General features: G+C 66.5%; 212 protein-coding genes, 3 tRNA genes, 3 rRNA genes and 7 pseudogenes (1 of these 225 cut by a window edge). 155 read left to right on the top strand and 70 right to left on the bottom strand.

The window, feature by feature from the left end:
* The 6 genes from recQ to rpsJ form a co-directional block, all read left to right on the top strand.
* A protein-coding gene (recQ, locus tag ACEI37_RS26160) for a DNA helicase RecQ (RefSeq protein ID WP_373378727.1) crosses the window boundary here: on the top strand, window positions 1-505 show its final stretch. Its footprint begins 1,343 nt before the window's first position; only the last 505 of its 1,848 coding nucleotides appear in the window; its start codon lies off the left edge, out of view; its stop codon occupies window positions 503-505.
* A gap of 335 nt (window positions 506-840) precedes the next feature.
* A complete protein-coding gene (rpsL, locus tag ACEI37_RS26155) occupies window positions 841-1,218 on the top strand; it encodes a 30S ribosomal protein S12 (RefSeq protein ID WP_006576501.1) in 378 nt (125 codons plus the stop codon).
* 224 nt (window positions 1,219-1,442) lie between these two features.
* The gene (rpsG, locus tag ACEI37_RS26150; RefSeq protein ID WP_010810459.1) at window positions 1,443-1,913 is read left to right on the top strand and encodes a 30S ribosomal protein S7; all 471 of its coding nucleotides are present in this window, start codon (window positions 1,443-1,445) and stop codon (window positions 1,911-1,913) included.
* A gap of 117 nt (window positions 1,914-2,030) precedes the next feature.
* Complete coding sequence (gene fusA / locus ACEI37_RS26145) at window positions 2,031-4,139, top strand: elongation factor G (protein ID WP_373378726.1); 2,109 nt, start codon at window positions 2,031-2,033, stop codon at window positions 4,137-4,139.
* Between the two features lie 82 nt (window positions 4,140-4,221).
* Window positions 4,222-5,412 (top strand): elongation factor Tu, encoded by a 1,191-nt coding sequence (tuf, locus tag ACEI37_RS26140; protein ID WP_373378725.1) that lies wholly within the window; start codon window positions 4,222-4,224, stop codon window positions 5,410-5,412.
* A gap of 77 nt (window positions 5,413-5,489) precedes the next feature.
* Window positions 5,490-5,798, top strand: a complete 309-nt coding sequence (gene rpsJ / locus ACEI37_RS26135) for a 30S ribosomal protein S10 (RefSeq protein WP_006160488.1) — start codon at window positions 5,490-5,492, stop codon at window positions 5,796-5,798.
* A gap of 102 nt (window positions 5,799-5,900) precedes the next feature.
* Here rpsJ and ACEI37_RS26130 read toward each other — a convergent pair whose 3' ends face one another.
* Window positions 5,901-6,914, bottom strand: a complete 1,014-nt coding sequence (locus ACEI37_RS26130) for an AraC family transcriptional regulator (protein WP_373378724.1) — start codon at window positions 6,912-6,914, stop codon at window positions 5,901-5,903.
* Window positions 6,915-7,192: 278 nt separating this feature from the next.
* Here ACEI37_RS26130 and ACEI37_RS26125 point away from each other — a divergent pair, with 278 nt between their 5' ends.
* From ACEI37_RS26125 to dsbD, 34 genes are all read left to right on the top strand, one after another.
* Entirely contained in the window at window positions 7,193-8,422 is a 1,230-nt protein-coding gene (locus tag ACEI37_RS26125; protein WP_373378723.1) for a dienelactone hydrolase family protein, read from the top strand.
* A gap of 89 nt (window positions 8,423-8,511) precedes the next feature.
* Window positions 8,512-9,300, top strand: a complete 789-nt coding sequence (locus ACEI37_RS26120; protein ID WP_373378722.1) for an SDR family oxidoreductase — start codon at window positions 8,512-8,514, stop codon at window positions 9,298-9,300.
* Window positions 9,301-9,332: 32 nt separating this feature from the next.
* Window positions 9,333-10,574 (top strand): styrene monooxygenase/indole monooxygenase family protein, encoded by a 1,242-nt coding sequence (locus tag ACEI37_RS26115; RefSeq protein WP_373378721.1) that lies wholly within the window; start codon window positions 9,333-9,335, stop codon window positions 10,572-10,574.
* Between the two features lies 1 nt (window position 10,575).
* On the top strand, window positions 10,576-11,076 hold the full coding sequence (locus tag ACEI37_RS26110) for a flavin reductase family protein (RefSeq protein WP_373378720.1): 501 nt from the start codon (window positions 10,576-10,578) through the stop codon (window positions 11,074-11,076).
* Window positions 11,077-11,383: 307 nt separating this feature from the next.
* Window positions 11,384-12,034, top strand: coding sequence for a 50S ribosomal protein L3 (gene rplC, locus ACEI37_RS26105; RefSeq protein WP_010812397.1), 651 nt, complete (start codon window positions 11,384-11,386; stop codon window positions 12,032-12,034).
* Window positions 12,035-12,046: 12 nt separating this feature from the next.
* Window positions 12,047-12,667 (top strand): 50S ribosomal protein L4, encoded by a 621-nt coding sequence (gene rplD, locus ACEI37_RS26100; protein ID WP_022536862.1) that lies wholly within the window; start codon window positions 12,047-12,049, stop codon window positions 12,665-12,667.
* Complete coding sequence (rplW, locus tag ACEI37_RS26095; RefSeq protein ID WP_006576245.1) at window positions 12,664-12,978, top strand: 50S ribosomal protein L23; 315 nt, start codon at window positions 12,664-12,666, stop codon at window positions 12,976-12,978. The genes rplD and rplW overlap by 4 nt, the downstream gene beginning before the upstream one ends.
* Window positions 12,979-12,980: 2 nt before the next feature.
* Window positions 12,981-13,811: a 50S ribosomal protein L2 gene (gene rplB, locus ACEI37_RS26090; RefSeq protein ID WP_012354139.1), complete on the top strand. Its 831-nt coding sequence runs from the start codon at window positions 12,981-12,983 to the stop codon at window positions 13,809-13,811.
* Window positions 13,812-13,833: 22 nt separating this feature from the next.
* Window positions 13,834-14,109, top strand: coding sequence for a 30S ribosomal protein S19 (gene rpsS, locus ACEI37_RS26085; RefSeq protein ID WP_012354138.1), 276 nt, complete (start codon window positions 13,834-13,836; stop codon window positions 14,107-14,109).
* A gap of 9 nt (window positions 14,110-14,118) precedes the next feature.
* Complete coding sequence (gene rplV / locus ACEI37_RS26080; protein ID WP_010812393.1) at window positions 14,119-14,448, top strand: 50S ribosomal protein L22; 330 nt, start codon at window positions 14,119-14,121, stop codon at window positions 14,446-14,448.
* Between the two features lie 9 nt (window positions 14,449-14,457).
* Complete coding sequence (gene rpsC / locus ACEI37_RS26075; RefSeq protein WP_010812392.1) at window positions 14,458-15,255, top strand: 30S ribosomal protein S3; 798 nt, start codon at window positions 14,458-14,460, stop codon at window positions 15,253-15,255.
* A 2-nt stretch (window positions 15,256-15,257) separates the two neighbouring features.
* Window positions 15,258-15,674 (top strand): 50S ribosomal protein L16, encoded by a 417-nt coding sequence (gene rplP, locus ACEI37_RS26070; RefSeq protein WP_010812391.1) that lies wholly within the window; start codon window positions 15,258-15,260, stop codon window positions 15,672-15,674.
* Between the two features lie 11 nt (window positions 15,675-15,685).
* Entirely contained in the window at window positions 15,686-15,880 is a 195-nt protein-coding gene (rpmC, locus tag ACEI37_RS26065) for a 50S ribosomal protein L29 (protein WP_008642937.1), read from the top strand.
* Window positions 15,877-16,155: a 30S ribosomal protein S17 gene (gene rpsQ, locus ACEI37_RS26060; RefSeq protein WP_010812389.1), complete on the top strand. Its 279-nt coding sequence runs from the start codon at window positions 15,877-15,879 to the stop codon at window positions 16,153-16,155. The genes rpmC and rpsQ overlap by 4 nt, the downstream gene beginning before the upstream one ends.
* Window positions 16,156-16,436: 281 nt before the next feature.
* A complete protein-coding gene (gene rplN, locus ACEI37_RS26055; RefSeq protein WP_010812388.1) occupies window positions 16,437-16,805 on the top strand; it encodes a 50S ribosomal protein L14 in 369 nt (122 codons plus the stop codon).
* Between the two features lie 9 nt (window positions 16,806-16,814).
* The gene (gene rplX / locus ACEI37_RS26050; protein ID WP_010812387.1) at window positions 16,815-17,123 is read left to right on the top strand and encodes a 50S ribosomal protein L24; all 309 of its coding nucleotides are present in this window, start codon (window positions 16,815-16,817) and stop codon (window positions 17,121-17,123) included.
* A 25-nt stretch (window positions 17,124-17,148) separates the two neighbouring features.
* Entirely contained in the window at window positions 17,149-17,691 is a 543-nt protein-coding gene (gene rplE, locus ACEI37_RS26045; RefSeq protein WP_010812386.1) for a 50S ribosomal protein L5, read from the top strand.
* 9 nt (window positions 17,692-17,700) lie between these two features.
* Window positions 17,701-18,006 (top strand): 30S ribosomal protein S14, encoded by a 306-nt coding sequence (rpsN, locus tag ACEI37_RS26040; RefSeq protein ID WP_010812385.1) that lies wholly within the window; start codon window positions 17,701-17,703, stop codon window positions 18,004-18,006.
* A 27-nt stretch (window positions 18,007-18,033) separates the two neighbouring features.
* Complete coding sequence (gene rpsH, locus ACEI37_RS26035; RefSeq protein ID WP_010812384.1) at window positions 18,034-18,429, top strand: 30S ribosomal protein S8; 396 nt, start codon at window positions 18,034-18,036, stop codon at window positions 18,427-18,429.
* Window positions 18,430-18,439: 10 nt separating this feature from the next.
* Complete coding sequence (rplF, locus tag ACEI37_RS26030; RefSeq protein WP_062801964.1) at window positions 18,440-18,973, top strand: 50S ribosomal protein L6; 534 nt, start codon at window positions 18,440-18,442, stop codon at window positions 18,971-18,973.
* An 11-nt stretch (window positions 18,974-18,984) separates the two neighbouring features.
* A complete protein-coding gene (gene rplR, locus ACEI37_RS26025) occupies window positions 18,985-19,341 on the top strand; it encodes a 50S ribosomal protein L18 (RefSeq protein WP_062802262.1) in 357 nt (118 codons plus the stop codon).
* Between the two features lie 21 nt (window positions 19,342-19,362).
* Window positions 19,363-19,881 carry a 30S ribosomal protein S5 gene (gene rpsE, locus ACEI37_RS26020; protein WP_006160449.1) on the top strand — a complete coding sequence of 173 codons (519 nt, stop codon included), beginning with the start codon at window positions 19,363-19,365 and terminating at the stop codon, window positions 19,879-19,881.
* 10 nt (window positions 19,882-19,891) lie between these two features.
* The gene (rpmD, locus tag ACEI37_RS26015) at window positions 19,892-20,074 is read left to right on the top strand and encodes a 50S ribosomal protein L30 (RefSeq protein ID WP_010812381.1); all 183 of its coding nucleotides are present in this window, start codon (window positions 19,892-19,894) and stop codon (window positions 20,072-20,074) included.
* 19 nt (window positions 20,075-20,093) lie between these two features.
* The gene (gene rplO / locus ACEI37_RS26010) at window positions 20,094-20,528 is read left to right on the top strand and encodes a 50S ribosomal protein L15 (RefSeq protein ID WP_012354135.1); all 435 of its coding nucleotides are present in this window, start codon (window positions 20,094-20,096) and stop codon (window positions 20,526-20,528) included.
* A gap of 47 nt (window positions 20,529-20,575) precedes the next feature.
* Window positions 20,576-21,919, top strand: a complete 1,344-nt coding sequence (gene secY, locus ACEI37_RS26005; protein ID WP_062801963.1) for a preprotein translocase subunit SecY — start codon at window positions 20,576-20,578, stop codon at window positions 21,917-21,919.
* A 23-nt stretch (window positions 21,920-21,942) separates the two neighbouring features.
* Entirely contained in the window at window positions 21,943-22,161 is a 219-nt protein-coding gene (gene infA, locus ACEI37_RS26000; RefSeq protein ID WP_010812378.1) for a translation initiation factor IF-1, read from the top strand.
* A gap of 31 nt (window positions 22,162-22,192) precedes the next feature.
* Entirely contained in the window at window positions 22,193-22,309 is a 117-nt protein-coding gene (gene rpmJ, locus ACEI37_RS25995; protein ID WP_008642959.1) for a 50S ribosomal protein L36, read from the top strand.
* A gap of 19 nt (window positions 22,310-22,328) precedes the next feature.
* Window positions 22,329-22,694, top strand: coding sequence for a 30S ribosomal protein S13 (rpsM, locus tag ACEI37_RS25990; protein WP_010812377.1), 366 nt, complete (start codon window positions 22,329-22,331; stop codon window positions 22,692-22,694).
* A gap of 24 nt (window positions 22,695-22,718) precedes the next feature.
* Window positions 22,719-23,117, top strand: a complete 399-nt coding sequence (gene rpsK / locus ACEI37_RS25985) for a 30S ribosomal protein S11 (protein WP_010812376.1) — start codon at window positions 22,719-22,721, stop codon at window positions 23,115-23,117.
* A 302-nt stretch (window positions 23,118-23,419) separates the two neighbouring features.
* Window positions 23,420-24,043 carry a 30S ribosomal protein S4 gene (gene rpsD, locus ACEI37_RS25980; RefSeq protein WP_012354133.1) on the top strand — a complete coding sequence of 208 codons (624 nt, stop codon included), beginning with the start codon at window positions 23,420-23,422 and terminating at the stop codon, window positions 24,041-24,043.
* A gap of 165 nt (window positions 24,044-24,208) precedes the next feature.
* Window positions 24,209-25,189, top strand: coding sequence for a DNA-directed RNA polymerase subunit alpha (locus ACEI37_RS25975; RefSeq protein ID WP_010812374.1), 981 nt, complete (start codon window positions 24,209-24,211; stop codon window positions 25,187-25,189).
* A 135-nt stretch (window positions 25,190-25,324) separates the two neighbouring features.
* On the top strand, window positions 25,325-25,720 hold the full coding sequence (gene rplQ, locus ACEI37_RS25970; RefSeq protein WP_373378719.1) for a 50S ribosomal protein L17: 396 nt from the start codon (window positions 25,325-25,327) through the stop codon (window positions 25,718-25,720).
* Window positions 25,721-25,845: 125 nt separating this feature from the next.
* The gene (gene cutA / locus ACEI37_RS25965) at window positions 25,846-26,238 is read left to right on the top strand and encodes a divalent-cation tolerance protein CutA (RefSeq protein WP_373378718.1); all 393 of its coding nucleotides are present in this window, start codon (window positions 25,846-25,848) and stop codon (window positions 26,236-26,238) included.
* Window positions 26,235-28,151, top strand: a complete 1,917-nt coding sequence (gene dsbD / locus ACEI37_RS25960; protein ID WP_373378717.1) for a protein-disulfide reductase DsbD — start codon at window positions 26,235-26,237, stop codon at window positions 28,149-28,151. Before cutA ends, dsbD begins: the two co-directional genes overlap by 4 nt.
* Before the next feature lie 31 nt (window positions 28,152-28,182).
* Here dsbD and ACEI37_RS25955 read toward each other — a convergent pair whose 3' ends face one another.
* The 3 genes from ACEI37_RS25955 to yihA form a co-directional block, all read right to left on the bottom strand.
* Complete coding sequence (locus ACEI37_RS25955) at window positions 28,183-29,394, bottom strand: magnesium transporter CorA family protein (protein ID WP_373378716.1); 1,212 nt, start codon at window positions 29,392-29,394, stop codon at window positions 28,183-28,185.
* A gap of 17 nt (window positions 29,395-29,411) precedes the next feature.
* Complete coding sequence (hemB, locus tag ACEI37_RS25950; protein WP_373378715.1) at window positions 29,412-30,404, bottom strand: porphobilinogen synthase; 993 nt, start codon at window positions 30,402-30,404, stop codon at window positions 29,412-29,414.
* Window positions 30,405-30,651: 247 nt separating this feature from the next.
* Entirely contained in the window at window positions 30,652-31,353 is a 702-nt protein-coding gene (gene yihA / locus ACEI37_RS25945; protein WP_373378714.1) for a ribosome biogenesis GTP-binding protein YihA/YsxC, read from the bottom strand.
* Window positions 31,354-31,851: 498 nt separating this feature from the next.
* On the opposite strand from yihA, the gene ACEI37_RS25940 reads away from it, so the two are divergent.
* The 8 genes from ACEI37_RS25940 to msrQ all read left to right on the top strand — a co-directional run bounded on the left by ACEI37_RS25940 (window position 31,852) and on the right by msrQ (window position 40,051).
* Window positions 31,852-32,511, top strand: a complete 660-nt coding sequence (locus ACEI37_RS25940; protein WP_373380320.1) for a cytochrome c — start codon at window positions 31,852-31,854, stop codon at window positions 32,509-32,511.
* Between the two features lie 188 nt (window positions 32,512-32,699).
* The gene (locus ACEI37_RS25935) at window positions 32,700-34,919 is read left to right on the top strand and encodes a cytochrome c biogenesis protein ResB (protein WP_373378713.1); all 2,220 of its coding nucleotides are present in this window, start codon (window positions 32,700-32,702) and stop codon (window positions 34,917-34,919) included.
* Between the two features lie 48 nt (window positions 34,920-34,967).
* Window positions 34,968-36,134: a c-type cytochrome biogenesis protein CcsB gene (ccsB, locus tag ACEI37_RS25930; RefSeq protein ID WP_111521367.1), complete on the top strand. Its 1,167-nt coding sequence runs from the start codon at window positions 34,968-34,970 to the stop codon at window positions 36,132-36,134.
* A 158-nt stretch (window positions 36,135-36,292) separates the two neighbouring features.
* Window positions 36,293-36,730, top strand: coding sequence for a hypothetical protein (locus ACEI37_RS25925; RefSeq protein WP_373378712.1), 438 nt, complete (start codon window positions 36,293-36,295; stop codon window positions 36,728-36,730).
* A gap of 51 nt (window positions 36,731-36,781) precedes the next feature.
* Entirely contained in the window at window positions 36,782-37,321 is a 540-nt protein-coding gene (locus ACEI37_RS25920) for an RNA polymerase sigma factor (protein ID WP_112776692.1), read from the top strand.
* Window positions 37,318-38,181: an anti-sigma factor gene (locus ACEI37_RS25915; RefSeq protein WP_373378711.1), complete on the top strand. Its 864-nt coding sequence runs from the start codon at window positions 37,318-37,320 to the stop codon at window positions 38,179-38,181. The genes ACEI37_RS25920 and ACEI37_RS25915 overlap by 4 nt, the downstream gene beginning before the upstream one ends.
* A gap of 170 nt (window positions 38,182-38,351) precedes the next feature.
* Entirely contained in the window at window positions 38,352-39,353 is a 1,002-nt protein-coding gene (gene msrP, locus ACEI37_RS25910) for a protein-methionine-sulfoxide reductase catalytic subunit MsrP (RefSeq protein WP_373378710.1), read from the top strand.
* On the top strand, window positions 39,353-40,051 hold the full coding sequence (gene msrQ, locus ACEI37_RS25905; RefSeq protein ID WP_373378709.1) for a protein-methionine-sulfoxide reductase heme-binding subunit MsrQ: 699 nt from the start codon (window positions 39,353-39,355) through the stop codon (window positions 40,049-40,051). The genes msrP and msrQ overlap by 1 nt, the downstream gene beginning before the upstream one ends.
* Window positions 40,052-40,078: 27 nt before the next feature.
* Here the strand turns inward: msrQ and lysA are convergent, their stop codons facing one another.
* Both lysA and ACEI37_RS25895 read right to left on the bottom strand, forming a co-directional pair.
* Window positions 40,079-41,338, bottom strand: a complete 1,260-nt coding sequence (gene lysA / locus ACEI37_RS25900; protein WP_373378708.1) for a diaminopimelate decarboxylase — start codon at window positions 41,336-41,338, stop codon at window positions 40,079-40,081.
* Between the two features lie 2 nt (window positions 41,339-41,340).
* Window positions 41,341-41,562 carry a hypothetical protein gene (locus ACEI37_RS25895; protein ID WP_035848178.1) on the bottom strand — a complete coding sequence of 74 codons (222 nt, stop codon included), beginning with the start codon at window positions 41,560-41,562 and terminating at the stop codon, window positions 41,341-41,343.
* A 145-nt stretch (window positions 41,563-41,707) separates the two neighbouring features.
* Between ACEI37_RS25895 and cyaY the strand changes: the two genes are divergently transcribed.
* On the top strand, window positions 41,708-42,043 hold the full coding sequence (gene cyaY / locus ACEI37_RS25890; protein WP_062801950.1) for an iron donor protein CyaY: 336 nt from the start codon (window positions 41,708-41,710) through the stop codon (window positions 42,041-42,043).
* An 82-nt stretch (window positions 42,044-42,125) separates the two neighbouring features.
* Here cyaY and ACEI37_RS25885 read toward each other — a convergent pair whose 3' ends face one another.
* Window positions 42,126-44,501, bottom strand: coding sequence for a penicillin-binding protein 1A (locus ACEI37_RS25885; RefSeq protein WP_373378707.1), 2,376 nt, complete (start codon window positions 44,499-44,501; stop codon window positions 42,126-42,128).
* A gap of 400 nt (window positions 44,502-44,901) precedes the next feature.
* On the opposite strand from ACEI37_RS25885, the gene pilM reads away from it, so the two are divergent.
* The 11 genes from pilM (at window position 44,902) to ACEI37_RS25830 (ending at window position 60,657) form a co-directional block, all read left to right on the top strand.
* Window positions 44,902-45,972: a type IV pilus assembly protein PilM gene (gene pilM, locus ACEI37_RS25880; protein ID WP_373380319.1), complete on the top strand. Its 1,071-nt coding sequence runs from the start codon at window positions 44,902-44,904 to the stop codon at window positions 45,970-45,972.
* A 17-nt stretch (window positions 45,973-45,989) separates the two neighbouring features.
* Entirely contained in the window at window positions 45,990-46,661 is a 672-nt protein-coding gene (locus ACEI37_RS25875; protein ID WP_373378706.1) for a PilN domain-containing protein, read from the top strand.
* 2 nt (window positions 46,662-46,663) lie between these two features.
* The gene (locus tag ACEI37_RS25870) at window positions 46,664-47,335 is read left to right on the top strand and encodes a type 4a pilus biogenesis protein PilO (RefSeq protein ID WP_112776698.1); all 672 of its coding nucleotides are present in this window, start codon (window positions 46,664-46,666) and stop codon (window positions 47,333-47,335) included.
* Window positions 47,332-47,880 carry a pilus assembly protein PilP gene (locus ACEI37_RS25865; protein ID WP_373378705.1) on the top strand — a complete coding sequence of 183 codons (549 nt, stop codon included), beginning with the start codon at window positions 47,332-47,334 and terminating at the stop codon, window positions 47,878-47,880. The genes ACEI37_RS25870 and ACEI37_RS25865 overlap by 4 nt, the downstream gene beginning before the upstream one ends.
* Complete coding sequence (gene pilQ, locus ACEI37_RS25860) at window positions 47,877-50,012, top strand: type IV pilus secretin PilQ (RefSeq protein WP_373378704.1); 2,136 nt, start codon at window positions 47,877-47,879, stop codon at window positions 50,010-50,012. The genes ACEI37_RS25865 and pilQ overlap by 4 nt, the downstream gene beginning before the upstream one ends.
* Window positions 50,013-50,235: 223 nt before the next feature.
* Window positions 50,236-50,913 carry a shikimate kinase gene (locus tag ACEI37_RS25855; RefSeq protein ID WP_373378703.1) on the top strand — a complete coding sequence of 226 codons (678 nt, stop codon included), beginning with the start codon at window positions 50,236-50,238 and terminating at the stop codon, window positions 50,911-50,913.
* Window positions 50,910-52,016, top strand: a complete 1,107-nt coding sequence (gene aroB, locus ACEI37_RS25850; protein ID WP_373378702.1) for a 3-dehydroquinate synthase — start codon at window positions 50,910-50,912, stop codon at window positions 52,014-52,016. The genes ACEI37_RS25855 and aroB overlap by 4 nt, the downstream gene beginning before the upstream one ends.
* 48 nt (window positions 52,017-52,064) lie before the next feature.
* Window positions 52,065-53,207, top strand: coding sequence for a deoxyguanosinetriphosphate triphosphohydrolase (locus tag ACEI37_RS25845; RefSeq protein WP_018004915.1), 1,143 nt, complete (start codon window positions 52,065-52,067; stop codon window positions 53,205-53,207).
* A gap of 55 nt (window positions 53,208-53,262) precedes the next feature.
* On the top strand, window positions 53,263-53,982 hold the full coding sequence (locus ACEI37_RS25840; RefSeq protein ID WP_373378701.1) for a transposase: 720 nt from the start codon (window positions 53,263-53,265) through the stop codon (window positions 53,980-53,982).
* A gap of 385 nt (window positions 53,983-54,367) precedes the next feature.
* The gene (locus ACEI37_RS25835) at window positions 54,368-59,077 is read left to right on the top strand and encodes a glutamate synthase-related protein (protein ID WP_373380318.1); all 4,710 of its coding nucleotides are present in this window, start codon (window positions 54,368-54,370) and stop codon (window positions 59,075-59,077) included.
* A 116-nt stretch (window positions 59,078-59,193) separates the two neighbouring features.
* Complete coding sequence (locus tag ACEI37_RS25830; RefSeq protein WP_373378700.1) at window positions 59,194-60,657, top strand: glutamate synthase subunit beta; 1,464 nt, start codon at window positions 59,194-59,196, stop codon at window positions 60,655-60,657.
* Between the two features lie 74 nt (window positions 60,658-60,731).
* On the opposite strand, the gene ACEI37_RS25825 is transcribed toward ACEI37_RS25830, so the two are convergent.
* Complete coding sequence (locus ACEI37_RS25825; RefSeq protein ID WP_373378699.1) at window positions 60,732-61,283, bottom strand: GNAT family N-acetyltransferase; 552 nt, start codon at window positions 61,281-61,283, stop codon at window positions 60,732-60,734.
* A gap of 218 nt (window positions 61,284-61,501) precedes the next feature.
* Between ACEI37_RS25825 and ACEI37_RS25820 the strand changes: the two genes are divergently transcribed.
* The 27 genes from ACEI37_RS25820 (at window position 61,502) to ACEI37_RS25690 (ending at window position 82,617) form a co-directional block, all read left to right on the top strand.
* Window positions 61,502-62,590: a tripartite tricarboxylate transporter substrate binding protein gene (locus ACEI37_RS25820; RefSeq protein WP_373378698.1), complete on the top strand. Its 1,089-nt coding sequence runs from the start codon at window positions 61,502-61,504 to the stop codon at window positions 62,588-62,590.
* A 178-nt stretch (window positions 62,591-62,768) separates the two neighbouring features.
* Window positions 62,769-63,587, top strand: coding sequence for an ABC transporter ATP-binding protein (locus ACEI37_RS25815; RefSeq protein WP_373378697.1), 819 nt, complete (start codon window positions 62,769-62,771; stop codon window positions 63,585-63,587).
* A gap of 8 nt (window positions 63,588-63,595) precedes the next feature.
* Window positions 63,596-64,375, top strand: a complete 780-nt coding sequence (gene mlaE / locus ACEI37_RS25810; protein ID WP_252679449.1) for a lipid asymmetry maintenance ABC transporter permease subunit MlaE — start codon at window positions 63,596-63,598, stop codon at window positions 64,373-64,375.
* Between the two features lie 84 nt (window positions 64,376-64,459).
* A complete protein-coding gene (gene mlaD / locus ACEI37_RS25805; RefSeq protein ID WP_092317537.1) occupies window positions 64,460-64,972 on the top strand; it encodes an outer membrane lipid asymmetry maintenance protein MlaD in 513 nt (170 codons plus the stop codon).
* A complete protein-coding gene (locus tag ACEI37_RS25800) occupies window positions 64,969-65,883 on the top strand; it encodes a VacJ family lipoprotein (protein WP_373378696.1) in 915 nt (304 codons plus the stop codon). Before mlaD ends, ACEI37_RS25800 begins: the two co-directional genes overlap by 4 nt.
* Before the next feature lie 197 nt (window positions 65,884-66,080).
* Complete coding sequence (locus ACEI37_RS25795) at window positions 66,081-66,710, top strand: phospholipid-binding protein MlaC (RefSeq protein WP_373378695.1); 630 nt, start codon at window positions 66,081-66,083, stop codon at window positions 66,708-66,710.
* A 148-nt stretch (window positions 66,711-66,858) separates the two neighbouring features.
* The gene (locus ACEI37_RS25790; RefSeq protein WP_373378694.1) at window positions 66,859-67,167 is read left to right on the top strand and encodes a lipid asymmetry maintenance protein MlaB; all 309 of its coding nucleotides are present in this window, start codon (window positions 66,859-66,861) and stop codon (window positions 67,165-67,167) included.
* Between the two features lie 259 nt (window positions 67,168-67,426).
* Complete coding sequence (locus ACEI37_RS25785; protein ID WP_062801932.1) at window positions 67,427-68,377, top strand: ABC transporter ATP-binding protein; 951 nt, start codon at window positions 67,427-67,429, stop codon at window positions 68,375-68,377.
* A complete protein-coding gene (locus tag ACEI37_RS25780; RefSeq protein WP_373378693.1) occupies window positions 68,374-69,195 on the top strand; it encodes an ABC transporter permease in 822 nt (273 codons plus the stop codon). Before ACEI37_RS25785 ends, ACEI37_RS25780 begins: the two co-directional genes overlap by 4 nt.
* Before the next feature lie 50 nt (window positions 69,196-69,245).
* Window positions 69,246-69,494, top strand: coding sequence for a BolA family protein (locus ACEI37_RS25775; RefSeq protein WP_062801931.1), 249 nt, complete (start codon window positions 69,246-69,248; stop codon window positions 69,492-69,494).
* Between the two features lie 73 nt (window positions 69,495-69,567).
* On the top strand, window positions 69,568-70,818 hold the full coding sequence (gene murA, locus ACEI37_RS25770; protein ID WP_373378692.1) for a UDP-N-acetylglucosamine 1-carboxyvinyltransferase: 1,251 nt from the start codon (window positions 69,568-69,570) through the stop codon (window positions 70,816-70,818).
* 20 nt (window positions 70,819-70,838) lie between these two features.
* Entirely contained in the window at window positions 70,839-71,513 is a 675-nt protein-coding gene (hisG, locus tag ACEI37_RS25765) for an ATP phosphoribosyltransferase (protein WP_373378691.1), read from the top strand.
* A gap of 32 nt (window positions 71,514-71,545) precedes the next feature.
* On the top strand, window positions 71,546-72,883 hold the full coding sequence (gene hisD / locus ACEI37_RS25760) for a histidinol dehydrogenase (protein ID WP_373378690.1): 1,338 nt from the start codon (window positions 71,546-71,548) through the stop codon (window positions 72,881-72,883).
* A gap of 25 nt (window positions 72,884-72,908) precedes the next feature.
* Window positions 72,909-74,009, top strand: a complete 1,101-nt coding sequence (gene hisC / locus ACEI37_RS25755; protein ID WP_373378689.1) for a histidinol-phosphate transaminase — start codon at window positions 72,909-72,911, stop codon at window positions 74,007-74,009.
* Window positions 74,010-74,013: 4 nt separating this feature from the next.
* Window positions 74,014-74,601: an imidazoleglycerol-phosphate dehydratase HisB gene (gene hisB, locus ACEI37_RS25750; protein ID WP_013958203.1), complete on the top strand. Its 588-nt coding sequence runs from the start codon at window positions 74,014-74,016 to the stop codon at window positions 74,599-74,601.
* Between the two features lie 92 nt (window positions 74,602-74,693).
* On the top strand, window positions 74,694-75,317 hold the full coding sequence (locus ACEI37_RS25745) for a YchE family NAAT transporter (protein ID WP_116383707.1): 624 nt from the start codon (window positions 74,694-74,696) through the stop codon (window positions 75,315-75,317).
* Window positions 75,314-75,967, top strand: coding sequence for an imidazole glycerol phosphate synthase subunit HisH (hisH, locus tag ACEI37_RS25740; RefSeq protein WP_172581761.1), 654 nt, complete (start codon window positions 75,314-75,316; stop codon window positions 75,965-75,967). Before ACEI37_RS25745 ends, hisH begins: the two co-directional genes overlap by 4 nt.
* A 166-nt stretch (window positions 75,968-76,133) precedes the next feature.
* Complete coding sequence (gene hisA, locus ACEI37_RS25735; protein WP_116296285.1) at window positions 76,134-76,880, top strand: 1-(5-phosphoribosyl)-5-[(5-phosphoribosylamino)methylideneamino]imidazole-4-carboxamide isomerase; 747 nt, start codon at window positions 76,134-76,136, stop codon at window positions 76,878-76,880.
* Between the two features lie 69 nt (window positions 76,881-76,949).
* Window positions 76,950-77,720, top strand: a complete 771-nt coding sequence (hisF, locus tag ACEI37_RS25730) for an imidazole glycerol phosphate synthase subunit HisF (RefSeq protein ID WP_012354086.1) — start codon at window positions 76,950-76,952, stop codon at window positions 77,718-77,720.
* A gap of 2 nt (window positions 77,721-77,722) precedes the next feature.
* Window positions 77,723-78,127 (top strand): phosphoribosyl-AMP cyclohydrolase, encoded by a 405-nt coding sequence (gene hisI / locus ACEI37_RS25725; protein ID WP_373378688.1) that lies wholly within the window; start codon window positions 77,723-77,725, stop codon window positions 78,125-78,127.
* Complete coding sequence (locus tag ACEI37_RS25720) at window positions 78,124-78,495, top strand: phosphoribosyl-ATP diphosphatase (protein WP_012354084.1); 372 nt, start codon at window positions 78,124-78,126, stop codon at window positions 78,493-78,495. The genes hisI and ACEI37_RS25720 overlap by 4 nt, the downstream gene beginning before the upstream one ends.
* A 59-nt stretch (window positions 78,496-78,554) precedes the next feature.
* On the top strand, window positions 78,555-78,947 hold the full coding sequence (locus ACEI37_RS25715; RefSeq protein ID WP_018004939.1) for a membrane protein: 393 nt from the start codon (window positions 78,555-78,557) through the stop codon (window positions 78,945-78,947).
* Between the two features lie 61 nt (window positions 78,948-79,008).
* On the top strand, window positions 79,009-79,365 hold the full coding sequence (locus ACEI37_RS25710) for a histidine triad nucleotide-binding protein (RefSeq protein ID WP_018004940.1): 357 nt from the start codon (window positions 79,009-79,011) through the stop codon (window positions 79,363-79,365).
* A gap of 147 nt (window positions 79,366-79,512) precedes the next feature.
* On the top strand, window positions 79,513-79,743 hold the full coding sequence (gene tatA, locus ACEI37_RS25705; protein WP_373378687.1) for a Sec-independent protein translocase subunit TatA: 231 nt from the start codon (window positions 79,513-79,515) through the stop codon (window positions 79,741-79,743).
* A 92-nt stretch (window positions 79,744-79,835) separates the two neighbouring features.
* Window positions 79,836-80,357 (top strand): Sec-independent protein translocase protein TatB, encoded by a 522-nt coding sequence (tatB, locus tag ACEI37_RS25700; RefSeq protein WP_373378686.1) that lies wholly within the window; start codon window positions 79,836-79,838, stop codon window positions 80,355-80,357.
* Between the two features lie 124 nt (window positions 80,358-80,481).
* The gene (gene tatC, locus ACEI37_RS25695) at window positions 80,482-81,288 is read left to right on the top strand and encodes a twin-arginine translocase subunit TatC (RefSeq protein ID WP_092317489.1); all 807 of its coding nucleotides are present in this window, start codon (window positions 80,482-80,484) and stop codon (window positions 81,286-81,288) included.
* A gap of 234 nt (window positions 81,289-81,522) precedes the next feature.
* Complete coding sequence (locus tag ACEI37_RS25690) at window positions 81,523-82,617, top strand: porin (protein WP_373378685.1); 1,095 nt, start codon at window positions 81,523-81,525, stop codon at window positions 82,615-82,617.
* A gap of 420 nt (window positions 82,618-83,037) precedes the next feature.
* Here ACEI37_RS25690 and ACEI37_RS25685 read toward each other — a convergent pair whose 3' ends face one another.
* On the bottom strand, window positions 83,038-84,231 hold the full coding sequence (locus ACEI37_RS25685) for a Do family serine endopeptidase (protein WP_018004945.1): 1,194 nt from the start codon (window positions 84,229-84,231) through the stop codon (window positions 83,038-83,040).
* Window positions 84,232-84,251: 20 nt separating this feature from the next.
* On the opposite strand from ACEI37_RS25685, the gene ACEI37_RS25680 reads away from it, so the two are divergent.
* Window positions 84,252-84,998: a Nif3-like dinuclear metal center hexameric protein gene (locus tag ACEI37_RS25680; RefSeq protein WP_373378684.1), complete on the top strand. Its 747-nt coding sequence runs from the start codon at window positions 84,252-84,254 to the stop codon at window positions 84,996-84,998.
* A 56-nt stretch (window positions 84,999-85,054) separates the two neighbouring features.
* On the opposite strand, the gene mscL is transcribed toward ACEI37_RS25680, so the two are convergent.
* Entirely contained in the window at window positions 85,055-85,480 is a 426-nt protein-coding gene (gene mscL, locus ACEI37_RS25675; protein ID WP_373378682.1) for a large conductance mechanosensitive channel protein MscL, read from the bottom strand.
* A 214-nt stretch (window positions 85,481-85,694) separates the two neighbouring features.
* Here mscL and petA point away from each other — a divergent pair, with 214 nt between their 5' ends.
* The 8 genes from petA (at window position 85,695) to ACEI37_RS25635 (ending at window position 91,870) form a co-directional block, all read left to right on the top strand.
* A complete protein-coding gene (gene petA, locus ACEI37_RS25670) occupies window positions 85,695-86,312 on the top strand; it encodes a ubiquinol-cytochrome c reductase iron-sulfur subunit (RefSeq protein ID WP_018004948.1) in 618 nt (205 codons plus the stop codon).
* A gap of 2 nt (window positions 86,313-86,314) precedes the next feature.
* A complete protein-coding gene (locus ACEI37_RS25665; RefSeq protein WP_373378681.1) occupies window positions 86,315-87,718 on the top strand; it encodes a cytochrome bc complex cytochrome b subunit in 1,404 nt (467 codons plus the stop codon).
* A 36-nt stretch (window positions 87,719-87,754) separates the two neighbouring features.
* On the top strand, window positions 87,755-88,498 hold the full coding sequence (locus ACEI37_RS25660; RefSeq protein ID WP_062801915.1) for a cytochrome c1: 744 nt from the start codon (window positions 87,755-87,757) through the stop codon (window positions 88,496-88,498).
* 206 nt (window positions 88,499-88,704) lie between these two features.
* Entirely contained in the window at window positions 88,705-89,316 is a 612-nt protein-coding gene (locus ACEI37_RS25655) for a glutathione S-transferase N-terminal domain-containing protein (RefSeq protein WP_010812311.1), read from the top strand.
* Window positions 89,317-89,374: 58 nt separating this feature from the next.
* Window positions 89,375-89,863, top strand: a complete 489-nt coding sequence (locus tag ACEI37_RS25650; RefSeq protein ID WP_012354071.1) for a ClpXP protease specificity-enhancing factor — start codon at window positions 89,375-89,377, stop codon at window positions 89,861-89,863.
* Window positions 89,864-89,915: 52 nt separating this feature from the next.
* A tRNA-Thr gene (locus ACEI37_RS25645) sits at window positions 89,916-89,991 on the top strand.
* Between the two features lie 27 nt (window positions 89,992-90,018).
* Entirely contained in the window at window positions 90,019-91,095 is a 1,077-nt protein-coding gene (locus ACEI37_RS25640; RefSeq protein ID WP_373378680.1) for a sensor histidine kinase, read from the top strand.
* A 13-nt stretch (window positions 91,096-91,108) separates the two neighbouring features.
* Complete coding sequence (locus ACEI37_RS25635; protein ID WP_373378679.1) at window positions 91,109-91,870, top strand: LytR/AlgR family response regulator transcription factor; 762 nt, start codon at window positions 91,109-91,111, stop codon at window positions 91,868-91,870.
* Window positions 91,871-91,907: 37 nt separating this feature from the next.
* Here ACEI37_RS25635 and ACEI37_RS25630 read toward each other — a convergent pair whose 3' ends face one another.
* From ACEI37_RS25630 to manD, 4 genes are all read right to left on the bottom strand, one after another.
* Window positions 91,908-92,228, bottom strand: coding sequence for a 2TM domain-containing protein (locus tag ACEI37_RS25630; protein ID WP_025585803.1), 321 nt, complete (start codon window positions 92,226-92,228; stop codon window positions 91,908-91,910).
* A 141-nt stretch (window positions 92,229-92,369) separates the two neighbouring features.
* Window positions 92,370-93,302: a sugar kinase gene (locus ACEI37_RS25625; protein ID WP_373378678.1), complete on the bottom strand. Its 933-nt coding sequence runs from the start codon at window positions 93,300-93,302 to the stop codon at window positions 92,370-92,372.
* A 1-nt stretch (window position 93,303) separates the two neighbouring features.
* Entirely contained in the window at window positions 93,304-94,338 is a 1,035-nt protein-coding gene (locus ACEI37_RS25620) for a Zn-dependent oxidoreductase (RefSeq protein ID WP_373378677.1), read from the bottom strand.
* Between the two features lie 34 nt (window positions 94,339-94,372).
* The gene (manD, locus tag ACEI37_RS25615; RefSeq protein WP_373378676.1) at window positions 94,373-95,581 is read right to left on the bottom strand and encodes a D-mannonate dehydratase ManD; all 1,209 of its coding nucleotides are present in this window, start codon (window positions 95,579-95,581) and stop codon (window positions 94,373-94,375) included.
* Between the two features lie 270 nt (window positions 95,582-95,851).
* Between manD and ACEI37_RS25610 the strand changes: the two genes are divergently transcribed.
* The 3 genes from ACEI37_RS25610 to ACEI37_RS25600 are packed head-to-tail and all read left to right on the top strand — an operon-like array spanning window position 95,852 to window position 100,262.
* Entirely contained in the window at window positions 95,852-97,297 is a 1,446-nt protein-coding gene (locus tag ACEI37_RS25610) for a mannitol dehydrogenase family protein (protein ID WP_373378675.1), read from the top strand.
* Between the two features lie 33 nt (window positions 97,298-97,330).
* Entirely contained in the window at window positions 97,331-98,350 is a 1,020-nt protein-coding gene (locus ACEI37_RS25605; protein WP_373378674.1) for a TRAP transporter substrate-binding protein, read from the top strand.
* A 37-nt stretch (window positions 98,351-98,387) separates the two neighbouring features.
* Window positions 98,388-100,262: a TRAP transporter large permease subunit gene (locus ACEI37_RS25600; protein WP_373378673.1), complete on the top strand. Its 1,875-nt coding sequence runs from the start codon at window positions 98,388-98,390 to the stop codon at window positions 100,260-100,262.
* Between the two features lie 106 nt (window positions 100,263-100,368).
* Here the strand turns inward: ACEI37_RS25600 and ACEI37_RS25595 are convergent, their stop codons facing one another.
* The gene (locus ACEI37_RS25595) at window positions 100,369-100,557 is read right to left on the bottom strand and encodes a hypothetical protein (protein ID WP_373378672.1); all 189 of its coding nucleotides are present in this window, start codon (window positions 100,555-100,557) and stop codon (window positions 100,369-100,371) included.
* Window positions 100,558-101,087: 530 nt separating this feature from the next.
* Here ACEI37_RS25595 and ACEI37_RS25590 point away from each other — a divergent pair.
* From ACEI37_RS25590 to ACEI37_RS25575, 4 genes are all read left to right on the top strand, one after another.
* Entirely contained in the window at window positions 101,088-103,973 is a 2,886-nt protein-coding gene (locus ACEI37_RS25590; protein WP_373378671.1) for a type VI secretion system Vgr family protein, read from the top strand.
* A gap of 13 nt (window positions 103,974-103,986) precedes the next feature.
* The gene (locus ACEI37_RS25585) at window positions 103,987-106,239 is read left to right on the top strand and encodes a hypothetical protein (RefSeq protein ID WP_373378670.1); all 2,253 of its coding nucleotides are present in this window, start codon (window positions 103,987-103,989) and stop codon (window positions 106,237-106,239) included.
* Entirely contained in the window at window positions 106,227-106,895 is a 669-nt protein-coding gene (locus tag ACEI37_RS25580; RefSeq protein ID WP_373378669.1) for a hypothetical protein, read from the top strand. Before ACEI37_RS25585 ends, ACEI37_RS25580 begins: the two co-directional genes overlap by 13 nt.
* A 134-nt stretch (window positions 106,896-107,029) precedes the next feature.
* A complete protein-coding gene (locus ACEI37_RS25575) occupies window positions 107,030-107,557 on the top strand; it encodes a hypothetical protein (protein ID WP_373378668.1) in 528 nt (175 codons plus the stop codon).
* Window positions 107,558-107,578: 21 nt separating this feature from the next.
* On the opposite strand, the gene ACEI37_RS25570 is transcribed toward ACEI37_RS25575, so the two are convergent.
* Together ACEI37_RS25570 and ACEI37_RS25565 are read right to left on the bottom strand one after the other, a co-directional pair.
* Window positions 107,579-108,982 carry an amidohydrolase family protein gene (locus tag ACEI37_RS25570; RefSeq protein WP_373378667.1) on the bottom strand — a complete coding sequence of 468 codons (1,404 nt, stop codon included), beginning with the start codon at window positions 108,980-108,982 and terminating at the stop codon, window positions 107,579-107,581.
* Window positions 108,983-108,986: 4 nt separating this feature from the next.
* Window positions 108,987-110,336, bottom strand: a complete 1,350-nt coding sequence (locus ACEI37_RS25565) for a nucleobase:cation symporter-2 family protein (RefSeq protein WP_373378666.1) — start codon at window positions 110,334-110,336, stop codon at window positions 108,987-108,989.
* Window positions 110,337-110,704: 368 nt separating this feature from the next.
* On the opposite strand from ACEI37_RS25565, the gene ACEI37_RS25560 reads away from it, so the two are divergent.
* Entirely contained in the window at window positions 110,705-111,712 is a 1,008-nt protein-coding gene (locus tag ACEI37_RS25560) for an AraC family transcriptional regulator (protein WP_373378665.1), read from the top strand.
* Window positions 111,713-111,743: 31 nt separating this feature from the next.
* Here the strand turns inward: ACEI37_RS25560 and ACEI37_RS25555 are convergent, their stop codons facing one another.
* From ACEI37_RS25555 to ACEI37_RS25535, 5 genes are read right to left on the bottom strand one after another with little or no spacing between them, the layout of a single operon-like run.
* Window positions 111,744-112,850: a GTP-binding protein gene (locus ACEI37_RS25555; RefSeq protein WP_373378664.1), complete on the bottom strand. Its 1,107-nt coding sequence runs from the start codon at window positions 112,848-112,850 to the stop codon at window positions 111,744-111,746.
* A gap of 55 nt (window positions 112,851-112,905) precedes the next feature.
* Window positions 112,906-113,502 (bottom strand): UbiX family flavin prenyltransferase, encoded by a 597-nt coding sequence (locus ACEI37_RS25550; protein WP_373378663.1) that lies wholly within the window; start codon window positions 113,500-113,502, stop codon window positions 112,906-112,908.
* Entirely contained in the window at window positions 113,499-115,787 is a 2,289-nt protein-coding gene (locus tag ACEI37_RS25545; protein WP_373380317.1) for a xanthine dehydrogenase family protein molybdopterin-binding subunit, read from the bottom strand. The genes ACEI37_RS25550 and ACEI37_RS25545 overlap by 4 nt, the downstream gene beginning before the upstream one ends.
* Window positions 115,787-116,299 carry a (2Fe-2S)-binding protein gene (locus tag ACEI37_RS25540; protein WP_373378662.1) on the bottom strand — a complete coding sequence of 171 codons (513 nt, stop codon included), beginning with the start codon at window positions 116,297-116,299 and terminating at the stop codon, window positions 115,787-115,789. Before ACEI37_RS25540 ends, ACEI37_RS25545 begins: the two co-directional genes overlap by 1 nt.
* Window positions 116,287-117,171, bottom strand: a complete 885-nt coding sequence (locus tag ACEI37_RS25535; RefSeq protein ID WP_373378661.1) for a xanthine dehydrogenase family protein subunit M — start codon at window positions 117,169-117,171, stop codon at window positions 116,287-116,289. The genes ACEI37_RS25540 and ACEI37_RS25535 overlap by 13 nt, the downstream gene beginning before the upstream one ends.
* 232 nt (window positions 117,172-117,403) lie before the next feature.
* Here ACEI37_RS25535 and ACEI37_RS25530 point away from each other — a divergent pair, with 232 nt between their 5' ends.
* The gene (locus ACEI37_RS25530) at window positions 117,404-118,309 is read left to right on the top strand and encodes a LysR family transcriptional regulator (RefSeq protein WP_373380316.1); all 906 of its coding nucleotides are present in this window, start codon (window positions 117,404-117,406) and stop codon (window positions 118,307-118,309) included.
* 24 nt (window positions 118,310-118,333) lie between these two features.
* Here ACEI37_RS25530 and ACEI37_RS25525 read toward each other — a convergent pair whose 3' ends face one another.
* The 4 genes from ACEI37_RS25525 to ACEI37_RS25510 all read right to left on the bottom strand — a co-directional run bounded on the left by ACEI37_RS25525 (window position 118,334) and on the right by ACEI37_RS25510 (window position 123,384).
* Window positions 118,334-119,725, bottom strand: coding sequence for a nucleobase:cation symporter-2 family protein (locus ACEI37_RS25525; RefSeq protein ID WP_373378660.1), 1,392 nt, complete (start codon window positions 119,723-119,725; stop codon window positions 118,334-118,336).
* Window positions 119,726-119,962: 237 nt separating this feature from the next.
* The gene (locus tag ACEI37_RS25520; protein WP_373378659.1) at window positions 119,963-121,414 is read right to left on the bottom strand and encodes a UbiD family decarboxylase; all 1,452 of its coding nucleotides are present in this window, start codon (window positions 121,412-121,414) and stop codon (window positions 119,963-119,965) included.
* 102 nt (window positions 121,415-121,516) lie between these two features.
* On the bottom strand, window positions 121,517-122,431 hold the full coding sequence (locus tag ACEI37_RS25515) for an amidohydrolase family protein (protein ID WP_012354043.1): 915 nt from the start codon (window positions 122,429-122,431) through the stop codon (window positions 121,517-121,519).
* 50 nt (window positions 122,432-122,481) lie between these two features.
* Window positions 122,482-123,384, bottom strand: a complete 903-nt coding sequence (locus ACEI37_RS25510) for an amidohydrolase family protein (RefSeq protein ID WP_373378658.1) — start codon at window positions 123,382-123,384, stop codon at window positions 122,482-122,484.
* A 418-nt stretch (window positions 123,385-123,802) separates the two neighbouring features.
* Between ACEI37_RS25510 and ACEI37_RS25505 the strand changes: the two genes are divergently transcribed.
* Window positions 123,803-124,687: an endo alpha-1,4 polygalactosaminidase gene (locus ACEI37_RS25505; protein WP_373378657.1), complete on the top strand. Its 885-nt coding sequence runs from the start codon at window positions 123,803-123,805 to the stop codon at window positions 124,685-124,687.
* Here ACEI37_RS25505 and ACEI37_RS25500 read toward each other — a convergent pair.
* Both ACEI37_RS25500 and ACEI37_RS25495 read right to left on the bottom strand, forming a co-directional pair.
* On the bottom strand, window positions 124,669-125,202 hold the full coding sequence (locus tag ACEI37_RS25500; RefSeq protein ID WP_373380315.1) for a YgjP-like metallopeptidase domain-containing protein: 534 nt from the start codon (window positions 125,200-125,202) through the stop codon (window positions 124,669-124,671). The two genes, ACEI37_RS25505 and ACEI37_RS25500, sit on opposite strands and share 19 nt — an antisense overlap.
* Window positions 125,203-125,251: 49 nt before the next feature.
* Window positions 125,252-125,476 (bottom strand): hypothetical protein, encoded by a 225-nt coding sequence (locus ACEI37_RS25495; protein WP_010812270.1) that lies wholly within the window; start codon window positions 125,474-125,476, stop codon window positions 125,252-125,254.
* 149 nt (window positions 125,477-125,625) lie between these two features.
* Between ACEI37_RS25495 and ettA the strand changes: the two genes are divergently transcribed.
* A complete protein-coding gene (gene ettA, locus ACEI37_RS25490; protein WP_018005229.1) occupies window positions 125,626-127,293 on the top strand; it encodes an energy-dependent translational throttle protein EttA in 1,668 nt (555 codons plus the stop codon).
* Window positions 127,294-127,359: 66 nt separating this feature from the next.
* Here the strand turns inward: ettA and ACEI37_RS25485 are convergent, their stop codons facing one another.
* A complete protein-coding gene (locus ACEI37_RS25485) occupies window positions 127,360-128,508 on the bottom strand; it encodes a metallophosphoesterase (protein ID WP_373378656.1) in 1,149 nt (382 codons plus the stop codon).
* 240 nt (window positions 128,509-128,748) lie between these two features.
* Between ACEI37_RS25485 and ACEI37_RS25480 the strand changes: the two genes are divergently transcribed.
* From ACEI37_RS25480 to ACEI37_RS25465, 4 genes are all read left to right on the top strand, one after another.
* A complete protein-coding gene (locus tag ACEI37_RS25480; protein WP_373378655.1) occupies window positions 128,749-131,166 on the top strand; it encodes a carbohydrate-binding family V/XII in 2,418 nt (805 codons plus the stop codon).
* A 203-nt stretch (window positions 131,167-131,369) separates the two neighbouring features.
* Complete coding sequence (locus tag ACEI37_RS25475) at window positions 131,370-132,569, top strand: efflux RND transporter periplasmic adaptor subunit (protein ID WP_373378654.1); 1,200 nt, start codon at window positions 131,370-131,372, stop codon at window positions 132,567-132,569.
* Entirely contained in the window at window positions 132,566-135,751 is a 3,186-nt protein-coding gene (locus tag ACEI37_RS25470; protein WP_373378653.1) for an efflux RND transporter permease subunit, read from the top strand. Before ACEI37_RS25475 ends, ACEI37_RS25470 begins: the two co-directional genes overlap by 4 nt.
* A complete protein-coding gene (locus ACEI37_RS25465) occupies window positions 135,748-137,196 on the top strand; it encodes an efflux transporter outer membrane subunit (RefSeq protein ID WP_373378652.1) in 1,449 nt (482 codons plus the stop codon). The genes ACEI37_RS25470 and ACEI37_RS25465 overlap by 4 nt, the downstream gene beginning before the upstream one ends.
* A gap of 120 nt (window positions 137,197-137,316) precedes the next feature.
* On the opposite strand, the gene ACEI37_RS25460 is transcribed toward ACEI37_RS25465, so the two are convergent.
* The 3 genes from ACEI37_RS25460 to ACEI37_RS25450 all read right to left on the bottom strand — a co-directional run bounded on the left by ACEI37_RS25460 (window position 137,317) and on the right by ACEI37_RS25450 (window position 140,231).
* Entirely contained in the window at window positions 137,317-138,675 is a 1,359-nt protein-coding gene (locus ACEI37_RS25460; protein ID WP_373378651.1) for an MATE family efflux transporter, read from the bottom strand.
* Window positions 138,668-139,183: a winged helix-turn-helix transcriptional regulator gene (locus ACEI37_RS25455; RefSeq protein WP_373378650.1), complete on the bottom strand. Its 516-nt coding sequence runs from the start codon at window positions 139,181-139,183 to the stop codon at window positions 138,668-138,670. The genes ACEI37_RS25460 and ACEI37_RS25455 overlap by 8 nt, the downstream gene beginning before the upstream one ends.
* A 133-nt stretch (window positions 139,184-139,316) precedes the next feature.
* Window positions 139,317-140,231: a LysR family transcriptional regulator gene (locus ACEI37_RS25450; RefSeq protein WP_373378649.1), complete on the bottom strand. Its 915-nt coding sequence runs from the start codon at window positions 140,229-140,231 to the stop codon at window positions 139,317-139,319.
* Window positions 140,232-140,354: 123 nt separating this feature from the next.
* Between ACEI37_RS25450 and ACEI37_RS25445 the strand changes: the two genes are divergently transcribed.
* The 4 genes from ACEI37_RS25445 (at window position 140,355) to ACEI37_RS25430 (ending at window position 145,411) form a co-directional block, all read left to right on the top strand.
* Window positions 140,355-141,848, top strand: coding sequence for an acyl-CoA synthetase (locus ACEI37_RS25445; protein ID WP_373378648.1), 1,494 nt, complete (start codon window positions 140,355-140,357; stop codon window positions 141,846-141,848).
* 52 nt (window positions 141,849-141,900) lie between these two features.
* Entirely contained in the window at window positions 141,901-142,926 is a 1,026-nt protein-coding gene (locus tag ACEI37_RS25440; protein ID WP_373378647.1) for a Bug family tripartite tricarboxylate transporter substrate binding protein, read from the top strand.
* A 103-nt stretch (window positions 142,927-143,029) separates the two neighbouring features.
* Window positions 143,030-144,520 carry a chloride channel protein gene (locus ACEI37_RS25435; RefSeq protein WP_373378646.1) on the top strand — a complete coding sequence of 497 codons (1,491 nt, stop codon included), beginning with the start codon at window positions 143,030-143,032 and terminating at the stop codon, window positions 144,518-144,520.
* 174 nt (window positions 144,521-144,694) lie between these two features.
* Window positions 144,695-145,411 (top strand): hypothetical protein, encoded by a 717-nt coding sequence (locus tag ACEI37_RS25430; protein WP_373378645.1) that lies wholly within the window; start codon window positions 144,695-144,697, stop codon window positions 145,409-145,411.
* A gap of 45 nt (window positions 145,412-145,456) precedes the next feature.
* Here ACEI37_RS25430 and dapB read toward each other — a convergent pair whose 3' ends face one another.
* Window positions 145,457-146,266, bottom strand: a complete 810-nt coding sequence (gene dapB, locus ACEI37_RS25425; RefSeq protein ID WP_373378644.1) for a 4-hydroxy-tetrahydrodipicolinate reductase — start codon at window positions 146,264-146,266, stop codon at window positions 145,457-145,459.
* Window positions 146,267-146,311: 45 nt separating this feature from the next.
* Window positions 146,312-146,761 (bottom strand): Lrp/AsnC family transcriptional regulator, encoded by a 450-nt coding sequence (locus ACEI37_RS25420; protein WP_010809873.1) that lies wholly within the window; start codon window positions 146,759-146,761, stop codon window positions 146,312-146,314.
* A 128-nt stretch (window positions 146,762-146,889) separates the two neighbouring features.
* Here ACEI37_RS25420 and ACEI37_RS25415 point away from each other — a divergent pair, with 128 nt between their 5' ends.
* The 3 genes from ACEI37_RS25415 to ACEI37_RS25405 all read left to right on the top strand — a co-directional run bounded on the left by ACEI37_RS25415 (window position 146,890) and on the right by ACEI37_RS25405 (window position 149,923).
* Window positions 146,890-148,071: a saccharopine dehydrogenase C-terminal domain-containing protein gene (locus ACEI37_RS25415; protein WP_373378643.1), complete on the top strand. Its 1,182-nt coding sequence runs from the start codon at window positions 146,890-146,892 to the stop codon at window positions 148,069-148,071.
* Window positions 148,068-149,585: an aldehyde dehydrogenase family protein gene (locus ACEI37_RS25410; RefSeq protein WP_373378642.1), complete on the top strand. Its 1,518-nt coding sequence runs from the start codon at window positions 148,068-148,070 to the stop codon at window positions 149,583-149,585. The genes ACEI37_RS25415 and ACEI37_RS25410 overlap by 4 nt, the downstream gene beginning before the upstream one ends.
* Before the next feature lie 143 nt (window positions 149,586-149,728).
* Entirely contained in the window at window positions 149,729-149,923 is a 195-nt protein-coding gene (locus tag ACEI37_RS25405; protein ID WP_112776756.1) for a hypothetical protein, read from the top strand.
* Window positions 149,924-149,951: 28 nt separating this feature from the next.
* Here ACEI37_RS25405 and ACEI37_RS25400 read toward each other — a convergent pair whose 3' ends face one another.
* From ACEI37_RS25400 to hemA, 6 genes are all read right to left on the bottom strand, one after another.
* Window positions 149,952-150,575 (bottom strand): UbiX family flavin prenyltransferase, encoded by a 624-nt coding sequence (locus tag ACEI37_RS25400; protein WP_373378641.1) that lies wholly within the window; start codon window positions 150,573-150,575, stop codon window positions 149,952-149,954.
* Between the two features lie 8 nt (window positions 150,576-150,583).
* Entirely contained in the window at window positions 150,584-150,895 is a 312-nt protein-coding gene (gene grxD / locus ACEI37_RS25395; protein WP_012354019.1) for a Grx4 family monothiol glutaredoxin, read from the bottom strand.
* A 121-nt stretch (window positions 150,896-151,016) separates the two neighbouring features.
* Window positions 151,017-151,910, bottom strand: a complete 894-nt coding sequence (gene prmC / locus ACEI37_RS25390; protein ID WP_373378640.1) for a peptide chain release factor N(5)-glutamine methyltransferase — start codon at window positions 151,908-151,910, stop codon at window positions 151,017-151,019.
* Window positions 151,911-152,065: 155 nt separating this feature from the next.
* The gene (locus ACEI37_RS25385; protein ID WP_116603144.1) at window positions 152,066-152,395 is read right to left on the bottom strand and encodes a hypothetical protein; all 330 of its coding nucleotides are present in this window, start codon (window positions 152,393-152,395) and stop codon (window positions 152,066-152,068) included.
* Window positions 152,396-152,586: 191 nt separating this feature from the next.
* Complete coding sequence (prfA, locus tag ACEI37_RS25380; RefSeq protein ID WP_373378639.1) at window positions 152,587-153,669, bottom strand: peptide chain release factor 1; 1,083 nt, start codon at window positions 153,667-153,669, stop codon at window positions 152,587-152,589.
* 97 nt (window positions 153,670-153,766) lie between these two features.
* Complete coding sequence (gene hemA / locus ACEI37_RS25375) at window positions 153,767-155,071, bottom strand: glutamyl-tRNA reductase (protein WP_062801867.1); 1,305 nt, start codon at window positions 155,069-155,071, stop codon at window positions 153,767-153,769.
* Window positions 155,072-155,237: 166 nt separating this feature from the next.
* Here hemA and ACEI37_RS25370 point away from each other — a divergent pair, with 166 nt between their 5' ends.
* Entirely contained in the window at window positions 155,238-155,483 is a 246-nt protein-coding gene (locus tag ACEI37_RS25370) for a hypothetical protein (protein ID WP_373378638.1), read from the top strand.
* A gap of 72 nt (window positions 155,484-155,555) precedes the next feature.
* On the opposite strand, the gene ACEI37_RS25365 is transcribed toward ACEI37_RS25370, so the two are convergent.
* Window positions 155,556-156,323, bottom strand: coding sequence for a 5'-methylthioadenosine/adenosylhomocysteine nucleosidase (locus tag ACEI37_RS25365; protein WP_252679385.1), 768 nt, complete (start codon window positions 156,321-156,323; stop codon window positions 155,556-155,558).
* Between the two features lie 152 nt (window positions 156,324-156,475).
* Here ACEI37_RS25365 and ACEI37_RS25360 point away from each other — a divergent pair, with 152 nt between their 5' ends.
* From ACEI37_RS25360 to ACEI37_RS25350, 3 genes are read left to right on the top strand one after another with little or no spacing between them, the layout of a single operon-like run.
* Window positions 156,476-157,522, top strand: a complete 1,047-nt coding sequence (locus ACEI37_RS25360; protein ID WP_373378637.1) for a DUF2157 domain-containing protein — start codon at window positions 156,476-156,478, stop codon at window positions 157,520-157,522.
* Window positions 157,519-158,634, top strand: a complete 1,116-nt coding sequence (locus ACEI37_RS25355; RefSeq protein WP_373378636.1) for a DUF4401 domain-containing protein — start codon at window positions 157,519-157,521, stop codon at window positions 158,632-158,634. The genes ACEI37_RS25360 and ACEI37_RS25355 overlap by 4 nt, the downstream gene beginning before the upstream one ends.
* Window positions 158,631-159,128 (top strand): GDYXXLXY domain-containing protein, encoded by a 498-nt coding sequence (locus tag ACEI37_RS25350; protein ID WP_373378635.1) that lies wholly within the window; start codon window positions 158,631-158,633, stop codon window positions 159,126-159,128. The genes ACEI37_RS25355 and ACEI37_RS25350 overlap by 4 nt, the downstream gene beginning before the upstream one ends.
* Before the next feature lie 73 nt (window positions 159,129-159,201).
* Here ACEI37_RS25350 and ychF read toward each other — a convergent pair whose 3' ends face one another.
* Window positions 159,202-160,293 (bottom strand): redox-regulated ATPase YchF, encoded by a 1,092-nt coding sequence (gene ychF / locus ACEI37_RS25345; protein WP_373378634.1) that lies wholly within the window; start codon window positions 160,291-160,293, stop codon window positions 159,202-159,204.
* A gap of 284 nt (window positions 160,294-160,577) precedes the next feature.
* Entirely contained in the window at window positions 160,578-160,823 is a 246-nt protein-coding gene (locus tag ACEI37_RS25340; protein WP_373378633.1) for a hypothetical protein, read from the bottom strand.
* Between the two features lie 228 nt (window positions 160,824-161,051).
* Between ACEI37_RS25340 and ACEI37_RS25335 the strand changes: the two genes are divergently transcribed.
* The 5 genes from ACEI37_RS25335 to ACEI37_RS25315 all read left to right on the top strand — a co-directional run bounded on the left by ACEI37_RS25335 (window position 161,052) and on the right by ACEI37_RS25315 (window position 168,619).
* Window positions 161,052-162,341: a UbiH/UbiF family hydroxylase gene (locus ACEI37_RS25335; protein WP_373378632.1), complete on the top strand. Its 1,290-nt coding sequence runs from the start codon at window positions 161,052-161,054 to the stop codon at window positions 162,339-162,341.
* 64 nt (window positions 162,342-162,405) lie between these two features.
* On the top strand, window positions 162,406-163,164 hold the full coding sequence (locus ACEI37_RS25330) for a DsbC family protein (protein WP_373378631.1): 759 nt from the start codon (window positions 162,406-162,408) through the stop codon (window positions 163,162-163,164).
* 113 nt (window positions 163,165-163,277) lie between these two features.
* Window positions 163,278-164,282, top strand: coding sequence for an MDR family oxidoreductase (locus tag ACEI37_RS25325; protein WP_373378630.1), 1,005 nt, complete (start codon window positions 163,278-163,280; stop codon window positions 164,280-164,282).
* Window positions 164,283-164,348: 66 nt separating this feature from the next.
* A complete protein-coding gene (locus tag ACEI37_RS25320; protein ID WP_373378629.1) occupies window positions 164,349-166,163 on the top strand; it encodes a M61 family metallopeptidase in 1,815 nt (604 codons plus the stop codon).
* 59 nt (window positions 166,164-166,222) lie between these two features.
* Entirely contained in the window at window positions 166,223-168,619 is a 2,397-nt protein-coding gene (locus tag ACEI37_RS25315) for an FUSC family membrane protein (protein WP_373378628.1), read from the top strand.
* A gap of 67 nt (window positions 168,620-168,686) precedes the next feature.
* Here the strand turns inward: ACEI37_RS25315 and ACEI37_RS25310 are convergent, their stop codons facing one another.
* Both ACEI37_RS25310 and ACEI37_RS25305 read right to left on the bottom strand, forming a co-directional pair.
* Window positions 168,687-170,015 carry a nitrate/sulfonate/bicarbonate ABC transporter ATP-binding protein gene (locus ACEI37_RS25310; protein ID WP_373378627.1) on the bottom strand — a complete coding sequence of 443 codons (1,329 nt, stop codon included), beginning with the start codon at window positions 170,013-170,015 and terminating at the stop codon, window positions 168,687-168,689.
* A gap of 7 nt (window positions 170,016-170,022) precedes the next feature.
* A complete protein-coding gene (locus tag ACEI37_RS25305) occupies window positions 170,023-171,777 on the bottom strand; it encodes an ABC transporter permease (RefSeq protein ID WP_373378626.1) in 1,755 nt (584 codons plus the stop codon).
* Between the two features lie 230 nt (window positions 171,778-172,007).
* On the opposite strand from ACEI37_RS25305, the gene ACEI37_RS25300 reads away from it, so the two are divergent.
* Entirely contained in the window at window positions 172,008-172,286 is a 279-nt protein-coding gene (locus ACEI37_RS25300; protein ID WP_111521768.1) for an acylphosphatase, read from the top strand.
* Between the two features lie 12 nt (window positions 172,287-172,298).
* Here ACEI37_RS25300 and ACEI37_RS25295 read toward each other — a convergent pair whose 3' ends face one another.
* The 8 genes from ACEI37_RS25295 to rpe form a co-directional block, all read right to left on the bottom strand.
* A complete protein-coding gene (locus ACEI37_RS25295) occupies window positions 172,299-173,075 on the bottom strand; it encodes a uracil-DNA glycosylase (protein ID WP_373378625.1) in 777 nt (258 codons plus the stop codon).
* Window positions 173,076-173,104: 29 nt separating this feature from the next.
* On the bottom strand, window positions 173,105-173,734 hold the full coding sequence (locus tag ACEI37_RS25290) for a CYTH domain-containing protein (RefSeq protein ID WP_373378624.1): 630 nt from the start codon (window positions 173,732-173,734) through the stop codon (window positions 173,105-173,107).
* A gap of 11 nt (window positions 173,735-173,745) precedes the next feature.
* The gene (trpC, locus tag ACEI37_RS25285; protein WP_373378623.1) at window positions 173,746-174,549 is read right to left on the bottom strand and encodes an indole-3-glycerol phosphate synthase TrpC; all 804 of its coding nucleotides are present in this window, start codon (window positions 174,547-174,549) and stop codon (window positions 173,746-173,748) included.
* Between the two features lie 11 nt (window positions 174,550-174,560).
* Window positions 174,561-175,586, bottom strand: coding sequence for an anthranilate phosphoribosyltransferase (trpD, locus tag ACEI37_RS25280; RefSeq protein ID WP_373378622.1), 1,026 nt, complete (start codon window positions 175,584-175,586; stop codon window positions 174,561-174,563).
* A 62-nt stretch (window positions 175,587-175,648) separates the two neighbouring features.
* On the bottom strand, window positions 175,649-176,218 hold the full coding sequence (locus ACEI37_RS25275) for an aminodeoxychorismate/anthranilate synthase component II (protein WP_373378621.1): 570 nt from the start codon (window positions 176,216-176,218) through the stop codon (window positions 175,649-175,651).
* 20 nt (window positions 176,219-176,238) lie between these two features.
* Window positions 176,239-177,756, bottom strand: a complete 1,518-nt coding sequence (gene trpE, locus ACEI37_RS25270) for an anthranilate synthase component I (protein ID WP_373378620.1) — start codon at window positions 177,754-177,756, stop codon at window positions 176,239-176,241.
* 424 nt (window positions 177,757-178,180) lie between these two features.
* On the bottom strand, window positions 178,181-178,924 hold the full coding sequence (gene gph, locus ACEI37_RS25265) for a phosphoglycolate phosphatase (RefSeq protein WP_373378619.1): 744 nt from the start codon (window positions 178,922-178,924) through the stop codon (window positions 178,181-178,183).
* The gene (gene rpe, locus ACEI37_RS25260; protein WP_012353992.1) at window positions 178,921-179,622 is read right to left on the bottom strand and encodes a ribulose-phosphate 3-epimerase; all 702 of its coding nucleotides are present in this window, start codon (window positions 179,620-179,622) and stop codon (window positions 178,921-178,923) included. The genes gph and rpe overlap by 4 nt, the downstream gene beginning before the upstream one ends.
* Window positions 179,623-179,842: 220 nt before the next feature.
* Between rpe and apaG the strand changes: the two genes are divergently transcribed.
* Entirely contained in the window at window positions 179,843-180,217 is a 375-nt protein-coding gene (apaG, locus tag ACEI37_RS25255) for a Co2+/Mg2+ efflux protein ApaG (protein WP_012353991.1), read from the top strand.
* Between the two features lie 13 nt (window positions 180,218-180,230).
* Here the strand turns inward: apaG and ACEI37_RS25250 are convergent, their stop codons facing one another.
* A complete protein-coding gene (locus ACEI37_RS25250; protein WP_373378618.1) occupies window positions 180,231-180,449 on the bottom strand; it encodes a hypothetical protein in 219 nt (72 codons plus the stop codon).
* Window positions 180,450-180,571: 122 nt separating this feature from the next.
* Here ACEI37_RS25250 and ACEI37_RS25245 point away from each other — a divergent pair, with 122 nt between their 5' ends.
* Window positions 180,572-181,708, top strand: coding sequence for a murein transglycosylase A (locus ACEI37_RS25245; protein ID WP_373378617.1), 1,137 nt, complete (start codon window positions 180,572-180,574; stop codon window positions 181,706-181,708).
* A gap of 5 nt (window positions 181,709-181,713) precedes the next feature.
* Here ACEI37_RS25245 and paaK read toward each other — a convergent pair whose 3' ends face one another.
* The 3 genes from paaK to paaG are packed head-to-tail and all read right to left on the bottom strand — an operon-like array spanning window position 181,714 to window position 184,386.
* Complete coding sequence (paaK, locus tag ACEI37_RS25240) at window positions 181,714-183,018, bottom strand: phenylacetate--CoA ligase PaaK (protein WP_373378616.1); 1,305 nt, start codon at window positions 183,016-183,018, stop codon at window positions 181,714-181,716.
* A 50-nt stretch (window positions 183,019-183,068) separates the two neighbouring features.
* Entirely contained in the window at window positions 183,069-183,521 is a 453-nt protein-coding gene (gene paaI / locus ACEI37_RS25235) for a hydroxyphenylacetyl-CoA thioesterase PaaI (RefSeq protein WP_373378615.1), read from the bottom strand.
* Between the two features lie 40 nt (window positions 183,522-183,561).
* Window positions 183,562-184,386, bottom strand: a complete 825-nt coding sequence (gene paaG / locus ACEI37_RS25230; RefSeq protein WP_373378614.1) for a 2-(1,2-epoxy-1,2-dihydrophenyl)acetyl-CoA isomerase PaaG — start codon at window positions 184,384-184,386, stop codon at window positions 183,562-183,564.
* 261 nt (window positions 184,387-184,647) lie between these two features.
* Between paaG and ACEI37_RS25225 the strand changes: the two genes are divergently transcribed.
* The 10 genes from ACEI37_RS25225 to ACEI37_RS25180 all read left to right on the top strand — a co-directional run bounded on the left by ACEI37_RS25225 (window position 184,648) and on the right by ACEI37_RS25180 (window position 194,837).
* Complete coding sequence (locus ACEI37_RS25225; RefSeq protein WP_111521780.1) at window positions 184,648-185,439, top strand: amino acid ABC transporter substrate-binding protein; 792 nt, start codon at window positions 184,648-184,650, stop codon at window positions 185,437-185,439.
* 114 nt (window positions 185,440-185,553) lie between these two features.
* Window positions 185,554-186,207: an amino acid ABC transporter permease gene (locus ACEI37_RS25220; RefSeq protein ID WP_012353984.1), complete on the top strand. Its 654-nt coding sequence runs from the start codon at window positions 185,554-185,556 to the stop codon at window positions 186,205-186,207.
* Between the two features lie 37 nt (window positions 186,208-186,244).
* Window positions 186,245-186,997: an amino acid ABC transporter ATP-binding protein gene (locus ACEI37_RS25215; RefSeq protein WP_373380314.1), complete on the top strand. Its 753-nt coding sequence runs from the start codon at window positions 186,245-186,247 to the stop codon at window positions 186,995-186,997.
* Window positions 186,998-187,087: 90 nt separating this feature from the next.
* Complete coding sequence (locus tag ACEI37_RS25210) at window positions 187,088-187,864, top strand: enoyl-CoA hydratase (protein WP_010809914.1); 777 nt, start codon at window positions 187,088-187,090, stop codon at window positions 187,862-187,864.
* Window positions 187,865-188,436: 572 nt separating this feature from the next.
* Window positions 188,437-189,968: ribosomal RNA gene (locus ACEI37_RS25205) — 16S ribosomal RNA — on the top strand.
* 62 nt (window positions 189,969-190,030) lie between these two features.
* A tRNA-Ile gene (locus tag ACEI37_RS25200) sits at window positions 190,031-190,107 on the top strand.
* 11 nt (window positions 190,108-190,118) lie between these two features.
* Window positions 190,119-190,194 (top strand) — tRNA-Ala (locus tag ACEI37_RS25195).
* Window positions 190,195-190,493: 299 nt separating this feature from the next.
* Window positions 190,494-193,372, top strand: a 23S ribosomal RNA gene (locus ACEI37_RS25190).
* Between the two features lie 114 nt (window positions 193,373-193,486).
* Window positions 193,487-193,599: ribosomal RNA gene (gene rrf, locus ACEI37_RS25185) — 5S ribosomal RNA — on the top strand.
* The 16S, 23S and 5S rRNA genes sit together here with 2 tRNA genes alongside, the layout of an rRNA operon.
* Before the next feature lie 290 nt (window positions 193,600-193,889).
* Window positions 193,890-194,837, top strand: a complete 948-nt coding sequence (locus ACEI37_RS25180; RefSeq protein ID WP_373378613.1) for a DUF3047 domain-containing protein — start codon at window positions 193,890-193,892, stop codon at window positions 194,835-194,837.
* A gap of 21 nt (window positions 194,838-194,858) precedes the next feature.
* Here ACEI37_RS25180 and ACEI37_RS25175 read toward each other — a convergent pair whose 3' ends face one another.
* Both ACEI37_RS25175 and ACEI37_RS25170 read right to left on the bottom strand, forming a co-directional pair.
* The gene (locus ACEI37_RS25175; RefSeq protein WP_373378612.1) at window positions 194,859-195,884 is read right to left on the bottom strand and encodes a DUF2891 domain-containing protein; all 1,026 of its coding nucleotides are present in this window, start codon (window positions 195,882-195,884) and stop codon (window positions 194,859-194,861) included.
* Window positions 195,885-195,971: 87 nt separating this feature from the next.
* The gene (locus ACEI37_RS25170; protein ID WP_373378611.1) at window positions 195,972-197,168 is read right to left on the bottom strand and encodes a M20 aminoacylase family protein; all 1,197 of its coding nucleotides are present in this window, start codon (window positions 197,166-197,168) and stop codon (window positions 195,972-195,974) included.
* A 56-nt stretch (window positions 197,169-197,224) separates the two neighbouring features.
* On the opposite strand from ACEI37_RS25170, the gene ACEI37_RS25165 reads away from it, so the two are divergent.
* From ACEI37_RS25165 to ACEI37_RS25140, 6 genes and pseudogenes are all read left to right on the top strand, one after another.
* Window positions 197,225-197,425 carry a hypothetical protein gene (locus ACEI37_RS25165; protein WP_373378610.1) on the top strand — a complete coding sequence of 67 codons (201 nt, stop codon included), beginning with the start codon at window positions 197,225-197,227 and terminating at the stop codon, window positions 197,423-197,425.
* Between the two features lie 66 nt (window positions 197,426-197,491).
* Window positions 197,492-199,077 (top strand): annotated as a pseudogene (locus tag ACEI37_RS25160) (ABC transporter substrate-binding protein).
* Window positions 199,078-199,215: 138 nt separating this feature from the next.
* On the top strand, window positions 199,216-200,193 hold the full coding sequence (locus tag ACEI37_RS25155; protein WP_373378609.1) for an ABC transporter permease: 978 nt from the start codon (window positions 199,216-199,218) through the stop codon (window positions 200,191-200,193).
* Between the two features lie 3 nt (window positions 200,194-200,196).
* Window positions 200,197-201,129, top strand: a complete 933-nt coding sequence (locus tag ACEI37_RS25150) for an ABC transporter permease (protein ID WP_373378608.1) — start codon at window positions 200,197-200,199, stop codon at window positions 201,127-201,129.
* A 13-nt stretch (window positions 201,130-201,142) separates the two neighbouring features.
* Entirely contained in the window at window positions 201,143-202,141 is a 999-nt protein-coding gene (locus ACEI37_RS25145) for an ABC transporter ATP-binding protein (protein WP_373378607.1), read from the top strand.
* Window positions 202,138-203,199 carry an ABC transporter ATP-binding protein gene (locus ACEI37_RS25140; protein ID WP_373378606.1) on the top strand — a complete coding sequence of 354 codons (1,062 nt, stop codon included), beginning with the start codon at window positions 202,138-202,140 and terminating at the stop codon, window positions 203,197-203,199. The genes ACEI37_RS25145 and ACEI37_RS25140 overlap by 4 nt, the downstream gene beginning before the upstream one ends.
* 20 nt (window positions 203,200-203,219) lie before the next feature.
* On the opposite strand, the pseudogene ACEI37_RS25135 reads toward ACEI37_RS25140, so the two are convergent.
* Window positions 203,220-204,406, bottom strand: a pseudogene (locus tag ACEI37_RS25135) (ABC transporter substrate-binding protein).
* A gap of 213 nt (window positions 204,407-204,619) precedes the next feature.
* Here ACEI37_RS25135 and ACEI37_RS25130 point away from each other — a divergent pair.
* Window positions 204,620-204,855, top strand: a pseudogene (locus ACEI37_RS25130) (metallopeptidase TldD-related protein); the annotation flags it as partial.
* Between the two features lie 322 nt (window positions 204,856-205,177).
* On the opposite strand, the gene ACEI37_RS25125 reads toward ACEI37_RS25130, so the two are convergent.
* Window positions 205,178-205,996, bottom strand: coding sequence for a methyltransferase domain-containing protein (locus tag ACEI37_RS25125; RefSeq protein ID WP_373378605.1), 819 nt, complete (start codon window positions 205,994-205,996; stop codon window positions 205,178-205,180).
* 15 nt (window positions 205,997-206,011) lie between these two features.
* On the opposite strand from ACEI37_RS25125, the gene ACEI37_RS25120 reads away from it, so the two are divergent.
* Both ACEI37_RS25120 and aroG read left to right on the top strand, forming a co-directional pair.
* A complete protein-coding gene (locus ACEI37_RS25120) occupies window positions 206,012-206,344 on the top strand; it encodes a hypothetical protein (protein WP_373378604.1) in 333 nt (110 codons plus the stop codon).
* Window positions 206,345-206,509: 165 nt separating this feature from the next.
* Window positions 206,510-207,589 (top strand): 3-deoxy-7-phosphoheptulonate synthase AroG, encoded by a 1,080-nt coding sequence (aroG, locus tag ACEI37_RS25115; RefSeq protein WP_373378603.1) that lies wholly within the window; start codon window positions 206,510-206,512, stop codon window positions 207,587-207,589.
* Window positions 207,590-207,632: 43 nt separating this feature from the next.
* Here aroG and ACEI37_RS25110 read toward each other — a convergent pair whose 3' ends face one another.
* The 6 genes and pseudogenes from ACEI37_RS25110 to nosZ form a co-directional block, all read right to left on the bottom strand.
* Window positions 207,633-208,178 carry a nitrous oxide reductase accessory protein NosL gene (locus ACEI37_RS25110; RefSeq protein WP_373378602.1) on the bottom strand — a complete coding sequence of 182 codons (546 nt, stop codon included), beginning with the start codon at window positions 208,176-208,178 and terminating at the stop codon, window positions 207,633-207,635.
* Window positions 208,178-209,014: an ABC transporter permease gene (locus ACEI37_RS25105; protein ID WP_373380313.1), complete on the bottom strand. Its 837-nt coding sequence runs from the start codon at window positions 209,012-209,014 to the stop codon at window positions 208,178-208,180. Before ACEI37_RS25105 ends, ACEI37_RS25110 begins: the two co-directional genes overlap by 1 nt.
* 10 nt (window positions 209,015-209,024) lie before the next feature.
* A complete protein-coding gene (locus ACEI37_RS25100) occupies window positions 209,025-209,966 on the bottom strand; it encodes an ABC transporter ATP-binding protein (RefSeq protein WP_373378601.1) in 942 nt (313 codons plus the stop codon).
* Entirely contained in the window at window positions 209,941-211,227 is a 1,287-nt protein-coding gene (locus ACEI37_RS25095; protein WP_373378600.1) for a nitrous oxide reductase family maturation protein NosD, read from the bottom strand. Before ACEI37_RS25095 ends, ACEI37_RS25100 begins: the two co-directional genes overlap by 26 nt.
* Window positions 211,224-213,829: pseudogene (locus ACEI37_RS25090) on the bottom strand (4Fe-4S binding protein). The gene ACEI37_RS25095 and the pseudogene ACEI37_RS25090 overlap by 4 nt, the downstream one beginning before the upstream one ends.
* A gap of 68 nt (window positions 213,830-213,897) precedes the next feature.
* Entirely contained in the window at window positions 213,898-215,838 is a 1,941-nt protein-coding gene (nosZ, locus tag ACEI37_RS25085) for a TAT-dependent nitrous-oxide reductase (RefSeq protein ID WP_373378599.1), read from the bottom strand.
* 369 nt (window positions 215,839-216,207) lie between these two features.
* Here nosZ and ACEI37_RS25080 point away from each other — a divergent pair, with 369 nt between their 5' ends.
* On the top strand, window positions 216,208-217,158 hold the full coding sequence (locus ACEI37_RS25080; RefSeq protein ID WP_373380270.1) for an FAD:protein FMN transferase: 951 nt from the start codon (window positions 216,208-216,210) through the stop codon (window positions 217,156-217,158).
* Window positions 217,159-217,239: 81 nt separating this feature from the next.
* Here ACEI37_RS25080 and ACEI37_RS25075 read toward each other — a convergent pair.
* Window positions 217,240-217,638: pseudogene (locus ACEI37_RS25075) on the bottom strand (cytochrome c).
* A gap of 9 nt (window positions 217,639-217,647) precedes the next feature.
* Entirely contained in the window at window positions 217,648-217,995 is a 348-nt protein-coding gene (locus tag ACEI37_RS25070) for a cytochrome c (RefSeq protein WP_111519610.1), read from the bottom strand.
* A 541-nt stretch (window positions 217,996-218,536) separates the two neighbouring features.
* On the opposite strand from ACEI37_RS25070, the gene ACEI37_RS25065 reads away from it, so the two are divergent.
* The 3 genes and pseudogenes from ACEI37_RS25065 (at window position 218,537) to ACEI37_RS25055 (ending at window position 221,234) form a co-directional block, all read left to right on the top strand.
* Window positions 218,537-219,418, top strand: coding sequence for a MoxR family ATPase (locus tag ACEI37_RS25065; protein WP_062797882.1), 882 nt, complete (start codon window positions 218,537-218,539; stop codon window positions 219,416-219,418).
* Window positions 219,419-219,431: 13 nt separating this feature from the next.
* Window positions 219,432-220,027, top strand: a pseudogene (locus ACEI37_RS25060) (GNAT family N-acetyltransferase).
* A 29-nt stretch (window positions 220,028-220,056) separates the two neighbouring features.
* A pseudogene (locus ACEI37_RS25055) lies at window positions 220,057-221,234 on the top strand (VWA domain-containing protein).
* Window positions 221,235-221,433: 199 nt separating this feature from the next.
* Here the strand turns inward: ACEI37_RS25055 and ACEI37_RS25050 are convergent.
* Window positions 221,434-221,790 carry a LysR substrate-binding domain-containing protein gene (locus ACEI37_RS25050; protein WP_373378598.1) on the bottom strand — a complete coding sequence of 119 codons (357 nt, stop codon included), beginning with the start codon at window positions 221,788-221,790 and terminating at the stop codon, window positions 221,434-221,436.
* A gap of 52 nt (window positions 221,791-221,842) precedes the next feature.
* On the opposite strand from ACEI37_RS25050, the gene ACEI37_RS25045 reads away from it, so the two are divergent.
* Together ACEI37_RS25045 and ACEI37_RS25040 are read left to right on the top strand one after the other, a co-directional pair.
* A complete protein-coding gene (locus tag ACEI37_RS25045; protein ID WP_373378597.1) occupies window positions 221,843-223,951 on the top strand; it encodes a molybdopterin-dependent oxidoreductase in 2,109 nt (702 codons plus the stop codon).
* Window positions 223,948-225,081, top strand: coding sequence for an aminopeptidase (locus tag ACEI37_RS25040; RefSeq protein WP_373378596.1), 1,134 nt, complete (start codon window positions 223,948-223,950; stop codon window positions 225,079-225,081). The genes ACEI37_RS25045 and ACEI37_RS25040 overlap by 4 nt, the downstream gene beginning before the upstream one ends.
* The last annotated feature ends 52 nt before the right edge of the window (window positions 225,082-225,133 follow it).

The following is a 225,133-nucleotide window of genomic DNA, read 5'->3' as shown; positions in this document are numbered from 1 at the left end:
CTCGGAAAAGATCAGGCAATGGGGCCATGACAAGGTCTCGACCTTCGGCATCGGCAAGGACCGCTCGGTGCATGAATGGCACACGGTGTTCCGCCAGCTGATCGCGCAGGGCTTGCTGACCATCGACCATGGTGGCCATGGCGCGCTGCTACTGGGCGAGGACGCCCGCGCAGTGCTCAAGGGGGAGCGCCAGATCATCCTGCGCCGCCAGGCTGCCAGGCCGGGCAAGTCCGGCGAGCGCGCGGCGCGCGGCACGCGCATCGACCATACCGCCGACATGGACGCCGATACGCTGGCCAACTGGGAGGCGCTGCGCCGCTGGCGCACCGAGGCCGCGCGCGAGCATGGCGTACCGGCCTACGTGATCTTCCATGACGCCACGCTGGCCGAACTGGCGCGCACCGCGCCGGATTCGCTCTCGGCGATGCAAGGCATTCCCGGGATTGGCGCCTCCAAGCTGGAGCGCTACGGGCAGGGCATCCTCGACACCCTGCGCGGGGCCTAGCCGCGAGGGTCTGCCAGTCGGGTATACGGCTTGACGGTATACGATTCCGCTGCTAGGATGCCAGATTCGAGTTTTTGGCTTTGGATTTCGCTCGCCCGTCGGATAAGTGGCCTTCAGGTCGCTGCCGGCAAGCCTACCGGACTGGGTTTCCATGGACGGGTGGCGGCAGACGCGGGATCCGGGTGCCGGCTCGCGCTCTTTGGCATGCTGTTACCGCACAGTCCCGTCTCCAGAGCGCCCGCTCACCTCTCCCGCCCAAAACCCGTAGTTGCCTCTCCAGCCTGGCGCATGCCGGCACGAGGGGCGTTTTTCGTAAAACCAAGCTGGATTGAACAATGCCAACTATCAACCAACTGGTTCGCAAGCCGCGCGTCTCGGAAGTCATCAAGAGCAAGAGCCCGGCGCTTGAGAACTGCCCCCAGCGCCGTGGCGTATGCACCCGTGTGTACACCACGACGCCGAAGAAGCCGAACTCGGCACTGCGTAAGGTCGCCAAGGTGCGCCTGACCAACGGTTTCGAAGTCATTTCGTACATCGGCGGTGAAGGCCACAACCTGCAGGAACACTCGGTCGTGCTGATCCGCGGCGGCCGTGTGAAGGATCTGCCGGGTGTGCGTTACCACATCGTCCGTGGTTCGCTGGATCTGCAAGGCGTGAAGGACCGCAAGCAGGCCCGTTCGAAGTACGGCGCGAAGCGTCCGAAGGCAGCCTAAGTTTCGGCAGCCTGGGCCCGCAAGGCCCGAAGCAACAGACGATAGCCTGTGGCGCAAGTCATGGTGCTGTCACCAGGCGGCGGTACAACGGAGCGCCTTTTTGGCAACCGTGCCGTCGAGTAAGTGGTCACCCGGCGAATTTGCTGTCATTGCATGCAAGCTAGTTGGTGGCCGGAGAGCGGGAAACTCTGACCGCGCTCTCAACTGAATCTAAAGGAAAGAAGATGCCACGTCGTCGTGAAGTCCCCAAGCGGGATGTTCTGCCTGATCCGAAGTTCGGCAACGTTGAAGTTGCCAAGTTCATGAACGTGCTGATGCTGGACGGCAAGAAGTCGGTTGCCGAACGTATCGTTTATGGCGCGTTCGACCAGATCGAAAAGAAGGCAGGCAAGGCCCCCATCGAAGTGTTCTCCGTTGCCATCAACAACGTGAAGCCGGTGGTGGAAGTGAAGAGCCGTCGCGTGGGCGGCGCCAACTATCAGGTTCCGGTCGAAGTCCGTCCGTCGCGTCGTTTGGCATTGGCGATGCGCTGGCTGCGTGAGGCCGCGAAAAAACGCAGCGAGAAGTCGATGGCGCTGCGCCTGGCAGGTGAGCTGCTGGAAGCATCGGAAGGCCGTGGCGGCGCGATGAAGAAGCGCGACGAAGTGCACCGCATGGCCGAAGCCAACAAGGCGTTCTCGCACTTCCGCTTCTAAAGCGAGCGAAAACATTGTTGGTTGCCGGGCGGGTTGTGTTTTTACACATCTCGCCCGTTTGTGTTAGGGGCGCAGGCCATGAGATGCCGGCGCCTCACGGACGAATAGAGGATTAAAGTGGCTCGTAAGACTCCCATCGAGCGTTACCGCAACATCGGTATTTCGGCTCACATTGACGCGGGTAAAACCACCACGACCGAGCGCATCCTGTTCTACACCGGTGTGAACCACAAGATCGGTGAAGTGCACGACGGCGCTGCCACCATGGACTGGATGGAGCAGGAGCAGGAGCGTGGTATTACCATCACCTCCGCTGCCACCACCGCCTTCTGGAAGGGCATGGCCGGCAACTACCCCGAGCACCGTTTCAACATCATCGACACCCCGGGCCACGTGGACTTCACCATCGAGGTGGAGCGTTCCATGCGCGTGCTGGACGGCGCCTGCATGGTGTACTGCGCCGTGGGTGGCGTGCAGCCGCAGTCGGAAACCGTCTGGCGTCAGGCCAACAAGTACCGCGTGCCGCGTCTGGCATTCGTCAACAAGATGGACCGTACCGGCGCCAACTTCTTCAAGGTCTACGACCAGCTGAAGACCCGCCTGAAGGCCAACCCGGTGCCCGTGGTGGTGCCGATCGGCGCTGAAGACGGCTTCCAGGGCGTTGTCGACCTGCTGGAAATGAAGGCGATCGTCTGGGACGAAGCCAGCCAGGGCGTGAAGTTCGAATACAAGGACATCCCGGCAGAGCTGCAAGCCACCGCTGACGAATGGCGCGAGAAGATGGTCGAGTCCGCCGCCGAAGCCAGCGAAGAGCTGATGGAAAAGTACCTGGGCGGCGAAGAGCTGACCCGCGCCGAGATCGTCAAGGCGCTGCGTGACCGTACCATCGCTTGCGAAATCCAGCCGATGCTGTGCGGCACCGCGTTCAAGAACAAGGGCGTGCAGCGTATGCTCGACGCCGTGATCGACTTCCTGCCGTCGCCGGTCGACATTCCGCCGGTTACGGGCACGGACGAGGACGACAGCGAGAAGAAGCTCGAGCGCAAGGCGGACGACAACGAAAAGTTCTCGGCACTGGCGTTCAAGATCATGACCGACCCGTTCGTCGGCCAGCTGATCTTCTTCCGGGTGTACTCGGGCAAGATCAATTCGGGCGACACCGTGTACAACCCGGTGAAGCAGAAGAAGGAGCGTCTGGGCCGTATTCTGCAGATGCACGCCAACCAGCGCGAAGAAATCAAGGAAGTGCTGGCCGGCGACATCGCCGCCGCGGTGGGCCTGAAGGATGCCACCACGGGCGACACGCTGTGCGATCCGGCTGCGCCGATCGTGCTCGAGCGCATGGTGTTCCCGGAGCCGGTGATCTCGCAGGCAGTGGAGCCGAAGACCAAGGCCGACCAGGAAAAGATGGGCATCGCCCTGAACCGCCTGGCCGCCGAAGATCCGTCGTTCCGCGTGCGTACCGATGAAGAATCGGGCCAGACCATCATTTCGGGCATGGGCGAGCTCCACCTCGAAATTCTGGTCGACCGCATGAAGCGCGAATTCGGCGTGGAAGCCAACATCGGCGCGCCCCAGGTGGCCTACCGCGAAACCATCCGCAAGAAGGCCGAGGACGTCGAAGGCAAGTTCGTCAAGCAGTCGGGCGGCCGCGGCCAGTACGGTCACGCCGTGATCACGCTGGAACCGCAAGAGCCGGGCAAGGGCTTCGAATTCGTCGATGCCATCAAGGGCGGTGTGATTCCTCGCGAATACATCCCGGCGGTCGAAAAGGGTATCGTCGACACGCTGACGGCCGGTATCCTGGCTGGCTTCCCGGTGGTGGACGTGAAGGTCACGCTGACGTTCGGTTCGTACCACGACGTGGACTCGAACGAAAACGCGTTCCGCATGGCCGGCTCGATGGCTTTCAAGGAAGCCATGCGCAAGGCCAGCCCGGTTCTGCTCGAGCCGATGATGGCCGTGGAAGTGGAAACGCCGGAAGACTACACCGGTACCGTGATGGGCGACCTGTCGTCCCGCCGCGGTATCGTGCAGGGCATGGACGACATGGTGGGCGGCGGCAAGATCATCAAGGCCGAAGTCCCGCTGTCGGAAATGTTCGGTTATTCGACCGCGCTGCGCTCGGCCACGCAAGGCCGCGCCACCTACACCATGGAATTCAAGCACTACGCCGAGGCGCCGAAGAACATCGCCGAAGCAGTGATGGCGGCCAAGGGCAAGTAAATAAGCTGTATGCCGCCGCGTCCGCCAGGACGCGGCGGCGTGATGAATCGACAAGACTGCATTCCATTAGGAGCTGAAAAAAATGGCAAAGGAAAAGTTCGAGCGGACCAAGCCGCACGTGAACGTTGGTACGATTGGTCACGTTGACCATGGCAAGACCACGCTGACCGCAGCGATCGCCACGGTGCTGGCAGCGAAGTTCGGTGGTGCGGCCAAGAAGTACGACGAAATCGACGCAGCGCCGGAAGAGAAGGCCCGCGGTATTACCATCAATACCGCCCACGTCGAATACGAGACGGCCAACCGCCACTACGCGCACGTTGACTGCCCGGGCCACGCCGACTACGTCAAGAACATGATCACCGGTGCCGCCCAGATGGACGGCGCGATCCTGGTGTGCTCGGCCGCTGACGGCCCGATGCCGCAGACCCGCGAGCACATCCTGCTGGCCCGCCAGGTTGGCGTGCCGTACATCATCGTGTTCCTGAACAAGTGCGACATGGTGGACGACGCCGAACTGCTCGAGCTGGTCGAGATGGAAGTGCGCGAGCTGCTGTCGAAGTACGAGTTCCCCGGCGACGACACCCCGATCATCAAGGGTTCGGCCAAGCTGGCGCTGGAAGGCGACAAGGGCGAGCTGGGCGAAGTGGCCATCATGAACCTGGCCGACGCGCTGGACAACTACATCCCGACGCCGGAGCGTGCCGTTGACGGTACCTTCCTGATGCCGGTGGAAGACGTGTTCTCGATCTCGGGTCGCGGCACCGTGGTGACCGGCCGTATCGAGCGCGGCATCATCAAGGTCGGCGAAGAAATCGAAATCGTCGGTATCAAGCCGACCGTGAAGACCACCTGCACCGGCGTGGAAATGTTCCGCAAGCTGCTGGACCAGGGCCAGGCTGGCGACAACGTCGGTCTGCTGCTGCGCGGCACCAAGCGTGAAGACGTCGAGCGCGGCCAGGTGCTGTGCAAGCCGGGTTCGATCAAGCCGCACACCCACTTCACCGGCGAGGTGTACATCCTGTCGAAGGACGAAGGCGGCCGTCACACCCCGTTCTTCAACAACTATCGCCCGCAGTTCTACTTCCGTACCACCGACGTGACCGGCTCGATCGAGCTGCCGGCGGACAAGGAAATGGTCATGCCGGGTGACAACGTGTCGATCACCGTCAAGCTGATCGCCCCGATCGCCATGGAAGAAGGCCTGCGCTTCGCCATCCGCGAAGGCGGCCGTACCGTCGGCGCCGGCGTCGTGGCAAAGATCCTCGACTAAGCACTTCCTGGGACATGCCTGCGGGCATGTCCCCATTCAACGGGCAGCTTGCCCAATCGCTCTTTTAAGGAAATATCATGCAGAACCAGAAGATCCGTATCCGCCTGAAGGCTTTCGACTATCGCCTGATCGACCAGTCGGCCGCCGAAATCGTGGATACCGCCAAGCGTACCGGCGCGATCGTCAAGGGCCCGGTGCCCCTGCCGACCCGCATCCAGCGCTTCGACATCCTGCGTTCGCCGCACGTCAACAAGACCAGCCGCGATCAGTTCGAGATCCGCACCCACCAGCGCCTGATGGACATCGTCGACCCGACCGACAAGACGGTTGACGCGCTGATGAAGCTCGACCTGCCGGCAGGCGTGGACGTCGAGATCAAGGTGTAACGATGTTTCGGGCCGCCCGCGCGGCTTGATGCAGCAAAACGGCGAACCTCGGTTCGCCGTTTTTGTTTGGTGGCGCGTCGCACGGCGACGCCCCCCAGGCGCTTACACGCTGCCGCGCCGGCGCAGCGTCTCGGCCGGGCACTCGCCGAACGCGCGCCGGTACTCGGCGCTGAAGCGCCCCAGGTGGGTAAAGCCCCAGCGCAGCGCGGCGCCGGTCACTGACGACAGCGCCGCATCGTTGAGCAGGTCGTGCCGTACCCGGTCCAGCCGGACCGTGCGCAGGTAGGCCATCGGGCTCAGCCCGCGATGCTCGCGGAACCCCGCATACAGGCTGCGCAGGCTGACACCCGCGATCTCCGCCAGCAGCGCCGGCGTCAGCGCGGCGGCGGCATGGGCGTGGATATACTCCTCGACCACTTTCACATGGCGCGGCGCCAGCGGCTTGCCGTGCCGCTGCAGCGCCTCCGACAGGCTGTGCGGCTGCAGCGTCAGCAGTGCGCCGATCACCAGTTGCTCGAGCTGGCATGCCGTCAGCGGATGGCGTGCCGCTGCCGGCGCCGCCGCCAGCATCTGTGCCAGATACTCCATCAATGCATACCAGCCGGCGCTGCGCCAGTCCATGCCGAGCTGGAAGCGCAGCGGCGGGTCCGGGCGATGCCCGAGATAGGCGGCGCACACGCGCTCCAGCGCGCTGCGTTCGATGCGTACGATCAGCTGGTCGTTGTCCGCGCTCCAGCGCATCAGCAGCGGGTCGCTGGGCGTCAGCACGGACGCCCAGTCCGGCGTCGACACGATCTGCTGCGCGCCGCAACGGATCTCGGCGTGGCCGCTGAGCGGCATCTGCACCAGCAGGAAGTCTCCGAGCGGGCCCGGGTCGATGGTGACATCGGCGCCGTAGGCGAGGCGGTTCAGCGACACCGCGCCCAGCGGGGCATGGTGCATGCGGGCCGACAGGCTGGCCCCGCGGATATCGAGCCGGTGAGGCTTGAAGACCTTGCCCACCGCCGCGCGCGTCTGCCCGAGGTCGGTCGAGGCGAACACCTGCCGCCCGGCATCGTGTAGCAGGGCATGCGCCAGCGGCGCCGGCGCGCGGGCAGTCGGGGGCAGCTGCAACATGGTCTCGCTCCTCTGGCGTGGCCGCGGCGCTGGCTGGCGTCCACGGCGGCGAGCCGGGGCGCCATGCGCGCAGCATGGTCCACGCAACCACTATAGCGGATCGACCCGCACGACCCCGGCCTTGCGTTGACCGAAGCCTGACTTTCCTGCACTAATCGGATAGCCGCTGCAGCCAGCGGCTAGCTTGCTGCGGTGCGGAGCCACCATCATGGGATCCAGCACGGCAGCGCACCCTCCACCAGCTGTCAGCCAACAGAGAACGACAAGGAGCGCAGGCCATGGGCCAGACCATCCAGATCCAGAACCCCGACGGCAGTTTCAGCGGCTATCTCGCCACACCGGCGACGGGCAAGGGCCCCGGCATCGTGCTGTGCCAGGAGATCTTCGGCGTCAATGCCACCATGCGCCAGGTGGCCGATTACTACGCCGAGGAAGGCTACACGGTGCTGGTGCCCGACCTGTTCTGGCGCATCGCACCGGGCATCGAGCTGACCGACCGCGGCGAAGACTTCCAGCGCGCGCTCGGCCTCTATCAGCAGTTCGACGAAGCGAAGGGCGTGCAGGATGTGGGCGCGGCGCTGGAGACGTTGCGCGCGCGCCCCGAATGCATCGGCCAGACCGGCGTGCTGGGCTTCTGCCTGGGCGGCAAGCTGGCCTACCTGGCGGCCTGCCGGTTGCCCGACGTGGCCTGCGCGGTGGCGTACTACGGCGTCGGCATCGAGCATGCGCTGGGGGAGGCCGCCAACGTACGTGGCCGCCTGGTGCTGCATATCGCGGAGCAGGACGGCTTCTGCCCGCCGCAGGCGCAGGCGGCGATCCGCGAAGCGCTGGCTGGCCGGGACCACATCGAGGTGTACGTCTATGCCGGCGTCGACCATGCCTTTGCCCGGGCCGGCGGCGAGCATTTCGACAAGCCTTCGGCGCTGATGGCGCATCAGCGCTCGATCGCCGCGCTGCGCCGCGAGATGGGCCCGCACTACGACTTTTCGGCGCTGTGGGACAAGCACTGCGAGTATGAATTCGCCTCCCGCGATGTCGACGCGACCATGGCGACGATGGTGGCGCAGCCCTATGTGAACCATATCCCGACCATGACCGGCGGCGTCGGCCATGCGCAGCTGCGGCGCTTCTACCAGCACCACTTCGTGCACAGCAATCCGCCGGACACGACGCTGATCCCGCTGTCGCGCACGGTCGGCGCCTCGCAGATCGTTGATGAGCTGCTGTTCTGCTTCACCCACACCAGCGAGATCGACTGGATGCTGCCGGGCGTGCCACCCACCGGCAAGCGCGTGGAGATCCCGCTGATCGCCATCGTCAAGTTCCGCGGCAACAAGCTGTACCACGAGCATATCTACTGGGATCAGGCCAGCGTGCTGGTGCAGATCGGCAAGCTGGATCCCGCGGGTTTGCCGGTGGCAGGCGTGGAGACCGCGCGCAAGCTGCTGGACGAGACCCTGCCGTCGAACACGCTGATGGCGCGCTGGCAGCAGAGCGAAGGCAAGTAAGCCAGCACCACTGAACGGGAGCAGGCCCGCAGAGGCCTGCCCCGGACCGGACACCGGGGACCGAACCGGCGACAAGCAAGGAGACAACCATGAAGGGATTGCAGGACAAGGTGGCCATCGTCACCGGCGGCGCCACGCTGATCGGCGCGGGCGTCGCACGGGCCTTCATCGAGGCCGGCGCGCGCGTGGCGATCTTCGATATCGACGCCGCCAACGGCGAGCGCGTCGCCGCGGAGTTGGGCAAGGACGCGCTCTTCATCGCGGCCGACATCACGCAGGACGGGCAGGTCCGCGACGCGGTCGGCCAGGTCGCGCAGCGCTTCGGCGGCGTCGATTTCCTGGTCAACCTCGCCTGCACCTATCTCGACGACGGCTTCCGCTCGAACCGCGCCGACTGGCTGGCGGCGCTAGACGTCAACGTAGTCTCGGGCGTGATGCTGGCGCAGGCGGTGCATCCGCATATGCGCGTGCGCGGCGGCGGCGCCATCGTCAATTTCACCAGCATTTCCGCCAACGTGGCGCAGACCGGTCGCTGGCTTTATCCGGTGTCGAAAGCCGCCATCGCGCAGCTGACGCGCAGCATGGCGATGGACCTGGCGCCCGACCGGATCCGGGTGAACTCGGTTTCGCCCGGCTGGACGTGGTGCCGCTTGATGGACGAGGTCAGCGGCGGCAATCGCGCCCGCACCGATGCGGTGGCTGCGCCGTTCCACCTGCTCGGCCGCGTCGGCGAGCCGGACGAAGTGGCGCAGGTGGTGCTGTTCCTCTGCTCCGACCACGCCAGCTTCGTCACCGGCGCCGACTATGCCGTCGACGGCGGCTACGCCGCCATGGGTCCGGAGCAGAACGTGCCCGCCATCGGCAAGCTGGCAGGCTGAACGCCTCGCAACGACCCTTCAGGAGACCACCTATGTCCCAACGCATCGCCATCGTCGGAGCGGGCCAGTCGGGCCTGCAAATGGCCCTCGGGCTGCAGGCCCACGGCTACCGCGTCACGCTGCTGTCCAACCGCACGCCGGAGCAGGTCCGCGCCGGCAAGGTCATGTCCAGCCAGTGCATGTTCGACCGCGCGCTGCAGACCGAACGCGAGATCGGGCTGAACTGGTGGGACGATGCCTGTCCGCCGGTGCAGGGCATCGGCATCGCCGTGCCGCATCCCGAGCAGCCCGGCGCCAGGGTCATCGACTGGGCCGCACCGCTGGACCGGCCGGCGCAGGCGGTCGACCAGCGGCTGAAGATGCCCGCGTGGATGGAGGCATTTGTTGCGCGCGGCGGCGACCTGCGCATCGTCGATGTCGGCATCGACGAACTGGAGGCACTGACGCGCGAGCATGACCTGGTGCTGCTGGCCGCCGGCAAGGGCGAGATCGTCAGCCGCTTCGAGCGCGATGCGTCGCGCAGCCCGTTCGACCGGCCGCAGCGCGCGCTGGCGCTGACCTATGTGACCGGCATGCTGCCGCGCGAGCCGTTCTCGCGGGTTTGCTTCAACCTGATTCCGGGTGCGGGCGAGTACTTCGTCTTTCCGGCGCTGACGCTGTCGGGGCCGTGCGAGATCATGGTATTCGAGGGTATTCCGGGCGGTCCGATGGACCGCTGGGCCGAGGCGCGCACGCCCGAACAGCACCTGGCGGAAAGCCTGCGCATCCTGCGCACCTATGCGCCGTGGGAGGCCGAGCGCTGCGAGCATGTGGCGCTGACCGACGATAGCGGCATCCTGTCGGGCCGCTTCGCGCCGACGGTGCGCAAGCCGGTGCTGACGCTGCCGTCGGGACGGCTGGTATTCGGCATGGCCGATGCCGTGGTGGTCAATGATCCGATCACCGGCCAGGGTTCGAACAATGCTGCCAAATGCTGCAAGGTGTATCTCGATGCCATCCTGGCGCGCGGGGACCAACCCTTCGACCAGGACTGGATGGCACGCACCTTTGAGCAGTACTGGCACTACGCCGGCGATGTGGTGGCCTGGACCAACTCGCTGCTGACCCCGCCGCCGCCTCACATCCTGGCGCTATTGGGCGCGGCGGGGCAGTCGCCTGCGCTGGCGGCCCGCATCGCCAACGGCTTTGATAATCCGCCGGACTACTTCCCCTGGTGGATGGATCCGCAGGCCTGCCATCAGCTGATCGACCACCACCTGCCGCAGGCCGCCTGACATGGGCACCACCAGCCATGCCACCCCCTCGCTCGATCCGCGCGAACTGCGTCGGGTTTGCGGCCGCTACGCGACCGGCGTGGCGGTCATCGGTGCCTGTACGCCGCAGCGGCGGCCGGTCGGCATCACCGTCAACTCGTTCGCGTCGCTGTCGCTGGCGCCGCCATTGATTCTGTGGAGCCTGGCCAGGCATTCGCCCAATGCAGGCCTGTTCGCACCGGGCGCGCCGTTCGGCGTCAGCATCCTGCGCGCCGGCCACGGCGAACTGGCGCGCCGCTTTGCCACGCCGTCGCCGGACAAGTTCGCCGGCGTTGGCCATCGCCGCTGCCCGCACGGCGTGCCTTACCTGGACGAGGCGCTGGCGACGCTGTCATGCCGGGTCGAGCGCGCCGATCCGGTGGGCGACCATTTGCTGATCGTCGGCGCCGTCGGAGCGTTCACGGCAGGGGAGGGCGAGCCGCTGGTTTTCTATGGCGGCGACTTCGTCCGCATCGCGGCCTGACCTGCCTTTTGGTGTGCCTGATGGGCCGCTCCGATAGCGGCCCGTCGTCCCGGCACCACAGCCAGGCAGCGCAAGCGTCACTGCTGCGCCATCCGTGCCTACAACGTTGCGGGCAAATCCGCAATTCATATTGCCCTTTCCAAACTGCTGCGATATAGTGTAAGGCTACCCGTTTCCTCGGGTAGTGGGCTGGCCATTTTGGCCGCGCGCAGTCTTGTTTAGCGCAAGTCCATCCGCGCACAAGCGCAAGCACAGTTTTCGTGTATCAATCAGCCCCGGCCAATCGCAGCTGGGAATGGAGCAAACCATGAGCCTTGGCCTTGTAGGTCGCAAGGTTGGCATGACCCGTATTTTCACGGACGACGGTGAAGCGATTCCCGTGACCGTGGTCGAGGTCGGCGACAACCGCGTGACGCAAATCAAGACGGACGAGACCGACGGTTACACCGCGGTTCAAGTCACCTTCGGCGCACGACGCGCAAGCCGCGTCACCAAGCCGCTGGCGGGTCACCTCGCCAAAGCCGGCGTGGAAGCCGGCGAAATCATCCGTGAATTCCGTATCGACGCAGCCAAGGCTGCCGAACTGCAAGCTGGCGGTTCGCTGTCGGTCGACCTGTTCGAAGTCGGTCAGAAGATCGACGTGCAGGGCGTGACCATCGGTAAGGGCTACGCCGGTACCATCAAGCGCTACCACTTCGCCTCCGGCCGTGCCACCCACGGTAACTCGCGCTCGCACAACGTGCCGGGCTCGATCGGTATGGCGCAGGATCCGGGCCGCGTGTTCCCGGGCAAGCGCATGACCGGTCACCTGGGCGATGTCACCCGCACCGTGCAGAACCTGGAGATCGCCAAGATCGATGCAGAGCGCAAGCTGCTGCTGGTCAAGGGCGCCATTCCCGGCTCCAAGAACGGCAAGGTCATCGTTACCCCGGCCGTCAAGGCCAAAGCCAAAGCTTAAGGAGCGCATGTAATGGAACTCAAGCTCCTCCAGGACAATGGCCAGATCGGCGCCGGCGTTGACGCGTCGCCCGAAGTGTTCGGCCGTGACTACAACGAAGCCCTCGTTCACCAGATCGTCGTCGCTTACCAGGCCAACGCGCGCAGCGGTAACCGCAAGCAGAAGGATCGTGAAGAGGTCAAGCACACGACCAAGAAGCCGTGGCGCCAGAAGGGTACGGGCCGTGCTCGTGCCGGTATGTCTTCCTCGCCGCTGTGGCGCGGGGGCGGCCGTATCTTCCCGAATTCGCCGGAAGAGAACTTCAGCCAGAAGGTCAACAAGAAGATGTTCCGTGCCGGCATGCGCTCGATTTACTCGCAGCTCGCACGTGAAGGTCGTATCAACGTGGTGGACGGTTTCACTGTCGACGCGCCCAAGACCAAGCTCTTGGCCGACAAGTTCAAGGCCATGGGCCTGGACTCGGTGCTGATCATCACCGACAGCCTCGACGAAAACCTCTACCTGGCTTCGCGCAACCTGCCGCACGTGGCAGTTGTCGAGCCGCGCCAGGCTGATCCGCTGTCGCTCGTGCACTACAAGAAGGTGCTGGTGACCAAGGCAGCCGTCGCGCAGATCGAGGAGTTGCTGAAATGACGCAAGTAGCCAAGAACGATCATCGTTTGATGCAGGTGCTGCTCGCGCCGGTGGTTTCCGAAAAGGCAACCCTGGTCGCCGACAAGAATGAACAGGTCGTGTTCGAAGTGGCCCGCGATGCCAACAAGGCAGAAGTGAAGGCGGCCGTCGAACTGCTGTTCAAGGTCGAGGTGCAGTCCGTTCAGATCCTGAACCAGAAGGGCAAGCAGAAGCGCTTCGGCCGTTTCATGGGCCGTCGCAACCACGTGAAGAAAGCTTACGTGTCGCTGAAGCCGGGTCAGGAAATCAATTTTGAAGCGGAGGCCAAGTAATCATGGCACTCGTCAAGACCAAGCCGACTTCCCCGGGTCGTCGCTCGATGGTGAAGGTGGTCAACAAGGACCTTCACAAGGGCACCCCGTACGCGCCGCTGCTGGAAAAGCAATTCCAGAAGTCGGGCCGTAACAACAATGGTCATATCACCACCCGCCACAAGGGCGGTGGTCATAAGCACCACTACCGCGTGGTCGACTTCAAGCGCAACGACAAGGACGGCATCCCCGCCAAGGTCGAGCGCCTGGAATACGATCCGAACCGCAGCGCCAACATCGCGCTGGTCGTGTTCGCCGACGGCGAGCGCCGCTACATCATCGCCACCAAGGGCATGGTTGCCGGCCAGCAGCTGCTGAACGGCTCGGAAGCGCCGATCAAGGCCGGTAACAACCTGCCGATCCGCAACATTCCGGTCGGTACCACGATCAACAACGTGGAAATGCTGCCGGGCAAGGGCGCCCAGATCGCACGCGCCGCAGGCGGCTCCGCCGTGCTGCTGGCCCGCGAAGGCCTGTACGCCCAGGTTCGCCTGCGCTCCGGCGAAGTGCGCCGCGTGCACATCGAGTGCCGCGCCACCGTTGGTGAAGTGGGCAACGAAGAGCACAGCCTGCGCGTCATCGGCAAGGCCGGTGCGACCCGCTGGCGCGGTATTCGCCCGACGGTCCGTGGTGTCGTGATGAACCCGGTCGACCACCCGCACGGTGGTGGTGAGGGCAAGACCGCTGCTGGTCGCGATCCGGTGTCGCCCTGGGGTACCCCGACCAAGGGTTACCGTACCCGCAGCAACAAGCGCACGGACAGCATGATCGTCCAGAAGCGCCACAAGCGTTAATCGGTAGGTAGGAGCTAAAGATATGACTCGTTCCGCTAAAAAGGGTCCGTTCTGCGACGCCCACCTGCTGAAGAAGGTGGAAGTTGCAACGAGCGGCAAGGACAAGAAGCCCATCAAGACGTGGTCGCGCCGCTCGACCATTCTGCCGGAGTTCATCGGCCTGACGATCGCCGTCCACAACGGCCGTCAACACGTGCCGGTGTACGTTACGGAAAACATGGTTGGCCACAAGCTCGGCGAATTTGCGATTACCCGCACGTTCAAGGGCCACGCGGCTGACAAGAAAGCGAAGAGGTAAGGTGCCATCATGGAAGTGAAAGCGATTCATCGCGGTGCCCGCATCTCCGCCCAGAAGACGCGCCTGGTCGCTGACCAGATCCGTGGTCTGCCGATCGAGCGCGCGCTCAACGTCCTGACGTTCAGCCCGAAAAAGGCTGCCGGGATCGTGAAGAAGGTGGTCGAATCGGCCATCGCCAACGCCGAGCACAACGAAGGCGCCGACATCGACGAACTGAAGGTCAAATCGATCTTCGTCGACAAGGCAACCTCGCTCAAGCGCTTCACGGCACGGGCAAAGGGCCGCGGCAACCGCATCGAGAAACAAACCTGTCACATCACTGTGACGCTCGGCAACTAAGGAGTCACGATGGGACAGAAGATTCATCCGACTGGCTTCCGTCTGGCTGTCAGCCGTAACTGGGCTTCGCGCTGGTACGCCAGCAACACGAAGTTCGCCGGCATGCTGAAGGAAGACATCGAAGTTCGCGACTTCCTGAAGAAGAAGCTCAAGAACGCATCGGTTGGCCGCGTCGTGATCGAGCGCCCCGCCCGCAATGCCCGCATCACCATTTACAGCTCGCGTCCGGGCGTGGTGATCGGCAAGAAGGGTGAGGACATCGAACTGCTGAAGGCCGAACTGCAGCGTCGCATGGGCGTGCCCGTGCACGTGAACATCGAGGAAATCCGCAAGCCGGAAACCGATGCTCAGCTGATCGCCGATTCGATCACCCAGCAGCTCGAGCGCCGCATCATGTTCCGCCGCGCCATGAAGCGCGCCATGCAGAACGCGATGCGCCTGGGCGCCCAGGGTATCAAGATCATGAGCGCCGGCCGTCTGAACGGTATCGAAATCGCACGTACCGAGTGGTACCGCGAAGGCCGCGTGCCCCTGCACACCCTGCGCGCCGACATCGACTACGGCTTCTCCGAAGCAGAAACCACCTACGGCATCATCGGTGTCAAGGTGTGGGTCTACAAGGGGGATCACCTCGGCCGCAATGACGCGCCGGTGGTGGAAGAGCCGCAAGACGACCGTCGTCGTCGCCCGGGTCGTCCGGAAGGCCGCCGCCGTGAAGGCGAAGGCCGTCCGGGTGGCAACCGCCGCGGCGGTGCCGGTGCCGGCCGCCGCGCTGCGCCTGGCGCAGATGCGAAGAGTGGAGAATAACGATGCTGCAACCTAAGCGCAGAAAATACCGCAAGGAGCAGAAAGGCCGCAACACGGGTAAGGCTACCCGTGGTAACGCCGTGTCTTTCGGCGAATTCGGCCTGAAGGCCATGGGCCGTGGCCGCCTGACGGCTCGTCAGATCGAGTCGGCACGTCGTGCGATGACCCGCCACATCAAGCGTGGCGGCCGCATCTGGATCCGGATTTTCCCGGACAAGCCGATCTCGAAGAAGCCCGCCGAAGTCCGTATGGGTAACGGCAAGGGCAATCCGGAGTACTACGTGGCTGAAATCCAGCCGGGCAAGATGCTGTACGAAATGGACGGTGTGAGCGAAGACCTGGCACGTGAGGCGTTCCGCCTCGCGGCTGCCAAGCTGCCGATCGCCACCAATTTCGTGGTGCGCCAGGTCGGGACGTAAGGAGAGCAGGGATGAAAGCATCCGAACTTCGCGGCAAGGACGCCGCAGGCCTGAACCAGGAGCTCTCCGAGCTGCTGAAGGCCCAATTTAGCCTGCGCATGCAAAAGGCAACCCAACAGCTGCAGAACACCAGCCAGCTGAAGAAGGTTCGCAAGGACATCGCGCGCGTGCAAACCGTGCTGACTGAAAAGGCGAACGCGAAATGACTGAAGCTGCACAAACGGAAAAGTCGCTTCGCCGCACCCTGGTCGGCCGTGTCGTGAGCGACAAGATGGACAAGACCGTTACGGTCTTGGTGGAAAACCGCGTCAAGCATCCCCTGTACGGCAAGTACGTGCTGCGTTCCAAGAAGTACCACGCGCACGACGAAGCCAACCAGTACAAGGAAGGCGACAAGGTCGAAATCCAGGAAGGCCGTCCGCTGTCGCGGACCAAGTCCTGGGTGGTTTCCCGGCTGGTAGAGGCTGCACGCGTCATCTAAGAACAACACGTTCTTAGCTTGACTTGCAAGTCCAGGATTATGTAGCTATAATCCTGGACTTCCGCTTTATTGCGTTCGCCTTAGCTGTACCACCCGGGCGGGCCTGTTGAGCGAGCCAGGGCCAGGCGGCTCCGATGTTTTCAGTCGGAAATTGCCGGGCTCCTACCGACTTCAAAGTTGATCAACCCATACGGTGCTGGCGCAAGGCCGGAACCGACGGGACCAAGACTGACCGACGGGCGCTATCGCACCTGGCGGATTAAGTTGGGAAGACAAACACCATGATTCAGACAGAAAGCCGGCTCGAAGTGGCCGATAACACTGGTGCGCGCGAAGTGCTGTGCATCAAGGTGCTGGGTGGCTCCAAGCGCCGCTACGCAAGCGTTGGCGACATCATCAAGGTGACCGTCAAGGACGCAGCGCCGCGCGGTCGCGTCAAGAAGGGCGACATCTACAACGCCGTCGTCGTGCGTACCGCCAAGGGCGTGCGCCGCGCTGACGGTTCGCTGATCAAGTTCGACGGCAACGCCGCCGTCCTGCTGAACAACAAGCTCGAGCCGATCGGCACCCGTATCTTCGGGCCGGTGACTCGTGAACTCCGTACCGAGCGCTTCATGAAGATCGTGTCGCTCGCTCCGGAAGTGCTGTAAGGAGCCGCCATGAACAAGATTCGCAAAGGCGACGAAGTCATCGTGCTGACCGGCAAGGACAAGGGCAAGCGCGGTACCGTGCAAGCCGTTCTCGGCGACAAGGTTGCGGTGCAAGGCGTGAACATCGCCAAGAAGCATGCCCGCCCGAACCCGATGCTGGGCACTACCGGTGGTGTGGTCGACAAGGTCATGCCGCTGCATATTTCCAACGTTGCGCTCGTGGATGCCAATGGCAAGCCGTCGCGCGTCGGCATCAAGGTGGAAGACGGCAAGCGGGTGCGCGTGCTGAAGACCACCGGCGCCGTCGTGGCAGCTTGATTCTGGGCACGTATAGGAGTTGAGCATGGCAGCACGTCTGCAAGAGTTTTACAAAGAACAGGTTGTGCCGAAGCTGATCGAGCAGTTCGGCTACAAGTCGGTCATGGAAGTGCCGCGCATCACCAAGATCACCCTGAACATGGGTCTTGGCGAAGCCATCAATGACAAGAAGATCATTGAAAACGCCGTGGGCGACCTGACCAAGATCGCCGGTCAGAAGCCGGTCGTGACGAAGGCCAAGAAGGCCATCGCCGGCTTCAAGATCCGCCAGGGCTACCCCATCGGTGCGATGGTGACCCTGCGCGGCGAGCGCATGTTCGAATTCCTCGATCGTTTCGTCACCGTGGCCCTGCCGCGCGTGCGTGACTTCCGTGGTGTGTCGGGCCGGTCGTTCGACGGTCGTGGCAACTACAACATCGGTGTGAAAGAGCAGATCATTTTCCCCGAAATCGAGTACGACAAGATCGACGCACTGCGTGGTCTGAACATCAGCATCACGACGACGGCAAAGAACGACGAGGAAGCCAAGGCCCTCCTCGGTGCGTTCAAGTTCCCGTTCCGCAATTAAGGGGTAACCGTGGCTAAACTGGCTCTGATTGAACGTGAGAAGAAGCGCGCCAAGCTGGTGGCAAAGTATGCCGCCAAGCGCGCCAACCTCAAGGCCATTATCGACGACCAAGAAAAGTCGGAAGAAGAGCGTTACAGCGCGCGTCTCGAGCTGCAACAGCTCCCGCGCAACGCGAACCCGACCCGCCAGCGCAACCGCTGCGCGATCACCGGTCGTCCCCGCGGTACCTTCCGCAAGTTTGGCCTGGCGCGTAACAAGATCCGCGAAATCGCCTTCAAGGGCGAAATCCCGGGTCTGACGAAAGCCAGCTGGTAATTACGCACAGGCTACAGGAGAAACAGTATGAGCATGAGCGATCCTATCGCCGATATGCTGACGCGCATCCGCAACGCCCAGGGCGTGCAGAAAGCGTCGGTTGTCATGCCGTCGTCGAAGCTGAAAGTGGCAATCGCCAAGGTCCTGAAGGACGAAGGCTATATCGACGACTACGCCGTCCAGGAAGATGGCGGCAAGGCACAACTGAGCATCGGTCTCAAGTACTACGCCGGCCGTCCGGTGATCGAGCGCATCGAGCGCGTCTCGAAGCCCGGCCTGCGCGTGTACAAGGGCCGCAGCGACATTCCGCAAGTGATGAACGGCCTCGGTGTGGCGATCATCTCGACCCCGCAGGGTCTGATGACCGACCGCAAGGCTCGCGCCACCGGCGTGGGCGGCGAAGTTCTCTGCTACGTCGCTTAAGGAGAGAACCATGTCCCGTGTAGGTAAGGCTCCCATCGCGCTCCCCAAGGGCGCGGAAGTGAACGTGGCAGCTGGCGTGCTCTCCGTGAAGGGCCCGCTGGGTACGCTGTCCCAGCCGATTCACAGCCTGGTCAAGGTCAATGTCGAGAACGACACGCTGACCTTCTCGCCGGCTGACGAGTCGCGTGAAGCAAACGCCCTGCAAGGCACCATGCGCGCCCTGGCGGCGAACATGGTCAAGGGCGTGACCACCGGTTTCGAGCGCAAGCTGAACCTCGTCGGCGTGGGCTATCGTGCCCAGCTGCAAGGCACTGCGCTGAAGCTCCAGCTTGGTTTCTCGCACGACGTGATCCATGAGATGCCGGAAGGCGTGAAGGCCGAAACGCCGACGCAGACCGAAATCCTGATCAAGGGTGCGGACAAGCAGAAAGTCGGTCAGGTTGCCGCGGAAGTCCGCGCGTACCGTCCGCCCGAGCCCTACAAGGGCAAGGGTGTGCGTTACAGCGACGAGCGCGTCATCCTGAAGGAAACCAAGAAGAAGTAAGGGGTGCAATGATGAACAAGAAAGACGCTCGTTTGCGCCGTGCACGTCAGACCCGCGCCAAGATCGCGGAGATGAAAGTCAATCGTCTGACCGTGTTCCGTACGAATTCGAACATTTACGCCCAGGTCTTCTCCGAGTGCGGCACCAAGGTGCTGGCTTCGGCTTCGACCGTCGAGGCAGAAGTGCGCAAGGAACTGGAAGGCAAGGGCGCTACCGCCGCTGCCGCTACCGTCGTGGGCAAGCGCATCGCCGAGAAGGCGAAGGCTGCCGGCGTGGAAACCGTGGCCTTCGATCGCGCCGGCTTCCGTTTCCATGGCCGCGTGAAGGCCCTGGCAGACGCCGCCCGCGAAGCTGGCCTGAAGTTCTAAGCGCATAGAGAGAGATACGTCATGGCAAAGATGCAAGCAAAAGTCCAACAGGACGAACGCGACGACGGCCTCCGCGAGAAGATGATCTCGGTCAACCGTGTCACCAAGGTGGTGAAGGGTGGCCGGATTCTCGGTTTCGCTGCGCTGACCGTGGTTGGTGACGGCGATGGCCGCATCGGCATGGGCAAGGGCAAGGCCAAGGAAGTGCCGGTCGCCGTTCAGAAGGCAATGGACGAAGCCCGTCGCAAGATGGTCAAGGTCTCGCTGAAGAACGGCACGCTGCAACACGAAGTCGTTGGCAAGCACGGCGCCGCCAAGGTGCTGATGATGCCCGCCAAGGAAGGTACCGGCGTGATCGCCGGCGGCCCGATGCGCGCGATCTTCGAAGTGATGGGTGTCACCAACGTGGTGACCAAGTCGCACGGCTCCACCAACCCGTACAACATGGTTCGCGCCACGCTGGACGGCCTTCAGAAGATGAGCACGCCGGGCGAAATCGCCGCCAAGCGTGGCAAGTCGGTCGAAGACATCCTGGGTTAAGGTGAACGCAATGTCGCAGAAAACCGTAAAAGTGCAACTCGTGCGCAGCCTGATCGGCACGCGCGAGGATCATCGCGCCACCGTTCGTGGCCTGGGCCTGCGCCGCATCAACTCGGTGTCGGAGCTGCAGGACACGCCCGCCGTGCGCGGCATGATCAACAAGGTCTCGTACCTGGTCAAGGTTCTGGCCTGATCGGGACTTGGAGAGCAAGATGCAACTGAACAACCTGAAACCGGCTGCCGGTTCGAAGCACGCCAAGCGTCGCGTCGGCCGCGGTATCGGCTCCGGCCTGGGCAAGACCGCCGGTCGCGGTCACAAGGGTCAGAAGTCGCGTTCGGGCGGCTTCCACAAGGTGGGCTTCGAAGGCGGCCAGATGCCGCTGTATCGTCGCCTGCCGAAGCGCGGCTTCACCTCGCTGACCAAGGCGTTCACCGCCGAAGTCACGCTGCGTGACATCGAGCGCCTGGAAGCGGCCGAAGTCGACCTGCTGGTCCTGAAGCAGGCTGGCCTGGTCGGCGACCTGGTCAAGAGCGCCAAGGTCATCAAGGCCGGCGAGCTGACCCGCAAGGTGACGATCAAGGGTCTGGGCGCCACCGCTGGCGCCAAGGCCGCGATCGAAGCCGCCGGCGGCCAGATCGCAGCCTGATACGGCAGCATTCATCGCAGCATAGGCAGTCATAGTCGGAGCATCGTTTGGCCACGGCGAAACCCAATGCAAGCGCGCAAGCCAGGAACACGGCGAAGTACGGCGACCTCAAGCGCCGGCTGATGTTCCTGGTGCTGGCCCTGATCGTGTACCGCATCGGCGCTCATATTCCGGTGCCCGGTATCGATCCGGAGCAGCTTGCGAAGCTTTTCCAGAGTCAGTCGGGTGGCATCCTCGGGATGTTCAACCTGTTCTCGGGCGGGGCGCTGTCGCGCTTTACCGTCTTCGCGCTCGGCATCATGCCGTACATCTCGGCGTCGATCATCATGCAGTTGCTGACGATCGTGCTGCCGCAGCTGGAGTCGCTGAAGAAGGAAGGGCAGGCAGGGCAGCGCAAGATCACGCAGTACACGCGCTACGGCACCGTGGTTCTGGCCACGTTCCAGGCGCTGTCGATTGCGGTCGCGCTGGAGTCGCAGCCCGGGCTGGTGCTGGATCCGGGCCTGATGTTCCGGGCCACGGCGGTGATCACGCTGGTGACCGGCACGATGTTCCTGATGTGGCTGGGTGAGCAGATCACCGAGCGCGGTCTGGGCAACGGCATCTCGATCATCATCTTCGGCGGTATCGCGGCGGGCCTGCCCAATGCGATCGGCGGACTGTTCGAACTGGTCCGCACGGGTTCCATGAGCATCATCGCGGCGATCTTCATCGTGGCGATCGTGATCGGTGTGACCTTCGCCGTGGTGTTCGTCGAGCGGGGCCAGCGCAAGATCCTGGTGAACTATGCCAAGCGTCAGGTCGGCAACAAGGTGTACGGCGGCCAGTCGTCGCACCTGCCGCTGAAGCTGAACATGGCAGGGGTGATTCCGCCGATCTTCGCATCGTCGATCATCCTGTTCCCGGCGACGATCGCGGGCTGGTTTACGTCTGACTCGACGGGTACGGTCGGCCGGTTCATCAAGGACCTGGCTGCCACGCTGTCGCCGGGCCAGCCGGTCTACATCCTGCTGTACGCTGCTGCGATTGTATTTTTCTGCTTCTTCTACACGGCCCTGGTGTACAACAGCCGTGAAGTGGCAGACAACCTGAAGAAAAGCGGTGCCTTCATTCCGGGCATTCGTCCGGGCGAGCAGACGACGCGCTATATCGACAAGATCCTGGTGCGTCTGACGCTGGCTGGTGCGATCTACATCACACTGGTCTGCCTGTTGCCGGAATTCCTGGTGCTGCGCTGGAACGTTCCGTTCTATTTCGGCGGAACCTCCCTGCTGATCATCGTGGTCGTCACGATGGACTTCATGGCCCAGGTTCAGTCCTATGTCATGTCGCAGCAGTATGAGTCGCTGCTGAAGAAGGCGAATTTCAAGGGCAATCTGACCTTGCGCTGACTTCGGATCGGTACAGGCTAGGTATGGCTAAAGACGACGTCATCCAGATGCAGGGGGAGGTCCTGGAAAACCTGCCCAATGCGACGTTCCGAGTCAAGCTGGAGAATGGCCACGTAGTGCTGGGCCATATCTCCGGCAAGATGAGAATGAACTACATCCGGATCCTTCCGGGTGACAAGGTGACGGTCGAGCTGACCCCATATGATCTGTCGCGCGCACGAATCGTCTTCCGGACGAAGTGAGCGAACAGGAATTGAAGGAAAGAGGAAAATTATGAAAGTGCTGGCTTCTGTTAAGCGCATTTGCCGCAACTGCAAAATCATCAAGCGCAACGGTGTCGTGCGCGTGATCTGCTCGTCGGATCCCCGCCACAAGCAACGCCAAGGCTAATCGGAAAGAGGATTGACGAATGGCACGTATCGCAGGGGTTAACATCCCGAACCACAAGCACACCGAAATCGGCCTGACGGCCATTTATGGTGTCGGCCGCTCGCGCGCTCGCAAGATTTGCGAGGCCACCGGTGTACCGTTTGACAAGAAGGTCAAGGATCTGACCGACGCCGACCTGGAAAAGCTTCGTGACGAAGTGGGCAAGGTCACGGTCGAGGGTGACCTGCGTCGTGAAACCACGATGAACATCAAGCGTCTGATGGACCTTGGTTGCTATCGTGGCATGCGTCACCGCAAGGGCCTGCCGATGCGCGGCCAGCGTACGCGCACCAACGCCCGTACCCGCAAGGGTCCGCGCAAGGCCGGCGTGGCTCTGAAGAAGTAAAGCCGAAGGCAGAGGAAGAAACTAATGGCAAAAGGTCCGAATAACGCCGCTCGCGCGCGTAAAAAGGTCAAGAAGAACGTTGCCGACGGCATTGCGCACGTCCACGCCTCGTTCAACAACACCATCATCACGATCACCGACCGCCAGGGCAACGCCCTGTCGTGGGCGACCGCCGGTGGCCAGGGCTTCAAGGGTTCGCGCAAGTCGACCCCGTTCGCTGCCCAGGTTGCTGCCGAGAACGCCGGCCGCGTGGCGCAAGACCAGGGCATCAAGAACCTGGAAGTGCGCATCAAGGGCCCCGGCCCGGGTCGTGAATCGGCTGTCCGCGCGCTGAACGCGCTGGGCATCAAGATCGCGATCATCGAAGACGTCACGCCGATTCCGCACAACGGCTGCCGTCCGCCGAAGCGCCGCCGCATCTGATGCGTTGACGTGTCCGCAGCCGGCGGGTTTACCTGCCGGTTTCGGATATGGTAGTATCGCGCGTTGACCTGCTGCATTTTAATGCGGCAGGTTTTCGTTTTGCGCCGGAGCAGTGTCTTTTGAGGCACATTGCAGTCCCGGCGTATTGGTAAATGCTTGCAGCGACGCCTCCCGCAACGGAGCGCGCTTAATAAGCCCACCGTCCGTCACGGTCTGGCGCGTGCCTAGGCACCGCGGCAGCACTGCGTTGGCGGACTCACGGCGCGTCCTGAAGGCGCCGTGATCGATCAAAGGAAGACAACGTGGCACGTTATACCGGCCCGAAGGCCAAACTTTCCCGCCGTGAAGGCACCGACCTGTTCCTGAAGAGCTCGCGCCGCTCGCTGGCCGACAAGTGCAAGCTGGACAGCAAGCCGGGCCAGCATGGACGCACCTCGGGTGCCCGCACCTCCGACTACGGCAACCAGCTGCGCGAAAAGCAGAAGGTCAAGCGCATCTACGGCGTGCTCGAGCGCCAGTTCCGCCGCTACTTCGCCGAAGCCGACCGCCGCAAGGGCAACACCGGCGAAAACCTGCTGCAACTGCTGGAATCGCGCCTGGACAACGTGGTGTACCGCATGGGCTTTGGCTCGACCCGCGCTGAAGCGCGCCAGCTGGTGTCGCACAAGGCGATCCTGGTGAACGGCCAGACCCTGAACGTGCCGTCGGCGCAGATCAAGTCGGGCGACGTCATCACCATCCGCGAGCAGTCGAAGAAGCAGGTCCGTATCGCCGAAGCGCTGTCGCTGGCCGAGCAGTCGGGCTTCCCGACCTGGGTCGCCGTGGATGCCAAGAAGTTCGAAGGCACCTTCAAGCAAGTGCCGGATCGCGCCGATATCTCGGGCGACATCAACGAAAGCCTGATCGTCGAACTGTACTCGCGTTAATCCGCGAGCATCCGGCCCAGAGCTTGCGTTCGTCGCAAAGCTTCTCCTTCAGCCCGACGCGCTTCGCGCGCGTCGGGCTTCGCCCATCGTTACGATGGGATTTCCAGGTTCCAAACGTCAGCCTTATCGGTGTAACGAGCCGAGGGTATTGAAAAGGACAACCTAATGCAAACAGCACTCCTCAAGCCAAAAATCATCGCCGTCGAGCCTCTGGGCGACCATCACGCCAAAGTCGTGATGGAGCCGTTCGAGCGCGGCTACGGCCATACGCTCGGTAACGCCCTGCGTCGCGTGCTGCTGTCGTCGATGGTCGGTTATGCCCCGACCGAAGTCACGATCGCTGGGGTGGTCCACGAATATTCCACCATCGACGGCGTGCAGGAAGACGTCGTCAACCTGCTGCTCAACCTGAAGGGCGTGGTGTTCAAGCTGCACAACCGTGATGAAGTCACGGTGTCGCTGCGCAAGGATGGCGAAGGCGTGGTCACCGCCGCCGATATCGAGCTGCCGCACGACGTCGAGATCATCAACCCGAACCACGTGATCGCCCATCTGTCGGCCGGCGGCAAGCTGGACATGCAGATCAAGGTCGAGCAGGGCCGTGGCTATGTGCCGGGCAACGTGCGCAAGTTCGGCGACGAATCCGGCAAGGTCATCGGCCGCATCGTGCTGGACGCCTCGTTCTCGCCGGTGCGCCGCGTGTCGTACGCCGTGGAATCCGCCCGTGTCGAGCAGCGTACCGACCTCGACAAGCTGGTGATGAACATCGAAACCGACGGCGTGATCTCGCCCGAAGAAGCGATCCGCCAGTCGGCCCGCATCCTGGTCGACCAGCTGTCCGTGTTCGCCGCGCTGGAAGGCACCGAGTCGGCCGCCGAGGCCGCTTCGAGCCGCACGCCGCAGATCGACCCGATCCTGCTGCGCCCGGTCGACGACCTGGAGCTGACGGTGCGTTCGGCCAACTGCCTGAAGGCCGAAAACATCTACTACATCGGCGACCTGATCCAGCGTACCGAGAACGAACTGCTCAAGACCCCGAACCTGGGTCGCAAGTCGCTCAACGAGATCAAGGAAGTCCTCGCCTCGCGTGGCCTGACCCTCGGCATGAAGCTCGAGAACTGGCCGCCCGCAGGTCTGGAGAAGTAATCGTGGCGCGGGGCCTCCGTCCCGCACCGCAGCAACCGCCCCGGCTTCGGCCGGGGCATGTATGACTACCGGCCCGCGTCCAGCCGCATCGGACGATAGAAGAGCTGGTCAAACACTTAACTGAAAGGAATCATCATGCGTCACCGTCATGGTCTGCGGAAACTGAACCGCACCTCGTCGCACCGTCTCGCGATGCTGCGCAACATGTCCAACTCGCTGTTCCAGCACGAGCTGATCAAGACCACCGTGCCCAAGGCCAAGGAACTGCGCAAGGTCGTCGAGCCGCTGATCACGCTGGCCAAGAAGGACACCGTTGCCAACCGCCGCCTGGCGTTCGCCCGCCTGCGCGACCGCGACATGGTCACCAAGCTGTTCACCGAACTGGGCCCGCGCTACGCTGCCCGTCCGGGCGGCTACACCCGCATCCTGAAGTTCGGCTTCCGTCAGGGCGACAACGCGCCGATGGCGCTGGTCGAGCTGGTGGATCGTCCGGAAATCACCGAAGCCCCGGCCGAAGAAGCCGCGGAATAAGTGCGTTTCCTGCCCGCTGCCGTCGCGCGACGGTTCCGGGCACACCGCTTACAATCGAGCCAGGCATCCGCCTGGCTCTTTTGTTTTGTGCGGGTCGGCGGTGGCCGGCCGCGGGGAGAGTGTCGATGCAAAGCCATACCGACAATGCTGGTCCGGACGAGGTGCTCGTCGTCGTCACCAATGCGCCCGATGCGGATACCGCGGCGCGCTTGTCGCGGGCCGTGCTGCAGGCGCGTGCCGCTGCCTGCGTGAACCGTCTGGCGCCGGTCGAATCCGAGTACTGGTGGCAGGGCAAGCTCGAGCAGGCGCAGGAATGGCCGCTGCTGATCAAGACCACGCGCGCGCGCTACGCTGCGCTCGAGGCCGTGATCCGGCAACATCACCCCTATGACGTGCCGGAGCTGCTCGCGTGGCCCGTATCAGCGGGCTACGGGCCCTACCTGCAATGGGTGCGCAGCGAGACCACCGGCGCGCAGGCAGCATCCCAGGATCAAAGCAAACAGGAATCGGCTTCATGAACATCGGATTGGCACGGCGGGCAGGCATGCCCGGGCAGGGATGGGCGCGGCATATTGCCGCAGCGCTGCTGGCAGCGCTGGCCTGGCTGTGCCTGGCGGGCAGCCTCCACGCCGCCACCGAGGACGACTTCCTGCCGCCTGAGCAAGCCTTTCGCTTCGCCGCCAGCCAGCCTGACGACAAGACCATCGAAGTGCGCTTCGAGGTCGCGCCCGGCTACTACATGTACCGCGAGCGCTTCGCCTTCGCTGCGCAGCCGGCCGGGGTGAAGCTGGGCGCGCCGGCCTACCCGCAGGGCAAGGTCAAGTTCGACGAGACCTTCGGCAAGGAGATGGAGACCTACCGCGACAGCGTGGTCATCCGCGTGCCGGTCGAGGCCGCGCCAGCCGATGGCAAATGGACGCTGACGGTGACCTCGCAGGGCTGCGCCGACAAGGGCCTGTGCTATCCGCCGATGGAAAGCGTTTACAAGGTGGGCGGCAGCGCGCTGGCCGACCTGTTCGGCAAGCGCGGCCGCAGCGACGCCCCGGCGGCCGAGCCGGTTCCGGTGCCCGCGGTTCCCGCAGTACCGGGTTCGGCCGCGACCCTGCGCGCCGACGACAGCGACCGCATTGCCGGCGCGCTGGCCAGCCGCAATCTGGGCCTGATCGGCGCGCTGTTCTTCGGCCTGGGCCTGCTGCTGACCTTTACCCCATGCGTGCTGCCGATGGTGCCGATCCTGTCGTCGATCGTGGTGGGTGAGCACGTCACGCGCGGCCGCGCGTTGCTGGTGTCGCTGGCCTATGTGCTGGGCATGGCGGTGGTGTACACCGCGGTCGGCGTGGCCGCGGGCCTGCTCGGCGAGGGGCTGTCGGCCGCGCTGCAGACGCCCTGGGTGCTGGGCGCCTTCGCGGCCCTGATGGTGGCGCTGGCGCTGTCGATGTTCGGCCTGTACGAGCTGCAGCTGCCACAGCGCTGGCAGACCCGGCTGACGGAATCGTCCAACCGCCGCCAGGGCGGGCAGGTGGCCGGCGCCGCGGCGATGGGGGCGATCTCGGCGCTGATCGTCGGGCCTTGCGTGACGGCGCCGCTGGCGGGCGCGCTGGCCTATATCGCGCAGAGCCGCGATGCGGTGATCGGCGGCGCGGCCCTGTTTGCGATGGCGCTTGGCATGGGCGTGCCGCTGGTGCTGGTGGGCGTGGGTGCGGGCAACCTGCTGCCGCGCGCCGGTCGCTGGATGGAGGTGACCAAGCGCTTCTTCGGCTTCCTGCTGCTGGGCGTGGCGCTGTGGATGCTGGGGCCGGTGCTGCCGGCGTGGACCACGATGCTGCTGCTGGCGGCGCTGCTGCTGGTGGCGGCGGTGTTTCTCGGCGCCTTCGACGGGCTGGGGCCGGATCCGCGCAACGTGGTGCGGGTGGGCAAGGGCGTGGGCGTGCTGTTTGCCATCGCCGCCGCGATCGTGTTGATCGGCGTGGCTTCGGGCGGACGGGACCCGCTGCAGCCGCTGTCGCACCTGAGCGTGGCGCGCAGTGGCGGCGAAAGCGCCGGCAGTGCGGAGGCGGTGCGCTTCGAGCGCGTGCGCAGCGTGGCCGAACTCGACGCCCGCGTGGCGCAGGCCGCCGCCGCGGGCAAGCCGGTGCTGCTGGATTTCTATGCCGACTGGTGCGTCAGCTGCAAGGAAATGGAGCGCATGACCTTCGTCGATCCGCGCGTGCGCGCGCGGCTGTCGGAGATCGTGCTGCTGCAGGCGGACGTGACCGCCAACAATGCCGACGACAAGGCCCTGCTCAAGCGCTTCGGGCTGTTCGGGCCGCCTGGCATCATCCTGTTCGGCCCGGACGGGCGCGAGCGCCCGGTGCGCGTGATCGGCTACCAGTCGGCCAACCGCTTCCTGGAAAGCCTGGAGCGCGCGTTCGGTACGCGCACGCGTACCTGAAGCGTACCCCGGGGCGTACCCTGGCCTGCGGCTAGCGCTCCAGCTGCCGCGCCACGCCCCACAACGCCGCCAGTACCACCGCCACCGCGCCCATCAGGCCGATCGACCACCAGAAGCCCTGCGGCTCCTGCAGCCAGGGCATGCGGTCGAAGTTCATGCCGAACACGCCGGTGATCAGCGTCAGCGGCATGAACAGCGCCGTGATCAGCGTCAGCGCGCGCATGGTGCGGTTGGTCCGGTGCGCCACCGCCGAGAAGTGGATCTGCACCGCCGATTCGATCGAATCCTCCAGCCGGCGCGCATGCGCCAGCACCCGCTGGATATGCTCCATCACGTCGTTGATGCGCACCAGCAGCACCTCGTCGCGCCCTGGCGCATTGGCTGCGCCGCCGGGCTGGTCGCTGCTGTAGCGGTTGTCGAGCAGGCTGTCGCGGAATTCCTGCAGCGCGTCGCGCTGCTCCTCGCTCAGGTGCTCCAGCTTGCGCAGCTGGATGCGCGCATCGAGCAGCCCTTCCCAGCTGGAGAAACTGCGGCGCGAGTTCAGCAGCGCGCGCTGCCAGCGGTCGAGCTGGCGCGTCAGCGGCGCGCGCAGTTCCAGGTAGCGGTCGACCATGGCGTTGAGCAGCCGCAGCATCAGGTCCTCGGGCCGGCTGGGCGGGCGGATGCCGTGCAGCAGCGACTGGCCGTTGCCGCGCGCGGGCGCGGCTTGTGGACGCGGGGCCTGGCACAGCTCGAGCAAGCGCTGGCGCACCTGGTCGATGGTGCGCGACGGCCCGGAGCGCACCGTCACCAGCACGGTGTCGAACATGAAGAACGTGACCGGCTGCGTGTCGATTTTGGCCAGCGCCGGCAGGAAGCCGGGCGCATGACGCTTCTGGCGGGCCGCTGCGTCGGTCATGGCCGGCTTCGCGGCGCTGGCGGCATCCGGCGGCTCGGCCTCGGCAATGGCGCGGCTGGTCTCGAAGGTCAGCTTGCGGAAGATCACCATGTCGTACGCATGGGTCGTATCGAAGTACGACGGATGCGAGGCGTTGGTGGCGTCAGCCAGGTGTAGGTCAAGGATGGGCGCGCCGGAAAGCTTGCGCACCTGCTCGCGCCAGGCGTCGGGCGCCGCGGTGACTTCTTCGGTGGAAAAATCCGCCCACACGAACAGCGATGCGGCATTGCCTGACAGAAAGCTGCCCGCCTCGGTGAGCGAGGCGAGCGAGTGTACCTGGCTCGCCGAGAAACCTAGCAACTCCATGCGCCGTCCGTCGGCCGTCAGGCCTGCAGCAGCCGCGCGGCGTCGCGGGCGAAATAGGTCAGGATCCCGTCGGCACCGGCGCGGCGGAACGCCAGCAGCGATTCCATCATCACCTTGTCGTGGTCCAGCCAGCCGTTCTGCGCGGCGGCCTTGAGCATCGCGTACTCGCCGCTGACCTGGTACACGTAGGTCGGGAAGCGGAACTCGTCCTTGACCCGGCGCACGATGTCCAGGTACGGCATGCCGGGCTTGACCATCACCATGTCGGCGCCTTCCAGGATGTCCTGCGCCACTTCGCGCAGGGCCTCGTCGGTGTTGGCCGGATCCATCTGGTAGGTCATCTTGTCGCCCTTGCCCAGGTTGGCGGCCGAGCCCACCGCGTCGCGGAACGGGCCGTAGAACGCCGACGCGTACTTGGCCGAGTAGGCCATGATGCGGGTATGGATATGGCCGTTGTCTTCCAGCGCGGTGCGCACCGCGCCGATGCGGCCGTCCATCATGTCGGACGGCGCGACGATATCGACTCCGGCCTCGGCCTGCGCCAGCGCCTGGCGCACCAGGATCTCCACGGTCGCATCGTTGATCACGTAGCCGTTGTCGTCGAGCACGCCGTCCTGGCCATGGCTGGTGTACGGGTCGAGTGCCACGTCGCACAGCACGCCCAGTTCGGGGAAGCGGTCCTTGAGCGCGCGCACGGCGCGCGGCACCAGCCCGTCGGGGTTGGTCGCCTCGATGCCGTCGGGCGTCTTCAGCGACGGGTCGATCACCGGGAACAGCGCCAGCACCGGGATGCCGAGCTTGACGCAATCTTCTGCCACCGGCATCAGCAGGTCGACCGAGACGCGCTCCACGCCCGGCATCGACGCCACGGCCTGGCGCTGGTTGTGGCCGTCGAGGATAAAGACCGGGTAGATCAGGTTGTCCGGGGACAGGCGATGCTCGCGCATCATGCGGCGGGAGAAATCATCGCGGCGCATGCGGCGCGGGCGGAACTCGGGGAAGGTGGACATGGCGGCTTCTGGTCGGAAGAGGACGAAATGCAGGGCCGGCAAGCACGGCGCGCGCAGCGTCATGCGGCTGGCCGAAGAAAAACTAAACTTTTGTGCGTGCCCGCCATCATACTCGCGGACACTTTGCGTTGCGCGCTGCGTGGCGCGGTGTTCCCCGCTACTCCTCCCTGAGCGGGTACCCGCCCCCACGGCGGGAAAGTTTGTCCCCGTTGCTTGCGACGGGGCTTTTTTTTGGTTCTTCGAAGAATTACGCGGACGGATTGGACGGAGGCGGCACCGGGTTCGCGGCGCTGGCCTCGCGTTCCACCTTCTGCGCTTCCGGCAGGTTCAGCCAGCCGGCGATCACGCGCTGCGCCTCCTCGATGCCGCGGCGCTTGAGGCTGGAGAACAGCTGCGCCGTCATCGGCACCGGCGTTTCCATCTGCTCGGCATAGCCTTGCAGCATCTTGCGGGTTTCGCGCAGGGCCTTGGCGTTGTCGCTTTGGGTGAGCTTGTCCGCCTTGGTCAGCAGCACGTGGATCGGTCGTCCGGTGGGCAGGAACCACTCGACCATCTGGCAATCGAGATCCGTGAACGGCCGGCGCGCGTCCATCATCAGGATCAGGCCGGCGAGCTGCTGGCGGGTCTGCACGTAATCGCTCAGCAGTCCCTGCCAGTGGTACTTGGCCGAGCCCGAGACCTCGGCATAGCCGTAGCCCGGCAGGTCGACCAGGAACGCAAGCGGGTCCGGCGCCTTGACCGGCGCCACCGAGAAATAGTTGATGTGCTGCGTGCGTCCGGGCGTGCGCGACGAGAACGCCAGCCGCTTCTGGTTGCACAGGATGTTGATTGCCGTGGACTTGCCGGCGTTGGAGCGGCCGGCAAATGCCACTTCGGGCACGGCCGTGGCGGGCAGGTCGCGCAGGTGGTTCACGGTGATGAAGAAGCGGGCCTGGTGAAGAAGGGACATGCGCTAGAGCGGTGGGGCGGGGCCGCGGAGGGCGCGCGCAAGCGCGTGCCGGGGCCGGGGTCTCGCCAGGGTGGGATGGCTGCGGCCTGGGCCGCCCGCCGGGTTGATCTGGCGCAGCCCGAAGCGGGCACGACAGGGCGCAAGGCATCAATCCGGCACATAACTTATTGTACAATACGCCGGTTTACGGTCTCCTGAGCGGGTGACGCGTGGCATCCATGCCGCGTGCCTCGGCTGCCGTCGTCCGGGCGGGAAGCCTAGTGTGTCGTTCCATCGTGGGCAAGGCCTTGCCCCGCATTGCGCATTGCACCGAACGGTGCGGCGGCTGCGGAAGCGGGCTGGCGGGGTCTGCCGCCACGGCCAGCGTTGCGCGGATCGGTCAGCCGCACGCGGGTCGCCACGATTCCCAGCCTTTTGCACCGGCGCGTCCTCACCGCCGGCAAAGCGCCGGAGCGGCACGCATCACGATATCCAAAACAATTCAGAGAAGGTGTGCGAATGAACCGCATTGCGAAGATTCTGGGTGTCCTGGCTCTGGCCGTTCCTGCCGCCGCCCTGTCCGGTCTGGCATCTGCCGCAGAGCAGGTCGCCGTGAAGGCGGACCCGGCCAAGGGTGAAACGCTGTACACGCAAGGTGCCCCCGATCGCAATGTGCCCGCCTGCCTGAGCTGCCACGGTGCCGCCGGCAACAGCGCGGCCGCCGCCAATCCCAAGCTGGCCGCGCAGCATCCCGAGTATGTCCACAAGCAGCTGGCCGACTTCAAGGCCAAGGCACGCAACAACGCGATCATGGTGCCGATGGCGTCGGTGCTGACCGACGAGGAAATGCGCAACGTCGGCGCTTATCTGGCCAAGCAGTCGCTCAAGCCGGCCACCGCGAAGAACAAGGACAGCATCGAAGCCGGCCAGAAGATCTACCGCGCCGGCATCGCCGCCAAGGGCGTGCCGGCCTGCGCCGCCTGCCATGGCCCCGCCGGCGCAGGCATTCCGGCGCAGTACCCGCGCATCGGCGGCCAGTGGGCCGACTATACCGAGGCACAACTGGTGGCATTCCGCCAGGGCACCCGCAAGAACAACCCGGTCATGACGACCATCGCCGCCAAGATGTCGGATGCCGAGATCAAGGCGGTGGCGGACTACGTCGCCGGGGTTCGCTGACGATCCGGGATTCCGCGACGCTGGCGCCTTTGCGCGCCGGCGCATCGGTTGAGCGGCCGCCGCCGGATGGCGCGGCCAGCCATGCAACCGAACGCGCTTGTCACAATCGAAAAGGGTGGCCTGCTTGCCAAAGCATGTCCACCCTTTATTCATTTCCAGGCCGTACGCTGTTTTAGGTTTCACTGCACATGTCGACCGCTTCCACTTCAGGGCTGCACCTGAAGACCTCTCACCGCGTGCTGCGCGACGCGGTCGAATTGTTGTCCTCGATGCGCTTTGCGATCGCGCTGCTGACGGTGATCTCCATCGCCAGCGTGATTGGCACCGTGCTCAAGCAGAACGAGCCGTATCCCAACTACGTCAACCAGTTCGGACCGTTCTGGGCCGATGTGTTTCACACGCTGTCGCTGCAGAAGGTTTACGGATCGTGGTGGTTCCTGCTGATCCTGGCCTTCCTGGTGGTGTCCACCAGCCTGTGCCTGGTGCGCAACGCGCCCAAGATGATCGCGGACATGCGCTCGTGGAAGGACCATGTGCGCGAGCGCAGCCTGCGCGCCTTCCACCATCGCGGCGAGTTCGACGGCGCGCGTGCCCGCACCGAGGCCGTCAGCCGGCTGACGGCGTTGCTGCGCAACCGCGGCTACCGCGTCAAGGCGGTCGAGCATGACGGCGCCACCCTGCTTGCGGCCAAGGCCGGCGCCGCCAACAAGGCCGGCTACATCCTGGCGCACACCGCCATCGTGGTGATCTGCATCGGCGGCCTGCTCGACGGCGACCTGCTGATCCGGGCGCAGATGTGGCTGGGCGACAAGACCCCGATCCGCGGCAACGCGGTGATCAGCGAGATCCCGCCACAGCACCGGCTGTCGGTGAACAACCCAGGCTTCCGTGGCAACGCCTACGTGCCCGAGGGCTCGACCGTGTCCACGGCGATTCTCAATATTGCCGACGGAGCGCTGGTGCAGGACCTGCCGTTCGCGATCACGCTGAAGAAGTTCAAGGTCGACTTCTACGAGACCGGCATGCCCAAGCTGTTTGCCTCGGACGTGATCGTGACCGACCGCGCCACCGGCAAGCGTACCGAGGCCACCATCAAGGTGAACGAGCCGCTGATCGTCGACGGCATCGCCATCTACCAGTCCAGCTTCGAGGACGGCGGCTCGCGCCTGAAGTTCGTCGGCTACCCGATGCAGGGCAGCGGCCATGCCACCTTCACCATCGACGGCGCGGTGGGCGGCAACAAGCCGCTGGCCGGCACCGGCACCAGCGCGGACAGCGACGGACTGACGGTGGAGTTCAGCGACTTCCGGCTGATGAATATCGAGAACGTCACCGACGCCTCGGGCAAGCCCGATGCGCGCGGCGTGGCGCGCAAGTCCTTCAACGAAACGCTGGACAAGCATCTCGGCGCCGCCGCCAGCACCGACCGCGCCAAGACCCTGCGCAATGTCGGCCCGTCGGTGCAGTACAAGCTGCGCGACCGCACCGGACAGGCGCGCGAGTACAACAACTACATGGTGCCGGTGCAGATGGACGGCCAGTCGGTGTTCCTGGCCGGCATGCGCGAGTCGCCCAGCGAGCAGTTCCGCTACCTGCGCATTCCCGCCGACGACCAGGGCAGCGTGGCCGACTGGATGCGCCTGCGTGCCGCGCTGCAGGACCGTGCACTGCGCGGCGAGGCCGCACGCCGCTTTGCGCTGGCGTCGATGCCCGGCGACGACAAGGCCGAGCTGCGCCGGCAACTGGCCGAAAGCGCGCTGCGCGCGCTCGACCTGTTCGCGGGCGCGACCCGCCCCACGCCGGATTCGCCGCCGGGTGGCTTCACCGCCATCGCCGCCTTCCTGGAAAAGTCCGTGCCGCCGGCCGAGCAGCAGAAGGCCGCCGACGTGCTGCTGAAAATCCTGAACGGCTCGATGTGGGAGTTGTGGCAACTGGCGCGCGCGCAGGACAAGCTGCCGGTTGTGGCCAACAGTGCCCAGAGCGGTGCCTTCCTGCAGCAGGCCATCAATGCGCTGTCGGATAGTTTCTTCTACGGCGCGCCGGTGTTCCTGCAGCTCGACGACTTCCAGGAAATCAAGGCCAGCGTGTTCCAGCTGACCCGTGCGCCGGGCAAGAACATCGTGTATCTTGGCTGTCTGCTGCTGGTGCTGGGCGTGTTCGCGATGTTCTATATCCGCGAGCGCCGGGTCTGGATCTGGGTGAAGGACAAGTCCACCGACCCGTCTGCCGGCCAGCCCGCCGCGGGCAACGCCGCCGACGGCGATGCCGGCAGCCAAGTGCTGATGGCGATGTCGACCCAGCGCCGCACCATGGATTTCGAGAAGGAATTCACGGCACTGCGCGACGACATCGGCCGCGCCGCAGGGGGCCGCAGCGCGACCCCGGAGCCCGCCGGCACACCCCACTGAATGAGCTGGTACGCTATGTCCTCTAATGTGAACCAGGCCGATCGCGCCATGCGCGGTACCCCGCGCGCCGACAGCGGCGCCGACGAGGCCTACCTCGAACCTTCCTTCCTGCGCCGGCTGAGCTGGCTGGACTGGCTGTTCGCGCTGGCGCTGGCCGCCGGCGCCGGCGTGGCGCTGGCGCAATACGGGCAATGGATGGACGGCTACGACAAGGCCGTGCTGATCGGCGCCGTGCCCACCTTCGCGCTGCTCGGCTGGCACTGGAAGCCGGTGCGGCCGCTGATGGTGGCGCTGGCGGTGCTGTCGCTGTTTGCGATCCAGCTCTACCAGGGCCAGCTTGCGCGCGCCGAACAGGCCTTCTTCCTCAAGTACTTCCTGTCGAGCCAGTCGGCCATCCTGTGGATGAGCGCACTGGTGTTCCTGTCGACGCTGTTCTACTGGGTTGGGCTGGCCACGCGCTCGGATACGGGCTACAGCCTCGGCAGCAAGCTGTGCTGGGGCGCGGTGGTGCTGGGCTTCACCGGCATGCTGGTGCGCTGGTACGAGTCCTACCTGCTCGGCGCCGACATCGGCCACATCCCCATCTCGAACCTGTACGAAGTCTTCGTGCTGTTCACGCTGATCACTTCGCTGTTCTACCTGTACTACGAAGGCCGTTACGCCACGCGCGCGCTGGGCCCGTTCGTGATGCTGGTGGTGTCGGCCGCGGTGGGCTTCCTGCTGTGGTACACGGTCAGCCGCAATGCGCAGGAGATCCAGCCGCTGGTGCCCGCGCTGCAAAGCTGGTGGATGAAGATCCATGTGCCGGCCAACTTTATCGGCTACGGCACCTTTGCGCTGGCAGCGATGGTCGCGGTGGCCTACCTGCTCAAGCAGCGCGGCGTCCTGGCCGAGCGCCTGCCGTCGCTGGAGCTGCTCGACGACGTCATGTACAAGGCGATCGCGGTCGGCTTTGCCTTCTTCACCATCGCCACCATCCTTGGCGCGCTGTGGGCGGCCGAAGCCTGGGGCGGCTACTGGAGCTGGGACCCGAAGGAAACCTGGGCGCTGATCGTCTGGCTGAACTACGCGGCCTGGCTGCATATGCGGCTGATGAAGGGACTGCGCGGCACGGTGGCCGCCTGGTGGGCGCTGGTCGGCCTGCTGGTGACGACCTTTGCCTTCCTCGGCGTGAACATGTTCCTGTCAGGGCTGCACAGCTACGGCGAACTCTGACGTGCGCATGCTGCAATGCAAAAGACCTGCCTTCGGGCAGGTTTTTTTTCGACTTTTTTCATTTTTTTTGGCCGCCGAGGGAATAAAGAGATCACATCCAGTGTTTACTGGAGGGACGGTGCCGGCTGGCGGCGCCGAATTGCATGGAGAACAAGATCATGGCAAGTCTGCGTCGTAACGCTGCTGCATCCCTGGTTCGTCCCGGCGCGCTCGCGCTCGGCTGCGCGGCTGTCCTGCTCGCCGGTTGCGCCGGCATGGGCATGGGCGGTGGCAGCGCCGGCAATCTGCCGCCCACGGTCAAGGTGACCAATGGCGTGCTGACCGATCCGCAGGGCCTGACGCTGTACACCTTTGACCGCGACACCGCCGGCAGCGGCAAGAGCGCCTGCAACGGCCCCTGCGCCACCAACTGGCCGCCGTTGATGGCGGCGCCGGGCAGCAGCGGCTCTGGCCAGTACACCATCATCACACGCGATGACGGCAGCAAGCAGTGGGCCTACCGCGGCCAGCCGCTGTACCGCTTCGCCAAGGACGCCAAGCCGGGCGACCGCACCGGCGACAACGTCAACAACGTCTGGCACGTGGCCAAGCCCTGACGCGGCGGCAGCCACCCCCAGAGTCACCACAACCACCACCGCCACCCCGGCATGGAAGGGTTTGACGGCCAGCTCGTTGCGCTGGCGCCGCGGCTGCGGCGCCATGCGCGCGGGCTCACCGGCGACGCGGCGCTGGCCGACGACCTGGTGCAGGACACGCTCGAGCGCGCGCTGCGCTACCGCTGGCGCTTCCGCCTGCGCCCCGGGGCGTGGTGGGGCGACGGCGCCGATGGCCTGCTGCCGTGGCTGCTGACGCTGATGCACCGGCTGCGCCTGAACGCGTTGCGCCGCAAGGACCTGGTGGTGGCCACCGACACCCTGCCCGAGGTCAGCGGCCCCGCCGAAGACCCGGGCCTGCGCCGCGACCTGTCGCAGGCGCTGGCGCAGCTGCCCGAGCCGCAGCGCGCGGTGCTGCTGCTGGTCAGCCTGGAACAATTGACCTACGCCGAGGCCGCGCGCGTGCTCGACATCCCGCCAGGCACGGTGATGTCGCGGCTGGCGCGGGCACGCGAACAGATGCGGCGGCTGCTCGACGGTGCGGCGCCCAACCGAACTGCCACGGCCGCCAATGCGCTGCAACGGGTGAAATGATGGCGGGCATCCACGAAGCCGATCTCCACGCCTATGCCGACGGCCAGCTGGCCGGCGCGCGCCGTGCCGCCGTCGAGGCCTACCTGGCCCAGCACCCGGACGCGGCGGCACAGGTGGCCGCGTGGCGCCGGCAGGCCGAGGCGCTGCACCGCGCGCTCGACCCTGTACTCAATGAACCGGTGCCCCTGGCGGCCTTGCCGCCGGGCTTGCACGGCGACCAGGGAGGCAACCGCGGCCGCGACGGCCGGCCCGATGGCGCCCGTCCCTGGCCGCGCTGGACCATGGCCGTGGCGGCCACATGCGCGTCGGTCGCGCTGCTGGCCGTCGGCGGTACGCTGGGCTGGCTGGCGCACGACCGACTTGGCGCCAGCACGCTGGTGCTCGCGCCCGGCGAGCGCTTTGCGCGCGAGGCGCTCGCCACGCATGCGGTCTACGCCCCCGAGATGCGCCACCCGGTGGAAGTCGCCGCGACCGAAGAGGCCCACCTGGTCGCCTGGCTGTCCCGGCGCCTGGGCGCGGCGCTGCAAGTGCCTGACCTGCGCGCGCAGGGCTTCCACCTGATCGGCGGCCGGCTGGGCGTGGCCGAGGGCGGCCCGTCGGCGATCCTGATGTATGAAGCCGACGACGGCACGCGCCTGTCGCTGCAGCTGCGGCGCATGGCGCAGGGCACGCCCGATACCGGCTTCCGCGTCGAGCGCATGACGGGCGAGGGCGCGCGTCGGCGTGCCCCGGGCCGCGACCCGATGATGGCGTTCTACTGGATCGACCGCGACCTGGGCTTTGCGCTGGCGGGGCCGCTCGAACGCGCGCGGCTGCTGACGCTGGCGCAGGTGGTGTACCAGCAATACCAGGGCGGATAACGCACCCGCACCGCGCTTGCGGCACATTGGCAGGCGCAGGCCTGCGTCATTTTGATGCCATCACAAAAAACTGTCAGGACTGGCCCGCACTCCACGACCAAGCCCAGAGTCCAATCCTGCAAGCACGTGGCGCCGCCGGCGCCGGCACGACCAGGCAATCGAGGAAAACCATGCTGATTCCTTCCCCCAAATGGCTGCGCGGCGGCGACATCGCCGCCAGCGAGATCACGCCGCGCCATGTCTTCGAAGCGCGCCGCCGCATGCTGGCGCTGGCTGCCGCCGGTGCTGCCGGCGGCACGCTGGCGCCTTGGTTCGCGCGCCAGGCCTTCGCGCAAGGGCAGCATGGCGCCCGGCTGCCCGCCACGCCTAACAACGCCTATGTCATCACCGAGAAGCGCACGCCGTACGAAGAGGTGACCACCTACAACAACTTCTACGAGTTCGGCACCGACAAGTCCGACCCGGCACGCCACGCCGGCACGCTGCGTCCGCGTCCGTGGCAGGTGGCGGTCGAAGGGTTGGTGAAGAAGCCGAAGGTCTATGACCTGGACGAGCTGGTCAAACTGGCGCCGATGGAGGAGCGCGTCTATCGGCTGCGCTGCGTCGAGGGCTGGTCGATGGTGATCCCGTGGATCGGCTATCCGCTGGCCGAGCTGATCCGCCGCGTCGAGCCGCAGCCGGGCGCGAAGTACGTGCAGTTCATCACGCTGGCCGACAAGAAGCAGATGCCCGGCCTCGGCAGCGGCGTGCTCGACTGGCCGTATAGCGAGGGCCTGCGCATGGACGAAGCCATGCATCCGTTGGCGTTGCTGACCTTCGGCCTGTACGGCGAGGTGCTGCCCAACCAGAACGGCGCGCCGGTGCGCATGGTGGTGCCGTGGAAGTACGGCTTCAAGAGCGCCAAGTCGATCGTAAAGATCCGCTTTGTCGACAAGCAGCCGCCGACCAGCTGGAATCTGGCCGCGCCGCAGGAATACGGCTTCTACTCGAACGTGAACCCGGATGTCGACCATCCGCGCTGGAGCCAGGCCACCGAGCGCCGCATCGGCGAAGAGCGTGGCAGCGGTTTCGGTGCGCTGTTCGCGCCCAAGCGCAAGACCCTGCCGTTCAATGGCTATGGCCAGCAGGTGGCGGCGCTGTACCAGGGCATGGACCTGAAGAAGTTCTTCTGATGCAAGGCGAGCGCATGGCTACCTCTTCCTCCGCCGCCGCGGCCGCCGTGCGCAAGCCGGCAGGCCTGGCAACGCTAGCGCCGCAGCGGGTGCGCGCGCTCAAGCTCGCGCTGTGGCTGCTGGCGCTGCTGCCGTTCGTGCGGCTGCTGTACCTGGGCGCGACCGAACAGTACGGCGCCAACCCGCTCGAATTCGTCACGCGTTCGACCGGCACCTGGACCCTTGTGATGCTGTGCCTGACGCTGGCGATCACGCCGCTGCGCCGCCTCACCGGCTGGAACTGGCTGATCCGGATGCGGCGCATGCTGGGCCTGTTCGCGTTCTTCTACGGCCTGCAGCACTTCCTGCTGTGGATCGGCGTGGACCGAGGCTTCGACCTGGCCTACATGATCAAGGACGTGTACAAGCGGCCCTTCATCACGGTCGGCTTTACCGCCTTCATGCTGATGGTGCCGCTGGCGCTGACCTCGACCAACGGCATGGTGCGCCGCCTCGGCGGCAAGCGCTGGCAGGCGCTGCACCGGCTGGTCTATGCCATCGCCGTGCTGGCTATCCTGCACTACTGGTGGCACAAGGCGGGCAAGAACGACTTCGCCGAGGTCTCGATCTACGCCGCAGTGGTGTTCGTGCTGCTGGGGATGCGGGTATGGTGGCGGCTGCGCAAACCAGCCGGGGGGACGCGCCAGCCCGCCGCGTAAGCAGCGGCGGGCCGGGCCTGTGGGGACTCAGTCCTGCAGCAGGCGCTCGTCGCGGAACAGGTCTTCGACCAGTTCGCGCTCGCGCACCAGATGCACCTTGCTGCCGTCGACCATCACTTCGGCGGCGCGCGGGCGGGTGTTGTAATTGGAGCTCATGGTGAAGCCGTAGGCACCGGCCGACATCACCGCCAGCAGGTCGCCGGGCTGCACCGCCAGCGCGCGGTCGCGGCCCAGCCAGTCACCCGATTCGCACACCGGGCCGACGATGTCGTAGGTCACGGCCGCGCCGTCGCGCAGCGTCACCGGCTCGATGCGGTGGTAGGCCTCGTACATGGCCGGGCGCGCCAGGTCGTTCATGGCGGCGTCGACGATGCAGAAGTTCTTGGCCGCGCCCGGCTTGAGAAACTCCACCTGCGTCAGCAGCACGCCGGCGTTGCCGACCAGCGAGCGGCCCGGCTCGAACAGCACCTCGCGATGGCCATGGCCGCGCGCGGCAACGCGCTCCAGCAGCGTGGTGGCGAAGCCGGTGATGTCCGGCGGGGTCTCGTCGGTGTAGGTGATGCCCAGGCCGCCGCCCACGTCGATGTGTTCCAGGCTGATGCCTTTGCGCTCGAGCGCCTCGACCACGTCCAGCACCTTGTCCAGCGCTTCCAGGTAAGGCTCGACCTCGGTGATCTGCGAACCGATATGGCAGTCGATGCCGGTCACGGCCAGGTGCGGCAGTGCGGCGGCGGCGCGGTAGGTCGGCAGCACGTCTTCGAAGGCGATGCCGAACTTGTTGCCCTTCAGGCCGGTGGAGATATAGGGATGGGTCTTGGCGTCGACGTCGGGGTTGATGCGCAGCGACACGCGCGCACGCTTGCCGACGCGGCCGGCCACTTCGTTGAGGCGGTCCAGCTCGGGGATCGACTCGACGTTGAAGCAGCGCACGTCCTGCGCCAGCGCCAGTTCCATTTCGGCAGCGCTCTTGCCCACGCCCGAGAACACCACCTTGCGCGGATCGCCGCCGGCGGCCAGCACGCGCTTGAGTTCGCCGCCCGAGACGATGTCGAAACCCGCGCCGAGGCGGGCGAACACCTGCAGCACCGCCAGGTTGGAGTTGGCCTTCATCGCGTACTGGACCTGTGCCTTGCGGCCCGCGCAGGCGGCGGCATAGGCCTGGTACGCGGCGGTGAGCGCCGCGCGCGAATAGACGTAGGTCGGCGTGCCGAACTCGGCGGCGATGCGCGCCAGCGGCACCTGCTCGACGGCAAGCGCGCCGTCCTGGCGATGGAAAAATGCGGTCATGGTTATCGGGTGGTGGGGGCGGCGGGGGACGATGCCGGTGCCGGCGTGGCCGGTGCAGGCGGCACGGCATCGGCACGGCCAAGGCCCGGATCCGGCACGGTCGGCGGGGTCGGCTCGGGCGGCACCTTGGGCAGGGTCAGCGGCCCGCGGATACCGCATCCGCCCAGCAGGGGCATCGCAAGGGCGGCGGCAAACGCCGATACAATCGCAACACGACGCAGCATCGGGTCGTCCTTTTGGCTTGTTGGCAAGGCGTTGGATGGCCCGGCGCGATGGCCAGTCATCCGGAGGATTCTTAACAAAAAAAGCCGTTCGCGCCACGTACGCCCGGTCCGGGCAGCGGCGGCAACGGCGGTCTCGGAGTTTAGCATGCCCCCCTTGAGCGAAAGCGAGTTCCTGGCCCTGGCCACGCGCGAGCTGGACCGCATCGAAGCCGCGGTCGAGGCGGCCGCCGACGCGGCCGACGCCGACATTGAAATCAGCCGCACCGGCAATGTGATGGAACTGGAATTCGAGAACGGTTCCAAGATCATCATCAACAGCCAGGCGCCGATGCAGGAACTGTGGGTGGCCGCGCGCGCGGGTGGTTTCCACTTCCGCCGCGAGGGCGAGCGCTGGGTCGATACGCGCAACGGCGGCGAACTGTACGCGGCGCTGTCGGGCTATGTCAGCGAGCAGGCGGGCGCCAGCCTCAGCCTGCACTGACGCCAGGATCCCGGGGACGTGCCCGGGGGCGCAAAAGAAAAGCCGGCCTCGCGGCCGGCTTTCTGCTGTCTGGCGAGCGCGCTCAGGCGCCGCCGAACATCTCCAGGATCTTCCGTTTCTCGGACTCGGTATCGACCGGCGGGGTGGTGGATTCCTCCGGCTTGCCCGGCCACGGATCGCCCAGGCCCACCGATGCCACGCCGGCGCCGCCGGCGTTCTCTTCGAAGGTCCAGTCGCCGCCCACCATCAGCACGCCTTCGGGCGCGGGCCGTTCCGGAGATTCCGGCACGCCCTTGAGCGCCTTGCTCATGTAGCCGACCCAGATCGGCAGCGCCAGGCCGCCGCCGGTTTCGCGCACGCCCAGGCTCTTGGGCTGGTCGTAGCCCATCCAGGCGATCGCCACCAGGTTGGGGGTGTAGCCGGCGAACCAGGCGTCGACCGCATCGTTGGTGGTGCCGGTCTTGCCCGCCAGGTCATTGCGGCCCAGGCGCTGCTTGGCGCTGTTGGCGGTGCCGTAGCGCACCACGTCGCGCAGCATGGTGTCGGCGATAAAGGCGGTGCGGGCGTCGAGCACGCGCACGGCATCGGTGCCGGCACGCTGCGGTCGGGTTTCAGAGATCACGTTGCCGCGCGCGTCGACCACTTTCTGGATCAGGTACGGGTTGACGCGGTAGCCGCCGTTGGCGAACACCGAGTAGGCGCCCGCCATCTGCAGCGGCGTCACCGCGCCGGAGCCCAGCGCCATCGGCAGGTAGGCGGGGTGCTTGTCGGCCTCGAAGCCGAAGCGGGTGATGTAGTCCTGCGCGTACTGCGTGCCGATCGCGCGCAGGATCCGCACAGAGACCAGGTTCTTGGACTTGGCCAGCGCGCGGCGCATGGTCATCGGGCCCTCGAAGCGGCCGTCGTAGTTCTTCGGTTCCCACACCTGGCCGCCGGTATCGGGACCGATCGTCAGCGGCGCGTCATTGATCACCGTGGCAGGCGAGAAGCCTTTTTCGAGCGCCGCCGAGTAGATGAACGGCTTGAAGCTAGAGCCGGGCTGGCGCCAGGCCTGGGTCACGCGGTTGAACTTGTTGCGGTTGAAGTCGAAGCCGCCCACCATCGACCGGATCTCGCCGTCCTGCGGGTTGATCGACACGAACGCCGCTGCCACTTCCGGCAACTGCGTCACCGACCAGTTGCCCTTCTCGTCCTGCGTCACGCGGATCACCGCGCCCGGGCGCATCTTCATCTTGGGCTGCGCATTGGCCGACAGCGACGGCGAGATAAAGCGCAGCGCCGAGCCTTCGATGGTCGCGACTTCGCCGGACAGCAGCGTCGCCTTGACCTGCTTGGGCGACACGCTGGTGACCACGGCCGAACGCAGGTCGCCGCTGCCCGGGTGCTCGACCAGCGCATCGTCGATGGCCTGCTCGCGCTCGGCCGGGTCGGAGGGCAGGTCGATAAAGGCCTCGGGACCGCGATAGCCGTGCTTGCGCTCGTAGTTCATGATGCCGGTGCGCACGGCTTCATAGGCGGCGTCCTGGTCGGTCTTGGTCAGCGTGGTGTAGACCGTCAGGCCGCGCGTGTAGGTTTCCTCGCGGTACTGCGCGTACATCAGTTGGCGCACGATCTCGGCGACGTATTCGGCGTGCGTCGAGAACTCGTTGCCCTCGGTGCGCACCTTCAGCTCCGCCTGCACGGCCTCGTCGTACTGCTCGGGCGTGATGTAGCGCAGGTCGCGCATGCGCTGAAGGATGTATTCCTGGCGCACCTTGGCGCGGCGCGGGTTGACCACCGGGTTGTACGCCGACGGCGCCTTCGGCAGCCCGGCCAGCATCGCCGCCTCGGCCGGCGTCACATCGCGCACCGACTTGCCGAAGTACACGCGCGCGGCGCTGTCGAAGCCGTAGGCGCGCTGGCCCAGGTAGATCTGGTTCATGTACAGCTCGAGGATCTGGTCCTTGCTCAGGTTGGCCTCGATCTTGTACGCCAGCAGCATCTCGTAGATCTTGCGGGTGTAGGTCTTCTCGCTGGACAGGAAGAAGTTGCGCGCCACTTGCATGGTGATGGTGGAGGCGCCCTGCGACAGCCCGCCGCGCAGGTTGGCCAGGCCGGCACGCATCACGCCGACGAAGTCGACGCCGCCGTGCTCGTAGAAGCGGTCGTCCTCGATCGCCAGCACTGCCTTTTTCATCACGTCCGGAATCTCGGCGATGGGCACGAAGTTGCGCCGCTCCTCGCCGAATTCGCCGATCAGCACATTGTCGGCGGTGTAGATCCGCAGCGGAATCTTGGGCCGGTAGTCGGTGATGGTGTCCAGCGAAGGCAGGTTGGGCGCGGCCACGAGCAGCGCGTAGCCAAGCAGCAGCGCAATCACGACGGCACCGGCGACTGCCAGTCCCACCGCCCAGAACATGAGCCGCGTCCAGATCGAACGACGGGCAGGGTGGGGCGGCTTGTGTTGTGCTGTGGCCATAAGGGAAATACCTAGTCAGGGGTGCCCGCGATTATATCTTCCGGCATCGGCCCGCCCGGGCGCACAGTGGCGGGGGCGCCGCTATCGCGCTGTTACAAGATGTAAGGCCGCGGATGCCGGCGTGCAGGGCGACGTTCGGGGCGACTACGGGGGGAAGCGCGCGGCACAGGCAGGCATGGAAGGGAACCCGACGACCGTGGGGTTTTGACAACGGATTGATGAGGGCCTTCTCAAAAACAAGTTCGGCCCAGTTCGGCACGTTGCCACCGATGCTGGATTTTGTGAGAATCGGCCAACATAAAAAGCAGACGTTTCATTCAAGAAACTAGGCTCGCCCGATTAGAGCGTACAAGCCAGGGGCGAGTTCAAAAGTCAGGGGGTCACCTTGCGTCGGGGCATTTTGTCGGGGCTTCTGCGCCGGACTACGGTCGGCGTGGATATCGGGTCGTCCAGTGTCAAGGTAGTCGAGCTCTCGGTGGGGGGCAGCAGGCAAGACTATCGGCTGGAAAAATGCGCCAGCGAACTGCTGGACCGCAATGCCGTTGCCGATGGCAACGTGATCAACATCGAGGCAGTCGGGATCGCGCTCAGGCGTGCGCTCGGCAAGGCCGGCATCCGCTCGAAGGAGGTGGTGCTGGGCGTGCCGTCCATGTTGACGGAATCGCAGACCGTCAGCCTGCCGGACAATCTGTCCGAAGACGAACTCTATTCCCAGGTCGAATCCGAGGCGCACCGGCTCTATCCGCCGTCGCAGGCCGTCAATTTCGACTTCGCCGTGATCGGCCCCAGCGAAACCGAGGGCGGCATCGGCGTGCGCGTCACCGCGGCCAACAGCGATCGCGTGCAGGAGCGCGTGACCGCCGCCGAAATGGCCGGCCTCAAGCCGCAGGTGATGGACGTCGAGGAATACGCGGTGCAACGCTCGATCGTGCAGATGCTGGGCGTACCGCACGAGATGTCCGAAGCCGACGCGCGCGCGCTGCCGGTGGTGGCGGTGGTCCACCTGGGCGGCAGCCGCTCCAAGGCCATCTTCTACCAGGGCTGGAAAGAACTCTATGAGCAGCCGCTGAACAGCTACGGCGACCAGCTTACGCAAAGCGCGGCGCGCATGTTCACGCTCGACGCGCTCAAGGCCGAGATCAAGAAGCGCAAGAACACGCTGCCCGAGGCCTGGCGCGCGCAGCTGCTCAAGCCATCGCTCGATGCCCTCGCCATGGAGGTGCAGTCCGCGATTGGCAACTTCATCGCCAGTTCCAGCCTGGGGCGGGTCGACGAAATCCTGCTGTCCGGCGGGCATGCATCGCTGTTCGGCGTGCAGGCGGCGATCCAGCACCAGACCAGGATCACCACCACGCTGGCGAATCCGTTCGCCAACATGGCGACCAACGCCAAGGTCAATGAGCGCTACCTGCAGCGCGACCTGCCGGCGTATATCGTCAGTGCCGGCCTGGCCCTGCGCGGCCTGCAATAACGAACCGGAGGCAAGAGATGTCAACGAACACACTGCCTTCGGTCAACCTGCTGCCCTACCATGAAGCCCGCAAGGCGGCGCGGCGCAAAAAGGTCTACACCATGCTTGGCGCAGCGGCGGCCGCCGGCGCGGCCGTGGTGCTGCTGGGCGGCCTCTATATCGACGGGCGCATCGCGTCCGTGGTGGCGCTCAACCAGGTGCTGGGTGCGGAAAACGCCAGGCTCGACGGCCAGATCCGCGAGGTCAACAGCCTGAAGAAGGACATTGACGCGCTGCTGCAGCGCCAGAAGGCCGTCGAGAGCCTGCAGACCGAGCGCAATCGCCCGGTGCAGCTGCTGGAGGAACTGGTGGGTCAGGTGCCCGAAGGCGTCTACCTGACCAGCCTGAAGCAGGCCGGCGAGGCCTTCACCATCGCCGGCGTGGCGCAGTCCAACGAACGTATTTCGGAGCTGCTGCGCAACCTGGGCGGAGTGGCCTGGCTCGACAAGGCCGAGCTGGTCGAATCCAAGGCGGTCACCATGACCAACAACCTGCGCGAGCAGCGCCGGCTGTTCGATTTCTCGATGCGCTTTGCGTACCGCGCGCCGGAGGCCCCGGCCGATGGCAAGAAGGCTGCCGCGGGCGCTTCGGCGCCATCCGCCGCTCCCGCCACCGCACCTGCACCCGCCCCTGCGGCCGGAAAGGCCTGACCATGGCGCTCAATACCGAAATCAACCTGGCTGACCTGACCAGCCAGTTCCGCGGGCTCAACCTGAACGAGCCGGAGACCTGGCCGGCCGCGCCGCGCGTGCTGTTCGCGGTCCTGGCCGCGGCGGTGGTGCTGCTGCTGGGCTGGCAGTTCTACTGGAGCGCAAAGTTCGACGAACTCGAGCGCCAGCGCCAGGAGCAGGAAAGCCTGAAGCAGGCGTACCAGTCCAAGGTGGCGCAGGTGGCCAACCTCGAGGCACTGCGCGAGCAGAAGAAGCAGGTCGAGCAGCGCGTGGCGCTGCTGGAGCGGCAGCTGCCCAACAAGACGGAAATGGACGCGCTGCTGGCCGACGTCAACCATGCCGGTGTCGCGCGCGGGCTGCAGTTCGAGCTGTTCAAGCCGCAGGCGGCGGTGATCAAGCCCTACTTTGCCGAGATTCCGGTGAACCTGCGCGTGACCGGGCGCTATCACGAGGTGGCGCAGTTCAACGCCGACGTCGCGGCGCTGTCGCGGATCGTGTCGATGCAGAACCTGCAACTGTCCAACACCAAGGATGGCGGGCTGTCGATGGAGGCGGTGGCGATGGCCTACCGCGCGCTCGACGCCGAAGAACAGGCGGCGCAGCGCAAGGCCGCCGCGGCCGCGGCCGCCGCCAAGGCAGGAGGCGCGAAATGAGCCGCACCGTTCGAACCCGCGCCCTGGCCTGGACTATGTCGCGGCGCGCGCTCGCGGCGGCGCTGGCGCTCGGCCTGCTGGGCGCCTGCGGCACGAGCGACGAGGACGCGCTGCGCCAGTGGATGGATGCCACCCGCAGCGCCCGCGCCAAGCCGCCCGAGCCCGTGCCCGACGCCCGCCCCTACGTGCCGCGCGAATACGCCGCGGCGAGTGCGCCCGAGCCGTTCGCGCAGGCCAAGATCGGCGAACTGAACAAGACCCTGGCCGATTCGCCCGAAGCCGGCCGGCGCCGCGAGCCGCTGGAGGACTATCCGCTCGAAAATTTCAAGATGCTCGGGATGATGAAGAAGCAGGGGGAAACCTTCGGCATCGTCCGTGTTGATAACAAGATCCACCATGTGAAGGTGGGTCAGTATCTCGGCCAGAGCTATGGCCGGGTGGTCCGCATCACCGATCAGGAGATCGTGCTGCGCGAATTGGTCCGGGAGGGGGTATCCGAGTGGAAAGAGAAAATGACCAGCCTGAAGCTGGACGCGGCGGCATGACCCCCGCGCGCTGGTATCGTGCGCGCGCGGGCGCCGTGATCAGGACCATGGCCACGGCGCTGGCGCTATGGCTTGCGCTTGGTGCACCGCAGGCGCTGGCACAAGGCAACCGGATCAAGTCGGTCGACGTCAGCACGACCGGCGAGCAGACCGTGCTGGTGGTCGAGCTGGAACGGCCGCTGGCGCAGAAGCCGGCGGACTTCACCACGCAGAACCCGGCCCGGCTTGCGATCGATTTCTTCGATACCGGCTTTGCCGAGCGGCGCGCGCAATATGAATACGGCGGCAAGCTGGTCAAGGCCGCCAATGTGATGCAGATCGGCGACCGCACGCGCGTGATCCTCGACCTGACGCGCAGCGCCACCTATCGCACCGACCAGCGTGGCAATGTCTTCGTGGTGTCGCTCGATAACGTGGCGCCGGCGGCCAAGAGCGCCGCGCCGACCTTCGCGCCGGCCGCGACGGCGCCGGGCGCCGCGGCGGGACGACCGTTCGTGCGCGGTATCGACTTCCGGCGGGGCGCCGACGGCGCCGGACGCGTGGTGGTCGACCTGTCCTCGCGCGAGTCGGGCATCAATATCGCGCAACAGGGCAAGAACGTGGTGGTCGATTTCCTCGGCACCACGCTGCCGGAGAACCTGCGGCGGCACTTCGACGTCAGCGACTATGGCTCGCCGGTGCAGGGCATGCGCGCCTCCGATGCCAACGGCAACGCGCGCCTGACCATCGAACCGCGCGGCAACTGGGAATACAGCTCGTACCAGACCGACACCCAGTTCGTGGTCGAGGTCCGGCCGGTCAAGGAAGACCCGACCAAGCTGATCAGCGGCCCGGGCTACCGCGGCGAGCGCCTGTCGCTGAACTTCCAGAACATCGACATCCGCTCGCTGCTGCAGGTGTTTGCCGACTTCACCAACCTGAACATCATCACCAGCGAAAGCGTGCAGGGCAACATCACGCTGCGGCTCAAGGACGTGCCGTGGGACCAGGCGCTGCAGATCGTGATGGATGCGAAGGGCCTGGCCTCGCGCCGCAACGGCAATGTGCTGTGGGTGGCGCCCAAGGCCGAGCTGCAGACCAAGGAAAAGCTGGAGCTCGAGTCGCAGCAGCAGATCAACGACCTCGAGCCGATCCGCAGCCAGGTGTTCCAGCTCAATTACCAGCGCGCCGAGGACGTGCGCAGGATGCTGCTGGGCATGGGCGCCGGCGGCGGCACGGCCGCGCCGATCGGGGCCGCCGGGGCGGCGGGTGCCAGCACGCGCATGCTGTCCAAGCGCGGTTCGCTGACGGCCGATGCGCGTACCAACCAGCTCTTTGTCTCGGATATCGCCTCCAAGCTGGAAGAGGTGCAGAGCTTTATCGGCAAGATCGACATCCCCGTGCGCCAGGTTATCATCGAGGCCCGCATCGTCGAGGCCACCGATACCTTCAGCCGCAACCTGGGCGTCAAGCTCGGGTTTGCCGGGCAGTACAACAATGCCCGCGTCGGCAACACCTACAACAACGTGCTGCCGGGCTCGACCTCCGACAACGGCCCGTTCCTGAGCCTGCCGGCCGGGTCAATCAACGGCACCAACCCGGCCAATATCGCGGTGAGCCTGTTCAACAGCGCCGCTACGCGCTTCCTGGCACTGGAGCTGTCGGCGCTGGAGGCGGACGGCAAGGGCAAGATCATCTCCAGCCCGCGCGTGGTCACGGCCAACAACATCAAGGCGCTGATCGAGCAGGGCACGGAATTGCCTTACCAGGCCGCCACGTCCAGCGGCGCGACCTCTGTGCAGTTCCGCAAGGCCAACCTGAAGCTCGAGGTGACGCCGCAGATCACCCCTGAAGGCAATGTGCTGCTGGACGTGGACGTGAACAAGGACAGCGTGGGCATCCAGACCACGTCCGGCTTTGCCATCGACACCAAGCACGTGCAGACCCAGGTGCTGGTCGAGAACGGCGGCACCGTGGTGATTGGCGGCATCTACACCCAGACCGAGTCCACCGATGTCGACAAGGTGCCGCTGCTGGGCGATATCCCGGTACTTGGCTACCTGTTCAAGAACAATGCCAAGGTCCGCAACCGGACCGAGTTGCTGGTGTTCCTGACCCCGCGCATCCTGAACGAAAGCGTGTCGCTCAGGTAGGGCCGGGGCGCCGGATACAGTAGACTGGCAGGCCGCATCGACTGATGCGGCCTTTTTTTGCGCCGCGCGCCGCGAGCCGCCGGGCCACGAATGCCGGCGCGGCGGCAAGAAATGCGGTCTATGCCGCATTCGGCACTTGCCGGCCGCGCCACAACATAAGAAGATGATGCAGTTCCCAACCGGGGAGGACGGCCCGCATGCCGCGCTCCCGAACCACAGTCCCGTGACAGCTTCAGCGACAGGGCCGGCGGCGCAGCGCCAGGCGCAGGATCGGCGCGAAGCCGAACGACGATCCGATGCCGACCGCCCGGAATCCGATCGACCCAACCTCTTTTTCGTCGGCCTGATGGGCGCCGGCAAGACCACCGTGGGCCGCACGGTGGCGCGGCGCCTGCACTATCCGTTTTTCGATTCCGACCACGAGCTGGAGGCGCACTGCGGCGTGCGCATCCCGGTGATCTTCGAACTCGAGGGCGAGGCAGGCTTCCGCGACCGCGAGGCCGCGATGATCCGCGAACTGGCGCAGCGCCAGGGCATCGTGCTGGCCACCGGCGGCGGCGCGGTGCTGCGCGCCGAGAACCGCGAGGTGCTGAAGGCCCGCGGCACGGTCGTGTACCTGCGCGCCAGCCCGCACGACCTGTGGCTGCGCACCCGGCACGACCGCAACCGGCCGCTGCTGCAGACCGAGGACCCCAAGGGCAAGCTCGAGGCGCTGTACGCCGAGCGCGACCCGCTGTACCGCGAAGTCGCCGACTTCATCATCGAAACCGGCAAGCCCTCGGTGGCGCAGCTTGCTAATATGGTGTTGATGCAACTTGAAATGGCCGGTTTCCGGATCGATCCGCCGGCGCCCCCGCCCGCGGGCGATGCCGGGCCGCCGGCGCAGGACCCCAATCCATGATTACCCTTGAAGTCGACCTGGGCGAGCGCAGCTACCCCATCCATATCGGCACCGGGCTGCTCGACAACGCCGAGCTGCTGCGCCCGCATGTGCGCGGCCAGCACGCCGTCATCGTCACCAACGAAACCGTCGGTCCGCTCTATGCGGCGCGCGTCGAGGCCGCGCTGGCAGCGCTGGGCAAGACCGTGCGCACCGTGACGCTGCCTGACGGCGAGGCCTTCAAGCACTGGGAAACGCTGAACCGCATCTTCGACGCGCTGCTGCAGGCCGGCGCCGACCGCAAGACCACGCTGGTGGCGCTGGGCGGCGGCGTGGTCGGCGACATGACCGGGTTTGCCGCCGCCTGCTACATGCGCGGCGTGCCGTTCATCCAGATGCCGACCACGCTGCTGGCGCAGGTCGATTCGTCGGTGGGCGGCAAGACCGGCATCAACCACCCGCTGGGCAAGAACATGATCGGCGCGTTCCACCAGCCCAACGCGGTGATCGCAGACATCGACACGCTGCGCACGCTGCCGCCGCGCGAGCTGGCCGCCGGCATGGCCGAGGTGATCAAGCACGGCGCCATTGCCGACGCCGATTACTTCGCCTGGATCGAGCGCAACATCCAGGCGCTGAACGCCTGCGACCCGGAGCTGATGGCAGTTGCCGTGCAGCGCTCGTGCGAGATCAAGGCGGGCGTGGTGGCGCAGGACGAGCGCGAGGGCGGGCTGCGTGCCATCCTCAATTTCGGCCATACCTTCGGCCACGCGATCGAGGCCGGCATGGGCTACGGCGCCTGGCTGCACGGCGAAGCGGTGGGCTGCGGCATGGTGATGGCCGCGGACCTGTCGCACCGGCTCGGCTTTATCGATATCGAGACGCTGGCGCGCGTGCGCACGCTGACGCAGGCGGCGATGCTGCCGGTGGTGGCGCCGGAACTGGGCGCCGAGCGCTATATCGAACTGATGAAGGTCGACAAGAAGGCCGAGGCCGGCAGCATCAAGTTCATCCTGCTGAAGAAGCTCGGCGAGGCGTTCATCACCAGCGTGCCGGACGCGGATCTGCGCGCGACGCTGGCCCACGCCGTCCTGAAACCTCCCACCGGGGCACCGGTCGCCTGACCGATCGGTTATGCCTCGCCACCCCGACCCAGCCACCGGACGCGCTGCATGACCGACTTTGAAAGCCACCTCGCCCCGTACGCCGCCCGCTCCGCGCAGACGCGCGGGCGCGTGCATGCCGAACCCGCGTCGCTGTCGCGCAGCGAATTCCAGCGCGACCGCGATCGCGTGATCCACAGCACGGCGTTCCGGCGGCTCGAGTACAAGACCCAGGTCTTCGTCAACCATGAGGGCGACCTGTTCCGCACGCGGCTGACGCACAGCCTGGAGGTGGCGCAGATCGCCCGCTCGATCGCACGCAACCTGCGCCTGAACGAGGACCTGGTCGAGGCGATCTCGCTGGCGCACGACCTTGGCCACACGCCCTTCGGCCACGCCGGGCAGGACGCGCTGAACCAGTGCATGAAGAACCACGGCGGCTTCGAGCACAACCTGCAGAGCCTGCTGGTGGTGGACGAGCTGGAAGAGCGCTACGGCGGCTTCAACGGCCTGAACCTGACCTTCGAGACGCGCGAGGGCATCCTCAAGCATTGCTCGCGCGTCAATGCCTCGGCGCTGGGCGAGCTGGGCCGGCGCTTCCTCGAAGGCACGCAACCATCGCTGGAGGCCCAGCTGGCCAACCTCGCCGACGAGATCGCCTACAACAACCACGATATCGACGATGGCCTGCGCTCCGGACTGCTGACGCTGGAACAGCTCGACGAGGTGCCGATGTGGGGCCGCCACCGGGCCGAGGTGGCCGAAGCCTTCCCCGGCATCAATGGCCGCCGCGCCATCAACGAGACGGTCCGGCGCATGATCAACACGCTGATCGTCGACCTGATCGAAACCACCAGCCGCAATATCGCCGACGCCAACCCGCGCAATATCGACGCGGTGCGCGCCGCCGGCCCGCTGGTCGGCTTCAGTGCGCAGATCCACGAGGAAGCCGCGGCGCTCAAGCGCTTCCTGTTCCGGCACCTGTATCGGCATTACCTGGTGATGCGGATGTCGGCCAAGGCCCAGCGCATCGTCGGCGACCTGTTCCAGGCCTTCATGTCCGATCCGCGCCTGCTGCCGCCGCAGTACCAGGCCAGCCATGGCGGCGACCAGTCGCGGCTGATCGCCCATTACATTGCCGGCATGACTGACCGCTACGCCATCCGCGAGCATCGCCGCATCTTCGCGGTCAGCGAGGGCACCGCGCCCTGAAAATTAGGGACGGATCAGGCTATGATGCGGGCATCGCAGCCCGCACGACCCTGTCATGGCCCGCCTTCCCCGTTTTTCCCCCACCGGACTGCCCGCGCTGGTGTTGCAGCGCGGCAACAATCGCCATCCCGTCTTCCTGGGCCCCGACGACTATCTGCATTACCTCGATTGCCTGCGCATGGCCGCGCGCGAGCACGACCTCGCCGTCCACGCCTATGCGCTGCGGCCCAATCACGTGCATCTGGTGGCAACGCCGAAAAGTGAGGACGCGCTTAGCCTGACCATGCAGGCGGTCGGGCGGCGCTACGCGCGCTACTTCAATCGCGTCGCGGGCCGCACCGGCACCTTGTGGGAGGGGCGCTTCCGTTCCGCCGTGTTCGATCCGGCCCAGTGGCTGCTGCCGGCCATGCTCTACGTCGAGGGCAATGCGGTGCGCGCAGGGGAGGTCAACACCCCCGAGGCCGACCGTTGGAGCAGTTACCGCCACCACGCCGGCATCGAGGCCAGTCCCTTTGTCAGCGACCACGCCGCCTACTGGGAACTGGGCAACACCCCGTTCGAACGGCAATCGAACTACCGGATGCTCAGCGCGGAAGGCCTGTCCAGCAAGACCCTGGAGACGTTGCGCGCCCATGCGCATAGCGGTTGGCCGCTCGGAGGCGACGCGTTCCTGGCGCAGCTGGAGAGACATGGTTCAAGACGCGTCCAGCCCTTGCCGAAAGGTCGCCCCAAAAAGGTGCAAACGACATCGGAAAATGCGGCAAAAACGTCATAAAAATCATGTGTCCCCATTTAATTGGTTCACCGAAACGGTGCGTTATTTAATGTAATCCGACCCCATTTAATTTTTTTGCGAGGCGAAGGCGATTCCCATATAGTTGCTCCACCCACAGTCATTGTGCGGCGCGTCACGCTCGTGTACGCCGCTGCGGCCCGCAGACAGCTTCGTCCCCATTTCCCTTCCCGCCGGTCCACCGGTTTGGGTGGATTTCAGAAAGCGCGGTCCCCGTTCCGGTAGTCCAGCAGTTCGCGCAGCCTTCACCGGAATTCAGCCCGTGGACCAAATGAAGAACCTTTCGGCCCAAGCGCAGACCAGCGAGCAAATCAGCGAGTCTTCCACCGCCACAGACCTGCAAGCCCTGCGTCCGCAGGCGCAAGGCATGTACGACCCGAGCAACGAGCATGACGCCTGCGGCGTCGGCATGGTCGCGCATATCAAGGGCAAGAAGTCGCACGAGATCATTTCCCAGGGCCTGAAGATCCTGGAGAACCTGGACCACCGCGGCGCCGTCGGCGCCGACCCGCTGATGGGCGACGGTGCCGGCATCCTGATCCAGATCCCGGACCAGTTCTATCGCGAGGAAATGGCGGCACAGGGCGTGAGCCTGCCGCCCGCCGGCGAGTACGGCGTGGGCATGATCTTCCTGCCGAAGGAACACGCCTCGCGCCTGGCTTGCGAGCAAGAGCTGGAGCGCACGGTCCGCCTGGAAGGCCAGGTCGTGCTGGGCTGGCGCGACGTGCCGGTCGACGCCGCCATGCCGATGTCCCCGACGGTGCGCAAGACCGAGCCGGTGATCCGCCAGATCTTCATCGGTCGCGGCCGCGACATCATGACCACGGACGCGCTGGAACGTAAGCTCTACGTCATCCGCAAGACCGCCAGCCACGCCATCCAGGCACTCAAGCTCAAGCACGGCAAGGAATACTTCGTGCCGTCGATGTCGGCCCGTACCGTGGTGTACAAGGGCCTGCTGCTGGCCAATCAGGTCGGCGAATACTACCTGGACCTGCAGGACCAGCGCGCCGTGTCGGCCCTGGCCCTGGTGCACCAGCGCTTCTCGACCAACACCTTCCCGGCCTGGGAGCTGGCCCACCCGTACCGCATGGTCGCCCACAACGGCGAAATCAACACGGTCAAGGGCAACGTCAACTGGATCAACGCGCGTACCGGGGCGATCTCGTCGCCGGTGCTGGGCGACGACCTGCCCAAGCTGTGGCCGCTGATCTACCCGGGCCAGTCCGACACGGCATCGTTCGACAACTGCCTCGAACTGCTGACGATGGCCGGCTACCCGCTGGTCCACGCGATGATGATGATGATCCCGGAAGCGTGGGAGCAGCACACGCTGATGGACGACAACCGTCGCGCCTTCTACGAGTACCACGCCGCCATGATGGAGCCGTGGGACGGCCCGGCCGCGATCTGCTTCACCGATGGACGCCAGATCGGCGCCACGCTGGACCGCAACGGCCTGCGCCCGGCACGCTTCTACGTGACCGAGGACGACGTCGTGGTGCTGGCCTCGGAAGCCGGCGTGCTGCCGTTCCCCGAGTCGCGCATCGTGCAGAAGTGGCGCCTGCAGCCCGGCAAGATGTTCCTGATCGACATGGAGCAGGGCCGCATCATCGACGACAAGGAGCTCAAGGACAACCTGGCCAACGCCAAGCCGTACAAGAGCTGGATCGACGCCGTGCGCATCAAGCTGGACGAGATCGATGCCAAGCCGGAAGACGTCGCCGCCGAGAAGAAGCCCGTGGCCAAGCTGCTGGACCGCCAGCAGGCCTTCGGCTACACCCAGGAAGACGTCAAGTTCCTGATGGCGCCGATGGCGCTGGCCGGCGAAGAAGCCACCGGCTCGATGGGCAATGACTCGCCGCTGGCGATCCTGTCGTCGAAGAACAAGACGCTGTACCACTACTTCAAGCAGCTGTTCGCCCAGGTCACCAACCCGCCGATCGACCCGATCCGCGAGAACATGGTGATGTCGCTGGTGTCGTTCATCGGCCCGAAGCCGAACCTGCTCGAGCTGAACAACATCAACCCGCCGATGCGCCTCGAAGTGTCCCAGCCGGTGCTGGACTTCAAGGACATCGCCAAGATCCGCAACATCGAGCACTACACCGGCGGCAAGTTCCGTTCGTACGAACTGAACATCTGCTACCCGACCGCATGGGGCAAGGAAGGCATCGAAGCGCGCCTGGCCTCGCTGTGCGCCGAAGCCGTGGATGCGGTGCGTTCGGGCTACAACATCCTGATCGTGACCGACCGCCCGGTCGATGCCGACCATGTCGCCATCCCGGCGCTGCTGGCCACGTCCGCGATTCACCACCACCTGGTGGAGAAGGGCCTGCGCACGTCGACCGGCCTGGTGGTCGAGACCGGCACCGCGCGTGAAGTGCACCACTTCGCGCTGCTGGCCGGCTACGGCGCCGAAGCTGTGCATCCGTACCTGGCGATGGAAACCCTGGCCGACATGGCCAGCGGCCTGTCGGGCGACCTGTCGCCGGAAAAGGCGGTCAAGAACTTCGTCAAGGCGATCGGCAAGGGCCTGTTCAAGGTGATGTCCAAGATGGGCATCTCGACCTACATGTCGTACACCGGCGCGCAGATCTTCGAGGCCATCGGCCTGTCGCGCGAGCTGGTGCAGAAGTACTTCCACGGCACGCCGTCGAACGTCGAGGGCATCGGCATCTTCGAGGTCGCCGAGGAAGCGCTGCGCCTGCACAAGGACGCCTTCGGCAACAGCCCGGTGCTGGAAAACATGCTCGACGCCGGCGGCGAGTACGCCTTCCGCATCCGCGGTGAAGAGCACATGTGGACCCCGGACTCGATCGCCAAGCTGCAGCACTCGGTGCGCGCCGACGACGGCAAGGGCGCCTACCAGACGTACAAGGAATACGCCAACATCATCAACGACCAGAGCAAGCGCCACATGACGCTGCGCGGCCTGTTCGAGTTCAAGGTCGATCCGGCCAAGGCGATTCCGCTGGAAGAAGTCGAGCCCGCCAAGGAGATCGTCAAGCGCTTCGCCACCGGTGCGATGTCGCTCGGCTCGATCTCGACCGAGGCCCACACCACGCTGGCGCTGGCGATGAACCGCATCGGCGGCAAGTCCAACACCGGCGAAGGCGGCGAGGACGAGAAGCGCTACCGCAACGAACTGCGCGGCATCCCCATCAAGCAGGGCGATACGCTCAAGGGTGTGCTCGGCGACGGCGTAATCGAGAAGGACCTGGAGTTGCAGGCCGGCGACTCGCTGCGCTCGAAGATCAAGCAGGTGGCGTCGGGCCGTTTCGGCGTGACCGCCGAATACCTGGCCTCGGCCGACCAGATCCAGATCAAGATGGCGCAGGGCGCCAAGCCGGGCGAAGGCGGCCAGCTGCCGGGCCACAAGGTCTCGGACTACATCGGCAAGCTGCGTTACTCGGTGCCGGGCGTGGGCCTGATCTCGCCGCCCCCGCACCACGACATCTACTCGATCGAGGATCTGGCACAGCTGATCCACGACCTGAAGAACGTCAACCCGTCGTCGGATATCTCGGTCAAGCTGGTGTCCGAAGTGGGCGTCGGCACGGTGGCCGCGGGCGTGTCCAAGGCCAAGGCCGACCACGTCGTGATCGCCGGCCATGACGGCGGCACCGGCGCCTCGCCGTGGTCGTCGATCAAGCACGCCGGCACGCCGTGGGAGCTGGGCCTGGCCGAGACCCAGCAGACGCTGCTGCTCAACGGCCTGCGCAACCGCATCCGCGTGCAGGCCGACGGCCAGATGAAGACCGGCCGCGACGTCGTCATCGGCGCGCTGCTGGGCGCCGACGAGTTCGGCTTCGCCACGGCGCCGCTGGTGGCCGAGGGCTGCATCATGATGCGCAAGTGCCACCTGAACACCTGCCCGGTGGGCGTGGCCACGCAGGATCCGCAGCTGCGCAAGAAGTTCCAGGGCAAGCCCGAGCACGTGGTCAACTTCTTCTTCTTCGTTGCCGAAGAAGCCCGCGAGATCATGGCCCAGCTGGGCATCCGCACCTTCGACGAGCTGATCGGCCGCGCCGACCTGCTCGACACCAAGGCCGGCATCGAGCACTGGAAGGCGCGCGGCCTGGATTTCAGCCGCATCTTCCACCAGGTCTCGCTGGGCGCGGACGTGCCGCTGTACCACACCGACGTGCAGGACCACGGCCTGTCGGCCGAGGCCGGCAAGGCGCTCGACCACGTGCTGATCGCCAAGGCCCGTCCGGCGATCGAGAAGGGCGAGCGCGTCTCGTTCATCCAGCCGGTCAAGAACGTCAACCGTACCGTCGGCGCGATGCTGTCGGGCGTGGTGGCCAAGCAGTACGGCCATGAAGGCCTGCCCGACGACACCATCCACATCCAGCTGCAAGGCACCGCCGGCCAGTCGTTCGGCGCGTTCCTGGCGCACGGCATCACGCTGGACCTGGTTGGCGACGGCAACGACTACGTCGGCAAGGGCCTGTCGGGCGGCCGCGTGATCGTGCGCGCCCCGCACGAGTTCCGCGGCGATCCGACCCGCAACATCATCGTCGGCAACACCGTGCTGTACGGTGCCATCGCCGGTGAAGCGTTCTTCAACGGCGTCGCCGGCGAGCGCTTCGCGGTGCGCAACTCGGGCGCCGTGGCAGTGGTGGAAGGTACCGGCGACCACGGTTGCGAGTACATGACGGGCGGCACGGTGGTGGTGCTGGGCGGCACCGGGCGCAACTTCGCGGCTGGCATGTCGGGCGGCGTGGCCTACGTTTACGACGAGGACGGCCTGTTCGACAAGCGCTGCAACACCTCGATGGTGGCGCTGGAAGCGGTGCTGGCCTCGGCCGACCAGGAGAAGGGCCAGCCCCAGTCTTCCTGGCACAAGGTCGACGGCAAGCGCGTGCTGGATGAAGTCATCCTGCGCAACCTGATCGAGCAGCACTTCCGCTACACCGGTTCCGAGCGCGCCAAGGCGCTGCTGGCCGACTGGACCACGGCACGCCGCAAGTTCGTCAAGGTCTTCCCGACCGAGTACAAGCGCGCGCTGGGCGAGATGTACGCCAAGGAACAGGCCGCCCGCGACAGCGACCGCGAAGCCATCGCGGCCTGAGCGCGGCACCAACGACGCAAGGGCCGCGGCAAGCCGTCGCGGTCCCGACAAGATACTGACCCCACCGCAGGGCCGGCGACGCCGCCGGCCTCGCGCAGCATGACCAAGGACGCAACATGGGTAAGGCGACTGGCTTTCTCGAATTTCCGCGCCAGAATGAGGGCTACGAACCGGTAGTCAAGCGCGTGAAGCACTACAAGGAATTCGTGTTCGCGCTGTCCGACAGCGAAGCGAAGCTCCAGGGTGCGCGCTGCATGGACTGCGGCATCCCGTTCTGCAACAACGGCTGCCCGGTCAACAACATCATCCCCGACTTCAACGACCTGGTGTACCGCCAGGACTGGAAGTCGGCGATCGAGGTGCTGCACCAGACCAACAACTTCCCCGAGTTCACCGGCCGCATCTGCCCGGCACCGTGCGAAGCCGCCTGCACGCTGGGCATCAACGAGCTGCCGGTGGGCATCAAGTCGCTCGAGCACGCCATCATCGACAAGGCCTGGGAAGAGGGCTGGGTCAAGCCTCAGCTGCCGCGCCACAAGACCGGCAAGACCGTCGCCGTGGTCGGCTCCGGCCCCGCCGGCATGGCCGCCGCGCAGCAGCTGGCACGCGCCGGCCATGACGTGACCGTGTTCGAGAAGAATGACCGCATCGGCGGCCTGCTGCGCTACGGCATCCCCGACTTCAAGATGGAGAAGTCGCTGATCGACCGCCGCATGGAACAGATGCAGGCCGAAGGCGTGACCTTCCGCCCCGGCGTGATGGTGACCGACGGCGAACTGCCGGCCGGCATCAAGAACTATGCGCGCGAAACCATCTCGGCCCAGGCCCTGATGGAACAGTTCGACGCCGTGGTGCTGGCGGGCGGCTCGGAAGTGCCGCGCGACCTGCCGGTGCCGGGTCGCGACCTGGCCGGCATCCACTTCGCGCTGGAATTCCTGATCCCGCAGAACAAGGAAGTGGCCGGCGACGGCGCCAACGAGATCCGCGCCGAGGGCAAGAACGTGATCGTGATCGGCGGCGGCGATACCGGCTCTGACTGCGTCGGCACGTCCAACCGCCACGGCGCCACCTCGGTGACCCAGTTCGAACTGTTGCCGCAGCCGCCGGAAGAAGAGAACAAGCCGCTGGTGTGGCCGTACTGGCCGATCAAGCTGCGCACCTCGTCGTCGCACGACGAAGGCTGCGAGCGCGACTGGTCGGTCGCCACCAAGGAATTCATCGGCGAGAACGGCATGGTCACCGCGCTGAAGGCCTGCCGCGTCGAATGGAAGGACGGCCGCATGCAGGAAGTGGAAGGCAGCGAGTTCATCCTGCCGGCCGACCTGGTGCTGCTGGCGATGGGCTTTACCAACCCGGTGGGCTCGATGCTGGAAGCCTTCGGCGTCGACACCGACGCGCGCAAGAACGCCAAGGCCTCGACCGAAGGCGAGCGCGCCTACCACACCAACGTGCCCAAGGTGTTCGCCGCCGGCGACGTGCGCCGCGGCCAGTCGCTGGTGGTGTGGGCGATCCGCGAAGGCCGCCAGGCCGCGCGTTCGGTCGATGCGTTCCTGATGGGGCATAGCGACCTGCCGCGCTGAGCCGGCGTCAGCGCCGCAACGAAGCCCGCCTGGTGCAAGCCGGCGGGCTTTTTTTTGTCTGCGCGATGGCGGCGTCAGCCGCCCGGCGGTTTCTCCAGCGTCCGCTCCATCAGCACCGCGCTGGCGCCGTATGCGGCGAGCTTGCCGGCGTGCCGCGCGACCATTTGCGCCGGCACCGGGGCGTACCCGAGCCTGCGCCACCACGGCGCCGCCGATTGCACCGCGATCAGCCGCGAGCGCCGCAGCCCGGCGGCGTGCGCGGCCGCCTGCGCCGCCGCGTACAGGCGCGGCGCCAGCCCGGCACCGCGGCCGGCCGGCGCCACGGCCATGTCGTGCACGAACCAGGTCAGGGTGTCCGGGGCGGCATGCGGGCGCCAGCCATTGTCGAGCACGCCGTCCAGCGGCGGCAAGCTGTCTTCGGGCCAGGCGTGAGTAAACAGGTAGGCGGCGAGGGTGCCGCGCTGCGCGGGCTCGTGCGCGACCCAGCAGGTGGCCGGCGATAGCGCCAGCCGGCTGGCCAGCGCTGATTCGCCTTCGAGCAGTAGCTCGGTATAGCAGCTGGCCTGCACCGCCAGCACGGCCGGCAGGTCGGACAAGACCATGGGCCGCACGGTGAAATATGTCATCGGCGGATTATAGCGGCGCCCCCGGCGCCCCTCTCGCAGGCGCATTTGGCAAGGCGCAGCAAGGCCTTCAGGGTTCTCCCGGCTATGGTTTACGTGCCTGTGGCGGCTCCGACATTGTCCTTACAATTTTCAAAAACAAATAACGGAAACTGCCTCGCCAATCCTTTTTCCCCAGAACCAGTTTGCCGTCTCCTCAGGAGACGGGCCGGAGGAAAACGATGTCCGAAGTGCGCAATTTGTCGCGACTTTGGCGAGGTAAAGCGAAAATCGCGCCGCGCCTGTCCGCGGCCGCTGCCCGGCACTGGCTCCCACCCGTGCTGTGCCTGGTCGCCCTGGGATGTGCCACGCTGGCGTTCGCCGTGCCAGCCGTGCCCGCGCATGCCGGCACCCAGCCGCTTGCGCGCAGCATGTCGTTCCCCGATCACCCGATGCGCCTGATCGTGCCGTTCCCGGCCGGCGGCGTCGCCGACGCCGTGGCGCGGATGCTGGCCGAGCGCCTGTCGGCCAGGCTCGGCGTGCCGGTCGAGGTCGACAACCGTCCCGGCAGCGCCGGTACCATTGCCGGCGATGTCGTCGCCAAGGCCAGCTCCGACGGCCATACGCTGCTGTTCCACCAGGCCAACATGCTGATCCAGCCGGGGCTGGAGCCGGTGCCCTACGACGTCGTGCGCGATTTCACGCCGGTGGCGCGCGTCGCCACCACGCCGCTGTTCCTGGTGATCGACGCGCGCCTGCCGATGCGCACCCCGGAACAATGGATGACGGCGGTGAAGTCGAGTCCGGGTTCCTACAGCTACGGCTATGGCCAGCCCGGCAGCCCTTCGCACCTGTACGCCGAATACGCGGTGCGCGGCCTGCGCGGCGGCGTGCCGCTGGTCACGGCCAAGGGCGAGTCCGCGGTGGTGCAGGAGATGCTGGCCGGCCGCATCAGCGCCTGTTTCTGTTCGTTCGCGGCAGTTCAGAGCCAGGTCAAGAACGGCGGGCTGCGGCTGGTTGGCGTGACCGGCGTGGCGCGTTCCCCGTTGGCGCCGCTGGTGCCGACGCTGCAGGAATCCGGGCAGGACGGCTACGCCGCGGCGGCCTGGTTTGGCGTGATGGCGCCGGCCAAGACGCCACGCGCCATCGTGGCGCGGCTGGCGGGTGAGCTCGACGGCGTGATGGCCGAACGCGAAGTGCGCTCGCGCCTGCAGGCCGCCGGCCTGACGCCGCTGCGCGACTCGCCGGAGGCGTTCGCCACCGCGATCCGCTCGGAATCGATCCAATGGCAGGTCATTCTGAAGGACGTGCCGATCGCGCAGGAGCCCTGAGCGGCACTGTGGCGTGGCGGGAGACTGGCCGGTTTCCAGCGGAAACTGGCCGGCTTGCCTACCGCATAGGAGAATTCTGAGGCACCACAGGCACGCTTCATGTGGCGCGGGACACACGGGTGCCAGCAGGGCTAGGTAGTACACCTTATAATGCGCCCCTGTCCCGACCGGTGCCAACGTGACCGATTCTGCTCAAAACCTTGTCGAACTGACTGCGGTGGATTTCGCCTATGCGGACCACGGCAAGCCGATCCTGTCCGGCCTGACCATGCAATTCCCGCGCGGCAAGGTGATCGCGGTGATGGGCGGATCGGGCTGCGGCAAGACCACGGTGCTGCGGTTGATCGGCGGCCAGGTGCGGCCGCAGGCGGGCGCGGTGCGCTTTGCCGGCACCGACATCCACCAGCTCGACACCGCCGGCCTGTACGCCGTGCGCCGCCAGATGGGCATGCTGTTCCAGTTCGGCGCGCTGTTTACCGACCTGTCGGTGTTCGACAATGTCGCCTTCCCGCTGCGCGAGCACACCGACCTGCCCGAGTCGATGATCCGCGACCTGGTGCTGATGAAGCTCAACGCGGTCGGCCTGCGTGGCGCGCGCGAGCTGATGCCGTCGCAGATCTCCGGGGGCATGGCGCGGCGCGTGGCGCTGGCGCGCGCAATCGCGCTGGATCCGGCGCTGCTGATGTATGACGAGCCCTTCGCCGGCCTGGATCCGATCTCGCTGGGGCTGACCGCGCGGCTGATCCGCAGCCTCAACGACGCGCTCGGCGCCACCACCATCATCGTCTCGCACGACGTGCACGAGACCTTCCAGATCGCCGACTACGTCTATTTCATTGCCGACGGCCGCATCGCCGCCGAAGGCACGCCCGAGGCCCTGCGCGCCTCCACCGATCCGTTCGTGCACCAGTTCGTCCACGCCGAGGCCGACGGCCCGGTGCCGTTCCATTACGCCGGACCGTCGCTGGCCGAGGATTTCGTCGGAGTGGCGCGATGACCGGCTTCCTGACGGGCTTCTTCAGCGCCATCGGCGCGGCCGTGCGCCGCAGCATTGCCGGGCTGGGCCATGCCACGCGCATGTTCCTGGCGGTGCTGGCGCTGTCCCCTGCGCTGCTGCGCCGCTTCCGGCTGGTGACCGACCAGGTCTTCTTTGTCGGCAACCTGTCGCTGGTGATCATCGCGGTGTCGGGCCTGTTCGTCGGCTTCGTGCTGGGGCTGCAGGGCTACTACACGCTCAACCGCTACGGCTCCGAGCAGGCGCTCGGGCTGCTGGTGGCGCTGTCGCTGGTGCGCGAACTGGGCCCGGTGGTGACCGCGCTGCTGTTCGCCGGCCGTGCCGGCACGTCGCTGACCGCCGAGATCGGCCTGATGAAGGCGGGCGAGCAGCTCACGGCGATGGAAATGATGGCGGTGAACCCGCTGCAGCGCGTGGTCGCACCGCGCTTCTGGGCGGGCGTGATCGCCATGCCGGTGCTGGCCGCGATCTTCAGCGCGGTGGGCATCCTGGGCGGCTACGTGGTCGGTGTGCAGCTGATCGGCGTCGACGCCGGTGCCTTCTGGTCCCAGATGCAGGGCGGCGTCGATGTGCGTGCCGACGTGCTCAATGGCGTCATCAAGAGCTTTATCTTTGGCATCGCGGTGACGTTCATTGCGCTGTACCAGGGGTTCGAGGCCAAGCCCACGCCGGAAGGCGTCTCGCGCGCGACCACCCGCACCGTGGTGATCGCGTCGCTGGCGGTGCTGGGGCTGGATTTCCTGCTGACGGCGCTGATGTTCAGCAATTGAGGCGGATGCCCGCCGCAACGATGCGGGCGCTACGATAACAAGACGGCAGCGACAGACACTACGGGGTTGAAGAAAGAGATTCCAATGAAAAAGAACACACTCGATTTCTGGGTGGGGCTGTTTGTGGCGGCAGGGTTCGTCGCCTTGCTCTTCCTGGCCCTCAAGGCGGGAAACATGAGCGCCTTCAGCTTCCAGGACACCTATAGCGTGCAGGCCCGCTTCGACAATATCGGCGGGCTCAAGCCGCGCGCGCCGGTCAAGAGCGCGGGCGTGGTGGTCGGCCGGGTCGCGGCGATCCGCTTTGACGACAAGACCTACCAGGCTACCGTCGAGATGAGCCTGGAGACCCGCTACCAGTTTCCCAAGGACACCTCGGCCAAGATCCTGACCTCGGGCCTGCTGGGCGAGCAGTACATCGGCCTCGAAGCAGGCGGCGACACCGCCATGCTGGCCAACGGCGCGCGCATCACCATGACGCAGTCCGCGGTGGTGCTCGAAAACCTGATCGGGCAGTTCCTGTACAACAAGGCCGCCGATGCCGGCGGCGGCTCGTCCCCCGGCGCCAGTGCGCCGGCCCCGGCTGGAGATCTCAAGTGAACGCCGCCCGCCCCATCCGCAACCTGCTGGCCACGGCCGCCGCCGCCGCGGCGCTTGCCGGTTGCGCCACCGGCCCCACCGCCAACCCGAAAGACCCGCTCGAGCCGTTCAACCGCGAAGTCTCGAAGATCAACGAGGATTTCGACAAGGGCATCATGCGCCCGGTGGCCGAACTCTATGCCGACTACATGCCGACGCCGGTACAGCGCGCGGTGGAGAACTTCTTCTCCAATGTCAGCGATGTCTATTCGGCGGTGAACAACCTGCTGCAGGGCAAGCCGACGCGCGCGGCCGAAGACACCATGCGCGTGGCGATGAACACCGTGCTGGGCATCGGCGGCCTGATCGACATCGCCACCCCGGCCGGCCTGCCCAAGTACAAGGAAGACTTCGGCCAGACGCTGGGCGTGTGGGGCGTGCCGGCCGGCCCGTACCTGGTGCTGCCGCTCTTCGGCCCGAGCACCTTCCGCGACACCGCCGGCATGCTGGTCGACCGCCAGGCCGATCCGTCGGCGTACTTCTACCCGGTTTCGCTGCGCAATTCGCTGGTCGGGGTGCGCATCGTCGCCGGCCGCGCCCAGTTGCTGGGGGCGAGCAACCTGCTGGAGCAGGCGGCGCTGGACAAGTATTCGTTTCTGCGTGACTCCTACCTGCAGCGGCGCCAGTACCTGATCTACGACGGCAATCCGCCGGGTGCCGAAGACGAAGCAGAAACCGAAGGCGCTGCGCCGGCCCCGGCCGCGACGGACGCCGGTACTGCGCCGGCACCGGCTCCGGCCGCTGATGGCGCTTCGGCCCCCGCCGCCGAGCCGCCCAAGCCGGGTGCCGCGGGCGAGACCCAGCCGGAGGGCCAGAGCATGCCGCTGCCGCCGGTGCTGCCGGGCGGCCTGCCGGGTGTACGCTTCCGTTGAGGCGGTGAAGGTGTCATGACGCTGTGAATGCGCTGTGACCGCTGAAACAAATTGTTTGTAGGTGGCGTCCAGTGCGCTTTTGATGGCAACGCGCGCGACGCCGCTATGTTCCAATCCGCAAGGACCCGTGGCCTTCCAGCCGCGTATCGACGCGCAGGCGCGGGTCACGACCTCTTTGATAAAGAAGGAAATCTCACATGCTCAAGCGACTGTTGCTCCCCCTCCTGACGGCGGTTGCCTTCGCGGGGACCGCGCAGGCCCAGGTATCGGCTCAGGACGCGGCCACCCCGGACGGGCTGGTCAAGGCCGTGGTCAATGACGTGATGTCGACCGTCAAGTCCGACAAGGACATGCAGGCCGGCAATATCGGCAACATCACCGCACTGGTCGAACAGAAGATCATCCCCAACGCCAACTTCCAGAAGACCACGCAGATCGCCATGGGCCGCAACTGGTCCAAGGCTACGCCCGAGCAGCAGAAGCAGATCACCGAGGAGTTCAAGACCTTGCTGATCCGCACCTATGCCGGCGCCATCGCGCAGATCCGCGACCAGACCGTGCAATACCGCCCGTACCGCGGCACCGCCGACGATACCGATGCCACTATCCGCACCCAGGTGATCAACAAGGGTGAGCCGATCCAGATGGACTACCGCCTGGAAAAGACTGCGCAGGGCTGGAAGGTCTATGACATCAACGTGCTGGGCGCATGGCTGACCGAGGCCTACAAGGGCAGCTTCAACACCATCGTCGGCCAGCAGGGCGTCGAGGGCGTGATCAAGACGCTGCAGGACCGCAACCGCCAGCTCGCCAACGCCAAGAGCTGACAGGGCATGCCCGCGGTGCGCCGCTGCAATGCAGCACGGCGCGCTGAAGTTGCACTACAATGGCCGTTCGCGATACAGGCTCCCGCTCCGCGCGGGAGTCTTCGTTTTCAGATCCCTTTCTCCTTTTCGCATCCAGGCCACTGACGCCATGCTTTCGCCGGGTAACTCGCTGACCAACCAGAATGCCGCCGCGGTGCTGCGCGACGGGCTGGCACGCGTGGCGCATGGCGACGTCGAAGTGGACTGCACCGGCCTGGCGCAGGTGGACTCCTCGGCCGTCGCCGTGCTGCTGGCATGGCATCGGGCTGCCGTGGCGCGCGGCCAGGCGCTGGTGCTGCGCGGCGTGCCGGCGCAGCTGGCGCAACTGGCAGGCCTTTACGGCGTCGACGGCCTTCTCGGCCTGGCGGGCGCGGCAGCGGCCGCCGCCATCCAACCGGCACACCATCACCGACATTGATCCGGCATCGCCGGTCGCCAGCCTGGCGGCCGCACGCGATGCCGCGGCGACCGCTGGCGCGGCCGTCGAGCCCCCGGGGCGGATCCGGCGCGGATCAAGCGGGACCGACCCCGCATCCCCTATAATTCCGGGTTGTTCGCCCATCCCCCCGCCTGTTGCCGGCCCGATCCATGCCGGACCAGGATACCCGGGCACGCTTTGCTCCCCATTTCCTGGCGGCCAGCCCTGAAAGAGCCGGACCCGCCACAAACAATCGGCCATGAAAGCCATTGAAATCCACGACGTTCGCAAGCGCTACCGCAACCTGCAGGCGCTCAAGGGCGTCAGCTTCACCGTCGAACGCGGCGAATTCTTCGGCCTGCTCGGGCCCAATGGCGCCGGCAAGACCACGCTGATCTCGATCCTCGCCGGCCTGAACCGGGCCGATTCCGGCCGCGTCAGTGTGCTGGGGCACGATGTCGTCGCCGATTACCGGATGGCGCGGCGTATGCTGGGCGTGGTGCCGCAGGAGCTGGTGTTCGATCCGTTCTTCACGGTGCGCGAGACGCTGCGGCTGCAGTCAGGCTATTTCGGCCTGACACGCAACGACGACTGGATCGACGAAATCATGGCCAACCTGGACCTGACCGGGAAAGCCGATGCCAATATGCGCCAGCTGTCCGGCGGCATGAAGCGGCGCGTGCTGGTGGCGCAGGCGCTGGTGCACCGCCCGCCGGTGATCGTGCTCGACGAGCCCACCGCCGGCGTCGATGTTGAGTTGCGACAAACGCTGTGGAAGTTCATCTCGCGCCTGAACCGCGAAGGGCACACCATCATCCTGACCACGCATTACCTCGAAGAGGCCGAGGCCCTGTGCGACCGCATCGCCATGCTCAAGTTCGGCGAAGTAGTGGCGCTGGACCGCACCAGCAACCTGCTGACACAGTTTGCCGGGCTGCAGCTGGTGCTGACCTTCGCGCGCGGCAGCCTGCCGGCCGCGCTGGAGCCGCTGCGCATGCCGGCCAACCCCGGCGAGCGCGCGGTGCGGCTGCGGCTGTCGGGCTACCAGGCGGTCGAACCGATCCTGGCCGCCTGCCGCGAAGCGGGCTGTGACATCGAAGACATGGAAATCAACAAGGCCGACCTCGAGGACGTATTCGTGCAGATCATGCGCCGCGAGGGGCATATGCCCGGCGCGCTGCCCGACCCGGCGATGGAGGCCGCGGCATGAAGCAGCCTGGCGACATCGAAATCCTCGACGACACCCGCCTCGGCCCGATGGCCGTCGGCGGCCTGGTGGGCTTCCGCACGCTGCTGTACAAGGAAGTGCTGCGCTTCTGGAAGGTGAGCTTCCAGACCGTGGCCGCGCCGGTGCTGACCGCGGTGCTGTACCTGCTGATCTTCGGCCATGTGCTGGAAGACCGGGTCAAGGTCTATGACCAGATCAGCTACACCGCCTTCCTGGTGCCCGGGCTGGTGATGATGAGCGTGCTGCAGAACGCGTTCGCCAACAGTTCCTCGTCGCTGATCCAATCCAAGATCACCGGCAACATGGTGTTCGTGCTGCTGCCGCCGCTGTCGCACTGGGAGATGTTCGGCGCCTACGTGGTGGCTTCGGTGATCCGCGGCCTGACCGTCGGCCTGGGCGTGCTGCTGGTGACGGCGTGGTTCGCCAACCTGCATTTCGCCAACGTCGGCTGGATCCTGGTGTTCGCGCTGCTGGGTGCGGGCATCCTGGGCACGCTCGGCCTGATCGCCGGCATCTGGGCCGAGAAGTTCGACCAGCTCGCCGCGTTCCAGAACTTCCTGATCATGCCGGCGACCTTCCTGTCCGGCGTGTTCTATTCGATCCATTCGCTGCCGGCCTTCTGGCAGGCGGTGTCCCATGCCAATCCGTTCTTCTACATGATCGATGGCTTCCGCTATGGCTTCTTCGGCGTCTCGGACGTGTCGCCGCTGTTCAGCCTGGCGGTGGTCGGATCGGCGTTCGTGGTGCTGGCCGCGCTGGCGCTGCGCCTGTTGAAGTCCGGATACAAGCTGCGCCACTGAGCGGCGCCCGGCCCTGTTGAATCAAGCTGAATCACGCTGAAGAGAACCCCATGCTGCCTACACCGGAACAAGTCAGGGACTACATTGCCCAAGGACTGCCCTGCGAACATCTGCAAGTCGAGGGCGATGGCCAGCATTTCTTTGCCACCATCGTCAGCAACGAATTCGAAGGCAAGCGGCTGATCCAGCGCCACCAGCGTGTCTACGCGGCGCTGGGCGACCGCATGCGCGCCGAGATCCATGCGCTGTCGATGAAGACCCTGACGCCCGCGGAGTGGCAGGCGGGCGAGGGCAAGTAAGAACCGTGCGCCGCGCTGGCGCGCGGCTCCAGAACAATGATGCCGGGCGCGTGCCCGGAGCAAACCATAGAACATGGACAAATTCCAGATTCACGGCAACGGCCCGCTCAAGGGTGAAATCCGCGTCTCGGGCGCCAAGAACGCCGCCCTGCCGATCCTGTGCGCGGGCCTGCTGACGGCCGATACCGTCGCGCTGGACAACGTGCCCAACCTGCAGGACGTGCGCACCACGCTCAAGCTGCTGCGCCTGATGGGGATGCAGGCCGATTTCGACGGCGCGCGCGTGACCCTGAACGGCGCCGACGTCAATGTGCTTGAGGCCCCGTACGAGCTGGTCAAGACCATGCGCGCCTCGATCCTGGTGCTGGGCCCGCTGGTGGCGCGCTTTGGCGAGGCCCGCGTGTCGCTGCCGGGCGGCTGCGGCATCGGCGCGCGGCCGGTGGACCAGCACATCAAGGGCCTGCAGGCGATGGGCGCCGAGATCACCATCGAGCATGGCTTTATCCATGCCCGCGCGAAACGCCTGAAGGGCGCGCGCGTGGTCACCGACATGATCACCGTCACCGGCACCGAGAACCTGCTGATGGCGGCGACGCTGGCCGAAGGCGAGACCGTGCTGGAAAACGCCGCGCGCGAGCCCGAGGTGACCGACCTGGCCCAGCTGCTGGTCAAAATGGGCGCGAAGATCGACGGCATCGGCACCGACCGCCTGGTAGTGCATGGGGTCGAGCGCCTGCATGGCGCCAGCCACAGCGTCATCGCCGACCGCATCGAGGCCGGCACCTTCCTGTGCGCGGCGGCCGCGACGCTGGGCGACCTGGTGCTGCGCGGCGTGCAGCCCGAGATCCTCGATACCGTGCTCGACAAGCTGCGCGAAGCCGGCGCCAACATCGAGACTGGCGCCGACTGGATCCGCCTGGCGATGCCGCACCGCGCCCGCGCGGTGAGCTTCCGTACCTCCGAGTACCCGGCCTTCCCGACCGACATGCAGGCCCAGTTCATGGCCCTGAACGCGGTGGCCGAAGGCACCGCGCGCGTGACCGAGACCATCTTCGAAAACCGCTTCATGCACGTGCAGGAGCTGAACCGCCTGGGCGCCGACATCACCGTCGAGGGCAATACCGCGGTGGTCAACGGCGTGCCGCGCCTGTCGGGCGCCAACGTGATGGCGACCGACCTGCGCGCGTCGGCCAGCCTGGTGATCGCCGGCCTGGTGGCCGACGGCGAAACCGTAATCGACCGCATCTACCACCTGGACCGCGGCTACGACCGCATGGAAGACAAGCTGTCGGCAGTGGGCGCGAAGATCCGCCGCATTGCCTGAGCACCAAGGACTGAAGCCCGATGAGCCCCGCTTTCAACGCATCGCCCAACCAGCTGACGCTGGCGCTGTCCAAGGGCCGCATCTTCACCGAGACGCTGCCGCTGCTGGAAGCAGCCGGCATCCGCGTCACCGAGGATCCCGAGACCTCGCGCAAGCTGATCCTGCCGACTTCCGATCCGGCGGTGCGCGTGGTGATCGTGCGCGCCTCGGACGTGCCGACCTACGTGCAGTACGGCGCGGCCGACTTCGGCGTGGCCGGCAAGGACGTGCTGATGGAAAGCGGCATGGCCGGCCTGTACGCGCCGATCGATCTCAACATCGCGCGCTGCCGCATGTCGGTGGCGGTGCCGGCCGGGTTTGACTACGCCAATGCCGTGCGCCAGGGCGCGCGCCTGGCGGTGGCCACCAAGTATGTGCAGACCGCGCGCGAACATTTTGCGAAAAAGGGCGTTCACGTCGACCTGATCAAGCTGTACGGTTCGATGGAGCTGGGCCCGCTGGTGGGCCTGTCCGACGCCATCGTCGACCTGGTCAGCACCGGCAGCACGCTGCGCGCCAACAATCTTGTGGAAGTGGAAGAGATCGTGCAGATCTCGTCGCGGCTGGTGGTGAACCAGGCCGCGCTCAAACTCAAGCGCGAGCGGCTGGCACCGATCCTCGACGCCTTCGAACGCGCTTCAGCGGCGCTGGCCTGAGGCCGGGTCGCCGCCTGACAGGAACAGAAGTCATGAACCCAACCGAAATGGAAAGCCTGCCGATCCGCCGGCTCGATTCCAGCGAGCCGGGCTTTGCCGAGGCGCTGCGCCAGGTGCTGGCCTTCGAGGCTGGCGAGGACGAGGCCATCGATCGCGCCGCCGCGCAGATCCTGGCCGATGTGAAGTCGCGCGGCGATGCCGCGGTGCTGGAATACACGCGCCGCTTCGACCGCGTCGAGGCCGCGTCGATGGGCGCGCTCGAGGTGTCGCAGCAGCAGCTGGAGGCCGCGCTCGAAGACCTCGAGCCCAAGCGCCGGGCGGCGCTGGAGGCGGCTGCCGCGCGCGTGCGTGCCTACCACGAGAAGCAGAAGATCGAATGCGGCAGCCACAGCTGGGAATACACCGAGGCCGACGGCACCATGCTGGGCCAGAAGGTGACGCCGCTGGACCGCGTCGGCATCTACGTGCCGGGCGGCAAGGCCGCCTACCCGTCGTCGGTGCTGATGAATGCGATCCCCGCGCGCGTGGCAGGCGTCAAGGAAATCATCATGGTCGTGCCCACGCCCGGCGGCGTGCGCAATGAGCTGGTGCTGGCCGCGGCGCAGATCGCCGGCGTCGATCGCGTGTTCACCATCGGCGGGGCCCAGGCGGTCGGCGCGCTCGCCTACGGCACCGCGACGCTGCCGCAAGTCGACAAGATCGTCGGCCCCGGCAACGCCTACGTGGCCGCGGCCAAGCGCCGCGTGTTCGGCACCGTCGGCATCGACATGATCGCCGGGCCGTCCGAGATCCTGGTGATCTGCGACGGCACCACCGACCCCGACTGGGTGGCGATGGATCTGTTCTCGCAGGCCGAGCACGACGAACTGGCGCAGTCGATTCTGCTGTGCCCGGATTCGGACTACATCGCCCGCGTCGAAGCCAGCATCCAGCGCCAGCTTGGCACCATGCCGCGCCGCGACGTGATTGCCGCGTCGATCTCCGGCCGCGGTGCGCTGATCAAGGTGCGCGACATGGAAGAGGCCTGCGAGATCGCCAATGCGATCGCGCCGGAACACCTCGAGATCTCGGCCGAGAACCCGCGCCAGTGGAGCGAGAAGATCCGCCACGCCGGCGCCATCTTCCTGGGCCGCTACACCAGCGAGTCGCTGGGCGACTACTGCGCCGGCCCTAATCACGTGCTGCCGACCTCGCGCACCGCGCGCTTCTCGTCGCCGCTGGGCGTCTATGACTTCCAGAAGCGCTCGAGCCTGATCGAGGTCAGCGAGGGCGGCGCGCAGATGCTGGGCCAGATCGCCGCCGAACTGGCCTATGGCGAAGGGCTGCAGGCCCACGCCCGCAGCGCGGAATACCGTTTCAAGCGTAGCTAACCCCTGACCCCACACTGGAGCTTCCATGTCAGCCGTAGAGCCCTCCCTGATCGAACGCATCATCCGTGACGACGTGCGCGCCATGGGCGCCTACCACGTGCCGGATTCGCACGGTCTGGTCAAGCTCGACGCGATGGAGAACCCGTACCGCCTCCCTCCCGCGCTGCGCCAGCAACTGGCCGAGCGCCTGGGCGAGGTGGCGCTGAACCGCTACCCGGTGCCGAGCAGCGAAGCGCTGCGCGCCGCGCTCAAGCGCGTGATGCAGGTGCCGGCCGGCATGGACGTGCTGCTCGGCAACGGCTCGGACGAGCTCATCAGCATGCTGGCGCTGGCCGCGGCCAGGCCGGGCGCGAAGGTGATGGCGCCGGTGCCGGGCTTTGTCATGTACGCGATGTCCGCGCAGTTTGCCGGCCTGCAGTTCGTCGGCGTGCCGCTGCGCGACGACTTCACGCTCGACCGCGCCGCGATGCTGGCGGCGATGGCCGCGCAGCAGCCCGCCATCATCTACCTGGCCTACCCGAACAACCCCACCGGCAACCTGTTCGACGCTGCCGACATGGAGGCCATCATCCGGGCCGCGCAGGGCGAGGTCTGCAACAGCCTGGTGGTGGTCGACGAGGCCTACCAGCCGTTCGCCCAGCACAGCTGGATGCCGCGCCTGACTGACTTCGGCAACCTGCTGGTGATGCGCACCGTATCGAAGCTCGGCCTGGCCGGCATCCGCCTGGGCTACCTGGCCGGCGCGCCGGAATGGCTGTCGCAGCTGGATAAGGTGCGCCCGCCCTACAACGTCAACGTGCTGACCGAGGCCGCCGCGCTGTTCGCGCTCGAGCATGTGGCGGTGCTGGACGAACAGGCCGCGCAACTGCGTGCCGAACGCACCCGCGTGGCCGACGGCATGGCCGCGCAGCCGGGCGTCACCGTGTTCCCCAGCGCGGCCAACTTCCTGCTGGTGCGCGTGCCGGATGCCGCACAGACCTTCGAGCGGCTGCTGGCGCGGAAGGTATTGATCAAGAACGTGAGTAAAATGCACCCGTTGCTGGCCAATTGTCTGCGCGTCACGGTCAGCACGCCCGAAGAAAACGCGCAGTTCCTTGAGGCATTCGCAGCTTCGCTGCAGGATTAACACCATGCGTGTTGCAGAGGTCACCCGCAATACTTCGGAAACGCAGATTCGCGTTTCCCTGAATCTCGACGGCAGCGGCCGCCAGAAACTGGCGTCGGGCGTGCCGTTCCTCGACCACATGCTGGACCAGATCGCCCGGCATGGCATGTTCGACCTGGAGGTCGAAGCCACTGGCGACACGCATATCGACGACCACCATACGGTGGAAGACGTGGGCATCACGCTCGGGCAGGCGGTGGCCAAGGCCATCGGCGACAAGAAGGGCATCACCCGCTACGGCCACAGCTACGTGCCGCTGGATGAATGCCTGTCGCGCGTGGTGATCGATTTCTCCGGCCGCCCGGGTCTGGAGTTCCACGTTCCGTTCACGCGTGCACGCGTGGGCAGCTTCGACGTGGACCTGACCATCGAGTTCTTCCGCGGCTTCGTCAACCATGCCGGCGTGACCCTGCATATCGACAACCTGCGCGGCATCAACGCCCATCACCAGTGCGAGACCGTGTTCAAGGCCTTCGGCCGGGCGCTGCGCATGGCGGTGGAGCTGGACCCGCGCGCGGCCAACACCATCCCGTCGACCAAGGGTACGCTCTGAGCTTGCTGAAACCGTAGGCGTGCCGGCTGGTTGCGGCGCCCGCTGACCTTCCCAGTCCGAACATGGCCAGCGACGCTGGCGAACCGCAACCAATGGATACGCTCAAGTCGTTTATCTCGCTGCTGGCGCTGATCAACCCGATCGGGGCGATCCCATTCTTCATCAGCCTGACCACGCAGCAGACTGAAGCGGAAAAGCGGCATACCATCAAGATCGCGTCGATCTCGGTGGCGATCGTGGTGGCGGTGTCGGCGTTGCTGGGGCAGCAGATTATCGAGTTCTTCAATATCTCGGTGGCATCGCTGCAGGTGGGCGGCGGGCTCATCATGATCATGATGGCCATGAACATGCTGAATGCGCAAACCAGTCGCACCAAGGCCACGCCGGAAGAAGAGGACGAGGCCGAGGTAAAGTCCAGCATTGCGGTGGTGCCGTTGGCGCTGCCTCTACTGACGGGGCCGGGCTCGATCAGCACAGTGATCGTCTATGCCGGCAAGACCCAGCACTGGTACCAGTTGCTCATCCTGGTGGGCATCGGCGCGCTGCTGGGCTCGGTGGTGTACCTGGTGTTCCGCGCGGCGGACCCGATCGCCCGGGTGATCGGGCGCACCGGCATCAATATCGGCACGCGCCTGATGGGCTTGATCCTGTCGGCGCTGGCCGTGGAATTCATCGTGGACGGGCTGAAGACATTGTTGCCTGTTTTGAAATCATGACTACCATAGCAATTGTGGATTACGGCATGGGCAACCTGCGCTCGGTGGCGCAGGCGCTGCGCGCCGCGGCACCGGAAGCCGATGTCCGGGTGGTGGATGCGCCCGAAGGCATCCGCTCGGCGGACCGCGTGGTGCTGCCGGGCCAGGGCGCGATGCCCGACTGCATGTCGGCGCTGGGCGCGTCCGGGCTGCAGCAAGCGGTGGTCGAGGCCGCCGCGAGCAAGCCGATGCTGGGCGTGTGCGTGGGCGAGCAGATGCTGTTCGAATTCAGCACTGAAAGCCGCGCCGGCACGGATCGCACCCCGGCGCTGGGGCTGATGCCCGGGCAGGTCGTACGGTTTGCGCTGGATGGCATGACGCAGCCCGACGGCTCGCGTTTCAAGGTGCCGCAGATGGGTTGGAACCGGGTGCGCCAGGCCAGGCCGCACCCGCTGTGGGACGGTATCCCGGACGACAGCTGGTTCTATTTCGTCCACAGCTACTATGTGCAGGCGCAGGATCCGGCCCATATTGCCGGCGAAACGGAATACGGAGTCGTGTTTACCAGCGCGGTAGCGCGCGATAATATTTTCGCGACGCAGTTCCACCCCGAGAAAAGCGCGGCCATGGGCCTGCAGCTGTACCGGAACTTCGTCCACTGGAATCCCTGAAGCGCAGCTTGCCGATTCGCGATTCGCTTGTTTTCGCTTGTTGACCCGATGCTCGACCGCTGACCGACCCGGCACCTGACCCGTATCCGATCGACTATCGACCCGACCTGACCGGCATGCGCCGGTCTCGCTCAATCTCACTCACTCAACCACGCTCGTCACGCATATGTTGCTCATTCCGGCCATCGACCTGAAGGACGGTCAGTGTGTACGCCTCAAACAAGGCGACATGGACCAGGCCACCGTCTTTTCCGAAGATCCCGCCGCCATGGCACGCCACTGGGTGGAGCAGGGCGCCCGCCGCCTGCACCTGGTGGACCTGAACGGCGCGTTCGTGGGCAAGCCCCGCAACGAGGCCGCCATCAAGGCCATCATCGCCGAGGTCGGCGACGAGATCCCGGTGCAGCTGGGCGGCGGCATCCGCGACCTGAACACCATCGAGCGCTGGCTGGACGACGGGCTCTCGTACGTCATCATCGGCACCGCGGCGGTGAAGAACCCCGGCTTCCTGAAGGACGCGTGCTCGGCCTTCGGCGGCCATATCATCGTCGGGCTCGATGCCAAGGACGGCAAGGTGGCCACCGACGGCTGGAGCAAGCTGACCGGCCACGAGGTGGCGGACCTGGCGCGCAAGTATGAAGACTACGGCGTCGAGGCCATCATCTACACCGACATCGGCCGCGACGGCATGCTGCAAGGGATCAATATCGATGCCACCGTCAAGCTGGCGCAGTCGATGTCGATCCCGGTGATCGCCAGCGGCGGGCTGTCCAACCTGGCCGATATCGACAACCTGTGCGCGGTCGAAGGCGAGGGCGTGGAAGGGGTCATCTGCGGCCGCGCGATCTATTCCGGCGACCTTAACTTTGCCGACGCGCAGGCGCTTGCGGACAAGCTGCGCAACGGGCAATAAGCAACGGCGCCGCGGGGCGCGGCCGCCTGGCCGCTGCCGGCACGGCAGCGGTGGCGGACAAGGAATCTCATGCTAGCCAAACGTATCATCCCCTGCCTGGACGTGACCAACGGGCGGGTGGTCAAGGGCGTCAACTTTGTCGAACTGCGCGACGCGGGCGATCCCGTGGAAATCGCGCGCCGCTATGACGAGCAGGGCGCCGACGAAATCACATTCCTGGACATCACCGCGACCAGCGACGGGCGCGACCTGATGCTGCATATCATCGAGGACGTCGCCTCGCAGGTATTCATCCCGCTGACCGTGGGCGGCGGCGTGCGCACCGTCGAAGACGTGCGCCGGCTGCTCAATGCCGGGGCCGACAAGATCAGCGTCAATTCGTCGGCGATCGCCAACCCGCAACTGGTGTCGGACGCCACCGCGCGCTATGGCTCGCAGTGCATCGTGGTGGCGATCGACGCCAAGCGCAGCTCCGCCCCGGGCGAAGCGCCGCGCTGGGAAGTCTTTACCCACGGCGGGCGCAAGGCGACGGGGCTGGACGCGGTGCAGTGGGCACGTGAAATGGCCACGCGCGGCGCGGGCGAGATCCTGCTTACCAGCATGGACCGCGACGGCACCAAGAGCGGCTTCGACCTGGAGCTGACCCGCGCGGTCAGCGATGCAGTGCCGGTGCCGGTGATCGCCTCGGGCGGCGTCGGCGGCCTGCAGGACCTGGCCGACGGCATTACCAGGGGCCGCGCCGATGCGGTGCTGGCCGCCAGCATCTTCCACTACGGCCAACATACCGTGGGCGAAGCCAAGGCATTCATGGCCCGCGAGGGCATTCCCGTGCGGATCTGATCATGCCGAAGAAGTGGCTCAACAAGGTGAAATGGGACGACAACGGCCTGGTGCCGGTGATCGTGCAGGAAATCGGCTCGAACGACGTGCTGATGTTTGCGTTCATGAACCGCGAGGCGCTGCTGCGCACCGTGGAGCTGGGCGAGGCCGTGTTCTGGTCGCGCTCGCGCAAGCGCCTGTGGCACAAGGGCGAAGAATCGGGCCATGTGCAGAAGGTGCACGAGATCCGTCTGGACTGCGATGAAGACGTGGTGTTGCTGAAGGTCACGCAAATCGACAGCATCGCCTGCCATACCGGGCGCCATTCCTGCTTCTTCCAGAAATTCGAGGGCGATGCGGATGCCGGCGACTGGGAGACCGTCGAGCCGGTGCTGAAGGACCCCGCCCAGATCTACACCAAGCCATGAGCGACAACGCACTCAGCAGCAACGATGTCCTGGCGCGCCTGGCCGAGGTGCTGGAATCGCGCAAGCCTGCCAATGGCGGCGACCCCGACAAGTCCTATGTGGCGCGCCTGTTCAGCAAGGGCGACGACGCCATCCTGAAGAAGATCGGCGAGGAAGCCACCGAGACCGTGATGGCCGCCAAGGACGCGCGCGCCGCCGGCGAGAGCGGCGCCGCGGCCGGCAAGGTAGTCTATGAAGTGGCCGACCTGTGGTTCCACAGCATGGTGCTGCTGGCAAACTTCGGCCTGACGCCGGCTGACGTGGTCAACGAACTGGCGCGGCGCGAAGGGCTGTCCGGCCTGGAAGAAAAGGCCCGGCGCAAGGACTAGCCGGCGCGGGTGCCGGCCGGTCTCCCGCCTGCCGCGAGGCAGGCTTCCAACCGAGGGCGATGATGGCGAACGACTACACCGGGCAGGTCACCACTCCCAGCGGCGAACAGCTGGGCAGCCTGCGCAAGCTGCTGCACATCCTTTACGCGCTGTATGCGATCTTCTGGCTCACCGGCGGCATCACCGCCCTGATCGCCATCGTCATCGACTACGTCAAGCGCGATGACGCGCGCGGCTCGCTGTATGCCTCGCACTTCGCCTGGCAGATCCGCTCGTTCTGGTGGTCGGTGGCCTGGGGCGTGCTGGGCGGGGTGCTGTTCGCGACAGTCGTGCTGATGCCGCTGGCCTTTGCCGTGTGGGGCGTGCTGTCGCTGTGGATGCTGTATCGTATCGTCAAGGGCTGGCTGTATCTGAACGACAGCAAGCCGATGTACCCGGACCAGCAGTTCTGAGGTCGGGCAGAGAGATGCATGGGGTGGCCACCGGGGCCGCGGCCGTCGCAATGAAATTTTCATGAACGCTCAGGATAATTGCATCTTCTGCAAGATCGTGGCCGGCCAGCTGCCGTCGAACAAAGTCTATGAAGACGACGACATGCTGGCTTTCCACGATATCCATCCGAAGGCCCCGGTACACTTGCTGGTCATTCCCAAGGCACATGTCGACTCGCTGGCCGATTGCGGCGCCGGCGAAGGAGAGGTGCTTGCTAGAATGATGCTGAAGGTGCCAGAACTGGCGCGCGCGGCCGGCTGTTCCAACGGCTTCCGGACGGTGATCAACACCGGCCCGGACGGCGGACAGGAGGTCTACCACCTGCACCTGCATGTGCTTGGTGGACCGCGCCATGCCTGGAAGGGACCGCTGCCCTGATTGGGCGGCCTTGGCAGGGGAGGGTCCGCGGCGGCAACGCCCGGGCAGAAGCTGCGCCGGCAACCGTCGCCCGGCGCGGCCATCACGGGACGGAACAACGGGTCCGGGCATCAATGATTGCGCCCGCGGCTGCATCAGGAGCAAGAGATGGGTTCGTTTAGCATTTGGCACTGGCTGATCGTGCTGGTGATCGTCATGCTGGTGTTCGGCACCAAGAAGCTGCGCAATATCGGCCAGGACCTGGGCGGCGCGGTCAAGGGCTTCAAGGACGGCATGAAGGACGGCGAGGACAAGAACGCCCAGCCGGGCGCGTCCAAGGAACTGCGCGATTCCACCACCATCGACGTCGACGCCAAGGAAAAGTCCCGCCAGCAATAAGCCGGCGGTGTGCCCTCCCTTCCACGCAAACCTCGCTGCGCGTGTCGTTGCGCGCCCGCGCTATTCCGCATTTGTCCGCATGATGTGTCCGCATGATTGATCTCGGCATTTCCAAGCTGGCGCTGATCGGCGCCGTGGCACTGATCGTGATCGGTCCAGAACGGCTGCCCAAGGTCGCGCGCACGGTCGGCGCGCTGGTCGGCCGTGCACAGCGCTACATCAACGACGTCAAGGCCGAAGTCAGCCGCGAGGTCGAACTGGAAGAACTGCGCAAGATGCGCACTGAATTCGAGGATGCCGCGCGCGATGTCGAGCGCACCATCCACAAGGAAGTCAGCGAGCAGACCCAGGCGCTCAACGAAGCGCTCGGCGGCGCCGAATCCAGCGGCGCAACCGGCGCCGGCGGCAGCAGCGACGCCAGCGGGGGCTTCGTGCCCAGTTGGGACGCGGCGCACAAGGCGCACAACGGGCGCAAGAGCTGGCGCGTCAAGCAGGGCGCGCGGCCGCTGTGGTTCAAGCGCCAGCACAATGTCCGCGTCTGGGTGCAGTCGGGCGCGGCGCGCGTCAAGCGGCACCGGCCGGCGAGTCGGCCCTCCCGTTCCTTCTTCGAATAAGCATGGCGCGCGGCGAACTCCTGCCGGCCGCCGTGGCCGCTGTCGTTGTGTCCGCCTCCCCACGCCGCCACGTTGCGGTTTCATCGATCCACTTGCCAGCCCTAGCGGCTGAGCGGTTCACGCCATGAGCGACACCCGGTCCTCCGATCCCCAAGACCCGCAAGACGAGTCGCAGCAGGAAACCTTCATCTCCCACCTGATCGAGTTGCGCCAGCGACTGGTCAAGGCCGTGGCCGGCATCATCCTGGTGTTCGTCTCGCTGGTCTACTGGGCGCCGGTCATCTTCAACCTGTTCTCCGCCCCGTTGATGGAATCGCTGCCCAAGGGCGGCAAGATGATCGTCACGGATGTGACCGGCTCGTTCTTCGTGCCAATGAAGGTGACCCTGCTGGTGGCATTCCTGATCGCGCTGCCATGGGTGCTGTACCAGGTCTGGCAATTTGTCGCGCCGGGCCTGTACCAGCATGAGAAGCGCCTGATCCTGCCGCTGGTCTCGAGCAGTTATTTCCTGTTCCTGTGCGGCGTGGCGTTTGCATATTTTTTGGTGTTCCCCACGGTGTTCCATTTCATGGCGCACTACAACGCGCCGCTGGGGGCGGAGATGTCCACCGACATCGACAAATACCTCAGCTTCGCCATGACCACGTTCCTGGCCTTCGGCATTACGTTTGAAGTGCCGGTGGTCGTGATCGTGCTGGTGCGGTTCGGTGTGGTGGAACTGGAAAAGCTCAAGCAGATCCGCCCCTATGTGATCGTCGGGGCCTTCATCATTGCCGCCATCGTCACGCCGCCGGACGTGCTATCGCAATTGCTGCTGGCGGTTCCTCTCGTGGCTCTCTATGAACTTGGGCTGATCCTGGCCCGTTTTGTCGGCCGCCCGGCAGCCGAAGAGGCCACTTCCGCAGAAACGCAGCCGGACGAATCGCGCTGAGGCAGGCTTTTTCATAGGCTGGAGTACCCCATTTGCACCAAAATGGGGATTTCCGAGCCCATTCCTGTTGCTCTCCGACAACAAAAACCGCCAGTAAGCATGGTTTACGCCGAAAAAGCCTTCTGAGGGCCGGGGGGGCTGGCACATAATACGCAGCAGACGTGAATGTAAATGCGTCGCCCAAGCACTTGGGCAACCAAGATTTCCCAATCAGTTGACAAGGAAAGTGTCGATATGAAGATGAAACTGTTTGCTGCTGCCGTCGCCGCTCTGGCCGCTGGCGGCGCGTATGCCCAGTCGAGCGTAACCCTGTACGGCGTGGCTGACGTCGGCCTCGAATATGTCAGCAAGGCCAACGCTGCCGGCGACGATCTGTTCCGCATGTCGTCGGGTAACCAGTCCGGTTCGCGCTGGGGCCTGCGTGGCGTGGAAGACCTGGGTGGCGGTCTGAAGGGCGTGTTCGTCCTGGAAAGCGGTTTCGACCTCGATGACGGCCGTTCGGCCCAAGGTGGTCGTCTGTTCGGTCGTCAAGCCTACGTCGGTCTGCAAAGCAACTTCGGTTCGCTGCTGCTGGGCCGTCAACAGACCGCGTTCTATGACTTCGGCCTGATGTATGACCCGATGGCCATCTCGTCGCGCTACGGCATCCTGGCTCAGGACGCTGCATTCGCTTCGCGCGCTGACAACACCGTCAAGTACATCGGCAAGTTCGGTGGCCTGACCGCTTCGGCCTTCTACAGCTTCAACAACAACGGCCAGGAAACCGCCGGCGCCTTCCGCCGCGGCCAAGAGTACGGCGCCCTGCTGAACTACGCAGCTGGCCCGTTCTCGGTTGGTGCTGCTTATGACGAAGTGCACGGCACGACCACCGGCCCCGCCGCTGCTCCTGTCGACGCAAGCGGTCAGCGTATCCGCCGCGCCACCGTTGGTGCCAACTACGCCTTCGGCCCGGCCAAGGTGTACGCTGGCTACCGTTGGGCGAAGGCTGCTGACGGCGCGAGCCTGCCGGGCCAAGTGGCGACTACCGCTAACCCGCTCGCCATCAACGGCACCTCCAACCTGTACTGGCTGGGTCTGGGTTACCAGCTGACCCCGGCGTTCTCGCTGTCGGGCGCTGCGTACTACCAAGACTTCCGCAAGAGCGACGCCGATCCGTGGCAATTCGTCGTGACCGCCGACTACGCGCTGTCGAAGCGTACCGACGTGTACACCTCGCTGTCGTACGCTCTGAACGACAACGGTTCGCTGCTGGGTGTGAACGGCTTCAACACCGTCCAGTCCGGCAAGGACCAGTTCGGTGCTGTGGTTGGCCTGCGCCACAAGTTCTAATCTGACGCGGGCTTCCGCCCGCTGAAGGTTGACTTGAAAAACGCCGGCATCCGCAAGGATGCCGGCGTTTTCTTTTGTGCAATTCGACGGCGCAATCCGTGGCACGGTAGAGATCTTGCGCCGTGCCCACGCTGCCGCCGGGCCCCGTGAGGGCTCCATTGGGCTTGGCCCCATCGGCTTTGGCTCCTTTGAGCCATGCGCAACGTGGCCGGCAAGCATGGTCCGCCGGCGGATCCAGTGATTGGATCGGCTGCAATCCCCTAAACAACCGACGTGGTGGGCCATGACTCCTGCAGCCATGCGGCAAGCGGAAGCGAGCTGATCCAGCCTGCCCCTGCCGGCACGTCCCGCGGAATGCAGCCATAAAAAAAACCGCCATCGCTGGCGGGTTTGCTGACTCCGGTACGGGCAAGGCCCGGCTTACTCTTCCTCTTCGAACGGCAGCGAGCGGCGCGGCGGCGGGGGCCGCTTGCCGATGGTAACCGTCAGGTCCGTCGGCTTGCCGCGCCGGATCACGGTCATCTTGATGTCCACGCCAGGCTTGAGCTGCGCAATGGCATTGAGAAGCGCGGTGGTGTCCGTGATCGACAAGCCATCCACCTTGGTCAGCACATCGCCGGGACGCACGCCCGCCTTGTCCGCGGGGCCGCCCTGGACCACTGCGGCGATCAGTGCGCCTTCCTTGGCATCGAGCCCGAACGATTCGGCGATCTCCGGCGTCATGTCCTGCGGCTCGACGCCGATCCAGCCGCGTGTCACGCTGCCGGTCGAGATAATCGACTCCATCACCTGCTTGGCCGTCGATACCGGAATGGCGAAACCGATACCCAGCGAGCCGCCCGAGCGCGAATAGATCGCCGTATTGATGCCCAGCAGGTTACCCTGCGCATCCACCAGCGCGCCGCCCGAGTTGCCGGGGTTGATCGCGGCATCGGTCTGGATGAAGTTCTCGAAGGTGTTGATGCCCAGGTGGCTGCGGCCCAGTGCCGACACGATGCCCATGGTCACGGTCTGGCCCACGCCGAAGGGGTTGCCGATGGCCAGCACCACATCGCCGACCTTCACGTTCTCGAGCCGGCCCAGCGTGATCGCCGGCAGGTCCTTGAGCGTCACCTTCAGCACGGCCAGGTCGGTTTCCGGGTCGGAGCCGACCACCTTGGCGTTGGCCTTGCGGCCATCGGTCAGCGCGATCTCGATCTCGTCGGCGCCGTCGACCACGTGGTGGTTGGTTAGAATGTAACCCTCGGCGCTGACGATAACGCCCGACCCCAGGCTGGAAACCGGCTCCTGCCGCTCGGGCAGGCGGTCGCCGAAGAAGAAGCGGAACCACGGATCCTCGGCCTGCGGATTGGGCGAGCGCTTGTTGCCGTTCTTGCTGGTAAAGATATTGACCACCGCCGGCATGGCCAGCTGGGCGGCTTCGCTGTATGACCCTTCGGCCGCAGGACCGGACACGTTGGGCACGACCTCCTTGAGTGCCACGATAGGCGAGCCGGATTGAACCGCGACGCGCCCCCTCTGCAGCCATTCAGGCTTGAGCGTTGCCACGACGAACCAGACCGCCAGCACGACGGTGACAGCCTGGGCAAAGAACAGCCAAAAGCGCCGCAACATATTGGAGTTTTGAGCAGAAAATGAAAACAAAAGAGCTTGAATTGTACTTGAACGACCTGTTGGAAGTTTCCCGCTACAAGGACTATTGTCCCAATGGGCTGCAAGTGCAAGGTCGCTCGGAGATCACACATGTGGTGACCGGGGTGACGGCAAGCCTGGCGCTGGTCGATGCCGCGGTCGAGGCGGGCGCCGATACCATCCTCGTGCATCACGGCTATTTCTGGAAAAACGAGGACGCGCGCGTGGTGGGGCAGAAGCATGCGCGCCTGAAGCGCCTGCTTGGGGCCGATATCAATCTGTTCGCCTACCACCTGCCGCTGGATAATCATCCGGAATTCGGCAATAACGCGCAACTTGGCCTGCAGTTGGGCCTTACCCCCACCGGCCGCTTCAGCGACGACCAGTTAGGCTGGACTGGCACGCTGCCCGCGCCGATGCCGCTGGCCGCGCTGGCTGCGCATGTCGGCGGCGTGCTCGGGCGGGAACCGCTGGCGATCGGTACGCCCGAGCAGATGATCCGCACGGTGGGCTGGTGCACGGGCGGGGCCCAAGGGTATTTCGATGCTGCGGTGGCCGCCGGCGTCGACGCCTATCTGAGCGGCGAAGTCTCGGAGCAGACCACGCACCTGGCGCGCGAGAGCGGCGTAGCGTATCTAGCGGCGGGTCATCATGCCACCGAGCGCTATGGCATCCGCTCGCTGGGCGAGCATGTGGCCGAGCGCTTCGGCCTGCGCCATACCTTTATCGATATTCCGAATCCGGTCTGATCTGACAAAAAACAAAACGGCCCCAGCGGGGCCGTTTTATCGTTCGGGATTCGAAATCAGCGAGCCTTCAGGCTGTCACGGATTTCACGCAGCAGCGCCACTTCCTCGGGCGGGGCGGCGGGCGGCGGCGCCGGTTCCGCCGCGCGCATCCGGTTGAAGGCGCGCACCATCAGGAAGATGATGAAGGCCAGGATGATGAAGTTGACGACGATGGTGAGGAAATTGCCATAGGCAAACACCGGTACCCCGGCCTTCTTCAGCGCATCGAGCGTCAGCGGTGTCCCGGGAGGGGGATCCGCCAGAGCAATGAACATGCTGGAGAAGTCCAGCTTGCCCACCACACGGCCCACCAACGGCATGATCAGGTCGTTGACCACCGAATCCACGATCTTGCCGAAGGCCGCGCCGATGATCACACCGACAGCCAGGTCGATGACGTTGCCGCGTACGGCGAAGGTTCTGAATTCCGAGATCATGCCCATGGGGGGTTCTCCTTCTTGTGGCTATGGATGAACGGTTTCAAGCTGGAAGCCTGCCGCATCACTCACCGGAAATCAAGCGCACAGGCGGATTTCCGGGATGCATGTCCGATAATCGCGCGAGGCCGTGGCATTTTCTGCCTATCTAGTGCGCAGGTGTCTAAGGTACACTTTATGGTTGACGCAAAATCTAAATTGACTTCCCCTGGGGTTTGGAATGAGTGACCAGCAAGACGTGAAGAGCGTGGATAAAGGTCGCCGCAATTGGTTGATCGCGACATCCGTCGCTGGCGGCGTCGGAGGCGTAGCGGTAGCGGTTCCTTTCGTCAGTACTTTTGCACCATCGGAGAAGGCCAAGGCCGCCGGTGCCCCAGTCGAGGCGGATATCGGCGCCCTGAAGCCGGGCGAGATGATGACCGTCGAGTGGCGTGGCAAACCGGTCTGGATCATGCGGCGCACGGAGGAGCAACTGGCGTCGCTGAAGAAGACGGACGGCGAAGTGGCCGATCCCAATTCCGATATCCCGTTCACCATGCAGACGCCCGAGTACTGCAAGAACGAAACCCGTTCGCGTCCCGAGCACAAGGACGTGCTGGTCGTAGTGGGCATCTGTTCCCATCTCGGCTGTTCCCCCTCGGGCCCCTTCGCCCCCGGTGCCAATCCTCAGCTCGGCACTGATCCCGGTTTCCTCTGCCCCTGCCATGGATCGACCTTCGATCTGGCCGGGCGCGTCTTCAAGAACAAGCCGGCTCCGCAGAATCTCGATGTTCCCCCCTACCAGTTCCTGTCCGAAAGCAAGATCGTGATCGGCAAGGACGAGAAAGGAGAAGCCTGATCATGGCGGCCGAAAAACAAGTCAAGACGACCGGCCTGCTGGGCTGGATCGACGCCCGCTTTCCCGCGACCCAGCTGTGGGAAGACCACCTGTCCCGCTACTACGCGCCGAAGAACTTCAACTTCTGGTATTTCTTCGGTTCGCTGGCGCTGCTGGTGCTGGTGATCCAGATCGTCACCGGCATCTTCCTGGTGATGAACTACAAGCCGGACGGCACGCTGAACGCCGCCGGCATTCCGGTGGCCTTTGCCAGCGTCGAATACATCATGCGCGAAGTCCCTTGGGGCTGGCTGGTGCGCTACATGCATTCGACCGGCGCCTCGGCCTTCTTCGTGGTGGTCTACCTGCATATGTTCCGCGGGCTGCTGTACGGTTCGTACCGCAAGCCGCGCGAGCTGGTCTGGATCTTCGGCTGCCTGATCTTCCTGTGCCTGATGGCCGAAGCCTTCATGGGCTACCTGCTGCCGTGGGGCCAGATGTCGTACTGGGGCGCCCAGGTGATCGTGAACCTGTTCTCGGCCATTCCGGTGATCGGCCAGGACCTGTCGCTGTTCATCCGCGGTGACTACGTGGTCAGCGACGCGACCCTGAACCGCTTCTTCTCGTTCCACGTCATCGCGGTGCCGCTGGTGCTGCTGGGCCTGGTGATCGCGCACATCATCGCGCTGCACGAAGTGGGCTCGAACAACCCGGACGGCGTCGAGATCAAGGCCAAGAAGGACGAAAACGGCATCCCGCTGGACGGCATCCCGTTCCACCCGTATTACTCGGTGCACGACCTGCTCGGCGTGGGCGGCTTCCTGATCCTGTTCTCGGCCGTGATCTTCTTCTTCCCCGAAGTGGGCGGCTATTTCCTGGAAGCCAACAACTTCTTCCCTGCCGATCCCCTGAAGACCCCGCCGCATATCGCGCCGGTCTGGTACTTCACGCCGTTCTACTCGATGCTGCGCGCCACCACGTCGAACTTCCTGCCGATCCTGTGGGTGTTCTTCGCGCTGCTGCTCGGCATGGTGTTCCTGCGCAGCAAGGATGTGCGCGTGAAGATCGGTGCCATCGCCATCGCGGTGATCCTGGCCGTGGGCTTTTACTTCATCGACGCCAAGTTCTGGGGCGTGCTGGTGATGGGCGGCTCGGTGGTGATCCTGTTCTTCCTGCCGTGGCTCGACTGCTCGCCGGTCAAGTCCATCCGCTATCGTCCCGCTTTCCACAAGACCATCCTGATCGTCTTCGTGGTGGTGTTCCTGGTGCTCGGCTATCTCGGCGTGCAACCGCCGTCGCCGGTGGGTGAGAAGGTGTCGCAGCTGGGTACGCTGCTGTACTTCGCCTTCTTCCTGACCATGCCGCTGTGGAGCCGTGTCGGCGAGTTCAAGCCGGTCCCGGAGCGTGTCACGTTCCACCCGCACTGAGCGAAGCGAACCCCGACAAGAGCACAAGGACACAAGATGAAAAAGCTGCTTTCGATCCTCGCGCTGGCCGGCGCCTGCATTGCCGGCGCGCCCGCCATGGCTGCCGAGGGGGGCTTCCCCCTCGAGCCGGCGCCGGTGAACACCGCCGACCTGTCGTCGCTGCAGCGCGGCGCCAAGGTGTTCGTCAACTACTGCCTGAACTGCCACGGCGCATCGATGATGCGCTACAACCGGCTCAAGGACATCGGCCTGACCGACGACCAGATCCGCGAGAACCTGCTGTTCACCGCGGACAAGGTGGGCGAGACCATGAACATCGCTATGCAGCCGAAGGAAGCCAAGGCCTTCTTCGGCGCGCAGCCGCCGGACCTGTCGGTGATCGCGCGCGCCCGTGGCGACGACTGGCTCTACACCTACCTGCGTACGTTCTACCGCGACGACAGTCGCGCCACCGGCTGGAACAACCTGGTGTTCCCGAGCGTCGGCATGCCGCACGTGCTGTGGGAACTGCAGGGCCAGCGCGCCGCCAAGTTCACCGAAGTGGAAGAGCATGGCGAGAAGGTGCACAAGTTCGCCGGCTTCGAGCAACTGAGTCCGGGCAAGCTGAGCAAGGTCGAGTACGACCAGATGACCGCCGACCTCGTCAGCTTCCTCGACTGGATGGCCGAGCCCGCGCAGAACCACCGCAAGCGCCTGGGCGTCTGGGTGCTGCTGTTCCTGGGCGTGTTCACCGTGTTCGCCTGGCGCCTGAACGCGGCGTACTGGAAAGATGTGAAGTAAGCCGTGGCAGGGGCCTGATCGGGCCCGATCCAAAAAAAGCCAGGGGCGGTTGCTGCGAAAAAGGCGGCGCCGCCCCTGACTTTTTTACAGCGATAGTCACAAAAAGCGACGTATTTGCCACTTATTTGCTTTTCGATAGCCGACTTTGGCAGAATGGCAGACCTTACTGTCCGACCCTGTTCCGGCTAAGCCCAAGGAATCCAACCATGATGGTGTTGTATTCGGGTACGACTTGCCCGTTTTCCCAACGTTGCCGCCTTGTCCTGTTCGAAAAGGGCATGGATTTTGAAATCCGCGACGTCGACCTGTTCAACAAGCCCGAAGATATTTCGGTGATGAACCCGTACGGCCAGGTGCCCATCCTGGTCGAGCGCGACCTCATCCTGTATGAGTCGAACATCATCAACGAGTACATCGACGAGCGCTTCCCGCACCCGCAGCTGATGCCGGCCGACCCGGTGCAGCGCGCCCGCGCCCGCCTGTTCCTGTTCAACTTCGAAAAGGAACTGTTCACCCACGTCTACACGCTGGAGAACGAAAAGGGCAAGGCCGCCGAAAAGAACCACGAACGCGCCCGCGCCGCGATTCGCGACCGCCTGACGCAGCTGGCACCGATCTTCGTCAAGAACAAGTACATGCTGGGCGAAGAGTTCTCGATGCTCGACGTCGCCATCGCGCCGCTGCTGTGGCGCCTGGACCACTACGGCATCGAGCTGTCGAAGAACGCCGCGCCGCTGCTGAAGTATGCTGAACGCATTTTCAGCCGTCCCGCGTACATCGAAGCGCTGACCCCGTCCGAAAAGGTGATGCGCCGCTAACCGGCACCGGCCCGACGGCAACCGCCCTCGGGCCATTCGCGGCGCCATTGGAAGCACAATGCCTGAAACCTCCACCAAGCCCTACCTGATCCGCGCCATCTACGAATGGTGCACGGACAACGGCTTCACGCCGTACATCGCCGTCTTCGTCGACGCCAACACCAACGTGCCGCGCGAGTTCGTCAAGAACAACGAGATCGTGCTGAACGTCAGCTTCGACGCCACCAGCGGCCTGGACATGGGCAACGAGTGGATCACCTTCAGCGCACGCTTCGGCGGTGTCTCGCGCAAGATCGACGTGCCTGTCGAGAACGTGCTGGCGATCTACGCCCGCGAGAACGGACAAGGCATGGCGTTCCCGGTCGAACGCAGCCTGCCGGAAACCCAGGCCGCCACCGAGCGTGAAAACAACCCACCGCCCAAGCTCGCCCCGGTCGAAGCCGAAACCCCGGCGACCACCAGTGACACCGGCCCCGGCGACGACGACACGCCGCCCCCGGTGCCCCGCATCGGCGGCAAGAAGCCTGCACTGAAAGTGGTGAAGTAAGCCATCCCAAAGCCGACCGCAATGCAGTAGAATCGCGGTCTGCACCAGACATGCCGGCTTAGCTCATCAGGTAGAGCAGTTGATTTGTAATCATCAGGTGGCGGGTTCGAGTCCTGCAGCCGGCACCAGAATTGAAAAACGGGCCTACGCATTGCGTGGCCCGTTTTGTTTTTGGCGGTGTCCGAGGCGTCGTTGCCGGCAACGACGCCTGTTTTCCGTCGTTTCACGCCGCCATCCTGTCGATTCCCGGCAGCCGCATATCTGCGTCCTTTGGCCCGGTGGTAACCTGCACAAATTGCCAGCCCCACCACCTGCCCTTGCCTTTCCCGAACTCCCGCCTCTGGCGCGCCGCCCCCGAGCAACGTGCCTATGAAGAAGCCCGCCACCGCGTGCGTGCGTTGCGCTTCTTCTATCTGCACGCCATGGTCTATGTGGTGGTGAACGCGATGCTGATCGGCTTCCATCTGATGGGCCCGTCGCACCGGCCCTGGGCGGGTGGTCCGCTGATGGGTTGGGGGATAGGTTTGGCGGTGCACGGCATCATGACCTGGGGCCGTGTGGGCCTGCTGGGGCGGCGATGGGAAGAGCGCAAGATTGCGGAGTACATGGCGCAGGAACAGGTGCGCACGCTGTCGACGGAAAAGCAGTTGGTCGAGGCCCGCATGAAGCTGCTGCAGGCGCAGATCGAGCCGCACTTCCTGTTCAATACGCTGGCCAACGTGGTCAGCCTGATCGAGCCCGCGCCGCAGAAGGCGACGATGATGCTGGAGCATTTCATCGCCTACCTGCGCGCGTCGCTAGCCGCCAGCCGCGCGACGCAGGGCACGGTGGCGCAGGAGGCGAAGCTGCTGCGCGATTATCTGGCGCTGATCCGCATCCGCATGGGTGAGCGGCTGCACTACACGGTCGATGTCGATCCGGAGCTCGAAGCGATGCCCCTTGCGCCGATGCTGCTGCAGCCCGTGGTCGAGAATGCGATCAAGCATGGCCTGGAGCCGAAGATCGAAGGCGGGCGGCTGCTGGTCCGGCTGGAGCGGCGCGGCGCGCGCCTGCTGGCGACGATCGAGGACGATGGCATGGGGTTCCGGCCGTCGGCGGGCGCCGGGGTCGGCCTGTCGAACCTGCGCGAACGGCTGGCGGTGCTGTATGACGGCGATGCCCACGTCAGAATCGAAGAGCGCTCGCCGGGCACCGCGGTTCTGATCGATCTGCCGCTGCCGCCTGCATCCTGAACGGAGATGCCCGATGACGCCAACTGCCCTGATTGCTGACGATGAAGAGCACCTGCGTGCGTACCTGCGTGGCAAGCTGCAGCGACTATGGCCGGAATTGCAGATCGTTGCCGAGGCGACCAACGGCATTGAAGCTGCCGACGCCATCGCACGGTTGTCGCCGAGCGTGGCCTTCCTCGATATCAAGATGCCAGGCTTGTCCGGGCTGGAAGTGGCGCAGGGCATCGAAACCGATACGCGGCTGGTGTTCGTCACGGCCTATGACGAATTTGCGCTCGATGCCTTCGAGCGCGCGGCGGTGGACTACCTGGTCAAGCCGGTCAGTGAGGAACGGCTCGGCCGCACCATCGAGCGATTGCGCAAGGCGCTGCAAGAGGCCGCGCCCCTGCCCGAACTGGCACAGTTGCTGAACCAGCTGACCCGCGCCCAGCCGCGCGCGGAAGGCGGCGGCCAGTTGCGGTGGGTCCGGGCCAGCCGCGGCAATACCACCAGCCACGTGCCGATCCAGGAGGTGATGTACTTCCAGAGCGACGACAAGTACGTAGTGGTGCATACTCGGGATGGCGAGCACCTGATCCGCACGCCGCTGGCGGAATTGATGGCCGGCCTGGATCCGGAGGTGTTCTGGCAGATCCACCGCTCATCCATCGTCAATATGGAATACGTGGCCGGCACGCGCCGTGACGAGTCGGGCCGGCTCTTTGTCAGGATGCGCGGCAGCGATGCCGAACTGCCGGTATCGCGCGCCTACATGCATCGATTCCGTCAGATGTAGGCCCGCTGGCGCCGCGCGCCGGCGGCCCAGGGGGCTGCTAGTGCCGGTCCATGAATTCCTGGATCTTGCGCTGTTCCCAGTCGCGACCCCGGCGCGACAGCCGCGTCCAGACCAGCAGCCCGTGCAAGGCCAGTCCCAAGCCCCAGGCCAGCGTGGTGGTCAGCGGCCACGGCCAGCCGGTAGTGGCGTAGTGGGACCACGGCGGCGACGGGAAGTAGAAAAAGCGGAACCACAGCCACGCATTGACCACGGCATAGACCAGCAGGTGGATATACCAGCCGCGCAGCGCGCGCACCATGCGGCGCGCGCGCCAGTAGGCCATGGCGTTGGGATCGTTGGGCGGGAAGGCGTGGTGCATGGGATACCTCGTCATCAGGAAGGTTGGCATGCGACAGGTATAGGCCACCACCAGGCGTCGTTCCAGACCCATGGGCTGAATCGACGGATTTCGTTCGCGAGTGGGCGCGCAGTCAGTGTGAATATCGCGGCGGCGCCACATTCAGGATCCCGCTTTCAGGGCCTTCCACACGGCTTGCACCGCTGGAAGCGGCGCCACGGCGCCTTGTCCCGTTGTGGCCAGGGCAGCCGCCACAGCAGCCCATCGTGCAGCGGACACCGCGTCATCTCCGGCTACCAGGCGCGCAAGATACGTGCCGTCGAAGCAGTCGCCCGCGCCGGTAGCATCGACCGCCTGGACGCGGAAGGGCGCCACGGCGGTCAGCTGTGCGCCGTCGGATACCAGGCAACCTTGGCTTCCCAGCTTCAAGACCACAAGAGGTGCGCCCATCTGGTGGCACCACGCCACGATACCCGCGGGATCGTCGATGCCGGCAAGCTGGCGCACGTCGTCAAGGCTCGGCAGGAACAGGTCGCATAGGGGAAGGGTAGCGATGATGACTTCGCGGGCGCACTCCAGGGACCACAGCGTGAGGCGCAGGTTGGGATCGTAGGACACCCGGGTGCCGGCCTGGCGGGCGATGCGGATGGCCTCCCGCACGGTGCGCGCGGCAGACGCGCTGATGGCCTGGCTGATGCCCGAGACGTGGAGCCACGTGGCCCGTTCCAGCAAGGCGACCGGCAGGTCCGCGGGTTGCATCCGGCTCGCGGCGGAGCCCGAGCGTCTATAGGTGAAGGCGTGGCCCTCCGGCCCGTGATGGACGAAGTAGAGGCCGGTAGGTGCCGAGGTGTCGATGACAACGCCGCTGGTGTCGACGCGCTCGGTGCGAAGCAGGTACAGGCACATGCGGCCGAATTCATCGTCGCCCAGCCTGGTCAGGTAGGCGCAGCGCGCACCCTGGCGGGCCGCGGCGATGATGGCGTTGGACGTATCTCCGCCAAAGCCTTGCACATAGGTGCGCGAATCGCGCGGGCCGGCGTGGTTGAACTCCACCATAGCCTCGCCGAGCGCGACGATGTCGAATGTTGCACGCATGTCAGGCGTCCTCGCCCAGGTCGAGCAGCACCTTGCAACAGGCTCGCGGCTGGCTTGCGGCGAGGTCGAAGGCGCCGGCCACGTCGCGGAAGTTGATCTGGTGCGTAACGATACGGCCCGGGTCAACCAGCCCGCGTGCGATCCAGTCGATCACGGTGGGAAACATCGCGCAATTCAGGCGCGAGGCGTACAAGGTCAGCTCCTTGCTGGTCAGTGCCTGCTGCGGCACTGCCGACGGCGTGGCGGAAAACCCCAGCACGCCGATGCGGCCTGCCGGCGCGGCCATGGCCACGGCTTCCTCCAGGATGGCGGGATGGCAGACCGCGTCGTAGATCAGCGTCGGCCCGCCTGCCACGCCGCGCCGTTCGAGCGCGCGGGCCAGCGGCTCGCGCGCGGTGTTGATGATCTCGTCCTCTTCCGCGCCGCAGCCGCGTGCGAGGGCCAGCCGTTCATCGACATGATCGGTGATGAAGGTGCGGACGCCATACACGCGCTTTAATACCTGCAGCAGGTTAAGGCCGACCGGCCCGGCACCGTAGATCAATGCCACGTCGGAGGGCAGCACGCCGGTTCGGTGGGTGGCGTTGGCGGCCACGGCAAACGGCTCGATCACCGCGGCACTCGCGGTCGACATGCTGTCGGGCACCGTGTACGCGTTACGTGCCGGCACGCATGCGAACTGGCTGAAGCCGCCATCGCGGTGCACCCCAATCACCTGGAGCCGCTGGCAGACATTGTGCCGGCCGATGCGACAGGCATAGCACTGGCCGCAACTGATCACCGGATCCACCACCACGCGCTCGCCGATGCGGTCATTGCCGACGCCAGCGCCGACCGCGTCGATATGGCCGACGAACTCATGACCGATCACGCGCGGATACGTCGCGAACGGATTCTTGCCATGGAAGATATGCAGGTCCGATCCGCAGATGCCGGCGAGACGGACGCGCACGCGCACCTCGCCTTCGGCAGGGCATGGGTTGGGGCGCTCGCGCACGGCCATGCGGTGTGGTTGCTCGACGACTATGCTCAACATGATCGCTCCTTGTTCCGGTCAACTGATGCGGCCGCTACCAGTTCCACATCGCACCGTCGCGCAGCCGCGCCACCGGCAGGTAGGCGCGTTCGTACGGATACCGGGCTGCCAGCCCCTCGTCGATATCGACGCCAAGGCCGGGCACGTCGTCCATCACCAGGTAGCCGTCCTCCAGCCGGTAGTTGTGTGGAAAAACTTCGTCGATCAGCGCGCCATGCGGCATCAGTTCCTGGATGCCGAAGTTCGGCGCCCACAGCCCGAAGTTGACTGCCGCCGCCATGCATACCGGTGACAAGTCGGTGGCGCCGTGGAAGCCGGTGCGCACCTGGTGGATCGCGGCGAAGTCCGCGATGCGGCGCACATGCGTGATGCCGCCGGCGTGGACGATGGTGGTGCGGATGTAGTCGATCAGCTGATCGCCGATCAGGTCCTTGCAGTCCCACAGCGAATTGAAGATTTCACCGGCCGCGAGCGGGGTGGTGGTGTGCTGGCGGATCAGCCGGAACGCCTCCTGGTTCTCGGCCGGCGTTGGATCTTCCAGCCAGAACAGGCCGAAGGGCTCCAGCGCCTTGCCGAGGCTGGCCGCTTCGATCGGTGTCAGCCGGTGGTGCCCATCGTGCAGCAGATGCGGGCCGAAGCCGACGGCCTCGCGCACCTTGCGGAACAGTTCCGGCGTGTGGCGCAGGTACAGCGCTGTGTCCCAGGGCTCCTCCGGCGGCAAGCCCTTCTGCGCTGGTTCATAGTGGCCGGGTTGCGTGCCGACGCCATACACCCTGGACAAGCCCGGCACGCCCGACTGTACACGGATCGCCTTGTAGCCTTGCTCGATATGGCTGTGCACCGCGTCGATGGCTTCGGCGTGGTCGCGCCCATTAGCGTGGCCATACACCATCAGGCCATCGCGGCTGCGCCCGCCCAGCAACTGGTACACCGGCATGCCGGCCAGCTTGCCCAGGATGTCCCACAGCGCCATGTCGATGGCCGCGATGGCAGTCATCGTGACCGGCCCGCGCCGCCAGTAGGCGCCGCGGTAGAGGTATTGCCAGATGTCCTCGATGCTGCGCGGATCGCGGCCGATCAGGCACGGAATCACATGCTCGTCCAGGTACGCGCGCACCGCCAGCTCGCGGCCGTTGAGCGTGGCGTCGCCCAGTCCGTACACGCCTGCATCGGTGACCACCTTGACCGTCACGAAGTTGCGCCCGGGGCAGGTGACGATGGTTTTTATCTGTTCGATCTTCAAAGGGTGTCTCCGGCCGGATCGTCGTTGTCGTAGCCCGATGGCGACGCCTGGTTGCACGACGCCTGCATCGGTGTGGATGCGGCCAGAGTACTGCGGGCCGATTGCGGCGGAGTACGGCCGATTCCGCAATCAAATGCAGCGTTTGCCGCAGTTGAATCGCGAAAGCACAGCACGTTGGACACCACGGCTGCGTGCACACTTCATCGCATCGAAGACAACGCCGGATGCACGCACGATGCTGCTGACGACTGACTTGCCGAGGTACCGCCGATGAGGCTCACGCAACGCAACTGTTGCCGCGCCAATGCTGAAGTGCAACAGCCCGGCTATGATCGCAGCCGCTTGTCGCGCGGCGTGCTGCATCTGGGCCTCGGCGCGTTCCATCGCGCGCACCAGGCGCTGTACACCGAGGCCGCGATCCGTGCCGGGGACAGTCGCTGGGGCATTGTCGGCGTCAGCCTGCGGGAGCCCCGCACACCACGCACGCTGGCGGCGCAGGACTTCCTCTATTCGGTGACCGAGTGCGAAGGCGCTGCGGCCACGACGCGCATCGTCGGCGCCGTGATGCAGGCGTGGTATGCCCCGCATGCGCTGGGCGAGGTGCTCGGCGCGCTGGCCGACCCCGGTATCGCCGTAGTGACCAGCACGGTGACAGAAAAGGGCTACTGCCAGCATCCGTCCAGCGCCGACCTGGATACGGACCACCCCGATATCCGGCACGACCTGGCCCATCCCGGCACGCCCAGAAGCACGCTCGGCGTACTCGCTGCCGGCCTGCGCCGCCGGCCCGCCGGCGCGCCGCTCAGCATCGTCTGCTGCGACAACATGCCGGCCAACGGCGATACGCTGCGCAAGCTGCTGGCGCAGTACGCAACACTGACGGACCCCGCGCTGGCCCGCCGCGTGCGCGACGACGTGGCGTTCCCCAACACCATGGTGGACCGCATCGTCCCCGCCGCCACGCCGGCATCGCGCCGTGACGCGCAGCGCCGCCTGGGTTTGCGCGACGAGGCCGCCATCGTCTGCGAGGCCTTCACGCAGTGGGTGATCGAGGACCGCTTTGCCGGGCCCCGGCCGGCATGGGAAGCGGGCGGTGCGCTGATGACCGGCGATGTCCGGCCGTTCCAGGCGATGAAGCTGCAGCTGCTCAACGGCACGCATTCCGCCATCGCCTATGCCGGACAACTATGCGGACTGCAGACCGTTGCCGAAGCCATGGACGATCCGCTCGTCGGCGCTTTCACCCGCGGTGTGATGGCTGACTTGCGCGCCGCCGTGCAAGCGCCGCCCGGCTATGACGTGGCTGCTTACAGCGAGGCCTTGCTGCAGCGCTTGCGCAATGCCGCGCTCGACCATCGCACCGCGCAAATTGCAGCCGATGGCACGCAAAAGGTGCCAATGCGCTGGCTGCCCGCCTTGCGCGCCAGTGTCGGGACCGAGCGGCCCTGGCTGGAACGCGCGCTCGCGGCCTGGCTGCATTGCGTGCGCGGCGGACGCAGCGATCGCGGCCACGCGCTTGCCTTTGACGACCCCGGCGCACCCGCGCTGGCGGCGTGCCTGCGTGACGCCCACAGCGATGCCGACGCAGTCAGGCAGGCACTCGCGCACAGCCCTGTCTTTGGCAACGAGCCGTGGCCCGCACCGCTAGCTGATCGCCTGGCCCGCCACCTGGCGGTGCTGCGCGCGGGTGGCGCCGCCGCGCTGCTGTCGTCCTGAGCCATCCCACCGACAAAGAGGAGACACCGCACCATGGCCTTCCTGTTAACCCGACGCCGTTTCGGCGCGCTGGCCGCCGGCACGCTGGCAATAACGCTGCCGGCAGCCCACGTACTGGCCCAGGCGGCCACCATCCGCCTGAAGTACGGCACCGCCTTTCCCGCCGACCATCCGGGCACGCTGCGCATCCAGCAGGCCGCGGTGGCGATCCGCCAGGACACCGGCGGCAAAGTCGACCTGCAGGTCTATCCCAACAGTCAGCTGGGCAGCGAGCCCGACATGATCGCGCAGGTGCGAACCGGTGCGATGGATTTCATGTCCACGGCCGGCACCAACCTGCAGACCCTGGTGCCCACCGCCGGCATCAACGGCGTGGCCTTTGCCTTCAAGGACTACGCCACGGTCTGGGCCGCGATGGACGGCGACGTCGGCGCCTATGTGCGTGCCGCCCTGGGCAAGGTGAACCTGCACGTCTTCGACAAATGCCTGGACAACGGCTATCGCAACATCACCTCCGCGAGCCGGCCGATCAACACGCCGGCGGACCTGAAGGGTTTCAAGGTACGCGTGCCGGGCATCCCGCTGTGGATTTCGATGTTCAAGGCACTCGGCGCGTCGCCCACGGCCATCCCGTTCGGCGAGCTCTATTCCGCGCTGCAAACACGAGTCGTCGATGGACAGGAGAACCCGCTCGCGCTGATCCGTAGCGCCAAGCTCTTTGAAGTGCAGAAGTTTTGCGCGCTCACCGGACACACTTGGGATGGTCACTTCATCTTCGGCAACGCGAAGAAATTTCGGGCGCTGCCGGCGGAAGTGCAGGCCGCCATCACGACCCACTTCACCGCGGCGGCGCTGAAGCAGCGCGAGGACATCGCGCGCCTGAATACCGATGCGCAGGCCGAGCTGAGCCGCCTCGGCATCGTCTTCAACCAGCCCGATCCCGCGCCATTCCGTGCCTTGCTGCAGGGCGCCGGCTTCTATGCCGAATGGAAAAAGAAGTACGGGGACGAAGCGTGGTCGCGGCTGGAGAAATACGCGGGCCGTCTCGCATGACGGCTGGACTAACGATAAAGAACGAAAGGAGACATCGATGGAGCACACCGCTGAAGCGATTGCGCCGGCGCCGTTGGCGCGGTCAGCGCCGTCAGCCGCCGCGGCGTGCTGGCGCCGACTGCTGGCCTGCGTGGTGGAGGTGCCGGCGGCGCTGATCGTGCTGGCAGAGATCCTGTTGCTGGGCGGCGGTGCGTTCGCGCGCTATGCCCTGCACCAGCCGGTCCCTTGGACGGATGAACTGGCCAGCATCCTGTTCCTGTGGCTGGCGATGCTCGGCGCCATCATCGCGCTGGACCGCGGCAGCCACATGCAGCTGACCACCTTTATCAAGAACCTGCCGCCGGCCCGGCGCGCCTGGGTGGATGCGCTCGGCATGTGGCTGGTGGTGGCATTCCTGTCGCTGTTGCTGCGGCCGGCGTGGGAGCATCTGACCGAGCACCTCGAGGTGTCGACGCCGACGCTGGAGATCAGTGAAGGCTACCGCGCCGCCGCGGTGCTGGCCGGCATCGTGCTGATGCTGGGAGCGGCAATCTTGCGCCTGCTTTCGGCGCACTGGAGGCCGGTGGCCGCGACGGGGCTGATGGTGGCATTGTGCGGCGGCCTGCTGTGGCTGCTGTCGCCGACGCTGATGACGCTGGGCAACGTCAACCTGGTGATCTTCTTCCTGCTGATGCTGGTTGCATGCGTCGCCATCGGCGTACCGATCGCCTTCGCCTTCGGCCTGGCCACACTGTGCTACCTGTCGCTGTCCACGGCCACGCCGCTGTCCATCATCCCGAACCGCGTGCAGGAGGGCATGTCTCACCTGATCCTGCTGGCCGTGCCGCTCTTTGTCTTCCTCGGCGCACTGATCGAGATGACAGGCCTGGCGCGCGCGATGATCCACTTCCTGGTCAGCCTGATCGGCCATCTGCGCGGCGGCTTGCAGTATGTGCTGCTGGGTGCGATGTATATCGTCTCCGGCATCTCCGGCGCCAAGGCCGCCGACATGGCCGCCGTGGCGCCCAGCCTGTTTCCGGAAATGAAGCGGCGCGGTGCCAACGATGGCGACCTGATCGGCCTGCTGTCGGCGTCGGGCGCGATGTCCGAGACCATCCCGCCCAGCATCGTGCTGATCACGGTGGGATCGGTGACGGGGGTTTCGATCACCTCGCTGTTCATCGGCGGCCTGATGCCCGCGGCGGTGGGCTTGGTCATGATGTCGCTGGTGGTCTGGTTCCAGACCCGCAAGGAAGACATGAGTCGCGTTCCGCGGCCGTCGCGCCCGGCGATCGCGAAGGCGCTGCTGGTTGCGCTGCCAGCGCTGGCGCTGCCTGTGATCATTCGCACCGCCGTGGTGGAGGGCGTGGCGACCGCGACCGAGGTGTCTACCATCGGCATCTTCTATGCGGTGGTGGCAGGCGTGCTGGTGTACCGCCAGTTCGACTGGCGCGGGATCTACCCGATGCTGCTGGACACGGCGGCGCTGTCCGGGGCCATCCTGCTGATCGTGGGTTGCGCCACCGCGATGGCATGGGCGCTGACCCAGTCCGGCTTCGCCCAAGACCTGGTCAAAATCCTGTCGGCCGTCCCCGGCGGCAAGACCGGTTTCCTGCTGGTATCGGCGCTGGCGTTCGTCATCCTGGGCAGCCTGCTGGAAGGGATTCCCGCGATTGTGCTGTTCGGGCCGTTGCTGTTTCCGATTGCGAAGCTGGTTGGCGTGCATGAGGTGCATTACGCGATGGTGGTGATTTTTGCGATGGGACTGGGGCTGTTCGCGCCGCCCTTTGGCGTGGGGTTTTATGCGGCCTGTGCGATCGGGCGCGTGTCGCCAGACGTGGCGATGCCGAAGGTGTGGCCGCATATGGCTGCGCTGTTTGTGGCGCTGGTGCTGTTGACGTTGGTGCCTTGGTTTTCGATTGGGTTTTTGTGAGGGGCTACGCGTGGGCTGGCGCATGTTTTCTCCCCTCTCCCGCTTGCGGGAGAGGGGCGGGGGAGAGGGCCGGCGCATCAACGAAGTCACCAACCTAGGGCCTGCATCAAGAGGCCGGCAGCTCGTCCTCCAACACCCGCTCCAACTGCGCCTTCACCAATCCCAACAGGCAAAACGCCGCGAAGCCGCCTTCCCACCATTCACTCTGCTGATCCAGCAAGGCAAGTACCCCATCAATGCCTGCTGCCACCGCCAAGAGACTGTACCGCGCCGTAGATAGATCGATTTCCGACATAGGACCTCCAATCGTTGCATGAAGGTCCGCCGCGCGACGCAAGAGGAGGGCGGCGGGCCTGACGACGAGGGTGGAAACCGGTGTCACAACCATTGCCCGGTCAGCCTTGCGGCTGCCTCGTCCGGCCCGCCATGGATGGCTTGCACGTATAGGCGAGAACGGTCGTCATGGACGACCGTTCGGTTGAGACATCGAGTTTCCACACTCGGTCACCGTTGTTCGATGACAGCCCCAGTCTCTCGCGCCACGGCACGCGGCGCGATAAGACAGTTCGCATTCCCATACGGACGCCGCATCCTGCCCGAGCCTCATCCGCCAGCAAATAGCCGAAATCCTAAGAGCGCATGCGAAGCGAAGATTCGTCCCGTTGAAGGGAAAAACTCCGGGGTATTTGATCGAGATGAAGGTCGCGCTTCGAATCGGCATTCCTCCGTTGATTTCCGTTAGACGCAGGCGCACAAATAGCCGATTGCTATGCGCGAGATCGACATAGCGCGTCTGAACAACAAGGCGGTTTGACGCATCGGTAAATGGATCCTGCACGCCTCTACCAACATCTCCTTTCCTCTACCCATCGCCTGTATGCACTGGAGGGTGATGGCGCACTGGGCGAATTGGCCGTCGAAGCCTGGGTCGGCCGCGAAGCCATCTCGGCGCTGTTCGAATGGCGCATCGTTGCGGTCAGCGCCAATGCCGATATCGCGCTGGACAGCTTGATGGGTCAGCGCGTCACGTTGCTGACCACGCTTGCCGGCGGTGGCCAGTCACGCCGCACCGGCCTGATCCGGCAGGCCGAGAAGCTTGGTGCCGACGGCAGCCTGGCGCGCTATCGCCTGACCGTGATCCCTTGGCTGTGGCTGACCACGCAGCAGCGCCACAGTCAGGTGTTCCAGAGCCGCACGCTCGACAGCATCATCGAAGCCGTTCTGCAGGACTACGCGCCGTACGCGCACTGGCGTTACGCCCCCGGAGCCGAAGCCCGCATCGCCGCGTTCGGTGAACGCGACCACATCGCACAATTCCGCGAGACCGACTACCAATTCCTGTCGCGCCTGCTGGCCGAAGCCGGCCTCGGATATACCGTGGTGGAAGACGACGAAGCGCCCTTCGGCCATGCCGTGGTGATCTTTGCCGACAGCGCGCAATTGCCGGAAGACCCTGAATCGGCGGCCGGCGGCGGTATCCGCTACCACCGCGCGCATAGCCAGGAATCGGCTGACGCCATCCAGCAGTTGATCTGTGAGACGCGTGCTGCGGTCGGCGGTGTGGCGGTGAGCGCCTGGGACCCCGAAGCCAAGCGCGCCATCCGTGGTCATGCGCCGGCGCGCTACGGCGTATTTTCGGGCCGAGCCGTGAGCCCGGATCCCTATTTTTCAGTCAGCTTGTCGCTGGCGCCGGACGCGGCCAGCGCGCAGCGCGTTGCCGAACAGGTGATTGAAGCGATCGAAGCCCGCGCGCTGGTGTTTACCGGCAGCGCCTCGATGCGCTCGCTGCGCAGTGGCACCCGTCTGACCGTCACGGATTGTCCGCATCTGCCGCCCCAACCGGACGATACGGCGGGGTATCCGCTGCTGCTCGATGCGGTGGAGCACTGCGGCATCAACAACCTCGCCGTGGAAACGCGTGCCGCGCTTGCCGACCGGATCGGACCGCTGGAAGCGGCGTTGGGCTTCGACACGCCGCCTCCGGCGCCGGATACCGTGGCAATGACCGTCGGCCTGGTAAGCAGCGTCTTCGACAACACAGCTGAGCGGCTGGTACCAACCAAATCCCTGCGGACGGCCGCGCGGGAACATGGCTATGCGGCGCTCTTTCGTGCCTTTGATGCGCGCCGGCCCTGGCGCGCCGCCGTGCTGGAGGGTGATTGTCCGCGCCTCCATAGCCGGGCGACCCCGCTTGGCGCCCATACCGCAATCGTGGTCGGCCCGGACGGCCAGACCCAGGCCGATGGCAACGCCGAACACCACGCCAGCCCGCGCGGACAGATCCGCGTGCGCTTCCCCTGGCAGCGCGGCGAGCGCGCCGACGACCGCAGCAGCCGCTGGCTCCGCGTGGCACAGCGCCAGGCTGGCGCCGGCATGGGCTGGCAATGGTTGCCGCGTATTGGCCAGGAGGTGCTGGTCAAATTCACGGACAACGATATCGACCAGCCGTTCGTGATCGGTGCGCTGTACAACGGCCAGGGCGAAGCCGGCATCGCGCCCACGCCGGGCGGCAAATCGATGGCCGCCACCACCTTCTCTCAGCCCTATGACGCCAGCGGCATCTATGCAATGGGCTCCGACAGTCACCCAAGCGCACAGGGCAACCTGGCCGGTGGCAACAGCCCGGCGTGGCACGGCATGGGCGCCGACCCGGACGGCCATCGCAACGATGCCGCGCTGACCGGCTTCAAGAGCCAGGAGCACGGCGGCAAGGGCTACAACCAGCTGGTGTTTGACGACACGGATGAGCAACTGCGCACGCAACTCGCCACGACGGAGCACGACAGCCAGCTCAACCTCGGCCACGTAATCCACCAGCAGGACAACCGCCGCGGCAGCTTCCGGGGCCAAGGGTTTGAGCTGCGCACCGATGGCTACGCCGCGGTACGTGGCCGGGCCGGGTTGCTGCTGACGACCTATCGCGATGCCGTCACGGGTCACGTACTGCCGACCGGCGACAACGCTGCCGGTATCGCACTGCTGCGGCAGGCGGGCGATCTGGTCAGGACGCTGAGCGATGGCGCCACCACGCACCAGACCCAAGCCCTGTCGAGCGGGAAAGGCGACGAGTCGCCGCTGGCGAAGCAAGCCAAGGCCGCGGCCGGCATGGTCGATGGGCATTCGCTCGAAGCGGCAAAGGCGGACGCGGCTGGCGCCAATACCAGCACGCCGGGCAAGGTGCCGCACCAGGGCGAGCCGATGGTTCACCTCAACGGCAGGGCCGGTGTTGCGATGGTGGCGGGCCAGGACCTGCAAATTGCCAGTGGGGAAAGCGTCGTGATGGCCAGCGGCCAGGACAGCAATGTCGCCGTCGCGGGACAGGCGCGCGTCCATGCAGGAAAGGCGATTGGCGTGGCGGCGGGATTGTCTGCGCCCGGAGGGAACAACATCGGCCTGCAACTGACGGCGGGCCAGGGCGATATCGATCTCCAGGCACAGCATGATCTGCTGAAGCTGGCGGCGCGGGAGGACCTGACTATTGTGTCGGCCAATATGAGTGTGGACTTTGCCGCGGCCAAGCGGATTCGCATTGCGACGGCTGGTGGGGGTGCCATCACGATCGAGGGCGGCAATATCACCTTCGAATGTCCGGGGCCGATTACCTATAAGGCGGCACAGAGAAAGTTCGAGGCAGGCGTCCGCCACGACTATCCGCTCCCAATGGCACCGGCGACGCCATGGGAGATACCCGGCTCCTTCCCATATTCCTGAACCAGACTGCGCCATGATCATCAGCTATCCCATTCTTACAATGCCGCCGGCAGGCAACGCCATGGAAGAGTCGGAGGACGCCTGGCTGGCCCGGCTGCTGGCCGAGTCAGACGACCCGAAGGGCGCGTATCCGGCGCGCATGGTCGGCACTATGTATTGTTGGCACGGCGGTCTGCATGTCGGTGCCAATTCGGCCAGGCCTGTTCGTGCTATTGCAGATGGCACCATCGTGGCGTACCGGCTGGCGCCCAAGACCGAAACTTATGAAGGCAAGCCCTATGACACCAGTTTCGTGCTGCTGCGCCATGAGACCGAGACCGGTGCCGCCACGCCAGTGGTGTTTTATTCGCTGTACATGAACCTTGCCGCCGCCGAGCATTTGCACGGTCGTACCGACACGCTGCCGGCGTGCTATCGAGCCCGTACCAGTCCAGACTCGAGGGTCCCGGACGATCCAAAGAACGCCAAGATTTACCGGCGCGACATATTGGGCTATCCGGGAAGCCAACATCAAACCGGGCGCAGTGGCTTCCATTTCGAAATCTTCTGCACGGACGAGGCACTGGCCAGGTTCTTCCCCGACAGCAGCTGCATCACGGACAAGGGCAGCGCCGATGTCTACGGCGACATTCACTTCGTCATCCCGGAAGGCAAGTCATTTTCAGCGGCGCATCCGCGCTTGCCCAAGGGCGATGGGGTATGGCGGACAGCGGACAAGGATGGCAACCTGGTGTTTCCCGCCGGTACAGCCGGAAGCAATACCGGGCAGCTACTCTACGTCAGCGTACGCCTGGACAAGGACAAGCGCATCACGACCACACGCATACGTACCGCGCAGGGGCAGTACCGAAACCTCGGCCGAGTCGAACAGCCGGGTTATGGCTACGCCATGCTGGCTCTTGCCGAGGCGCTGTATCCGGACAACCCAAGCGCCGGCCTGGAGTGGTTGACCTTCGGGCGTGTGCTGAGCGAAGAGCGAAGCCGCCACGTCGACAATTGGCAATTGGTGCCCTATGCGCCCGGCTCGGTGGGATATATAGACCTATCGCAAGCCGGCATCGTGCGGCTGTCTGACGCGGACTTCCCACATTGGCTGGGATGGAAGAAGGTCGAAGAAGGCGCGATGCTGAGTCCGGCCGATGCCATCGTCGATGAGCCGGCGACGCTACAGATGATGAGCGACAACGGCGACGCAGGCAAGGCGGCGCTGCGTCACCTGGTGGTCGAGCATCCGACTGAGTGGGATGTCTCTGATTTGGACGCACGCTTTGCGCGCTTGCGTAAACCGGGAATGCCCTTGGTATCGGAAGACAGTTGGCAGCGGTTCAAGGACCAGGCGCAGAAACTCGCATTCTGGCAGCACACTGGATTGCCTCGTGCGGTATGGCATTTCCATCCGCTGCAGTTCATCCATCATATGCGTCGGGCGCTGTGGCTTAGTGTTGATGAGCTCAGGCAGGCTGTGCCGGCGAGGGCGTTGCGGGGCCTTGGGGCGGGGATTCCGGACAAAATTGTGTATGAAGCAGCCACGAAAGACGCTGGTGTTCTTGCAAGAAGTCATAAGGACCGTTTGAATAGCGCCTGGCGGAAGTACGGCATAGCGACCCGTGCCAGGTTGGCTGCATTCCTTGGGAATTCCGTTCAAGAAACAGTCTGGTTCGGCACTCTGGTAGAGACGGGTGGCTCGCATTCCTGGTACTCGCCATGGTTCGGCCGTGGATTTCTTCAGCTGACACATACGCCAAACTATCTGGAATACTGGAAATTCCGAGGCCGTAACATCGACGCTGCCGTGGACGCCCCACTACGTGCAACATACGCCAGGGCGAAACAATTACGCAGCAACGTACCGCTACACGACGCTGAACCGAACTTGCCAAGCAACATTCTAAATTGGCGCGAAGATGTGGCTGTGGATGCTTATAGTGCCGCGGATAGCGCTGGACACTACTGGCTTAAGAATCGAGCGAATAAAGAAGCGGATACGATAATGCCGAGTTATCGCCATGCATTCAGTATCCATTTCAGCAGCCAGCTAAAGAAGCGGGATGCCTTTGTCTTTTACGCGAATGTCTCTTTCCGCCGTGCCTCTTGCATCGTGAACCTGCCAGGCCATCTGAATCGGAAGAATCCGCAGTTGAATGGCCTTGTAGATCGATACCATGCATACGCTTATGCTCAGGTGTTGTTGTTCGACCATCCTACCTTCCCCGATAGAGCGGGCATCGCGCAGTTCAAGCCGGAGGATTATGAATGGAAGCGGTGAGGGAACGAATTCTCGTAGCGTTTGGCGTTCTTTGCACGGCGATTGCCTCCTCGCTGGTGAACGTGAAGGTGCGGGCGGAGGAAATGAGAGGTGACGGCCTCATACCCAAAGGGATGCAGCGATACGTACTTCCAATGAGAGACTGTGCGCTGGAATTTGTGGCCAAGGCTGGAGGAACTGCCCGAGTCACACCATCGGACGATTCATGGGGTACATTTCGGCATGGCAGCTACTTGCCAAAAAAGAACGAACGCGAGCTGTCAATGCTTGTAAGTTGCCACCGGGGAAGCGCAAAAAAACTCTGTCCGGAACTGATGAGCCAACGCCGGGAGTCTGACCCGATGATGATCCGGGATACTCAACAGCGTGACCTCAGCGGCCTTAACCCACGGTATTACTCGGATGCCGCCATCGCTACTGCAACTGCTGTAGCGACACCGCGTAGCCGTGACCTCCATTTTTGTCTAGGTGATGAAACGCGTACGATAGTGACGATGAATGGGGGGATCGTCGTTGGATTCGACCCGCGCGAGATCACCGAAACACGCGGCAAGCCGATCTTGAAACGCTCGGAGCATGCACTCCCGGACGTGCTAGCCATCATCCAGTCGATGCGGTTCATACCTGATCCAACACCAAAACAAGAGAGTCGGTAGGTATGGGAACGCATAAGAAGGCTACAAGGCCTCGTCCTGCATTGACGCGACGGTGGATAACATATGGCATCCTCGCTGTCAGCCTGACAACGCAAGTCGTGGCACAAGACCATGATGCGTTTGTCCCAAAAGGAATGCAGCGCTACGTGCTTCCAATGAGAGATTGCGCGATCGAGTTCGTGGCCAAGGCTGGTGGTTTCACTAACATTGAATGGACGGGTGCTTTTGCATCCGGGTATTTTCATCACGACAATTACTATCCCAAGGACCGCTATGCGCGGGCGATGTCTATCTCGCTCACCTGCCATGTCGGCAACGCGAAAGACCTATGCCCGCAGCTACTGGCTGACTACCATAATGTCGACAAGTCGCAAGCGAGGGATATCCAACTGCGTCGCCTGACTGACTTAAATTCCCGGTACTATGCGGAGGCGTACATAGCATCCGACAGCGGCGTTCCAACCCCACGCAGGCGTGGTTTGGACCTGTGTATGGGGAATGAAACGAAGGCGATTGTCACAGAGAACGGTGGCATCAACCTGGGCTACGACCCCCGCGAAATCACCGAAACCCGCGGCAAGCCGATCCTGAAACGCTCAGAGCACGCACTCCCCGACGTCCTGGCCATCATCCGCTCAATGCGGTTCGTCCCAGACCCATAGCCAAAGCGACACCAATCCCCCTCAATCCACCAACCCCGCCAACGCCTCCCGCGCCTCCCTCCTCAGCTTCTCCAAATCCAGCCCCACCACCGCCCCATCCCGCACCACCTGCCGCCCCCGCACCAGCACATCCCGAACCGGCGTCGGCTCCCCCGCCGCGACCGGCGCCGTACCGATGTCATGAAACCCATGGAACCGCAGCCCGCTGACGTCATAGATCGCCAGATCCGCCGATTGTCCCGGCGCAAGCGCGCCGATACCGGGCAGCCCAAGCACCTGCGCTCCCCCTGCAGTGCCCCAATGAATCACTTCCTCGACGCGCGTTTGCGCAGCCCCGCCGAGCGCGCGATGCACCAGCCACGCAAAATTGGCTTCATGCACCATGCTGCCCGATTCATTGGATGCGACACCATCGACGCCCAGTGAAATCGGCACCCCCGCATCTGCCATCGCGCGCACCGGCGCGATGCCGCTGCCGAGCCGCGCATTACTGACTGGGCAATGCGCCATGCCCGTGTTGGTCACAGCCAGCATGCGGATTTCTTCCGGATTGACGGTGACGAGATGCGCAAACCAGACGTCTGGACCCAGCCAGTCGTGGTCTGCGACAAACTGCACCGGCGTGCACTGGTATTTCTCGCGGCAGAACCTGACGTAGTTGTCGGTCTCGGACAGGTGCGAATGCAGCCGCAGGTCCATGCCGCGGCCAAAGGCGGCGAGTTCGCGCAGCAGGGCGGGCGGCAATGAGAAGGTCGGTGTCGTCGGTGCGACTACCACGCGGCGCAGGCCGTCGGGCGAAGCGTCGTGATATCGAGTCTTCAGCCGTTCGATATCCGCGAGCATTTCGTCCAGCGTCTCGGGAACCAGCGCGGTGGCGCGCATGCCGGGATGATCGGAGGCCGACTGGATGGCGCCGCCGCGGCACAGCACCAGGCGCATGCCGAGCTCTTCGGCTACCTCGAACAGCACGTCGCCGGTTTCCGCGCCGTGGCCGTGGTGATACAGGTAGTGATGATCGGCGCAAGTGGTGGTGCCGGACAGCAGCAGTTCGGCCATGCCCAGCCGCACCGCGGTGCGGAAGATCTCGGGACTGAAGCGCGCCAGGCGCGGGTAGGCGACGGCCGCCAGCCATTGCTCCAGCCCGACGTTCATGCCGCTGGGCACGGCCTTGAGCAGGTTCTGGAATAAATGATGGTGGGTGTTTACCCAGCCGGGGTAAATCACGCAGCCGCTCGCGTCGAGCACGGCTTCGCCGTCGTGGTGAGCCAGGCTGGTGCCGATCTCGGCGATGCGGCCGTCGCGGATGCGGATGTCGGCGGCCCCCGCGCGCGCGGCGGTGCCGGCGCGCCCGGTCATCACGGCGGCGGCGTTGCGGATCAACAGGGCGCCGGCGGGCGCGGTAGTGGCGTTGGTGTTGTGCACCATGTTTTCAGACCCCTTGGACGTTGTCGGCACTGGCGGGCAGCTCATCGGCTTCACGGGCTGGCAGGCCGTTGAGAATCAGGTTGAGGACCACGGAAACCACGCAGGCGATGATCACGCTGCTATGGACGAAGGGCTGCAGGAAGCCGGGCAGCTTCTCCAGCATGCCGGGCAGCATCACGGGCATCATCGCGCAGCCGAGCGTGATGGAGACGATGGAAAGGTTGTTGGGGTTGCGCTCGTAGTCCACCTCGCCCAGCGTCTTGATGCCGGCAGCGACGACGACGCCAAACATCACCATGGTGGCACCGCCCAACGCGGCGGCGGGGATCGATGCAAACAGCGCGCCGATCTTGGGCACCAGTGCCACCGCACACAGCATTACGCCGCAGGTGGCGACCACCCAGCGGCTGCGCACGCCGGTGACGATCACCAGTCCTACGTTCTCCATGAAGGCGATGTACGGGAACGCCGCGAACATGCCGCCGATGGCGCTGGCCAGGCCGTTGGCGCGCAGGCCGCGGGTGGCGTCGCGCTCGGTCAGCGGGCGCTTGACGATGTCGCCGACGGCAACGAACAGGCCCATCGATTCGACCATCTGCACCACCATCACGATCACCATGGTGGTGATCGCGCCGATGTTGAAGGTGGGCATGCCGAACGCGAACGGCGTCACCATGGTGAACCACGGCGCGCGCGCGACCTCATCGAAGCTGCCCATTCCCAGCATCCACGCCACCGCGCCGCCCACCAGCAAGCCGATCACCACCGACAGGTTGCGCACCAGTTCGCCACCGTGCCGGTTGATCAGCAGGATCAGTGCCACCACGCCGAAAGCGACCAGGAAAAAGATGGGCGCGCCGAAATCCGGCGCGCCCCTTCCGCCTCCAAACCAGTGAAACGAAACCGGGAACAGCGACAGGCCCACCGCGGTGATGGTGCAGCCGCTCACCACCGGCGGGAAGAAGCGCTTGAGCTTGCCGATCACCGGGGCGAGGAACATCGCGATCACGCCGGCGGCGATGATGGCGCCGCAGACGCCGTTGAAGCCCAGCGTGGGATCGGTGCCGATGGCGATGACCGGGCCTACGGAGCTGAAGGCCACGCCCTGCATCAGCGGCAGGCGCACGCCGAACTTCCAGAAGCCCACGGTCTGCAGCAGCGTGGCGATGCCGGAGGTGAACAGCGCGGTGCTGATCAGCATGGTGGTCTGCGCCGGCGTCATCTTGAGCGCGCCGGCGACGATCATCGGCACCGCAATGGCGCCGAGGTAGCTCACAAGCATGTGCTGGAAGCCGAGCGACGCCATGGCGCGTGCCGGCAGGATCTGGTCGACGGGGTGAACCGCTGGTTTCATGATGGGTCTCCTGCCGCGTACTGGGGGAAAGTGCGCCATGCCGGCGGCGGCTGGCCCGGTCTGTGGATGCCGGGCTCGGTCCGTCACGGTGCCATGCGCGGCGCATGGCCCACGCATGCCTTGCACAGTAGTGATGCACGGCATGCCGTCATAGCGTTATTGCGAAGGCCCTGGCACGGGGCCGCAAGCGGGCTTGCAAAATGCGCGCCGGAGGGATCAGGGGTTTCCCTTGGGTTGCGTGAGGGCGGGGGTGGCAATACGATGGATGCGCTGGTTTGCTCCCCTCTCCCGCGCGCGGGACAGGGGAGCAAACAGTCGGATGTTGATGGAGCGGTAGCCGTTGATCCGTTCACTTTTTCTACAACGCCATGTCACCCACTGCCGGATGGTTTGCCGCATCCTCCCGTTCGCCCCTAGGCCGCGCCGGTGACCTCGATCGCATCCAGTCGCTGTCCGGCCGCGTGTTCGGCCCCACGCGGCTGCGCGCGTCGGAGGACGATGCGGCGCTCGATGCGCGCATCGATACCAGCACCATCGGCCGGCTGACGCTGGTGACCATCGCCTACAACCAGGCGGTGCAGATCGAGCCGCAGCCGAACAAGGACGAGTTCGTGATCCAGACCGTGCTGGCCGGCACCTGCCGCGTGGAAACGCCACGTGGCGCGATGCTGATGCCGCCGGGCGCGACCTTTGTCTTCTCGCCTACCGTGCCGACCACGCTGTCGCTGGATGCGGGCTGCGAGCGCTTCAGCGTGGTGATCCGCCGCCAGCTGATCGAAGAGGCATTCCGCCAGCAGTTCAGCTTCGAGCCGCCTGCGCCGATCGAATTCAATATGCAGCCGGTGGCCGACGATGGCCGTGCCGAGCGCTGGCAGGCGCTGGTCAGCTACCTGCGCGCGGAAACGCGGGTGCGGCGAGAGGGCAGTGGCGTGCCGGCGGTGGATGCCAGCATCGAACGGATCGTGCTGTCGACGCTGCTGCTCGACCGCTTTGCGGCGGACGGCAATATGCTGCCGCGCCGGTTTGAAGCCGTGCTGCCGGATTACGTGCGCCACGCCATTGCCTACCTGCGCGCCAACCTGGACCAGCCGCTGACGCTGGAGCAGATCGCCGCGCATTGCGGCGTGTCGGCGCGCACGCTGCAGCTGGGCTTTCGCAAGAGCAAGGACACCACGCCGATGGAATACCTGCGGCTGCTGCGCCTGCAGGGCGCGCGCGCCGACCTGCAGCGCGCACGGCCAGAGCAGGGCATGGTCGGCGCGATCGCGCTGCGGCACGGCTTTACCCACTTGAGCCTGTTCTCGCGTGAATACCGGCGCGAGTTCGGCGAGCTGCCGTCGCAGACCTTGCGTGCGGCAGCCTTGCAGCGGGACTGACAGCAAGCCAGTCCCGCTGTAGACAGCGCAATCAGGCGGCCTGCGCCACCGGCAGGCATACTTTCAGCAGCGTCTGCAGCCGCAGCTTGTCGAGATGGCGGCCGATAAACACGAACTTGCTTTGCGCGGGTTCCGCACCCCAAGCGTCGGCGGGATGGAAGTCCATCAGCCGGTGCACCGCCTGCAGCACGTAGCGGCGGTCATCGCCCTCCACCGCGACGATGCCCTTCATGCGGAACACATCGTCGCCCTGCGCGGCCAGCAGCGCCTTCAGGCCATGCTCGAGGCGCTGGCGGTCGAACGGCTGGTCGAACACCAGCGAGACCGAGGTCACCGACGGGTCGTGGCGGTGGCCGTGCGTGTCGCCGTCGTCTGCGTGATCGCAGTGTTCGTCGCAGACGTGATCGTGGTGGTCATGGTCATGATGACGATCCAGGTCGGCATGCCCATGCGCGTGGTGCTCATGCGCATCGGCCTGGATCGTCCCCGGCGTGAACCCACCGATGCCCAGGATCTTGCCCAGGTCCACCTGCGCGAAGTTGGAGCGCAGGATCTGCGCGCCCTCGTTCAGGCGGTGGATGCGCGCCTCCAGCCGGTCGAGCTGCGCGGCGTCGACCAGGTCGGTCTTGTTCAGGATCACGCGGTCGGCGGCGACGATCTGGTCGACGGCCTGGTTGTCGAAGCCGGTCAGCTGGGGGTCGTCGAGATGGCTCTCGATATGCACCGCATCGACCAGCGTCAGGATGCCGTCGAGCGTGACTTTCCTCGCGACTTCGTGGTCCATGAAGAAGGTGGCGGCCACCGGGGTCGGGTCGGCCAGGCCGCTGGTCTCGACCAGGATATGGTCGAAGCGCTCGGGCCGCTCCAGCAGCTTCTGCAGGATGCGCACCAGGTCCGTGCGCACGTCGACCACGCAGCAGATGCAGCCGTTCGTCATCTGGTAGATCTCTTCGTCCGAGGTCATCACCAGGTCCGAGTCGACGTCGACCTCGCCGAACTCGTTCTCGATCACGGCAATGCGGTGGCCGTGCTTCTGCGTCAGGATGTGGTTGAGCAGCGTCGTCTTGCCCGAGCCGAGGAAGCCGGTAAGGATGGTGACCGGGACGGGCGGCTGTTGTGCGACGGCAGGTGCGTTCATGTTGTCTCCTGATTAGGGTGCTGCGTTCCTCGCGGGCGCGAGGCGGAAGTTCTTTTCAAGCGGTGGCGACATTGGGGCGCAGGCCTTGCCAGCGTGTCACCAGTCCGTCGTGCGGTACGTCGAACAGGTCCAGTACGCGCCCCACGGTGTGGGCGACGATGTCGTCGACCGATTGCGGATGTGCGTAGAAGGCCGGCACCGGCGGCAACACGATCGCGCCCATCTCGGTCACCGTGGTCATGTTGCGCAGGTGCACCAGGTGGAAGGGGGTCTCGCGCGCCAGCAGCACCAGCCGGCGGCGCTCCTTGAGCATTACGTCGGCGGCGCGGGTGACGAGGTTGTCGGCCAGCCCGGTGGCGATGGCGGCCAGCGTGCGCATGGAGCAGGGCGCCACCACCATGCCGTCGCAGCGGAACGAACCACTGGCGATGGTGGCGCCGATATCGCGCACGTTGTGCACCACGTCGGCCATGGCTTCGATCTGCGGGCGCTGCAGGCCCAGCTCATGGTGCGCGGTCAGCAGCCCGGACGGCGAGCACACCAGGTGGGTCTCCCAGCCGTCCAGCGCCGCCAGCGCCTGCAGCATGCGCACGCCGTACACCGCGCCGCTGGCGCCGGTGATGGCGACCACCAGGCGTTGCTTGCGGCTCATGCGCGCCCGCCTTCCCGCGCCGCCTTGTCCGCCAGTGCCTGCAGCACCTGCTCCGGCTTGATCGGGTAGTGGCGGAAGCGCACGCCGATGGCATCGAACACCGCGTTGGCAATCGCCGGCCCGATCGCGACGATGGGGTCTTCGCCCACGCCCTTGGCGCCGAACGGGCCGCCGGGATCCGGCGCGGCTTCGAGGATCACGGTGCGAATCTCGGGCATATCCATCGCCAGCGGCATCTTGTAGTCGACGAAGTTGGCGTTGAGCGAGCGGCCGGTGCGCATGTCGATCTGGTAGTCCTCGTACAGCGTGTGGCCGATGCCCTGCTGGATGCCGCCTTCGATCTGGCCCGCGGCGGCCACCGGGTGGATCACCTTGCCGACGTCATGCACCGGCACTACCTGGCGCACGGTGATGAAGCCGGTCTCGGTATCGACCGCGACCTCGACAAAATGCGCGGCAAACGAATACGACTTGGTCGGGTGATAGGTGGCGGTGCCCACCAGTTGCGCAGCGGGAATGCCCTTGCGCGGCATCACCGCTTCGCGCACTGTTAGCGTGGGGCCGTCGCGGTCGCGTACGGCGATCACACCGGCGGTGAGCGTCAGCGCTTCGGGGTCGCACTCCATCAGCCTGGCGGCGCGCTCGAGCAACTGGCGCTTGATCTCGCCCGCCGCCATCTGCGCGGCCTTGCCGACCATGTACGTGGTGTGGCTGGCAAAGGCGCCGATGTCCCAGGGAACCACGTCGGTGTCACCATGTACCACCGATACCGCCTCGAACGGCAACGTCAGTTCTTCCGCCACGATCTGCGCGAGCGCGGTATGCGCACCGGTACCCAGTCCGGCCGCACCGGTCAGCAGTACCACCGTGCCGTCCTCGTTCATCTTGATGATGGCGTTGCCCTGTTCCTTGATGCCGGGATAGGCGCTGCTGCCGTGCATCTCGCAGCCCAGGCCCCAGCCGGTGCGGACCGGGCCGGTGGTGTCGCGCGGGCGACGGCGCAGCGCGGACCAGTCGAGCAGTGCCATGCCGTGCTCGATGCAGGCCTCCAGGCCGTGACCGATCAGCGGATGGTTCGACGGCGCGATGTCGCCTTCGCGCACGGCGTTCCTGAGCTTGAGTTCGGCAGGATCCATGCCCAGGTGTGCGGCGGCCTCGTCCATCTGCACGTCGAGCGCGTAGTAGGTCTGCACCACGCCGTAGCCGCGAAAGGCGCCCGCGATGGGGCTGTTGGTGTAGACGCAGCGGCCTTCGAGCAGCACGTTGTCGCAGCGGTACAGCGATACCAGCGCGGCGGTGCCGACATTGGTGACGCCGGGGCCGTGCGAACCGTAGGCGCCGGAATTGAACACAACCTTCGCCTGGCGCGCGGTGATGGTGCCGTCGTTGCGGAAGCCCTGCTTCAGCCAGATTTTTGCGGGATGGCGCGTGCGGCCGCCGAGGAAGGTTTCCTCGCGGGTGTATTCCATGCGCACCGGCCGGCGCGTCTCGCGCGCCAGCAGCGCGCACAGGAACTCATGCTGGAACAGGTCCTGCTTGGCGCCGAAGCCGCCGCCCATGTGGTCGACCAGCACGCGCACCTTATGCAGCGGCAGCCCCAGCACCTCGGCCATGATGCCGCGCACCATGAAGGCGGTCTGGGTCGAGATCCATACCGTCAGGTTGCCGTTGCCGTCCCAGCTGCAGGTGAGCACGTTGGGCTCCATGTAGGCCGGGGTGGGGCGGCCGCCCTCGTAGACGCCTTCGAGGATGAAGTCGGCTTCGGCAAAGCCGGCTTCCACATCGCCGCGCCTGACGATCACCGGCGGCAGCACCAGGTTGCCGCCGGGCTCGCGGTCATGGATGCGCGGCGCATCGGAGCGCTCGGCGTCTTCGGTGGTGAAGACCGCGGGCAGCGTTTCGTATTCGATTTCGATCAGCTCGAGCGCGCGCTCGGCAATCTCTTCGCTGATCGCGGCCACCGCGGCTACGCCTTCACCCCAGTAGCGCACCTTGTCGTCCAGGATGTACTGGTCGCAGGTCACCGACGCCGAGCGCGGGTGCGGCGAGCCAGCGTGCAGCACGCGCGGCACGTCCTCGTGCGTCAGCACGGCCTTGACCCCGGGCAACGCCAGCACGCGCGACGTGTCGATGCGGCGGATGCGGGCGTGGGCGACGTTGCTGCGCTTGATCTTGCCGAACAGCAGGCCGGCGAAGGGCATGTCGGCAACGTACTTGGCGTTGCCGGTGACCTTGTCGAGCAGGTCGGTGCGCTTGACGCTGTGTCCGATCACGGCGTGGGTCATCATGCCTCCTCGCTGGCACGGGCGCGGTGCGCGCAACCGGCAGGGTCCATGGCCTCGGCGGTTTTCTCGATGGCCTCGATGATCTTGGTGTAGCCGGTGCAGCGGCAGATATTGCCGGCAATGGCAAAGCGGATTTCGTCGCGCGTCGGATGCGGGTTCTCGTCGAGCAAGGCCTTGGCCATCACCACGAAGCCCGGCGTGCAGAAGCCGCATTGCGCGGCGCCGCAGCGCATGAACTGGTCCTGCAGCGGATGCACGGTGTCGGGCGCGGGCTGCACGCCTTCGATGGTGGTGATGTGGCAGCCATGCGCTTCGGGCGCCAGCACCAGACAGGAGTTCATCGGCCGGCCGTCGATGATGACGGTGCACGAGCCGCATTCGCCCACGTCGCAGCCCTTCTTGGTGCCGGTCAGGCCGGCGTCGTGGCGCAGGGCGTCGAGCAGCGTGCCGTGCGGTTCCACCGCCAGCTCGCGCGGCTCGCCGTTGATGACGAGTTCGATCATTTTTCGCATGATGTTCCGCGCAAGGCGGCCTCCAGGGCTTGTTCAAGGGCGCGGCGGGTCAGCACGCTGACCATCTGCCGCCGGTACGCTGCGCTGGCGCGCACGTCGCTGATCGGACGGGCCTCGTCCATGGCGGCGTGCGCGGCCTGCAGGACCAGGGCGTCGGTCATGCGCTGGCCGCGCAGCAGCTGCTCGGCGCGCACCGCGCGTACGGGCGTGGGGCCGACGGCCGCCAGCACGATGCCGGCGTCGATGCAGTGGCCGTGCTCCACCGTCAGCGATACCGCCACGCCGACCGTGGCCAGTTCCATCTGCACGCGGCGGCCATGCTTCAGATAGACCTTGCCGGTGTTGGCGCGCGGCGCCGGCACGGTGATGCGGGTAACGATCTCGTCCGGCGCGATGGCGGTCTTGCCGACGCCGGTGACAAAGTCCTCGACGCGCAGCTCGCGCGAGCCCGACATGCCGTACAGGTGCACCGAAGCGCCATCGGCGACTAGCGGCGCGATCGATTCCGCGGACGGCGACGCGCGGCAGACATTGCCGACCACGGTGGCGCGATGGCGCACCTGGATCGATGCGAAGTCGGTCACCGCCTTCGCCAGGCCGGCGTAGTGGCGCTGCACGAAGGCGGAGGTCTCGACCGCGCGCGTGGTCACCAGCGCGCCGATGCGCAGGCCGTTGACCGGATCGAAGGTCAGCACGTCCATGCCCGGGATCTTCTTGATGTTGATGACGTGCTCGGGCTTGCGCACGGCCTCCTTGATCTGCACCAGCAGATCGGTGCCGCCGGCCAGCACGCTGGCCTTGCCGCCGCACCGGTGCAGCATGGCCGACGCTTCGGCCAGCGTCGCCGGTTCGAAATACTCAAACGCTCTCATTGCTCCTCCTGGTCTGTGCCATCGGCGGCGGCTGCCGGTCTTGCCGAGTTCGTGCGGGGCGCGCGCCGTTGAATCCATCATGGGCGGCTGGTCTTCATCGGTAAAGGCCCGGAAACGGATTAATTGATCGTGTTACCCTCTGAATCAGACGCGCCGCGAAAGCCCTGTCTTTTCGCTGCAGAGCGCGCACCCCGAGATCCCGGAGGTAGACAACGTGCCCAACCTCAGCAACATGAACGTGTCGCTGCGCCAGCTGCGCGCGTTTATCGCCGTGGCGCAGGAACGCCACTTCACCCGCGCCGCCGAAAGGCTGGACCTGTCGCAGTCATCGGTCAGCGCGCTGATTCACGAACTGGAAGCCAACCTCGGCCTGAAGCTGTTCGACCGCCACACACGCCAGCTGCACATCACGCAGGCCGGCGCCGAGTTGCTGCCGCTGGTAAAGAAGGCGGTGGCCGATATCGACAGCGTGATCGAGAACTCCAGCGAACTGCGCACGCTGGGACGCGGGCGCGTGTCGATCGCGGCATCGTCGATCCAGGCGGCGCTGATGCTGCCGCGCGTGATCCGCGAGTTCTGCGTCAGCCATCCGGGCGTAAAGGTGGAACTGCACGATGTGTCGGAGCATGAAGTGACCAAGATGGTCAGCTCGGGCGAGGTCGACTTCGGCATCGGCACCATCCCCGAGGGCCAGCCCGACCTGAGCGCGCACCGGCTGATGGACGATGCCTTCGTCATCGTGATGCCCGCGCACCATCCGCTGCGCCGGCGCAAGACGCTGCGCTGGGAGGACGTGGCCGGGCTGCCGGTGATCGGGCCGCACAAGGGCAACCCGATCCGCGACTGCCTGGACACCGCGCTGGCCGCGCGCGGCATCACGCTGCAGCGGGTGCACGAGGTGTTCCTGCCGCTTACCATGGTCGGCATGGTCGACGCGGGGCTAGGCATCGCCGTGATGAGCGCGGCGGTGACGCGGCTGACCGGCGCGCTGGGGCTGGCCACGGTGATGCCGACCGATCCGGTGATCCACCGCGAGATCTCGTTGCTGGTGCACGCGGACCGGTCGCTGTCGCCGCCGGCGCAGGCCTTCCGCGACCTGCTGATGCGCTACCGTGCCAGGCTGGCCGAAGCCAGCTGACGGCGCCTGACTGCGGCAACTACCTCATGCCGGTTCCTTGGCCAGCCCGTGGCGCTGGGGGGCCGGCGAACGCGCGTTGAACAGCAGGTTCAGCAGCACCGCGGCCAGCGTGCCCAGCAGGATGCCGTTCTGGCAGAACTTGGCCAGCAGCTCCGGCATCTGCGCGAAGAACTTGTCCGACACCAGCGGGATCATGCCCAGCGCCACGCTGACGGCGACGATGTAGGCGTTCTTCTTGTTTTCGACAAAATCCACATGGCCGAGGATGCGCACGCCGGTGGCCGCGACCATGCCGAACATCACCAGCGCCGCGCCGCCCAGCACGTACTGCGGGATCGATGCCGCGAAGAAGGCCAGCTTGGGCAGGCAGCCCAGCACGATCAGGATGCCGCCGGCGGTGGCGCAGACCCAGCGGCTGCGCACGCCGGTGACCTGCACCAGCCCCACGTTCTGCGCATACGAGGTGTAGGTGAAGGTGTTGAACACCGCGCCCACCAGCGCGCCGACGCCATCCGCGCGCAGGCCGCGCGCCAGGTCCTCGGAGTCGACCGGGCGGTCGACGATCTCGCCCAGCGCCAGGAACTGCCCCACGCCTTCGATCATGATCACGATCATCACCACGCACAGCGTGACCGAGGTCATGGCGTCGAAGGTCGGCCAGCCGAAGTGGAAGGGCGCGATGAACTCGACCCAGTGCGCGCCGTGCAGGCCGTCGAAGCTGACCTTGCCCAGCGCCAGCGCGATCAAGAAGCCCACCGCAATCCCGATCAGCACCGCCACGTTGCACAGGAAGCCGCGCGCGAACGCCACCAGCGCCAGCACCGTGCACAGCACCGCGGTGGCGATGGCGATGTTCACGGGCAGGCCGAAGTTGGGATTGGGCACCGGACCGGCCGCGGTATTGATGGTGGGATTGCCGCCCGCCGCCCAGTTGATCCCGACCCGCATGAGCGAGACCCCGATTACCAGCACCACGGTGCCGGTCACCACCGGCGGGAACCAGCGCACCATCTTGCCGACATAGGGGGCGGCAAAGTAAGTGAAGACGCCCGCCACCATCACCGCGCCGAACACCGCCGGCAGACCCAGCGATGGATTGGAGCCGGTGGCGATGATCGGCGCGATCGCGGTGAAGGTGACGCCCATCATCACCGGCAGGCGGATGCCGACCTTCCAGATGCCGATGCTCTGGATCATCGTCACCAGGCCGCAGCAGAACAGGTCGGCGGCGATCAGGAAGGCGACCTGGTCCTTGGGCAGCTTGAGGGCGCCGCCGATGATCATCGGCACGGCAATGGCGCCGGCATACATCACCAGCACATGCTGCAGGCCCAAGGCCAGCAGGCGCGGCGGGGGCAGGACCTCGTCGACGGGATGCACGGCGGCATTCCCTTGCGTAGGCAGGGTGGGGTTCATGCTGTCTCCTTTGGTCGGTATCACGCCGGTTGCGCATTGCGCTAACGTGTCGCCAAGGTGCCGGCGCTTCCTCTTGCGGGATGGTCTTGCCATCCTCTCGTGCGAAGCCCGCGCCTGTCCTGTCTTGTCAGTCCAGCATGACAGCGGCGCAAGGAAGGTACAACGTTCGCGGTGGATTTATCGATCGGGTGAAACGATGAATCGACCGTTTTCAGCGGGTTATCCCTGAGCCAGACGTCATGGCACGTGGGATGCCGCACGCTCCAGCCGCGCCAGCAGCGCGGCCGCGCGCGCCATCGCGGCAGGATCGATGCGTGCGCGAATGCCGTCGAAACCGGGCCCGCGCGTCGCATCCAGCCCCATGCGTGACGTGGTGCCGACACCCGATGCTGACGGATCGAGCGCGCTGCCCGGCAGCCCATCCACCACCACCACATCCAGATGCGGCTGCAGATGCGTGGCCATGGCCCACAGCACTTCCTCGTCGCGGGTGATGTCGACGTCCTCGTCCACCGCCACTACCGTCTTCAGGTACGGGTCCCAGCCGAGCAGGCCCAGCATCACCTGGCGGGCCTCGCCCGGGCGGCTCTGGCGCAGCGCCACGTAGGCATGGAAATGCGTGCCGGAACTGGGGTAGTGCACCGCGGTAACGCCCGGAAAGCGCTCGCGCAGTTTCTCCACCATCTCGGACTCGCGCGGAATCCGGCCCAGGTTCAGGTGCTCGGCCGAGTTGCCGCCGACCACGTCGACCAGCCACGCGTCCGTGCGACGCATCACGCTCTGCACGCGCAGCAGGTTGTTGGTCGAGCGGTCCGACGAATAGCCGGTGAACTCGCCGAACGGGCCTTCGTCGACACGCGCCTCGGGATCGATCACGCCTTCGAGCACGATCTCGGCATGCGCCGGCACCAGGATGCCGTGGCGCGGCGTGCGTACCACTTCCAGCGGCGCGCCGAACAGGCCGCCGGCGACATGGCGCTCGTCCACGCCGAACGGCAGCCGTGCGGCGCCGGCCAGCATGAACAGCGGATGCGCGCCGATCACCATGGCCACCGGCAGCGGGCGGCCCAGTTCGGCGGCGCGCTGCTGCATGCGCCACAGGTGCCCGCGCGAGTGCAGACTGGTGGCGATCTCCGTTGGCGAATGCAGCATCGAGCGGTGGTAGCTGGCGTTGCCGATGCCGCTGTCGGGGTCTTCCGCGATCAGGATCGCGTTGGTGATGTAGGGGCCGCGGTCGGTAGCGAAGTGCCGGATCGCGGGGATCGTGCACAGGTCGATGTGCTGCGTCTCGACCTGGCCGGTGACGGCGCCGCTGTCGAGCACGCGCGGCGCCACCATGCGGCGGCTGCGGGCCTGGTACTCGGCATGGATGCCGGCGGGCGGCACGCCGCCCAGCATGCGCCCCACGCGCTCGCGCGAGGCGAACAGGTTGGTGGCCAGCGACGTGCCCAGGCCTTCGACATGGTCGAACAGCAGGGCCGGATGGCGGCCCTGCGCAGCCAGTGCCCACACCAGCGCGGTCGGATCCTGGTCGGCACCGACCGGCTCGCGGATATGCAATACGTCTTCGGGATAGGCCTCGCGGTAGGCGGCCAGGAACTGGTGGAAGTCCTGCGAGGTGTCGTGGAAAGGCTGGCGCGCCGGCGTCGCCGGGGTCGCGGGAACGAAGGGCGCTGCGGGTGAGTTCATGGATCGGCTCCTGAGGTCAGGGTGGGCCAGGGCGAAGGCTGCCCCGGCGGCCGGGAATGGTCCTGGCCGCCGTGCCGTGCCTGCCTGCCGAACAGCTAGCGACTACCGGGTGCTGGCGTAGGTATCCTTCAGCCGCGCCAGGGCCTCTTCCTGCGTCCTGGGCGGCGCGGTGGGCTCGATGCCGACCAGCCGGGCGATGTTGTTGCCCATGTAGTCCTCGAGCCCGTCCTCGTCCAGGTCCATGCCCTGCGGCGCGGGGCCGCACAGCATTTCCAGCTCGCGCAGCCACATGCCGGGCTCGTTGGGCGGCGTGTCGGTGCCGAACACGATCTTGTCGCGCGGCAACTGGCGCGCGAACTCGACGATGCGCGACTGGAAGCACCAGCCCGATTCGCAGTACACGTTGGGCGTGTCCATCGCCATCCAGAACGCCTCGAATGAATAATTGCCGCCGGTCTGGATGCCGAAATGCCCGATGATGAAATTGACCATCGGGAATTCGCGGATGATCGGGTAGAACATGGTCGGGATCGTGTACGGGCCGTCGCCGGTGTGGATCAGCACCACCACGTTGTACTTGGCGCAGACCTTCATCGCCGGGCGCAGCCAGTCGAGCGCGCGGTCGGGCCGGTAGCCGTGCATGTTGGCATGCAGCTTCAGCATCTTGAAGCCGTACTCCTTGACGTGGAATTCCAGCTCCAGCGCGCCTTCTTCCGGGCCCCAGCGCGGATTGAAGGTGAAGTTGCCGATAAAGCGGTCAGGGTACTTCTGGCACAGCTCGGCGATATACGCCATGTAGTCGCGGATGCCTTCGCGGCCGCGGCGGTTGCCGTCGCGGTAGCCGGTGTTGCCCGGCGGCGGCTGGATAAAGCCCATGTCGATGCGGCGCGGCTTGCCGTTGATCATGTAGGGGCCGTCCATCATCTTGAGCATGCGCTCGCCGTTGAAGGGCTCGCCGGTGTGGCGCCAGGCTTCGTCGACCAGGTTGGTCGGGTGCAGGTGGGTGTCGATAATCATGTCGGGTGCTCCGGAGTCCGTTGTCGTTGGCGCGGGTTCGGGTGCGGACCTTATGCGGCCAGGCGCGCTTTCGCTTCTTCCAGCGTGCGCGGCACCGGCGTCGGTTCCAGGCCGATCATCCGGGCGACGTTGTTGCCGAGGTAGTCCTCGAGCGTGTCCTCATCCAGGTTCAGGCCCTGGGGCGGCTCGAAGCACAGCACTTCCAGCAGGCGCAGCCACATGCCCGGCTCGTTGGGCGGGGTATCGGAACCGAACAGAATCTTGTGCTTGGGCAGCACCTTGGCGAACTCGACGATGCGCGACTGCAGGCACCAGCCCGATTCGCAATACACGTTGGGCATGTCCATCGCCATCTGGAACGGCTCGAAGCAGTAGACGCCGCCGGTCTGCACGCCGAAGTGGGCCATGATGAAGTTCACCGTCGGGAACTCCTTCATCATCGGCACCCATTCGGTCGGGATGCTGTAGGGACCATCGCCGGTATGCAGCTTGACCAGCACGCCCAGTTCGGCGCATTTCTGCAGCGCCGGACGCAGCCAGTCGAGCGCGCGGTCCGGGCGGTAGGCGTGCATGTTGGCCTGGAACTGGACCATCCTGAAGCCCAGCTTCTTCACGTAGTGCTCGATCGCATTGACGCCGTTCTGCACGCCGCAGCGCGGGTTGTAGACGAAGCAGCCGATAAAGCGGTCCGGATACTTCCGCACCATCTCGACCGTGTACGCCATGTACGCGTCGATCGATTCGCTGCCCGACTTCACGCCGTCGGTGTAGGTGTAGATGGTGTTGCCCTGCGGCGGCTGGATAAAGGCCTTGTCGATGCGGCGCGGCTTGCCGTTGATGGTGAATGGGCCGTCCATCATCTGGATCAGGCGCTCGCCGGTGAACGGGTCGCCGTCGTGGCGCCAGGCCAGGTCCACCAGGTTCGTCGGATAACAGCTGGTGTCGATGATCATGGGAGATCCCCTAACAATGACTAGGTTGGACACGCATGCGGCGGGCGCGCGCGAACAACGCCGCGGGGCCGGCCTTGCATGCTGCGATCGGGAGTCTTTGTCAGGGGAGCGTCTGGACGACTGCGCCACCGACGAAACACTCCGTCAGTGAGCAATCTCCAGTTGAACGTCGCGGCATTGCACCGCTGCTGTCCAATCGACCGCTTCTACCCACGCGCTCTTTATACATAGCGCCTCGGCATGGGTCAAGCGCATCATGTGTTGCGCCGCACGAACAGTGGGGCCGGCCTGCATTCCGGACCAGGCCGCGAATCCGCTACATTGCGGGAACCGCAGCGGCAGGCCCGACCGCCGCGGCGTATCGACAACAGGGCCGATCGCTTCTAACGGGGTTCATCAAAGGGAAGGGGGAAGACCTATGCATGGCAACGATGCGAAGAAGGCCGCGGCAATGCTGTCGGTTGCGCTGAGCCTGGCACTGGGCGGATGCGGCGGCGATGACGGACAGACCGAGATGGTGTCGCCGACGGCCGCGGCCACGACGCGGAACATCAACGAAACCACCACCAGCGCCACCACGCGCTGGGCCCCGGCGCTCACCGACACGTGGCAGATCCAGCTGACCGGCAAGCTCAACACCAGCTATGCGGTGACCGCCTATGACTTCGACCTGTTCGATACGCCGCAGGCCACCATCGATGCGCTCAAGGTGCAGGGCCGGCGCGTGATCTGCTACTTCTCGGCGGGCAGTTCCGAGGACTGGCGTCCCGACTTCAACCAGTTCACCGAGGCGGACCAGGGCGCCCCGCTGTCGGGCTGGGCCGGCGAGCGCTGGCTGGATACGCGCTCGGCCAACGTGCGTCGCATCATGCAGGCGCGCATGGACCTGGCGGTCAGCAAAGGCTGCGATGCGGTCGATCCGGACAATGTCGATGGCTATACCAACAGCCCCGGCCTGCCGCTGACGGCCGAGACCCAGCTCGACTACAACCGCTTCCTGGCGGCGGAGGCGCATGCGCGCGGGCTGGCGGTGGGCTTGAAGAACGACGTGGGGCAGGTGGCGGAGCTGGCCGCGAGCTTTGACTTCGCCATCAATGAACAGTGCTTCCAGTACCGCGAGTGCGGTGCCTATACCGCGTTCACGGGACAGGGCAAGCCGGTATTCCAGATCGAATACGCCACCAAGTACCGGGACGCCGCCACGCGCGCCGGACTGTGCGCCAAGGCCCAGGCGGCCAACCTGCGCACGCTGGTGCTGCCCAGGACGCTGAACGGGTCGTTCCGCTACGCCTGCGACGCCTGAGCGCCCGGGTCGATGCCGCCGGCGGGGGCGGCGCGTTCCAGCTCCCGCCAGGCCAGGTAGAGCCGTGTATCGAACTCGAGCTGGTGGTAGCGCGGCTCCATGTATTCGCAGAGCCGGTAGAAGGCCTTGTCGTGCTCGCTTTCCTTCAGGTGGGCAAGCTCGTGCACGACAATCATGCGCAGGAACTCCGGCGGCGCTTCCTTGAACAGCGAAGCCACGCGGATCTCTTTCTTGGCCTTGAGCTTGCCGCCCTGCACGCGCGAGATCGCGGTATGCAGGCCGAGCGCGCGCTGGGCGGAATCCAGGCGCGCATCGAACCCCACCTTGTGCAGCGGCGGTGCGCTGCGCAGGTATTCCTGCTTGAGGTCGGTGGTGTATTCGTACAGCGCGCGGTCGGTCTGCACGGTGTGGCGATCCGGATAGCGGCGGGCCAGATGGTCGCCAAGCCGGCCGGCGGCGACCAGCTCGCGCACCTGCTCCAGCACGCCGGGCGGATAGCCGCCCAGGAAGCGCATCGGGTCCTTGCCGGCGGGACGCCAGGTCTCATTCACCACGGTGGCCGGCTCAGTGGTGGTGGTGATGGTGGTGCATCCAGCTGTTGTCGAGCGAATTGACGAAGGACTCGACCGCGTCCTTGTCGCCGGTGGCGTGGCGCATCATTTCGCCGCACTTGCAGAAACCCTGGTACGGGGTGATGTGCGAGCACGCCGACGTCTTCTGTAGGTACAGCGTGACGGGTTTGGTGCACTTCTTGCACTTGAACTTCAGGGTCAGGGCGGGTTTGCTCATGGCGATGGCTTGAAAAATCAGCGGAAAGACGAACCTGCGATTGTACCGGCGCAGGCCAAAGCTGGCCGCGCCCGGGCTGCGCGGCCCGGCGTGCCTGATACACTCCGCCATTCCCGCACCTACTCCAGCACCATCACCAACACGCACCCATGGCACAGTACGTTTTCACCATGAATCGCGTGGGCAAGATCGTTCCGCCCAAGCGTCACATCCTGAAGGACATCTCGCTGTCGTTCTTCCCGGGCGCCAAGATCGGCGTGCTCGGCCTGAACGGCTCGGGCAAGTCCACGCTGCTCAAGATCATGGCCGGCCTCGACAAGGAGATCGAGGGCGAGGCCACGCCGATGCCGAACCTGAACATCGGCTACCTGCCGCAGGAGCCGCAGCTCAACCCCGAGCAGACCGTGCGCGAGTCGGTGGAAGAGGCGCTGGGCGGCGTGTTCGAGGCGCGCAAGAAGCTCGATGAAATCTACGCCGCGTACGCCGAGCCGGACGCGGACTTCGACGCGCTCGCCGCCGACCAGGCCAAGTACGAAGCCATCCTGGCCGCCAGCGACGGCAACAACGTCGAACTGCAGCTGGAGATCGCCGCCGACGCGCTGCGCCTGCCGCCGTGGGACGCGAAGATCGAGCACCTGTCCGGCGGCGAAAAGCGCCGCGTGGCGCTGTGCCGCCTGCTGCTGTCGCGCCCCGACATGCTGCTGCTCGACGAACCAACCAACCACCTCGACGCCGAATCGGTCGATTGGCTGGAGCAGTTCCTGACGCGCTTCCCCGGCACCGTGGTGGCCGTGACCCACGACCGCTACTTCCTCGATAACGCAGCCGAATGGATCCTGGAGCTGGACCGCGGCCACGGCATCCCGTGGAAGGGCAACTACAGCTCGTGGCTGGACCAGAAGGAAGCGCGCCTGAAGCAGGAAGAGGCCAGCGAATCGGCACGCCAGAAGGCGCTGCACAAGGAACTGGAGTGGGTGCGCCAGAACCCCAAGGGCCGCCAGGCCAAGTCCAAGGCGCGCCTGGCCCGCTTTGACGAGCTGAACAGCCAGGAATACCAGAAGCGCAACGAAACCCAGGAAATCTTCATCCCGGTGGGCGAGCGCCTGGGCAACGAAGTGATCGAGTTCGACAACGTCAGCAAGGGTTTCGGCGACCGCATGCTGATCGAAAACCTGAGCTTCAAGGTGCCGCCGGGCGCCATTGTCGGCATCATCGGCCCCAACGGCGCCGGCAAGTCGACCTTCTTCAAGATGCTGACCGGCAAGGAGCAGCCGGACAGCGGCGAGATCAAGATCGGGCCGACCGTGAAAATGGCCTTTGTCGACCAGAGCCGCGACGCGCTGGACGGCACCAAGACCGTGTTCGAGGAAATCTCCGGCGGCGCCGACGTGCTGACCGTGGGCCGCTACGAGACCCCGTCGCGCGCCTATATCGGCCGCTTCAACTTCAAGGGCGGCGACCAGCAGAAGCAGGTCGGCACGCTGTCGGGCGGCGAACGCGGGCGCCTGCACATGGCCAAGACGCTGATCGCCGGCGGCAATGTGCTGCTGCTGGACGAACCGTCCAACGACCTCGACGTGGAAACGCTGCGTGCGCTGGAAGACGCGCTGCTGGAATTCGCCGGCTGCGTGATGGTGATCTCGCACGACCGCTGGTTCCTGGACCGGATCGCCACCCACATCCTGGCCTTCGAGGGCGATTCGCATGTCGAGTTCTTCCCCGGCAACTACCAGGAGTACGAGGCGGACAAGAAGAAGCGGCTGGGCGAGGAAGGGGCCAAGCCGAAGCGGATCCGGTACAAGCCTATCGTGCGGTGAGGGACGGCTGAGCGAGCAAGAGAACCAGGTCTGCGGGCCTGGTTTTTTTATGGTGCTGGCAGTTTTCTAGTTGGCTCGCACCAACCTTACCCGCGTAATCTCCGACGGCGCCCCGAACCGCTTCGGCGGTCCCCAATAGCCGGTGCCACGGCTGATATAGATCCATAACGATCCATGCCGCACCAGGCCGGCGGTGTACGGCTGCTGCATCGGCACGAACAGGTTCCACGGCCAGAACTGGCCGCCGTGGGTATGGCCCGACAGCTGCAGGTCGAAACCGGCTTGTGCCGCCGCGGGCGCGGTGCGCGGCTGGTGGGCCAGCAGCACGCGCACGCCGGCGTCGGCGGGGGCGCCGGCGATGGCGCGCTGCGGGTCGCTGCGGTGGCTTTCGTGAAAGCGGCCGGCGGAGTAGTCGGTGACGCCGCCCAGCACCAGCGCATTGCCGTCATGCCGCAGCACCACGTGCTCGTTCATCAGCACGCGCACGCCCAGGCGGCGAAGTTCCTGGATCCACGGCTCGGCGCCGGAGTAGTACTCGTGGTTGCCGGTGACGAAGTAGGTGCCGTGGCGCGCCTTGAGCCGGGCCAGCGGCGCGGTGTGGGCCGACAGTTCGCGCACGGTGCCGTCGACCAGGTCGCCGGTGATGGCGATGGCATCGGCCTGCAGGCTGTTGACGCGGTCGACGATGCGGTCGAGGTAGGGCCGCTTGATGGTGGGGCCGACGTGGATATCGCTGATCTGCGCGATGGTGAAGCCGTGCAGCGCATCCGGCAGGCCGCGTACCGGCACGTCGACCTCCACCACGCGTGCCAGCCGGCGTGCGTTGACGTAACCCGCCAGCGTGACCAGCAAGGCCAGCAGCGGCACCGCCACGGCGCTGCCGGCGGCCAGGCCGGGCGCGCGCCACCCCAGCAGCTGCCCCGCCAGCCAGGCGGCGGCAAGTGCCACGTCGCGGACCAGCGTCAGCACCAGCAGCGATGAGAAGAATCCCATGGCGAGCATGCCGATCCAGGACACCAGGTCCGACCACGGCTGGTTCACGCGCCGCGCCAGCAGTCCCGCCGGCAGCAGCGCGCAGGACAGGGCCAGCCAGGCCACCGCCAGCGCCTTGACCGCCATCGGCGCCGGCATCGCCGGCATCAGCCGCAGCCCGATATAGCCGTGCAGCAAGGCCGTGACGAGCGCCGCGGTGAGGATGGTGGTGCGTGGAGGCATGGGCGGGACGCAGGGTGGAGTGACCAGAGATGAGGCCGTGCCGGGCCGCTTCAAGGGCCGGGGCGTCGCGGCCTGGTCCCGGCGGCTGATCTGTCTTTTTTCTGACGCATCCTGAATGTTTTCAAATCGGATTGTTCGCGTTGACGGGCTACTCTAGATTCGCGCAATGGGCCGCCTGTTGTGCAGCATCCTGCCCGCGCATGCCGGCAGCCGGCAGGCGGCGCCCTCCCGGAGAAACCCATGTCGTTTCGGATAAAGCAGACCAGCGCGCTGGTTGCGGCCGCCTGGCTGGCGCTGGCCCCGCTTGCTGTGGTGGCCGCCACGCCGCCCAAGTCCTCGTCCGCGGCGGCCACGGCGCCCCTGACCTGGCCGCGCAACTTTGATACGACCACCGACCATGTCGAGCTGTACCAGCCCCAGATCGAGACCTGGGAGGGCAACCGCCTGGCCGGACGCGCCGCGGTGGCGGTCGGTGACAAGGCGGGCTCGCCGACCTACGGCGTGGTCCATTTCTCGGCCACCGGCGATATCGACAAGCCCTCCGGGCTGGTGCAGCTGAGCCGGATCACGGTCGACAGCGTCGAAGTGCCGACCCGCCCCGACGCCGCCGACCGCGTGCGCCAGGCGCTGGTGTCGCGCCTGCCGGCCAACGGGCTGACAGTGCCGCTGGACCAACTGCAGGCCAGCTATGCGGTGTCGCAGCAAATCGCGAAAGCCGGCCGCGTCGCGGTGCGCAATGACGCGCCGCAGATCCTGTTTGCGACCACGCCGACGCTGCTGGTGCTGGTCGACGGCGAGCCTGCCTGGCGCGCCGTGCCGGGAACGTCGTACGAACGCGCGCTGAACAGCCGCGCGCTGCTGCTGCGCGCGCCCGGCGGCGAGCTGTGGCTGAAGGCGGCCGGCTATTGGTATCGCTCGGAATCGGCCGGCGGCGCCTGGGAGGTGATGACCACCGTGCCCAAGGCGCTAGAGAGCGCGGCCGGCAAGGCCGCTGCCGGCATGAAGCCCGATGCGATGCTGCCTGCAGATGGCAAGCGCCCGGCGCGCGCCCCGGCCATCCTCTTCGCCACGCAGCCGACCGAGCTGGTCGTGACCAGCGGCGCGCCGCAGATGGCGCCGGTCAGCGGCGTCAGCCTGCTGACCATGGCCAACGCCGACCACGCGGTCTTTGTCGATCCGGCCGCCAACCAGTATTACGTGCTGGTCTCGGGGCGCTGGTTCCGCGCGCCGATGCTGACCGGGCCGTGGCAGTACGTGCCCGGCAGCCAGCTGCCGGCGGACTTTGCCCGCATTCCGCCCACCGATCCCAAGGCCAACGTGCTGGTCTCCGTGCCGGGCACGCCGCAGGCGCGCGAGGCCGAGATCGCCGCCACCATCCCGCAGACCGCCACGGTGTCGCGCAGCAAGGCCAGCCTGACGGTGGCGTATGACGGCGCGCCGCGCTTCGTGCCGATCACCGGCACCTCGCTCAGCTACGCGGTCAATACCGGCACGCCGGTGATCGAGGTCGACGGCAGCCATTACTACGCGGTGGCCAACGGCGTCTGGTTTACCGCGCCGGCACCCGCCGGCCCGTGGCAGGTCGCCACCCCGGTGCCGTCGGCGATCTATACCATCCCGCCGACCTCGCCGGTGTACTACGTCACCTACGTGCGCATCTACGCCGTCACGCCGCAGACCGTGGTGGTGGGCTACACCCCGGGCTACATGGGGGTGGTGGTGAGCGCCGAGGGCACCGTGGTCTATGGCACGGGCTATGTCTATCCGCCCTACGTGGGTGCGGTCTATTACGGTTATCCGGTGACCTATGGCTACGGCGCCGGCTTTGGTATCGGCCTGGCCGAGGGCTTCGCCTTCGGCTTCGCCGCGGGCGCGTTCTGGGGTGCGGCGTCGCCGTACTGGGGCCCGTACTGGTGGGGCGGCCCGTACAACTGGAACTACGTCAACGTGAACCAGGCCAACTTCTACGGCCGCTGGGGCCAGGGCACGGTCACCCACGCACAGGGCTGGAACGCCTGGACCGGCACCGAATGGCGCGGTACCGCGGGCGCCGGCTACAACCCGGCCACCGGCGCGCGCTACCAGGGCAGCCGCGGCGCCGCGTTCAACCCCTATTCCGGCGACTACGCAGCCGGCCACCAGGGCGCCTTCGCCAACCCGTCGACCGGGCGCGAGGGCGCGGCGCGCGGCGGCGTGGCCGGCAACACCTACACCGGCGACTATGCGGCGGGACGGCAGGCGGCGGGCTACAACGCCCAGACCGGCCGCGTCGGCGCCGCCGAGGCCGGCATCGCCGGCAATACGCAGACGGGGCAGCACAGCGCCGGCAGCCGTGGCTTTGTCGCCAACCCGGGCAAGGACAACGCGGTGGTCTGGAACAACGGCAATGTGTATGCCGGGCACGACGGCTCGGTCTACCAGCATACCGACAGCGGCTGGCAGAAGCACACCCCCGGCGGCTGGGAGCCGGTGCAGCCCGGCAACGACGCCACCGCCAGGCTCGAGCAGCAACGCCAGGCGCGCGAGATCGGCCAGCAGCGCCTGCAGGGCACAGCGCACGCATGGCAGGGGCGCGGCTTTGGAGGCGGTGGAGCCGGATTTGGTGGCCGCGCCGGGGGCTTCCGCGGCGGCGGCTTCCATGGCGGTTTTCGTCGCTGAAGCGATGGCGGCAGCGCGCTGACCGGCGCTTTCGAAAGCAATAAAGACGTCGACAAAAGAATTGAATTGGCGCGCGGGGGGGCCGGGCCTTACCCTGCCGGAGAGAAGGGGAGCGCGGCTGGCAGGCCGGTGCGGCGGAAGAGGGCCGAACACGGCGTCCGCCCGCAGCCATCGCATGCATAACCATGGCGGGAGAGGGATCCGTGAATACTGCATTCCATTGGCGCGGCGCGCTCGGGCTGGCTTGCGCCATGACGCTGGCCGCCTGCGGCAACGACAAACCGGCGGCGCACGCGCCGCCGGCGGCCGAAGTCAGCGTAATCACCGTGGCGCTGCGCGACGTGCCCATCGTCTACGACTTTGTCGGCCAGACCCAGAGCTCGCAGCAGGTGGAGATCCGCGCGCGGGTCAATGGTTTTCTTGACCAGCGCGTCTATACCGAGGGCGCGGTGGTCAAGGCCGGCCAGACCATGTTCCTGATGGATCCCAAGCCATTTGCCGCGGCGCTGGACGCGGCCAACGCCGAGCTGGCGCAGCAGGTGGCGCGGCTCAAGACCGCCAATGCCGACCTGGCACGGGTACGCCCGCTGGCCGAGCGCAACGCGCTGAGCCAGCGCGACCTGGACGATGCGACCGGCAAGCAGCAGTCCGCCGCGGCCGCGGTCGAGGCGGCCCGCGCCAACGTCACCAATGCCAAACTCAACCTGGGCTACACCACCATCAAGTCGCCGGTCACCGGCGTGTCCAGCTTTGCCAAGAAGCAGGCGGGCAGCTATATCGATCCGTCCAACAGCCTGCTGACCTACGTCGCCAAGCTCGACCCGATGTGGGTCAACTTCAGCCTGTCCGAGAACGAGGTGTTGTCCGCGCGCACCGGGCAGGAGTCTGGCGCGCTCAGGTTCCCGGCGCAGGGCGCCTTCGACGTGGTGATCGTGCTGGCCGACGGCAGGCAGTTCCCGCATCACGGCAAGATCACCTTTGCCGATGCCGCCTTCAACGCGGAAACCGGCACCTACATGATCCGCGCCGAGGTCGCGAATCCCGACGGCACGCTGCGCCCCGGCCAGTTCGTGCGCGTGAAGCTGCACGGCGCCGAGCGCACGAAGGCCATCGCGGTGCCGCAGGAAGCCATCATCCAGGGCCCGCGCGGCCAGCAGGTGTGGGTGGTCGGCCCGGACAACAAGGCGCAGCAGCGCGTGGTCGAGGCCGGCCAGTGGAGCGGCGACAACTGGATCGTCAGCACCGGCCTGAAGGCTGGTGAGCGCGTGGTGGTCAGCGGCATGTTGCGGCTCGCGCCCGGGGCCCCGGTGCGGCCGGTGGAAGCCACCGCGGCGCGGCCCGCCCCCGCGTCCGCGCCGCCACCCCAGCCCCAGGCTGCCGCCGGCGCCGGGGGCAAGCCATGAAGCTATCCCATTTCTTTATCGACCGGCCGATCTTCGCCTCGGTGCTGTCCATCATCATCGTGGTGGGCGGCCTGGTGGCGCTGACCAAGCTGCCGATCGCACAGTTCCCCGAGATCACGCCGCCGTCGATCACGGTCAGCACCAAGTATCCGGGCGCCAGCGCCGAGGTGGTGGCACAGAACGTGGCCGCGCCGATCGAGCAGCAGGTCAACGGCGCCGACAACATGATGTACATGAACTCGTCGAGTTCCTCCACCGGGGACATGACGCTGAACGTGTATTTCGAGATCGGCACCGACCCGCAGCTGGCGCAGGTGGACGTGCAGAACCGCGTCAACCTGGCGCTGCCGACCTTGCCGGATGCGGTCACGTCGCAGGGCGTATCGGTGCAGAAGCGCTCATCGGCGTTCATGATGGTGATCGCTCTGTATTCGCCCGACAACAGCTACGACCAGACCTTTGTCGGCAACTACGCCAACATCTATGTGCTGGACGCGCTCAAGCGCATTCCCGGCGCCAACCAGGCGTCGATCTTCGGCAGCCCCGACTACGCCATGCGCATCTGGCTGCGGCCGGACCGGATGGCGTCGCTCGGCATCACCGTGGAAGACGTCAAGAATGCGGTCAGCGCGCAGAACCAGCAGTATTCCGCCGGGCGCATCGGGCAGTCGCCCACCGACGGCGAGGTCAAGCTGACTTTTCCGATCGCCACCAAGGGCCGCATGACCGAGCCCGCCGAGTTCGAGAACATGATCCTGCGAGCCCAGTCGGGCGACGCCGCGCTGGTGCGCCTGAAGGACGTGGGCCGGGTCGAGCTGGGCCAGAAGGACTACTCGCTGCGCAGCCGCTACAAGGGCAAGACCGCGACGCTGATGGCGGTCTACCAGCAGCCCGGCGCCAATGCGCTCGACGTGGCCAAGCAGGTGCGCGGCACGCTGGAAGAGCTGAAGAAGTCGTTCCCGCCCGGACTCGAGTATGAGGTGGCGCTGGACACCACCGAGTTCGTGCAGGAGTCGATCGGCGAGGTGGTGCACACGCTGCGCGACGCGGTGATCCTCGTTATCCTGGTGGTGTACCTGTTCCTGCAGAGTTTCCGCGCCACGCTGGTGCCGATCCTGGCGGTGCCCGTGTCGATCATCGGCGCCTTCGTCGGCATGAGCATGTTCGGCTTCTCGGTCAACATGCTGACGCTGTTCGGCATGGTGCTGGCTATCGGCATCGTGGTCGATGACGCGATCGTGGTGATCGAGAACGTCGAGCGCAACATGACCGAGTTCAACCTGCCGCCCAAGGAAGCCGCCAAGCGCGCCATGGATGAGGTCAGCGGGCCGGTGGTGGCGATCGTGCTGGTGCTGCTGGCGGTGTTTATCCCGGTGGCGTTCCTGTCGGGCATCACCGGGCAGCTCTATAAGCAGTTCGCGGTGACGCTGGCGTTTTCGGTGGTGCTGTCCGGCGTGGTGGCGCTGACGCTGTCGCCGGCGCTGGCGGCGATCCTGCTCAAGCCGGGCGAGCAGAAGAAGAACCGCTTCTTCCGCTGGTTCAACGCCAAATTCGACCGCCTGATCGAGCGCTATGACGCCGCCAACCAGGCGGTGATCCGGCGCACGGTGGTGTCGCTGGGGGTGATCGTTGCGATGCTGGCGGCGATCGGGCTGATGTTCGCGCGCATCCCGTCGTCGTTCCTGCCGGTGGAGGACCAGGGCTACTTGCTGGGCGCGGTGATCATGCCGGATGCGGCCAGCCTGGACCGCACCCAGGCGCTGTCGCGCCGCGCCGAGGACTGGTTCGCCAAACAGCCGGGGGTCGCTGCGGTGGCGGCGCCGACCGGCTTCAGCCTGATCGATTCGCAGAACAAGTCCAACGCCGGCACGCTCTTTGTCTCGCTCAAGGGCTTCAATGAGCGCGGCGACGGCGAAAGCGCGGCCGACCTGATCGCCAACGCCAAGAAGGAGTTCTCCACCTACCAGGACGGCGTGGTGATTCCGATCAACCCGCCTTCCATTCCCGGCCTGGGCACCACCGGCGGCTTCGAGTTCTGGCTGCAGAGCACCGGCGACGGTACCTACCAGCAACTCGAGGCCAGGGTGCGCGCCTTCATCGCCAAGGCGCACGAGCGGCCCGAGCTGACCGGCGTGAACTCCACCATCAACACGCGCTCGCGCCAGCTGATGGTGGAGGTCGACCGCGAGCGCTCCGAGACCCAGGGCGTGCCGGTGGAGCAGGTCTACTCGGCGCTGCAGACCATGTTCGGCTCGCTCTACGTCAGCCAGTTCCCCAAGAACAGCCGGCTGTTCCAGGTGATCCTGCAGGCCGAGCCCGACTACCGCTCGCGCCCGGAGGATATCGACAAGGTCTACGTGCGCAACCGCAACGGCGAGATGGTGCCGATCAAGGCGGTCACCACCGTCAGGTACGTGCCCGGAGCCGACATCGTCACGCGCTTCAACAACTTCCCGGCCGCCAAGATCATGGGCGACGCCGCGCCCGGCTATAGCTCGGGCCAGGCGCTGCAGGCGATGGAGGACATTGCCAGGGAGGTGCTGGGCGAGGGCTACAGCTATTCCTGGAGCGGACAGGCGTATGAGGAAAAGACCGCGGGCTCGACTGCGGTCTATGTGTTCGCCTTTGCCTTGCTGATGGTGTTCCTGATCCTGGCAGCGCAATACGAGAAGTGGTCGTTGCCGATCGGCGTGCTGCTGGCGGTGCCGTTCGCGCTGTTCGGCGCGCTGCTGGCGATCCTGATGCGGGGCATGCAGAACGATGTGTACTTCCAGATCGGCCTGACCGTGCTGATTGCGCTGGCGGCCAAGAACGCCATCCTGATCTTCGAGTTCGCGGTGGAGATGCGCCACAAGGAAGGCCTGAGCGCCTACGACGCCGCGCTGCACGCGGCCAGGCTGCGGCTGCGGCCGATCATCATGACCTCGCTGGCGTTCATCCTCGGCTGCGTGCCGCTGGCGATTGCCAGCGGCGCGTCGGCGGCCAGCCGGCAGTCGCTCGGCACCGGCGTGATCGGCGGCATGCTGGGGGCCACTGTGATCGCGCTGTTCTTTATCCCTCTGTTCTTCTGGGGCCTGGAGACCATGTCCGAGCGCAAGCCCAAGGCCAAGGGCGCCGCGCCGACTACCACTACACCACCCACAACGCCACCGGCCACGCCGCCGACCGGAGAGCCGTCATGAGCGCGCGCCACAAGCTGGCCGGCGCCTGCCTGGCCGCGCTGCTGGGCGGCTGTGCCATCGGCCCCAACTACCAGCGCCCCGAGACCCCGGACCCGGCGCAGTACCGCCTCGACACCGGCGTGCTGACGGTCGCCGCCGACAGTGGGTGGTGGGACAGCTTTGGCGACCCGGTGCTCAATGCGCTGGTGGAGGCGGCGCTGCGCAGCAACTACGACGTGCGCATCGCCGCGGCCCGCATCGACGAGTTCCGTGGCCAGCTGATGGTGGCGCGCAGTGGCTTCTTCCCGCAGCTGGGGCTGTCCGCGTCGGCGGCGCGCCAGCGTGCCGGCACCTTCAACGGCACGCCGTTCGCCGGTCTCGACGGTCCGCGCAATTCGTACCAGCTGCTGGCCAATGCCAGCTGGGAACTAGATCTGTGGGGGCGCATCCGGCGCCAGGCCGAGGCCGCCGAAGCCGAGTTGTGGAATGCCGAGTACGGGCGCCGCGGCGTGGTGCTGGCGCTGGCGGCGTCGGTGGTGCAGGGCTATGCCACGCTGCGCGGGCTCGACGCGCAGCTGGAGATCGCGCAGCAGACGCTGGCGTCGCGCGCCAGCGGGCTGGATATCTTCCGGCAGCGCTACCAAGGCGGGGTGATCTCGCAGGTGGAACTGGCGCAGGCGGAAAACGACTACTACTCGACCGAGGCGTCGATCCCGCCGCTGCGCGCCGCCATCGCCCAGACCGAGAACGCGCTGTCGCTGCTGCTGGGGCGCGAGCCTGGTCCGGTCGAGCGCGGCAAGCCCGTGCACGACCTGCTGCCGCCGCCGGCGGGCGCCGACCTGCCGGCGGCGCTGCTGTCGCGCCGCCCCGACGTGCTGCAGGCCGAGCAGGCCGCCATCGCCGCCAACGCGCAGCTGGGCGCGGCGCAGGCGCTGTACCTGCCGGCGGTAAACCTGAGCGGGCTGTTCGGCGCCATCGCCAGCACGCCTGGCGCGCTGTGGCACAGCGCCTCGCAGGTGTGGGGCATCGGGGCCGGGCTGACCCAGCCGGTCTTCCAGGGCGGCGCCATCCGCGGCCAGGTGCAGAGCGCCGCGGCGCAGCGCCAGCAGGCCATGCTGGCGTACCAGGGCACGGTGCTGGCGGCGCTGGCCGACGTCAACAGCGCGCTCGCCAACAGCATCGAGACCCGCAAGCGGCTGGTCAGCCTGCGCCAGCAGGAGAAAAGCCTGCTGGTCTATGCCGACCAGTCCAGCGCGCGCTACGAGGGCGGCTATTCCAGCTACCTGGAAGTGACCACCGCGCAGGAGAAGCTGTTTGCCACGCAGCTGGCGGCGGTGCAGGGCCAGGTCGATGTGCTGACCGGCGCCGCCGCGCTGTACAAGTCGCTCGGCGGCGGCTGGCCCGCGGTGCCGCAAGATGTAAGAGAGGCGGGGATGCAGGGGGATGCGAAGGTGCTGACGCGGTAGCAGGGTTTGCGCACTGCAGCCGCCACCATGCACTGACACCGCCTGCGGAGGCTCCCCTCTCCCGCAAGGCGGGAGAGGGGAGCAAACCGGCGGCATGGCAACGCCTTCACGCTGCCAATCTCACCGCGCCGACCACTCCCCCTGCCTGACTCCCAGCGCCGTCACCACGCCATACGCGGTGATCCCCAGCGCCACGCCGAGGAAATGCCCGTCCAGGCCCATGCCGAACACATTGGCCAGGACCCAGCCGCCGCCCGCGGCCAGCGCGATCCGGCACAGCCCGGCCGCCACCGGCCAGCGCATCCGGCCCGCGCCCATCGATGCGAAGTACAGCGCCATGCCGAGCCCGAAGCCGCCGAATGCCGGCCCTACCCATGACAGCGCGCGCGCGGCGATGGCGATCACTTCGGGGTCATGGGTGAACAGGCTGGCAAAGCGCACCGGCGCCAGGCCGACGGCGGCGCCCGCGGTGCCGGCGATGGCCAGCGCCAGCAGTGCCCCCACCCATGCCGTGCGCCGCGCCGTATGCCAGTCGCCGGCGCCCACGGCGCGGCCGACCAGCGCCGTCAGCGCCGAGCCCACGCCGAACGCGAGCGGGATCATCAGGAATTCCAGCCGCGCCGAGATGCCGTAGGCCGCCACCGCGGCAGTGCCATGGTGGCGCAGCTGCGCGGTGACAAGGATGGTGGTCAGGTTGGCGACCGAGGCCAGCGCGCACGCTACCAGCCCCACCGACAGGATGCGCGCGAACAGCGGCCACGACAGCCGCACCCGCAGCACCGGCACGAAGCCCGCACCGCCGCGCGCGACCACGATCGCCATCGCCAGCGCCGCGGCCCACGACACCGCCGCCAGCGCCGCGCCGATGCCCGCCAGGCCCATGCCGGCGGGCTCGGCCAGCAGCCACGCCAGCAGCGGGAAGGCCACCCACATCAGCGCCAGTACGCGCGCCGCGAGCGCATGGCGGCCGCCGCCGCGCAGCACGGATGCCAGCGTGTTGGCCAGCCAGGCCGGGATCGCACCCGCGCCGAACAGCCAGATCGCATAGGTGGCGGCCGCGTCGGCGGCGGTGGCGCCGGCCACCGCGCCCAGCACCGCGCGCGGGAACCCGGCCAGCGCCACCGCAAACGCCAGACCGGCGATCACGGCAATCCACAGCGCATGCATCACCAGCGCCGAGGCATCGTCACGCTTGTTGGCGCCCAGCGCGCGCGCGATCGCAGCGACCACGCCGCCGCCCATGGCGCCGGTCGACATCTGCTGCAGCAGCAGCGCAAACGGCAGCACCACGGCCCAGCCCGCCAGAGCCGCCGTGCCCTGGCGCGCGGCCAGCCAGGTTTCGATCAGCTGGGCCACCGCCTGCAGCAGGGCGATCAGCGCGGTGGGCGCGGCCAGCTTGCCGATGCGACGGGCGATTTCGGTGGCCGGCACCGCGTCGGCGGGGAGGGTGCCGGCGGGCAATGCGCGCGTATCAGTCATGGCCGCTCTCCGGTGCGGCCGCTGCTGCCTCGGCGTCGCCGAAACGCCGGCGCAGGAAGCGGCCCGCGCCCGGGCCCGGCAACACGCGCACGTCGTCCAGCGTGATCGCGCTGCCGTCGGCGCGTGTCAGCGTGGGCTCGGCGATCTCGGCGCCGGTGCGGCGGTCCTGCAGCAGCGTCAGCGGTCCCTTGTCATCGGTCATCCAGCGGTCGGCCCAGGCCTTTAGCGCCACGTAGGCCGGGAAGAAGTCGCGGCCCTTGTCGGTCAGCTGGTAGACATGGCGGGCGCCGCCCTCGGGCGCGACGCGCGCCAGCAGCCCGTGCGCCACCAGCGTCTTCAGGCGCGCGCTCAGGATATTGGGGGCGATGCCCAGATTGCGTTCGAACTCGTCGAAGCGGGTGCTGCCGTAGAAGGCCTCGCGCAGCACGAGGATGGCCCAGCGTTCGCCCAGCACGGCCATCGAGCGGGCCACGGGGCAGGGCATCGCGGTGAAATCGGTAGGGGGCATGGGTCTCCGCCGTTATGTGCGACTTGCTTTCAGTTTGCAAGCTGGCTGCAGCATAGCTTGCAAATCGAAAGTTTGCAGGCAGGCCGATTCCATGAACTGGCGAAAGCGTGCGGTCACCGGCCAGTGGTGCCGGCTACTTCACCGCATCCCGGAATACCTCCAGCTTCGCCAGTTCCTCACGCAGGAAGCCGATCAGCGCGCGCGTCGCCATCGACGGATGCAGGTTGGGCGTGGTGATGATGAACAGCTTGTTGCCCAGCCCTTCCGGGCGCCAGTCCGGCAGCACCGGCACCAGGTGGCCGGCGCGGACTTCTTCCCAGCCGATATACACAGGCAGCATGCCGATGCCATGGCCTTCGCGCACGGCGCGCGCCAGGAACAGGAAGTGTTCGGACTGCAGCGTCGGCGTCAGCGCCACGTCCACGCGCTGGCCGTCGCGGTACAGCGACAGCGGGAACTGTCGCGGCGGGAACGGTGGGCACAGGAAGTTGCAGCCGGCCAGGTCCGGCGGCACTTGCACTGGCGCTATGCTGGCGAGGTACTGGGGCGATGCATACAGTTGCCAGCGGATATCGCAGATTTCCCGCGCCACGTGGTCCAGCGGCGGCGCCGAGGTGACCTTCAGCGCCACGTCGATCTCGGCTGCGATCAGGTCATTGACGCGGTTGGCGAAGAACACCCGCAGCGTGATGCCGGGATGCTTTTGCGCGAACTGCAGCAGCAGCGGCGCGATATAGGCGTCCCCTAGCCCTGTCGGCACGCTGACGCGCACATGGCCGCGCAGGGTGCGGCCCAGGCTGTCGATCTCGGCCTGGGCCGAGGCCACTTCCTGCAGGATGCGCACGCCGTGCTGGTACAGCGCATGGCCGGGTTCGGTCAGCTCCAGCCGGCGCGTGGTCCGGCGCAGCAGTTGCGCGCCCGCCTGGTGTTCCAGCTCGCGCAGCTGGCGGCTGACCTGCGAGCGCGTGACGCCGCGCCGGCGTCCGGCTTCGGCAAGATTGCCGGCATCGACGATGTCGACGAAGGCCTGGATCAGGTTGAGGTCCATCGGGGATTGTCTGCAGCATTGTCACGTATGGCGCAACATTGTGATTCCGCCCGGCCTGATTGTCGATGCGTGGCTACGCCGATACAGTGGTCGACTGACAGAACCCAGGCAAGGAGACAGCGGATGGCAACGGACCTTTGGTATCAAGACATGCACCGCAGCGGCGAGGACTTGCTGGCGCGCGGCGCCCGCCTGGCCGGCGGCCTGCGCGCGCTCGGCGTGCAGGAGGGCGACGTGATCGCGGTACTGCTGCGCAACGGCCCGGTGTATGCCGACGTGGTCCATGCCTGCCGCATCGCCGGCTGCTACTACTGCCCCATCAACTGGCACTTCACCGCCGAGGAAGTGCGCTTCCTGCTGACCGACAGCACTGCCAAGGTGCTGCTGGTGCAGGACGACCTGCTGCCCGCTGTGCGCGACGCGGTCCCGGCCGGCATGCCGGTGCTGTCGGTGGGCGGTCCTGCCGCGGGCGCGACTGAATATGAAGCATGGCTCGCGCAGCAGCCCGCCTATGACGGCCCGCGCGTGGCGCCGCGCGGCCATATGGCGTACACCTCCGGCACCACCGGCCGGCCCAAGGGCGTGGTGCGCCAGGCACTGCCGCTGGACGGGCTCGAGGAACAGCTGGCGCGCATGCGTTCGGTGGTGCGGCAGACCTACGGGCTGGAGCCGGGCTGCCGCGCGCTGATGTCAGCGCCGCTGTACCACAGCGCACCCGGCTCCTTTATCCAGAATGCGCTGCAGATGGCCGAGCGCCTGGTGCTGACGCCGCGCTTCGACGCCGAACAGGTGCTGGCGCTGGTGGAAAAGCACCGCATCGACGTGCTCTACCTGGTGCCGATCATGTACGTGCGGCTGCTCAAGCTGGCGCCCGAGGTGCGCGCGAAGTACGACCTGTCGTCGATCCGCTTCGTCGCCTCGACCGGCTCTCCGTGCGCACCCGAGGTCAAGCGTGCGATGCTGGAGTGGCTGGGCCCGGTGATCCATGAAACCTACGCCTCCAGCGAAGCCGGCATGATCACCGTGGCCACGCCGGCCGACGCCGCCGCGCGCCCGGGCACCGCGGGCAGGCCGGTCGACGACGCGCAGCTGCGCATCCTCGACGAACACGGCCGCGAGTGCGCGCCGGGCGAAATCGGCCTGGTCTACGTGCGCCAGCCCGCTTACCCTGACTTCAGCTACCGCAACAATGAGGCCGCGCGTGCCGCCATCGACCGCGACGGGCTGGTGACGCTGGGCGACATGGGCTATGTCGATGCCGATGGCTACCTGTTCATCTGCGACCGCGCCTCGGACATGGTGATTTCCGGCGGCGTCAACATCTACCCGGCCGAGATCGAGCACGAACTGGTGCGCTATCCCGGCGTGGCCGACTGCGTGGTGTTCGGCATTCCCGACGCGGAATACGGCGAGCGCCTGCTGGCCATGGTGCAGCCGATGTCGGGCGCCGAGCTCCGCGAGGCCGAGGTGATCGACTGGCTGCGCCAGCGGCTGTCCGGCTTCAAGGTGCCGCGCAGCATCGTGGTCGAGGCGCAACTGCCGCGCGATGAAACCGGCAAGCTGGCCAAGCGCCGGCTGCGCGACCGATACTGGGAAGGCCGCCAGCGCCGCGTCTGAGCGCACCGGTGGGACTGCGAAGCACAAGCCGATAACGACAGGAGGAGACGCGATGCAGAACAAACCGACCAAGACAGCCGGACGCAAGCCACGGCGCGCCTGGCTCGCCGCGATTGCGGCCGGCGCGGCCAGCGCAGGATGTGCGCTGGCGCTCTGGAGCGGCGCCGCGCAGGCGGCCTATCCCGACCGCCCGCTCAAGCTGGTGGTGCCGTACACGCCGGGCGGCTCGACCGACCAGTTCGGCCGCGCGCTGGCCGACGGCATGTCGCGCCAGCTCGGCCAGACCGTGGTGGTGGAAAACCGCCCCGGCGCGGCCACCATGATCGGCACCACCAGCGTGGCGCGCGCGCCTGCCGACGGCTACACCATGGTGCTGGCGACCAACGGCAGCATGGTGCTCAACCCGATGCTGTACAAGAAGATCCAGTACGACCCACCCAAGGATTTCCGCATCTTCAGCATTGGCGCCGAGGCGCCGCTGGTAGTCGTCACCAATACCCGCGTGCCGGCCGGCAATATCCGCGAGTTCGCGGCCTACGCCAAGGCCGAGGGCGGCAAGCTCAACTACGGCTCGGTGGGGCTGGGCAACGCGCTGCAGCTGGCCACCGAGATGCTCAAGACCGAACTGGGCATCGGCGTCACGCACGTGCCCTACAACGGCAGCGCGCCGGCGCTGGCGGCGCTGCTGGCCAACGACGTGCAGCTGATGGTCGATGTGGTCAGCACCTCGTTGCCGCATATCAAGGCGGGCAAGCTCAAGGCGCTGGCGGTCACCGGGCGCCGCCGCCTGGACGTACTGCCCGACGTGCCGACCGTGGCCGAGAGCGGCTATCCCAACTTCCAGGCCGCCACCTGGTTCGGCCTGGCCGTGCCCGCGCAGACGCCGCCCGAGGCGGTCGCCAAACTGCAGGCCGCCGCCGACCACGTGCTGAAGGACCCGCAGTTCCGCGCCACCTTCAGTGCGCTGGGGCTGCTGGTGCAGCCGCCGCGCACGCAGGCCGAGATCGACCGCTATCTCGAGGCCGACCGCGCCCACTGGGGCAAGGTGATCAAGGCGAACAACATCTCGCTGGACTGACGCGTCGGCCGGGCACGGCGGGACGAGCTGGCGATGGGCGTATAGTTCCAGCTCATCACGGCGGCGGGGTGAGCCCCGCCGGATGCCTGCGCCCGCCCCAGCCATGACCGATCGCGACCCCAACGATCCCAAGCCTGCCTCGTCATCGTCCGCCGCGCCGGGCGACAGCCCGGATCCCCCGGCTCAGCCCGACACCGGCACGCCGCCGCCCGATCCCCGCCTTCTGAACCAGATCAGCCGCCGTGCGCGCGTGGCGGCGTGGCGCAAGTCGCGCCAGGCCGGGCGCATCTCGCGCACCACGCTGCGCTATGCCGTGTTCATGTTCGGCGCCGGCTGCGTCGGTCTGTTTTCGCTGGTGTTCGCGTGGATCGCCGAAGTGGCGCTGCACTGGAACCGCCAGCTGACCCAGGCCACGCCCTGGCTCGCGTTCGTGATGCTGCCGTTCGGACTGGCCGCGCTGCGCTGGCTGACCGTCCGGCTGGCGCCGCAGGCGCGCGGCAGCGGCATCCCGCAGGTAATCGCGGCGGTCACCTTGCCGCCGTCGGGCCCGGCACAGACGCTGCTGGTGTCGTTGCGCCAGTCGATGTGGAAGGTGGTGCTGACCGCCGCCGCGCTGCTGGCGGGCGCCTCGGTCGGGCGCGAGGGCCCGTCGGTGCAGGTGGGTGCGGCGGCGATGCTGGCCTGGGGCCGCTGGTGCCAGGAGAAGCTGCGCTTTCGCATCGGCTTCCATCCCAACGCGCTGATCGCGGCCGGCGCGGCCGGCGGGCTGGCGGCGGCGTTCAACACGCCGCTGGCCGGGGTGGTGTTCGCGATCGAGGAACTCGGCCGCGGCACCGCGGTGCGCTGGGACCGCCTGGTGCTGTCAGGCGTACTGACCGCCGGTTTCCTGTCGCTGGCGGTGCTGGGCAACAACCCGTATTTCGTGGTCAAGGTGCCGATGCTGGGGCTGCATGAGGCCTGGGGTCCGGTGCTGCTGTGCGCGCTGGTCACCGGCGTGCTGGGCGGCGTGTTCGCCAAGGCGCTCAAGGGCGGCGTGCCGGCGCTGCTGCCGGCGGCGTGGCGCGACTGGTCGGGGCGGCATCCGGTGTGGACGGCGTTCGGCTGCGGGCTGGTGGTGGCAATCCTCGGCTGGGCCACCGCGGGCGCGACCTTCGGCACCGGCTACGAGCAGGCCGCGGCGCTGATCAATGGCGAATCGCAGGCCACGCCGTGGTTCGGCCTGGCCAAGCTGGCGGCGACCGTGGTGTCGTACTTCGCCGGCATACCGGGCGGGATCTTCACGCCCGCGCTGGCGATCGGCGCGGGCATCGGCGAGAACGTCGCGCATTTCGTCAGCGGCATGGCCGAGCCGCGCGTGCTGGCGTTGGTGTCGATGGCGGCATTCCTGGCCGCGGCCACGCAGGCGCCGATCACCGCCAGCGTGATCGTGATGGAAATGACGCGCACGCAGGACCTGACGGTGTTCCTGCTGGCGGCGTCTTTGCTGGCGTCCTTTATCTCGCGGCAGTTCTCGCCGCACCCGTTCTACCACCAGGTCGGCCACACCTTCCGGCGCGAGGCCCTGGCGCTGACGCGCAAGGCGCCGGCGGGGTAATGCCAGCGCCGTGGGCGGTGGGCAAGTGGCGGCGGCGCCGGCGTCATCGGGTAAGCTAGCGCACGCCCTTTGCCGTCGCGGCCAGATGTGAGCGGTTCGCCACGATCTCGCGCCGCGCAGGAACAACCCGGCAGGGGCGGGCTCCAACCCGGAGCCTTACACCAGGAGTCCGTCTTGAAATTCCCCGTTGCCGGGCTGGCGCTTGCCGGCCTGCTGGGCGCCGCCGGCGCCAATGCTGCTCCCCCCGCCTCCGCCTCCGCAGCAGCCGCCAAGCCCTCGGCCCAGGCTGAAAACAGCGCGCTGGCGCCGCTGCTGTCGATGCTGGAAATCGGCAACCCGCTGCCGGCGCTGCCCGACTGTGCCGACAAGCGCTCGCCAGACGGCCGCGATGTCACCGGTTTTTGCGTCGAACTGAAGGGCGATGGCCTGATGCGCCAGGTCGGCGTGCCGCGCGCACAGCGCCCGGCGTTCATGGATGGTCCCTACGTGGTGGCCTTTGTCGACCGCAATGCGCTTGTCGGCCTGGTGGTGCCGACCGCCGGCGCCAATTCGCAGCAGGCCGCGGCCGACAGCATCAGCGCGCTGTACGGCAAGCCCTTCCGCCAGGAGCAGGAGGAGATGCCCGACAAGGCCGGCAAGACAGTCAAGACGCTGCATGCCGGCTGGATGCACAAGCCGCTGACGGTGGAGCTGTACGCGATGCCGGAAGACCCCAACACCGGCACCATCGAGATGCTGCTGCCGCAGGCGCGCGCGCTGATGGCGGACAAGGACGCCGAGGTCGACAAGCAGCTCAACCCGGCCTCGGCGCCGGCGGCCAAGGGCAAGACCGCCGCCGCCAAGCCGGCGCCGAAGGCCGCGCCCAAGCCGGAAAAACCGGGCAGCTGGTAACGGCACAGGCAGGCGGCGCACCGCACGCCTGCGCCGCCGGCTGCCTCACAGTCCTTCCATCACCTTGTCCAGCCCCCGCACCACGCCGCGCACGGTGTGGACCTTGCGGATCGCCAGCAGCGCGCCGGCCACATAAGGCTTGGAGCCGTCGCCGGCCTCGTGCTTCAGGTGCAGGCGCTGGCCGTCGGCGCCGAAGATCACCTCCACGCCCAATTGGTAGCCCGGCAGGCGCACCGCATGCACCTGCGTGCCGGACAGGGTGGCGCCGCGGGTTTCCTTGGGGCCGTTGACCTGGTCGACCGGCACCGCCTGTGCGGCGGCCTTGACCTGGCCGAGCCGGTACGCCAGCTCGCGCACCGTGCCGGAGGGCACGTCGATCTTGCCGGCCTTGGCGTAGTCGATGATCTCCCAATGTTCCAGGTGGCGCGCCGCCATCTCGGCAAACTTCTGCAGCAGCACCACCGTGATGGCGAAGTTGCCGCAGGCGAGCACGCCGCGCTCGGCCTGGCGCGCGGCCGCGTCGATCTCGGCATAGTCGTCGTCGGTCAGCCCGGAGGTGCCCACCACCACGTGCGCGCCGTGCGCCAGCGCCTGCAGGATGTTGTGCTTGGCGATGCCCGGTTTGGTGTATTCGACGTAGACGTCGTAGGGCGTCTGGCCCAGCGCTTCAATGCTGGCCGCGGCTACGCCCGGGGTGTCGGCGTGTCCGGTCAGCTGCGCCAGGGTTTGCCCGGCGGCGCCGCGCGACAGGCCGGCCACCAGCGTCATGTCGGCCGCATGGGCCACGCCGCGTGCCAGTTCGCCGCCGGCCCAGCCGGTCACGCCACCCACCGCGACACGGATCGGATTGTTCATGTTCTGTTTCTCCGCAAAGGCTGTTGGGCCTGGCAGCATACCGCGTCAGCCGGCGGCGCGCCGGCGGTCGAGCTTGCGCGCCAGCACGATCGAGGTGGTGGTGTGGTTGACGCCGTCGAGCATGCCGATCTCGTCGAGCAGCCGGTCGAGCCGGTCATGCGTGTCGCAGCGGATCGCCACCAGGTAGTCGACCGGGCCGCTGACGGAATTGACCTCTTCGATCTCGGGCAGCCGCTGCAGCGCGCGCAGGATCGCGGGCGCGGCCTTGGGCTGCACCGACAGGCCGCAATAGGCCAGGATGGCGTTGTCTTCCATGCGCTGGCCCAGCCGCACGCCGTAGCCGGCGATCACGCCGCTGCGCTCCAGCCGCGCGATGCGCGCCACCACGGTGGTGCGGGCGATCCCCAGGTGCCGGGCCAGGTTGGCGGCGCTTTCGCGCGCGTTGGCCTGGAGCAGCGACAGCAGGTGGCGGTCGGTGGTATCGAGTTCGGTCATTGCGTCGGGAAGCCTCGTCGTTTCGTTCGATTATGGCGGTTTTTCGTCGTTCTTGTGCCTTCATTGTGCCGGCAGGGCTATCCATACTCCAGTCAACGGAAGCCCTTTTTCTTGTGAACGGAGACACCATGCAAGCCTCGAACCTCGGCCGGCAGGCCCCGCGCGACCTGCCCAAGGCGGCCCGCCCGCTGCACGTGACGGTGCTGGGCGCCGGAAAGATCGGCCGCACCATCGCGGCCATGCTGCACGACAGCGGCGACTACCGCGTCAGCGTGGTCGACCACGACGCACGCCGCCTCGATGGCCTGCCGCGTGGCGTGCTGGCGCGTGCCGGCGATCCCACCGAGCCCGGCACCTGCGCCGCGCTGCTGGCCGGCGCCGATGCCGTGCTCAACGCGCTGCCGTTCCATGCCGCGATCAGCGTGGCCTCGGTGGCGGCGCGCCTGGGCGTGCATTACTTCGACCTGACCGAGGACGTCGCCGCCACCCAGGCCATCCGCCAGCTGGCACAGGGCGCGCGCTCGGTGCTGATGCCGCAATGCGGGCTGGCGCCGGGCTTTATCGGCGTAGTGGGCCACGACCTCGCGCAGCGCTTCCTGCGCGGCGGCGGCGAGCTGCTGGACCTGCAGATGCGGGTGGGGGCGCTGCCGCGCTACCCGAGCAATGCGCTCAAGTACAACCTGACCTGGAGCACCGAGGGACTGATCAACGAGTACTGCAACCCGTGCGAGGCCATCGTCGACGGCCGGCGCGTCGAACTGACGGCGCTGGAAGGGCTGGAGAGCTTTGCGCTGGACGGCATCGAATATGAAGCCTTTAATACATCGGGCGGCCTCGGCACGCTGCCCGAGACGCTGGCCGGGCGCGCGCGCCATGTCGACTACAAGTCGATCCGCTATCCCGGCCACTGTGCGCTGATGAAGCTGCTGCTCAACGACCTGCGCCTGCGCGAACGCCGCGACTGGCTGCGCGATATCTTCGACCGCGCCATTCCGCTGACCGAGCAGGACGTGGTGATCGTGTTCGCCACCGCCACCGGCTATCCGGCCGGCGGCGAACGCGGGCGCGGTCCGCTGACCCAGGCTTCGTTCTCGGCGCGCATCGGCGGCGTGGACGGTGAGGGCGGCCACGTCAATGCGATCCAGCTGACCACCGCCGCGGGCATCTGCACCGCGCTCGACATGGTGGCCAGCGGCGCGCTGCCGCAGGCGGGCTTCGTGCGGCAGGAGTCGATGCCGCTGCAGGCCTTCCTGGCCAACCGCTTCGGCCGCCACTACACGCAGCATCCGCTTCAGGAGAGCCTCGTATGAAAGCGCAAGAGTTTGCCGCCTGCTGGGATTCGCTGGGCCTGCCGCGGCCATGGCGTGAGGGCACCTCTGCCGGCGCCGTGACGGTACGCTCGCCGGTCGACGGCGAGGCCATCGGCCATATGCCTGCCTGCACGCCGGCGCAGGCCGACGCGCTGATCGCGCGCGCGCACGCGGCGCAGAGCACCTGGGCGCTGCTGCCGGCGCCGGCACGCGGCGAGATCGTGCGGCGCTTCGGCGAGGTGCTGCGCGAGCACAAGGCGGCGCTGGGGCGGCTGGTGTCGCTGGAAGCCGGCAAGATCCTGCAGGAGGGGCTGGGCGAGGTGCAGGAGATGATCGACATCTGCGACTTCGCGGTCGGCCTGTCGCGTCAGTTGCACGGGCTGACCATCGCCTCCGAGCGCCCGCAGCACGCGATGCGCGAGACCTGGCATCCGTACGGGCTGTGCGGCGTGATCTCGGCGTTCAACTTCCCGGTGGCGGTGTGGGCGTGGAATGCGGCGCTGGCGCTGGTATGCGGCAACGGCGTGATCTGGAAACCGTCCGAGAAGGTGTCGCTGTGCGCGCTGGCCGCGCACGGACTGCTGGAGCGCGTGCTGGCCGCGGCGGCACCCCAGCACAGTGGCATCTCGGCGGTGCTGCCGGGCGGGCGCACTCTGGGCACCCATCTGGTCGAGCACCCCGCGGTGCGGCTGGTCAGCGCCACCGGCTCGACCCGCATGGGCCGCGAGGTCGGCATCGCCTGTGCCGGCCACTTCAAGCGCTGCATCCTCGAGCTGGGCGGCAACAACGCCGCCATCGTCGCGCCCTCGGCCGATATCGAGCTGGCGGTGCGCGCCATCACCTTTGCCGCTGCCGGCACCGCGGGTCAGCGCTGCACCACGCTGCGCCGCTGCTTTATCCATGCCGACCTGATGGACACCATGGCGAGCCGCCTGATCACGGTGTTCGACCGGCTGCCGGTCGGCGATCCGCTGGAAGACGGCACGCTGGTCGGCCCGCTGATCGACAGCGCCGCCGGCGATGCCATGGCCAACGCGCTGGCGGCGTGCCGCGCGCAGGGCAATATCGTGACCGGCGGCGAGCGCCTGCTGGCCGACCGCTATCCGCATGCGTACTACGTGCGGCCCGCGCTGGTGATGACCGACGCGCAGCACGACACCATGCTGACCGAGACCTTCGCGCCGATCCTGTACCTGATGCCGTACACCACGCTGGACGAGGCCATCGCGCTGAACAATGCCGCCGCGCACGGGCTATCGTCGTGCATCTTCACCGAATCGATGCGCGAGGCCGAGCGCTTCCTGTCGTCGGCGGGCAGCGATTGCGGCATCGCCAATGTCAATATCGGCACCAGCGGCGCGGAAATCGGCGGCGCCTTCGGCGGCGAGAAGGCGACCGGCGGCGGGCGCGAATCGGGCTCGGATGCGTGGAAGGGCTACATGCGCCGCGCCACCAACACCATCAACTACGGCGATTCGCTGCCGCTGGCACAGGGCATCCGCTTCGAAATCTGACGGCATCCAGGGGGCCGCGACATGGCGCGTAGGGAACGGTAACAAGCGTTACACGGCTTTGACGCCGTATTACGCGTTCCGCCCGTATAACGTCAGCAAGGCAGGCACATGCCCGTTGCGACCCCAAGGATGAAATGATGAGAATGCTGACGATTGGACTGGCTGCCGGTGCGGCATCGGTGACCCTGCTGGGCGGCTGCGCCGTCTATCCCACGCCCGCCGGCCCGGCGGTCGGTCCTGCGCCGGTGTACGTCGCGCCCGCGCCGGTGGTGGTGGCGCCGCGTCCGTACTACTACGGCGGCTATGGCTACTATGGCCGCGGCTATCGCCGCTGGTAATCCTTGCCGGTAACGGGGGCGGCCGGACTCAGTTTCCGGCCGCGTCGCCGGCGCGGGCGTTGAGCCCGCCCCAGCTGGGCGCGAGGGTCTGCCCGATCTGCGGCAGGTCGACCAGGTCCAGCACGCGCCCGACCGTATGGTCGACCAGTTCCGCAACGCTCTGCGGCTTCTGGTAGAAGCCCGGCACCGGCGGGAACACGATCCCGCCCATTTCCGTCACCGCCGTCATGTTGCGCAGGTGCGCAAGATTCAGCGGCGTTTCCCGCACCATCAGCACCAGCTTGCGGCGCTCTTTCAGCGTGACGTCGGCGGCGCGCGTGATCAGGTTGTCCGAGAAACCATGCGCGATCGCCGCCAGCGTGCGCATCGAGCACGGCGCCACCACCATGGCCTGGGCGCGGAATGAACCGCTGGCGATGGTTGCGCCGATGTCGCGCACGTTGTGCACGACGCTGGCCAGCGCTTCGACCTCGGCGCGGCCGATGTCCAGCTCGTGCTGCAGGTTCATCACGCCGGCCGGCGAAATCAGCAGGTGGGTTTCCACCGCGGGCGCCGCGCGCAGCACCTGCAGCAGGCGCACGCCGTAGATGGCCCCGGTGGCGCCGGTGATGGCGACGATCAGCCGTTGCGGTGTGCCGCCAGCCCCGGACATGGCGAAGCTCAGCCCTTCAGCAGGGTTTGCAGTTCGCCGTTCTGGTACATCTCCATCATGATGTCCGAGCCGCCGATGAACTCGCCGTTCACGTAGAGCTGGGGAATGGTCGGCCAGTTGGCGTATTCCTTGATGCCCTGGCGGATGCCTTCGTCGTCCAGCACGTTGACCGTGGTCGGCGCGTCGACGCCGCAGGCCTTCAGGATCTGGATGGCGCGGCCCGAGAAGCCGCACATCGGGAATTGCGCGGTGCCCTTCATGAACAGGACTACGGGGTTGCCCTTGACGATCTGGTCGATCTGTTGCTGCACGTCGCTCATGGTTTGCTTTTCAGTGGGGCGAGGCCGTGTCGCGGGCGCCGCCTGGGGAGAATGGAATACCGCGCGGCGGTGCCGCACGGCGGGTATCTGACGCCGATTTTACCGGAATCGCCGCGTCGCTTCAGGGTGCCGCGGCCGTACCGGCGGGTTGCGCGCCTGGCCATCGTCCGCCGGTGCAGCGCTCCAGCCCGGCCAGGTCGCGCGCGGTGAAGACCTCGTCGAAGCCGCCGGCTTGCAGCAGCTGGCGCGTGGCCGCGGCCTGGTCGTAGCCATGTTCCATTAGCAGCCAGCCGCCCGGCAGCAGTCGCGCGCCGGCGCCGCCGACGATGGCGCGCAGGTCGGAGAGGCCGTCGTCATGGTCGGTCAGCGCGTCGATCGGTTCGAAGCGCAGGTCGCCTTCGGCCAGGTGCGGGTCGCCGGCGGCGATATAGGGCGGGTTGCTGACGATCAGGTGGAAGCGCAGGTCCGGCGGCAGCGCCGCGTACCAGTCCGAGACCAGAAACTCGATGCGCTCGGCGCCCAGCGCGCGGGCGTTGTCCTGCGCCACCATCAGCGCGCCGGGCGAGATGTCGGTGGCCCAGACGCGCGCATCGCGGCGCTCGCGCGCCAGCGTCACGGCAAGGATGCCGGAGCCCGTGCCGAGGTCCAGCACGTTGGGCTGTGGCACCGTGGCCAGCCGCGCCAGCGCGGCTTCCGCAGCAACCTCGGTATCGGGGCGCGGGATCAGTACGTCAGGCGTGACGCGGAACTTGCGGCCGAAGAATTCACGTTCGCCGATCAGGTAGGCCATCGGCTCGCCCGCCAGCCGCCGCGCCAGCAGCGTGGCAAAGGCGTCGCGCTGGGCGATGGTGAGCACGTCGGTGTCGCGCGTGATCAGCTGGGTACGGCTCAGACCGGTGACGTGGGTCAGCAGCATGCGCGCTTCCAGCGCAGGCAGCCCGGCCATGGCGGCCAGGGTCTGCGCCTCGCGCAGCGTGGGGGTGGCCGGCAGCGCGGTGGAGTCGGGGGTGGACATCGAGTGGGTAAAAGACGGTTCTGGTGCCGGCTATAAAAAACCCCACCGGTGCAGGACCTGGCGGGGCTTTGGGGCGGTGCTCTGGTGAAACTTCCGGCTTCGTGCCAGTGTACCGCTCATCGGCGGCGGCAGGCGCAATGCCCCCGCCGGGGCGATTACTTATTGACGGCGTCCTTGGCCTTGTCGGCGCCGGCGTTGACGGCATCCTTGGCGGCCTGCTTGGCGTTCTCCATGGCGTTGCCGGCGTCTTCCTTGGCCCTTTCCGCGGCTGCGGACGCGTTCGAGGCGGCGTCGCTGGCGGCAGCCTTGGCGGCATCTGCGGCGTTGCTGGCGGCAGCGGCGGCATCGCTTGCGGCGGCCTTGGCGGATTCCGCGGCGCTCTGCATCGCGCTCTCGGCATTCGAGGCGGCGGGCGGCGCTTCTTCCTTCTTGCTGCAAGCGGCCATGGCCGCGGTGATCATCAACAGCGCGAGCAGTTTTTTCATGATTTCGTCCTAGGTATGTTCTCGGGAGTGACTACCCGGCACCATTCTCCGTTTGCCGGTCGAAATCGATTATAGACAGCGACCTTACCCCTGCCAGTGCTGTTTCAAGCATTTACAACAGATACAAAGACATCGGCGACTTTACGCGGTGTTCATCGCGGAAGCCTCGACTGGGTGTCACAAAGTAGCGCTCAGGCGTCTTCGCCCAGCGCCGCCAGCTGGTCCGCCTGGTGCTCGGCGGACAGCGCGGACAGCAGCTCGTCCATGTCGCCGTCCATGATCATGTCGATCTTGTACAGCGTCAGGTTGATGCGGTGATCGGTCACGCGGCCCTGCGGGAAGTTGTAGGTGCGGATGCGGTCGCTGCGGTCGCCCGAGCCGATCAGGTTGCGCCGGGTGCTGGCCTCGCGCGCCTGCGCGGCGCGCGCCTGCATGTCCTTGATGCGGGCGGCGAGCACCTTCATCGCCTTGTCCTTGTTCCGGTGCTGGCTGCGGTCATCCTGGCACTCGACCACGATGCCGGTGGGCAGGTGGGTCAGGCGCACCGCGGAATCGGTCTTGTTGACGTGCTGGCCGCCCGCGCCCGAGGCGCGGAAGGTGTCGATGCGCAGGTCGGCCGGGTTGATCTCGACCTCGCCGACCTCGTCGGCCTCGGGCATCACGGCCACCGTGCAGGCGGAGGTATGGATGCGGCCCTGCGCCTCGGTGGCGGGCACGCGCTGCACGCGATGGCCGCCCGATTCGAACTTCAGCCGCGAAAACGCGGCATCGCCGGCAATCCGGATGATGACTTCCTTGTAGCCGCCCAGGTCCGATGCCGATTCGCTCATCACCTCGACCTGCCAGCGCTGCCGTTCGGCATAACGCGTGTACATCCGCAGCAGGTCGGCGGCGAACAGCGCGCTTTCCTCGCCGCCGGTGCCGGCGCGGATTTCCAGCAACAGGTTGCGGTCGTCGTTGGGGTCCCGGGGCAGCAGCAGGCGCTGCAGGCTGGCCTGCAGCGCGTCCAGCCGGTCGCGCGCGGCGGCGATCTCGTCGGCGGCGAAGTCCTTCATCTCCGGATCGTCGAGCAGCGCCTGCGCGGTGGCCAGGTCCTCCTGGGCCTGGCGGTACTGGCCGTATTGCTCGGCCACGGGCGACAGCTCGGCATGCTCGCGGCTGAGCTTGCGGTACTGGTCGATATTTGCGGTCGCGTCTTCGCGCGCGAGCAGGGCGTTGACTTCGTCGAGTCGCTCGGCCAGTTGGTCGAGCTTGGCAAGCATGCTGGCTTTCATCGGGGCGGACAGGGAACGGGGTGGGCCGGGCCGCGCGCACAAAGACGGGCGGCGGCGAGGGCGTGCCGGGCGCGGCGCGCCGGCGAGGCGAGCGCGGCTAGCGCTCGGAGTGGCTGCTGTGGCGGAACAGGCCCGGCACCAGGCGCAGCAGCGCCTCGCGGTCCTCGCCCTGGGTGTGGTTGAGCGCGTGCGTGGGACCGTGCAGGAACTTGCGCGTGAGCGCGCCGGAGAGCGCCTCGAGCACGGCCTGCGGGTCGTCGCCGCGCGCCAGCATGCGGCGCGCGCGCTCCAGCTCGGCCTGGCGGATGGCTTCGCCGCTGCTCTGCAGTTCGCGGATGACCGGCACCACGCTGCGGGTTTCGAGCCAGTGCATGAAGTTCTGCACGCGGCTTTCGATGATGGCTTCGGCCTGCGCCACCGCGGCCTGGCGCAGCGCGTTGCCTTCGCGCACGACCGCGCCGAGGTCATCGACGGTATAGAGGAAGACGTCGTCCAGGCGCGAGACTTCGGGCTCGACGTCGCGTGGCACGGCCAGGTCGACCATCATGATGGGCCGGTGCTTGCGCCGCTTGACCGCGCGCTCCACCGCGCCCAGGCCGATGATCGGCAGCGAGCTGGCGGTGCACGACACCACAATGTCGAACTCATGCAGGCGCTCGCCCAGGTCCGACAGGCGGATCGCGTTGGCGGTCAGGCCCTGGCCGCTGAGTTGCTCGGCCAGCTTCTCGCCGCGCTCGACGGTGCGGTTGGCCACCACGATCTGGCGCGGTTGCTGCGCGGCAAAGTGGGTCGCGCACAGTTCGATCATCTCGCCCGCGCCGATAAACAGCACGCGCTGGGTCGAGACGCTTTCAAAGATCCGCTGCGCCAGCCGCACCGCGGCCGCGGCCATCGACACCGAATGCGCGCCGATCTCGGTCTGGCCGCGCACTTCCTTGGCCACCGCGAAGGTGCGCTGGAACAGCTGGTTCAGGTACGTGCCGAGCGAGCCGGCTTCGCCGGCGGTGCGCACCGCGTCCTTGAGCTGGCCCAGGATCTGGGTCTCGCCCAGCACCATCGAATCGAGCCCGCTGGCCACGCGGAAGGCATGGCGCACGGCTTCGGACTGCGGCAGCGCGTACAGGTGCGGCGCCAGTTCCGTGGCCGGCACGTTGTGATGCTGCGACAGCCAGCGCAGGGTGTGCTCGAAACCATCGGTGCCCGGCGTCAGCACATCGGTGGCACAGTAGATTTCGGTGCGGTTGCAGGTGGACAGGATCGCGGCTTCGGTGCCGCTGCGCCCCGACAGGTGGGAGCGCAGGGCCCCCAGCGCCGGCTTGATCTGCTCGAGCGGAAACGCCACCCGCTCGCGCAGCGAGACGGGTGCCGTGGTGTGATTGATGCCGATCGCGAGCAGTTGCATTGTTGGGGACTGGTGCGGTCCGGAGCGCGGCCGGACCGGATGCCATTATACCGCCGGGACCGATCATTGCAGTCGCTCGCCGCGGCGGGTGTCAGGGCCGACGGATTGCAGTATCGTTACGCCGCGGCCGCTTGCGGCTGTGATGCGGACAACACAGGAGAAGCGGATGCTGGGCACCTTGATCGTGGGTTTGCTGGTCGGACTGGCGGCACGCCGGCTGCATCCGGCAGGGCGCGTGGTGACCTTGCCGGCCGCGCTGGTGCTGGGCGCGGCGGGTGCGGCGGCGGCCTTCTACAGCGGCCGCGCGCTGCATTGGTTTGTCGACGGCCAGCTCAGCAGCTGGCTCGCGGTGATCGCCGGGTCTGCGCTGCTGGTGGGGTTGTGGGGCACGGTGCGGCCGCGCGGACGGTAAATACTGAACCGACTTTCCGGTCAGGAATCTGCACGCGGCTTGATCCCGGTCAGACGGCCGCGTTGCCTGGCCTCAGGCCCGCGCCGCCAGCAGGCGGCGCAGTACGCCGCTGGAATAGTGGCTGGCCACATCGGTCAGGAATGCCGAAAAATCCACATGGGCGGTGTCGTCGGCGCGGTCGGAAATGGTCCGCATCACCGCGTAGGGCACGCCATATTCATGGCAGACCTGTGCCACCGCGGCGCCTTCCATCTCCACCGCCAGCAAGCCGGGCAGCCGCTCACGCAGCTCCGCCACCGCGGCGGGCGAGCCGATGAACTGGTCGCCGCTGGCGATCATGCCCCGGTGCAGGGTCGGCGCCGCGACGCCGAACTTCTCTCGCACGGCGCGCGGCACGTCGACGGCCAAATCGTCGCGCAGGAAATCCGCGGCAGCGGCATGCAGCTCGGCCGTCAGTGCCGGGTCGGCCGGGAATTCAGCGCGCTCCAGCAGCGGCACCTCATGGCGGCCGAAGAACGGGCGCGCGTCCAAGTCATGCTGCAGGGTGCGGTCGGCGATGACGATGTCGCCCACCTGCGTGGCCGCGCCGATGCCGCCGGCCAGTCCGGTAAAGACGATCTGGGTGGCCCCCAGTTCGCGGATCAGCGTGACCGTGGTGGCCGACGCCGCCACCTTGCCCATGCGCGCCAGCACCAGCACGCACGGTTGCCCGTACAAATGCCCGCTGTAGTAGTCGCGCATGCCGATGGTGCGTACCGTGGCGCGGCTGTCGTCATGGCGCATGGCGGCGACGAGCCCGTCGACTTCATCGTGGATGGCGGCAAGGATTCCGAGGGTCATGGGCGTGGGCAAATGGGACAAGGGCCACAGCATACCGGCCCGCGCGGGCAGGGCCTAGATGGCGTGCGAGCGCACGCCCCCTCCCACGCAACAGGTGCGGCCCACGTATCACTTTGCTAAAGTCGCCGTCATTCCAGCACGCAAGGGCAAGCATGCAAGCCACCCGCATCGGAGCAAATGGCCCGGACCGCGAAGCCGTTGGCGAACGGCGCGCCATCCGCCAGGCACTGGCGCACTGGCGCGCGCTCGGCCGCCTGGCCCCGGCCGCGGTGGCCGCGCCGTGGGCGCGCACCGAACCGGTCGCCGGTGACTGGCGCCGCTGGCTCGACACCGCACTGATGGCGCTGGGCACCGCGCTGCTGTGCGCCGGCGTGGTCGTGTTTTTTGCCTTCAACTGGCAGGACCTGCACAAGTTTTCCAAGTTCGGCCTGCTCGCTGCTGCGATCACGCTGCTGGCCGGCTTTGCCTGGCTGCGCCCGACGGGCGATGCGGCCGGCCGGGCCGCGCTGGGCGGCGCGCAGGTGGTGGCGGGCGTGCTGCTGGCGGTGATCGGCCAGACCTACCAGACCGGCGCCGACCCCTGGCAGCTGTTCGCGCTGTGGGCGCTGCTGGCGCTGCCGTGGGCGCTGGCGGCGCGCGCGGCGCCGCACTGGTGGCTGGTGATCGTGGTCGGCAATCTGGCGCTGCTGCGGTACTTCAGCCTGCGCTTCGGGGTCGACGGCGTGTTCTCGCTGCTGTTCGATTCGCGCCACGTGCGCACCGCCACGCTGGCCTTGCTGGGCGCGGTGGCGCTACAGCTGGTGCTGTGGCAGCTGCTGTGCGCGCAGGCGCCGGCGCTAGGCTTCCGCGGGCTGACCGGCGGCCGCATGCTGTCCGCGTTGGCGTGCCTGCATGCCGGCTCGCTCGGGCTGGCCAGCCTGCTGCGCAGCGACTTCGACGGCGCCGCCTTTGCGCTGGCGGTGCTGGCGCTGGCCGCGCTGGTCTGGTGGTTCCGCTGGCAGGTCTTCGACATCGTGGTGCTGAGCCTGGCCTGCCTGACCGGCATCGTGCTGGCCGTGGCCGCGGTCGCCAAGGTGCTGTTCGAGGGCAAGGACGATTTCGGCGCGTTCCTGTTGCTCGGCCTGCTGACCATCGGCCTGGCCGCCGCCGCGGCCGCGTGGCTGATGCGGGCCTGGCGCAGCCAGCTGGAGCAGGCATGAGCAACGTACTGCAGACCGAGCAACGGCTCTGGCAACAGCTCGCCGCACGCGGCGAGGTACAGGGCGAGCCGCCCGCGCATCCCCATACGCCGTGGGCGGTGCGCTGCCTGATGGGCGCGGCGGGCTGGCTCGGCGCCTTGTTCTTCCAGTTCTTCCTGGTCGGCACGGTCTTCGTTGCCGCGCGCGAGAACGGCGTGGCGATGGCCGTCACCGGGCTGGCGATGATCGCGCTGGCGGCGCTGCTGTACTGGCGCGGCGGCGGCATCGCCGCGGGGCAGTTCGCGCTGGCGGTCAGCCTGAGCGGGCAGGGCATGGCGGTGTTCGGCCTGACCGAGGCGCTCGGTTTCACGCGCGTGGCGGAGAGTGCCGGCTTCTGGGCCGCACTGGCGCTGTTCGAGGGTGCGCTGGCGTGGCTGGTGCCCAACCGGCTGCACCGGCTGCTGTGCGGGCTGGGCGCATGGATCGGCCTGGCTGGGGCGGTGCACCTGTTCATGGCTGGCAGCAAGCCGGAGGACTGGCTGTTGCTGACGTGGTCGCTCGGCTGGCTGGTGCCGCTCGGCGCCGCCCTGGCGGCAGGGTTCACGCTGGCCGAGGCGCGCCTGTGCGCGGATGGCCGCCATGCGCTGCTGGAACCGCTGGCCGACGCAACGCTGCTGTTCACGCTGGCGGCGGCGCTCGTCGTGACCGGCATGAGCCATCCGCTGGCCTGGCTGGACGGTCCGGAAGCGGCGCGCATCCCGCTGGCGCACTGGGCCGCGGGCGGATTGGCCACGCTGATGCTGGCTGGCTTCGCGCTGGCCGAATGCCGCCGGCTGGCGCTCGGTCCGGCGATGCAAGGCGCCGTGCTGGGCGGGCTGGTGGCGTTCGGCGCGCTGATGGCGGCCGCGCCCGCGGTGGTGGCTGGCGTGCTCGCGCTCGGGCTGGCGCTGCGCCGGGCCTCGATGCCGTGGCTGGGGCTGGGTGTCACCAGCATCGCCATCGGCTTTATCTGGTACTACTCGGCGCTGCACTGGACCCTGCTGGCCAAGTCCGCCACGCTCGCCGCGGCCGGCGTGCTGCTGCTGGCCGGGCGCCACTGGCTGCTGCGCCGCGCACGGATGGAGGTCGCATGAAACGCTGGATCCTGATCGCCTGGGCGCTGACGCTGGCGCTGGCCGCCGTCGGCATCGCCGGCAAGGAGCGCCTGCTGGCGCGCGGCGACACCGTCTTCCTCAAGCTTGCGCCGGTGGATCCGCGCTCGCTGATGCAGGGCGACTACATGGCGCTGAATTTCGACATCGGCAACCAGATCCGCGCCGCGCGGGCGCAAGACCGGCAGCTTCCCCGCGACGGCGTCGCCGTGATCCGGCGCGACCCGCAGGGCGTTGCCAGCTTCGTGCGCGTGCACGGCGCCGAGCCGCTGGCGCCGGGCGAGCAGCTGCTGCGCTACCAGACCGCGCGCTCACGCTGGGGCGGCATGCAGGTGCAGGTGTCGACCGACGCGTATTTCTTCCAGGAGGGGCAGGGCAAGCGCTTCGCCGAGGCCGAATACGGGGAATTCCGCGTGGGAGCGGACGGGCAGGCGCTGCTGGTGGGCTTGCGGGGGAAGGGGATGGAGAAGCTGTGAGGCGGGCGCGATTGCGCCGCACCCATGAAAAAAGCCCGCATCGCTGCGGGCTTTTTTTCCGGGCTGGGGCGGATCAGACGTTGAACAGGAAGTTCATCACATCGCCGTCCTTCACCACATATTCCTTGCCTTCGGCGCGCATCTTGCCCGCTTCCTTGGCGCCGGTCTCGCCCTTGAAGGCGATGAAGTCGTCATAGGCGATGGTCTGCGCGCGGATAAAGCCGCGTTCGAAGTCGGTGTGGATCACGCCGGCCGCCTTGGGCGCGGTGTCGCCCACGTGGATGGTCCAGGCGCGCACTTCCTTGACCCCGGCAGTGAAGTAGGTGTGCAGGCCCAGCAGCTTGAAGCCGGCGCGGATCACGCGGTCCAGGCCCGGCTCGTCCATGCCCAGGTCGGCCAGGAACTCGGCCTTGTCGGCGTCGTCGAGGTCGGCGATCTCGGCTTCGATGGCGGCGCAGACGGCGACCACGGGGGAATCGGTCTGCTTGGCGTATTCGCGCACCGCGTCCAGGTGCGGGTTGTTGTCGAAGCCGTCTTCACGCACGTTGGCGACGTACATGGTCGGCTTGGCGGTGATCAGGCAGAACGGGCGGATCGCCTCCCACTCTTCCGGCGCCAGGTCCAGGGTGCGCACGGCCTTGGCCTGGTCCAGCACGGACTGGGCTTTTTCCAGCACGGCGACCAGGCGCTGGGCTTCCTTGTCGCCGGCGCGGGCCGGCTTGACGTAGCGCGCCAGCGCCTTCTCGACGGTGGCCAGGTCGGCCAGCGCCAGTTCGGTGTTGATGACTTCGATATCCGACAGCGGGTCCACGCGGCCGGCCACGTGGATCACGTTGTCGTCCTCGAAGCAGCGCACCACGTGGGTGATGGCATCGCATTCGCGGATATTGGCCAGGAACTGGTTGCCCAGGCCTTCACCCTTGGAGGCGCCCGCCACCAGCCCGGCGATGTCGACGAACTCGACCGTGGCCGGCAGGATGCGCTCCGGCTTGACGATATCAGCCAGCTTCGCGAGCCTCGGATCCGGCACTTCGACCACGCCCACATTGGGCTCGATGGTGCAGAACGGATAGTTTTCGGCGGCGATGCCGGCCTTGGTCAGGGCATTGAACAGCGTGGACTTGCCGACGTTGGGCAGGCCGACGATGCCGCATTTGAGGCTCATGGTGTGGTCTTCGGAATCAATGGGTTGCGTGATGCCACCGGTGCCGGCAGCGCCGTGGCTGGCGCGCATCGCGCGCTACCGCCGGGGACTGCATCGGGACGAGACAAAGGCATCACATCGCGCTGGCTCGGCGAAGTTGCACGCGTTGCCACGGAAAACCGCGATTGTAACCTTTTGGGGGGCTGGAGCGGTGTCAGGGCAGAACGACGCCCTGGCAAACAAAACGGCCAAGGGGTCAGCCTGGCCGTGCATCGTGGTCTGGTGCCGGATCGTCATGGTGGCGATCAGGCGCCGTCGCTGAACTGGTCCCGCATATCCGTGGTTTTTGCGCCGTCCGTGAACGTGTCGCGGGTTCCGCGCGCGCCGTCGGTGTAGACATCGAACTTTGAAACCTTGGCACCATCGGTGTAGACATCAAACTTCGAAACCTTCGCGCCATCCGTATAGACGTCGCGAAGACCGGTACCCCCGAACGCCGTGCCCATGGCCCCAGCGGTGGCGACGGCAATCAATAGTGCTTGTTTGAGCATTGTTCCACCTCCCCTTCAGGTGGTGAGTTCCCCGGCCAGAAATGTTCGCTTCAATATAGGTCCGGGCGCGTCCCAGGGCGGAAGCGCCGCCGCTATTGTTTTGTTCTAAGGCTTATGACCTGCAGCTATAAGGATCGGTCGATGAGGGCGCAGAGTCAGACGTTTCCGCTGCACCGAGGCGCCGCCTGGCGCGGACGGGCCCTGGAGTGACGTGGCTATAATCCAGCCATGACCCGATCCCACGCGTCCGCGCGACCCGCCGCGCGCAAATCCTCCGCTTTCCAGGTTGCCGTCGTCGGTGGCGGCATCGTCGGCAAGTCCTGCGCCCTGCTGCTGGCCCAGCAGGGCATGGACGTCGCGCTGATCGCGCCGAAGCCGGCGCGCGCCACGGCCAGCGCCGGGCCGGACGACTGGGACAGCCGCATCTACGCCTTCTCCGCCAGCTCGCAGGCGCTGCTGGAACGCATGCGCGTGTGGGAGGCGCTGGACCCGGCGCGGATCCAGCCGGTTCGCGACATGCGCGTATTCGGCGACGTCAGCGCCGCCGAGACCACGCCCAGCTTCGACGGCGACCTGCATTTTTCCGCGTATGCCGCGGCGGTGCCGCAGCTGGCGTGGATCATCGAGTCGCGCCTGGTCGAGCGCGCGCTCGACACCGCGCTCGGCTTCCAGCACCAGGTGACGTGGCACGACGGCACCGCCGGTGTGTGCGAGCGCGACCCTGACGGCATTACGCTCACGCTGGAGAACGGCAGCAAGGTGCGCACCGCGCTGGCGATCGGCGCCGACGGTGCGCGCTCGTGGCTGCGCCAGCAATGCCATATCGGCGTCAGCACGCGCAAGTACCGCCAGCTTGGCGTGGTCGCCAACTTTGCCTGCGAGCGGCCGCACCATGAAACCGCATGGCAGTGGTTCCTGGGCGCGCCGGAAAAGCTGATGGCCGACGAGGAACCCGCCAACGGCGAAGTGCTGGCGTTGCTGCCGCTGCCGGGCAACCATGTGTCGATGGTCTGGTCCGCCGACGAGGCCCACGCGCGCGATCTGCTGGCGCTGTCGCCCGAGGCGCTCGCCGCCACCGTGATGCAGGGCGCCAGCGGCGCGGTCGGCGCGCAGTTCGGTACGCTGCGTTGCGTAACTCCCGCGCAGGGCTTCCCGCTGGTGCTGCAGCGTGCCGACCAGTTCGTGCAGCCGCACGTGGCCCTGGTGGGCGACGCCGCCCACGTGGTGCATCCGCTGGCCGGCCAGGGCATGAACCTGGGCCTGCGCGACGTCGCGGAACTTGGCCGCGTAATGGCCGACAAAGAACCTTTCCGCAGCGAGGGCGACCTGCGCCTGCTGCGCCGCTACGAGCGCGCGCGCGCCACCGACCTGTTGTCGCTGACCGCCGCCACCGACGGGCTGCACCGGTTGTTCTCGCTGCCGGGCAGCGTGGCGCGGGTGGTGCGCAATACCGGCATGCGCGCGGTCGGCGGCCAGTCGCTGCTCAAGCGCATGCTGATCGGGCGCGCGCTCGGCTAGGTCCGCACGCACACCGTACGCCCCGCGCCCCCATACGCCCCCTTACCGAATTCCTGGAGTCCACATGTTCCCATCCCTGCGCCGCCGTCCTGCCGTCTACGCCACCATCACCGCCATCGCCGGCGGACTGGCTGCGGCCGGCTTCGCGTTGCACGCCATGGCGGCGGGCGAGCCCGGCACCGACCGCATCAAGGAGTCGCTGCAGAAGATGTTGGGCGGCCGCGCCGAAGTGAAGAGCGTCGGCAAGACCCCGGTGCCCGGCCTGTTCGAAGCCAATATCGGCGGCCAGGTGGTGTACACGGACGCCACCGGCCGCTACATCCTGAACGGCGAGATGATCGATACCCGCACCGGCACCAACCTGACCGAGGAGCGGCTGGCGGAGATCAACCGCATCAAGTGGTCGGACCTGCCGCTGGCGCGCGCGATCAAGTGGACCAAGGGCGACGGCAGCCGCCAGGTGGCGGTGTTCTCCGATCCCAATTGCGGCTACTGCAAGCGCATCGAGCAGACCTTCCAGCAGATGGACAACATCACTGTGTACACCTTCCTGTACCCGGTGCTGTCGCCGGACTCGGAAACCAAGTCCAAACAGGTCTGGTGCGCGGCCGACCGCACCAAGGCCTGGCGCGACTGGATGCTCAAGCAGGTGGCGCTGACCGGCAAGGGCAGCTGCAAGACCCCGGTGGAAGAAAACCTGGCGCTGGGCCACAGCATGAACGTGACCGGCACCCCGGCGGTGTTCTTCACCGACGGCACCCGCATCCCCGGCGCGGCGGACGTCGCCACGCTGGAGCGCAAGCTCGCCAGCATCAAGAAATAAGCGCGCGCCGGACCTGTCCCGGCTCAAGCGACGGCCGGACCTGTCCGGCCGTTGTGCTTTCTGCCTTTCCCAATCGTTGCATGCGATCGCCGCCAGGCGACCAAGGAGACACCATGACCTTCCAGGCATTGCTGCTGACCCAGGCCGACGGCGCCACCCAGGCCAACCTCGCCACCCTCGACGAGGCCCAGTTGCCCGCCGATGGCGACGTGCTGGTTGCCGTCGATTACTCCACCATCAATTTCAAGGACGGCCTGGCCATCACGGGCCGCGCGCCGGTGGTGCGCAAGTGGCCGATGGTGGCGGGCATCGACGGCGCCGGCACGGTGCTCGAATCCGCCCATCCGCGCTGGAAAGCCGGCGACAAGGTGGTGCTGAACGGCTACGGCGTGGGCGAGACCCACTGGGGCTGCCTGGCGCAGCGCGCGCGCCTGAAGGGCGACTGGCTGGTGCCGCTGCCCGCCGCCTTCACCACGCGCCAGGCCATGGCGATCGGCACCGCGGGCTATACCGCGATGCTGTCGGTGCTGGCGCTGGAGCGCGGCGGTGTCAACGGCCCGGTGCGCCCGGGCGACGGCGAGGTGCTGGTGACCGGGGCTTCAGGCGGGGTCGGTTCGGTGGCAATCGCCCTGCTGAGCAAGCTTGGCTACAAGGTGGTGGCTTCGACCGGCAAGACGCGCGAGGCGGATTTCCTCAAGGCGCTGGGCGCCGACGACGTGATCGACCGCGCCGAGCTGGGCGCACCCGGCAAGCCGCTGCAGAAGGAGCGCTGGGCCGCGGTGGTCGATTCGGTGGGCTCGCACACGCTGGTCAACGCCTGCGCGCAGGTGCGCTACGGCGGCGTGGTGACCGCCTGCGGGCTGGCGCAGGGGCTGGACTTCCCGGGTTCGGTGGCGCCCTTCATCCTGCGCGGCATCACGCTGCACGGCATCGACAGCGTGATGGCGGCGATGGCGCTGCGCGAACAGGCCTGGCAGCGCCTGGCCAGCGACCTGGAGCCGGACCGGCTCAATGCGCTGACGCGCGAGATCGGCCTGGGCGAGGCCATCGAGGCCGGGCGCAAGATCATGGAAGGCGGCATGCGCGGGCGCGTGGTGGTGGATGTGAATCGCGGCTGAGCGCAGCGCCAGCTCGCCTTCCCGCGCCGGCGCCTGCATGCAGGCGCCGACGTTACAATCCTGCCCATGACGCCGATCCGCTACGCCATCGCCCCGCTTCATCCTGAAGCGCACCTGTTTGCCGTTACCGTCACCGTGAGCGAGCCCGATCCGGCCGGGCAGTGTTTCTCGCTGCCGGCGTGGATTCCCGGCAGCTACATGATCCGGGATTTCGCGCGCAATATCGTGCGCATCCGCGCCGACGCGGGCGGGCGCGAGATCGCGCTGACCAAGCTGGACAAGCAGCGCTGGCAGGCCGCGCCGGTCACCCTGGCCGACGGCCCGCTGACGCTCAGCTACGAGGTCTACGCCTGGGACCTGTCGGTGCGCGCCGCGCACCTGGACACCACCCATGGCTTCTTCAACGGCAGTTCGGTGTTCCTGTGCGTGGAAGGGCAGGCCGAGCGCCCATGCACGGTCGACATCCATGCCCCCGCGGGCGAGGCCTACCGCGACTGGCGCGTGGCCACTGCCATGCGCGAGGCGCCCGGCCGCGACGGAGCGAAGCGCTACGGCTTTGGGCGCTACCAGGTGTCCGACTACGACGAGCTGGTCGACCACCCGGTCGAGATGGGCACCTTCCAGCTGGCCAGCTTCCGCGCCTGCGGCGCGCAGCACGACGTGGTCTTTACCGGCCGCGTGCCGCAGCTGGACCTGGAGCGCGTGTGCCGCGACCTGAAGCGTATCTGCGAGACCCAGATCCGGCTGTTCGAGCCGCGCACGGCGCAGGCGCCGTTCCTCGACAGCAACCGGCGCTACGTGTTCATGACGATGATTACCAGCGACGGCTACGGCGGCCTGGAGCATCGCGCCAGCACCGCGCTGATCTGCTCGCGCAACGACCTGCCGGTGCGTGGCAACAGTGAAACCAGCGAGGGCTACCGCACCTTCCTCGGGCTGTGCAGCCACGAGTATTTTCACACCTGGAACGTCAAGCGCATCAAGCCGGCCGCGTTCGTGCCGTACCGGCTGGCGCAGGAAACCTACACCCCGCTGCTGTGGCTGTTCGAGGGCTTCACCAGCTACTACGACGACCTGGTGCTGGTGCGCTCGGGCTGCGTCACCGAGGCGCAGTATGTCGAGATGCTGGCCAAGACCTGGAACGGCGTGCTGCGCGGCAACGGCCGCACCAAGCAGAGCGTGGCCGAAAGCTCGTTCGACGCCTGGACCAAGTACTACCGCCAGGACGAGAACGCGCCCAACGCCATCGTCAGCTATTACACCAAGGGCGCGCTGGTGGCGCTGGCCCTGGACCTGACCATCCGCGACAAGACCCGCGGCCGGCGCTCGCTCGACGATGTCATGCGCGCGCTGTGGCGCGGCTACGGCCGCGACTTCTATGCGCCCGACGCGGTGCAGCGCGGCGTGACCGAGGCCGAGGTTTATGCGCTGTTCGATGAAGTCACGGGCCTGCGCCTGGGGCCGCTGCTGCGCGCGCTGACCGAAGGCACCGGCGAGTTGCCGCTGCCGCCGCTGTTCAAGGCGTTCGGCATCAAGGCCGAGTCGCAGAAGCCGGCGCGCACCGCCGCGCTGGGGATCAAGGTCAAGACCGAGGACGGCTGGGTGCGCGTGACCCAGGTGCTCGACGGCGGCGCCGCGCAGGCCGCGGGCCTGTCCGCCGGCGACCTGCTGGCCGCCGTCGACGGCGTGCGCGTGGCGCCGGGCCAGCTCGACAAGCTGCTGGCGCGCTACCGCCCCGGCGACCGCATCGAGCTGCACGCGTTCCGCCGTGACGAGCTGCAGGCGCTGCCGGTGACGCTGGCGCGCGAGCCGGCGGCGCAGTTCAAGCTCAAGGCGGAGGGCGGGCGGCATGCGGCGCGCTCGCGCTGGCTGGGCCAGTGAGCTAGTCTTCTTTCGCCGCGACACCAGACCACGCCACCGCAGTCCACCGACTCCGCTGCATGCAATACGCGCACGATCCCCGCACCTTCCTGTATTCGCACTATGTGTACCGGGGGCTGCGCTCGGCCACGGGCGTGATCGGCGCGACGCTGATCGCGCTGCACTTCAGCGACCTGCCCACCGCGATGGTGGTGTCGATGGGCGCGCTGTGCACCAGCCTGATGGACCTGCCCAGCCCGCTGAGCCACAAGTTCAACGAGATGCTGGCCAGCGTGCTGCTGTGCAGCGTGGTCACGCTGGTGGTGGCGCTGGCCACGCCATTCCCGCGCGTGATGCCGTTCCTGCTGGTGCTGGTGACGTTCATGGCCGGCATGATGACGGTGTACGGCAACAAGACGCTGCCGCTGCAGTTCGCCGCGCTGTTCGTGATGACGCTCACCATCAACGAAGACTTCCTGGTGCGGCGCGCGCTGGAGCATGCGGCGCTGTTCAGCGTCGGCGCGGTGGCCTATCTCGGTTACGCGATGCTGGTGAGCTGGGTCACCGAGCGCCGTACCCGGCAGCAGGTGCTGGCCGAATCGCTGTACGAGCTGGCCGGCTATCTCGAGATCAAGGCCGGTTTCTACGACGCCGGCAATGACTTCGAGGCCCAGTTCAACCAGCTGGTGCGCCAGCAGATCGTGGTCGCCGAGCGCCAGCAGGCCGCGCGCGACCTGGTGCTGCGCGGCAACCGCACCCCGCACGACGGGCTGCTGGTGCAGGTGCACCTGCGCATGCTCGACCTGTACGAGTACATCCTGTCGACCAACACCGACTATCCGATGCTGCGCCAGACCTTCGCCGGCACGCCGGTGCTGGACCACCTGCGCGGGCTGGTGATGCAGATGTGCAAGGACGTGGAAGAGATCGCCTACGAGGTCACGCGCGGGCGCGGCTCGTACGCCACGGTGGAATACCGCCAGGGCCTGCGCGCGGTCGAGGCGGAAATCGCGCAGCTGCGGCACCACCACATCAACCCGGCGGCGATGACTGCGCTGGTCGAGACGCTCGACATGATGCGCGGCGCGATCACGCTGATCGGCCAGCTGCACGAGGCCTCGCGCACGCCGGTGGAACCGGCCAAGGTGCTGCCCGGCTCCGACATGACGCCGTTCCTGACGCGCCAGAAATACGAGCTGAGCGTGCTGCGCGACAACCTGAAGTGGCGCTCGCCGGCGTTCCGCTTTGCGCTGCGGGTGTCGATGGCGGTGGCGCTGGGGCTGTGGATCGCCGAGCGCCTGCCTTACGTGTCGCACAGCTACTGGATCCTGCTGACCATCATCGTGATCCTGAAGCCCAACTTCAGCATGACCAAGCAGCGCTACAACGACCGCGTGATCGGCACGCTGATCGGCTGCGTGGTCTCGGTCGCGATCCTGAAGGTGGTGCACCAGCCGCTGATCCTGCTGGGCGTGCTGTTCCTGTCGCTGGTGGCCAGCGCGGCGTTCGTCACCATCAAGTACCGATATACCGCGATTGCCGCGTGCATCCAGGTGCTGATCCAGATCCACCTGCTGATGCCGAACAGTCCCACCGTGGCGGGCGAGCGGCTGGTGGACACGGTCATCGGCGGCATCATCGCATCGCTGTTCAGCTTCGTGCTGCCGAGCTGGGAATACCGCGCCATCCCCAAGCTGGTGGAAAACGTGCTACAGGCCAACCGCCGCTATATCGCCGCCACGCGTGACCTGCTGCTGCGCCGGGCCAAGGATGACTTCGCCTACCGCGTGCAGCGCAAGCAGTTCATGGACAACCTGTCGGCGCTGATCTCGTCGTTCCAGCGCATGCTGGACGAGCCCAAAAGCCGGCATCGCGCGGTCGACAACCTGAACCGCTTCATCGTGCAGAACTACCTCGTGGCCGCGCATGTGGCCGCGGCGCGCATCCAGGTGCGCCAGCACTACGAGGAACTCGATATCCCCGCCGCCGAGGCCGCGATCGAGCAGGCCACCGAGGCCGCCAGCCACAGCCTGCAGGTGGCCAGCGAGCGCCTGCACGCCGACGAGCGCGGCGGCGGCCGCGGCGCCGGCTTTATCCGCAGCGCGATGGAGGCGCCGGTGGAACGCAAGGACGCGGTGCCTGCGGGAGCCGGGGGCGAGGCGCTGGCGGTTGCAGCCGAGGCGGCGCCTGAACCGGCGGTAGAAACCGTCACGCCCGATGCGGCCGAGGCCGCCGAAGACGCCGCCGCGGAACGCCGCGCGCGCCTGGCCGATTCCGCCGACAAGCGCCGCACCGATACGCTGGTGCAGGCCGCCGCGGCAGGCGAGTCGAGCGAACAGGTGGGGGCGACGTCAAGCTCCACTGGCCGTCCTGCCAATGCGGTGCTGGAGCGCCGGCTGCGCGCGCTGCGCGAGGATGCGGCCAAGATTGCGCTGCGCACGGGGGCGATTGGCAGGGCGATGCGGGCGCGGTCATAGGGATCCGCAGCCGATTGTTTTCTCCCCTCTCCCGCTTGCGGGAGAGGGGAGCAAACCAGCAGCAAGATTAAGCGCCGTGCCCCGCCCCCTCATCCTCCGGCAACGTCAGCACCCCGCTGTTATAGCTGTACTCAAAAATCTCCCCATACCGCCCCCAACCGATCGCCACGCTCAGCACGCGTTCGGCCTCCTCCGGCTTCAGGAACTGCTCCAGTTCTTCGAGCACCTGTTCCTCGCCGATCTCGCCGCTTTCGCTCGCCACCAGCTCGCGCCGCACATGCGCGGCCAGCGCGACGTTGGCGAGGAGTTGCCGGCCGAAGATGGCTTTGCGCTGCTGCGGCCCGGCGGCGTAGTAGGCGCGGCCGGCGTCGGTGGCGGTGATGTCGCCGGCCTCGATCGACACCAGCTGCACCAGTTGCAGCGCCTCGCAGGCCGGCAGCAGTTCGTCGTCGGTCAGGCCGGCCTCGTCGGCCAGGTGGGGCAGGTCGGCGCGGCAGTGGAAGGGCGCCTCGCACAGCAGGTCGAGGATGGCTTCCATCTGGCTGATGTCGGCGTCCGGCAGCCGGTAGCCGATCTCGCGCGCCGGCGCCGGCACGCGCGCTTCGACCGCCGGGGCCGTCATCAGTGCGTAGATCTGATCGACCAGCGCGCGCACCTGCGCGCTGTCGCGGTTGCGCGGGCGCGGCAGCGCCACCGGCACTTCGGCGCGGATGCGGCCGGGGTCGCTCGACAGGATCACGATGCGGTCGGCCATCATCACCGCTTCCTCGATATTGTGCGAAACGATCAGGATGCTCTTGATGTTGGCGCGCCCGCTTTGCCACAGCGCCAGCATCTCGTCGCGCAGGGTCTCGCCGGTCAGCACGTCCAGCGCCGAGAAGGCTTCGTCCATCAGCAGCAGGTCGGGCTCGGTTACCAGCGCGCGCGCAATCCCCACGCGCTGGCGCATGCCGCCCGACAGCTCGCGCGGCAGCGCGCTGTTGAAGCCAGCCAGGCCGATCATGTCGATCGCGGCCTCGGCGCGGCGCTCGCGCTCGGCCCTGGGCACGCCCTGCGCCTCCAGCCCGAGCTCGACGTTCTGCTGCACCGTCAGCCACGGGAACAGCGCGAACGACTGGAACACCATGGCGATGCCCTCAGCGGTACCGGCCAGGCGCTGGCCGCGAAAACGCACCTCGCCGCGGTCGGCGCCGACCAGCCCCGCCATGATGCGCAGCAGCGTGGACTTGCCCGAGCCGGACTTGCCCAGCATGGCGACGATCTCGCCCTCGCGCAGCGTCAGGTCCACGCCTTCGAGCACGGCGCGGTCGCTCTGGCTGGCGGTGCGGAAGATCTTGCCGACGCCGCGCAGTTCGATCACCGCCGCGGCGGTGGAGGGTGCAATGTTCTCTGCCATCGTTGCCTTACAGGCGTGTGCGCTCCTGCGCGAGTTGGTACAGGCGGTTCCACAACAGCCGGTTGAAGCCCACCACGAACAGCGCCATCACGCCAATGCCCAGCGCAATGCGCGGGAAATCGCCGCGCGCGGTGGTCTCGGCGATATAGCTGCCGAGCCCGGTAGCGACGATGGTGCGGTCGCCCCAGGTCACGTATTCGGACACGATGCTGGCGTTCCACGAGCCGCCCGCGGCCGTGACCAGCCCCGTCAGCAGGCTGGGGAACACCGCCGGAATCAGGAAGCGCTTACACAGCAGCCAGCCGCGCAGGCCGAAGTTGCGCGCGGCAAGCTTCAGCTCGGTGGGGATGCCCGACGCCCCCGCGATCACGTTGAACAGGATGTACCACTGGGTGCCGAAGATCAGCAGCGGGCTCAGCCAGATCTCCGGATTCAGCCCGAAGCGCGCGATCAGCATCACCGCCAGCGGAAACATCAGGTTGGCCGGGAACGCCGCCAGGAACTGCGCCACGGGCTGGGCGATGCGGGCCAGCTCGGGATTCAGGCCGATGCGGATGCCGATCGGCACCCACACCAGCGCCGCCAGCGCAATCAGCACAATCACCCGCAGCATGGTCAGCGTGCCCAGCCACAGCACATGGACCACTTCGGCCCAGCCCACCTCGCTGTGGACGAAATAGCCGACGCGCAGCAGCGCGGCCAGCGCCACCAGTACGATCACGGCGTCGCGCGCCCGGCCCAGCCATAGCGCGCGGCGCGGATCGAGCGCGCGGGCCGGTGCCGGCGTGCGCGTGCGCGCGCCCCACGCCAGCGTGCGCGCTGCCAGCGCGGCGGCCTGCGCCAGCAGCGCGCCCACCCACGCCGAGCGGCGCAGCAGGTCCAGCAGCCACGACTGCGGCAGCTTGTCCTGCGCCAGGGTCTCGAAGCGGAAGCGGTCGGCCCAGGCCACCAGCGGGCGGAACAGCAACTGGTCGTACAGCAGGATGCCTACCAGCATCGCCACGATGGCCCAGCCGATCGCGGCCAGGTCCTGCAGCTGGATCGCCAGCGCGATATAGGAGCCGATGCCGGGCAACCGGATATCGTGGCCCGATACCGAGATCGCCTCGGACGCGACCACGAAGAACCAGCCGCCCGACATCGACATCATCATGTTCCACAGCAGCCCCGGCATGGCGTATGGCACTTCCAGCCGCCAGAAGCGCTGCCAGGCGGACAGCCGGAACATGGCCGCGGCCTCGAGCAGATCGCCCGGGATGGTGCGGAACGACTGGTACAGGCTGAAGGCCATGTTCCAGGCCTGCGACGTGAAGATGGCAAAGATCGCCGCGCACTCCACCCCCGCCAGGTTGCCAGGGAACAGGGCGATGAAGCCGGTCACGGTGATCGACAGGAAGCCCAGCACCGGGATCGACTGCAGGATGTCCAGCGCCGGCACCAGCACCTTTTCAGCGGTGCGGCTCTTGGACGCCAGCGCGGCAAAGGCCAGCGAGAACAGCAGCGACGCCGCCAGCGCGGCCAGCATGCGGATGCTGGTGCGCATCAGGTAGTAGGGCAGGTAGGCCACGTCCAGGTGCACCGCGAGCGGCCGGTCGGGCCGGAACGGGACATTCATCTGCTGCGCGGCGAACGCGATCATCACGATCACGGCCAGGATGATGGGCAGCAGCGCCAGGTCGAAGCGGTTGGGCGGGGCGCGCAGCAGCTGGCTGTCGAAGCCAGGGGCGGGCTGGGCCGCGTTGCGGTTGGCGGGTGGCATCATGGGCGCTTGTCCGGCTTTGTTGGGCTGTGTCGAGCTTGCAGGGCGAAGGCTTGTGGCCTGCCCCGGCTTCGCGGCCCCGGCGGACAATGGCAAAGCCCGCATGCCGCCGGCTTCATGCTGATCACGCCGGGCGGCGCGCATCCACTGGTAACGCCCGGCATGGCGGTCTAGTTTACTTGGTGTCGATGACACAACGCGCGCGCGTCGCGTGCGCTCACTGGGAACACACCATGAACAAGGCAACCTGGCGCCTGGTCGCGCACGGGCGCGTGCAGGGCGTGGGCTATCGCGCCGCCTGTGCCGACGCGGCGGATGAACTAGGACTGGGCGGCTGGGTACGCAACCGCGCCGACGGCACCGTGGAGGTGATGGCGCACGGTACGGTCAAACAGCTGGAAGCGCTGCAGGCGTGGATGGAAACCGGCCCGCCGGCGGCGCAGGTGAGCTTCGTCGAAGTCGGGCGCGGGGAAGGGGAGTTTGCCGGCTTCGAGTTCCGGCCCACGGTCTAGCGGTTCAGCTTGCTAGGCGGCGGTCCAGTCGATCGCCGTGCGCCCGTGCGTTTCCAGCCAGCGGTTGGCTTCGCGAAAGTGGCCGCAGCCGAGGAAGCCCCGGTGCGCCGACAACGGCGACGGGTGCGGCGCTTCCAGCACGCAGTGGCCTGCGCCCAGCAGCGGCTTCTTGGCCTGCGCATGGCTGCCCCAGAGCATGAACACCAGGTTGGGCTGGCTGGCAGCGAGGTGCTGGATCAGGCAATCGGTGACGGCTTCCCAGCCGCGTCGCGCATGGCTGGCGGCCTGGCCCTGCTCGACCGTCAGCACGGTATTGAGCAGCAGCACGCCCTGGCGCGCCCAGCCTTCCAGGTTGCCGGAGGTGCACGGCGGGCAGTTGCCGTCGGCGCCGAATTCCGCGGCGATTTCCTTGAAGATGTTGCGCAGGCTGGGCGGTACCTTGACGCCTGCCGGCACCGAGAAGGCGAGCCCGTGCGCCTGCGGCAGCTCGACGCCGCCGACCGTGCCGGTGCCGTGGTACGGGTCCTGACCCAGGATCACCACCTTGACCGCTTCGGGCGGCGTCAGGTGCAGCGCGTGGAAGACATGATGCGGGAACACCGGCTTGCCGGCGGCGCGTTCGCCGTCGACGAAGGCGGCCAGCTCCCGCCACGCCGGCACGGCGATGCAAGGCTCGAGCAAGGCGCGCCAGGCGGCGGGCAAGGCATCGGCCTGCGCTTGCAGGCTGGCGGCGGGAGGGGGTTCGCCGGGAGCGCGGGGCGCTTCGGCGGCAAAGAGATCGGCTTGCATGCGGGAAATGCGCGGCGGGAAAACCGCGATTATGACGCCTTGCCCTCGGCGATCCCGGCCAGGCGGTAGCCGCGCGCCGCCTTGCTCAGGTCCGAGGGCGCCAGTGCCGCCACGGCGGCAAGCCGCGCGGCGAAGGCGCGCAGCGCATCGGCGGCGTGCGCGGCATCGCCATCGAGCCATTCCAGCTCGAGTTCCTGGATGCGCTCCTGCGCGGTACTGGCCGGCGCGGTGATGGTGCCGATGTCTAGCGCGGCTTCGATGCGCGCGCCGTCCTGCGTGACGATCCAGCTGCGGCGGATGAAGTCGGTGCGGAACACCGGCGCCAGGCTGCCGATCATCGGCGCCAGCACGGCTTGCGCCTCGGCGGGAAAGGCCTGCAGCTCGATGGCGTCGCCGGCGATGGCGGTCTCCCACTCATGCCGCGTGGCCAGGCCGCCCTGGCTGCTGCCAGCGGTCTTCAGCGTCTGCAGCCACTGCGCGCCCTTGCGGCGCAGGCGCAGCGCGGCGCGCGCCTGCGCCAGGTCGCGCCGGGGCGTGTCGAGGTAGACGTTGAGCAGCGTGGCTTCGCCTTGCGGCTGGCCGTTGGCGTCGAGCCAGGCGGCCAGCGGGGCCAGGGCGGCGTCGGGGACGGCGAGTTTGAGTTCGATTTCCTGGGGCATGGCGGGAGGAATCAACCAAACAACCGCGCCAACTCCACCCCCGGATCCTTCGCCCGCATGAACGCCTCGCCCACCAGGAACGCGTGTACATCGGCCTCGCGCATGCGCTGCACGTCCGCGGGGCCGAGGATGCCGGACTCGGTCACCACCAGCTTGTCGGCCGGCATGCGCGGCAGCAGTTCGAGGGTGTTGTCCAGCGACACCTCGAACGTGCGCAGGTTGCGGTTGTTCACGCCCAGCAGCCGCGTGTTCAGCCGCAGCGCCACGTCGAGTTCGTCGCCGCCATGGACTTCCACCAGCACGTCCATGCCGAGCTCGTGCGCGCAGGCTTCCAGCTCGGCCATCAGTCCCGGATCCAGCGCCGCGACGATCAGCAGAATGCAGTCGGCGCCCCAACTGCGCGCTTCATAGACCTGGTACAAGTCGACCATGAAGTCCTTGCGCAGAGCAGGCAATGGGCAGGCGCCGCGGGCGCGCTTCAGGTAGTCGGCGTGGCCCTGGAAGAAATGCTCGTCGGTCAGCACCGACAGGCAGGCTGCGCCGTGGGCGGCATAGCTCTCGGCGATGGCCTCGGGCAGGAACTGCTCGCGCAGCACGCCCTTCGACGGCGACGCCTTCTTGATCTCGGCGATCACGCCGGCGTGGCCGCCGGCGATCTTGTCGCGCAGCGCGCGCTCGAAGCCGCGCGGGGCGAAGCCGGCCTCGGTGCGCAGGCTTTCGGCCTCGGCGCGCAGGCTGGGCAGGTCGCGCCGCTTGCGCGCGGCGGCGACTTCGTCGGCCTTTACAGCCAGGATTTTCTGGAGGATGTCGGACATATCGGCGTCTCTTACTTGAACTGCTGCGTGGCCCGCACGAAGGCGTCGAGCTTCTGCCGGGCCGCGCCGCTGGCGATGGCTTCGCGCGCCCGGCGGATGCCGTCTTCGACCGAATCGGCCACGTTGGCGGCGTACAGCGCGGTGCCCGCGTTCAGCGTCACGATCTCGCGCGGCGTGCCGGGCGCGTTGGACAGCGCCTCGAGCAGCATGGCCTTTGATTCGGCGGCATCGGCCACCTTCAGGCCGCGGTTGGAGATCATCGACAGGCCGAAGTCCTCGGGGTGGATCTCGTACTCGCGCACCTCGCCGTCCTTCAGTTCGCCCACCAGCGTCGCGGCGCCGAGCGAGACCTCGTCCATGCCGTCCTTGCCGTAGACCACGATGGCGTGCTGCGCGCCCAGGCGCTGCATCACCCGCACCTGGATGCCGACCAGGTCGGGGTGGAACACGCCCATCAGGATGTTGGGCGCATCGGCCGGGTTGGTCAGCGGCCCCAGGATATTGAAGATGGTGCGCACGCCCATTTCCTTGCGGATCGGCGCGACGTTCTTCATTGCCGGGTGGTGCGTGGGTGCGAACATGAAGCCGATGCCGGTCTCTTCGATGCACTGGCCGACCTGCTCGGGCGTCAGCATGATGTTGACGCCGAGCGCCTCCAGCACGTCGGCGCTGCCCGACTTGGAGCTGACGCCGCGGTTGCCGTGCTTGGCGATCTTCGCCCCCGCGGCGGCGGCGACGAACATCGACGCGGTCGAGATATTGAAGGTGTGCGAGCCGTCGCCGCCGGTGCCGACGATATCGACGAAGTTCTGCCGATCCTTCACCGCGACCTTGTTGGCGAACTCGCGCATCACCTGCGCGGCGGCGGAGATCTCGCCGATGGTTTCCTTCTTGACGCGCAGCCCGGTCAGGATCGCAGCGGCCATCACCGGCGAGATCTGCGCCTGCATGATCTGCCGCATCAGGTGCAGCATTTCGTCATGGAAGATTTCGCGGTGTTCGATGCAGCGCGTCAGGGCTTCTTGCGGCGTGATCATGGCGTTCTCGTTGACAGTCTGGATGGCGTGTTGGGGGCTGGCAGGCGCGGAATCGAGCAGCCTCATCGCGGCGCCTTGACGAAGTTGGCCAGCATCGCATGGCCGTGCTCGGACAGGATCGACTCGGGATGGAACTGCACGCCTTCGACGGCGAGCGTCTTGTGCCGCACGCCCATGATCTCGCCGTCCGGGGTCCAGGCGGTGATTTCCAGGCAATCGGGCAGGGTCTCGCGCTCGATCGCCAGAGAATGATAGCGCGTCACGTCGAAGTGCTTGGGCAGCCCGCTGAACACGCCTTGCTGCGTGGTCTCGATGGTGCTGACCTTGCCGTGCATCACCTGCTTGGCACGGATCACCTTGCCGCCGAACGCTTCGCCGATGGCCTGGTGGCCAAGGCACACGCCCAGCATCGGGATCTTGCCGGCGAAGTGCTGCAGCGCGGCCACCGAGATGCCGGCTTCCTTCGGGCTGCACGGGCCGGGCGACACGCAGATATGGTCCGGCTTCAGCGCCTCGATTTCCTCGATGGTGATTTCGTCGTTGCGATAGGTGCGCACGTCCACGCCCAGTTCGCCGAAGTACTGGACCAGGTTGTAGGTGAACGAATCGTAGTTGTCGATCATCAGCAGCATGGCGTCTGTCTCCTGTTCTCTCAGATGTCGGAGTCCAGGCCATCCTGGACCTGCTCGGCGGCGCGGATCACGGCGCGCGCCTTGGCCTCGGTTTCCCTCCATTCGGCTTCGGGGTCCGAGTCGGCGACGATGCCGGCGGCGGCCTGCACATAGAGGTTGCCGTCCTTGACGATGCCGGTGCGGATGGCGATGGCCAGGTCCATCTCGCCGCCGAACGACAGGTAGCCCACCGCGCCGCCATAGATGCCGCGCTTGCGCGGCTCGAGCTCGTCGATGATCTCCATCGCATGGACCTTGGGCGCGCCCGACAGCGTGCCGGCCGGGAAGGTCGCGCGCAGCACGTCGAGGTTGCTCATGCCCTCGCGCAGGGTGCCTTCGACCGAGCTGACGATATGCTGCACGTGCGAGTATTTCTCGATCACCATCTTGTCGGTGACCTTGACCGAACCGGTCTCGGCAATGCGGCCGATGTCATTGCGCGCCAGGTCGATCAGCATCACGTGCTCGGCGATCTCCTTCGGGTCGTTGAGCAGCTCGGTCGCCAGTTGCGCGTCCTTGTCCGGGGTATTGCCGCGCGGGCGCGTGCCGGCCAGCGGGCGGATGGTGACGATGTGTTCGCTGCGGGTCTCCCCGTTGGTGCCGACCTTGCGCTCTTCCTGGCGCACCAGGATTTCCGGCGAGGCCCCGACTACCTGGAAATCGCCAAAGTTATAGAAGTACATGTACGGCGACGGATTCAGCGAGCGCAGCGCGCGGTACAGCGACAGCGGCGCGTCGCGGTAGGGCTTGACCAGGCGCTGGCCGATCTGCACCTGCATCATGTCGCCGGCCATGATGTACTCCTTGGCCTTGTGCACGGCCGCCAGGTAGTCGGCCTTGGCGAATTCGCGGTAGACCTCGGTCTGCACCGACGGGCTGGTCACCGGCACGTCGACCGGCTGGCGCAGCTTCATGCGCAGCTCGCGCAGGCGCTGGCGCGCGCGCGAATAGGCCTCGGGCGTGGTCGGGTCGGCGTAGACGATCAGGTAGAGCTTGCCCGACAGGTTGTCGATCACCGCCAGCTCTTCGCACAGCAGCAGCTGGATGTCGGGCAGGTTCAGGTCGTCGGGCTTCTGGGTGTGGGCGAGCTTCTTCTCGATATAGCGCACCGCGTCGTAGCCGAAGTAGCCGGCCAGGCCGCCGCAGAAGCGGGGCAGTCCAGGGCGCAGCGCCACCTTGAAGCGCTGCTCGAACGCGGCGATGAAGTCGAGCGGATTGCCTTCGTGGGTCTCCACCACCTTGCCGTCGGTCACCACCTCGGTGCGGTTGCCATAGGCGCGCAGCAGCGTGCGCGCATGCAGACCGATGAAGGAATAGCGGCCGAAGCGCTCGCCGCCCACCACCGATTCCAGCAGGAAGGTGTTGACGCCGCGGGTCTGCGACTGGGCCAGCTTCAGGTACAGCGACAGCGGCGTTTCCAGGTCGGCAAAGGCCTCGGCGATCAGCGGGATGCGGTTGTAGCCCTGGTCGGCCAGCGATTTGAATTCCAGTTCGGTCATGTCGGTCCTCTTGTTCGGCCCGCGCTGCAGGCGATGGCTGAGCGCGGTGCCGCTTGTCGGCAGAGTTGGCTGGAGCGTAAGGGAATTCCGCCCCGGTTGCGGACCGTGGTGCGGCAAGCTTGCGGACAAGGCTGCACACGGCCGGAAAGAGGGCGTGCGGCGCGTTCTTGAGCTAAACGTAGCAGAGAAATATGGCTACGCTGGCTCGGCGGGTTTGGGTGATGATGCCCGGCATGGCTGGTCGCCTGGGCCGGTGATGGCGACGCCTTCGGATCGAAGGCGTGTCAGCAGACTCGCGAACGCACTTTACGCCTGTTGGGAGGCGCGCCAGCGACGCCAGGGCCAGGCCTGCCGATCACTGCCAGAAAAGATGCGTTTGCGGTTGAGAAACATTGAAGTTCAGGATTTGGTCGGGATCGACGGACTATCGATGACCGGCCCAGTGTGCGGCAAAGAGCGCTGCGGCATGGGCAATGGAGTCGACTATACCATCGGCGTCGACGCCTTGTACAGGGTTGCCGTGGTTGTAGCCATAGGGCACCAGCAGCACGCCCATGCCCGCCGCGCGGGCCGCCTGGGCGTCGTTTTCGGAGTCGCCGAGCGCCGCCATCGCCGAGGGCTCGAGCCCGAAGGCATCGGCCACCTTCAGCAGCGGGAACGGGTCGGGCTTGCGCAGCGGGAAGGCATCGCCGCCATAGACCAGCTCGAAGTACTGGGCCAGGCCGGTCTTGGCCAGCAGCGGCTCGGTGAAGCTGTAGGGCTTGTTGGTCACGCAGGCCAGCCGCAGCCCGGCCGCCTTCATCGCCGCCAGGCCTTCGCGCACGCCCGGGTAGACCTGCGAGAACTGGCCGTTGATGCGGATGTACTCGCGGTCGTAGAGCGCGTAGGCATCGGCAAACAGGCCGTTGGCGTGCAGCGGCGCAAAGCGCGCATCGAGCACGCGCCGGATCAGGTTTTCCGAGCCCTTGCCGACGTAGCTGACGATCTCCTGCTCGGACATCGGCGCCACCGGCCCCAGGTTGGGATGCTGGCGGCCCAGCGTCAGCAGCATGGCGTTGATCGACGCGTGGAAGTCGCCCGCGGTGTCGACCATGGTGCCGTCCAGGTCGACAATCACGCCTTCGATGCCGCGCCAGTCGGCGCGGCGCAGCACCGCGCCCGCGCTCATTGGCCGGCCTTGGCAAGTTCGCCGCGCAGCGCCGAGATGATGCCGCGGTAGCCGCCGTCGGCATCGGGCTTGCCGAACACGGCCGAGCCCGCCACGAAGGTGTCGGCGCCGGCCCGGGCGATCTCGGCGATGTTGTCGACCTTCACGCCGCCGTCGACTTCCAGCAGGATGGTGCGGCCGGTGCGCGCGGTGTAGGCGTCGATGCGCTGGCGTACCGCGCGCAGCTTGTTCAGGGTCTCGGGGATGAACGACTGGCCGCCGAAGCCGGGGTTGACCGACATCAGCAGGATCACGTCCAGGCGGTCCATCACGTGGTCCAGGTGATGCAGCGGCGTGGCCGGGTTGAACACCAGGCCGGCCTGGCAGCCGTGATCGCGGATCAGCGCGAGCGAGCGGTCGACGTGTTCGCTGGCCTCCGGGTGGAAGGTGATGATATTGGCGCCAGCCTTGGCAAAGTCCGGGATGATCCGGTCCACCGGGCGCACCATCAGGTGCACGTCGATGGGGGCGCTCACGTGGGGGCGGATCGCTTCGCACACCAGCGGACCCACGGTCAGGTTGGGCACGTAATGGTTGTCCATCACGTCGAAATGGATCCAGTCGGCGCCAGCCTCGGTCACGCGGCGCACTTCCTCGCCCAGGCGGGCAAAGTCGGCGGACAGGATGGAAGGGGCGATGCGGAAGGTGGGCTGGGTCATGGTGGCGCGCGGTGAATGCGGGGAGTGCGGGGAATGCTGTTATCGCCGCTGGCGGCGGGCCGTACGGCGTTGAAAGACCGCTATTCTACGCCCGCCCGGGGCGATCGCGTCCGGCCAGCGCAACCCGCGCCGGGCCCGCGCTCTTGCCCGTCCAGCGCCCATCCCGCACAATGCGGCTACCATTTCCCTGCCGGCCGACCCCGCCGCCGGCCCTGCCCAAATGAGCGAGTACGCCTTCTCCGTGTCGGTGCGCACCCAGTACCTGCCGGACCAGTCCGACCCTGAGCGCGGGCGCCATGCCTTCGCCTACACCATCACCATCCACAATACCGGCGAGGTCGCGGCACAGCTGATCTCGCGCCACTGGATCATCACCGACAGCGACAACGGCACGCAGGAAGTCGCCGGGCTGGGGGTGGTCGGCCACCAGCCGCTGCTCAAGCCGGGAGAGCACTTCGAGTACACCAGCTGGGCCACGATCTCGACCCCGGTGGGCTCGATGAAGGGCGAATACTTCTGCGTGGCCGAGGACGGCCACCGCTTCGAGGTGCCGATTCCCGAATTCGCGCTGGTGCTGCCGCGCATGCTGCACTGAGCGCGGCGGGAACCTACGGGCGCGGTGCGCTGTCCTGATCCTGCGGCGGCGCTTGCGGTTCTCCGTGCGCCGGCGGCTGGCGCGACGGATGCTCCGACGGCGCGCGGGTGGGACGCGGATGCTTTTTCGCCGTGCCCATGGTCCAGACCACGATAAAGATCAGCAGGAACAGCGCCACGCCGGCTTCCAGGGCGAACAGCAGCATGGGATGGGCTTCGAAGAACTTGCTCATGGCAGATGCAGCGCGGCCCGCGGGGGCGCAGGCGGTGGTTGACAGATGACGGTGGCATTGTAGGGGCAATCCTGCGCCATGCGGCGTTGCAGGGCGCCCCCGAAAACTTGAACAATAGCAAGATGGCATACGCGGACGCTTTCCCGACTCCCCAGTTTTCTTCCCGGCCGGCGCGCCGCCTGCGCGGCTGGCTTGCGCTGGCAGGCGCCGCGGTGCTGCTGGCCGGCTGCATGAGCGGCCCGCCGCCGCGCATCGAGACCGCCCCGTCCGGAACCACGCCGCCGACGGCGTCGTCGCAGAAGGGCCGGCTGCAGGCAGCCAGCTGGGCCGAGATCGGCGGCTGGGCCCAGGATGATGTGCGCGCCGCGTGGCCGGCGCTGCAGCAAAGCTGCCAGGCGCTGAAGAAGCGCGCGGAATGGAGCCGCGCCTGCGCCGCCGGCATGATGGTCAATGCCGGCGACATCAACGCCATGCGCGCGTACTTCGAAAGCAACTTCCAGCCGTACCGCGTGGTCAACGGCGACGGCACCGACAGCGGCCTGATCACCGGCTACTACGAGCCGATCCTGCACGGCTCGCGCACGCGCCAGGGCAAGTTCCAGGTGCCGCTGTACCGCAAGCCGGCCCAGTTCGGCAACCGCGCGCTGCCGGCGCGCGCCGAGCTGTTGCAGAACCCGGCCATGCGCGGCAACGAACTGGTCTGGGTCGACGACCCGGTCGAGGCCGCCTTCCTGCAGATCCAGGGTTCGGGCCGCATCCGCATGGCGGATGGCAGCATGATGCGGGTGGGCTTCGGCGGCACCAACGACCAGCCGTTCCGCTCGTTCGGCAAGTGGCTGCTCGACCGCGGCGAGATCACTCCGGCGCAAGCCACCATGCAGGGCATCAAGGCCTGGGCGCGCGCCAATCCCGGCCGGGTCGAAGAGATGCTGAACATCAACCCGCGCTTTGTCTTCTTCCGCGAGCTGCCGCCCAACAACGACGGCCCGGTGGGCGCGCTGGGCGTGCCGCTGACCGCGGAGCGCTCGATTGCGGTCGATCCGGCCACGATCCCGCTGGGCGTGCCGGTGTTCCTGTCGACCACGCGCCCGCTGTCGACCGAGCCGATCCAGCGCCTGATGTTCGCGCAGGATACCGGCAGCGCCATCAAGGGCGGCGTGCGTGCGGACTTCTTCTGGGGCGCCGGCGATGCCGCCGGCGAGACCGCTGGACGGATGAAGCAGGGCGGCAGGATGTGGGTGCTGATGCCGCGCAGCTAGCAGGTTCAGCGCTTGCGCTGATCCACGATCCGCTTGGCCTTCCCCACGGACCGCTCGATCCCGCCCTCCGGCAGCACCTCGATCCCCGCGGTCACGCCGATATAAGACTTGATCTCGTGCGCGAGCCGCTCGCGCGCCGGGTGCGCCAGCGCCGTGTCGCTGCCGTGCGCGCATTCGACCCGCACCGTCAGCGTATCGAGGTGGCCCTCCCTGGCCAGCACGCACTGGTAGTGCGGCGCCAGCTCGACGTGCCTGAGGATCAGTTCCTCGATCTGCGACGGGAACACGTTGACGCCGCGCACGATCATCATGTCGTCGGTGCGGCCGGTGACCTTCTCCATGCGGCGAAATGCCGCGCGTGCCGTGCCCGGCAGCAGCCGGGTCAGGTCGCGCGTGCGGTAGCGTACCACTGGCATCGCTTCCTTGGTCAGCGAAGTGAACACCAGTTCGCCGAACTCGCCGTCGGGCAGCACCGCGCCGGTGTCGGGGTCGATGATCTCCGGGTAGAAATGGTCTTCCCAGATGGTGGGGCCGTCCTTGGTCTCGGCGCATTCGTTGGCGACGCCGGGCCCCATCACTTCCGACAGGCCATAGATGTCGACCGCGGAAATGCCCATGCGCTTCTCGATCGCCAGCCGCATCTCCGGCGTCCACGGCTCGGCGCCGAAGATGCCCACGCGCAGCGAGGTGCTGGCCGGGTCGATGCCCTGGCGCTCGAATTCGTCGGCGATCGCCAGCATGTAGCTCGGGGTCACCATGATCACTTCCGGCTTGAAGTCCTGGATCAGCTGCACCTGCCGCTCGGTCTGTCCGCCGCCGAACGGGATCGCGGTCAGGCCGGCCTTCTCGACCCCGTAGTGCGCGCCGAGCCCGCCGGTGAAGAGTCCGTAGCCATAGCTGATATGCACCTTGTCGCCGCGCCGCGCGCCCGAGGCGCGGATCGAGCGCGCCATCACCGTGGCCCAGTTGTCGATGTCCTGCAGCGTGTAGCCGACCACGGTCGGCTTGCCGGTGGTGCCTGAGGAGGCATGAATGCGCGCCACGCGGTCCTGCGGCACCGCGAACATGCCGAACGGGTAGTTGTCGCGCAGGTCCTGCTTGCTGGTGAACGGAAAGCGTGCCAAATCGGCCAGCGACTGCAGCTGGTCCGGGTGCACGCCGGCCTCGTCGAACTTGCGCCGGTAGACCGGCGAATTGGCGTAAGCGTGGTGGAGCGACCATCTCAGGCGCTCCAGCTGCAAGGCCTGCAGCTCGGCGCGGCTGGCGGTCTCGATCGGGTCCAGGGGCAGATCGGTCAGGCGCGTGCTCATGGGGTCTCCTGCACGGGGGCGTTTGTCGTCAGTATCTTGCCGGGGCGGGCTCAGGCGCCTTCGGTTGCGTCGGGCGGCGGCACCACGTGTCCCTTGATCTGCGCGGACTTGCCGCGGAACATCGCCACCACCTGGCCCGCGGCATTGGTCACGCGGATATCGTAGATGCCGTGCCGGCCCGACAGGACCTGCTCGGTGGCCTCGGCGGTGAGCACATCGCCGCCATGCACGGGGCGCAGGAACTCGATACTGCAGCCGGCCGCCACGGTGTTGATGTTATGGCTGTTGCAGGCAAAAGCGAAGGTCGAATCGGCCAGTGTGAACATCAGGCCGCCATGGCAGATGCCGTGGCCGTTGAGGAATTCCTTGCGCACCGGCATGGTCAGCCGGGCGTAGCCAGGTCGCACCGCCTCGACCGTGATGCCCAGCCAGCGGCTGCAGCTGTCGGCTTCATACATGGCGGCCGCGGCGGCTTCCGCGAGGGCCTGGGGGTCCTGTTTCAAGCTGGTCTCCTGTCTGGGGATGCGGGCGCAGGCCCGCGATCTACTTGCCGGTGAAGTGCGGGGCGCGCTTGGCGAGAAAGGCGTTGACCCCCTCGGCATAGTCGGCGGACTGGCCCAGCTCGCGCTGCAGGTCCCGTTCGAGGTCGAGTTGGGCGTCGAGCGTGGACGTGGCGCTGGCATACATGGCGCGCTTGATCGCGGCCAGCGCGCGCGTCGGCTGCGCGGCCAGGTGCGTGGCCAGCGCCAGCGCCTGTTCCGGCAGCAGCGGATCGTCCATGGTTTGCCAGACCAGGCCCCAGGTTTCGGCCTCCTCGGCGCTCAGGCGCTCGCCGGTCATGGCCAGGCCCAGTGCGCGCGCCATGCCGATGCGCTGCGGCAGCAGCCAGGTGCCGCCCGAATCCGGCACCAGCCCGATCTTGATGAAGGCCTGGATAAAGCTGGCGGAGCGCGCCGCCAGCACCATGTCGCAGGCCAGCGCCAGGTTGGCGCCGGCACCGGCCGCGGTGCCGTTGACTGCCGCCACCACCGGCAGCGGCAGGGCCTGCAGGCGGCGGATCAGCGGGTTGAACCAGGTATCGATCAGCTCGCCCAGGTCGGTCATCTGCCCGGGCGTGAAATCCAGGTCGGCCAGGTCCTGGCCGGCGCAGAAGCCGCGGCCCGCGCCGGTCAGCAGCAGGGCCCGGGCGCCGCCGGCCTCGACGTGGTCGAGCGCCTGCTGCAGCGCCTGGTGCATGGCGCGGGTGAAACTGTTGAGCTTGTCGGGACGGTTGAGCGTGATGATCGCGACCGGCCCCTGCCAGGCCAGCAGGATGGGACCGGTGTCGATGCTGACCGGCTGGCCAGCGGGCGTGGACGTCGGGGGCATGGTTGTCTCCTGCCGGATGGAATCGAGGACTCCGGGCCCTGAAGTCGGTGCGGGCTGGAGCCTCTAAAATAAACCGACCAGTCGGTCGGCAAATCTTAGCATTAATTTTTGCCCGCGGGTGTGGCGAGATTGGCGCGAATGCCGGCCGGTCCGCAATGCTGGCCGGCAGCACCGCTCTATAATCGCGCTGCCAACAACAATCTGAAACCCCGCCGGCCTGCGCAAGCGAAGCCGGGCGCGCTCTCCCGTATTGGAAATCCTATGAAGAAGTTCGCCGCATTGCTCCTGATCTCGTCCGTCGCGCTGTTCGCAGCGTGCGGCAAGAAAGAATCCGCACCCGCGCCGGCTGCCGGCACGGATACCGCCGCCAGGATCATCGTGGGCCTGGACGACAATTTCCCGCCGATGGGTTTCCGCGATGCCAACAACGAGCTGGTCGGCTTCGATATCGACATGGCCAAGGAGGCCAGCCGCCGTCTCGGCATGACGGTAGAGTTCAAGCCGATCGACTGGAGCGCCAAGGAGGCGGAGCTGAACGGCAAGCGCGTCGACGTGCTGTGGAACGGGCTGACCATCACCGAAGAGCGCAAGAAGAACATCAGCTTTACCGCGCCCTACATGACCAACCACCAGATCGTCATCGTCGGCGCCCAGTCGCCGGTGAAGGCCAAGGCTGACCTGGCTGGCCGCACCGTCGGCGCGCAGGACGGCAGCAGCGCGGTGGATGCGATCAAGAAGGAAAGCCAGATTGCCGCGAGCCTGAAGGAACTCAAGACCTTCGGCGATAACGTGACGGCGCTGATGGACCTGTCGGCGGGCCGCCTCGACGCGATCGTGGTGGATGAAGTGGTGGGCCGCTACCTGATCAGCAAGCGAGCCGGCGAATACCGCGTGCTGGAAGAAAACTTCGGCACCGAGGACTACGGCGTCGGCGTGCGCAAGGATGACGCCGAACTGCTCGGCAAGCTCGACCAGACCCTGGCGTCGATGAAGCAGGACGGCACCGCGGCACGTATCGCTACCCAGTGGTTTGGCGCCGACATCACCAAGTAATCCAGACCCGGCGGAATGCCCCTCGGCCCCTCGCGCTTCAGGCGAGGGGCACGCCAACTCCGGACCCCTTCGCCGGGCTTCCCGGAGGCCTTATCTCCTTCTGTACGCGCGAGCATGGATTACGTCTTATCTCTTCTGCTGCCGCTGGCGCAGGGTGCAAAAGTCACGCTGACGCTATTCGCCATCACGCTCGCCCTGTCGGTGCCGCTCGGGCTTGCGCTGGCACTGGCACGCATTTCGTCATGGCCGCTGCTGAGCGGCCTGGTCAACGGCTATATCTGGCTGATGCGGGGTACGCCGCTGATGCTGCAGATGCTGTTTATCTATTTCGCGCTGCCGTTCGTGCCGGTCATCGGCGTGCGGCTGCCTGATTTTCCCGCGGCAGTGGTGGCCTTCGCGCTCAACTACGCCGCGTACTTCGCGGAGATCTTCCGCGCCGGGATCAAGTCCGTCGACCGCGGCCAATACGAGGCCAGCAAGGCGCTGGGCATGACCTATTTCCAGACCATGCGGCGCGTCGTGCTGCCGCAGATGGTCAGCCGCGTGCTGCCGCCGGTCAGCAATGAAACCATTACGCTGATCAAGGACACTTCGCTGATCTACGTGCTGGCGCTCAACGACATCCTGCGCACCGCGCGTGGCATCGTCCAGCGCGATTTCACCACCACGCCTTTCCTCGTCGCCGCGCTGTTTTATCTGGTGATGACGCTGATTCTGACCTGGTTCTTCCAGAATCTCGAAAAACGCTATGCCAAACATGATGACTAGCCCGAACGGCGCCCCTTCCCACGATGCGCCCGGCGTCATGATCGCGGCACGGGACATCTTCAAGTCGTTCGGGCCGTTGCAGGTCTTGCGCGGCGTTTCGCTGACCTTGCGCAAGGGTGACGTCACCGCGGTGATCGGCCCGTCGGGATCGGGCAAGAGCACCTTGCTGCGTTGCCTGAACCATCTCGAGGTGATCGACCGCGGGACCCTGCACATCGAGGGGGAAACGCTGGCCTCAGCCGGCCCCGACGGCGCGGCCCGCTATGTGGCGGACGCGGAAGTGCGCCGCATCTGCCGCAAGATGGGCATGGTGTTCCAGTCGTTCAACCTGTTCCCGCATATGACGGTGCTGCAGAACATCATCGAGGCGCCGGTGACGGTCAAGGGACTGCGGCGCGATGCGGTGATCCCCAAGGCCGAGGAACTGCTGCGCAAGGTCGGCCTGCTGGCCAAGCGCGACAGCTATCCGGCGCGGCTGTCCGGGGGCCAGAAGCAGCGCGTCGCGATCGCGCGCGCGCTGGCGATGGAACCGGACATCATGCTGTTCGACGAGCCTACTTCCGCGCTGGATCCGGAACTGACCGGCGAGGTGCTGCGCACCATGCGGCAACTGGCGGAGGAGCATATGACCATGCTCGTCGTCACCCATGAAATGGGGTTTGCGCGGGAAGTAGCGAACCACGTCGTGTTCATGGACGAGGGCCGGATTCTCGAGGAAGGCCCGCCGGGCGAGGTGTTCGGCGCGCCGGCCCACGTGCGCACCCGCGAATTCCTGGCGCACATGCTCTAGCCGGCGCCGCCACGCCGCAACCGATGGCAGAATAGCCCGCAGCCGGTGGCGCCATGCCATCCGCCTGACCATACATAGATAGGAGAAGACATGCCGTACGAAAACATCCTGGTCGAGACCCGCGGCCGCGTTGGCCTGGTCACGCTGAACCGCCCGAAGGCCCTGAATGCGCTCAATGATGCGCTGATGGATGAACTGGGCGCCGCGCTGACCGCGTTCGACCAGGATGAAGGTATCGGCGCCATCGTCATCACCGGCAGCGAGCGTGCCTTCGCCGCCGGCGCCGATATCGGCATGATGGCCAAGTACTCCTTCATGGACGTCTACAAGGGCGACTACATCACCCGCAACTGGGAAACCATCCGCAAGATCCGCAAGCCGGTGATTGCGGGCGTAGCCGGCTATGCGCTGGGCGGCGGCTGCGAACTGGCCATGATGTGCGACATCATCATCGCGGCGGACTCGGCCAAATTCGGCCAGCCCGAGGTCAAGCTCGGCACCATGCCCGGCGCGGGTGGCACGCAACGCCTGCCGCGCGCGGTGTCCAAGGCCAAGGCCATGGACCTGTGCCTGACCTCGCGCATGATGGACGCCGCCGAAGCCGAGCGCTCGGGCCTGGTGTCGCGCGTGGTGCCGGCCGACAAGCTGCTGGACGAAGTGCTGGCGGCGGCCGAGACCATCGCCGGCTTCTCGCTGCCGGTGGTCATGATGATCAAGGAATCGGTCAACGCTGCCTACGAGACCACGCTGGCAGAGGGCGTTCACTTCGAGCGCCGCCTGTTCCACGCCACCTTTGCCAGCGAAGACCAGAAGGAGGGCATGGCGGCTTTTGTCGAGAAGCGCAGCCCGAATTTCCAGCACCGTTAAGCGCTGGACTCAGGAAATACCCGAGAGTTTGTAAGGGGTATTGCCTCGTTTCCGTCACGTGCCGGAGCGATTTCCCTTTGCCTTTCAAAGTCTTACGCGAGAATCGCGGGAACGTTTAGCGCATCGTCGTGACAAAGGTGTTGCAAGGGCGGCGAAACCGGCCTACTATTCGCCCCCTCGCAACACAACGCGGTCCCTGCAAGGCAGGCGCAGCAAGGGTTGCGGGGTTGGCCGGAAGGTTGGCGCAGCAAGGTTTGCAGCGCTGACGGCAGCAAAAAAGATTGCTGCAAACGGTTGACGAAACGAAGAAAGCTCTGCATAATCTCGTTTCTCTGCTGCAGACAACGCAGCGCGCTGAACGGCAAAGCCGGGCGGCGAAGTTCTTTAACAAACAAACAACCGATAAGTGTGGGCGCTGGGTAGCGGACGCCGCTGTCTCCGGACAGTGATGCTTCAAGTTATACAGTGCTCGCACAGCAAAACGTGACTGGATCTTCGGATCTGGTCAGTCAGTTTTCTGAGAGTGAGCGACCGCTCGAAAGAGCGAGGGTCTTCGGACCCACACAGAGATTGAACTGAAGAGTTTGATCCTGGCTCAGATTGAACGCTGGCGGCATGCCTTACACATCAAAGTCGAACGGCAGCGCGGGCTTCGGCCTGGCGGCGAGTGGCGAACGGGTGAGTAATACATCGGAACGTGCCCTGTCGTGGGGGATAACTAGTCGAAAGATTAGCTAATACCGCATACGACCCGAGGGTGAAAGCGGGGGACCGTAAGGCCTCGCGCGATAGGAGCGGCCGATGTCTGATTAGCTAGTTGGTGGGGTAAAGGCCTACCAAGGCGACGATCAGTAGCTGGTCTGAGAGGACGATCAGCCACACTGGGACTGAGACACGGCCCAGACTCCTACGGGAGGCAGCAGTGGGGAATTTTGGACAATGGGGGCAACCCTGATCCAGCAATGCCGCGTGTGTGAAGAAGGCCTTCGGGTTGTAAAGCACTTTTGTCCGGAAAGAAATGGCCTGGGCTAATACCCCGGGTCGATGACGGTACCGGAAGAATAAGCACCGGCTAACTACGTGCCAGCAGCCGCGGTAATACGTAGGGTGCGAGCGTTAATCGGAATTACTGGGCGTAAAGCGTGCGCAGGCGGTTTGATAAGACAGGCGTGAAATCCCCGAGCTCAACTTGGGAATGGCGCTTGTGACTGTCAGGCTAGAGTATGTCAGAGGGGGGTAGAATTCCACGTGTAGCAGTGAAATGCGTAGAGATGTGGAGGAATACCGATGGCGAAGGCAGCCCCCTGGGACGTCACTGACGCTCATGCACGAAAGCGTGGGGAGCAAACAGGATTAGATACCCTGGTAGTCCACGCCCTAAACGATGTCAACTAGTTGTTGGGGATTCATTTCTTCAGTAACGTAGCTAACGCGTGAAGTTGACCGCCTGGGGAGTACGGTCGCAAGATTAAAACTCAAAGGAATTGACGGGGACCCGCACAAGCGGTGGATGATGTGGATTAATTCGATGCAACGCGAAAAACCTTACCTACCCTTGACATGCCACTAACGAAGCAGAGATGCATTAGGTGCCCGAAAGGGAAAGTGGACACAGGTGCTGCATGGCTGTCGTCAGCTCGTGTCGTGAGATGTTGGGTTAAGTCCCGCAACGAGCGCAACCCTTGTCTCTAGTTGCTACGAAAGGGCACTCTAGAGAGACTGCCGGTGACAAACCGGAGGAAGGTGGGGATGACGTCAAGTCCTCATGGCCCTTATGGGTAGGGCTTCACACGTCATACAATGGTGCGTACAGAGGGTTGCCAACCCGCGAGGGGGAGCTAATCCCAGAAAACGCATCGTAGTCCGGATCGTAGTCTGCAACTCGACTACGTGAAGCTGGAATCGCTAGTAATCGCGGATCAGCATGCCGCGGTGAATACGTTCCCGGGTCTTGTACACACCGCCCGTCACACCATGGGAGTGGGTTTTGCCAGAAGTAGTTAGCCTAACCGCAAGGAGGGCGATTACCACGGCAGGGTTCATGACTGGGGTGAAGTCGTAACAAGGTAGCCGTATCGGAAGGTGCGGCTGGATCACCTCCTTTCCAGAGGCTTGTGTCTCAAGCCTAGCGTTCACACTTATCGGTTTGTTTGCTGTTACAGCCAAGGGTCTGTAGCTCAGGTGGTTAGAGCACCGTCTTGATAAGGCGGGGGTCGTAGGTTCAAGTCCTACCAGACCCACCAAGTTATCCGAGGGGGGATTAGCTCAGCTGGGAGAGCACCTGCTTTGCAAGCAGGGGGTCGTCGGTTCGATCCCGTCATCCTCCACCACTACCTCTAATTGAGTGAGTACGGATACCTGGAGTTGGTTGTCAAAGGAAAGCGCTTGCTGAGTGCTTTCCTTTGGCATTGCCAAGCGATCGCAAGATCGGCTGTTCTTTAACAATATGGGATGTAGTAAAGGTGTCGCGAGCGTTGATGAGACGCTGCAGTACAAACGCGATACCGGGTTGTGATTGTATCAACCAAATGTATTTTAAAGTGATCGAAAGATGACTTGGAATACGGCACAAATGCGAGAACTCAACCTGTAGCGACTGTTTCGAGCGATCGAGACACACTCGTTATAGGGTCAAGCGAACAAGTGCATGTGGTGGATGCCTTGGCGATCACAGGCGATGAAGGACGCGGTAGCCTGCGAAAAGCTTCGGGGAGCTGGCAAACGAGCTTTGATCCGGAGATGTCCGAATGGGGAAACCCGGCCCGAATGGGTCATCCCACACTGAATTCATAGGTGTGGGAAGCGAACGCGGCGAACTGAAACATCTAAGTAGCTGCAGGAACAGAAATCAACCGAGATTCCCAAAGTAGTGGCGAACGAAATGGGAAGAGCCTTGTACTCTTTAGCAGTGGTGTTAGCAGAACGGGATGGAAAGCCCGGCCATAGCAGGTGATAGCCCTGTATGCGAAAACACGATTGTGGAACTAGGTGTACGACAAGTAGGGCGGGACACGTGAAATCCTGTCTGAAGATGGGGGGACCATCCTCCAAGGCTAAATACTCGTGATCGACCGATAGTGAACCAGTACCGTGAGGGAAAGGCGAAAAGAACCCCGGGAGGGGAGTGAAATAGATCCTGAAACCGCATGCATACAAACAGTCGGAGCCCTTTCGGGGGTGACGGCGTACCTTTTGTATAATGGGTCAGCGACTTACATTCAGTGGCAAGCTTAACCGATTAGGGAAGGCGTAGCGAAAGCGAGTCCGAACAGGGCGTTGAGTCGCTGGGTGTAGACCCGAAACCAGATGATCTATCCATGGCCAGGTTGAAGGTGCGGTAACACGTACTGGAGGACCGAACCCACTAACGTTGAAAAGTTAGGGGATGAGCTGTGGATAGGGGTGAAAGGCTAAACAAATCTGGAAATAGCTGGTTCTCTCCGAAAACTATTTAGGTAGTGCCTCGTGTCTCACCTTCGGGGGTAGAGCACTGTCATGGTTGGGGGGTCTATTGCTGATTACCCCGCCATAGCAAACTCCGAATACCGAAGAGTGCAATCACGGGAGACAGACATCGGGTGCTAACGTCCGGTGTCAAGAGGGAAACAACCCAGACCGCCAGCTAAGGTCCCCAAATATAGCTAAGTGGGAAACGAAGTGGGAAGGCTAAAACAGTCAGGAGGTTGGCTTAGAAGCAGCCACCCTTTAAAGAAAGCGTAATAGCTCACTGATCGAGTCGTCCTGCGCGGAAGATGTAACGGGGCTAAGCTATATACCGAAGCTGCGGACGCACGCAAGTGCGTGGTAGGAGAGCGTTCTGTAAGCCTGTGAAGGTGTCTTGTAAAGGATGCTGGAGGTATCAGAAGTGCGAATGCTGACATGAGTAGCGATAAAGGGGGTGAAAGGCCCCCTCGCCGTAAGCCCAAGGTTTCCTACGCAACGTTCATCGGCGTAGGGTGAGTCGGCCCCTAAGGCGAGGCAGAGATGCGTAGCTGATGGGAAGCAGGTTAATATTCCTGCACCGTCGTATGATGCGATGGGGGGACGGATCGCGGAAGGTTGTCCGGGTGTTGGAAGTCCCGGTCCCTGTAGTGGAGAAGGCGCTTAGGCAAATCCGGGCGCGTAATTCAAGGCTATGGGGCGAGCGGCCTAGTGCTGCGAAGCAATTGGAAGTGGTTCCAAGAAAAGCCTCTAAGCTTCAGTCATACGAGACCGTACCGCAAACCGACACAGGTGGGCGAGATGAGTATTCTAAGGCGCTTGAGAGAACTCGGGAGAAGGAACTCGGCAAATTGGTACCGTAACTTCGGGATAAGGTACGCCCTGGTAGCTTGACTGGCCTGCGCCAGAAGGGTGAAGGGGTTGCAATAAAATGGTGGCTGCGACTGTTTAATAAAAACACAGCACTCTGCAAACACGAAAGTGGACGTATAGGGTGTGACGCCTGCCCGGTGCCGGAAGATTAAATGATGGGGTGCAAGCTCTTGATTGAAGTCCCGGTAAACGGCGGCCGTAACTATAACGGTCCTAAGGTAGCGAAATTCCTTGTCGGGTAAGTTCCGACCTGCACGAATGGCGTAACGATGGCCACACTGTCTCCTCCCGAGACTCAGCGAAGTTGAAGTGTTTGTGATGATGCAATCTCCCCGCGGCTAGACGGAAAGACCCCATGAACCTTTACTGTAGCTTTGCATTGGACTTTGAACCGATCTGTGTAGGATAGGTGGGAGGCTTTGAAGCGTGGACGCCAGTTCACGTGGAGCCGTCCTTGAAATACCACCCTGGTTTGTTTGAGGTTCTAACCTTGGCCCGTGAATCCGGGTCGGGGACAGTGCATGGTAGGCAGTTTGACTGGGGCGGTCTCCTCCCAAAGTGTAACGGAGGAGTTCGAAGGTACGCTTGGTACGGTCGGACATCGTACCTAAAGTGCAATGGCAAAAGCGTGCTTAACTGCGAGACCGACAAGTCGAGCAGGTGCGAAAGCAGGACATAGTGATCCGGTGGTTCTGAATGGAAGGGCCATCGCTCAACGGATAAAAGGTACTCTGGGGATAACAGGCTGATACCGCCCAAGAGTTCATATCGACGGCGGTGTTTGGCACCTCGATGTCGGCTCATCTCATCCTGGGGCTGTAGCCGGTCCCAAGGGTATGGCTGTTCGCCATTTAAAGAGGTACGTGAGCTGGGTTTAAAACGTCGTGAGACAGTTTGGTCCCTATCTGCCGTGGGCGTTGGAATCTTGACGGGGGCTGCTCCTAGTACGAGAGGACCGGAGTGGACGTACCGCTGGTGTACCTGTTGTCTCGCCAGAGGCATCGCAGGGTAGCTATGTACGGAAGAGATAACCGCTGAAAGCATCTAAGCGGGAAACTCGCCTGAAGATGAGGATTCCCTGGAGGCTTGACCTCCTTGAAGGGTCGTTCGAGACCAGGACGTTGATAGGCTGGGTGTGGAAGCGCAGTAATGCGTTAAGCTAACCAGTACTAATTGCCCGTAAGGCTTGATCCTATAACCAGTGTGTTTCACACGGGTAGAGCGATCGCCTTGTGCCTCGATACACGCACAACCAACACTACATCCCGATTCGTGACGCTGTCCCAGACAGCGCCACAACCCCTCATGCCTGGTGACCATAGCGAGCTGGAACCACCCCTTCCCATCCCGAACAGGACCGTGAAACAGCTCCGCGCCGATGATAGTGCGGATTCCCGTGTGAAAGTAGGTCATCGCCAGGCTCTTATTGTGCAAAACCCCTCGACAGCGTGTGCTGCGAGGGGTTTTTGCTTTGGCGCGGCCAAAACGCTGCGCTCGCTATTGCCGTAACGCCGGCACATCCCCGTTGTTTTCATGCCGCATTGCGGGTCGCGGCGCATTCCTGCCTTGTCCTCCTTCTGCTATGTTCGACCCTCAAGTGCCAACGGGTGGCACGAAGGCGGTTGCAACACGCGTTTGCAGCAAGCAGTGAGCAATAGAGCGGGCCGATGCCGACAGAGCAGGTCCGCGATTTCGGGTTTCGAGGGGTTACATGACGGCCAAGAGGTTCCGGCTGGTTTTTACTGGCGCCGCCGGCGCGCTGCTGCTGGCAGGGTGCGCTTCCACTTCTCCTCAACCTTCCCCGCCGCAAGGCAGCTCGGCTCCGGCCGCCTCGATTGCCTCCGGGTCCGCCATTGATTGCCAGGCTTTCACCGAGCGCATGGCCGCCCACGCCGCCGCGCAGGCCGAGACCGCAGTCACTGAGCCCGAGGCCCTGGCCGCTGCCAACACCCTGGCAGCGGACGGTGAAGCAGGGGACGATGGCGAACCCGTTGACGACTCGCAGGCCACCCTCGCCACGCTGCCGTTGTTTTCGGTTTCCCCACGCGGCAACCGGCTTCCCGTTGGCTGGCAGCCGTGGACCATCAATCGCAACAAGATCCCCACCACTTACTCGATGGCCGAGGTCGACCAGCGCGTCGTAGTGCACGCCAAGGCCGACAGTTCGGCCTCCGGCCTCTATGTGCCGCTGCGGGAGCGCGATGCCGGCATGCTGCGCTGGACCTGGAAGACCAGCGGCATCATCCGTAACGCCGACAACAGCCATGGCCCGCGCGAGGATTCGCCGCTGCGGCTGTTCGTGGCCTTCGATGGCGACAAGGGCGCGCTGCCGCTCAAGGACCAGCTGATGTACGAGATGGCGCGGCTGACCACCGGGCGCGAGATGCCGTATGCCACGCTGATGTATATCTGGGGCGGGCAGCGCGCGGAAGGCGCGGTGGTGAAGAACCCGCACACCGACCGCGTACGCATGATCGTGGTGGATAGCGGCACGAAGCATGCCAATGAGTGGCGTTGCCACGAGCGCGACCTGCGCGCCGACTACCGCAAGGCGTTCGGCGCCGACCCCGGCCGAGTCATCGCGGTCGGCATCATGACCGATACCGACAATACCAAGAGCAAGGCCGAAGCCTGGTACGGCGACATCGCGCTGGACTAGGTTGCCGCGCCGGCGGCGCCCTCAGCCGCCGATCGGCTCGGCCAGCGCGAGCACCGCGAACGAGGCCAGCCAGTGCGTGGACACATACTCGCCTGCCGCCGCCTGGGGTAGCGACGCCTCGATATGGTCCGACCACGCGCGGATCGCCAGCGGCCGCAGCGGATCGGGCAGCGCTGGTTCCAGCAGACGCCAGCACCAGGCGCGCGACAGGTTCAGTCCGTCCAGGTGCGCCGCCTTGGGGTCGTCGCGGTTGGTCACCGTGACCGGTGTCAGCCAGTTGGCCAGCTCGGCCTGTCCGGGTACGAACAACTCCCACCATTCCGAAAACGCGCAGCCGTCCATCACCGCGTGCATCAGCACGGCTTCGGTCAGTCCGCCGGACAGGAATTCATCGCCGCCGGGCTCGTAGCGGGCCGGATACTTCTGGTCGTGGCCGAACCAGCGGTGGGCGCGCCGTACGATGGCGCGCCGCAAGGCCAGGTCCTGGTGCGCGCGCGCATAGGCCAGCGCCATGACCAGCGCGAAGGCGCTGTTGTAGTGGGTGCCGGTGCGTACCGGGAAAGCTGCCGCATCGAGGAATTCCGACAGTTGGTGCGATAAGTGCGAAGCCAGCGGGGCGCAGGCTTCGGCCCAGACCGCGGCATGCGGATCGTGCCGTGCCAGCGCCAGCAGTTCGGCCTGCAGCTTCAGCATCCAGCCCCAGCCGTAAGGCCGCTCGAAGGTGCGTGAGTCAGGCCGTCGGAAATACGCGAGTTCGGCGGCCATCGCGTCCGGCCGCAACTGGGCGTCCAGCATGGCGCGGATGCGCGGCGCTTCCTCGAGGTCCGGATGCAGTGCCAGCAGCCGCACCAGCAGCCAGTGCATATGCACGCTGGAGTGCCAGTCGTAGCTGCCGCAAAACACCGGATGCCAGGTGGCCGGCCCGGCGAGATCGCTGGCGCCCGCCATCATGTGGTCCAGCTTGTACGGATAACGGCGCAGGATATTCTCCAGCGCCACGCGCGCAAAGCTGCGCGCGGTCTCGCGATCCAGCGCCGAACGCCCCATCGCCGAAGCTCCCCTTTGTGATCGTATTGCCCTGCTCAGGCAGGCGTGCTCGGGCACGCTCTGGTCTATGCCATCCACTACCTGCCATCAGGCAGGTGCGAGCCACTTCTCCACCAGCCGCACGAAGAAGGTCGAGCCGACCGGCAGCAGTTCGTCGTTGAAATCGTAGCTGGGGTTGTGCAGCATGCAAGGCCCGAGACCGTGGCCGGCGTCGCGATGGCCGCCGTCGCCGTTGCCGAGGAACAGATAGCAGCCCGGCTTGTGCTGCAGCATGAACGAGAAATCCTCGGCGCCCATGGTGGGCTCGACGTTGCTGTCGACGTTGTCCGCGCCGACCAGCTCGGCGGCGACCGCGGCGGCAAAGCCGGTTTCGGCCTCGCTGTTGATGGTGGGCGGATAGTTGCGGTGGAATTCGTACTCGACGGTGCAGTCGAATGCCGCCGCCACCGCGCGCGCCACCTCTTCCATGCGCCGCTCGATCAGGTCGAGCACCGGCACCGTGAAGGTACGCACGGTACCGCCGATCCAGGCCTGGTCCGGCACGATGTTGGTGGCATCCCCGGCATGGAACTGCGTCACCGAGATCACCGCGGTATCGATCGGCCGCTTGTTGCGGGTGATGATGCCCTGCAGCGCCGACACGATCTGCGCCGCGGTGAACACCGGGTCGTTGCCGTTGTTCGGCATGGCCGCATGCGCGCCCTTGCCGCGCACGACGATGCGGAACTCGTTGCTCGATGCCATCAGCGGGCCCGCGCGCGTGCCGAACGCGCCCATCGGCATGCCCGGCCAGTTGTGCACGCCGAACACCGCGTCGCACGGAAAGCGCTCGAATAGCCCGTCCTTGATCATCTCCCGCGCGCCGCCGCCGCCTTCCTCGGCCGGCTGGAAGATCAGGTGCACGGTGCCGTCGAAGGGCTTGTGTTGCGCCAGGTAGCGCGCCGCGCCGAGCAGCAGCATCGCGGTGTGGCCGTCATGGCCGCACGCGTGCATCTTGCCGGCGTGCTGCGAGTGGTGCTCGAAGGTGTTGGCTTCCTGCAGCGGCAATGCGTCCATGTCGGCGCGCAGGCCGATGGTGCGCGCGCTGCTGCCGTTGCGGATCACGCCGACCAGGCCGGTGGTGCCCAAGCCGCGGTGGACTTCGATGCCCCACGATTCCAGGTTGCGCGCGACCACATCGGCGGTGCGCTGCTCTTCAAAGCAAAGTTCGGGGTGGGCGTGGATGTCGCGCCGGATCGCGCGGATTTCGGCTTGTGCCTGCAGGATTTCGGGGATGAGCTTCATGATGCCGGGCGGCCTTGGGGTCGAAGGCGTTAGCAATGGGATACCGGGATCATACGATGCCTGTCGCGAAAGCGCCAAAACGCGGCGATTTGCTGCGCGCTCGCCGCCTTGGCGCAGTGCAATATGCCGGCGCGGGTGGGTTTCCCCGCATTGCCGTGGCAGGTGCACTGCTGGAACAGTTCATGCTTGAAGTGCCCGGCCGGCAATACCGTCGCTTTGTGATGCCCCATCGCACCAAAAAGCAGCGCCGCTCGTGACCCGCTGCGCGCGCGCATTGCCGATCCTAAAACGTCTGCTTCACTTCCTACAGGGAGAATTGCGCGATGTCCCTTCGCACTTTCAAGAAGGCAATTGGCGCGGTCGCGGTGGCGGGGGCCCTTGGCCTCGCGCTGGCCGGCACCGCCCAGGCCGCGGACCTCAAACTGGCCATGAGTTCGCCGCCGACCTCGATGGATCCGCACTTCTACAACCTGTTCTCCAACATCAACGTTTCCGAGCATATCTTCGACTCGCTGACCAAGATGGACCCGGACAGCCGCATCATCCCGGGCCTGGCCGAGTCGTGGAAGCTGGTCAACAACCTCACCTGGGAATTCAAGATTCGCAAGGGCGTGAAGTTCCACGACGGCTCCGAGCTGACCGCCGAGGACGTCATCTGGTCGCTCGACCGCCCCGCCACCATCCAGAACAGCCCGGGCAAGTTCGACGTCTACACCAAGGCGATCGTCAACAAGAAGATCGTCGACAAGCACACCATCCAGCTCACCACCAGCCAGCCGTATCCGCTGATGCTGAACGACCTCACGTCGATCTTCATCGTGCAGAAGAAGGCACGCAGGGGCTGAGCTCGGATGACTTCGCGCAGGGCAAGGGCATGGTCGGCACCGGGCCGTTCAAGTTCGTCAGCTATGCGCGCGACGACCGGGTCGAACTGGTGCGCAACAACGATTACTGGGGCAACAAGCCGGCCTGGGACAAGGTCACGCTGCGCTTTATCCCCAACCCGGCGACGCGCCTGGCGGCGCTGCTGTCGGGCGATGTGCAGGCCATCGAGAACGTGCCCACGCCCGACCTTCCCAAGGTGCGCAAGGATCCCAAGCTGGCGTTCTTCTCCAAGATCTCGCATCGCGTGATCTACCTGTATTTCGATGCCAAGCGCGACAAGTCGCCTTACGTCACCACCAAGGACGGCGCGCCGCTGGACAAGAACCCGCTGAAGGACACGCGCGTGCGCAATGCCATCAGCATGGCGATCAACCGGCAGGGCATCAAGGACAGGCTGATGGAAGGCCTGTCCGAGCCGACCAACAACCTGGTGCCGCCCACGCTGTTCGGCTACAACCCCAACCTGAAGACCGTCAAGTACGACCCCGAGGGCGCCAAGAAGCTGCTGGCCGAGGCGGGCTTTCCCAACGGCTTCGGCGTGACGCTGCACACGCCCAACAACCGCTACGTCAACGACGAGAAGATCGCGCAGACCATCGCGCAGAACCTGACCCGCATCGGCATCTCGACCAAGGTCGAGGGCATGCCGATGGCAACCTACTCGTCCAAGGGCATCAAGCACGAGTGGTCGTTCGGCCTGCTCGGCTGGGGCGCCCAGACCGGCGAGGTCAGCTCGCCGCTGCGCGCGCTGCTGGCGTGCGAAGACAGCAAGAAGGGCTTCGGCACCACCAACTGGGGCGAGTACTGCAATCCGAAGATGGACGTGGTGCTGGAAAAGGCGCTGTCGACGGTGGACGACACCGAGCGCTCCAAGCTGCTGCAGGAAGCCACCGCGATCGCGATCAACGATGGCGGTATCATCCCGATCCACCAGCAGGTGACCACCTGGGCCACGCAGAAGGGCATCGTCTACGTGCCGCGCACCGACGAGCGCACGTACGCGCACAACTTCAAGCCCCAGTAAGTCAAGCCTCAAGCCAAGCCCCGGCAGGCTGCCTGCTGCTGAGTTCGCGGTGCCGCGCATGGCTGCCGCGCCGCCTGGAAGCGCATAGCGCTCCCGGGCGGCGTGCGCATTCCCGCGCGAAAGGATAGTGGTCTCAATATGCTGGTCTTTATCATCCGGCGCCTGATGCAGAGCGTGGTCGTGCTCTTCGTCATGTCGCTGCTGGTTTTCCTCGGCGTCTTTGCCATCGGCAATCCCGTCGACATCCTGATCAACCCGCAGGCCGACCAGGAGGACATCAAGCGCACCATCGCGGCGCTGGGCCTGGACAAGCCGCTGTGGGAGCAATACTGGGTGTTCCTGCAGAACGCGCTGCAAGGCAACCTGGGTACCTCGTTCGCGCATGGCACGCCGGCCCTCAAGCTGATCTTCGAGCGCATGCCGGCAACCATGGAGCTGGCGGTGTGCGCGATCCTGCTGGCGATCGTGCTGGGCATCCCGCTGGGCCTGTGGGCCGGGCTGCGGCCCAAGGGCGTTGCCGGCAAGTCGATCATGACGGTGTCGATCCTGGGCTTCTCGCTGCCCACCTTCTGGGTTGGGCTGATGCTGATCATGGTGTTCGCGGTGCAGCTGGGCTGGCTGCCCTCCAACGGCCGCGGCGAAACCGTGCGCGTGCTGGGCATCCCGCTCAGCTTCCTGACCGCGGACGGCATCCGGCACCTGATCCTGCCGGCGGTGACACTGTCGCTGCTCAACATCGCCATGGTGATCCGGCTCACGCGCGCTGGCACGCAGGAGGCGATGCTGCAGGACTACGTCAAGTTCGCACGCGCCAAGGGACTGTCCAATACCCGCATCGTCGGCGTCCACGTGCTGAAGAACATCCTGATCCCCATCGTGACCGTGATCGCGCTGCAGTTCGGCTCGATCATCGCCTTCGCGATCGTGACCGAGACCATCTTTGCCTGGCCCGGCATGGGCAAGCTCATCATCGACTCGATCCAGCTGCTGGACCGGCCGGTGATCGTCGCCTACCTGATGGTGATCGTGACGCTGTTCATCCTGATCAACCTGGTGGTGGACATCATCTACAGCATGCTCGATCCGCGCGTGCGCATTGCCGACAACAAGGGCTGAGCCATGACCGCAGTCACCGTCGAACCTGAAGACAAGACGCCGCCGCGCGCCGCGGCACGCGAGCAATCCCCATGGCGGCGCTTTGCCGCCGAGTTCTTCGCTAGCAAGATCGCCGTGGCCGGACTGGCCACGCTGGTGACGATCATCCTGATCGCCATCTTCGCGCCGTGGCTGGCGCCGCAGAACCCGTATGACCTGGCCACGCTGGACGTGCTCGACGCGCGCCTGGCACCGGGCGAGCAGGCCGGCAGCGGCATGACCTTCCTGCTGGGCTCGGACGAGCAAGGCCGCGACATCCTGTCGGCGGTGATGTACGGGCTGCGCATCAGCATCGGCGTGGGCGTGGTCAGCACCCTGATCGCGCTGCTGCTGGGCGCCACGCTAGGGCTGCTGGCCGGCTTCCTCGGCGGGCGCACCGAAGCCCTCATCATGCGGGTGGCGGACTTGCAGCTGTCGTTCCCGCCGATCCTGCTGGCGCTGATCCTGCTGGCCTTCCTGCGCCCGGGGCTGGGCAATATCGTGATCGCGCTGGTCGCAGTGCAGTGGGCCTACTACGCGCGCACCACGCGCAGCGCCGCGCTGGTCGAACGCCGCAAGGAGTACATCGAGGCCGCCACCTGCCTGGGCCTGCCGCCAGCGCGCATCATGTTCCGGCACCTGCTGCCCAACTGCCTGCCGCCGCTGATCGTAATCGCGGCGCTGCAGGTGGCCTCGGCGATCACGCTGGAGGCGACGCTGTCGTTCCTCGGGCTGGGGGTGCCGATCACCGAGCCGTCGCTCGGTTCGCTGATCTCGAACGGCCAGCAGTACATGCTGTCGGGCAAGTACTGGATCAGCTTCTTCCCGGGCATCGCGCTGGTGGTCACCATCGTGGCGATGAACCTGGTCGCCGACCAGCTGCGCGATGTGCTGAACCCGCGCCTGCAGACGCAATAACCGGGGACGCAAGATGGCACAACCGACACTGGTGCTCGAACACCTGAAAACGCATTTCTATACGCGCGGCGGCATCGCCCGCGCCGTCGACGACGTGTCCTTTACCGTGGGCCGCGGCGAGATCATGGGGCTGGTGGGCGAGTCCGGCTCGGGCAAGTCCATGACCGGCTATTCGATCATGGGCCTGATCGATCCGCCCGGGAAGATCGTCGACGGCCGCATCGCGCTGACCAGCCGCGACGGCGTCACGCGCGACCTGCGCGCGCTCACGCCGGCGCAGCAGCGCGACGTGCGCGGCAACCGCATCGCCATGATCTTCCAGGATCCGATGATGACGCTGAACCCGGTGCTGCGCATCGACACGCAGATGATCGAGGCGGTGCTGGCGCATGAGAACGTGAGCAAGGCGGTGGCGCGCGAGCGCGCGCGCAATGCGCTGGCGCGGGTCGGCATTCCGTCGCCGGACGAGCGCCTGCAGGCCTATCCGCACCAGTTCTCGGGCGGCATGCGCCAGCGCGTGGCGATCGCCACGGCGCTGCTGAACAAGCCCGACCTGATCATTGCCGACGAGCCGACCACGGCGCTCGACGTGACCATCCAGGGCCAGATCCTGTACGAGATGCAGACCCTGTGCCGAGAGTCCGGCACGGCGCTGATCTGGATCACGCACGATCTTTCCGTGGTGGCGGGACTGGCCGATTCCGTCTGCGTGATGTACGCCGGCAAGATTGTCGAGGCCGGCGACGTGCGCCAGGTGCTGGAGCACCCCGAGCATCCCTACACCCACGGGCTGATCAGCTCGGCGCCGTCGCGCAATCCGCGCGGCGCGCCGCTGCGGCAGATCCCGGGCATGACGCCGTCGCTGCTGAACCTGCCGGGCGGCTGCTCGTTCCGCGAGCGCTGTCCCTATGCGACCGCGGCCTGCAAGACCGAGCCGCCGCTGGAGACGGCCGCCGACGGGCGCCGGCTGCGCTGCTTCCATCCGGTGCTGGCCAACCAGGAGGCAGCATGAACGCCACTGCACTGCAATCCCGCCCGATGACAGAACTTGCCGGGCAAGAAGGCGCCACGCCCGCTGCGCCGATCCTCGAACTGCGCGGGGTGTCCAAGCGCTTCGTCAAGTCGCTCGATGCCGCCGCGCGCATCGCCAACCTGTTCGGCGCGCATGCGCGCGAAGAGGTGGTGCACGCGGTGGACCGCGTCGACCTGAGCATCCGCGCTGGCGAGGTGGTGGGGCTGGTGGGGGAATCCGGCTGCGGCAAGTCCACGCTCGGGCGCATGGCCGTGGGCCTGCACTCGCTGACCGAGGGCGAACGGCTGTGGCGCGGCACCAATCTGGCCCACCTGCCGCCGGACAAGCGCCGCGAGAAGCAGCTGGCGATCCAGATGATCTTCCAGGATCCGTATGCCTCGCTGAACCCGCGGCTGCGGGTGCTCGACATCGTCGGCGAGGCGCCGGTGGTGCACAGCATGGTCGACCGCGGCGCGCAGAAGGGCTATGTCGAGGACATGCTGGTGCGCGTGGGCATGGACCCGACCGTGCTGCGCCGCTTCCCGCACCAGTTTTCCGGCGGCCAGCGCGCGCGCATCGGCATTGCGCGCGCGCTGGCGGTGAAGCCCGAGTTCCTGGTCTGCGACGAATCGGTGGCGGCGCTCGACGTGTCGATCCAGGCCCAGGTGCTGAACCTGTTCATGCGCCTGCGCGAAGAGCTGAACCTGACCTACCTGTTCATCAGCCACGACCTGGGCGTGGTCAAGCACATCAGCGACCGGGTGGTGATCATGTACCTGGGACGGGTGGTCGAATCCGCGCCGACCGAGGACGTGTTCGCCGCGCCCAACCATCCCTATACGCAGGCGCTGCTGGCGGAGGCGCCCAAGCTGGAGGTGGCGCGCAAGACCTACGTCGCGATCCGCGGCGAGATCCCGTCGCCGCTGCACCCGCCGAGCGGCTGCCATTTTCACCCGCGCTGTCCGCATGCGATGCCGCGTTGCCGCGAAGAGCAGCCGCTGCTCAAGGAGATTGCGCCGCTGCGGTTCTCGGCATGCCATTTGAATGACATGAAGTAGAGGCAGCGACCACGGCCAACTCAGCGAATCACCTGGCCCTTCGAATTGATGATCGTCATCTCCACGAACTTCGAGCCGACATGGTTCTCCGGCGTGAAGTTGACGATGAAACCGCCCAGGTCGTAGTTGCGCATCGATTCACCAGCTTCTCGCGCGTCAGGTCCTTGCCTGCGCGGCGCAGGCCTTCGGTGAAGGTCTTGGCGGCGATGAAGCCCTCGATGCTGGCATAGTCGAATTCGCTGGGCTTGCCCGCGGCCTGCAGCAATCGCAGGTATTCGCGCACGATCGGCAGCGTGGCGTTGCCGGGGTGGGGCATTACCTGCGAGATGATCACGCCGCTGCCCTGCGCGCCGACAACGTTGGCCAGCGCCTGCGTGCCGACGAAGGACACGTTGTAGAACTGGCCGTTGTAGCCGCGGCGCAGCGCTTCCTTCACGAACGCGCCGGCGGTGCGGTACGCGCTGATCATCACCACTGCATCAGGCTTCGCCTTCATCGAGCCCTGCATCGCGTCGCCGATCTCGGTGGTGTTGCGCACCACCGGCTCGCGCGCGACGATCTGGCTGTCGGGCGCAGCCTTGAGTGCGCGCTCGAGCCCATCCAGGCCGGCCTTGCCGTAGGCATCCTCGTTGTAGACCACGGCCACGCGCTTGAGCCCGGTGGTCTGGATCTGGCGCAGGATGGCCGCGGTTTCCTCGTTGTAGCCGGCGCGCACATGGAACACATAGCGGCTGCGTGGCTCGCGCAGCGACTGCGCGCCGGTGTACGGACCGAAGAACGGCACCCTGGCCTGGATCGCCAGCGGCAGCGCAGCCTGACTGGTGGGCGTGCCGACATAGCCGAACAGGGCGAAGACGCGATCCTCTTCGATCAGCTTCTTCGTGTTCTTGGCCGCCGGTTCGGGCTCGTAGTAGTCGTCCAGCGCCTCGAGCCGGATCTTGCGCCCGTGGATGCCGCCCTGCTGGTTGATGTGGTCGAAATACAGCCGCGCGCCCGAGTTCATCTGCTTGCCGAGGACGGCGGTCGGGCCCGTCAGCGCGGCGGACTGGCCCAGCAGGATGGTGTCGGCGGTGACGCCTTGCTCGGATGTGGCAGTAGTGGCTGCGGTGTTCGCCGCCACAGCGGCGCAGGACGCGCCGCCCGTGCCGATGGCGCACGCCACCAGCAGGCCGGCAAGCCGGCCGTTGACCCCGGATCGGAAAGACATAAACCCCCCGCGAATGATGGTTCGGTTACCCGTTCGCCGCGTTGGCCGGTCTGCGCCGGCGAGCTGCTGGATCCTGCGGCATGGTGCGCGTCCCGGTCTGTGCCGCGAGCGCGCCGGCACATCATAATCGAATACAATCGGGACGAGATACTCCCCGCCGTCGCCCCGCACGCCCGGGGGAATGCGCCGCCGGCCGGCGCGACGCAGGCGCTAGGCAAGTTCGTGTTCTCGGCCAGCGAGGCCCTACATGATCGAGACGGCAAGATCACCTACCCGGTCAAGGCGCGACCCTGGTCGGCAACGGCCCGGAATCGCTCAAGGACGTGACCATGATCGGCAACGACATGCGGCTGGATTCGGGCTGTGGGCGTGTGCGGCAAGGAAGGCCAGAGCGTGCCGGTGGGCGTGGGCCAGCGACGCTGCGCATCGAGAATATGACGGTGGCGGGACTGCGTAAGACCGCTGGTCTGCTCCCTCTCCCGCTTGCGGGGAGAGGGAGTACCCAGTCCGTTAGCAAGACGGCCACACCCCTCACGGCCGCACTTCATACACCAGATTGAACGGCGTCTGCGCCGCCCGCCGGAAGCTGCGGAAGCCCGCCTGCTCCGCGACCGCGCGCATGCGCGCCTCGCCCGCCTGCGCGCCCAGGCACAGGCCGATTTCCTGCGAACCGCGATGCCGGCGTGCAGATAAAGGTCGACGCGGAATAGAACACCCGGCCCACCGGGTTCAGGTTCTGCTCCAGTGCATCGTTGGCAAAGGGCTCGACGATCATCCACGCGCCATCGGCGCGCAGGGTCTCGCGCACGTGGCGCGCCGCGCCGACCGGGTCGCCATGTCGTGGCTACAGGCAGTCGAACACCGCCACCAGTCATAGTCCTTGCCGCCATAGTCCTTGGCACTGGCCACCTCGAAGCGCACGCGCTCGGCCACGCCGGCACGGCGCGCGGCCTCGGCCGCATGGCGCACCGAGGGCTCGTGGTAGTCGAAGCCGACGAAGCGCGACGACGGAAACGCCTGCGCCATGATGATGGTCGACGCGCCATGGCCGCAGCCCACGTCCGCCACCATGGCCCCGGCCTTGAGCCGCGCCGCCATGCCGTCGAGCGCCGGGATCCATTCCGACACCAGGTGCGCCGCATAGCCGGGCCGGAAAAAGCGTTCGGTGCCGTGGAACAGCGCGGGGTCATGCTCGTGCCAGCCCAGCCCGCGGCCATTGCGGAAGATGTCGATCATCTTCGGAATCGCGCGGAACTGCGCCACGGCAATCTGGAACGCGCCCGGGATAAAGGCCGGGCTGCCTTCCTGCGCCAGCGCATAGGCCTGCTCCTCGTTCAGGCTGAACTGCCCCGAACCCGCGTCATAGTCGACATAGCCGCTGGCCGCCTGCGCCGACAGCCATTCGCGCAGGTAGCGCTCGTCGGTATGGGTCTTGGCCGCGAGCACGGCGACGGTCATCGGCTTTTCCGCCAGCGCCTTGTACAGCCCGAGTTCATCGCCGACGACCACGGTCGCGGCATGCATCACCGCGCCGATATCGCCGATGAATTTTTCCATGAAGGCATTCAGCCTCGCTTCATCGACGCTCATGATGCACCTCCCCCCGTGCGACTGCTCCCCGCTTCCAATATAGCCATCGGCCATCCCCGGAAAAGCCGAAAAGCGGCGGCGGCAGCAGCCTCGCAAGGCCTTGGCGAAAGGCAAGACGGATTGGTGCGCCAGCGCACGGCATGGCTGCGGCGACACTTGCCAACCCCGGCAAAAGGCGCTATAAAGATGCTTCGTCGCGCGGCCAGCAGCCAATGTGCAACGAAAATTACCGAAGCGGCGCGCAATTTCCTGCCTTTCTGCCACGCAGTGCAGCATAAATCCAGCGCCCGCGAAGAAAATCGTTTCAAGCTGACCCAAGCCAACGCCTTTTCCCGCCATGTCCGCTAAGTTTTACTTTTACTTTTTTGGCGATCTCACACCGCTGGCGGATAGGGAGGGATGGCTGTAAGCAGCGCCCCGAATACAAAAAAAACCGCCAGCGACCCTGGCGGTTTTTTTATACCCCTTTGTTTTCCCACACACTCACGACCTCACAAGAATCCTGGAGCCATCATGCTGAAGAACACCGACGACCTGCGCATCCGCGAACTCAAGGAGCTGCTGCCGCCCGCGCACCTGATCCGCGAGTTCGGCTGCTCCGAACAGGCTTCGGACGTGATCTATGGCGCGCGCCAGGCCATGCACCGCATCCTGCACGGCATGGATGACCGGCTGATCGTCATCATCGGCCCGTGCTCGATCCACGATACCCGTGCCGCGCTGGAATACGCCAAGCTGCTCAAGGTGCAGCGCGAGCGCTTCGCCGGCGAGCTCGAGGTGGTAATGCGGGTGTATTTCGAAAAGCCGCGCACCACGGTGGGCTGGAAGGGCCTGATCAACGACCCGCACATGGACGGCAGCTTCAAGATCAACGACGGCCTGCGCACCGCGCGCGAGCTGCTGCTGACCATCAGCGAAATGGGCGTGCCGACCGGCACCGAATACCTCGACATGATCAGCCCGCAGTACATCGCCGACCTGGTCAGCTGGGGCGCGATCGGCGCGCGCACCACCGAGTCGCAGGTGCACCGCGAGCTGGCGTCGGGACTGTCGTGCCCGGTCGGCTTCAAGAACGGCACCGACGGCAACGTCAAGATCGCGGTCGACGCGATCAAGGCCGCGTCGCAGCCGCACCACTTCCTGTCGGTGACCAAGGGCGGACACTCGGCGATCGTGTCGACCTCGGGCAACGAGGACTGCCACGTGATCCTGCGCGGCGGCAAGGCGCCCAACTACGACGCCGCCAGCGTGCAGGAAGCGTGCGACGCCATCGCCAAGGCCGGGCTGGCCTCGCGCCTGATGATCGACGCCTCGCATGCCAACAGCAGCAAGAAGCATGAGAACCAGATCCCGGTGTGCGCCGAGATCGGCCGCCAGATTGCCGCCGGCGACCAGCGCATCATCGGCGTAATGGTCGAATCGCACCTGGTGGCCGGTCGCCAGGACCACGTCCAGGGCCAGCCGGTCGAGGAGCTGACCTACGGCCAGTCCGTCACCGATGCCTGCATCGGCTGGGACGAGTCGGTCAAGGTGCTCGAGGGCCTGGCCGAGTCGGTGCGCCAGCGCCGGCTGGTATCGGGCAGCGGCAACTGAAGCGGCAACTGAAGTCACGACGGCGGGCACCCAGCCCGCCGTGCTACATCCGGCTGTCGTGCATGGCGCCGCCGCTGAGGTCGGCCAGTTCCGGCGTCACCTCGGCGTAGCGCAGCAGTTTCCCGCCATGGCGGGCAGCGAAGGCAGCCGCATCGCTTTCCATCCTGAAGCTCGCCAGCGTCGGCCCCATCGCGCCGTGGCGGCGGCTGCCGGCGACGTAGAGGCCGGTGGTGGCGTCGAACCAGTGGCCGCGCGGCTGCTCCCAGTCGGCACGCGCCATGTCCTGCACGAACGCCGCGCGCACCGGCCGCAGCTGTTCCGGCCGCAGCAGCGCGTGGAACATTTCCACCGTATCGCAGAACCAGTGCGGGCGCCCTTCGCCCGCATAGAACACCTGCGCCTTGGGCCCGGCGTAATCGGCCAGCAGCATGCCGTCGAGCGCGCAGGCGGTGGCGGCGTCGAATTCCTGCGGCTGTGCCGGGTCTTCCGGCTTGCGGCCGCAGCCGGCGAGCAGGACGGCGCTGCCGGCAAGGGCCAGCAACAGGTGGCGGCGATGCCATGAGAACGGGGTACACAGCGTGGTACACATCAGCGGAAACTCCTGGCGGCAAGGCCCAGCGGCACGGCGATCCACGCCAGCAGCGCCGCGCCGGTCGGCCACGGGCTGGCCAGCGCGGGCGGCACGATGCTGGCAACGCCCCCGGCGCTGCGCAGCTGGTCCAATGAAAAGGCATTGACGATGCGAAACAGGTCGGCGGGGTTGAGCAACAGCAGCCACGCGATCCAGTCGGTGGCGGCGTGCTGCGCGTCCGCGCCGCTGCCGGCGACCAGCATGCCGAGCAGCAGCAGGTCGAACACCAGCACGAAGAAGAACCACAGCCCGATCGCCAGACCCGACGCCTGCGCGCGGTCGCGGCTCAGCACCGACAGCCACAGCGCCAGGCTCAGGAACGCCAGCCCGAGCAGCACCGCGCTGGCGACGAAGCCGAGGGTGTGATACAGCCCCGCCCAGCCGAACTGTCGCGCCAGCAGCAGCGCTATCAGCGCAAAGCCGCCGGCCGTGGCCAGCACCAGCGCGGCGGCCAGGCCGAGGTACTTGCCCAGCAGCAGTTCGCCGCGCGTCAGCGGCAGCGACAGCAGCAGGTCCAGCGAGCCGCGCTCGCGCTCGCCCACCACGGCGTCGAAGCCCAGCAGCAGCGCGATCATCGGAACCAGGTAGATCACCAGGCTGGCCAGGCTGGTGATGACGAACTCCAGCGAGCGCGGGCCCAGCACGCCCTGCTCGGCGCCGCCGAAGTAGCCGATCGCCAGCGACAGCCCGGTGAATACCGCGGCCACCGCCAGCACCCAGCGATTGCGCATGCGGTCGCGGAATTCCCTGCCGGCCAGCGCGGCCACCTGCCGCGCGTCGAACCAGTCGCCCATGCTCATGCCCTCATCCCCTCATGCCGAGAAACAGGTCCTCGAGCGACGGCTCGTGGATCTGCAGGTCCAGCAGCCGGCCGGCGAGCGGCTGCAGCGCGGCCAGCACCGCCATCTTGGCGGCCGGCGCACAACGCACCGTCAGCGCGCCGGGCGGCGCAGCGTCGATTTGCAGCGCGGGCAGCGCGCGCAGCCGGCGCAGCGCCTCGTCGCGCGCGCCGGCCTCGACCCGCAGCACCAGCGTCAGCGGCAGGCCGGCCCGGGCGCGCAGCGCCGCGAGGCTGCCGGCGGCCTGCAGCCGGCCCGCGGACAGGATGGCAAAGCGGTCGATGCGCTGCTGCAGCTCGGCCAGGATGTGCGAGGTGATGACGATGGTGACGCCGCGCTCGCGCTGCGCGTTCAGCATGGCGTAGAAGTCGCGGATCGCGGCGGGGTCCAGGCCGTTGGTCGGCTCGTCCAGGAACAGCACGCGCGGGGTGCCCAGCAGCGCCTGTGCAAAGCCCAGCCGTTGGCGCATGCCCTTCGAATACTCGCGCACCGGACGAGCGGCCGCAGCGGACAGACCCACATGGCCGAGCATCGGCGCGCAGGCTTGCGCCTGCACGCCCTTCAGCCGCGCGAAGAAGCGCAGCGTCTCCAGGCCGCTCAGGTTGTCATGGAGCACCAGGTGTTCGGGCAGGTAGCCGATGCCGCGGCGTGCCGCACGGAATGCGCGGCTGCCCACATTGGCACCGGCCACGCGCAAGGTGCCGTGCGTCGGCGGCAACAGGCCCAGCATCATCCGGAACAGCGTGCTCTTGCCCGCGCCGTTATGGCCGATCAGCCCGAGCAGCTCGCCCTGCCCCACGCTCAGGCTGACATCGTCGACGGCGCGCAGCGCGCCGAAGTGCTTGCTGACGCCGGACAGCACGATGGCATCCATGGCCGGTTCAGCGGCTGGCGTCGGCCGGCTCATGCCATTGCCTCCAGTTGGCGCCGGCCGGCCGCATGCGGGGATATTCGTCGACCACTCCCGGCGCACGGATTACCGGAAACTGGTGCCCGGCCAGCCGCAGCGCTTGCAGCGCCGGGCTGCCCAGCAGCAGCGCCACGCCCGGATAGCGCCAGCTGAGCCGGTCGACCACGTCATTGGCCCGGTACGGGATATCGCCCACGCCGTCGGCATCACGGTCCCAGCCCAGGTAGTTGCTCCAGTAATTGCCTTGCGCGCGCTCGGACGCGTCGCGTCCGCCCCAGGCCTCGTCGCGCGCGCCGACATAGCGCACCGGCTCGCGGTTACCGATAAAGTCATTGCCCTGCACCACGTTGCGCGTCGATCCTGCCGACAGGTGCACGCCGATGGCGTTGCCGAGCACCAGGTTGCCGCGCAGCTGCGCATACTCGACATCGTAGATAAAGAAGCCGCGCTGGTTGTGCGCGACCACGTTGCCTTCGATCACCGAGTCCTGCAGCGTGCGCAGCATGATGCCGTGGTCGGCATTGGTCCAGGTGCGGTTGTTGCGCACCACCTGGTCGCGCACTTCCATCAGCGCCAGTCCGCCGCGGTTGCGGTAGCTGTCGTTGTTCTCCCACAGGTTGTGGTACGAGTTCATGTAATGGGTGCCGTAGCGGCTATGGTGCAGCCGGTTGCCGCGAAACACGGCGTGGTGCGAGACGTCGACGTAGAGCGCGTCGCGCACGAAGCTGATGTGGTTGCCGAGGATGCGCGCGCCGCGCGTGTTGTAGAGCTGCACGCCGTTGCCGCGCTGCGCCGAGTTGTAGTCACGCTTGCCGGTGATGGTGTTGGCCTCGACGCGGACCTCGTCGGCCTTTTCGATCCACAGGCCGAACAGGTTGTAGGTCAGCTCGCAGTGCCGCACCACGGCACGGTGTGCGCCGGGCTGGATGTAGATGCCGGCGTTCTGGGCCTTCAGGCTGTCGCCGGAGTCACGCACGATCAGTCCCTCGACCGTCACGTCGGGCGCGGCGATGCGCAGCGTATCGCCACGCAGCGCGCCGCTGAGCGTGGGCCGCGCGATGCCGCGCAGCACCAGCGGCCTGGAGATGGTGAAGTTGCCGGTGTAGTGGCCGCGCGCGATCTCGATGGTGTCGCCGGCAGCAGCGGCATCGATCGCCGCCTGCAGGGACTGGCCGGGCTGCACGCGCCAGGTCGCTGCCTGCACGCAGCCTGGCTCGCACGCAAGCCATAGGAAGGCGATCCCGAACAGCAGCTTCATGCGGCCAGCATCCCCATCGCCTTCAGCGCCAGGAACAGCACGGCACCGACCAGCAGGTTCTTGAAGCCGACATAGCTGAGCATGTCCATCACGGTGGCGCGACGATAGCGGCCGCGCCACCACGGGCCATCCTTGACATAGCGTTTTGCCGACAGGCGGATCAGCACCTCGTAGAGGCTCCAGCCCAGCCACCAGCCGATCACCGCGCCGGCGCGCAGTTGTCCGCTGGCCGCCAGCGCCCACGCCGCGGTCGCCGCCAGCGCGACCGCCAACCCTGCCAGCTGCAAAGCAGCGGCGGAGCGCCAGCCCTGCCCGCTCCAGGGCCACAGGTGGTCCCACAGCTCGGCGAAGCAGCGCGCGGCGCCCGTGGCGGCGGCGTAGGGCGGCGTCACGGGATCGGTGGGCATGCGCGGATCGGGGCCCGACGGCTGTGCCGCAGCGGCCGTCACCGGCACCAGCGGAATGAAATACCCGTCGCGCCCCACCGGCGTCAGCGGCAGCCCGTCGCGCTCGCGCCGCTTGCGCTCGCGCGCCAGCGGCGGGCAGCCGTGCGTATCGGTGTAGAGCACCATGCAGTCGAGGCAATGGAGGCACTCGCGCTGGTCGATGCGGCCATCGGCATCGATCGCCTGCGCGCCGCACCCCGCCGCGCATGCCTTGCAGCGGTTGCAGTCGGGCTTGCGCTGCAGCCCGAACCAGCGGAACGTGCTCGGCATTGCCAGTGCCGCGCCGAGCGGGCACAGGTACTTGCAGTAGGGCCGTTCGATGAACAGCGACAACGCCAGCAGCGCGCAGGCGAACAGCCCGTAGGGCCACGCGCGGTTCGCGATGCCGACCAGGAAGGTGGTCTTGAACGGCTCGATCTCCGCCAGCCGCTCGGCCAGCCCCATCGAGAACACCGACACCGCCAGCAACCCGAAGAACACGCCGTACTTGACCCACTTGAGCCGGTCGTGCCAGCGCCGCGGCAACTGCCGCTGCCATCGTTTCAGCCCCAGAAATCGGCCGAGCTTGTAGAGCGCCTCGGACAGCGAGCCGAACGGGCACAGCCAGCCGCAGAACAGCCCGCGCCCGAACAGCAGCACGGTGGCGATGATGAAGATCCAGAAGCTGAAGATAAAGGGATCGCTCAGGAACAAGGCCCAGTCCCAGCGCAGCAGCAGCGCATGGAACCACGTCAGCACCTGCGTCACCGAAGGCTGCGCCATCGCGCCAAACCCGACGAAGACGATGCTGATGGCCCAGCCCGTGTACTTGAACGCGTTGACCGGCCACTTGTGCTGGTGGCTGGCACGCCGCGTCAGGCGGTCGCGCAGCGCGTAGACCAGCGTGACCGCGCCCAGCAGCGCCACGAACAGCGCGATGGCGCCGGCCTGCCGGCGCCAGACCTTGCGCCACGGCGCCTGGGGTACGTCGATCTGGGGGCGGCTGCCCTGCAGCAGCGCCGCCGGCAGCCAGTACGGCGCGTCGAAGCTGGCAAAGCTGCGCGTGCCGGTGGCGCGGTCGACCCGGTTGCCCAGGAACGACAGCTTCCACGGATACGCCGCCGAAAAGGCCGGCGAGCGGATCACGAAGATCGCCGACTCGGTCGGCGCCGGCGCGCCCGGCGCGGCCACGCCATAGAGGTTCAGGTAGTCGAGGTCGCGGAAGGTGAACGCGTCCGCGTCCTGGCGCACCTGCACCCGGTCGTAGATGCCGCCGCGCACGAAGCCGGAGCCCTTGAACGACTCCGTGCCGCCGGTGCGGATCACGAAGATGGCATGTTCGCCCGCCGCAGCTGCGCGCGCAGGCCCTGCCAGCCGGCATCGCCCAGCACGCTGCGCGCGATATCGGGATGGTTGAGATCGCCGAACCACAGCTCGATAAACGGCCCGCCGCCGCCCGGCAGGCCGACCTGCGCGGGCTGCACCAGCAGGCGCTGCACCGCGCCCATCGCCACCAGCTGCGGCCAGCTGTATTGCGTGCCGCTTTCAACGAAGCGCGCCGGCGCGCGCTGTGTCGGCGCCAGGATGCCGACCTGCCGCGCCACCACCGCACCTGCCGTGGTCAGCACGTGGTTCTGCGCGATCACCGTCACCGTGGCGCCCGAAATCGCGTCGACCCCGACCACGCCTTCGTCGGGTCGCGACTGCCCCACTTCGATCTTGTCGGCGACCGACTTGCCGACATACTGCCGGTTGAAATCGAGCAGCGCCGATTCCGGGATGCCCAGCAACAGGATCGGCTCCGAATGCTTCAGCACCTTGACGCCGGCATAGCGGCCCTGCGTGTCCATGCCGATCAGCGTCACCACCGGCTTGCCCGAATACGCCGGGGTATCGGTGATGTCGGTGGACAGCATGACGTAGCCGAGCAGCTCGCGCTTGCCGCCGGGGCCGGTGCGATAGCCCTCGACATAGGGCGGCTGGCCCATGCGCGCCGAAAAATGCGTGGCGCCGGGCAGCACTTGCGCGCACGGCACCAGCGCGCACAAGTCGGCAGCGGTTGCCAGTTGTGGCGGCAGCTCGGCCTCATAGGCGCCCGCGTGCGCCAGCCCGACCAGGCCAAGCGAGAGCAGCCACGCGGCGAGGGCCGCGACGAATCCTTTGAAGATTGCGTGCATCATGAAAAGCAGCAGGCGTAGCGCCGCACGCGGCCGATGCGCCGCGCGCCACGCTACGCCAGGCCGGCTCAGGCCTCGACGATCATGCGGCTGCGCATCTCGAGATGCAGCGCGTGGCAGAAGTGGGTGCAATAGCACCAGAACACGCCGGGCTTGTCGGCGACGAAGGTCACCGACGCCGTCTCCTGCGGATTGACGATGAAGTTGATGTTGTACTTCGGGATGGCGAAGCCGTGGGTCAGGTCCTCGATCTTGTCGAGGTTGGTCAGGATCAGCGTGACCTCGTCGCCCCGTTTCAGCTGGATCTCGCGCAGGCTGAATACCGGCGCCTGCGAGGTGAGCTTCACCGTCACCTTGCGGCCGTTGCGGAACACGCCCGATTGCTGCGCATCCTTGATTGCCAGCGGGAAATCGTCGAGCGCGTAGACCTGCTTGGGCCGCAGCAGCTCGCGCCGGAAGATGATGAAATCGTGCGGCTCGCTGTGCACGGGGTGGTCCGCCAGCAGCACCATCTTGTCGCCGGAGATGTCGATCAGCTGTTCGTTCTCGGCATGCAGCGGACCCACCGGCAGGAAGCGGTCCTTGGAGAACTTGCAGCCCACCGCCAGCAATTTGCCGTCGGCGGCGATGGTCTCGGATTGCGAGGCATTGAGGTGGCCGGGCTGGTATTGCACGTCGAGCCGGTCGACCACGTATTTGGCGCTCTTGTCGCCCCGGTGGAAGCGGATCGCCGCGTCGATGTTCCACTTGACCACCTGGCTGTCCAGAAACAGCGTGGTGTAGGCATTGCCGCGGCCGTCGAAGGCGGTATGCAGCGGCCCCAGGCCCAATTCAACTTCCGCGACGATGGCATCGTCCAGCCTGGCCAGCTTGCCGTCGAACCAGTCGAGCACCCTGGCCAGTTCGATCACCGTGCCGGTCGGCGACAGCTTGCCGGCGCAGATGAAGTACTTCTGGTCGGGGCTGGCGTTGACGCCGTGCGGGTTCTTGGGCACCGAGACATAGGCGGTCAGTGCCGTGGCCGGGTCCTGGTTGGCGGCATGCGTGCCGTCGACCACCGGCACCCTGGAATCGCCGATGGTCCTGAACTTGCCGGCCTTCACCGCTTCTTCGATGCGAGCAATGTTGAAGAACAGGCAGGCATCGCGCTCGGCCGACATCATGTCCTCGAAGCGCACGCCCATTTCCACGTTGTACTGGTTGGTCGCGGCCAGCTTGCCGTCGTACGAGGTCGCCACCAGGTCGCAGTTGCCATCGATCAGCACCTGCCAGCGCACCGCCATCGATTCGGCGTCGACGCAGGTGAACAGCGAGCGGTACTTGCTGCCGTCCTCGGTCGGCGTATTGGGCAGCGGCACGCCGAATTCGGCGCCGCAGAACACGCGCGTGGTGTAGTTGATGCTGGCGTCGACGGGATCGCGCTTGTCCGGGAAGATGCCGTGGAAGCCCTGCACGTTGGGCAGCTCGGTGATCTTGTCGCAGATGAAGTAGTCGAGCCGGATGCGCGCCAGCCGGGCATTGATCTTGTCGTTGATCCAGGCATAGCGGCCGTCGTAGTTGCCGTCCTTGTACGAGGCATGCACGTGATGGGTATCGCCGACCGTGTACTGCACGCTGCCGTCGGCGCGCGTGCCCATCACGCGCTTCGACTCATTGGTGATCCCCCACCCCGTCAGCGCGTCCGGCACGAAGCATGGAATGCGGTGCAGCTCGCGCCCGGACGGCAAGCCCAGCACGCGCATGTCGCCGGCATGGCCGCCGCTCCACAGCCCGTAATAGGTGTCCAGTTCGCCGGGCTTCAGGTGCACCGTGGTAGCGGTGTTGCCGGCATGGCCGGCGTGGGCACCGGTGCCGCTGGCCGGCGTGGTCGCGACCGGCGCGCCGCCGTTGTCGGTGCACGCCGCCACACCGGCTAGGCCGGCGAGCGCCGCGGTATTGATGAAGCGCCGCCGTCCGGGCGCTGCCGGTGCATCGTGGAGTGGCAGGGGATGCTGCGTATGCCTGGTCATCTTCGTTCCTCGAACCGTCATGGCAAAGGCGGAGTCCGCTCCGCCGGCTTGCTGCTTGATTTGACTTGTAGTGGCTTGCTGCTGCCGGCTACAGATGGTCGAAGCAGTTGGCGCGATCGAGGTTGATGATCGTCATGGTTCTCTTGAATATTCATTATCGATGCATGTTTTTCTCCGACGGCGCGGACAGAATGTCGGCACGGCAAGGCTCACCGCCGCTTTCGCGATCGATACCACCTCGTCATGCGCTTCAAGACCCTACTGCCAGCACAGCCTTCCCTCCCCCACTTCGACCACGTTGCCCCCATCGACCGCCGGCGCCGCGCCCTCGTCCGCGGCGCCGCGAGCGTGCCGCTGCTCGCCACCGCGATGTTCGTGCGGCCGGCGCTGGCCGATCCCTCTGTCACGCGTGCATCGCGCCGATTGCTGGGCACGCGCGTCGACATCGTCGTGCAGGACAACTGCCACGGCGCGGTGCAGGCCGCCATCGCCGCGGCCTTTGCCGAGATGGCGCGGCTGGAGCAGTTGATGAGCCGCTATCGCCCCGACAGCCAGGTCAACGCGCTGCAGCGCGCGGCGGGCCGCCACCCGGTGCACATGGCGCCGGAAATGATGACTGTGCTGCAGGCCGCCGCGGCGGTTTCGGCACGATCCCGCGGCGCCTTCGATATCACCGTCGGCGCCTTCGCCGGCTGGCGCTTCGGCGCGGATGGCAACCGCTTGCCCGACGCCGCCGAACTGGCGCGCGAGCGCCTGCTGGTGGACTACCGGCAAGTGCGGCTCGACGCCCGGCGCGGCACGGCCATGCTGGCCCGCCCCGGCATGCGGCTGGACCTCGGCGGCATCGCCAAGCTGCCCATCCTCGATGCGGGCATGCAGGTGCTGCGGCGCCACGGGCTGGCCAATGCGATGATCAACGGCGGCGGCGATGTGCTGGCCATGGGCCAGTTGCAGGGGCGCGACTGGCGCATCGGCCTGCGCGATCCGCTCGCGCCGGCGCGGCTGCAAGGCGTGCTGCAGGTGAGCGACGCCGTGGTGGCATCGTCGGGCGACTACGAGCGCTGCTTTGTCGCCGGCGGCCGGCGCTATCACCATGTGCTCGATCCCGCCACCGGCCTGCCGTCGGCCGGGCCGCACGGGGTCACGCTGGTGGCCCCGACCGTGGCCGCGCTCAACGGGCTGGGGGCCGCGCTGATGGTGGCAGGCCAGGCGGCCTGGGCACGGCTGGCCGGCGGCAGCGCCGGCATCGATGGGCTGATCGTGGGCGATGGCGGCCGGTGGATGTCCGCCGGCATGGCGCAAAGGCTGCGGCAAATCTGAGCGCCCGCGCCGCGGACGAAAAAAAAAAGCCGCTTCCAGCGAAGCGGCTTCCTTGCCTGCAGGCGGCCTGGCCGCCGGCGCTTACTTCTTCAGCACCAGGTCGCCCGGCAGCGACTCGATGTAGGCGGCCATGTCCTTCAGTTCCTTGCGCGTGAAACGGGCGCGGCTTGCCGTCCTTGTCGGTGACCGCCGGATTGGCGTTGACCTGGCCGGCCATGATCGCGTTGGAACGGCCCACCAGCGCATTGCCCGACACCTGGTAGGACATCAGCGCGTGATACAGGTAGTCGGCATGCTGGCCGGCCAGCTTGGGGTAGTCGGGCGAGATCGGCTTGTTCATGCCGGCGCCATGGCAGGCCACGCAGTTGCCCTTTTCGACCAGGGTCTTGCCGTTGGCAAGGTCAGCGGCCGAGGCCGCATGGCGGCAGCACCCAGCACGAGTGCGCCGAGCGCGAACGAAAGCGTCTTGAGCGTCTTCATGTGGGTCTCTTACTTGAGGGAATTGTTCTGCGTGCCAGCGTTCTGCTGCGAGTAGTAAGCCGCCACGTTGGCGATGTCCTGCTCGGTCAGCGTCGCGGCGATGCTGCGCATGGTGGGGTGCTTGCGCTCGCCCTTCTGGTAGGCCTTCAGCGCGTTCTCGATGTACTTGGCGCTCTGGCCGCCCAGCAGCGGCACTTCATAGATCTCGGGGAAGGACGCACGGTAGCCCGGAATGCCGTGGCACCCGATGCACATTGCAACCTTGTCCTTGGCAGCGTCTCCATTGCCCTTGACTTCCTGTGCCTGCGCGGCCGTTGCAGCCGCGCCCAGCACCACCATCGTGAGGAGCTTTTTCATTGTCTTTGCGGATTGGAAGTTAAACCGTGTGACCTGCCCTGCCGGGCGGAGACGGTTTCAGAATGCTTCTGCGGGGCAACCAGGGCAGCCAGTCGGTTGGCCGGGGTGCAACCCGCCAGAGATGTCGCATCCGGTCGGTTTGCCGGGGAGTGGAACACCATTCTGGAACCACCTCGCGCAATCGCCGCGACCCGGAAGGGCCGCTGGGACTTCTGAACGCGGACTGCCGGATACTGGAGAACTGGACGTGGGGGCGCGTCAAACCGCCGCATTGTACCGCAGCCGGCACCTGCCAGTCCAGCCAGCGACCGGCGCCGGCGGAACCCTGTCGGCACGCCCCAACACGAACCGCAAAGGTCTTTTATACTGGCCCATCCCGGGAATCCGCACGACCGTTCGCGGACGCTCCGCCAGCGGCACGCGGGCGCCCGCCACGGACCCTGTATTCCATAACGAAAGCGCGCATCACAGCGCGAAGAGACCGCGCCCAGCACGCCAATCCGGCCCTCGCCCGCGAGCGGCCGCCACCTCAGGTTGCCTCATGTCAAACACCGCCAACGCCCAAGCCTCATCCCAGCCGGTCCGCTTCGAAGGCAGCGACCAGTACGTTGCCACCGATGACCTCAAGCTCGCCGTCAATGCCGCGCGCACGCTGCAGCGCCCGCTGCTGATCAAGGGCGAGCCCGGGACCGGCAAGACCATGCTGGCCGAGGAAGTCGCCGCCGCGCTGGGCATGCCGCTGCTGCAATGGCATATCAAGTCGACCACCAAGGCGCAGCAGGGCCTGTACGAGTACGACGCCGTGTCGCGCCTGCGCGATTCGCAGCTAGGCGACGACCGCGTCCACGACATCCGCAATTACATCGTCAAGGGCGTGCTGTGGCAGGCCTTCGAGGCCGATGAGCAAGTCGTGCTGCTGATCGACGAGATCGACAAGGCCGACATCGAATTCCCCAACGACCTGCTGCGCGAACTCGACCGCATGGAGTTCTATGTCTACGAGACCCGCGAGCTGGTCAAGGCGAAACACCGTCCGCTGGTGATCATCACCTCGAACAACGAGAAGGAACTGCCCGACGCCTTCCTGCGCCGCTGCTTCTTCCACTACATCAAGTTCCCCGATGCCGAGACGATGCAGCAGATCGTCGACGTGCACTACCCCGGCATCAAGCGCGAGCTGGTTGCCGCCGCGCTGGAATCGTTCTACGAGATGCGCAACCTGCCGGGGCTGAAGAAGAAGCCATCGACGTCCGAGCTGATCGACTGGCTCAAGCTGCTGATGGCCGAGGACATCCCGCCCGAGGCGCTGAAGAGCCCGGACAAGAAGGCCGCGATCCCGCCGCTGCACGGCGCGCTGCTGAAGAACGAGCAGGACGTGCACCTGTTCGAGCGCCTGGTGTTCATGAACCGCGCCAACCGCTGAGCCACTGCGCGCCATGACTACGTTCGTCAAACCCGTCACGCTGGTGGGGGCCGGCACGTCACGCTGGAGCCGCTGCGCGCCGAGCACGCCGAGGGGCTGCGCGCCGCCTGCGCCGACGGCGAGCTGTGGAAGCTGTGGTACACCAGCGTGCCAGCGCCGGAGCGCATGGAAGCCGAAATCGCGCGGCGGCTAGCGCTGCAGGAACAGGGCTCGATGCTGCCGTTCGCGGTGCGCGACGCGGCCGGCGAGCTGGCCGGCATGACCACCTACATGAATATCGACGCGAACAACCGGCGCGTCGAGATCGGCTCGACCTGGTATGCGCGCCGGGTCCAGCGCACGCCGCTGAACACCGAGTGCAAGCTGATGCTGCTGGGCCATGCCTTCGACCATCTCGACTGCATTGCGGTGGAGTTCCGCACGCACTGGATGAACCAGCAAAGCCGCGCCGCCATCGCCCGCCTGGGCGCCCGGCAGGACGGCGTGCTGCGCAACCACATGCGCATGCCGGACGGCTCCCTGCGTGACACCGTGGTGTTCTCGATCATCGCCAGCGAATGGCCGGCGGTGCGGCAACACCTGCAATTCCAGCTCCAGCGGCCGCGCTGACGCGCCGCGCCGACTGAAAGCGAGGCACCATGCTGATCGATTTCTTCTTCTCGCTGCGCCACGCCAAGCTGCCGGTGTCGGTCAAGGAATACCTGACCATGCTGGAAGCGCTCAAGGCGCAGGTCATCACGCCCTCCATCGACGAGTTCTACTACCTGTCGCGGATGACGCTGGTGAAGGACGAGAAGCACTTCGACAAGTTCGACCAGACCTTCGCCGCCTACTTCAAGGGCGTGGAGAGCCTGGTCGACTGGAAGTCCGACATCCCGCTCGACTGGCTGCAGAAGACGCTCGAGCGCGAGCTGTCGCCAGAGGAAAAGGCGAAGATCGAGGCCATGGGCGGACTCGACAAGCTGATGGAGCGCCTCAAGCAATTGCTCGAGGAGCAGAAGGAAAAGCACGAAGGCGGCAACAAGTGGATCGGCACCGGCGGCACCTCGCCGTTCGGCCACGGCGGCTACAACCCCGAGGGCATCCGCATCGGCGGCCCGTCCAAGGGCAACCGCACCGCGATCAAGGTGTGGGAGGCGCGCAGCTACAAGGACTATGACGACCAGGTCGAACTTGGGACGCGCAATATCAAGGTCGCGCTGCGCCGGCTGCGCCGCTTCGCGCGCGAAGGCGCCGACACCGAGCTGGACCTCGACGACACCATCCACTCCACCGCGGCCAACGCCGGCCTGCTCGACATCAAGCTGCGGCCCGAGCGTCACAACAAGGTCAAGGTGCTGATGCTGATGGACGTGGGCGGCTCGATGGACGACCACATCAAGCGCGTCGAGGAACTGTTCTCGGCCACCAAGACCGAGTTCAAGCACCTCGAGTACTACTACTTCCACAACTGCCTGTTACGACTACGTGTGGAAAAACAACCGCCGCCGCCATGCCGAGAAGCTGGCGACGTGGGACCTGCTAGCACAAGTACACGCCCGACTACAAGATCATCTTCGTCGGCGACGCCACCATGAGCCCGTACGAGATCCTGCAGCCGTGCGGGTCGGTCGAGTACAACAACGCCGAGGCCGGCGCGGTGTGGCTGAACCGCATGACCGAGCAGTTCCCGCACTTCGTCTGGCTCAACCCCGAACCCGAAGGACTGTGGCAGTACCGGCAGTCGATCACGGTGATCAACCAGCTGATGAAGGGACGGATGTACCCGGTCACGCTGGCAGGGCTGGAACAGGCGATGAAGGTGTTGTCGAAGTAAGGACTTGAAACGCGCGCCGCAGCCGACGCCGCGCGCACAGGCTCCCCTCGCCCGCTTGCGGGAGAGGGGTGGGGAGAGGGCCGGAGTACCCACGAAGTAAGGCGTGTCAGCCTTGCACGCGCCTGCCCTCTCCCCCGGCCCCTCTCCCGCGCGCGGGAGAGGGGAGCAAACCACCGGCATGCTGAAACCTCTGACTCACTCAGGCCGCGCCAGGTCCGCCCCCTCCATCACCCAGCCCCCGGAACGTGCGCAGCGCCGGCAGGTGTGCTGCTTCTGCTCCGGATAGCACAGGTAATAGCCCTTCTTGGCCAGCACCTGCGCGGGATGCGCCCACCACCAGCGCGCCGCTGGCCAGTTCTGCCTCGATCAGGCAGCGCGGGATCAGCGCGATGCCCAGTCCCGACAGCGCCGCCTGCGTCAGCAGCGAAAAACTGGTCGAAGCGCGCCCCGCTCCAGGCATCGCGCGGTGTGGCAGGCCGAGCGTGGCGAACCAGTCGGGCCAGGGCTCGGGCACGGTGGTGTGGTGCAGCAGCTTATCCGCGGCCTGCGCCGGCATCTCCCGTTCCGTACGACCGAACGAAAACAACACAGCCCCGCCCGGAGACCCCATGGCTTCCCGCATCGTCCGCGCCGCCTGCCCGCATGACTGCCCCGATACTTGTGCCTTGCTCGTCACCGTCGAGGACGGCCGCGCCGTCAAGGTAGCCGGCGATCCCGACCATCCCGGTACGCAGGGCGTGCTCTGCACCAAGGTGTCGCGCTACACCGAGCGCACCTACCACCCGGACCGCCTGCTGACTCCGATGAAGCGCGTCGGCAAGAAGGGGGAGGGCAAGTTCGCACCGGTCTCGTGGGATGAGGCGCTCGATACCATCGCCACGCGCCTGCAGGCGATCGCCGCACACGATCCGCAGGCGATCGTGCCGTACAGCTATGCCGGCACCATGGGGCTGGTGCAGGGTGAGAGCATGGCCGCGCGCTTCTTCAACAAGCTGGGCGCGTCGCGGCTGGACCGCACCATCTGCGCCAGCGCCGGCGCCACCGCGCTGCGCTACACCTACGGCGCCAGCGTGGGCATGGACATGGAGCACGTGGTCGATGCCAGGCTGGTGATCATCTGGGGCGGCAACCCGATTGCCTCAAACCTGCATTTCTGGACGCGCGCGCAGGAAGCCAAGCGGCGCGGCGCCACGCTGGTGGCGATCGATCCGTACCGCTCGCTCAGCGCCGAGAAGTGCCACCGCCATATTGCGCCGATGCCCGGCACCGACGGCGCGCTGGCGCTGGCGCTGATCCACGTGCTGATCCGCGACGACCTGCTCGACCATGACTACATCGAACGCCACACGGTTGGCTTCGAGGCGCTGCGCGAGCGCGCGCAGGCCTATCCGCCGGCGCGCGCCGCCGAGATCTGCGGCATCCCGGTCGAGGACATCGAATGGCTGGCCGGGCTTTACGGCCAACTGGCGGTGCGCGAGCGCCAGCCGGTGGCGATCCGGCTGAACTACGGCATGCAGCGCGTGCACGGCGGCGGCCAGGCGGTGCGCGCGGTCGCGTGCCTGCCTTCGCTGGTGGGCGCGTGGCGCCATCCGGCGGGCGGGCTGCAGTTGTCGACCTCGGGTTTCTTCCCGATCAACGAAGCCGCGCTGCAGCGCCCGGACTTGCTGCCGGGATGGCCGCAACAGCTGCCGCGCCTGGTCAACATGAGCACCATCGGCGATGCCTTGCTGGCCGAGCCCGCGCCCGGCGCGCCGCGCATCGAGGCGGTGGTGGTGTACAACAGCAATCCGGTGGCGGTGGCGCCGGAATCCGGCAAGGTCGCGGCGGGCTTCGCGCGCGAGGACCTGTTCACGGTGGTGCTGGAGCATTTCCGCACCGACACCGCCGACTACGCCGACATCATCCTGCCCGCGACCACGCAGCTCGAGCACACCGACGTGCACAAGGCCTACGGCCATACCTATTTCCTGGCCAACAACGCCGCCATCGCACCGCTGGGCGAGGCCCTGCCCAACACCGAGATCTTTCGCCGGCTGGCGCAGCGCATGGGCTTTACCGAGTCCTGCTTTGCCGACAGCGACGAGGCCATCGCCGCGCAGGCGATCCTGCCGGACGATGCGCGCGCGGCCGGCATCAGCTGGGATTCGCTGAAAGCGCAGGGCTGGCAGAAGCTGGCGCTGCCGGCGGCGCCGTTCGCCGAGGGCGGCTTTCCCACGCCATCGGGCAAGTGCCAGTTCTATTCCGAGCAGATGGCGCGCGATGGCTTCGACCCGCTGCCCGACTACGTGCCGCAGTACGAAGCGCCGCAGACCGCGCCGGAACTGGCCGCGCGCTATCCGCTGGCGATGATCTCGCCGCCGGCGCGCAATTTCCTCAACAGCTCGTTCGTCAACGTCGACAGCCTGCGCGCCACCGAGGGTGAGCCGCATCTGGACATCCATCCGGCCGACGCCGCCGAGCGCGGCATCGTGCACGGCGCGCTGGTGCGCGCCTTCAATGATCGCGGCAGCATGGTGGCGCGCGCGCGCGTGACCGATCGCGCCCGGCGCGGCCTGGTGGTGGGGCTGTCGATCTGGTGGAAGAAGCTTGCATCCGACGGCAAGAACGCCAATGAGCTGACCAGCCAGCGCCTGACCGACCTGGGCCGCGCGCCGGTGTTCTACGACTGCCTGGTGCAGGTCGAAGCCTGCGCGCAAGGGGCAGTCGAGGCGGCATGACGCGGCCGCGCGGCCGCCGCGGCTGGGCGGCACTCGTGGGGGCGGCGGCGCTGTCGGCCCTGGTGCTGGTGACGGCGGGATGCGAGGCGGTCGGCTACTACGCGCAGTCGATCGGCGGCCATCTCGGTGTGATGGCCCAGGCGCAGCCGCTGACCGATGCGATCGCCAGCGCGCGCGACGCCAACGATGCGCGCCTGGCCCAGCGACTGGCGCTGGCCGGCCGCATGCGCGACTTCGCCTCGCGCGAGCTGAAGCTGCCCGACAACGGCAGCTACCGCCGCTACGCCAACCTGCACCGGCCCTATGTGGTGTGGAGCGTGTTCGCCACGCCGGAGCTGTCGATGGAGCTGCGCAAGTGGTGCTTCCCCATCGTCGGCTGCATCAGCTACCGCGGCTACTACGCCCTATCCGACGCCGAGCAGTACGCGCAAGGCCTGCGCCGCGGCGGGCTCGAGACCTATGTGGCCGGCGTCCCAGCCTATTCGACGCTGGGCTATTTCGATGACCCGCTGCTCAACACCTTCGTCTACCTGCCCGAGGGCGAACTGGCGCGACTGATCTTTCATGAACTGGCGCACCAGGTGGTGTACGTGCGCAACGACACCGCGTTCAACGAGTCCTTCGCCACCGCGGTCGAAGCAGCCGGCGTGGAGCGCTGGCTGGACCAGGATGCCTCGGAGGATGCGCGTACCAGCTATCGCCAGTACGATGCCCGGCGCCAGCAGTTCCGCGCGCTGCTGCTGGGCACGCGCGACCGGCTGGTGGCGCTGTACCAGACCCCGCTCGACGACGCCGCCAAGCGCGAGGGCAAGGCGAAGATCTTTGCCGACCTGCGCGCCGGCTATGCGCGGCTGCGCGCGGAGTGGGGCGGCTACAGCGGCTATGACCGCTGGTTCGACCAGCCGCTGACCAACGCCCACCTGGCCGCGGTGGCGACCTACCAGCAATGGGTGCCGGCCTTTACCGCGCTGCTGGCGCGCTGCGACGGCGACTGGCAGCGCTTCTACGATGAGGCGCGCCGCATCGGCGCGCTGCCCGCCCGTGAGCGCGAGGCTGCATTGCGCCGGCTGGCGCCGCCGGCGACCCGCACCGACACGCTGACCGCGAGCGGCAAGACTGCGGCCAACTAGGCCGCAGGCGGACTGCGGGCGGGTAACCACGGTGCTACGCGCCGCGCGCCCC

Origin of the sequence: Cupriavidus nantongensis, from assembly GCF_041726985.1 — a bacterium.
GTDB classification, from domain to species: Bacteria; Pseudomonadota; Gammaproteobacteria; order Burkholderiales; family Burkholderiaceae; genus Cupriavidus; species Cupriavidus nantongensis_A.
Note: the sequence above shows the minus strand (reverse complement) of the source record. Positions and strands in the feature narration are given on the sequence as shown.

Bases quoted from the DNA above. Each gene is read 5' to 3' on its own strand.
- rplE (WP_010812386.1), top strand. From the start codon at position 17,149: ATGGCAGCACGTCTGCAAGAGTTTTACAAAGAACAGGTTGTGCCGAAG.
- rpmC (WP_008642937.1), top strand. From the start codon at position 15,686: ATGAAAGCATCCGAACTTCGCGGCAAGGACGCCGCAGGCCTGAACCAG.
- trpE (WP_373378620.1), bottom strand. From the start codon at position 177,756: ATGACCGAACTGGAATTCAAATCGCTGGCCGACCAGGGCTACAACCGC.
- rplF (WP_062801964.1), top strand. From the start codon at position 18,440: ATGTCCCGTGTAGGTAAGGCTCCCATCGCGCTCCCCAAGGGCGCGGAA.
- ACEI37_RS25440 (WP_373378647.1), top strand. From the start codon at position 141,901: ATGCAGAACAAACCGACCAAGACAGCCGGACGCAAGCCACGGCGCGCC.
- ACEI37_RS25150 (WP_373378608.1), top strand. From the start codon at position 200,197: ATGACCGCAGTCACCGTCGAACCTGAAGACAAGACGCCGCCGCGCGCC.
- ACEI37_RS25825 (WP_373378699.1), bottom strand. From the start codon at position 61,283: ATGACATATTTCACCGTGCGGCCCATGGTCTTGTCCGACCTGCCGGCC.
- ACEI37_RS25835 (WP_373380318.1), top strand. From the start codon at position 54,368: ATGTACGACCCGAGCAACGAGCATGACGCCTGCGGCGTCGGCATGGTC.
- rplO (WP_012354135.1), top strand. From the start codon at position 20,094: ATGCAACTGAACAACCTGAAACCGGCTGCCGGTTCGAAGCACGCCAAG.
- trpD (WP_373378622.1), bottom strand. From the start codon at position 175,586: ATGATCACGCCGCAAGAAGCCCTGACGCGCTGCATCGAACACCGCGAA.
- ACEI37_RS25560 (WP_373378665.1), top strand. From the start codon at position 110,705: ATGTCACCCACTGCCGGATGGTTTGCCGCATCCTCCCGTTCGCCCCTA.
- rplQ (WP_373378719.1), top strand. From the start codon at position 25,325: ATGCGTCACCGTCATGGTCTGCGGAAACTGAACCGCACCTCGTCGCAC.
- apaG (WP_012353991.1), top strand. From the start codon at position 179,843: ATGAGCGAGTACGCCTTCTCCGTGTCGGTGCGCACCCAGTACCTGCCG.
- lysA (WP_373378708.1), bottom strand. From the start codon at position 41,338: ATGACCGCATTTTTCCATCGCCAGGACGGCGCGCTTGCCGTCGAGCAG.
- ACEI37_RS25300 (WP_111521768.1), top strand. From the start codon at position 172,008: ATGAACAAGGCAACCTGGCGCCTGGTCGCGCACGGGCGCGTGCAGGGC.
- ACEI37_RS25820 (WP_373378698.1), top strand. From the start codon at position 61,502: ATGTCCGAAGTGCGCAATTTGTCGCGACTTTGGCGAGGTAAAGCGAAA.
- ACEI37_RS25365 (WP_252679385.1), bottom strand. From the start codon at position 156,323: ATGACCCTCGGAATCCTTGCCGCCATCCACGATGAAGTCGACGGGCTC.
- ACEI37_RS25575 (WP_373378668.1), top strand. From the start codon at position 107,030: ATGCAGCGCTACGTGCTTCCAATGAGAGATTGCGCGATCGAGTTCGTG.
- msrP (WP_373378710.1), top strand. From the start codon at position 38,352: ATGCTGATTCCTTCCCCCAAATGGCTGCGCGGCGGCGACATCGCCGCC.
- ACEI37_RS25485 (WP_373378656.1), bottom strand. From the start codon at position 128,508: ATGCCTCCACGCACCACCATCCTCACCGCGGCGCTCGTCACGGCCTTG.
- hisB (WP_013958203.1), top strand. From the start codon at position 74,014: ATGCGTGTTGCAGAGGTCACCCGCAATACTTCGGAAACGCAGATTCGC.
- ACEI37_RS26125 (WP_373378723.1), top strand. From the start codon at position 7,193: ATGGGCCAGACCATCCAGATCCAGAACCCCGACGGCAGTTTCAGCGGC.
- rpsH (WP_010812384.1), top strand. From the start codon at position 18,034: ATGAGCATGAGCGATCCTATCGCCGATATGCTGACGCGCATCCGCAAC.
- grxD (WP_012354019.1), bottom strand. From the start codon at position 150,895: ATGAGCGACGTGCAGCAACAGATCGACCAGATCGTCAAGGGCAACCCC.
- ACEI37_RS25215 (WP_373380314.1), top strand. From the start codon at position 186,245: ATGATCGCGGCACGGGACATCTTCAAGTCGTTCGGGCCGTTGCAGGTC.
- trpC (WP_373378623.1), bottom strand. From the start codon at position 174,549: ATGTCCGACATCCTCCAGAAAATCCTGGCTGTAAAGGCCGACGAAGTC.
- ACEI37_RS25870 (WP_112776698.1), top strand. From the start codon at position 46,664: ATGGCGCTCAATACCGAAATCAACCTGGCTGACCTGACCAGCCAGTTC.
- infA (WP_010812378.1), top strand. From the start codon at position 21,943: ATGGCTAAAGACGACGTCATCCAGATGCAGGGGGAGGTCCTGGAAAAC.
- murA (WP_373378692.1), top strand. From the start codon at position 69,568: ATGGACAAATTCCAGATTCACGGCAACGGCCCGCTCAAGGGTGAAATC.
- ACEI37_RS25495 (WP_010812270.1), bottom strand. From the start codon at position 125,476: ATGAGCAAACCCGCCCTGACCCTGAAGTTCAAGTGCAAGAAGTGCACC.
- ACEI37_RS25480 (WP_373378655.1), top strand. From the start codon at position 128,749: ATGTCGTTTCGGATAAAGCAGACCAGCGCGCTGGTTGCGGCCGCCTGG.
- rpsK (WP_010812376.1), top strand. From the start codon at position 22,719: ATGGCAAAAGGTCCGAATAACGCCGCTCGCGCGCGTAAAAAGGTCAAG.
- paaG (WP_373378614.1), bottom strand. From the start codon at position 184,386: ATGCCCCCGACGTCCACGCCCGCTGGCCAGCCGGTCAGCATCGACACC.
- ACEI37_RS25595 (WP_373378672.1), bottom strand. From the start codon at position 100,557: ATGTCGGAAATCGATCTATCTACGGCGCGGTACAGTCTCTTGGCGGTG.
- hisI (WP_373378688.1), top strand. From the start codon at position 77,723: ATGCCGAAGAAGTGGCTCAACAAGGTGAAATGGGACGACAACGGCCTG.
- ACEI37_RS25400 (WP_373378641.1), bottom strand. From the start codon at position 150,575: ATGTCCGGGGCTGGCGGCACACCGCAACGGCTGATCGTCGCCATCACC.
- tatA (WP_373378687.1), top strand. From the start codon at position 79,513: ATGGGTTCGTTTAGCATTTGGCACTGGCTGATCGTGCTGGTGATCGTC.
- mlaD (WP_092317537.1), top strand. From the start codon at position 64,460: ATGAAAAAGAACACACTCGATTTCTGGGTGGGGCTGTTTGTGGCGGCA.
- ACEI37_RS25470 (WP_373378653.1), top strand. From the start codon at position 132,566: ATGAAGCTATCCCATTTCTTTATCGACCGGCCGATCTTCGCCTCGGTG.
- ACEI37_RS25290 (WP_373378624.1), bottom strand. From the start codon at position 173,734: ATGCCCCAGGAAATCGAACTCAAACTCGCCGTCCCCGACGCCGCCCTG.
- paaK (WP_373378616.1), bottom strand. From the start codon at position 183,018: ATGAGCACGCGCCTGACCGATCTGCCCCTGGACCCGATCGAGACCGCC.
- ACEI37_RS25885 (WP_373378707.1), bottom strand. From the start codon at position 44,501: ATGGCCACAGCACAACACAAGCCGCCCCACCCTGCCCGTCGTTCGATC.
- ACEI37_RS25540 (WP_373378662.1), bottom strand. From the start codon at position 116,299: ATGCGAAAAATGATCGAACTCGTCATCAACGGCGAGCCGCGCGAGCTG.
- dsbD (WP_373378717.1), top strand. From the start codon at position 26,235: ATGAACATCGGATTGGCACGGCGGGCAGGCATGCCCGGGCAGGGATGG.
- ACEI37_RS25225 (WP_111521780.1), top strand. From the start codon at position 184,648: ATGAAGAAGTTCGCCGCATTGCTCCTGATCTCGTCCGTCGCGCTGTTC.
- rpsM (WP_010812377.1), top strand. From the start codon at position 22,329: ATGGCACGTATCGCAGGGGTTAACATCCCGAACCACAAGCACACCGAA.
- ACEI37_RS25350 (WP_373378635.1), top strand. From the start codon at position 158,631: ATGAAACGCTGGATCCTGATCGCCTGGGCGCTGACGCTGGCGCTGGCC.
- ACEI37_RS25590 (WP_373378671.1), top strand. From the start codon at position 101,088: ATGGATCCTGCACGCCTCTACCAACATCTCCTTTCCTCTACCCATCGC.
- rpmD (WP_010812381.1), top strand. From the start codon at position 19,892: ATGTCGCAGAAAACCGTAAAAGTGCAACTCGTGCGCAGCCTGATCGGC.
- ACEI37_RS25780 (WP_373378693.1), top strand. From the start codon at position 68,374: ATGAAGCAGCCTGGCGACATCGAAATCCTCGACGACACCCGCCTCGGC.
- ACEI37_RS25125 (WP_373378605.1), bottom strand. From the start codon at position 205,996: ATGAGCGTCGATGAAGCGAGGCTGAATGCCTTCATGGAAAAATTCATC.
- ACEI37_RS25420 (WP_010809873.1), bottom strand. From the start codon at position 146,761: ATGACCGAACTCGATACCACCGACCGCCACCTGCTGTCGCTGCTCCAG.
- ACEI37_RS25100 (WP_373378601.1), bottom strand. From the start codon at position 209,966: ATGAGCCGGCCGACGCCAGCCGCTGAACCGGCCATGGATGCCATCGTG.
- rpsJ (WP_006160488.1), top strand. From the start codon at position 5,490: ATGCAGAACCAGAAGATCCGTATCCGCCTGAAGGCTTTCGACTATCGC.
- ACEI37_RS25450 (WP_373378649.1), bottom strand. From the start codon at position 140,231: ATGGACCTCAACCTGATCCAGGCCTTCGTCGACATCGTCGATGCCGGC.
- ettA (WP_018005229.1), top strand. From the start codon at position 125,626: ATGGCACAGTACGTTTTCACCATGAATCGCGTGGGCAAGATCGTTCCG.
- ACEI37_RS25500 (WP_373380315.1), bottom strand. From the start codon at position 125,202: ATGCGCTTCCTGGGCGGCTATCCGCCCGGCGTGCTGGAGCAGGTGCGC.
- ACEI37_RS25305 (WP_373378626.1), bottom strand. From the start codon at position 171,777: ATGATGCCACCCGCCAACCGCAACGCGGCCCAGCCCGCCCCTGGCTTC.
- rpsQ (WP_010812389.1), top strand. From the start codon at position 15,877: ATGACTGAAGCTGCACAAACGGAAAAGTCGCTTCGCCGCACCCTGGTC.
- ACEI37_RS26110 (WP_373378720.1), top strand. From the start codon at position 10,576: ATGGGCACCACCAGCCATGCCACCCCCTCGCTCGATCCGCGCGAACTG.
- ACEI37_RS25650 (WP_012354071.1), top strand. From the start codon at position 89,375: ATGCCTGAAACCTCCACCAAGCCCTACCTGATCCGCGCCATCTACGAA.
- ACEI37_RS25690 (WP_373378685.1), top strand. From the start codon at position 81,523: ATGAAGATGAAACTGTTTGCTGCTGCCGTCGCCGCTCTGGCCGCTGGC.
- hemB (WP_373378715.1), bottom strand. From the start codon at position 30,404: ATGTCCACCTTCCCCGAGTTCCGCCCGCGCCGCATGCGCCGCGATGAT.
- ACEI37_RS25405 (WP_112776756.1), top strand. From the start codon at position 149,729: ATGCTGACGATTGGACTGGCTGCCGGTGCGGCATCGGTGACCCTGCTG.
- ACEI37_RS25510 (WP_373378658.1), bottom strand. From the start codon at position 123,384: ATGATCATCGACACCAGCTGTTATCCGACGAACCTGGTGGACCTGGCC.
- ACEI37_RS25925 (WP_373378712.1), top strand. From the start codon at position 36,293: ATGGCAAGTCTGCGTCGTAACGCTGCTGCATCCCTGGTTCGTCCCGGC.
- ACEI37_RS25520 (WP_373378659.1), bottom strand. From the start codon at position 121,414: ATGAACTCACCCGCAGCGCCCTTCGTTCCCGCGACCCCGGCGACGCCG.
- msrQ (WP_373378709.1), top strand. From the start codon at position 39,353: ATGCAAGGCGAGCGCATGGCTACCTCTTCCTCCGCCGCCGCGGCCGCC.
- ACEI37_RS26115 (WP_373378721.1), top strand. From the start codon at position 9,333: ATGTCCCAACGCATCGCCATCGTCGGAGCGGGCCAGTCGGGCCTGCAA.
- rpsL (WP_006576501.1), top strand. From the start codon at position 841: ATGCCAACTATCAACCAACTGGTTCGCAAGCCGCGCGTCTCGGAAGTC.
- ACEI37_RS25155 (WP_373378609.1), top strand. From the start codon at position 199,216: ATGCTGGTCTTTATCATCCGGCGCCTGATGCAGAGCGTGGTCGTGCTC.
- ACEI37_RS25505 (WP_373378657.1), top strand. From the start codon at position 123,803: ATGCATGGCAACGATGCGAAGAAGGCCGCGGCAATGCTGTCGGTTGCG.
- ACEI37_RS25310 (WP_373378627.1), bottom strand. From the start codon at position 170,015: ATGGCAGAGAACATTGCACCCTCCACCGCCGCGGCGGTGATCGAACTG.
- ACEI37_RS25275 (WP_373378621.1), bottom strand. From the start codon at position 176,218: ATGCTGCTGATGATCGACAACTACGATTCGTTCACCTACAACCTGGTC.
- hisF (WP_012354086.1), top strand. From the start codon at position 76,950: ATGCTAGCCAAACGTATCATCCCCTGCCTGGACGTGACCAACGGGCGG.
- ACEI37_RS25955 (WP_373378716.1), bottom strand. From the start codon at position 29,394: ATGGAGTTGCTAGGTTTCTCGGCGAGCCAGGTACACTCGCTCGCCTCG.
- ACEI37_RS25620 (WP_373378677.1), bottom strand. From the start codon at position 94,338: ATGTTGAGCATAGTCGTCGAGCAACCACACCGCATGGCCGTGCGCGAG.
- rplB (WP_012354139.1), top strand. From the start codon at position 12,981: ATGGCACTCGTCAAGACCAAGCCGACTTCCCCGGGTCGTCGCTCGATG.
- ACEI37_RS25105 (WP_373380313.1), bottom strand. From the start codon at position 209,014: ATGGGCGACTGGTTCGACGCGCGGCAGGTGGCCGCGCTGGCCGGCAGG.
- rplC (WP_010812397.1), top strand. From the start codon at position 11,384: ATGAGCCTTGGCCTTGTAGGTCGCAAGGTTGGCATGACCCGTATTTTC.
- tuf (WP_373378725.1), top strand. From the start codon at position 4,222: ATGGCAAAGGAAAAGTTCGAGCGGACCAAGCCGCACGTGAACGTTGGT.
- tatB (WP_373378686.1), top strand. From the start codon at position 79,836: ATGATTGATCTCGGCATTTCCAAGCTGGCGCTGATCGGCGCCGTGGCA.
- ACEI37_RS25175 (WP_373378612.1), bottom strand. From the start codon at position 195,884: ATGGGGCGTTCGGCGCTGGATCGCGAGACCGCGCGCAGCTTTGCGCGC.
- ACEI37_RS25045 (WP_373378597.1), top strand. From the start codon at position 221,843: ATGGCTTCCCGCATCGTCCGCGCCGCCTGCCCGCATGACTGCCCCGAT.
- ACEI37_RS25530 (WP_373380316.1), top strand. From the start codon at position 117,404: ATGAACGTGTCGCTGCGCCAGCTGCGCGCGTTTATCGCCGTGGCGCAG.
- ACEI37_RS25635 (WP_373378679.1), top strand. From the start codon at position 91,109: ATGACGCCAACTGCCCTGATTGCTGACGATGAAGAGCACCTGCGTGCG.
- ACEI37_RS25180 (WP_373378613.1), top strand. From the start codon at position 193,890: ATGACGGCCAAGAGGTTCCGGCTGGTTTTTACTGGCGCCGCCGGCGCG.
- ACEI37_RS25385 (WP_116603144.1), bottom strand. From the start codon at position 152,395: ATGAAAAAACTGCTCGCGCTGTTGATGATCACCGCGGCCATGGCCGCT.
- ACEI37_RS25785 (WP_062801932.1), top strand. From the start codon at position 67,427: ATGAAAGCCATTGAAATCCACGACGTTCGCAAGCGCTACCGCAACCTG.
- cutA (WP_373378718.1), top strand. From the start codon at position 25,846: ATGCAAAGCCATACCGACAATGCTGGTCCGGACGAGGTGCTCGTCGTC.
- ACEI37_RS25330 (WP_373378631.1), top strand. From the start codon at position 162,406: ATGTTCCCATCCCTGCGCCGCCGTCCTGCCGTCTACGCCACCATCACC.
- petA (WP_018004948.1), top strand. From the start codon at position 85,695: ATGAGTGACCAGCAAGACGTGAAGAGCGTGGATAAAGGTCGCCGCAAT.
- ACEI37_RS25550 (WP_373378663.1), bottom strand. From the start codon at position 113,502: ATGAGCCGCAAGCAACGCCTGGTGGTCGCCATCACCGGCGCCAGCGGC.
- ACEI37_RS25140 (WP_373378606.1), top strand. From the start codon at position 202,138: ATGAACGCCACTGCACTGCAATCCCGCCCGATGACAGAACTTGCCGGG.
- ACEI37_RS25095 (WP_373378600.1), bottom strand. From the start codon at position 211,227: ATGAAGCTGCTGTTCGGGATCGCCTTCCTATGGCTTGCGTGCGAGCCA.
- ACEI37_RS25360 (WP_373378637.1), top strand. From the start codon at position 156,476: ATGCAAGCCACCCGCATCGGAGCAAATGGCCCGGACCGCGAAGCCGTT.
- ACEI37_RS25465 (WP_373378652.1), top strand. From the start codon at position 135,748: ATGAGCGCGCGCCACAAGCTGGCCGGCGCCTGCCTGGCCGCGCTGCTG.
- ccsB (WP_111521367.1), top strand. From the start codon at position 34,968: ATGCGCGGTACCCCGCGCGCCGACAGCGGCGCCGACGAGGCCTACCTC.
- ACEI37_RS25600 (WP_373378673.1), top strand. From the start codon at position 98,388: ATGGAGCACACCGCTGAAGCGATTGCGCCGGCGCCGTTGGCGCGGTCA.
- rpsC (WP_010812392.1), top strand. From the start codon at position 14,458: ATGGGACAGAAGATTCATCCGACTGGCTTCCGTCTGGCTGTCAGCCGT.
- rpsS (WP_012354138.1), top strand. From the start codon at position 13,834: ATGACTCGTTCCGCTAAAAAGGGTCCGTTCTGCGACGCCCACCTGCTG.
- ACEI37_RS25050 (WP_373378598.1), bottom strand. From the start codon at position 221,790: ATGCCGGCGCAGGCCGCGGATAAGCTGCTGCACCACACCACCGTGCCC.
- ACEI37_RS25555 (WP_373378664.1), bottom strand. From the start codon at position 112,850: ATGAACGCACCTGCCGTCGCACAACAGCCGCCCGTCCCGGTCACCATC.
- ACEI37_RS25370 (WP_373378638.1), top strand. From the start codon at position 155,238: ATGCTGGGCACCTTGATCGTGGGTTTGCTGGTCGGACTGGCGGCACGC.
- ACEI37_RS25875 (WP_373378706.1), top strand. From the start codon at position 45,990: ATGTCAACGAACACACTGCCTTCGGTCAACCTGCTGCCCTACCATGAA.
- ACEI37_RS25605 (WP_373378674.1), top strand. From the start codon at position 97,331: ATGGCCTTCCTGTTAACCCGACGCCGTTTCGGCGCGCTGGCCGCCGGC.
- ACEI37_RS25545 (WP_373380317.1), bottom strand. From the start codon at position 115,787: ATGACCCACGCCGTGATCGGACACAGCGTCAAGCGCACCGACCTGCTC.
- ACEI37_RS26130 (WP_373378724.1), bottom strand. From the start codon at position 6,914: ATGTTGCAGCTGCCCCCGACTGCCCGCGCGCCGGCGCCGCTGGCGCAT.
- ACEI37_RS25210 (WP_010809914.1), top strand. From the start codon at position 187,088: ATGCCGTACGAAAACATCCTGGTCGAGACCCGCGGCCGCGTTGGCCTG.
- hisC (WP_373378689.1), top strand. From the start codon at position 72,909: ATGTCAGCCGTAGAGCCCTCCCTGATCGAACGCATCATCCGTGACGAC.
- hisG (WP_373378691.1), top strand. From the start codon at position 70,839: ATGAGCCCCGCTTTCAACGCATCGCCCAACCAGCTGACGCTGGCGCTG.
- rplP (WP_010812391.1), top strand. From the start codon at position 15,258: ATGCTGCAACCTAAGCGCAGAAAATACCGCAAGGAGCAGAAAGGCCGC.
- ACEI37_RS25435 (WP_373378646.1), top strand. From the start codon at position 143,030: ATGACCGATCGCGACCCCAACGATCCCAAGCCTGCCTCGTCATCGTCC.
- ACEI37_RS25655 (WP_010812311.1), top strand. From the start codon at position 88,705: ATGATGGTGTTGTATTCGGGTACGACTTGCCCGTTTTCCCAACGTTGC.
- rplW (WP_006576245.1), top strand. From the start codon at position 12,664: ATGACGCAAGTAGCCAAGAACGATCATCGTTTGATGCAGGTGCTGCTC.
- ACEI37_RS25165 (WP_373378610.1), top strand. From the start codon at position 197,225: ATGCCTGTCGCGAAAGCGCCAAAACGCGGCGATTTGCTGCGCGCTCGC.
- ACEI37_RS25565 (WP_373378666.1), bottom strand. From the start codon at position 110,336: ATGAAACCAGCGGTTCACCCCGTCGACCAGATCCTGCCGGCACGCGCC.
- ACEI37_RS25715 (WP_018004939.1), top strand. From the start codon at position 78,555: ATGATGGCGAACGACTACACCGGGCAGGTCACCACTCCCAGCGGCGAA.
- ACEI37_RS25455 (WP_373378650.1), bottom strand. From the start codon at position 139,183: ATGCCCCCTACCGATTTCACCGCGATGCCCTGCCCCGTGGCCCGCTCG.
- ACEI37_RS25610 (WP_373378675.1), top strand. From the start codon at position 95,852: ATGAGGCTCACGCAACGCAACTGTTGCCGCGCCAATGCTGAAGTGCAA.
- prfA (WP_373378639.1), bottom strand. From the start codon at position 153,669: ATGAAAGCCAGCATGCTTGCCAAGCTCGACCAACTGGCCGAGCGACTC.
- ACEI37_RS25315 (WP_373378628.1), top strand. From the start codon at position 166,223: ATGCAATACGCGCACGATCCCCGCACCTTCCTGTATTCGCACTATGTG.
- ACEI37_RS25250 (WP_373378618.1), bottom strand. From the start codon at position 180,449: ATGAGCAAGTTCTTCGAAGCCCATCCCATGCTGCTGTTCGCCCTGGAA.
- ACEI37_RS25935 (WP_373378713.1), top strand. From the start codon at position 32,700: ATGTCGACCGCTTCCACTTCAGGGCTGCACCTGAAGACCTCTCACCGC.
- tatC (WP_092317489.1), top strand. From the start codon at position 80,482: ATGAGCGACACCCGGTCCTCCGATCCCCAAGACCCGCAAGACGAGTCG.
- rplN (WP_010812388.1), top strand. From the start codon at position 16,437: ATGATTCAGACAGAAAGCCGGCTCGAAGTGGCCGATAACACTGGTGCG.
- ACEI37_RS25665 (WP_373378681.1), top strand. From the start codon at position 86,315: ATGGCGGCCGAAAAACAAGTCAAGACGACCGGCCTGCTGGGCTGGATC.
- ACEI37_RS25630 (WP_025585803.1), bottom strand. From the start codon at position 92,228: ATGCACCACGCCTTCCCGCCCAACGATCCCAACGCCATGGCCTACTGG.
- ACEI37_RS25295 (WP_373378625.1), bottom strand. From the start codon at position 173,075: ATGCAAGCCGATCTCTTTGCCGCCGAAGCGCCCCGCGCTCCCGGCGAA.
- ACEI37_RS25625 (WP_373378678.1), bottom strand. From the start codon at position 93,302: ATGCGTGCAACATTCGACATCGTCGCGCTCGGCGAGGCTATGGTGGAG.
- ACEI37_RS25580 (WP_373378669.1), top strand. From the start codon at position 106,227: ATGGAAGCGGTGAGGGAACGAATTCTCGTAGCGTTTGGCGTTCTTTGC.
- ACEI37_RS25065 (WP_062797882.1), top strand. From the start codon at position 218,537: ATGTCAAACACCGCCAACGCCCAAGCCTCATCCCAGCCGGTCCGCTTC.
- ACEI37_RS25865 (WP_373378705.1), top strand. From the start codon at position 47,332: ATGAGCCGCACCGTTCGAACCCGCGCCCTGGCCTGGACTATGTCGCGG.
- ACEI37_RS25920 (WP_112776692.1), top strand. From the start codon at position 36,782: ATGGAAGGGTTTGACGGCCAGCTCGTTGCGCTGGCGCCGCGGCTGCGG.
- ACEI37_RS25535 (WP_373378661.1), bottom strand. From the start codon at position 117,171: ATGAGAGCGTTTGAGTATTTCGAACCGGCGACGCTGGCCGAAGCGTCG.
- gph (WP_373378619.1), bottom strand. From the start codon at position 178,924: ATGAGCGCGGGCGCGGTGCTGCGCCGCGCCGACTGGCGCGGCATCGAA.
- ACEI37_RS25355 (WP_373378636.1), top strand. From the start codon at position 157,519: ATGAGCAACGTACTGCAGACCGAGCAACGGCTCTGGCAACAGCTCGCC.
- ACEI37_RS25915 (WP_373378711.1), top strand. From the start codon at position 37,318: ATGATGGCGGGCATCCACGAAGCCGATCTCCACGCCTATGCCGACGGC.
- ACEI37_RS25680 (WP_373378684.1), top strand. From the start codon at position 84,252: ATGAAAACAAAAGAGCTTGAATTGTACTTGAACGACCTGTTGGAAGTT.
- rpe (WP_012353992.1), bottom strand. From the start codon at position 179,622: ATGACCCAGCCCACCTTCCGCATCGCCCCTTCCATCCTGTCCGCCGAC.
- ACEI37_RS25245 (WP_373378617.1), top strand. From the start codon at position 180,572: ATGGCATACGCGGACGCTTTCCCGACTCCCCAGTTTTCTTCCCGGCCG.
- aroG (WP_373378603.1), top strand. From the start codon at position 206,510: ATGCTGAAGAACACCGACGACCTGCGCATCCGCGAACTCAAGGAGCTG.
- rpsE (WP_006160449.1), top strand. From the start codon at position 19,363: ATGGCAAAGATGCAAGCAAAAGTCCAACAGGACGAACGCGACGACGGC.
- ACEI37_RS25775 (WP_062801931.1), top strand. From the start codon at position 69,246: ATGCTGCCTACACCGGAACAAGTCAGGGACTACATTGCCCAAGGACTG.
- hemA (WP_062801867.1), bottom strand. From the start codon at position 155,071: ATGCAACTGCTCGCGATCGGCATCAATCACACCACGGCACCCGTCTCG.
- rplR (WP_062802262.1), top strand. From the start codon at position 18,985: ATGAACAAGAAAGACGCTCGTTTGCGCCGTGCACGTCAGACCCGCGCC.
- ACEI37_RS25975 (WP_010812374.1), top strand. From the start codon at position 24,209: ATGCAAACAGCACTCCTCAAGCCAAAAATCATCGCCGTCGAGCCTCTG.
- ACEI37_RS25720 (WP_012354084.1), top strand. From the start codon at position 78,124: ATGAGCGACAACGCACTCAGCAGCAACGATGTCCTGGCGCGCCTGGCC.
- ACEI37_RS25790 (WP_373378694.1), top strand. From the start codon at position 66,859: ATGCTTTCGCCGGGTAACTCGCTGACCAACCAGAATGCCGCCGCGGTG.
- ACEI37_RS25170 (WP_373378611.1), bottom strand. From the start codon at position 197,168: ATGAAGCTCATCCCCGAAATCCTGCAGGCACAAGCCGAAATCCGCGCG.
- ACEI37_RS25830 (WP_373378700.1), top strand. From the start codon at position 59,194: ATGGGTAAGGCGACTGGCTTTCTCGAATTTCCGCGCCAGAATGAGGGC.
- ACEI37_RS25460 (WP_373378651.1), bottom strand. From the start codon at position 138,675: ATGACTGATACGCGCGCATTGCCCGCCGGCACCCTCCCCGCCGACGCG.
- ACEI37_RS25685 (WP_018004945.1), bottom strand. From the start codon at position 84,231: ATGTTGCGGCGCTTTTGGCTGTTCTTTGCCCAGGCTGTCACCGTCGTG.
- ACEI37_RS25220 (WP_012353984.1), top strand. From the start codon at position 185,554: ATGGATTACGTCTTATCTCTTCTGCTGCCGCTGGCGCAGGGTGCAAAA.
- ACEI37_RS25660 (WP_062801915.1), top strand. From the start codon at position 87,755: ATGAAAAAGCTGCTTTCGATCCTCGCGCTGGCCGGCGCCTGCATTGCC.
- ACEI37_RS25110 (WP_373378602.1), bottom strand. From the start codon at position 208,178: ATGTGTACCACGCTGTGTACCCCGTTCTCATGGCATCGCCGCCACCTG.
- ACEI37_RS25745 (WP_116383707.1), top strand. From the start codon at position 74,694: ATGGATACGCTCAAGTCGTTTATCTCGCTGCTGGCGCTGATCAACCCG.
- ACEI37_RS25445 (WP_373378648.1), top strand. From the start codon at position 140,355: ATGGCAACGGACCTTTGGTATCAAGACATGCACCGCAGCGGCGAGGAC.
- ACEI37_RS25710 (WP_018004940.1), top strand. From the start codon at position 79,009: ATGAACGCTCAGGATAATTGCATCTTCTGCAAGATCGTGGCCGGCCAG.
- ACEI37_RS25040 (WP_373378596.1), top strand. From the start codon at position 223,948: ATGACGCGGCCGCGCGGCCGCCGCGGCTGGGCGGCACTCGTGGGGGCG.
- ACEI37_RS25325 (WP_373378630.1), top strand. From the start codon at position 163,278: ATGACCTTCCAGGCATTGCTGCTGACCCAGGCCGACGGCGCCACCCAG.
- ACEI37_RS25335 (WP_373378632.1), top strand. From the start codon at position 161,052: ATGACCCGATCCCACGCGTCCGCGCGACCCGCCGCGCGCAAATCCTCC.
- rplD (WP_022536862.1), top strand. From the start codon at position 12,047: ATGGAACTCAAGCTCCTCCAGGACAATGGCCAGATCGGCGCCGGCGTT.
- ACEI37_RS25320 (WP_373378629.1), top strand. From the start codon at position 164,349: ATGACGCCGATCCGCTACGCCATCGCCCCGCTTCATCCTGAAGCGCAC.
- ACEI37_RS25845 (WP_018004915.1), top strand. From the start codon at position 52,065: ATGACCGACTTTGAAAGCCACCTCGCCCCGTACGCCGCCCGCTCCGCG.
- ACEI37_RS25585 (WP_373378670.1), top strand. From the start codon at position 103,987: ATGATCATCAGCTATCCCATTCTTACAATGCCGCCGGCAGGCAACGCC.
- ACEI37_RS25415 (WP_373378643.1), top strand. From the start codon at position 146,890: ATGCAAGCCTCGAACCTCGGCCGGCAGGCCCCGCGCGACCTGCCCAAG.
- ACEI37_RS25895 (WP_035848178.1), bottom strand. From the start codon at position 41,562: ATGCTGCGTCGTGTTGCGATTGTATCGGCGTTTGCCGCCGCCCTTGCG.
- ACEI37_RS26120 (WP_373378722.1), top strand. From the start codon at position 8,512: ATGAAGGGATTGCAGGACAAGGTGGCCATCGTCACCGGCGGCGCCACG.
- mscL (WP_373378682.1), bottom strand. From the start codon at position 85,480: ATGGGCATGATCTCGGAATTCAGAACCTTCGCCGTACGCGGCAACGTC.
- ychF (WP_373378634.1), bottom strand. From the start codon at position 160,293: ATGAGCCTCAAATGCGGCATCGTCGGCCTGCCCAACGTCGGCAAGTCC.
- rplX (WP_010812387.1), top strand. From the start codon at position 16,815: ATGAACAAGATTCGCAAAGGCGACGAAGTCATCGTGCTGACCGGCAAG.
- rpmJ (WP_008642959.1), top strand. From the start codon at position 22,193: ATGAAAGTGCTGGCTTCTGTTAAGCGCATTTGCCGCAACTGCAAAATC.
- pilQ (WP_373378704.1), top strand. From the start codon at position 47,877: ATGACCCCCGCGCGCTGGTATCGTGCGCGCGCGGGCGCCGTGATCAGG.
- yihA (WP_373378714.1), bottom strand. From the start codon at position 31,353: ATGTCCCTTCTTCACCAGGCCCGCTTCTTCATCACCGTGAACCACCTG.
- ACEI37_RS25795 (WP_373378695.1), top strand. From the start codon at position 66,081: ATGCTCAAGCGACTGTTGCTCCCCCTCCTGACGGCGGTTGCCTTCGCG.
- dapB (WP_373378644.1), bottom strand. From the start codon at position 146,266: ATGAACAATCCGATCCGTGTCGCGGTGGGTGGCGTGACCGGCTGGGCC.
- ACEI37_RS25525 (WP_373378660.1), bottom strand. From the start codon at position 119,725: ATGAACCCCACCCTGCCTACGCAAGGGAATGCCGCCGTGCATCCCGTC.
- ACEI37_RS25410 (WP_373378642.1), top strand. From the start codon at position 148,068: ATGAAAGCGCAAGAGTTTGCCGCCTGCTGGGATTCGCTGGGCCTGCCG.
- aroB (WP_373378702.1), top strand. From the start codon at position 50,910: ATGATTACCCTTGAAGTCGACCTGGGCGAGCGCAGCTACCCCATCCAT.
- ACEI37_RS25840 (WP_373378701.1), top strand. From the start codon at position 53,263: ATGGCCCGCCTTCCCCGTTTTTCCCCCACCGGACTGCCCGCGCTGGTG.
- ACEI37_RS25080 (WP_373380270.1), top strand. From the start codon at position 216,208: ATGTTCGTGCGGCCGGCGCTGGCCGATCCCTCTGTCACGCGTGCATCG.
- ACEI37_RS25940 (WP_373380320.1), top strand. From the start codon at position 31,852: ATGAACCGCATTGCGAAGATTCTGGGTGTCCTGGCTCTGGCCGTTCCT.
- ACEI37_RS25570 (WP_373378667.1), bottom strand. From the start codon at position 108,982: ATGGTGCACAACACCAACGCCACTACCGCGCCCGCCGGCGCCCTGTTG.
- hisA (WP_116296285.1), top strand. From the start codon at position 76,134: ATGTTGCTCATTCCGGCCATCGACCTGAAGGACGGTCAGTGTGTACGC.
- cyaY (WP_062801950.1), top strand. From the start codon at position 41,708: ATGCCCCCCTTGAGCGAAAGCGAGTTCCTGGCCCTGGCCACGCGCGAG.
- hisH (WP_172581761.1), top strand. From the start codon at position 75,314: ATGACTACCATAGCAATTGTGGATTACGGCATGGGCAACCTGCGCTCG.
- rpsG (WP_010810459.1), top strand. From the start codon at position 1,443: ATGCCACGTCGTCGTGAAGTCCCCAAGCGGGATGTTCTGCCTGATCCG.
- ACEI37_RS25145 (WP_373378607.1), top strand. From the start codon at position 201,143: ATGGCACAACCGACACTGGTGCTCGAACACCTGAAAACGCATTTCTAT.
- prmC (WP_373378640.1), bottom strand. From the start codon at position 151,910: ATGTCCACCCCCGACTCCACCGCGCTGCCGGCCACCCCCACGCTGCGC.
- hisD (WP_373378690.1), top strand. From the start codon at position 71,546: ATGAACCCAACCGAAATGGAAAGCCTGCCGATCCGCCGGCTCGATTCC.
- ACEI37_RS25515 (WP_012354043.1), bottom strand. From the start codon at position 122,431: ATGATTATCGACACCCACCTGCACCCGACCAACCTGGTCGACGAAGCC.
- ACEI37_RS25070 (WP_111519610.1), bottom strand. From the start codon at position 217,995: ATGAAAAAGCTCCTCACGATGGTGGTGCTGGGCGCGGCTGCAACGGCC.
- nosZ (WP_373378599.1), bottom strand. From the start codon at position 215,838: ATGACCAGGCATACGCAGCATCCCCTGCCACTCCACGATGCACCGGCA.
- ACEI37_RS25340 (WP_373378633.1), bottom strand. From the start codon at position 160,823: ATGCTCAAACAAGCACTATTGATTGCCGTCGCCACCGCTGGGGCCATG.
- rplV (WP_010812393.1), top strand. From the start codon at position 14,119: ATGGAAGTGAAAGCGATTCATCGCGGTGCCCGCATCTCCGCCCAGAAG.